Origin of the sequence: Pseudomonas sp. MF6776 (genome assembly GCF_016613125.1) — a bacterium.
GTDB classification, from domain to species: domain Bacteria; phylum Pseudomonadota; class Gammaproteobacteria; order Pseudomonadales; family Pseudomonadaceae; genus Aquipseudomonas; species Aquipseudomonas iridis.
This window is the reverse complement of sequence record NZ_JAENSQ010000005.1, coordinates 1-228,051: the sequence shown is the minus strand read 5'-3', so window position 1 is coordinate 228,051 and position 228,051 is coordinate 1. Positions and strand designations below refer to the sequence as shown.

The following is a 228,051-nucleotide window of genomic DNA, read 5'->3' as shown; positions in this document are numbered from 1 at the left end:
GGTCATGTACTCGACCAAAACCGTAGCGTCGATGAACGACAAGCACATCCGCATCGGCGGTTATCCGGTGCCGCTGGAATCCGACGCCAAGGGCCGCAGCACGCTGTTCTTCCTCGTGCCGTACCCGGGCGCGTGCATCCACGTGCCGCCACCGCCGCCGAATCAACTGGTGCTTGTGCGGTATCCGAAGGGTTTGAAGCTGGACGACATCTATACGCCGCTGTGGGTGAGCGGCACGCTGAAGGTCGAGAAGGTCAGCAATGACCTGGCCGATGCGGCGTATGCGCTGGAGGCGGACAAGGTGCGGGTGGTGCAGGAATCTGATCTCTGACACCACGAAACAACTGTGGGAGCGAGCCTGCTCGCGAAAGCGGTGTGTCAGGCATTTGAATGTTGACTGATACCACGCCTTCGCGAGCAGGCTCGCTCCCGCATTTTGTATTGTGCTGCTGATTAGAGCGCTTTGCTGGCGACGCTGACGCCCATCGTATGGCTCGCACCCGGTGCCAGAGTCACCACATCACTCATCACATTCGCCGTCTCGATGCACAGCATGCGCTGCCAGCCATCGTTATCCATATCGCTGAGCGCCGCAGCGCGGTCGATCCAGGGGTTCCAGATCACGGCCGTCCGCGAGCCGGTAGAGGTCAGCACGATGCGCCGTTCCCACGTCGAGTCGACGATGCTCAGTTGCGGCGGCGTATCGAGGTAGATGCGGTCGGTTTCCCCGGCAAAATGCAGATCGCCTTGCTGGCTGTGGATCTTCCAGTCGTCCAGCGTCTCGATGTAATCCAAGCCCTTCACGCCGTCGACATGCACATTGCGCACATCGCTGACAGCAAAATAGGTATGCAGCGCCTGACTCAGGCTGACCGAGTCACTGCCACGGTTATGGCTGGTCAGGCTGAATTGCAGCTCATCCGACAGACGCAGGGTCAGGGTCAGATCCACCTGATGCGGCCAACCCGGCAGGCCGCCTTCGGGATAGGGCAACTTGAACTCGACCTTGATCCCGTTGCTCTCGGCTTCGATGCCGCCCAGCTCCCAATCCATCGCACGCACCAGACCGTGCGCAGGAGCCGGTTGCTCACCGGTGTACATCGCCTGCACGCTCTGCGGATTGCGTTCGAACTTGCCGAACCACGGCCAGCACACCGGCACGCCGGCACGGATGCTCTTGCCGGTCTTGAACGTGGCCTTGTCGTTGAGCCAGATGATCGGCGGCTGGCCGTCGATCTGGTAACTGAGGATGTGCGCGCCTTGCTGGGCGACCAACACTTCAGCCTGACCGTGGCGAATGCGCCAGCAGTTCAGTTCATCCAGTTTCACGGCTTCAACGTTGGGCGTGGTCATGGGACAGCTCTCGATCAGACACTTGGGACGACTATCGACCGTCAAACGGCCGCGAGGTTTAACGTGCGCGTGGTGGCACCGAACGAGTGCGGCCACTGCCGTCGATGGCGACGAAGACGAATACCGCTTCGGTCACCTTACGCCACTCGCTGGACAACGGATCGTCGCTCCACACCTCGACCATCATCTGGATCGAGCTGCGACCGATTTCCAGGGTCTGGGTGTAAAAGGACAATTGCGCGCCGACCGCCACAGGCACCAGAAACGCCATGCGATCAATGGCGACAGTGGCCACGCGGCCACCGGCGACACGGCTGGCCATCGCGGTGCCGGCCAAATCCATCTGCGCTACCAGCCAGCCGCCGAAAATATCGCCAAAGCCATTGGTTTCGCGTGGAAGCGCGGTGATTTGCAGGGCCAGGTCGCCCTGTGGGATCGGATCTTCTTGTTCGAGTTCTATCATGCCGAGGGGCCTCTGACCCGTGACTCTTTGTTAGTGCTGCTGGTGGTAGCCGTCTTCGGGAAAAACGATTCAGCACCGAACATACTACGTTCGTCACGTTTTCCATAAGGCGCCTAAGGAGAAACTCTGCGAAACCGGCTGCGCCGATCAAAGGGCGGGCCAACAACGTTTTCGCACAGCAACCCCCTACAAACCGGGGCAAGGTTGCGAGTATATCGGTCGGTAGACTCCACGACGACCGTCCGGTTCTGATTTCGACTGTCAAATACGCGGCTCTATGTGCTTTTTCGAACAATTTGCTATGGTGCCGAACCTGCCCAAGCCACCGCCAGCGTTGTTGTGGCGGCAGATCCGACTATAAGAGAAGCCCTTGCCATGACCACAGCGCCTTCGAGCCTCGCGCAGCCCGAGCAACCCGCACGACCGTTGACCCGCAATGACTACAAGACCCTGTCGCTGTCCGCCCTGGGGGGCGCGCTGGAATTCTACGATTTCATCATCTTCGTATTCTTCGCCACCGTAGTCGGCAAACTGTTCTTCCCGGCCGACATGCCCGAGTGGCTGCGCATGATGCAGACCTTCGGCATCTTCGCCGCCGGTTATCTCGCGCGTCCGCTGGGCGGCATCGTCATGGCGCATTTCGGCGATCTGCTGGGGCGCAAAAAGATGTTCACCCTGAGCATCTTCATGATGGCCGTGCCGACCCTGATCATGGGTTTGCTGCCGACGTATGCGCAGATCGGCATGTGGGCGCCGATCCTTCTTCTATTGATGCGCGTGATTCAAGGCGCAGCGATTGGCGGTGAAGTGCCGGGGGCGTGGGTCTTCGTTTCCGAACACGTGCCGTAAAAGTACATGGGTTACGCCTGTGGCACCCTCACCAGCGGCCTGACCGCCGGTATCCTGCTCGGCTCGCTGGTCGCCACGGCGATCAACAGCATCTATACGCCGAGCGAAGTTTCCGATTACGCCTGGCGGATTCCGTTCCTGCTCGGCGGCGTGTTTGGCCTGTTCTCGGTTTACCTGCGCCGCTGGCTGCACGAGACCCCGGTATTTGCCGAGCTGCAACTGCGCAAGGCGCTGGCCGAAGAAGTGCCGCTGCGCGCGGTGCTGCGTGATCATCGCGGGGCGATCGCGATCTCGATGCTGCTGACCTGGCTGCTGTCTGCCGGCATCGTTGTGGTGATCCTGATGACCCCGACCGTGCTGCAAACGGTCTATCACTTCTCGCCAACCACAGCGCTGCAATCCAACAGTCTGGCGATCGTATTTCTGAGTTTTGGCTGCATCATTGCCGGCGCGCTGGCGGATCGCTTTGGCGCCGGGCGCGTATTCGTGTTCGGTTGCCTGGGCCTGCTGATCAGCTCCTGGACCTTCTATCACAGCCTCGCCGATCACCCGAACTGGCTGTTCCCGCTGTATGCCCTGACCGGTTTGCTGGTCGGCACCATCGGTGCGGTACCGTATGTGATGGTCAAGGCGTTCCCGCCGGTGGTGCGCTTCAGTGGCTTGTCGTTTTCCTACAACGTGGCGTACGCAATCTTCGGTGGCCTGACGCCGATGATCGTCAGCCTGCTGCTGAAAGAAAGCCCGATGGGGCCTGCCTACTATGTGGCGGTGCTCTGCGCGGTGGGAATTCTGGTGGGGGCGTGGCTCTGGAAGAAGGGGCGCTGATCCGAAATCTCCTCAGTAGTCACGACCCTTTCGCGAGCAGGCTCGCTCCCACACTTGGAATGCGTTCCCGGTGTGGGAGCGAGCCTGCTCGCGAATGGGCGTCTCGAATCATCTTTTAAAACCTGAATGCTGGCCTTTCATCCAATTGTCATATTTCAGCCATAGAGTGTTCACACGGCCTGCTGATACTTGGCCCCGACTTAACACACCCTATCTGCTAGGAGTAAGGCATGAAACTGAAGCGTTTGATGGCGGCAATGACTTTTGTCGCTGCTGGCGTTGCGACTGCCAACGCGGTTGCCGCTGTTGACCCTGCTATCCCGAGCTACACCAAGACCACCGGTGTGTCGGGCAACCTGTCCAGCGTCGGCTCCGATACCCTGGCCAACCTCATGACCCTGTGGGCTGAGAACTACAAAAAAGAATACCCGAACGTAAACATCCAGATTCAGGCCGCCGGTTCTTCGACCGCGCCACCTGCGCTGACTGAAGGCACCGCTAACCTGGGCCCGATGAGCCGCAAGATGAAGGATAACGAGCTGCAAGCCTTCGAAACCAAATATGGCTACAAGCCAACCGCTATCCCGGTTGCCGTGGACGCCCTGGCTGTATTCGTACACAAGGACAACCCGATCAAGGGTCTGACCATGGAGCAAGTCGACGCGATCTTCTCGTCCACTCGCCTGTGCGGTGCTAAAACCGACGTGAAAACCTGGGGTGACCTGGGTGTGACCGGCGACCTGGCGAACAAGCCGGTTCAGCTGTTCGGTCGTAACTCGGTATCGGGCACCTATGGCTACTTCAAAGAAGAAGCCTTGTGCAAAGGCGACTTCAAGCCAAACGTCAACGAACAACCAGGTTCGGCTTCGGTCGTGCAGTCGATCAGCTCCTCGCTGAACGGCGTTGGTTACTCGGGCATCGGCTACAAAACCGCAAGCGTGAAAACGGTAGCTCTGGCCAAGAAAGGCAGCACCGATTTCATCGAAGACACCGAAGAAAACGCCCTGAACGGCAAGTACCCGCTGTCGCGCTTCCTCTACGTTTACGTCAACAAGGCCCCGAACAAGCCTCTGGCCCCGCTGGAAGCCGAGTTCGTGAAACTGATTCTGTCCAAACAGGGTCAGGAAGTGGTTGTGAAAGACGGCTACATCCCACTGCCGGCCAAGGTTGCTGCAAAAGCACTGGCTGACCTGGGTCTGCAAGAAGGCGGCGCTGTCGCCAAGAAGTAACAAATTGAGTCCGAGGTGAACCCCTTCGGACTCAGGTGAAAGGCCGGATCTGCCCGCAGACCGGCCTTTTATACACCTCTCAAATTTTCGATCCTCTGCCAGCTCTGTTGGCGGTGGATTTGCTGCGTCACTGCATTGTCATCTTTCTGTCATACAGGATCGCTAGGGTGAGCGCATGAATGATCTGGCCAATTCCAACATGACTACAAATCCTCCCAAGCGCATTGACTTCAATACGCCTGAGCTGCAACGCAAGCGCCGCATTCGCGCGCTCAAGGATCGCTTCACCCGCTGGTACGTCCTCGTTGGCGGTCTGGCGGTGCTGGTAGCCATCACCCTGATCTTTTTCTTCCTCGCCTACGTCGTCGCGCCGCTGTTCAAGGGTGCCGATCTGACCGTGAATGATGCCATCACCCCGGCCTGGATGCAGGACGCCGGCAAGCCGCTGATGATTTCGCTCGAAGAACAGAATCAGGTGGCCATGCGCGTTTCCGACAAGGGCCAGGCGCTGTTCTTCGATATCGACAGTGGTGCTGAACTGAGTCGCGTCGATCTGCCGTTGCCGGCAGGCGCAACCGTGACCTCCATTGGTAAAGACCAGCCAGGTCATCCGCTCGTGGCCGTAGGCTTGTCCAACGGTCAGGCACTGGTGTTCCGACACACCTATAAAGTCAGCTACCCCGACAGCAAGAAAACCATCAGCCCGGCTATCGAGTATCCGTACGGCAACACGCCGATCACGTTGAACGAAAGCGGCGGTGCGCTGGAGCACGTCAGCCTCAATGCCACTGATTCGACCCTGATGCTGGTGGGCTCGACCGGTTCGCAACTCAATGTTTTGTCGCTGACCAGCGAAGAAAACATGATGACTGGCGAAGTCACCAACGAGCAGAAGCGTATTGATCTGCCGCAGATGACCGAGCCGGTGAAAAACATCTTCGTCGACCCGCGCCAGCAGTGGCTGTATGTGGTCAACGGTCGTGCCCAGGCCGACGTGTTCAGCCTGCGCGACAAGAGCCTCAACGGTCGCTACAAATTGCTCGAAAACGCTGACGCTGAAGTCACCGCGACCACGCAACTGGTCGGCGGTATCTCGCTGATCGTCGGTGACTCCAAAGGTGGTCTGGCCCAGTGGTTCATGGCCCGCGACCCCGATGGCGAGCAGCGCCTGAAGCAGATTCGTACGTTCCAGATGGGCAAGGCGCCAATCATTGAGATCACCGCCGAAGAGCGCCGCAAAGGCTTCCTGGCGCTGGATGCCGACGGCAAGCTCGGCGTGTTCCACAGCACCGCGCACCGTACCTTGCTGGTCGATCAGGTTGTTGAAGGCCAGGGCCTGTTCGGTCTGTCGCCACGCGCCAACCGCGTCATCGTCGAAGCCGGCGGCAAGCTGCAACCGCTGCTGCTCGACAACCCGCACCCGGAAGTGTCCTGGAGCGCGCTGTGGAGCAAGGTCTGGTACGAGAACTACGACGAGCCTAAATACGTCTGGCAATCGACTGCGGCCAACACCGATTTCGAACCGAAACTGAGCCTGTCGCCACTGACCTTCGGCACCCTGAAAGCCGCGTTCTACGCGATGCTGCTGGCTGCGCCGCTGGCTGTTGCCGCTGCGATCTACACCGCGTACTTCATGGCGCCGGGCATGCGCCGCAAGGTCAAACCGGTCATCGAGTTGATGGAAGCGATGCCGACGGTGATCCTCGGTTTCTTCGCCGGTCTGTTCCTCGCGCCTTATGTGGAAGGACATTTGCCGGGCATCTTCAGCCTGCTGATGTTGCTGCCGATCGGCATTCTGGTCGCCGGTTTCACCTTCAGCCGTCTGCCTGAGTCGATCCGCCTGAGAGTTCCGGATGGCTGGGAAAGTGCGTTGCTGATTCCGGTGATCCTGTTTGTGGGCTGGCTGTCGCTGTACATGAGCCCGTTCATGGAGAACTGGTTCTTCGGCGGCGACATGCGCATGTGGATCTCCCACGATCTGGGCATCACCTACGACCAGCGCAACGCTCTGGTAGTTGGCCTGGCCATGGGGTTCGCGGTGATCCCGAACATCTACTCGATCGCCGAAGACGCCGTGTTCAGCGTGCCCCGTGGTCTGACCCTCGGCTCGCTGGCCCTCGGTGCCACGCCGTGGCAGACCATGACCCGCGTGGTGATCCTCACCGCCAGCCCGGGCATCTTCTCGGCACTGATGATCGGCATGGGCCGTGCGGTCGGTGAAACGATGATCGTGCTGATGGCCACCGGTAACACCCCGGTCATGGAAATGAACCTGTTCGAAGGCCTGCGCACCCTGGCTGCCAACGTCGCGGTGGAAATGCCCGAGTCGGAAGTCGGCGGCAGCCACTACCGCGTGCTGTTCCTCTCGGCGCTGGTGCTGCTGTTGTTCACCTTCGTCATGAACACCCTGGCAGAACTGATTCGTCAGCGTCTGCGCAAGAAATACTCGTCGCTTTAAGCAAAGGTAGAAGTCTGTGAAACAGAACTCCCTGAAAGGATGGTTCAAGAGCGGCGCCCCAGGCGTCTGGATCAGCGGTGGCGCGGTGTCCATCGCGGTCATCATGACCATTGGCCTGCTGGCGGTGATTGCCGTGCGCGGTCTGGGTCACTTCTGGCCGGCGGATCTGATCCACGCCAGCTACGACGTGCCGGGCCAGGCCCAGCACCTTGTGGTCGGCGAAGTGGTGCAGAAAGAAGAAGTGCCCCGCGCCCGTCTGAAGAGCGCCGGTTTGCCGGTGCCGGACGCTGGCCCGGAATTCATGACGCGCGAGCTGATCAAAGTCGGCAACCGTGACCTGAACGGCAACGACTTCACCTGGATCGTCGGCGAGTGGTTGACCAACCAGAAGACGCCGCCGGAGCTGATGGCGATCGAACGTCGCGAGTGGGGTAATTTCTACGGCTACCTGGTCAACGTCAAACAGGACGGCAAGGTCATCGCCGAAGGTGAAGCGGCCTGGCCTGAACTGCAAGCGCGGATCGACCGCGTCAATGGTCTGGCCGCGCAACTGAAATCGCTGGAAAAATCCGACATCGGCGCGATCAACGCAGGGCTGGAGCGCATCCGTCTGCACAGTCGCAAACTGGAGCTTGAAGGCAAGTTCGACGCCGCCGCGCAAGCCGACATGGAATCCGAGCGTGCCGAACTCAATGCCCGCTATCAAGACATCGAAGCGCGTCTGGCTGACCTGCATGCGCAGTTCAACCGCGACGCTTTGACCGCTCGCGATGCCAACGGCAAAGAGATTCAAATCGATCTGGGCAAAGTGGTTCACGCCTACCAGCCGAACGCGATGAGCACTCTGACCAAGGTCGGTTTCTACTTCAGCAAGATCTGGGAGTTCCTGTCGGACGACCCGCGTGAAGCGAACACCGAGGGCGGGATCTTCCCGGCGATTTTCGGCACCGTGATGATGACGCTGATCATGGCGATGATCGTGACTCCGTTCGGCGTGCTGGCGGCGGTGTACCTGCGTGAGTACGCCAAGCAGAACACCCTGACGCGGATCATCCGGATCGCGGTGAACAACCTCGCGGGTGTTCCGGCAATCGTATACGGCGTGTTTGGCCTGGGCTTCTTCGTTTACGTGCTGGGTGGTTCGGTTGACCGCTTGTTCTTCCCGGAAGCGTTGCCGGCACCGACCTTCGGTACGCCGGGTCTGCTCTGGGCTTCGCTGACGCTGGCGCTGCTGGCGGTGCCAGTGGTGATCGTGGCTACTGAAGAAGGTCTGGCGCGGATTCCTCGCACCGTGCGTGAAGGCTCGTTGGCCCTCGGTGCCACCAAGGCTGAAACCTTGTGGAAGATAGTCATCCCGATGGCCAGTCCGGCGATGATGACCGGCATGATCCTCGCGGTGGCCCGTGCCGCCGGTGAAGTGGCGCCGCTGATGCTGGTGGGTGTGGTGAAACTGGCGCCTTCGCTGCCGGTGGATGGCAACTATCCGTACCTGCACCTGGACCAGAAGATCATGCACCTGGGCTTCCATATCTATGACGTCGGCTTCCAGAGCCCGAACGTCGAAGCGGCACGCCCGCTGGTATATGCCACGGCGCTGTTGCTGGTGTTGGTGATCGCGACGTTGAACCTGTCGGCGGTGTATATCCGTAACCACCTGCGTGAAAAATACAAAGCACTGGATAGCTAAAGCCATTAGCCACAAGCGGCAAGCTACAAGCCGCTTTTGCTCAAACTTGCAGCTTGCAGCCAGAAGCTTGCAGCTACGAACGGAGTGAGACCCATGCAGCACGAAACGCATACCCACGGCATTAACATGTCTGCCCTGGGCCGCGACAAGCAGAGCCTGAACCTCGAGCAGGAAACCGTTGCCATCGAAGTGCCGGGCCTGAGCCTGTACTACGGCGAGAAGCAAGCGCTGTTCGACGTCAGTATGAATATTCCGAAACAGCGCGTGACCGCGTTCATCGGCCCGTCCGGCTGCGGCAAATCCACGCTGCTACGGACTTTCAACCGCATGAACGACCTGGTTGACGGCTGCCGTGTCGAAGGCGCGATCAACCTGTACGGCAACAACATCTATCGCAAGGGCGAAGATGTGGCCGAACTGCGTCGTCGCGTCGGCATGGTGTTCCAGAAGCCGAACCCGTTCCCGAAAACCATCTACGAAAACGTGGTTTACGGTCTGCGCATCCAGGGCATCAACAAGAAGCGCATCCTCGACGAAGCCGTTGAGTGGGCCCTCAAAGGCGCGGCGCTGTGGGACGAAGTAAAAGATCGTCTGCACGAGTCGGCACTCGGCCTGTCCGGTGGTCAGCAGCAACGTCTGGTGATCGCTCGCACCATCGCGGTTGAACCGGAAGTCCTGCTGCTCGACGAACCGTGCTCGGCACTCGACCCGATCTCGACGCTTAAAGTCGAAGAGCTGATCTACGAACTGAAGTCCAAGTTCACCATCGTCATCGTGACCCACAACATGCAGCAAGCCGCGCGGGTGTCCGACTACACGGCGTTCATGTACATGGGCAAACTGGTGGAATTTGGCGATACCGATACGCTGTTCACCAATCCGGCCAAGAAGCAGACCGAAGACTACATCACGGGGCGGTACGGCTAGTCGTACAGCTGCAAGCCGCAAGCTTCAGGCGGCAAGAAAGATGCGGTGCGATATCAGGACTTATACATAACTGCTTGAAGCTTGCAGCTTGAAGCTTGCAACTTTCGCGGAGCGAACAATGATTTCTAAAGAAGGCCTTACCCATCACATTTCCGCGCAGTTCAACGCCGAGCTTGAGGAAGTGCGCAGCCACCTCCTGGCCATGGGCGGGCTGGTCGAGAAGCAGGTCAACGACGCGGTCACGGCATTGATCGAGGCCGACTCCGGCCTGGCTCAGCAGGTGCGCGAGATTGACGACCAGATCAACCAGATGGAACGCAACATCGACGAAGAATGCCTGCGCATTCTGGCCCGTCGTCAGCCGGCGGCATCCGACCTGCGTCTGATCATCAGCATCTCCAAGTCCGTGATCGACCTGGAACGCATCGGCGACGAAGCTACCAAGATCGCCCGCCGCGCTATCCAGTTGTGCGAAGAAGGCGAAGCCCCGCGCGGTTACGTCGAGGTTCGCCACATCGGCGACCAGGTGCGCAACATGGTCCGCGATGCGTTGGACGCGTTTGCCCGTTTCGACGCCGATCTGGCCTTGTCGGTGGCGCAATACGACAAAATCATCGACCGCGAGTACAAGACCGCCCTGCGTGAACTGGCGACCTACATGATGGAAGACCCGCGCTCTATCTCGCGCGTCTTGAGCATCATCTGGGTGCTGCGTTCGCTGGAGCGCATCGGCGACCACGCGCGCAATATCTCCGAGTTGGTGATCTATCTGGTGCGCGGTACCGACGTGCGCCACATGGGCCTCAAGCGCATGAAGGAAGAAGTTCAAGGCACAAGCGGCGAAACCGCTAATGTTCCGGGCGTTGCTGACGATAAGTAAGATTGCCTGAGAAAAGCGCCCGGCCCTTTGGCCGGGCGTTTTTGTTTCCGGTGCTTTTGAATCAATCGAATTAAAAAGCAGCACCCGCGAACGAAAAGTCCCGGCGTGACTGAAGAGTTTTGGCAATGTGCCATCAGCCAGCGTTATGCTTGCCGGGATTTTAATAGGGGTGTTGGATGAGCAAGATCAGTGTTTTGGTTGTGGACGATGCTTCGTTCATTCGTGACCTGGTGAAAAAGTGCCTGCGTAATTATTTCCCGGGGATCCGCACCGAGGACGCCATCAACGGCAAAAAGGCCCAGGCCATGCTCGCCCGTGAAGCCTTCGACCTGGTCCTGTGCGACTGGGAAATGCCGGAAATGTCGGGTCTGGAACTGCTGACCTGGTGCCGCGAGCAGGACAATCTCAAGACCATGCCGTTTGTCATGGTCACCAGCCGTGGCGACAAGGAAAACGTCGTGCAGGCGATCCAGGCCGGCGTTTCCGGCTATGTCAGCAAGCCGTTCACCAACGAACAACTGCTGACCAAGGTCAAGCAGGCACTGAACAAGGTCGGCAAGCTCGACACCCTGATGAACAGCGCACCGACCAAGATGAACTCGGCATTCGGCAACGACTCCCTGAGTGCCCTGACCGGCGGCAAAGCAGCGGTCATTGGTGGCGGCGCCCCGGCTGCTGCGGCGGTCAATCCGTTTGCCAAGCCTGTCGCCGCAGCGCCTGCACCTGCGGCGGCCGCGTCGCGTGGCCTGCTCAACAGTCCGCCGGTCAAGGCACCTGCGGCTGCGTCCTCGCCTGCCAGCGGTCGCGGTCAGGGCCAATTGCGCCTGCCGAGCGGCACGCAGCAATGTGTGATCAAGGCCCTGAGCATCAAGGAAGCGCTGCTGGTAGTGAAACGCACCGACACCCTGCCGCAGATCCTCGACAGCGCTGTGCTCGATCTGGAGCAGGGTGACAACGCCGAAATCGCTCGCCTCAATGGCTATCTGCACGCCATCGTTGCGTTTGAGCAGAAACCTGACAGCGAATGGCTGCAACTGACGTTCCGCTTCGTCGACCAGGACGCGCAGAAACTCGACTACATTTCCCGCCTGATCGCCCGCGGCACGGCGCAGAAGCACTTCGTTCCTGGCGCGTGATCTCTATCGCCTGACGGTCCGTATTCGCGAGCAGGCTCGCTCCCACCTTGGAACGCATTCCAAATGTGGGAGCGAGCCTGCTCGCGAAGGGGCCATCCCTTACGGCGTCCATTTTCCAGACTGGCTAATTTGAAACATCTCTCGACTACCCTGGTCTGTCTCACCTGCTAGGCTCTTTCCCAGGCCTTACTTCGACAGACTCTTGCCCATGCTCGCGCGACTGCTGTTTTTCTGTGGTTTGGTCATGGCCTCCAACCTGGCTGTGGCGATGACAATCTACAAATCCACCGATGCCAACGGCGTGGTCTCTTACAGCGACCGTCCGAGCAAAGGTGCGAAGGTGTTCGTGTTTCAGGACCGAATGGTCGAGCGCCTCGAGCGCCAGGTCTACCTCGACATCAAGAAACAGAAAGGCGCCGACGTGGTATTCGTGCGCAACGACCTGTATGCGCCGGTTGAGATAGCGCTGGCGTTTACCGGGCTGAGCAACGTGCGTGGCGCGCCGACTCAAACCATTCGCCGGGTGCTGCCGGCGCGCAGCAATACGCGGTTGGCGTTGCTCAGAGCGGTGTCCGGCGGCCAGCCACTGGTGTATTCGCCGCAGTTTCACTACTCCCTCGGCGATCCTGCCGGAACGGCGCAGGGCTACCGTTATCCGCTGCCGTGGCGTGGCGGGCCGTTCCGCTTGAGTCAGGGTGCCAACGGCCAATACAGCCACTACGGGCCGAAGAACAAATATGCGATGGACATCGCCATGCCGGTCGGCACGCCGATCATCGCGGCGCGGGCCGGCGTGGTGGTAAAGACCGAGAATTCGCAGAGTGGGCGCGGCAATGATGCGTCCGGCAATTTCGTGCGGGTGCTGCATGACGACGGCACGATGGGCGTGTACCTGCATCTCAAGCAAGGTTCGGTGAGCGTGCGCGAAGGGCAGCGGGTGACGGTGGGCAGTCCGTTGGCGCTGTCGGGCAACACTGGCAACAGCAGTGGCCCGCAACTGCACTTTGTGGTGCAGCGCAACAGCGGTGCGGGGCTGGTGTCGATTCCGTATCAGTTCAACCAGCCGCTGGGGGCGTTGCCCAACTTTGCGTTGGGCAAGCAGTAACGCGGTGTCAGACCTGGCGCCTTCGAGAGTAGGCTCGCTCCCACATTTGAAATGCATTCCAGAGTGGGAGCGAGCCTGCTCGCGAAGCGATCGGCGCGGTGCCGGATCCGTCGATCAACCCAGCATCAACACCTTCGCCAGCACAATCTTCGGCCCTTTCATCTTCTTGATGATGATCCGCAAGCCTTCGACTTCCAGCACTTCTTCCTCTTCCGGCACCCGTTTGAGGGTTTCATAAACCAGGCCGGCGAGGGTTTCGGCTTCGATGTGGTCCAGGTCGATTCCCAGCAGGCGTTCAACCTTGAACAACGGCGTGTCGCCGCGCACCAGCAGCTTGCCCGGCTGATAGGCAAGAATGCCGCGTTCAGCCTTGCGGTGTTCGTCCTGAATATCGCCGACCAGCACTTCCAGCACGTCTTCCATGGTCAGGTAGCCGATGATGTTGCCATCAGCCTCCTCGACCACGGCGAAGTGCGAGCCACCCTTGCGGAATTGCTCCAGCAGCTGCGACAGCGGCATGTGCCGCGACACGCGCTCCAGCGGGCGGGTCAGCTCAGCCAGGTTGAACGATTCGGGAATGTGATCCAGCGCCGCCAGTTCCAGCAGCAGATCCTTGATGTGCAGCAGGCCGACGAACTCCTGGCGCTCGCTGTCGTACACCGGATAACGGCTGAACTTGTGGCGACGGAACATCGCCAGAATTTCTTTAAGTGGCGCGTTGAATTCCAGAGTGATCAGGTCTTCGCGGGAGTTGGCCCAGTCGACCACTTCCAGTTCGCCCATTTCCACTGCCGAGGCCAAAACACGCATGCCCTGATCGCTCGGGTCCTGGCCACGGCTGGAGTGCAGGATCAGTTTCAGTTCTTCGCGGCTGTAATGGTGTTCATGGTGCGGGCCGGGTTCACCTTGGCCGGCGATACGCAGAATCGCGTTGGCGCTGGCGTTGAGCAGGTAGATCGCCGGGTACATCGCCCAGTAGAACAGGTACAGCGGCACCGCCGTCCACAGCGACAGCAGTTCGGGTTTGCGGATCGCCCAGGATTTGGGCGCCAGCTCACCGATCACGATGTGCAGATAGGAAATGATGAAAAACGCGGTGAAGAACGACACGCCTTTGATGATCTCCGGCGATTGCACGCCGACCGCGCTCAGCAGCGGTTCGAGAATATGCGCAAACGCGGGCTCACCGACCCAGCCCAGACCAAGCGAGGCGAGGGTGATACCGAGCTGACACGCCGAGAGGTACGCATCGAGCTGGCTGTGTACGGTGCGCAGGATGTGCCCGCGCCAGCCGTTCTTGTCAGCGATGGCCTCGACCCGGGTCGAGCGCAGTTTGACCATGGCGAATTCTGCCGCAACGAAAAAGCCGTTGAGCAAAACCAGGATCAGAGCAAAAAGGATCATGCCGAAATCGGCGAATATTGATGCGAGGGACAAGCCAGGGGAAGGGTCCATGATGGAGTTTTGCGGGTTCCGTGTGATTCAAAAGAGATAAAAGCCGCGCCTGAAAGGCAGGTACAAGTCAGCCAATGTAGCGGCTGACTTGGCGATTGCCTAGTGGCGCGTGCCGGCCGGTATCACTCGGCGGCGCTGATCGCCCGTGCGTAAGCGACCTGAGCCGGGGCGAAATGGCAGGTGAACGTGCTGCCGTGGCCGGGCACGCTGCTGATCTCCATGCGCGCACGGTGGCGCAACAACACGTGTTTGACGATGGCCAGACCGAGCCCGGTGCCGCCGGTGTTGGAGTTGCGGCTGGAGTCGACACGGTAGAAGCGTTCGGTCAGTCGCGGCAGGTGTTTGCTGTCGATGCCGATCCCCGAATCCTGCACGCTCAGGTGTGCGCCTTGATCGTCGCCCCACCAGCGAATGCGGATATTGCCCTCGGCCGGGGTGTACTTCACCGCGTTGAACACCAGATTGGAAAACGCGCTGCGCAGCTCCGCCTCGCTGCCTTTGAGCGACAGGCTGCTGTCGGCCTCCAGAGTGATGCGCTGGTTTTTCGAGCCGGACAATTGCTGCGCGTCGCTTGTGATCGATTGCAACAGCGTGTCGATCTGTATCGGTTGGTTGTCGGACGGGTAATCGGTGGCCTCCAGCTTCGCCAGCAGCAACAAGTCGTTTAGCAGCGTCTGCATGCGCCCGCCCTGTTGTTGCATCTGCTGCAGGGCGCGGCTCCAGCGCGGGTTCACTTCTTCGACGTTGTCGAGCAGGGTTTCCAGATAGCCGCAGATAACCGTCAGCGGCGTGCGCAATTCGTGGGAGACGTTAGCGATGAAGTCTTTGCGCATCTGTTCCAGCTGATGAATGCGCGTGACGTCGCGCACCAGCATCAAGTGTTCATTGTTGCCGTAGCGTGTGAGGTACAGCTGAATGCGCACGCGATCGTTGGTCGGCGAGGGGATTTCCAGCGGCTCTGCGTAAGCGTCCTGCTCGAAGTATTCCTTGAAGCGCGGATGGCGCACCAGGTTGGTCACCGGTTGGCCACTGTCCTGTGGGGTTTTGAGTCCGAGCAGGGTTTCGGCGGCGCGGTTCCACCATTCGAGGTTGCCGTCGCTGTCGAGCATGATGACCGCGTCTTTCAGCGCGGCGGTGGACTCCTGAACCCGGTCGATCACCGCTTGCAGGCGCCCGCGCACTCGTTGGTCGCGGCGTTGCAGGTGATAAATGCTGTCGAACACTTCGCCCCACAGACCGTAGCCATCGGGCGGTGCTTCATCGGGTTGGTGCAGGCGCAACCACTCGTGCAGGCGCAGCAATTGCTTGAGTGTCCAGGCCAGGTAAATGCCCAGGCCCGCCGCGAGGCTCCAGCCGTAATAGCCGGTGATCAGGCCTATCACCAGACAGGCGGTGACCAGCAGCAGCATGTGGCGAATCAGGGTGCCATGCCAGTTTTGATTCACGGGGGCGTCCTTAGCCGCAGCTTTAAGTTTCAAGCTGCAAGCTGCAAGCTACAAGTCAGAGCGGCTCGCTGTTTCTTGCCGCTTGTAGCTAGAAGCTTGCAGCTGTTTTTATGCTTTTGTGGAAAACCGGTAGCCGGTGCCACGCACGGTTTGTACCAGATTTTCGTAGGCGTCGCCGAGGGCCTTGCGCAGGCGTCGGATGTGCACGTCGACCGTGCGCTCTTCAACATAGACGTTGCCGCCCCAGACCTGATCCAGTAACTGGCCGCGAGTGTAGGCGCGTTCCTGGTGGGTCATGAAGAATTGCAGCAGACGGTATTCGGTCGGGCCCATCTCGGCCGGTTTACCGTCGATGGTCACGCGGTGGCTGATCGGGTCGAGCAATAGGCCACCGACTTCGATTGGCGCTTCGCCATCGGTCGGGCCGGCGCGGCGCAACACGGCCTTGAGGCGGGCGACCAGCTCGCGTGGGGAAAACGGTTTGGTGATGTAGTCATCGGCGCCGACTTCAAGACCCTGGATCTTGTTGTCCTCTTCGCCCTTGGCGGTGAGCATGATGATCGGGATGTCCCCGGTCAGCTCGTCACGCTTCAAACGTCGGGCCAATTCGATGCCGGAGGTGCCGGGCAGCATCCAGTCGAGCAGGATCAGGTCCGGCTTGCGGTCGACGATGATGGCGTGGGCCTGCTGCGAGTTCTCTGCCTCGAGGCAGTCATAGCCGGCCATTTCCAACGCCACGGCGATCATTTCGCGAATGGGCGCTTCGTCGTCGACGATCAGAATGCTCCTGCCAACCATGCCTTAATCCTCTTGTCATTTAACTGTCTTGCGCCGCATTAGATAACGGAATTATTGCAGTCGTGTGACAGTATTTTAGCTCGGGGGCGAATGTGCAGATCCTCAACTAAGCTTTGAGTCCGAATCCTGACAACCACAAGAGAAGGTTTCCATGACTCAAATGACTGTTTCCTTCAAGGCTTTGCTGATGGCTGCCGCCCTGACTCTGCCTGGACTGGCGATGGCTGCCGATCCGGCCATGATGAAAGACGGCATGATGGTCGACCACAAAGGCATGACGCTTTACACGTTCGACAAGGACGCTGGCGGCAAGTCGATGTGCAACGACGACTGCGCCAAGAACTGGCCACCATTGATGGCGCCGGCGGACGCCAAGGCTGACGGCAAATGGAGTGTCATCAAGCGCGATGACGGCATGATGCAGTACGCCTACGATGGCAAACCGCTGTACACCTTCATGAAGGACGAGAAGCCTGGAGACATGACAGGCGACAAGATGAAAAGCGTTTGGCACGTCGTTCGCGAATCGCAGAAATAACCGCGATTCCCTGTGGGAGCGAGCCTGCTCGCGAAAGCGTCGTGTCAGTCAGAATATTTGTGAACTGATCCACCGCTATCGAGCTGGCTCACTCCCACTGGGTCTGTGGCTCAACGCAACGCGTAATCCAGGACGATCCCGACAAAAATCGCCAGCCCGGCCCAGTGGTTGTGCAAAAACGCCTGGAAGCAGCGCATCCGGTCCTTGCTGCGGGTGTACCAGAACTCCCACGCATAGCAGCCGGCGGCCACCAGCAGACCGAGTTGAAACCAGGTCCCCAGCTCAAATTTCGACCCGGCCAGTAACAGGCATCCCAGCGACAGCGCCTGCAAGGTCAGGATGATCACCCGATCCGCCTCGCCAAACAGAATCGCCGTGGATTTCACGCCGATCTTGAGGTCGTCATCGCGATCGGTCATCGCGTAATAGGTGTCGTAACCGACCGTCCATAACAGATTGGCGATCCACAGCAGCCACGCCGCCGCTGGCAACTCGCCGGTCTCTGCGGTGAAGGCCATCGGCATCCCCCAGGAAAACGCCGCGCCCAGTACCACTTGCGGGTAATAGGTGTAGCGCTTCATGAACGGATAGGTGAAGGCCAGCGCCAGACCGCCCAGCGACAACCAGATCGTCGGGGCGTTGGTACACAACACCAGCAGGAAACTCACCCCCATCAGCAGCGCAAAGAACACCAGCGCCTCTTTTGAGCTGATCCTGCCGGCTGCCAGAGGCCGTTGCGCGGTGCGTTTGACGTGGCCGTCGACCTTGCGATCGGCCCAGTCGTTGATCACGCAGCCACCGGCGCGGGTCAGCACCACACCGAGGACGAAAATCACCACGTTGGCCAGCGACGGCGAACCTTTGCCGGCGATCCACAACGCCCACAAGGTGGGCCACAGCAGCAGATAAATGCCGATCGGCTTGTCCATGCGCGTCAACTGAATGAAATCCCAGGCACGCGGGTTCAAACGGTTCAGGGACTTGAGCAGGCTCTGGTACATCAGCAGTTCTCCGGATGGGCGCGTGCGGCGTCCCACAGGCTCGGCAAGAAGATTTCCGCAACCAGCACGCTCAACGCGCCACGGTCAAAACGCGAACGACGCCCCCACAGCTCGGGCGCCCTGGCGGCTGGCGGCAGCCATTGTTCCGGGTAGTGACAGACTTCGATGGCGCGGCGCTGGAAGGCCTGATCGCAAAACAGCAGTTCGCCCAGCGAGCGGCTGCCCAACTCATCCATGTGCAAACCATCGCCCTGCAATGCACTGCGCGATGCCACGCTGCGGGCGAACACCCACGCTTGGCCATGGCCGCGCAAATACACCTCGCGCACCCAGCCTTCGCTGCCTTCTGCCAGATCCAGCGCGGCGCATTCATCGTCGCGCAAGGTGTCCCAGCCTTCGAACAGCGGCGTGACACTGAAGCCATCGTTGGACAGACGGGTCAGGCGGCGGGTCAGCGAACCTTCGTCGAACAGCCAGTCCAGGGTCGAAGAGTCGGGGAGGGGCGTCAGTCGGCTTTGGGGCAGCCAGAGCGGGGCCGGGGAGGAATTTGTCTGTTGCACAATGAGTCATTATTGGCCGCAAATGAGGCGGCGAGCTTACCATGGCGAGCATCGACATTGATTGATCCGGGTCGCCGTTGCGCCGAACAGGCTTGCATCTGCCCGGTACCATCAGTACAAAACGCCCTGAGCCGGATGGCAGCGCAACACCCATCGACCATTCGCGCCGGCAAAAGCCTGAATCCTGAGGAAGTACCTGAATGAAGAAGTGGCAATGTGTGGTCTGTGGCCTGATCTATAACGAAGCCGACGGCTGGCCGGATGACGGCATCGCGCCGGGCACCCTGTGGCAGGACGTGCCGGAAGACTGGCTGTGCCCAGACTGCGGCGTTGGCAAGATGGACTTCGAAATGATCGAAATCAACTAAGAAAAACTGAGGAAGTAAGGCATGAGCGCACCAGTCGTAATCATCGGCACCGGGCTTGCGGGCTATAACCTGGCCCGCGAGTTTCGCAAGCTCGATAGCGAAACACCGCTGCTGCTGATTACCGCCGATGACGGTCGCTCCTACTCCAAGCCAATGCTCTCCACCGGTTTCGGCAAGAACAAGGACGCCGATGGCCTGAGCATGGCCGAGCCGGGCACGATGGCTGAGCAGTTGAAGGCCGAGGTGCGTACGCACACGCGCATCAGCGGCATCGACGCAGGCCACAAGCGCCTGTGGATCGGCGAAGAAGCCGTGGCATATCGCGACCTGATCCTCGCCTGGGGTGCAGAAACCGTACGCGTGCCGATCGAAGGCGACGGCGCTGATCGGGTGTTCCCGATCAATGATCTCGAAGACTACGCACGTTTCCGCGCGGCAGCGGCTGGCAAGCGTCGGGTGCTGGTGCTCGGTGCCGGGCTGATCGGCTGTGAATTCGCTAACGATCTGATCCTCGGTGGCTACGAGGTGCAACTGGTTGCGCCGTGCGAGCAAGTCATGCCGATGCTGCTGCATCCAGCGGCCGCAGCCGCGGTGCAGTCCGGGCTGGAAAGCCTTGGCGCAAAATTCCACCTCGGCCCGGTGCTGACCCGTCTGCACAAGGTCGCCGATGGCCTGGAAGCGCATTTGTCCGACGGTCAGGTCATTCCCTGCGACGTGGTGGTTTCGGCCATCGGCCTGCGCCCTCGCATCGATCTGGCGGCGGCGGCCGGCGTGCAGGTCAATCGCGGTGTCGTGGTTGATCGACAACTGAAAACGTCCCACGCCAATATCTATGCCTTGGGTGACTGCGCCGAGGTCGACGGGCTGAATCTTTTGTACGTGATGCCCCTCATGAGTTGTGCGCGCGCGCTGGCACAAACCCTCGCAGGCAACCCGACGGCGGTGAACTACGGCCCGATGCCGATCACCGTGAAAACTCCGGTCTGCCCATTGGTGGTATCGCCGCCGCCACGGGGCAGCGAAGGGGTTTGGACCGTCGAGGGGCAGGGCGCCGACATCAAGGCCCTGTGCCACGGCGCCGATGGTCAGTTGCTGGGTTATGCCCTGACCGGTGCGGCGGTGATGGAAAAACTCGCCCTGAACAAACAGCTTCCGGCCCTGCTGGCGTAAATACCGGTCGTTCTGTCGGAATCACCCAGCTTTTGCCCCTACAAAGGTCGCGGGGAGACTGGCGCCGCCCGTATCCGCGTGCCATTCTCACTCCCGTCTGCCGCAGCGTAGAGCCTGCGGCGCCTTGGGCGCTGTTCCAACGAGAACAGCACGGACATAACAACAAAAAACCGTCAAAGGGGCTTCACTAATGCGTAAACCAGAACTCGCCGCTGCAATCGCTGAAAAAGCAGATCTGACCAAAGAACAGGCCAACCGCGTGCTCAACGCCGTTCTCGAAGAAATCACCGGCGCTCTGCACCGCAAGGACAGCGTCACGCTGGTGGGCTTCGGCACCTTCCTGCAACGCCACCGCGGCGCCCGTACCGGCAAAAACCCGCAGACCGGTGAGCCGGTGAAAATCAAGGCCAGCAACACTGTTGCATTCAAGCCAGGCAAGTCGTTGAAAGACAGCGTTAATCCTTAATTGCGGCGAACTCCCTGAATAGTGGGGAGAACCGTAATAGAAAAATGGGCACATCGATTGCGGTCGAGTGCCCATTTTTTGTGGCTGTTTAACGCGCTTACTTGCGTCGGAAGCAAGCCTTGCCGTTGCCGAAGTCTACCGCCAGACAGTTTGGTTCTATGGCCAATTCCAGATCCTGAAACAGGCCGGACAAATCGCTGTTGGAGGCGGCTTTGGTCGCGCTTTTCAGCGTCAGTGTTTCGTTCTCCACCTGCCATGTTCCCTTGGCAAAACCGTCGGCACTGCCATACGAAACACCTGCGTCAAAGGTGCCGTCCTTACGCAATAGCAACTCGGCACCCATTTCCATTGCACCGTACAGATAGTAATGGCCGTCCAGCGGCGGGGCGTCCGCTGACGCTTGGGTGATGGGCAGCCACATCAGTGCTGCGAAGAATAGTGGTTTCAGTTCCATGAGGTAATGCTCCTTAACCGCTTTCGTGGCGGGTTGAATTTTCCGGTGAAGGTTTCAAATTCCAGCTCAATAAGCAACGAATAACGACCTTCGTTTTTGCCAGGTAGTGGTCCTCTTCATTGACGAACTCCCTGATCGTAGCGTTTTGAGAGACCCTCTTTAGTAGCGTTTGAAGTCGAAATGAAAGGGACGACAGTGGTGAATGGTCGGTGACCGACGGTGGGTAAATGAATACCTGGAGATTTTGACGCCTTACCAGCCCTCATAGGGAATCCCGAACTTTTCGATGTAGGCTTTGGATGCATCGGTAAGAGGTCGATGTTTATCGCCGGACTTATCAGCGTCAGCTCATAGCGAGTCAGTCGTTTACCAGACTCTGCCACCGTCACATCTTCGATATGCCCATGAATGCCTTCGCCGTTGAAACCGGATCGTAGAAATGCAGGTTGGCTGAGCAGGCTCTCCAGATCGAAATCCGGATGCTCGCTGACCAGTTCGATTCTCACGGAGTAGAGCTTACTGATGGCTTCGGTGCCGTTGAAGGCAAGCACCTTGAAGTCGTGTCGAATAGCGGGGATTTGCAGGGTGAATAGCGCGCAATTGCCTGCATTGAACATACGCTTGTCCTTAAGCAAGTGAGTCGATGCGCGGTGTCCGATCGTCCGTGATGGCCACGCAAAATAATTTGCAAAGCCAAGCTAGCAACGTTGGAAATAAATTGATGTAAGAAGTGTCCCTGAGATTTGTCAGAGTGTTTCGGGCGTGATGTGGCTGGGTGTATTGACGGAAAGGACTGTGCGAAAGCAGTTCGATAATTATTGAGTTAGCACTGATGCGCAGTATTTGCGGGGGGGAAAGTTTCAATATCATGATTTGCTATCAAATTGATGGCACTTTTGTATTTGAGCGTTGTCGCCGATGAGTTATGGATAGAAGTCAGCAAATTTTCGGAAGAGTCCTACTTCTATTTTTTCAAAGTGTTGTCATGCTTGCCGACGTGAAATGGGACGGTCGTTCGGGTGAATGCGGTCGAGCTTGCTCGGACCGCTCTGGGCCGATGGTTTCGAGGGTGTCGGGGAAATGCCGGCAATATAAATCTATGTCAGGGAATCCCTTGTCATATATAGGGCGATCTCTTACAGCCCCTCATGAACACTTCGTCTTGTTGTTTGATCAGATGCTTGCTAGTGGCCATCATAGTGATTACGATGCGCCCACTTGAAAGAGCACTCACTCAATTTGGATGAGTTTCATCACTGCTCTTCGATACTGTCCGGCGCCGCCGCACCTGAAATTGGCGCCTGACTGTAATCCTTAATAAAGGCCATGGATGTCCTACTCAAGCAAACTTTCCGCCCATTACCTCGAACTCGCCAAAGTCTCTGTTTCCAAAGAGAATTTCGCGGGCGAAGACGTTCGTTTTTCGAGCGAATTCGAGGCGCTGGAAAGCGAGCTGGCCAAAGCTTCGTCGATGCATGAAAGCGGGCAGATCGACTGGCTGAAAATTCGCGAAAACAGCGAAAATCTCCTGCGTACCCAATCCAAGGATTTGCGTGTCGGCGCCTAGCTGACCTGGTCGCTTTACCAGCGTGAATCCTTCCCCGGCCTGCTGGCCGGCCTTGGCTTGCTGCACCACTTGTCGGAAAACAACTGGGCCGACGTTCACCCGCTCAAACCCCGCACACGTGCCGCTGCCATTGGCTGGCTGGTGCCGCGTCTTGAGCAGGTCATCACCGAAAACATTGCGATCAAAGAGCAGTTGCCGATGTTCCGGCAGCTCTCCGAGCACCTGTCTGGTCTCGAAGCCGCTTGCGCTGAACATCTGGGTGACGACTCGCCGCTGTTGCTGCCGATCTCCCGCCGCCTGAAAACCATGATCCAGCGCGCCGCCGACAACCAGCCGGCCCCCGGTGTTGTGGGGGCGGCGGTGGCGCAGGTCAAGCAGGCGGCGAGTCAGCTGCTGACGCCCGGCGCGCCGATCGACAACGAAAGAGACGCCCACAAAGCGCTGCGCGCCCAGCAGGAAAGCGCCCGGCCGTTGTGTGCCTGGTGGCTCAAGCAGAAAGCCACCGACCTGCGCGCCCTGCGCCTGAACCGCACGTTGCTGTGGATGACCATCGACGCCGTGCCCGAGCGTAATGCCGAGCAGATCACCGTGTTGCGCGGTCTGCCGCTCGACAAGCTGAAGCTTTATCAGGATCGATTCGATCAGGGCAAATACGCAGACCTGCTGGTGGAACTGGAGGCGAGTCTGGCGAAGGCGCCGTTCTGGTTCGATGGCCAGAGGATGGTCTGGGAGTGTCTCCAGAACCTCAACGCCGAGCTGGCCATGCGCGAAGTGGAAATCCACTTCGCGCTTTTGATTCAGCGCCTGCCCGGCATTGTCGAATTGCGTTACCACGACGGCGCGCCGTTTGCCGATCCGTCTACCCGGGCGTGGATTGCCGCCAACGTCATGCCGCACCTGCAAAGCGCCAGCGCGCCACGCAAGGTTGAAAGCGACAACGTCGAAACCCAGCCAGCCTGGGAAAAAGCCCTCGAAGAAGTCTTGCCGACTCTGCGCAAGGAAGGCCTCAAGCCTGCCGTGCAGATTCTCAAGCAAGGGCTGCAATCGGCCCACGGCGGGCGCGAGCGCTTCTTCTGGCAGTTCGCGCTCGCAAGGCTGTGCTTCATGGCCAAGAAATACGAACTGGCCAAAAACCAGCTGGAAACCCTCGATCAGACATTACAGGACTCAGGCCTGCACGCCTGGGAGCCCGATCTTGCATTGGAAGTGCTGCACCTGCTGCACAGTTGCTGCGAGTTGTTACCGCAGAACCATGCAGTGCGTGAACGCAAGGAAGAGATTTATCGCAGGCTGTGCCACCTCGATCTCGAAGTGGTACTCGAATAGGCCCCAGGGCCACAACCGCAAGGAGAAAAGCCATGGCCAAAGAAGGCTCGGTAGCCCCCAAGGAACGCATCAACGTCACCTTCAAACCCGCCACCGGCGGTGCTCAGGAAGAGATTGAACTGCCGCTGAAACTGCTGGCAATCGGTGACTACACCCACCGCAAAGACGAGCGCAAGATCGAAGATCGCAAGCCGATCAGCATCGACAAGATGACCTTCGACGAAGTGCTGGCCAAGCAAGAGCTTAGCTTGACGATGAACGTGCCGAACCGTCTGCAGGAAGAAGGCAGCACTGAAGAGTTGGGCGTGCAACTGCGCGTCAATTCGATGAAGGACTTCAACCCGGCCAGCCTGGTCGAGCAAGTGCCTGAGCTGAAAAAGCTGATGGAACTGCGTGACGCGCTGGTGGCCCTCAAAGGCCCGCTGGGTAACGCACCTGCTTTCCGTAAAGCCATCGAAGGCGTGCTCGCCGACGACGAATCCCGCGGTCGCGTACTCGGTGAGCTGGGCCTGAACGCCGCAGCCACTGACGCCTGAACCCAGCAGCCAAGGAAGCCAACATAATGAGCACTAGCGCAGCACAAGAGAAAGGCGCCGCGAGCGGCGAGTACAGCATTCTCGACAGCATCATCGCCGAAACCCGCCTGACGCCGGACGACGAAGCCTACGACATCGCCAAACGCGGTGTGTCGGCGTTCATCGAAGAGCTGCTCAAGCCGCAGAACAACGGTGAGCCGGTCAAGAAAGCCATGGTTGACCGCATGATCGCCGAGATCGATGCCAAGCTCAGCCGTCAGATGGACGAAATCCTGCACCACCCGGACTTCCAGGCTCTGGAATCGTCGTGGCGTGGCCTGCAGTTGCTGGTGGACCGCACCAACTTCCGCGAAAACATCAAGATCGAAATCCTCAACGTCTCGAAAGAAGACCTGCTGGACGATTTCGAAGATTCGCCGGAAGTCATGCAGTCGGGCCTGTATAAACACATCTACACCGCTGAATACGGCCAGTTCGGTGGTCAGCCGGTTGGCGCGATCATCGCCAACTACTACATGTCCCCAAGCTCGCCGGACGTGAAACTGATGCAGTACGTTTCCAGCGTAGCCTGCATGTCCCACGCGCCGTTCATCGCCGCTGCCGGCCCGAAATTCTTCGGTCTGGAAAGCTTCACCGGCCTGCCGGATCTGAAAGACCTGAAAGACCACTTCGAAGGCCCGCAATTCGCCAAATGGCAGAGCTTCCGTACTTCGGAAGACTCCCGTTACGTTGGCCTGACCGTGCCGCGTTTCCTGCTGCGTAACCCGTACGATCCGGAAGAAAACCCGGTCAAATCGTTCGTGTACAAGGAAACCGTTGCCAACAGCCACGAGCACTACCTGTGGGGCAACACCGCTTACGCTTTCGGCACCAAGCTGACCGACAGCTTCGCCAAATTCCGCTGGTGCCCGAACATCATCGGCCCTCAAAGCGGTGGTGCTGTTGAAGACCTGCCGTTGCACCATTTCGAAAGCATGGGCGAAATCGAAACCAAGATCCCTACTGAGGTTCTGGTTTCCGACCGTCGTGAATACGAACTGGCCGAGGAAGGCTTCATCTCCCTGACCATGCGTAAAGGTTCCGACAACGCGGCGTTCTTCTCCGCAAGCTCGGTGCAGAAGCCGAAGTTCTTCGGCATCAGCGCAGAAGGCAAGGCGGCAGAGCTGAACTACAAGCTCGGCACCCAACTGCCGTACATGATGATCGTCAACCGCCTGGCTCACTACTTGAAAGTGCTGCAGCGCGAGCAACTCGGTTCGTGGAAAGAACGTACCGACCTCGAGCTGGAACTCAACAAGTGGATCCGTCAGTACGTGGCCGACCAGGAAAACCCAAGCGCCGAAGTACGTGGCCGTCGTCCGCTGCGCGCTGCGCAAATCATCGTCAGCGACGTTGAAGGCGAGCCAGGCTGGTACCGCGTGAGCTTGAACGTGCGTCCGCACTTCAAGTACATGGGTGCCGATTTCACCCTGTCGCTGGTTGGCAAGCTGGACAAAGAGTAAGAGCGACTCATGGACGGATACGGCAGCCTTTTCGAACGTCTCAATGGCGACGCGGAAAAACGCAAGGGCAGGAGCCTCGAGGTTTCTGCCATGGCGTCAGTCGCTGCCCATCTGGCCAAAATGCTCAGCACCCGGGCCGGCAGCGTGCAAACGCTGTCCGACTACGGGTTGCCCGATCTCAATGACATGCGTCTGAGCCTGCACGACTCCCTGAGTCAGGCCCGTCTGGCCATCGAAACCTTCATCGAAGCCTACGAGCCACGCCTGAGCAACGTGCGTGTCATTTCCCTGCCGCGTGACCACGATCAACTTCGCCTGTCCTTCAGTATCGAAGGCCTGCTGGAAGTTGAAGGGTTCAAGCGTCAGGTCAGTTTTTCCGCGCGCCTGGATGGCAGCGGTCAAGTGAAGGTCACCTAAGGAGAATCCCGATGTCTGGCAAACCCGCAGCACGTGTATCCGACCCCACCGCTTGCCCGCTCCCCGGCCACGGTACCAACCCGATCGCCGCCGGTTCCGGCGACGTGTTCTTCGACGGCCTCGCGGCCGCCCGTGAAGGCGATGCCTCCGCGTGTGGTGGTGCGATGGTTGGTGGTTTGGCCACGACGGTGAAAATCAACGGCAAGTCTGCTGTCACCGTCGATTCTGAAGGCACGCATGGGAATAAGGTTACGGCAGGGTCATCGACGGTAATTATCGGTAACTCGCACTCGCCGGCGCCGTTTGTGCCGCCGTTGCCAGTGGAGATTAAGTGGCCGTTTACGGAGCACTTCGTTGTTACTGATCCCGAGACAGGCGCACCGGTAGTTAATCGTGGATACACCATCCGTACTGACTCAGGAAAAGAGGTTACGGGTGTAACGGACAGTGAAGGCAAAACCTCAGTGGTCGGCTCTTCCATCGCTGAAGGGGTCACTTTGTTTTTGGATTCTCAAGACTCGATAGCCATTTCCTGAGACTGATTTTTATGCCAGCTCCTATTAAAACTGCACTGACGCCCGCTGAAAATAAAGAAGGTCAAAGTGTTCAGGTCAAGGACTTTCAGATTTCTTCAATTCCACGGGTTATGGATAAGTTGGGGTGGACGGTATCTGCTCGTGTTATGCGGAAATGGTTTGCTGGCGAACCTTATGAATTGTCAAAGTCTGTCAAGCAGGGCGATCTTGCAGCGAGCACATTGAGTGCGGAAAAGCTCCTTACAGATATACCGTTTGATTGGCTGTTTTCAGGATCGAAACGAGTAAAGCCAAAAATTGATGAGTTCGTCGCGGCGCTTTCATCATCGTCCGAATTTAACAATAGCGTTGGTAGATTAAAGGGTTCTCTGGACGAGCTCTCCAGAGGTCTGGTCGTATTAATGACTCGCCTTCAACGACTCGGGTTGCTGGATGCTAAAGCAAAAAAATTGAAAAGTACTTATCTGGACTATAGCGATAAAACAGCGTTGGAACTCGAAGAGATATCTCAGTTTAACTTGATTCGGTTCGGGGCCACAGACTGGGAGAAAGCTACCGATGCTCTGGACGATGTATACGGTGCGCTAGGAACTTTTGTTGTTAAGGTTGCAGCTACCAAGTTACGGACTATTTCAAATGATAATGGCTTTCCGGCAATAGAGATTGAGCAGATCGGGCTTTATGTCCGAGATACATACGATTTTCTCAATGCAGGGGATGATCAACTGCTGGGCTACTGGTCGGAGGAGGGCGTCATCAGGCCTGGACCAATTGATTACGTCACCGAACCAAAGCTGATCGAAAAAGGTGGGGTGGAATATCATAAAGTGACGAATGGAAAGTTTAATGAGTATCGCAAGTTGCACGGCAAGGGTGGCGATTTCATGATCTATACGGCCGTTAAATTATATGATGTCTCATTTATCATTCACCTTGGGCCAATCGATTTTGATGAGTATCTTTCTCGCTCAGGGTCGAAGTGATTATGAAGGCGCCTTCGAAACTGTTTTTGTTTTTATTTTTGGTGGGGGCACCCATTTTTGTTTGGCTGTATATAAAGCTGGGTGCTGCCGCAGCGGCAGAGGTTTATTCGACAAAATGGAATGAATCAAAAACTTGCTATATAAATTCATATATCCCCAGGTATTCGAGTTTTGGTGTTGCTGGGAAAGTGGTAAAGCTTTTTACAAGTGAAGCTTTTTTTCGGGTGTATAACAAAAAAGGTGAATTGCTAAGGTCATCTGAGTGGCTACTCTGGCAAAGTGAGTTCACAACAGATGAACGCTCACAGTGGATCAATGGTCATGCAATCTACCCAACTTCATCAGGCTATGAAGGCTGGAATATTACAGCATGCGCACCGTTAGACGGCGGTGAGGAATAAATATGTACGGGGAATGGAAGAGCCTCAATGTTCAATATTTGAGCTCAGGAGGTCGTCGATTACTCGTGGCTGCCCTATGGTTTCCGCTGGTTGTTCTCTCGCTCATTGTGCTGATTGATCAATTGAATGAACCGCCTTCCGTTGCTCTGAATTTTGAAACCTTAGGAATGATTTTTGGAGTTCCGGCATACATCGCTTTTGCAATTCTGGAAATGCGGCTCATGCGGGATAAGCCTGAGCAGCGGGTGCTTAATCGAATTTGGCTTGGGCCGCTGGTGTTCATGCTTTTTTACGCCGTCAACTGGATGCTCTTTCGGTTAGCGGGAGGACTCAGCGGTCAGCCCATGAAGGGCGCGATGATGATCGAGTGGCTGGCATATGTTCCGACCTTGCTCATCTTCGGCTACGTAGTGTCCGGACTGACAGTCGCGCTCTACAGGATATTTTTTTGATGAGTTCCACTACCAGGCAGGTAACCCGTGTCCTTTAACCACTACTACCAAAGCGAACTCACCGCACTGCGCCAACTCGGTCGCCGTTTCGCCGAGCGTAGCCCGGCGTTGGCGCCGTATCTGGGGCAGGCCGGGCGGGATCCGGATGTGGAGCGGTTGCTGGAAGGCTTTGCGTTTCTGACCGGGCGCCTGCGCCAGAAGCTCGATGACGAGTTGCCGGAACTCAGCCATTCGCTGATGCAATTGCTGTGGCCGAACTACATGCGGCCGCTGCCGGCGTTCAGCATTTTGCAGTTCGATCCGCTCAAGCGTTCCGGCCCGGCATTGGTGGTCGAGCGCGATACACCGGTGGAAAGCAAACCGGTCGAAGACGTGCGTTGCCGCTTCCGCACTTGCTACCCGACTGAGGTGCTGCCGCTGGATCTAGCCGCGCTGAATTATTCGGTAAAGGGCGACGGTTCGCTGCTCAGCCTGCGTCTGGAAATGAGCGCCGACGGCCACCTCGGCGAACTGGAACTGAGCAAGCTGCGCCTGCATTTTGCCGGTGAGCGTTATATCAGCCAGATGCTTTATCTGAGCCTGCTGCGCAACCTCGAAGGCATCGAACTGATCCCGCTCGACGGCGCCGGCAAGCCGATTGATGGCGTCAGCGGCAAACCGATGGCGTTCAAGATTCCCGGTGACCGGGTCAAACCGGTTGGCTTTGCCGAAGAAGAAGCGTTGATCCCGTATCCGCTGAACACCTTCCGTGGCTACCGCTACCTGCAGGAATACTTCGCCTTCCAGGATAAATTTCTGTTCGTCGACGTCAACGGTCTGGACATTCTCAAGGCATTGCCGGAAGACACCCTCAAGCAGATGCGCGGCCTGGAGTTGCGTTTCGACATTCGCAAGAGCGGCATCATGCGCATGCGTCCGACGCTGGATAACGTGAAGCTGTTCTGCACGCCGATCGTCAATCTGTTCGAGCACGACGCGCTGCCGATTCGCCTCGACGGCAAGCAGGACGAATACCTGCTGCTGCCGGCGGAATACGATCTGGAAAACTGCGGCGTGTTCTCGGTGGAAACCGTGACGGGATGGAAGCCCGGCGGCCTCGGCTATCAGGAGTACGTGCCGTTCGAATCCTTCGAGCACGACCCGAGTTTCGACGTGCCCAACAGCCGTCCGCATTACAGCATTCGCCAGCGTTCGTCCTTGCTGCACGACGGCCTCGACACTTACCTGAGCTTCGGCATTCGCCACACAGAAGCCCATGAAACCCTGTCGATCGAGCTGATGTGCACCAACCAGAACCTGCCGAAGAAGCTCAAGCTCGGCGACATCTGCATGGCCTGCGAAGAGACGCCGGAGTTCTTGAGTTTCCGCAACATTACCCCGGCCACTTCAAGCTTCGCGCCGCCGCTGAACCGTGACTTCCTGTGGAAGCTGATCAGCAACATGTCGCTTAACTATCTGTCGCTGGCCGACGTCAATGCGTTGAAGGTGATTCTGGAAACCTACGACCTGCCGCGCTACTACGACCAGCACGCGGAGAAAGTCAGCAAGCGCCTGCTCGGCGGCCTCAAACATATCAAGCACCACCACGTCGATCGGCTGCACCGTGGCCTGCCGGTGCGCGGTTTGCGCACCGAGCTGACCATCGATCCGGAAGGGTATATCGGCGAAGGCGACCTGTTCGTTTTCGCTTCGGTTCTTAACGAGTTTTTCGCGCTTTACGCCAGTCTCAATTCATTCCATGAGCTGCGGGTAAAAAGCACACAGGGAGAGGTGTACCAATGGACACCACGTATGGGCCTTCAGCCCCTGCTTTAAGCGGGCTGACCCGGGTAATACGCGAGTACTCGCTGTTTCAGGCCGTGCTGCTGGTGATCGACCGGCTGCGCGAGGCACACCCGCACCTGAGCGAAGACGATTTGTACGATCAGGTCGAGTTTCAGGCCAACCCCAGCCTCGGATTTCCGCGTAGCGATGTCGATCGCGTGGAGTTTTTCGAAGAGCACGGGCAGATGCGCGCGCGCGTGCGTTTCAACCTGATCGGCCTGGTCGGTTCCGGTTCACCGCTGCCGGCGTTCTACGGCGAACAAGCCTTGGGCGACAGCGAAGACGGCAACCCGACGCGCAATTTCCTCGACCTGTTCCACCATCGCCTGCAACGGCTGATGCTGCCGATCTGGCGCAAGTACCGCTATCGCGCGAGTTTCCAGAGCGGGGCGATTGACCCGTTTTCGTCGCAGCTGTTCGCACTGATCGGCCTGGGTGGCGACGAGATTCGCAAGGCCAAGGAACTCAACTGGAAACGCCTGCTGCCGTACCTCGGCCTGCTCAGTTTGCGGGCGCACTCGGCGGCGTTGATCGAGGCCGTGCTGCGTTACTACTTCAAGCACGAAGACCTGGTCATCGAGCAGTGCATCGAGCGCCGCGTGGAAATTCTCGACGAGCAGCGCAATCGTTTGGGCCGCGACAACAGCGTGCTTGGCGAGGACCTGGTGCTCGGTGAGCGCGTGCGCGACCGCAGCGGCAAATTCCGCATTCATATCACCCAACTCGACTGGCAGCGATTCCACGAATTCCTGCCAATCGGTTTTGGTTACCAGCCGCTCTGCGCGCTGGTGCGGTTCACCCTGCGTGACCCGCTCGATTACGACATTCGCCTGGTCTTGCGCCAGGAAGAAATCCGCGAACTGCGCATCGGTGAGCAGAACGCCTGTCGCCTCGGCTGGACCAGTTGGCTGGGCCGCGAGAAGGCGGACGGCGTGGTGACACTGGGCAGCAAAATTCATTAAGGACGTGAGCCATGATCAACGTAGACCTGCAACAACTCATTCAGGCGCTGGACGCCGAAACCCGTCGTGATCTGGAGCGTTCGGCTGAGCGCTGTGTAGCCCGTGGCGGTAGCAAGATCCTCGTCGAAGACATGATGCTCGGCCTCCTGGAGCGTCCGAATGGCTTGCTCGCACGCGCGTTGCAGGACGCCGATGTCGATGCCGGTGAACTCAGCGCCGCGCTGCAATCGCGGGTCGAGCACAGCGCTTCGCGCAACCCGGTATTTGCCCCGGAACTGGTGCAATGGCTGCAAGACGCGCTGCTGGTGGCCAACCTCGAGCTGGGCCAGACTCAGGTCGAAGACGCTGCGTTGATCCTCGCCCTGCTGCGCAACCCGATGCGTTACGCCGGCAGTCGTTATCAGCCGCTGCTCGCCAAGCTGAACATCGATCGCCTGAAAGAATTTGCTCTGTCGCAAAAGGAGCAACCAGCGGCCAACGGTAAACCGGCCGCGCAGGGCGAATCGCTGTTGCAGCGCTTCACTCACAACCTGACTCAACAGGCCCGCGACGGCAAACTCGACCCGGTGCTGTGCCGCGATGGCGCGATCCGTCAGATGGTCGACATCCTCGCTCGTCGCCGCAAGAACAACCCGATTGTGGTCGGTGAGGCTGGTGTCGGTAAAACCGCCATCGTCGAAGGTCTGGCTTCGCGCATCGCTGCCGGTGAAGTGCCGCAAGTGCTCAAAGGCGTTGAACTGCTGTCGCTGGACATGGGCCTGTTGCAGGCCGGCGCCAGCGTCAAAGGTGAATTCGAGCGTCGTCTCAAAGGTGTGATCGACGAAGTCAAAGCTTCGCCAAAACCGATCATTCTGTTCATCGACGAAGCCCACACCCTGATCGGCGCGGGCGGCAACGCTGGCGGTTCCGATGCGGCCAACCTGCTGAAACCTGCACTGGCCCGTGGCGAACTGCGCACCATCGCCGCCACCACTTGGGCCGAATACAAGAAATACTTCGAGAAAGACCCGGCGCTGGCCCGTCGTTTCCAGCCAGTTCAACTGCACGAACCGACCGTCAGCGAAGCGGTGACCATCCTCCGTGGCCTGGCCCAGGTCTACGAGAAGAGCCACGGCATTTACCTGCGCGACGACGCGGTGGTGTCGGCGGCTGAACTGTCCGCGCGTTATCTGGCGGGTCGGCAACTGCCGGACAAAGCCGTCGATGTCCTCGACACTGCTTGCGCCCGCGTACGCATCAGCCTCGCCGCTGCGCCGGAAAGCCTTGAGCGTCTGCGTGGCGAACTGGCCGAAGGTGGTCGTCAGCGTCAGGCCCTGCGCCGCGATGCCGAGGCCGGTTTGCTGATCGACCACGAAGCGCTGGATGCACTGGAAGCGCGACTGGAAGAAGCCGAAGACGAAATGGTCGCGCTTGAAACTCTGTGGACTGAACAAAAGGCACTGGCCGAGCGCTTGCTGGACCTGCGTCAGCAACTGGCCAAGGCGCGCGAAGCCGCTGCCGTCGAGCCGACCGTATCGGTTGAGGAAGACGCCGAAGGCACCGTCATCGAAACCCTGGCCGCCGAAGTCGAAGAAGGCCAAAGCGTCGCAGCGCTGGAAGCCCAACTCAACGAAACCCACAGCGCACTCACCGCCGCCCAGGTCAAAGAACGTCTGGTCAGCTTCGAAGTCTGCCCGCGTCTGGTCGCCGAAGTGATCAGCGCCTGGACCGGCGTGCCACTGGCGCAACTGGCCCGTGAGCACAACGCCAAGGTCGCCAGTTTCGCCACCGACTTGCGCACGCGCATCCGTGGTCAGGAGCAAGCCGTGCACGCACTGGATCGCTCGATGCGCGCGACTGCTGCTGGCCTGAACAAACCTGACGCGCCGGTCGGCGTGTTCCTGCTGGTCGGCCCGAGCGGCGTCGGTAAAACCGAAACCGCGCTGGCCCTCGCTGACCTGCTGTACGGCGGCGACCGTTTCATTACCACCATCAACATGTCCGAGTTCCAGGAGAAGCACACCGTTTCCCGCTTGATCGGTGCACCACCGGGCTACGTCGGGTACGGCGAGGGCGGCATGCTCACCGAAGCCGTGCGCCAGAAACCGTATTCGGTGGTGCTGCTCGATGAAGTCGAGAAGGCTGATCCGGACGTGCTCAACCTGTTCTACCAAATCTTCGACAAAGGCGTGGCCAACGACGGCGAAGGTCGCGAGATCGACTTCCGCAACACGTTGATCCTGATGACCTCGAATCTTGGCAGCGATCGCATCAGCGACCTCTGCGAAGGCGGCGCGCGGCCGACCGCCGAAGTGCTCGAAGAGACCATTCGCCCGGTACTCAGCAAACATTTCAAACCCGCCCTGCTGGCGCGGATGAAAGTGGTGCCTTACTACCCGGTCGGTGGCCCGGTGTTGCGCGAGCTGATCGAGATCAAACTCGGTCGCCTGGGCGAGCGCCTGAACCGTCGTCAGCTGGATTTCAGCTGGTGCCAGAACCTCGTCGATCATCTGTCCGAGCGCTGCACGCAAAGCGACAGCGGCGCGCGTCTGATCGACCATCTGCTCGATCAGCATGTACTGCCACTGGTAGCCGATCGCTTGCTCGATGCCATGGCCACGGGTGAAAGCCTCAAGCGCGTGCATGCCACACTCGACGGCAACGCCAGCGTGACGTGCGAGTTCGCCTGAGGTGGGCGTGATGTTCACTCAAGTGCCGCAGCCGCTGGCTTACGCCGAAGCGTTGCTGGCGCAGTTTGCCAGCCTGTCGCGTGCGGCGGACGGCGCTGCGCTGCTGGGTGAATTTGTGCGTGGGCTTGCCGAGCTGAGCGGTTGCGAACTGACGCAGCTGTATCTGCTCGATGCCACCCACACCTGCCTTGGGATGAACGCCGAGTGCCTCGACGGCGCGTTGCAACCGCGCCAGGCGGCGAGCCTGCCGGCGGATTACAACGGTGAGCAATTGCTGCAGTTCGCCCTGTGCCAGAACCGCGTGGTGTGCCTCGACGACCTTGGCGCCAGCCTGCACGAAACCAGTTTCCTGCCGGCCGCGTCTTCGCCGTGGCAATCATTGTTGTGCGTGCCACTGGTCAATCAGCACAAGGCTGTGGAAGGTCTGCTGCTGTGTGCCAGCCGTCGTCGCGTGGATCTGCAAGGCTTTGCCGATTCGCTCGGCCAGCTCGGCTCGTTCGTGCTTGGCCAACTGCACTTGCTGCAACGCCTGCGCCAGCCAATGGATGTTCAGGCGTCAGCGGTACGCAGCGTGCCGAGCATCAGTGGTTACGGGCTTATCGGCAAAAGCGCGGCGATTCGCCAGACCTATTCGCTGATCAGCAAAGTCCTGCACAGCCCGTACACCGTGCTGTTGCGCGGCGAGACCGGCACCGGCAAGGAGGTGGTCGCGCGGGCGATTCACGATTGCGGGCCGCGTCGTTCTCAGGCGTTCATCGTGCAGAACTGCGCGGCGTTCCCCGAGAACCTGCTGGAAAGCGAGCTGTTTGGCTATCGCAAAGGCGCGTTCACAGGTGCCGACCGCGACCGCGCCGGGCTGTTCGATGCGGCCAACGGTGGCACGCTGTTGCTCGACGAAATCGGCGACATGCCGCTGTCGCTCCAGGCGAAGATTTTGCGTGTGTTGCAGGAGGGCGAGATCCGCCCGTTGGGTTCCAACGACACGCACAAGATTGATGTACGCATCATCGCCGCGACGCACCGCGATTTGTCAGTGCTGGTCAGCGAAGGCAAATTCCGCGAGGACTTGTATTACCGACTCGCGCAATTCCCCATCGAACTGCCGGCCCTGCGGCAGCGCGAAGGCGACATCCTCGACCTGGCGCGGCACTTCGCCGAAAAGACCTGCACATTCCTGCAGCGTGATCCGGTGCGCTGGTCGGCCCCGGCGCTGGAACATTTGTCCGGTTACACCTTCCCCGGCAACGTTCGCGAACTCAAGGCATTGGTCGAGCGCGCGGTGTTGCTGTGCGAGGGCGGTGAATTACTGGCCGAGCATTTTTCCCTGCGTATGGAGCCGATGCCCGAAGACAACAGCGGCTTGAATCTGCGCGAGCGCATGGAGCGGGTCGAACGCACATTGCTGCTCGATTGCCTGCGCAAGAACGACGGCAACCAGACCCTCGCCGCCCGCGAATTGGGCCTGCCACGCCGCACCCTGCTGTACCGCCTCGGGCGGTTGAACATCAATCTGGGAGATTTCGATGGGTAGGCAACGATCATCGTTTTCTCCTCGAAAAACCTGTTTCAGCGCCGCCCGCAAGGGTCGGCGCTTTGTGCTTTGTCTACCCCTGGAGACCCTCTGATGTCTGTTCGTCACTGGCACGCTGTCCTGCTGACCCTCGTCGTTCTATGTGGCCTTGGCGGCTGTAGCGGCAATTACAAATTCAACGACACCGACTATCGCCCGTTGGGTGATCCGCAAGCGGTCAATCGCGGCAAGTGACCGCAAGGAGCATCAAACATGGAACTGGTTTTCGAAATGCTGAACACCAAGCAGTTCGTGCCCACCGAGTTGTGCCAGAAGACCTTCAAACAGGCCGGCGGCGTGATCGGACGGGGCGAGGACTGCGACTGGATCATCCCTGACCGCAAGCGTCATCTGTCCAATCACCACGCGATTGTCAGCTACCGCGAAGGCACGTTTTTCCTGACCGACACCAGCAGCAACGGTGTTCAGGACGGCACAAGCGGCGCACGCCTGCACAAGGGCGAACCGATGCGCATCGAGCACGGCAGCACTTACGTGCTCGGCGACTTCGAAATTCGCGCGCGCCTAGTGCGTGACCCGGCGACCTTCGACGGCGAAGTCGGCCGTCCGCGTGCGGCCGGCAGCATCATTCCGGACGACGCGTTCCTCGATCTCGACCCGCTCAACGCCCTCGAACAGCAAGAGCGTGTGTACTCGGAAATCGACGAACTGCTGGCGCCGAACACCAAGCCTGAAGACTCCCGTCAGCGTGCCGACTACGCGCGCATCGACATGGAAAGCCTGATGGTGCCGGAGCTGATCGCCGCGCCCGCAGAACCTGAACCCGCTCCGGCACCGAAAGCCGTCGAGCGTCAGAGCGAAGGTTTCTGGGAGCACTTCGGTGCTGCGCTGGGTGTCGATGTCAAAGGCCTCAGCCACGATGAACGCGAAGCCCTGGCGCTGAACGCCGCGCGTTTGCTGCGTCAGAGCGTCGGCGGTTTGCAGCAGAGCCTGCGTACCCGCTCGGAGCTGAAAAACGAACTGCGTCTGGCCCAGACCACCGTGCAAGGCACCAACAAGAACCCGCTGAAATTCGCCGTTGATCCGAGCGAAGCGCTGGAAATTCTGTTGCAGCCAAGCAAGTCTGGGCATCTGCCGGCCGAGCAAGCCATCTCCCGCGCGTTCCGCGATTTGCAGGCGCATCAAGTGGCACTGCTGACCGCTAGCCGCGCTGCCGTGCGCGGCACGCTGGAGCACTTCTCGCCCGAGCAACTGACCTTGCGTTTCGAGCGCGACAGCAAGCCGCTGATCGCGACGTCCGGCGGGCGCTGGAGAGCGTTTGGTCGTTATCACCAGGCGCTGCGTCAGGACGATGACTGGAGCGAGCGTCTGCTGGCCCGCGACTTCGCCCAGGCTTACGAAGAACAGATCCGCCTGATCTCCACCCTCCACACCGACCACCAAGGATGATGCGCATGTCTCGCCGTTCGACCGCTTTTTTCAAGACGCTGACTGCGCTCACCGTGCTGGTGCTGCTCGCCGGTTGCTCGTCGCTGTCGCCGTACTCGAAAGTGACCAAGATCAATCTGAAGCTGACCGGTAGCGATCAGCTCAACCCGGACCTCAACGGTCGCCCGTCGCCGATTGTGGTGCGCCTGTTCGAACTCAAGCACCCGGTGACATTCGAGAATGCCGATTTCTTTAGCCTTTACGAGCGCGCCAAGGAATCCCTCAACCCGGATCTGGTGGCCAGCGAAGAACTCGAACTGCGCCCGGGTGAAACCGTGGAAATGAAGCTCAAGGTGGAAGAGGGCAGCCTTTATGTTGGCGTTCTCGCCGCTTACCGCGACTTGCCGGAAAGCCAGTGGCGCTACACGGTGCAGATCACTCCGCTGGAAGTCACCGAAGTCGATCTGACTCTGGACCAGACCGGCATCCGCAACACAAATCAAGTGCTCGCCAAGGCGGATGACTGAACATGAATACCCATAAAGTCATTTGGCAGGAAGGCATGTTGCTGCGTCCGCAGCACTTCCAGCACAACGATCGCTATTACGATCACCAGATGAAAACCCGCACCCAATTGCTCGGTGGCTACACCTGGGGTTTCCTTAATCTGGAGATCGACTTGCAGTTCCTCAACATGGGCAAACTGGTGATCAGTGAAGCCTCGGGGATTCTGCCGGACGGCAGCCTGTTCGAACTCGGTGGCAACACCGAACCGCTGGCGCTGGATGTGCCGCCGAACACCGGCAACACGCCGATCTATCTGGCGCTGCCGCTGGTCACGGGTAACCACATCGAGTCGCGCCGTCCGGAGCAATCTGATGTGCTGGCGCGTTACACCGCGTATGACGCCGAAGTGGCCGACTCCAACGCCGGCGACGATTCCGCCAGCCAGGTCAGCTGTGGTCGCCCGGATTTCAAACTGTTGCTCGGCGAGCAGCAGAGCGATCAGGCCTACGTGAAGCTGAAGATCTGCGACGTGCTCGACACCACGCCCGACGGCGTGATCAGCCTCGATCCGGACTTTGTGCCGACTTATATTCAGGCTCACGCGTCCAGCTATCTGCTGTCGTGTCTGAAAGAAGTCATCAGCATGCTCAACCACCGGGGCGACACCATTGCCGAGCGCATTCGCTCCAACGGCAAGGTCGGCGGCGCCGAGGTCGGTGACTTCATGATGCTGCAACTGATCAACCGCACCGAACTGCTGCTGCGCCACTATCTGGGCCTGGAGCAGGTGCACCCGGAAGAGTTGTATCGCACGCTGCTGACCATGCTCGGCGATCTGGCGACCTTCTCCGGCGAGAGCAAACGTCCGCGTCTGGACAGTCGCTACTCCCACGCCGACCAGGGCGGGAGCTTTCGCAAACTGATGGAAGCGATCCGTCAGGTGCTGTCGATGGTGCTCGAACAGCACGCCATCGAACTGATCCTGCAGGCGCGTCAGTACGGGATCATCGTGTCGCCGTTACACGACCACAAACTGCTGGGCTCGGCCTCGTTCGTGCTGGCAGCCAGTGCCAATTGCGACTCCGAAGAACTGCGCCACCGCTTGCCGGCGCACCTCAAGGTCGGCCCGGTGGAGCGCATCCGCCAACTGGTCAACCTGCACTTGCCGGGGATCAAGGTCAAACCGTTACCGGTCGCCCCGCGGCAGATCGCGTTCCACTCCAACAAAACCTATTTCATCCTCGAACTCAGTTCCGAAGACCTGGCACAACTCGAGCGCTCCGGCGGCTTCGCGTTCCACGTGTCCGGCGAATTTGCCGAGCTTGAACTGAAATTCTGGGCCATCAGGAACTGACCGACATGATCAAGGAAACGGATTACAACCAGGACGACAAAACCGTCCTGCTCGATCGTCAGGGCCACGGACCGGCATCGAGTCCGCTGACCGACTTCGCTGCGCCGCCGCGTTTCGAGCAACTGGAAGAACGCATGATCTACGCCGCGCGCCTGCGCCCGGCGGAGGCGTTCAATATCAGCCTCAATTCGCTGGTGGCCGCGTCATCCGAACTGCTCTCGGAAGTGGTACGTCTCAAGCACAGCGAAACCCGCGAAGACCTCTACGCGCTCAATGAGCGCCTGACCGCCGGGCTCAAGCTGTTTGAAGTGCGCGCCTTGCACAACGGCGCCGAAAGCAGCCAGGTGATGGCCGCGCGTTACGTGCTCTGCACCGTGGTCGACGAAGCCGTCGTGACCACGCCGTGGGGCAACGAAAGCGAATGGTCGCAGATGAGCCTGCTCAGCAGCTTCCACAACGAAACCTTCGGTGGCGAGAAGTTCTTCCAGCTGCTCGATCGGCTGTCAAAGAACCCGGTCAAGCACCTGCCGATGCTCGAGCTGATGTACCTGTGCCTGTCCCTCGGTTTCGAGGGCAAGTACCGCGTGCAGGCGCGTGGGATGCTCGAGCTTGAAGGCATCCGCGATGCGTTGTACCGCCAGATCCGTCAGTTGCGTGGCGACGTGCCGCGTGAGTTGTCGCCGCACTGGGAAGGCCTCAACGATCAGCGCCGCAGTCTGGTGCGCATCGTGCCGGCGTGGATGGTGGTGTTGTTCACTTTCGTCTGTCTGGTGGTGATGTATTCGGGCTTCGCCTGGGTCTTGGGCGAGCAGCGCGAAACCGTTCTGCAACCATACCAGCCGCTTGATCCAGCCGCGGTTCAACCGCAGTCGCAGCCGTAAACAGGGACGTGTGATGAAAAAGTTTTTCAAGAAAGTCGGCGCCTTCCTGCGCCAGACCTGGGTCTGGACCCTGCTGCTGGTGCTGTTCGTGGCACTGCTGGTGTGGTTCGTCGGCCCGTTGTTGGCGGTTGATGATTACAAGTTCTGGGAAAGCGCGACCTCGCGTCTGCTGACCATCAGCGTCTTGTTCCTGATCTGGGGCCTGACCATGGTCTTCGTCAGCTGGCGCGCCGGTATCCGCAAGAAAGCCGTCGAAGAAAGCGAAGATGGCCAGGATCGTATCCGCCGTGAAGAGCAGATCGACGACGAGCAGAAAGAGTTGAAGGCGCGCTTCAAAGACGCGCTGAAAACCCTGAAGACGTCGAGCTTGTATCGTGGTCGCAGCGAGCGCTGGCGCAGTGACTTGCCGTGGTACTTGCTGATCGGTCCGCAAGCCTCTGGCAAAACCAGCCTGCTGGACTTTTCCGGTCTGGAATTCCCGATCAACAAGATCGACCGCAAGCTGACCCGCGACACCCTCGGCACCCGTCATTGCGACTGGTACTTCGCCGATCACGGTGTGCTGATCGACACCGCCGGGCGCTACACCACCCAACCGGATGCAGAAGTCGACGGCAGTGCCTGGCGCACCTTGCTCGAGTTGCTGCGCAAGCGTCGTCGCGGCCGTCCGTTGAACGGCGTGCTGGTGACCATTCCGGTGGAAACCCTCACCGGTGGCAGCGAGCAGGACATCGACACCCTGGCGCGCCAGGTGCGCGGTCGTCTGCAGGACATTCATCAGAAGCTGCACGTCGATGTGCCGGTGTATCTGGTCCTGAGCAAGGCCGACAAGCTGCTCGGCTTCGACGAGTTCTTCGATCAACTGACCCGCGAAGAAAGCGATCAGGTGCTGGGCACCAGTTTCCGCAAGGAACAGGTCGGCACCGACGTGGCTGTGCTGCGCAACGAGTTCGAAGAACTGCTGCGTCGTCTCAACAGCCAGGTGATCATGCGCATGCACTCCGAGCGCGATACCCAGCGCCGTGGTCGCATCCTCGACTTCCCGCATCAACTGGGGCAGATCGGCGAGCGTCTGTGCCTGTTCGTCGACATGGCGTTCACCGGCAACCGCTATCAGCGTGCAACGCAACTGCGTGGTTTCTACCTGACCAGCGCACCGCACCTGACCCAGGAAATGGATTCGACCACCGCCGGCATCGGCGCCAGCCTCGGCATGAATGCCGGTGTGCTGCCGACGCTGCGCAGCGGTCGTTCGCGCTTCATCCACCACCTGCTTAGCCAGGTGATTTTCCCGGAGGCCGATCTGGCTGGCCTGGACAAACGTGAACGCAGCCGCATCCACTGGGGCCAACGTGCGCTGTATGTTGGCGCACTGGCGGCGCTGGCACTGTTCGGCATGCTCTGGGCGGGCGGATTCTCGGCCAACTACGAGCGTCTGGAAAACCTGCGCACACTGGCGCAAAACTGGACTCAGCAGCGCTCGGCGCTGACCCCGCGTGATGACGCGATGGGCGTGCTGAAAACTCTCGACACCAGCTACGCCGCCACTCAGGTGTTCCCGAAGAAGGGCGACGTGTCGTACCACGAGCGCGGCGGTCTGTATCAGGGCGAAGACATCAATCCGTCGGTCAAAGCGGCGTACGAGCGTGAGCTCGAAGCGCAACTGCTGCCACGGGTTGCCACGATGCTCGAAGGGCAGATCCGCACCAACATGAAGGACCGCGAAAAGCTGCTCAACAGCCTGCGCGCGTACCTGATGCTGAACATGAAGGATCGCCGCGATGCCGCATGGCTCAAGGACTGGATCGCGAGTGACTGGTCGCAACGCTATACCGGCAATACGGCGGTACAGAACGGCCTGAACGTTCACCTCGAACGCCTGCTGAAGCAGCCTTTCATCTACCCGCTGAACGATCAGTTGGTGACGCAGGCGCGTCAGGTACTGCGCAGCGAATCGCTGGCTACCGTGGTCTATCGCATGCTTCGTGAGCAGGCGCGCAACCTGCCGGAATACCGTTTCAGCCAACACCTCGGCCCGCAGGGTTCGCTGTTTATCGGCACCGAGTACGTGATTCCGGGTTTCTACACGCAAACCGGTTATCAGCAGTATTTCTCGGTACAGGGTTCGGCGCTGGTCACCGACATCCTGCGTGACAACTGGGTACTGGGTGAAGGCGCGGGCATCAGCGACATGGACTTGCGTCGCCTGATGGTCGAGCTGGAGCAACTGTACTTCCGCGACTATGCCAACTACTGGAGCGAGGCCGTTGGCCAGGTGGCCTTGCCACCGATCAGCGACGCCGGTGAAGGCGCCGAGCAACTGGCGGGCCTGACTTCGGCCAACTCGCCGGTGCTCGCGTTGCTGACGGAAGTGCGCGAAAACACGCGCTTCGAGGCCGCCGCAGACCCGGTCGACGAAGCGGGCGAAGCCGCCGATGCGCTGGCCGGGCAGAAGGGCAAACTGGGTAAAGTCGGCAAACTGGCAGCCGCCGCAGCGGACAAGGCTTCGGCCTTGAGCGTCGCGAAAAACCTGCCGGACACCGCCAAGAAATCCCTGCAACGTCGCTTTGAGCCGCTGCATCGTTTGCTCGATGACAACAACGGCCCGGCCGCTGACCTGACTCCGGCCCTCAGCGCACTCAACGATCTGCAACTGCAATTGTCCGGTCTGGCCCGTTCCAGTACGCCGGAACAAGCCGCGTTCGAAATGGCCAAAACCCGCATGAGCGGCCAGCGTGATGCGCTGACCAACCTGCGTGCAGCCTCGGGTCGTCTGCCGCGTCCGCTGAGCGTGTGGTTCAACGTGCTGGCCGAAGACTCGTGGCGCCTGGTGCTCAACGATGCTTACCAATACCTGAACGGCCGTTATCAGAACGAGCTGTACAGCGTGTATGGCAAAACCATCAGCAAGCGTTATCCGTTCAGCGCCAGCAGCACCAGCGACGTGGCGATCAGCGACTTCCGCGAGTTCTTCCGCGCGCAAGGCACCGTCGACCGTTTCTTCGACAGCTACATGCGTCCGTTCGTCAGCGGTGATCCGGGCAACTACCGGATGCGCAGCGTCGACGGCCACAGCCTGCCGGTGTCCAAGGTCTACCTCGATCAGATGGCCGCAGCGCTGACGATTCGTCAGAGCTTCTTCTCGATCAACCCGGCCGAACCGACCGTGCAGTTCAAACTGGAGCCTTACACCCTCGATCCGGCAGTCAGCCGTTCCGAGTTCAAGTTCGGCGACAAGACCATGGAATACCGTCACGGCCCGATCCTGCCAATGTCGTTCAAATGGCCGACCGATGCTGAAGACGGGCGTACCAGTCTGGTCATGGACAAAATGGCCGGACGTCCGATCGGCATCGAGAAGAACTCCGGCCCATGGTCGCTGTTCCGTCTGTTCGACCTGATGCAGACCGAGTACCTGACCGGCCGCGACGTACTGGTACTGAAAGCTGACGTTGGTGGCTTGCGCGCCAACTACCTGCTGACCAGCCAACGCTCGCCGAATCCGTTCGACCTCGGCGTGCTGCGCACCTTCCGTATGCCGGTGCAGCTCTGATGCTGGTGGCCAGTCCCTGGCGCAGCGCGGCGCGTACCGACCCGGGCAAGGTGCGGGCGCGCAACGAAGATGCCTTCCTCGACCTTCCGCAGCAGGGGCTGTGGGTGGTCGCGGACGGCATGGGCGGTCATCAGGGTGGCGACATCGCCAGCCAGTTGATCGTCGCCAGCCTGGCTGAACTGCCGCAACACGACGACTTCGACGAACGCCTCAAAGCCATCCGCCAGTGCCTGCACTGGTTGAACCGGCGTTTGGGGCAGGAGTTGACCGTCACTGCCGGCCGTCACGACAGCATCATGGGCAGCACCGTCGTGGCGCTGCTGGTGGAAGGCAATCGCGCGGCCTGCATCTGGGCCGGCGACAGCCGTTGTTACATGTGGCGCGGGCAGCGTCTGTATCAGCTGTCCAAAGACCATTCGCTGCAACAGCAACTGATCGACGAACAGCAAATGAGCGTCGAACAAGCGGCGGCGCACCCGGCGGCTCAGGCACTGACCCGAGCCGTCGGCGCGGCCGACACTCTGACCCTGGATGTGCTGGAACTCGAGGTGTATCCGGGCGATGCGTTTTTGCTGTGCAGCGATGGTTTGTATCAGGGCCTGAGCAGCGATGCCCTCGGCACCGCCCTCAGCCTCAGCGCGCCGCATGTGGCGCTGGAACGTTTGTTCGACGGTGCCCTGCGGGGCTCCGCTCGCGACAACCTGACTGCCGTGGTGATCCGCCAATGACCAAAATCGAATCGCCAATCGATGACTTGCTGATGAGTGAAGAGCAGGCCAACAACCTTACCTACTTCGCCTTCGCCAAGCCCAATAATGCAGAGCCTTTGCTGGCGCCTACCAAGGCCAGCATTGGTGCACTGCCGGACGTATTGGCGGGCCGTTATCGCCTCGAGCGTTTGCTCGGGGCGGGCGGTATGGGCGCCGTCTACCGGGCAAGGGATCTGCTGCACGAACAGTTCGGCGATCCCGATCCTTACATTGCGCTGAAAATCCTCAGCGAAGAATTTGCCGAATCGCCGGACGCCAGTGCCTTGCTCTACAGCGAGTTCGCCCTGACCCGACGCCTGCGCCACGACAACGTCGTGCGTGCGCACACCTTTGAAGTCGACACCGACTGCCAGCGGGCCTTCATCACCATGGAATACATGCGTGGCCTGACCCTGGACAAACTGCTCTGCGAGCGGCCCCTGGGCCTGCCGTGGAAAGAATTGCGCGACATCGTCCTGCCGCTGCTCGACACGCTGGCTTATGCCCACCGTCGCGGCGTGCTGCACGGTGACATGAAACCGAGCAACGTCATGCTCAGCGAAGACGGCCTGCGCCTCTTCGACTTCGGTTTGGGCCAGGCGGAAGAGGGCACCTTGCCCGGTCTGCCGCACCTGAGCCGCGAGCGCTTCAACGCCTGGACCCCGGGCTACGCCGCCCCCGAACTGCTTGAGGGCCAACCGTTGTCGGCCAGCGCGGACGTGTACGGCTTGGCCTGCGTGATCTATGAACTGGCGAGCGGCAAACACCCGTTCCGCCGCTTGCCCTCGACCCAGGCCCGCGACGAGCACCTGAAGCGCGAGCTGCAAGCCCCGGCGAACTTACCGAAACACGGCTGGCCAGCGCTGCGAACCGCGCTGAGCTTCGACCCGGCAGAGCGCACCATCACTGCCCAACAATTGCGTGACGCCTTGGGCGCCACTTCATCCTGGCTGCAACGTCTGCGGTTTCGGGCATAACGGATGACATTCGAACAGGGAGCACTTTATGTTCAACTCAGCTAACGAGACCCACTTCAGCCTGACGGTTGAAGACTATGTCGGCGACCTGCAAGTGCTGTCGTTCACCGGCACCGAAGGCATCAGCCAGCCGTATCGCTTCGACCTCGAACTGGTCAGCGAAAACCCGGATCTCGACCTGGAAAAGCTCCTGCACAAGCAGGCATTCCTGGCGTTCGATCCGCAGGGCAGTGGCATCCACGGCCAGATCTACCGGGTCGCCCAAGGCGATGCCGGCAAGCGCCTGACCCGCTACAAAGTGTCGATGGTGCCGCAACTGCAATACCTGCATCACCGCACCAACCAACGTATTTATCAGCAGATGTCGGCGCCGAAAATCATCGCGCTGATCCTCGAAGAACACGGCATCAAGGGTAACGCCTACAGCTTCCAGCTCAGCCAGCCGTGCCCGGATCGCGACTATTGCGTGCAATACGACGAAACCGACCTGCACTTCGTCCAGCGCCTGTGCGAAGAGGAAGGCATTCACTACCACTTCCAGCACAGCGACAAGGGTCACCTGCTGGTGTTCGGCGACGACCAGACCGTGTTCCAGAAACTCGGCCAGCCAACCGCGTACGTGCAAGGCAGCGGCATGGTCGCCGATGAGCCAGTGATCAAAGGCTTCAAACTGCGTCTGGAAACCCGCACCAGCCGCGTCACCCGCCGCGATTACGATTTCGAAAAGCCGCGCCTGCAAATGGAAGCCGCCTACAAACCGGAGGGTGAAAGCACTGAGCCGGACCTGGAAGACTACGACTACCCCGGCCGCTTCATCGAGCGTGCGCGCGGCAAGTTCCTCAGCCAGCGCGCCCTCGAACGCCACCGCGCCGACTACCGTCAGGCCGAAGGTCGCGGCGACCAGACCAAACTGGTCAGCGGCCACTTCATGGAACTGTCCGACCACCCGCGCAGCGAGTGGAACGATCTGTGGCTGCTCACCGAAATCGTCCACGAAGGCAAACAGCCGCAAGTCCTCGAAGAAGGCGTGACCAGCGACACCACCGACAACAAGGACGACTTCCACCAAGGCTACCGCAACACCTTCCTCGCCACTCCGTGGGACGTGTTCTACCGCCCGGCCCTCGAACACCCGAAACCACGCGTGCTCAGCAGCCAGACCGCCATGGTCACCGGCCCCAAAGGCGAAGAAATCCACTGCGACCAATACGGCCGCATCAAAGTCCAGTTCCACTGGGACCGCGAAGGCCTCGCCGACGACAAAACCAGCTGCTGGCTACGCGTCTCCAGCTCCTGGGCCGGCGACCGCTACGGCGCCATCAGCATCCCGCGCATCGGCATGGAAGTCCTCGTCACCTTCCTCGAAGGCGACCCCGACCAACCCCTCGTCACCGGCTGCCTGTACCACAAGGAAAACCCGGTGCCGTATGCACTGCCGGCGAACAAGACGCGCAGCGTGTTCAAGACACTCAGCTCGCCGGGTGGTGGTGGGTATAACGAACTGCGCATCGAAGACAAGAAAGGCGCGGAGCAGATCTACATTCATGCCCAGCGGGATTGGGATGAAAATGTTGAGCATGATCAGAAGATTCGGGTCGGGAATGAACGCCATGACACGGTGGTGAAGAACACCTACACCGAGCTGAAAGCCGAGGAACATCGCACCACGATTTCCGACCGCAAGATTGAAGCGAAGCTGGATGATCACCTGACGATTGGGCAGAACCAGCATGTGAAGCTTGGGACTGCGCAGCTCACCAGCGTGGGGAAAGAGATTCACCTCAAGGCTGGGGACAAGATCGTTATTGAGTCGGGGACGGAGCTGACCATCTTGGGTGGCGGGAGCTTTATCAAGCTCGATGGCGGTGGTGTGACGGTGGTTGGGCCGGTGATCAAGATCAATGCGGGTGGCTCGGCTGGTTCCGGCACGGGGATCGGGATTAAACCGCCAGTGCTCCCGGGGGCGGCGGATAAGGATAAGGCGGGGAGTTTGATGGATCAGGCGTTGGGGAATGCGGTGCCTCAGAAAGCTGACCTTCGACCAATGCGAATGATCAGGTTCTCTGGTTGACCGTCAACGGATCAAAAAGGATTAGGTAAAAGTACAAATGACAGAGCCAGTGAAAGTTAAAAAGTGGTCTTACCCAATAAAGATTGGTGGTGCGGGTGGCACAGATCCACAGCAGTATTACGCGGCATTAGCGAAGGCGCAGGATGGTTATTACCCACTTGGCAGCAATGGCTTGTGGCATGGCGGCGTGCATTTTGATGAGGCTTCCGGATTAGTCTCGGCACAGAGCGAGGTTCGTTGCATCGCTGATGGGCAAGTAGTTGCCTATCGGATCGATGACACTTATCCAGCCACGGTATATACCGACCGTAACGCCTTTGCTTCGACAGGCTTTGTGCTGATTAAGCATGTCTTGGAGGTGCCGTCCCCTCCAGCACCACCTGCCGGAGCAGGTGGACCTCCGTCACCTGCTCCAGCTGCGGGACCGATATTGACGTTTTATAGCCTGTATATGCATCTGTTGGACATGGATGGCTACAGGACGAAAACGCCTATGTTGGAGCGGCCGTCATATTGGGTTAATGGAGGCTACCAAGTAAAAGCGGATGTGAAGGATCCCGTCGAGGGCCTGAATGCGCGAGCAGGGCTTCCAGGATCCGCGGATTACACCAATATTCTGACGACTTTGCCCCGTGGAACCACGGTGACCACTGGAGAGGCGAGCACAGATGGGAAATGGCTAAAAGTTGTCAGTGTGACGCCTGAAGCTGATCAGTCCGCGGCTATAGGTGGATGGGTATTCAAAGCCCAAATGAACAGTAAAGGCGGAAATCAGTACCTGATTGGCGAGCTGGCGAAAAACATTCCTGCTAATCAAGCCAAGGGGTTAAGAGTGCGTAGGACCGGTTCGACCACCGGAGAGGTTATGTCGATACTGCCTGCTGGCACTCAGATTGAGATTAGCCAAGAGGGCGCAGTTGGTAACTACCGAAAACTAGTAAAAGTTGTGAGTGGAAATCCAATTCCTGCACTTGCTACTGATGAAGCTGGCAATGTTGGAGGTTATGTATGGTTTCCCTCCCTTGAAACTAAGACTGAACCCCAGGATATGGGGAAGGTCGTTTTGCTCAATGAACCAGTGACCATTAAGGCCGGTGCGCTGGTTGGTTTTGCAGGTCATTATCAAGAGCACGATGAAGGAGCACCTCGCAACCTAGTTCACGTGGAAGTATTCACGTGCGATGACATTGAGAAATTTGTTTCTCTTAGCCAAGGTGCAGCTGCTGCCTTACCAGACGATCAAAAAAATCTGTTAAAGATTCACAAAGATACGAAGCTAATTACTCATCGCTCAGATATAAGTGCGACCAATCCACCACAAGCCAACGACGCCGGTGTGGTGATTGGATATGATCTGGTTGTTCCCTACAGTGTTTTAGAGTCGTTGCCGGATTCAAAAAAAATTAAACAAACTGTCACTACTCCCGGTTCAGGTACTATTCCTTCCGCTTCTAACACTACTCGATGGTGGCATCTCGAAGGATTGCTTGGAGATGCGCAAGGTAAACCTATAAGCGGGTGGGTAGGCGAAAAAGATTTGATTACCACCCGCCATAACCCATGGGAATGGATTGGGTTCAAGTTTATTGAAGAGACCGAGAGTAATGCTGAGCATCTATCTTCATATCTTCATGATCGCGATATGCTCACTGATGAAGAGAAGACTGTTTTCGTTCCTCTCGCCAGTAAGTCGACTAAAGGGCCGGTAAAGGAAGGGCTATACGATATAATTGATACTGATAAGAACGATAAACTGACTTCGAAAGAAATTCAAGCTGCACTCGCTAATCCTTGGTTCGCGCAGTCAATATCGCAGCTTATTACAAAGTGTGAAAGTGAATGGTTTTATGATTCGGAAAAATGGGATGCACTGGATGAGTTAATGGGGCATAGAGCTGATACTCCTAACGTGAATTGGGTTCAACAGAAGAAACGAATTAAAGAACTATCTTGGTGGAAGGAAGTTGCCTCGCAGGAGGGGCTGAGCCCAGATGGTAAAGTCTGGCACATGCATACAGTTGGATTAATAGGGAACTTCTATCAAAAGAAAAAATGCACATGTAATGCTGTCGTAAAGGTCACGAAGTGGCATTCTAATTTCGGTCCCGTAGTATGGGGTGAAGGAAAGCTGGGGGACGCTCCGCAGTGGGCAGCTATCGAAGCGGCTGGGAAGGTTACCGCATTCGAGAAAAAAGTAATTACAGCGATGTGCGAGAATGAAGGGAAAATAAATGCGGTGCAGGCATATGATAGCGAGCTTATAACTGCAGGGGCAATGCAGAAAACAGTCAATCCATTGGGCGAGGGAGAACTTCCAGTTCAAGTTAAAAAATTCAAAGAATTGTATCCTGATGAGTTTTTTGAGTTGTTTGAGAGTCAAGGTTGGTTTCTCGATCTAAGTGGTGAGAAGCCGAGCATGTATTACCAGCATCCGGATTTTTTGGATGGGGAAAAAATTGCGGGTGATGATCTTAAAAAGAAATTGAGGTTAGGTTGCTCGCTAGCAACATACGGGAAGGTTATCGAGTGTAAGCCTGTATCAGTGATGTCCTGTGCAGTCGGCAGCCCTTTATATGTCGAGCTTCAGATTACAGACTTTATAGACCGATTGAGAGATGTTTTGCTGAAAGTGCCAAATACGTATAGTTTTTCAATTGGTAAGGTTTTTCGTTCTGCGTTGGGACAGGCAACGGCTTTGGATGAAAATGTGAATAGACCAGGTAAGGTTGCAGCTAATGTTAAAAAAGCTTTGGATGAATTCTTTTTGCAGAATCCGAACGTCAGCAAAGACATAGCTACTTGGGGAAGTAATCACTCAGTATATGAACGGAAGATTGTGGATATCTACGGGCCGGGTCGCCCTGAAATGACGGATCCGGGACCAAGATTTACTAAATTAAAGGCTGCGCTCAATGTTTAATGTATTTTTTTTATTTGTTCTTTCCAGTTTTGCGTCATTGCAGATGGCTCAAGCAGATCCAAAGGCCATGGAAGTTAAAGGAGTAAAAGGCACTTCCTTGAGTGCTCAAAGCTTCGATAAAAAATACGGTGGATGGCGTGACGTAGAATATAGATCCGCCGCAGTATCGTTCAAAATTTATGCCGTTCCAATTGGGATGGAGCCTTCGGAGGATGGGGTCGTAGCGAACCCTGATGCAGATTCTATTTCTCCTGATAATAGATATTTGATCATTCAACGGACTAATGCTGGGGAGGTAGTGGATGACGAGGGAACTACCATTATTTCTTCACAGGCATATTGTGATGTAATTTCGATGGAGACGGGCTGTATTAAGAACATAGGATCAGCGCAACAGTGTGAAGGGACATGGCAGGATGATAAGTGGAAGACTTCGAGGGGGGAGTTTTTTGATTTTTCTAAAGGAAGTAATTCCCCAAGGCTTTTGATCTCTGATGCCTCGCGGAATACTGAAAGTCAATCGCGCGCTAGTTCTCTGAGGGATCATATTTTCATGGGCGTCCCCTCTTATATGGCATGTTATCCTCCGGAAAAAAATATATCTGAATATAACGACATGGGGTTTTATTTTGCTCAGGGAGGTGAGCATTTTTTGGCAATGCAAGTCTATAATCGTTTATTAGTTGTAGCGCCGGATAGGGTGCCGTTAAAGCTCAACGCTGCCGATTCCTTGTGGGCGCTTGGTAAGATTGACGAGGCAAAAAAGTACTATGCTGAATACCTTGGTGCGATGAAGAAGAAAAATATGGAAAGTAAAATTCCTAGCAGAGTTAAGGAAAGATTGAATTAGTGAAGTTGCGAAAGTAGGCAAGGAAATCGATAATTGAATCAAAGGGGCCCGAACTATTTTTTGAGCTCGACCGCTTTGATCTTGATTGGGAGCTCAAATAGATCTGGCCCGTTTTTCGGTCCGGACTCCACGTTCTGTCCTAGCCCGTTCAGAATTGAACGGATTACTGAGTTTTTTTACGGACGCCAAGGAATGCAGATTTTCAGATTCAGCCTCATTTTTTACTTTCAATACTGTCGCCTGTGGTCATGGCTGAGGGCACGATGATTGCCACCATCCTTCAGGCCGACTTTTCCAAGGATCCGGAAGTCCGGTTGCTTGTCAGAGTCGTTGATGTGGGTGGCGGTTCGGATACCCCTTCCATGGCGGTTCGTAATCAATGCCTGGAGAGGAAGGCGTCCGCAGAACGTCCTGGGCCGGATCCGTGCTTTTCGATAGAGATCACTGAGAGCAATAAGCAACGGGCCATTGTTCGGCAAACGCTATTGAATGATCCTCAGCGCACAACCGACCCTATCTATTTGGAAATTGTTTATCGCTCGGAGGTCAGCGAGAGCGATCCGACGAATCACCATCAGCGATCCGCCACACTGAAGATCGAAGAAAACGGCCTCTACAATTGGAACAATGAGAGCGAACAGGCATTGGCGGACGTTGAGTGGTTTCCCTCGGGAAATGGTGTTCTTGATCTGATGGTTCCTGACGCGGATGCATTGCTGAATTCTGTATATCGGGATCGTATGGGTCGGCTGGACGAAAGCGGTCAGAAAGCACTGAGAGAAACTCAAAGAGCCTGGATGAAGTTTCGAGATGCGGAGTGCCAGGCCGACCCGAAATCGCAAAAATCAGTTTTCGGTGAGTGGTCCGATGCCTGCCTGATTCGCGCGACGATAGAGCGTGCTCGCCAATTGGCTTTGGCACCGGACAAGAGCAGACGTTGAAACGGACAAGCCAGAGCATTCGCGCGAAAGCGTCGACTTGGATGAGCATGAACAAATTTTTCTTTCTCTTTTTTGCGCTATTTCCTTTAGGCGCTCAAAGCGCAGTCACCACCGAATCACTTTGCTTCGAATTATCCCAATCGAGCCCGGTAAAGTTCGAACTCCGTACCTACTACGACGAAGCCAGCAAATGGTCCGGTGGTTTCGTGAAGTACGCCAAATCCAGCGAACCCATTTCCATCGTGTTGACAGATTCCCAGAACGAAATCCTCGATCCGGACGCGCCTTGGCAGCACACCAGAACCTGGTCTGAAGTCGTCAACGGCAAGGTCACGGGTAGCTATGAGTTGATGACTCAAGGCTCACAGATCGTCTCGATGTCTTACACAAAGCAGTCCAACGGTAAGGCTTATAGCTTCGGAATCAGCACCAGCATCGACTCCTCCCTAGAGTCCGGATGCAAGTGGGAATAGGGCGAGTACATGCAATTCAAAACTCTAGCGGTATCACTGCTCGGCCTGATGTGGACGATCCCGGCGTTAGCCGAAACCACCACCATCAGCCCAGCCAAAGGCATCGACGCAACGCTGGTTCTCGAAGGCTCCAAGCTGAACATCGCGGTTAAAAGCGAAACGCACAGCGAGTCGCGAACAATCGATTTTGAAGCCGAAAACGAACTCCACGTGCTGTTAGACGATTTCAATTTCGACGGCGCCCAGGATTTCGCCATCTGGCAGCTGGATGACGGCATGGGTACTTACGACTACTACCGAGTGTTCGTTTATCAAGCGAAAACCGGCACTTTCGAAGAGTTGCAGCCGGACTGCGGCGATGGTTTCGTTAACCTGCGCGTCGACAAAAAACGTAAGACGTTGCTCAGCACTTACTGGGGCATGAACGGACCAGATCAATGCATCATCCGATTCACCAAACGCAAAACCTGAATGACTCAAGGAAGAACACTGTGAACCGTTTTGTTTTTACCCTGCTGGCCGTGCTGCTGCCGGTTTCAGCGGCCTATGCGCAGGATGACTGCAGCCAGGTCACTTCAAGCCTGGAAATGGTGCCGTGTTCAGAGGCGGCGAAGAAGGCTGCCGATGCGCAGTTGAATGTCAGTTACAAGCAGTTGATGACGCGGCTTGAGTCTGACTATCGAGCAGATCCGGCGTTGGGTGCGGAGTACGCGGCGAAGGTTAAAGAGTCGCAGCGTGCGTGGTTGAAATTGCGCGATGCGAACTGTCCATTGGAGGCATTCGAGATCGAGGTGGGTAAGCCTGCTTACGTGGCGGTCAGCAACTTGTGCATCGCCAGAATGAGCCGCGAGCGCTCGGCGTATCTGGACAAGATCGTCCCTGCTCTTGCATCCGACAAGAGCACTTCGACGGCACCCACCAGCGACGCTTGCCCCTCGGAGGAGTTCGCGCCTTTCCTGACAGCGTTTTCCGCCAACAGCGAATCACAGCGCCGTCTGACTGCGATGACGGTCAAGTCGCTGGTGTTGAAACCGGTAGCGGGAAAGGATCGAAGTACCTTTGAGCCTTCGACCTCGGGTGTTAGTGGAGCTACTTTCAACTATCCGCTGATGGCTGCAATCACACCCGGCAAGACACCAGGGGTCGAGATCGAAGAGGTCGATGATAGTCACGTCAATGTGGTGGATAAACGGGCGGGTAACAGCAATATCAAGATCTTCAACTTCTCTCGTCAGGCATGTTGGGTGCTTGAGGGGGTTGAGGATTGGTCGATTAGTGAGAAAGACTTGGTAGTGGCGAGCAAGCCCAAGTTGAGTGTTGAGGAGAACTTCTGCCGCCAACGTGCCAACGCCTTTGGTAATTTGGGAGGACTGGAACAGTACCGTCTCACCGCAGAGCTTTTCGAGGCGTCACTGGAAAATGACCTTTGCGCAGCGCGTTCCGGAGATCCAGAATCCAGTTTGAGTGCGGCAAGTTTGAGCCTTTCGGGCATGGCGCCGCAGTTGCCAACGTATAAATTGGAGGCGTTGATCAAAGCTGCAGCGGCTACTTCGCCCGAAGGCGCACTGATGCTTTCGCTCTATTACTGCGACGGCAACACATTGGCTGGAACAGGTTCATGCCAACATCCAGCGTTGGCTGAAGAATCAATGATCCGGGCTGCGACCATGGGCAGCGTCCACGCGTTGGGTGCTTTAGGCTCCGCTTTCGAGCGGGGGGAACTGGTGACCAAGGATTTGTCCCGCGCTGTGGCCTGTTATGAAATGGGCGCGGCAAAGGGAAACAAAGGATCGATCCATCGTTTGGATGAGTTAAAGAAAAACTCCACCACACCAATCAAACCCAGCTACTGCTACTGACAACCCCCGAAACCCCACGCTTTTCCTTTAAACTCCCCACCCCCAAGGAATGCGCTCAGGACACGGAATGCCAGCCCCCTCGACCTCGCTTCGCCCCGCGCTAGTGCTCTGGCTATACGCCGCTGCGATCGTGCACATACTCGCCGGTCTCACCCTGACCTGGGCCGGGCATTCCGGTTTACTCGACGGCTATCTGCAAGTTCTCGAACTCGCATTCTGGGGCGCCGACCCGGTGCCCGCCGCCGGCCACGAACAACAGGTCTGGTGGCTCGCACTCTTCGGCGCGACGCTGCAAAGTTATTCGCTGTACATGCTTGCGCTGGTGCACATCGGCAATCGTTCGAAAGCGCCGATGGTGTGGGGCTGGTTGATGGCCGGCATCCTGTTATGGGCGCCGCAGGACATGTGGCTGTCAGCGCAACAACAGGTCTGGTCGCATCTGTGGCTCGACGGTTTTGCACTGTTGCTGCTGTTGCCGCCGCTGGTCTGGCTGTATCACCATGACCGCAAAAAATCCCGTCCAGAAAAAGCACCGAACGAGTCCAATCCGTTTACCGGCAGCGCCTACAAACGAGTGCTGATCACCGGCGGAACCGGGTTTATTGGCGAGGCGGTGGTCAATCAATTACTCGACGCCGGCCACACCGTGAGTGTGCTGGCGCGTGATCCGTTGAAAGCGGCGAATCTGTTCGACGGTCGCGTGCGTTGTGTTCGGTCTCTGAGTGAAATCAGCCACGACGAATCCTTCGACGTAGTGATCAATCTCGCCGGCGCCCCCGTCGCCGGACCACGCTGGAGTCCCAAGCGTCAGGCGCAACTGCTCGCCAGTCGAGTCGGCACCACCGAAGCGTTGATGACCTGGCTGAAGAACACCAAGCACAAACCAGCGCTATGGATTCAAGCCTCAGCCATCGGCTTCTACGGCGTGCGCGATGCCAGCGAAAGCCTCGACGAACACGCCAGCAAGGGCGACGGTTTCATGGCCGAACTCTGCGCGCGTTGGGAAGCCGCCGCGCAACCGGCCACTGAATTTGGCGTGCGTCAGGTGGTGTTGCGCCTCGGCGTGGTGTTCGGCCCGGGCGGTGCGTTGTTGCCGCTGCTGATGCCGTTCCGCCTGGGTTTCGGCGGTCGCATGGGCGACGGTCGGCAGATCATGAGCTGGGTGCATCGCGACGATGTGCTTCAGGTAATCGCGCGGGCCTTCGACGATGAAAGTTTGCGCGGCACTTACAACATGGTCGCGCCCGAAACGATCAGTCAGGCAGCATTCGCCGAGCAGGCCGGCAAGGTCCTCAAGCGTCCGGTGTGGTTCCACATTCCCGCCGCGCCAGTGCGTGCATTGGCGGGGGAGATGGCGCAGTTGTTCTTCGACGGTCAGCGCGTGGTGCCGCAGCGTTTGACCGAGGCTGGCTACAAATTCCGTTACCCAACTCTCGACGCCGCTCTGCGCGATCTGACCTGAGGATCGCTCATGAGCAAGCCCTTGATGTACCTGCTGGCCGGCAACGGCAGCGCCGCCGATTGGTGGGACGATGCGTTGCCGCACTTTCAGCGCTACGACGTGGTGCCGCTGGAGTTGCCGGGCTTCGGCGCCAATCCGCAGCCACCCTGCGAGGAACTGGCGGACTACGCGCAGACCTTGCTGGCGATGACGGAGCAGGGCAGTGCGATCATGGCGGTCGGGGTCAATGCCTTGCTGGTGCTGCATGCGTTGCAACGTCGGCCCGGGCACTTTTCTCGCAGTGTTTTGCTGGCGCCGGTCGGGGCGTTTTTGTGGCAGCGTCGCTTGCCGGCATTGATGTCGCCGCTGCCGATCCGCAAGACCATTCACTGGTTGCTGTCGAATAAACCCACGCTGTTCGCGCGCAAGTTCTCCAACCAGACCTGGACGCCCGCGCAGTACCAACGCATGGGCGCCGGCTATGCGCGCTGTCGTGCGTTTGTGCCGCACTGGGATCTGATTCGTGCCGATACTGCGCTGCCGCTGCTGGAGTGGATCACCGATCCGGTCGAGCTGGTTTGGGGAGATCAGGACAACGTGCTGGGCATCGAGCAAGCGGCGGCGTGGTCGGCGATTCTGGCCCGCGCTGATCTGACCATCAGCCTCAAACCCGGTTGGGGGCATTACCCGTGGATCGACGCGCCCGCGCAGTTCGCGCAGTGGCTGGAGTCGGGCGAGCGCGGGTTTGTTGCGCACACCAAGGGCGGGCGTTTGCGCTTGGCTGAACTGGCCCGGCAACCGGTGCCGGCGGCGCTGACGCTTAACGATTGCGCTGATCCGCGTCTGCCGGCGTTTCTCGCCGCCCAATCCGACGTGACCTGGGCGGTGCGCTCCTCCAGTTATGGCGAAGATCAGGCCGACTCGGCCAACGCCGGTTTGAGCACGACTTACCTGCGCGAGCCGACCGCCAACGTGCCAAATCGCATCGCTGAATTGACCGCCGAAGGCGTCGAGGAAGTGGTGGTGCAGCGCTTCATCACGCCGCTAGTGTCCGGGATAGCTTTCGTGCGACATCTCTCGGTAGAACTCGAATGGGTTGAAGGCCATCTCGAATCGCTCGCCGACGGTCACGCCAGTCCCTCGCGGGTAACGCTTTCGCGGCTCGGCGATGCGTGGCGCAGCGGCACATTCACGCCATCCCACGGCTTGACCGAAGACCTGCTCTGGCACTTTCTGCAAGACGTGTTGCGGGTGTTCCACTACGTGCCCGGCGACGTCGAATGGGCCTGGGACGGCTCACAACTGTGGCTGCTGCAATACCGGCCGATCAGCGATTACGGCTGGCGCCGGCACCTCACCGCTGCCAACATCGCGGAGATCCTGCCGCCGCAACCGAGCGTTTTTGTCGAGTACGCTCAGCGCCGCGCGGCAGCGAGTATTCCGGCGATCATGGCGCGGTGGGATGCGCGAGTGTTGCAGGACAACGAGCCGTTCACCGCTGTGTTCGGCGGCGCGTCCTACATCAACAACGACCTGTTCCTCGCCCGACTCGCCGACTGGGGCATCAGCGCCAGCAACTATGCCGGTGAAGTCGGCGGCGCGACCCCGCATCTGCCGTGGCAACCGCTGAAAATGCTGCGTTCGCTACCGCTGTTCCTGCGCATGCAGCGTATTGCCCGTGGTCATCTGCTGACCCTTGAGCGTGGCTTGCAGCGCTTCGATCAAGAGCTTGCCGAACTCGTCGCCCAAGGTGCCGACGGCCAACAATTGGCGGACTGGTTCACCCGGTTTTACGTGTTTGTGGTGCAAGGCAATCTGTGCATCGCCACGGCACTGGCCAGCAGTGGCGGCGACTGGCTGGGCCGCCCGCCGACCGCGTACGACAACCTTGAAAACAGTCCGCATCGATTGCCTTGGGAGACCGATCCGGCCACCCCTCGGCCAGCGGCGAGCGAATTGCCGCTCCAGCCATTCCCGCAATGGTCAGGGTTGATCCGCCTCGCTCATTCCACTGGACTACCGGGCCTGCGCGGCTACTACCTGCAAGTGCGCGAGTGGTATCGCGATAACCTGATGCGGATATTTTTCCGCCTGCATCACGCGATGCCGCCGGCGGATCGCGAGCACTGGTTCGCGCCGCATCTCGACATTCGCAGCCGCGACGGTAGCTTCTGGCAGGACGGTCGTGAAGGATCGGAGCAGGCCACCGGGTTCATGATTTATCCGGGGCAGGTGCGGGGTGTTCTCGGGAAGGACATTTTGCTGGAGGACACGCTCGATCCCGGGCGACATGCGCACTATCAAGCTGCGCGGGCGGTGATTGCGCGGATGGGTGGGCGGTTGTCGCATGGCTCGACGTTGTTGCGTGAATTGCGCAAGCCGTCGGCGGTGATGCCACAGGTTGATCCGGCGTGGGTGGGGTGTGAGGTGGTGTATCGGGATGGGGAATTGGAATTGATCAATTCGAAGGATATGAAGTGAGCATTCAAGGCTTTCGCGGGTTGCTCTTCGGCTTGTTTGCGCTTGCACAAGCGGGCTATGGCGTTGCCGCAGATACCGTGCTGCTCGGTAACGCGCCCGGCCAGTCGACCATTGCCAGTGGCCCTGCCGAGACCGTTGTCGACATGGACTCTTGCCGCTTTTCCATGCAGCTGGTGCAGGACCAATGGTTGACGTTCGACGATTTCTATCCGGTGTTTGTCGCGGCCAAACAACTACCCAAACCCTCCAGCGCCCCCCGGCTGTGGCAAGCGCAAACGTCCAGTGGCGCCGAGTGGCACTTCGAGAAACCTGCCAACCTCAGTCAGCCGTGGTTTGGCCTGATGTGTGAAAACACTGAGTACTTTTCCCTTCTCACCGACTGGAAACCTCCAGAGGACGACGCGTTTGCGGTGCAAGTCCTGCGTGATGACAACGACCGGAAGTGCCCGGCGACGCTCACCGATCAGGGCTGGGTGCCCAATTCGCTGGCGGGTCGCGCGAACACCTATACCTTCGAGCAATGGGGCGGGGAGAAGTCGTCGGGTTTCATCTTCGGTTTCCACGACAAGTCACGACGCCATATCACCCGCGTCGCCTTTTGCCTGCTGCGGGGCAAAGACGTGCTGATCGGCTCGGCGGAATCAGGCTCAGCCACGCCGTTGTCGATCAGCGCCCAAGGGTTCGAACAGATCAAGACAGCGGTGCGTGGCATTGCCTTCCAATGAACATCCCGACGGTATGTCGCATATATGGAGTTACAGCGTGAAAGGATTTTCGGTTTTACTCAGCGGCATCTTGTTGTTCGCCGCTTCACTGGCATTCGCCGCCGACCCCGACTTCAAGGATTATCCCGTCGCGCCAATTTTCAGTGGCCCCCACCATGCGCTGGTGCCGCAGGAAAACAGCAATCCGGTGATGGACAGTGCGCGAGCGAAGGCCTTGAAAGGCAAGGTCAACTTCGCCGGCCATTACATTCTCAATCCGCTGGGTTGTGGCGGCGGTGCCATCTGCGCCGAAGTCCTCGATGCACAAACCGGAGAAGTCGCTGGCGGCCTGCCGAATGCCTACGACGGCAGCACGTTCGCCATGCTCTACCAACCTGACAGCCGCTTGATCCTTATTTCCGGCATCACCCTCGACGGTGAAGAAGATGCCCAGGGGAATTCGCTAGAAAGCGTCAACCGGGATCGCTACTACGAGTTTGTGAGCAACGAATTCCGGCTGCTGAGCATGACCGACGCGGAATCGCCGCCGCTTGATTAAGGATGATGGGATGAACCGTTTTTTCATTCGGCCCGTGCTGAGTGTGCTTCTGCTTTTGCCTTACGCCATGCCGGCGATTGCCAGTGAGGGTAGTTGCTATGGCTACCTCACCGAAATGGTCAGGAGCAGCGACTTCCCGTTTCAGTACGTCGGCAAGGACAAGGTCAATCTGCTTATCGACGACGATGACGGTGAAACCGTTCGAGCGCAGTTGTTCTTTGACACCGACGGCACCGGCACCATTGGCTGGATCAAATACACCCCGGCAACGCGCGTGTTGCTCAATACCTCGGCGGAACTGGACGAGCCGGTGGAATTGTCTTTCGACGCCAGGTTCGCCGATGGCTACGCAAATTGTCTGACGGAAAAACCGGCCGGATAACGGCGAAAAGGAATTCCCGATGAATCAGTTCTATCTCGCGGGCAGCCTGTCGTTGCTGCTCTCTGCGCCGGCGTTCGCTGCGCCGGCAGATGCTTATAGGTACGTGTAGGAGAGGTGTGACTTGGTAGTCATCGTGCAGGAAAATAACAGCATCCTCTTCCAACGTTTGCCAATAGTGGCGTTATCGCCCGAATCCCTTACACTGCCCCGGCCGTTCATTTTTCTTTTGAGGCTGTGCGCATGAAATTTCGTTTTCTTCTGTGGATGCTGGGTTTGTTGATGGGTAAGGCCAGCCGGACAAATCCCGCGTTCCAGCAGCAGTTGGGGGACAAGGATCTGGTGTTTCAGATGCAGACGCTGGACGGGAAGGTGGCGCGGCATTTCGTGGTGAAGAATCAGCGGATTACCAGCAAGTCTGGCGCAGTGGCAGAGCCGGCGTTTGCGATTGCGTTTAAAGATGCGGGTTATGGCTTTGCCACGATGCAGGCGAAGAACAAGCAGTTGGCGTTTATGCAGGGGATTCAGGACAAGTCGATCCAGATCAAGGGCAATCCGGCGCTGGTGATGTGGTTTCAGGGGTTGATGAAGTATTTGAAGCCGAGGAAGGCCAAGCCTAAGGCTTGATACACGGGCTTGAGTCGAAAGGTTGTTGTGGTGAGACAGATAGATTGAGTTGGATTCATCGCGGGCAAGCCCGCTCCCACAGGGATCGCATAGATCTTGTGGGAGCGGGCTTGCCCGCGATGCGTTTAGGCCTGGCTGAACTGCGAGGCCAGTTCGCGTAGGAGGACTTCGGCTTCGAGGACTTTGCTGACGACGTCGTTGGCTTTTTCGCGGGTCAGGCCGACGCGTTCTAGCAGGGCGTCGGGGATGTCTTCATCCGGGCCGGAGCCGATGCCACGGCTACGCAGCAGGCGTACGGCCAAACACACGAGGTTCGGGTATTCGGCGTAGGCGCCGTCGTAGCTTGGGTCGTGCTGGAAGCGCAGGGCGGTGGCCAGTTCGTCCGGCATGTCCCAGTAGCGCATCAGCCACGAGCCGATCTGTTCGCGGCTGATGCCCAGCAGGTGTTGCTCGATGTAGCTGTGGCACAGGTGCGGGTTGACCTCAAGGTGACGGCAGATCAGCGAGAAGTGCGGCGGGAACACATGGGCCAGCAGCAGGTAGCCGAAGTTGTGCAGCAGACCGGCAAGGTAAGTCAGGCCGGCTTCCGGGCGCTGGGCGCGCGGCATGGCGCGGGTCAGGCCTTCGATGACGGCAGCGGTGTAGATCGACTGCTGCCAGTACGGCGTGGTTTGTTGTGGGTGGTCTTTCGGCAGGCTCAATGTCTTGCCGAGGGCCAGGCCCAGCGCGAGGTTGATCACCAGATCGAAACCGAGCACGCGGACGATCGCGTCTTCCACCGAACGAATTTTGCCCGGCGAGGCGTAGTACGGCGACGCCGCCCAGCTCACCACTTGCGCGGCCAGCGCAGGGTCGGTTTCGACCACGCCGGTGATGTCGTCGATGGTGGCATTCGGGTCGACGCGCAGCTTGATGATCTTCTGTGCGGTTTCGGCCAGCGGCGGAATTTCGATGGTTGCTTCCAGTCGCTGCTGGATGCGTCGCGCGGTGAACGCCTGCACAGCCTGAGTGATTTCCTTGCGGTCGTCATCCGGGCGGTCGAGGTTCGGACGAATGCTGGTCAGGTTCTCGCCGAAGTTGGCGGCGCTGGCCTTGGTGAGCATGGTCTTGAAGTGTTCGCTGGTGATTTCCAGCAGCACGCCCGGTTCGCCGGAGTTGATCAGCAACTTCGGCTCGCGCAGCAGGCTTTCTTCGTAAAGGCATGGCGAACTGGTCAGCGCCGGCAGCCCTGGCAACAGGCTCAGGCTGTGTTTGCCGAGCATTTTTTGCAGGCGCTCAGTCGACACGGCGGTCAGACGACGGCCCGTCAGTTCGGCGAGGCGATTGAGATCGAGCAGTTGGCTCTGTGGAAATAGCACCATCAGCGCGCCGACAGCGTCGTCCAGCAACACGGCCTGGACCTTGCGCGATGCATTCAGGCCGTGGTGGTCGAGCACTTCTTCGTAGGCGATCCCGAGCTTGTCCAGCAGCAGCCGAATAACAGACGGAGCGTGCGGGGATTCGGTGGCGAGAGCAGCTTCGGTCATGGTCTGGATCCGTTTTTGAAACAAGTGCTGGAGTATAACCAGCTCTGTAAGAGCAGGCTGTCAGAAACTGCGACGGTGCTCACACTTGGCCATATTGCTGCCCGTGGCGCAGCCACCGGTCGAGCAAGGGGCTGACGTGGGTCGGCCAGCGTTCCAGCAAGGCTTGGGCGGCGTCGCGCACGGCGGGCAGCAAGTCGGCATCGCGCATCAGGTCGGCGACTTTGAATTGCAGCAGACCGGTCTGACGGGTGCCGAGCATTTCGCCGGGGCCGCGCAGTTCGAGGTCTTTTTCGGCGATAACGAAACCGTCGTTGGTCTCGCGCATGATGCCCAGACGCTGGCGGCCGATCTGCGACAGCGGCGGATGGTAGAGCAGCACGCAATGGCTGGCCGCACTGCCTCGGCCAACGCGACCGCGCAATTGGTGCAGTTGCGCCAGGCCCAGGCGCTCCGGGTTTTCGATGATCATCAGGCTGGCGTTCGGGACGTCGACGCCGACTTCGATCACCGTGGTTGCGACCAGCAATTGCAGGTTGCCGGCCTTGAATTCGGCCATCACCGCGGCTTTCTCGACGGGTTTCATGCGGCCGTGGATCAGCCCGACTTTCAGTTCGCCAAGGGCGGCAGTGAGGTCTTCGAAGGTGGTTTCGGCGGCCTGACAGGTCAGCTCTTCGGATTCTTCAATCAGCGTGCATACCCAGTAGGCCTGACGCCCTTCGGCGCAGGCGCCACGGACCCGTTCGATGACTTCGACGCGGCGAGTGTCAGTGACCAGCACAGTGTTGACCGGGGTTCGCCCGGGCGGTAATTCGTCGAGGATCGAGGTGTCGAGGTCGGCGTAGGCGCTCATCGCCAACGTGCGCGGAATCGGCGTGGCGGTCATGATCAGTTGATGCGGGCACATGCGCCCGCCGACACCTTTCTGCCGCAACGCCAGACGTTGCTGCACGCCGAAGCGGTGTTGCTCGTCGATGATCACCAGCGCGAGGTTCTTGAACTTCACCTCTTCCTGAAACAGTGCATGCGTGCCCACCACCATCGGCGTGCCGCTGGCAATTTGCTCCAGCGCGGCGACGCGATTTTTGCCTTTGAGCTTGCCGGCCAGCCACGCGACTTCAATGCCCAGCGGTTCGAGCCAGCGCTTGAAGGTGATGAAGTGTTGTTCCGCGAGGATTTCGGTCGGGGCCATCAACGCGACTTGGTACCCGGCCTCCAGCGCTTGCAGCGCGGCGAGGGCGGCGACCACGGTTTTACCCGCGCCAACGTCACCCTGAATCAGCCGCAGCATCGGTTCGTGCTGACTGAGGTCGTAGGCGATTTCGTTCCCGACCCGCTGCTGGGCGCCGGTCGGGGCGAAGCCGAGGTTGGCCAGGTATTTGGGCGGCAGTTTTTCCGCTTTCGGCATGGCTGGCGCGCGCAGGGAACGCATGCTTTCGCGCAGACGTTGCTGCGACAGTTGATGCGTCAGCAGTTCTTCGAAGGCGAGGCGATGCTGGGCCCAGTGATGACCGAGGGCGAGTTCGTCGACGTCGGCATCGGCGGGCGGGTTGTGCAGGTAGCGGATCGCATCGGCCAGTGGCGCGAGTTGATAGTCGCGGGCCAGTTCGGTCGGCAGCCAGTCGGGCAGGCTGGTCGGGCCGAGCAGGGTCAAGGTCTGCATGCACAGTTGACGCAGGCGCGCTTGGGTCAGGCCTTCGGTCAGCGGATAGACCGGAGTGAGGGTTTCATCCACCGGCGGCGGCTCGTCGCCCGTGATGGCGCGGTATTCCGGGTGGTAGATCTCCAGTCCCGACGCACCGGGCCGGGCTTCGCCGTAGCAGCGAATGCGCGTGCCGCGCTTGAGGCCTTCTTTCTGCGCGTTGCTGAAATGGTAGAAGCGCAAGCTCAGGCCGCCCGTGCCGTCCTGCAAGCGCACGACGAGGCTGCGGCGACGGCCCATGACCACGTCGGCGCCGCTGACAGTGCCTTCGACCACGGCATCCTGTCCCGGCCGCAAGTGGCCGATCGGCACCACGCGGGTGCGATCCTGATAGCGCAGTGGCAGGTGGAACAGCACGTCCTGGAGATTCTCCAGACCGACCTTGGCCAATTTCTCGGCCATGGCTTCGCCGACACCCTTGAGTGCCGTCACCGACACTTGCGACAGCTCTGTCATGACGCTCGCTTAACCGGCTGTAACCGGTGCCGCTGGCTTGGCCACCGAGCACAGGCGAATGGAGTCGGCGAGAATTTCGATGGCTTTGGGCCGTGGGAAACTCGCGCGCCAGGCAATCGCCACGGTGCGGAATGGCACCGGCGGCGACAAGGGCCGCACTTCGATCACGCCCGGGGCGTAGTGGTGGCTGTCGACCGCCGACAACGGCAGGATCGAGATGCCCAGACCGGAGGCGACCATGTGGCGAATGGTTTCCAGCGAGCTGGATTCGACCGTGGTGTGCTTGGCGCCGTCACTGCCCTTGGTCAGGGTCGGGCAGGCTTCCAGTACTTGATCGCGGAAGCAGTGGCCTTCGCCGAGCAGCAACAGGCTCTTGTCGTTGAGCAGGCCGGCGTCAATGGTTTCTTTCTGGGTCCACGGGTGCTGCGCTGGCATCAAGACGTAAAACGGCTCGTCATAGAGTTGCAGGGTCAGCACGTCGGCTTCGTTGAACGGCAAGGCGATGATGATCGCGTCGAGTTCGCCGTTGCGCAGTTTGTCGCGCAGCACGTGGGTAAAGTTTTCTTCGATATACAACGGCATCTGCGGGGCGACCCGGTGCAGTTGTGGAATCAGGTGTGGAAACAGGTACGGGCCAACGGTGTAGATCGCGCCGACTTTCAGCGGAGCGGTCAGCTGGTTCTTGCCGGCTTGGGCCAGCTCACGAATGCCTTGGGCCTGTTCCAGTACTTTTTGCGCCTGGGCGACGATGCCTTCGCCGACCGGCGTCACACGCACGGCACTCTTGCTGCGCTCGAAAATCAGCACACCGAGTTCGTCTTCAAGTTTCTTCACGCCCACCGACAGGGTCGGTTGGCTGACGTGGCATTTTTCGGCGGCGTGGCCGAAATGCTGCTCTTGGGCGAGGGTGACGATGTAGCGTAATTCTGTGAGGGTCATAGCAAGCGTCCATGAAGATGCGGGCCAAGCATACCGGCTGCAATCGATAGACGCACGTTATCAGACTGAGGGAGGAGTGCGACACAGGGCAATGCCGGTTTGCCGTGCATAGATATGCAAAAGGCACCTTTCAGTGCCTTTTTGGCTGGATCTATCGGCTTGCGGATAGCCACTGCGGGAGCGAGCCTGCTCGCGAAAGCGGTGTGCCAGAAAAAATATGCGGGCTGACACGGCCTCTTCGCGAGCAGGCTCGCTCCCACAGGTATTGCGGTGTGTCTTAGCGACGGCGTTCCAGCGAGTAAACAAACGGCGCAACAATTTCAATCGAGCCATTGGTCAACATGTCGGCCGGCGGTTTGGGCAGCGGTTGTGCGCGGCGGATCATTTCCAGGGTGGCCCGGTCCAGATCTGCGTTGCCGGAGCGGCCCACCAGTTCGAACGACAGCACGTTGCCCTCGCCATCAACCACGAAACGCAGACGATTCAAGCCTTCCTTGCCCCGAGCCTGTGCGCTTTGCGGGTACTTTTTGTACTTGGCCAAATGCGCAAGCAGGGTGCCTTGCCAGCTGGCCTTGGCAGCCATCTGGGCTGGCGACGGGCCTGGCGCAGGTTGAGCGGATTTCTCCGTTGGCGCCTGAGTCGGTTGTGTGTCGGCCGGTTTTTCCTCGGAAGGTTTTTCCTTCGGCGGATCGGGCAGCTTTTTCTCGACAGGCTTCGGCGGTTTAGGCTTCGGCTTCGGTTTTGGTTTCTGCACCGCGATTTCGGCTTTCGGTGCTTCGGCCAGTTTCGGAATCGGCAGTTCTTCAACCGGAGCCGGTGGTTGCGGCGGGGTGACGACTTTTGGCGGAGCTGGCGGTGGCGGGGCTGGAACCGGAGCCAGCTCGACCATCATTGCCTGGGGAGGCAGTTCGATGGGAGGGCGGGTGGTCCAGTTCAGCGCCAGCGCGATGGCCAGCGCGTGAACGCCCAGCACCACGGCCAGGCTACCGCTGTAACGCGTCAGCTTATGGCGCGTCGTGATCATTTTTTGACTGCGCTCTCGAGCCCGACCAGACCGACCTTCAGGTAACCCGCGGCACGCAGGTTATCCATCACGCTCATCAGGTCGCCGTAATCCACGCCTTTGTCGGCCTGGAAGAAGATGGTGGTGTCTTTCTTGCCTTTGGTTCTGGCGTCGAGGGTGGCGCCCAGTGTTTCAGGCTTCACTTCGTCTTCGCCGAGGAACAGGCGCTGATCAGCCTTGACGCTGAGGAACACCGGTTTCTCTGGCCGCGGCGCCGGCTTGGCGGTCGAGGCGGGCAGGTCGACTTTGATATCTACAGTGGCCAACGGCGCGGCCACCATGAAGATGATCAACAGCACCAGCATCACGTCGATGAACGGCGTAACGTTGATTTCGTGGTTCTCGGCCAGATCGTCGTCTGCGCCTTCTTTCAAATGCAGGCCCATGGCCGATTACCCCACTTTCACCATGTGCGGTTGCGAGCTGCGCTCAGGCTGGTGATCGAGGTCACGGCTGACCAGCAGCAGGACTTCTGCCGAGGCATCGGAGACCTGCGCCTTGTAACCGGCGATGGAGCGCGCGAACACGTTGTAGATCACTACCGCAGGAATCGCAGCCACCAGACCCAGTGCGGTAGCCAGCAGCGCTTCAGCGATACCAGGTGCCACGACGGCAAGGTTGGTGGTTTGGGTTTTGGCGATGCCGATGAAGGAGTTCATGATGCCCCACACGGTGCCGAACAGGCCGACAAACGGTGCGGTGGAACCGATGGTTGCGAGTACGCCGGTGCCGCTGCTCATGTTGCGACCGCAGGCTGCGACCAGACGCTCGAGACGGAAGCTGACGCGTTCCTTGATGCCTTCTTTCTCGCGGCTGTTGGTCGACAGGCGCATCTCTTCAAGGGCGTCGTGGACCAGCAGGTTGGCAAGCGTGCCTTCTTTTGCGGCAGTGGTGCTGGCTTCTTTAAGCGTGGTGGCTTTCTTCAGGGCGGCGATTTCACCACGCAGACGACGCTTGGCGCCCATCAGCTCAAAGCCCTTGGCGATCCAGATGGTCCAGGTGATGATCGACGCGATGGCCAGGCCGATCATCACGATTTTCACGATGATGTCGGCGTTCTGGTACATGCCCCAAGGCGACAGGTCGTGGGCCATGCCCAGGGTGTTGTCGGATTCAAGGGCTTCTGGTGCGTCGGCAGGTGTGGCGTCGAGGGTTTGAACCGGAGCTGTTGCATCCGGTGCAGCCGCCGCTGGAGCGCTCTGTTCGGAGGCGGCTGGAGCAGCAGGTGCCTGAGCGTCGGCGAAAGCGGCGGTTGGCGACAGCATCAGGCTGAGCAACAGAGCCGCCACCGCGCTCCAGGCGCGAGGTCGTTTGGTTGGCGAAGCGGGGATTTGATTACGATTCATGCTGGCCGGACCTGAGATAGAAAAACGGTAATGCTCTTCCAGGCCTCGTGAGGCCGAGAACAAAAGTGGCAGACATTATTGCAAGTAATTCTTGTTAACAAAAGTAATAGAGTAACTTTTTTTCCTTCATTGCTAGCCGCTCGTCCCCTGCCGAGGCTAGTCTGTGCCTTTCCGATGGGAGTTTTTTGATGTCCGCGCCTTCTGTTTTGATCGCCGGTTGTGGTGATGTCGGCAGCCGTCTGGCCACGCAATTGCTGGCTGCCGGTTGGGAAGTTCATGGCTTGCGCCGAAATGTCTCGCGTCTGCCTGAAGGGGTCATCGGCGTCGCCGGCGACCTGTTCAATGAAGACTGCCCGGCGACCTGGCCGGTCGGTGCCGTGGATTACCTGGTGTATTGCGCCGCCGCCACCGATCACGATGAGGCCGGTTATCGCGCGGCTTATGTGCAGGGTTTGCAGAATGTACTGAGTTGGCTGGACGACTATGGTCAAGTACCGGATCGGCTGATTTTCGTGTCCAGCAGCAGTGTTTTTGGACAGCTGGACGGCGAGTGGGTTGATGAAACGAGCGAGACCGCCGCTTCCGGTTACTCAGGTCGGTTGATGCTCGAAGCCGAGCAGGTAGCGCTCAACAGTGGTATCCCGGCGAGCATCCTGCGCCTGACCGGTATTTACGGCCCGGGCCGGGAATGGCTGTTGACTCAGGTACGGCGTGGCTATCGAGTGGCCGTTGATCCGCCGTTGTATGGCAATCGCATTCATGTTGATGACGCGGCGGGGTTGTTGGCGTTTCTGCTTGAGGCTGACCGTCGGGGCGTGGCGCTTGAGCCGGTCTACATCGGTGTCGATGATGCGCCGGCGCCGCTGGCCGAGGTGGTGGGATGGTTGCGCGAGTTTATTGGGGTCACTGAATGGTCGGAAGATGAAAGCGTTCGGCGTACCGGTAGCAAGCGTTGCAGCAACGCGCGGGCGAAAGCGCTGGGTTGGGCGCCAAAGTATCCGAGTTATCGAGAAGGGTATGCGGCGATTCTCGAAGGTAAATGCTGAATCTCAGGCTCCACAACACAACTGTGGGAGCGAGCCTGCTCGCGAAGGGTCGTCACATTCAACATCTCTGCTGACTGTGACGCCGCTTTCGCGAGCAGGCTCGCTCCCACATTTGGACCTTCGATGATTTCAGCAGCGGGTTACTGCTTCTCGAGCAACCACTTGCGCTCACCTGCGGTGAACTGCGGTTGTTCATCCGCCAGAGCAGTGTTCACCGCTTGCAGGATTTCCAGTTCCTTGCCCTTGCGCACAAAGATCCAGTTGTTGCCTTGGCCGTTCTGCTGCAACCACATGCTGTCGTTGCCACTGCTCATCGATGCGCAATCGCCCGCCAGGCACAACGCGTAACGATCGGCGCCCGGCAGGCCGGAGACCTGGCCGTCGGCCTGAAACTGCACGGTGCCGCCTTCGCCCTGACCATTGGCGATTTTCCAGGTGCCGCCCATGTAGGTTGAATACAGTGCGCGTTCGAAGCTCGCACCGATCGGCGCGCCTTCGGGCACCGGGATCTGTGCGCGGTCGAAGAGCTGTTCCGGTTCGTTGTCGCTGGCGGCCTGTTGCAGTTGATTGCCGGCGCGTTTCAGCTCGCTGGCGGAGCTGCCATAAAAGTCGACTTTCCAGGCACCAGACTGTTCGCCCAGCAGCCGACCTTCGACTTTCTCAAAACCGTTGGTGTAGCGTGCCTGGCCGGCCTTGGTGTTGACGTCCCATTCCAGGTTCGGGCCGTAAGCCTGAAGTGCTTCGCGCAGGGAGCCGCCCTGGGTGGCAGCATCGATCGCCACCTGGTTGATCCAGGTGCCGCTGATGTCACGGTCGGCAGGGTCGCTGGCGCAGCCGCCGAGGAAAATGGCGAACAGCGAGAGAGCAAGCGCTTTGCGCATGGTGGAATCCTTTCAAAACCTTTCTTGCAGAGCAGTCGGCGCGGCGTATGAAGGCCGCGCCGTGCGCATCACTCGATGACCAGAATGGCATCCATTTCAACCTGCGAACCCTTTGGCAGGGCAGCAACGCCAATGGCGGCGCGTGCCGGGTACGGCTGGTCGAAGTATTTGCCCATGATCTCGTTGACCTTGGCGAAGTGGCTCAGGTCGGTGAGGAAGATGTTCAGTTTGACGATGTCCTTGAATGAACCGCCGGCGGCTTCGGCCACGGCTTTGAGGTTCTCGAACACCTGGACGGTCTGGGCTTCGAAGCCTTCAACCAGTTCCATGGTTTTTGGGTCCAGCGGGATCTGGCCCGACATGTAGACGGTGTTGCCAGCCTTGATCGCCTGGGAGTAAGTGCCGATGGCGGCCGGGGCCTTGTCGCTGGTGATAACTGTCTTGGTCATGCATGACTCCTTGTAATGGTGGACTTATGCACGCATGCGGGTGATGCGGATCACCCCGGTCAGTGCGCGCAGTTTCTTGATTACACGGGCCAGGTGCACACGGTCGTGAACGCTGACCACCAGTTGGACGACGCTGATACGACCATCGCGTTCGTCCATGCTGATTTTCTCGATATTGCCATCGGCTGCGTTGACGCTGCTGGCCAGCAGGGCGATCAGGCCGCGCTGGTGTTCCAGCTCGACACGCAGTTCGACGTTGAATTCGCCGGTGACATCCTTGGCCCACGAGAGCTGGATGCATTTTTCCGGGTTGTGCCTGATTTCGCTGATATTGCGGCAGTTGTCCAGGTGCACGACCATGCCTTTGCCCGCCGACAGGTGCCCGACAATCGGGTCGCCCGGGATCGGCGTGCAGCACTTGGCATAGCTCAGCACCAGACCTTCGGTGCCGCGAATCGCCAGCGGGCCTTCCGGGCTAGGCAGTTGCTCGCCTTCGCCAAGCAGGCGACGGGCGACCACGTAGGCCATGCGATTGCCTAGACCGATGTCTTCGAGCAAGTCTTCGATCAGTTCGAGGCGGTACTCGGTGAGCATCGCCTTGACGCGCTCGGCCGGAATCTTCTCCAGCGAACTGTCGAAACCGTTCAGTACCTTGTTCAGCAGGCGTTCGCCGAGGCTGATGGATTCGGAGCGGCGCTGCAGTTTCAGCGCATGGCGAATGTGCGTGCGCGCCTTGCCGGTGACCACGAAGTTGAGCCAGGCCGGGTTCGGTCGTGCGCCGGGAGCGCTGACGATCTCGACCGTGGAGCCACTTTGCAGCGGTTCGGACAGCGGTGCGAGGCGGCGGTTGATCCGGCAGGCGATGCAGCTGTTACCGACATCGGTGTGCACCGCGTAGGCGAAGTCGACGGCCGTGGAGCCTTTCGGCAGCTCCATGATCCGGCCTTTTGGCGTGAACACGTAGACCTCGTCCGGGAACAGGTCGATTTTCACGCTCTCGATGAATTCCAGCGAGTTGCCGGCCCGTTGCTGCATTTCCAGCACGCCTTTGACCCACTGGCGGGCGCGTGCATGAGTGCCCTTCGGCTGCTCGTCACCGCTGGATTTGTACAGCCAATGGGCGGCGATGCCGTTGTTGGCCATCTCTTCCATTTCGCGGGTGCGGATCTGGATCTCGATCGGTACGCCGTGCATGCCGAACAGCGTGGTGTGCAGCGACTGATAGCCGTTGGCCTTGGGGATCGCGATGTAATCCTTGAAGCGCCCCGGCAACGGTTTGTACAAATTATGCACAGCACCCAGTACGCGGTAGCAGGTGTCGACCTTGTCGACGATGATCCGGAACGCGTAGACGTCCATGATCTCGTTGAAGGCCCGACGCTTGCCGCGCATTTTCTTGTAGATGCCGTAGAGGTGTTTCTGGCGACCGCTGACTTCGCCCTGGATGCCGTCGATAGCGAGGCAATGGCCGAGGGATTCTTCGATCTTGTTGACGATTTCCTTGCGGTTGCCCCGAGCGCGCTTGACCGCCTGGTAGATCCGCGCGGAACGCATCGGGTGCATGGCCTTGAAGCCGAGGTCTTCGAATTCGATGCGAATGGCATGCATGCCCAGCCGGTTGGCGATGGGCGCGTAGATTTCGAGGGTTTCCTTGGCGATCCGGCGGCGTTTTTCTCCGGACAGCACTTCCAGCGTGCGCATGTTGTGCAGGCGGTCGGCGAGCTTGACCAGGATCACGCGGATGTCGCGTGCCATGGCCATGGCCATCTTCTGGAAGTTTTCAGCCTGGGCTTCGGCCTTGGTCTCGAAGTTCATCTGGGTCAGTTTACTGACCCCGTCGACCAGTTCGGCCACGGTTTCACCGAACTGCGCTTGCAGCGCCTCTTTGGCGATACCGGTGTCTTCGATCACGTCATGCAGCATCGCAGCCATCAGGCTCTGATGGTCCATGTGCATGTCGGCAAGGATATTTGCCACGGCAAGAGGATGCGTGACGTACGCCTCGCCACTGCGTCGGCGTTGGCCGTCGTGGGCTTGTTCGGCGTAGAAATACGCTCGGCGGACCAGGTTGACCTGGTCATTGCCGAGGTAGGTCGATAAGCGATCGGCGAGGGCGTCTATGCTCGGCATGATGACTCCTGCCGTACGTTGTGACCCCGCGCCGTGCTACGTCGACCAGGCATAGGCTTAGACGGCCTCGTTGGACTCGTCCTCGAACGCTGCGAACAGCGGTTCATCCTGGACGATTTCCTGCTCGGCGATGAACTCGTAGCTCATCAGGCCTTCAGCGATTTCACGCAGCGCTACAACGGTAGGCTTGTCGTTTTCCCACTGAACCAGTGGCTCTTTGCCGCCGGTGGCCAGTTGACGGGCACGTTTGGTAGAGAGCATGACCAGCTCAAAACGGTTTTCCACGTGGTTCAGGCAGTCTTCAACGGTTACGCGGGCCATGGTATTCCTCGGAGCGAATGCAATATGCGCGCTGCCCGGTTGGGCGAGCGGACTGAGCAGTTTAAAAAAACACCAGCGATTAGGGAAGCGCTGATTTTTTGATCAACCTCTTCAACGCGCTGCAAGTGCCAATGTAAAGCCCTTGCAGCGCTTTTGGGAAGCGCTGATTAACCGAGCAATTCGGCCAGTAATTTGCCGAAACGCACCTGTTGGCGTTTCTGTTGCAACTGATTGGCGCGGAAAATCGCCTTCAGATCGTCCAGCGCATGAGCGAAGTCGTCGTTGATGATCAGGTAGTCGTATTCGACGTAATGGCTCATCTCGTTGACCGCTTCGCGCATCCGCCCGTCGATAATCTCGTCGCTGTCCTGGCCGCGATTGGTCAGACGCTGGTGCAAGGCCTGCAACGATGGCGGTAAAATGAAGATCGAGCGTGCCTGCGGCATCAGCTTGCGCACTTGCTCGGCGCCCTGCCAGTCGATTTCCAGAATCAGGTCGTGGCCTTCATCGAGGGTCTGTTGCAGATGGCTTTGCGAGGTGCCGTAGAAGTTGCCGAAGACTTCGGCGCGTTCGAGGAAGTCACCGTGCTCGCCCATCTTTACGAAGGCTTCGCGGGTTACGAAGTGATAGTTCACGCCGTTCACTTCACCCGGGCGCATGGCGCGGGTGGTGTGGGAGATCGACACGCGGATCTCCGGGTTGGCATCGGTCAAAGCCTTGACCAGGCTGCTCTTGCCCGCGCCCGATGGCGCGGAAATGATGTACAGGGTGCCGGTGCTGTGGGTCATGTCGGGGTAGCCTTACTCAATATTCTGTACTTGTTCGCGCATCTGCTCGATCAACACTTTGAGGTTGACGGCCGCCTGGGTGCTGCGCGGGTCGAAGGCTTTGGAGCCCAGTGTATTGGCTTCGCGGTTGAGCTCCTGCATCAGGAAGTCGAGGCGCCGTCCGGCTGCACCGCCGGATTTAAGCACCCGGCGTACTTCTATGATGTGAGTGCTCAGACGATCAAGTTCTTCGGCCACATCGCTCTTTTGCGCGAGGATGACCATTTCCTGTTCCAGGCGCTGCGGATCCAGCTCGGCCTTCATGTCGGCAAAGCGGTCGAGGACTTTCTGGCGTTGGGTGGCGAGCATCTGCGGAACCAGTTCACGCAGGGTCACGACGTCTTCTTCAATGGAAGTCAGGCGATCGTTGATCAGCCGTGCCAGCTCCGAGCCTTCACGCTCGCGACCGGCCTTGAGTTCCTTCAGCCCCTGATTGAAGAGGGCCAGGGCTTCGGCATTCAGTGCTTGCGGGTCACTGGCATCGGCGACCAGAACGCCGGGCCAGGCCAGCACTTCCAGCGGATTGAGTGCAGCAGGATTCTTGATCAGACCGGCAATCGTTTCGGCTGCGGCGACCAATTGCGCGGCGCGCTCGCGATCAACTTGCAGCGGTTTGCCGGTGCTTTCTTCAGTGAACCGCAGGGTGCATTCCAGTTTGCCCCGCGACAGGCCTTGACGCAGGGCTTCGCGCACGGCGCCTTCAAGCTCGCGAAACGACTCCGGCAGACGCAGGTGCGGTTCCAGATAGCGACTGTTGACCGAGCGCAATTCCCAGCTCAGGGTGCCCTGTGCGCCGGCTTTTTCGACGCGGGCGAAGGCGGTCATGCTGTGCACCATGGCGGTGACCTCGCAATGCAAATCGGCGCGGAAACCGAATTCCGCAGGCGCGATATCAATGAATTTAAGCCGACTGGCAGCAAAGGCGCAGGATTGTAGCGCAGTGCGGCGAATGCGCCCAAACACACGGTGTGACAAAGGGCTGCAGCCCGTCGGTAATAAGTGTTTGAGGCCCTTCGGTCGTCCTCGCGGATTTTTAACCCGTGCCCAGTGGCGGTGCACCGCTCTATAATGCTCGGCAGTTTTCCGTCCCCAGTACAGGTATTTCCTATGAAACGTCCAAGTGGTCGCGCTGCCGATCAGCTCCGCTCGATCCGCATTACCCGCAACTACACCAAACACGCCGAGGGATCCGTACTGGTCGAATTCGGTGATACCAAAGTCATCTGCACCGTCAGCGTCGAAAACGGCGTGCCGCGTTTCCTCAAAGGCCAGGGTCAGGGCTGGTTGACTGCCGAGTACGGCATGCTGCCGCGCGCCACCGGCGAGCGTAACCAGCGTGAAGCGAGTCGCGGCAAGCAGGGCGGCCGCACCCTGGAAATCCAGCGTCTGATCGGCCGGTCCCTGCGCGCGGCGCTGGACATGTCCAAGCTGGGCGACGTTACCCTTTATGTCGACTGCGACGTGATTCAGGCTGATGGCGGCACCCGCACCGCCTCCATCACCGGCGCCATGGTGGCCCTGGTCGATGCGTTGAAGGTCATCAAGAAGCGCGGCGGCCTGAAGGGCGGCGACCCGCTCAAGCAAATGATCGGCGCTGTATCGGTGGGTATGTATCAAGGCGAGCCAGTGCTGGATCTGGACTATCTTGAAGACTCCGCCGCTGAAACCGACCTCAACGTGGTGATGACCAGCTCCGGTGGCTTCATCGAAGTGCAAGGCACTGCTGAAGGCGCGCCGTTCCAGCCAGAAGACCTGAACGCCATGCTGGAACTGGCCAAGAAAGGCATGAACGAAATCTTCGAACTGCAGAAGTCAGCACTGGCTGACTGATCAGGTTGATAACCCGCAAGGAGGACGCGATGAGTGACCAAGAGCTGCTGCCCAAACCGAGCCAGGAGGTTCGTCAGTGGGCGATGTTTTGTCACTTGTCCGCCTTGCTGGGGATCTGGATTCCTTTCGGCAATCTGATCGGGCCGCTGATTCTGTGGCAGATGAAACGTGAGTCGGATCCGTTTATCGATGCACAGGGCAAAGAGGCGCTGAATTTTCAGATCACCGTCGCAATTGTTACCGCGATCTGCATTCTGCTGATGCTGGTCATCGTAGGTTTCTTCCTTTATGGACTGGTCACCATTGCTGCGTTGGTTTTGGCGATCATCGGTGGTGTGAAAGCTAACGAAGGTTTTCCCTATCGTTATCCGTTTACCTGGCGCCTGATCAAGTAGCGATCAACGCCTGCAAAAGATTTGCATTTTTGCAATTAAAGCCGTTTCGAAAGTGTGTAGGAATGATCTTGCTGCGATGAGCGGTAGTTGAGATTGCTATATACATCAGCCTCTTACATCTTTAGTCACAACTGCGCCAACATAGTACTGCCCATGTCCTTGGCAATCAGGCGGAGTGGTTGTTAAAGTCCCCGCACGTCATATTCCTGCAGAATATTTCGATGTATTCAGGCCAGCGAAGGTCCTTGAAATCCAATTCAATCAGTGTTGAGAAAGTCAGCCAATTCATGAGGTGTGGACAGGTATAAAGTTCGCCTCTGAATATCTAGCCAAGAATAATCCCAATGATTCAGCTCGATTTTTATGGAACGCTTGTGGCCGCTTCCCTAGTGCTTTTGCTAGGGCGCGGACTTGTTACACGTATTGCTTTTCTGCGTAATTACAATATTCCTGAGCCCGTCGCCGGTGGCCTGGTCGTTGCGCTGGCTCTTCTGTTGCTACGAACGTTCGACATCGAGGTTCGCTTCGACACTTCACTGCAAACACCTTTGATGCTGGCTTTTTTCGCCACTATTGGCTTGAGTGCCGATTTTGCCAGCCTGAAGAAAGGTGGCCGTGTAGTGGGCATATTCGTGCTGGCGGTCACCGGCTTGCTGGTGGTTCAGAATGCCTTGGGCATCGGTCTGGCCACTGCGCTGGGGCTGGACCCTTTGATGGGTCTACTGACAGGTTCGATAACGCTGGCGGGCGGTCATGGCACAGGCGCTGCGTGGGGCACGGTGTTTAGTGAGAAGTACGGTCTGGCATCCGCCTCCGAGCTCGCCATGGCATCTGCGACGTTTGGTCTGGTGTTGGGTGGGTTGATTGGTGGTCCCGTGGCTCGCCTGCTCATCAAGCGTGTTCGAGTGCCCGGATGCCAGCCGCAAGAAACGCCGCGATTGCCAAAAGGTTTCGAGCAGCCGAACAAGGAGCGCTCGATCACCCCGTTCTCGTTTATCGAGACACTGGCGCTGATTGCAGTCAGTCTGTTGGCCGGCAATTTGCTGAATGGTCTTCTGCACGGCACCGCATTTGAGTTGCCGACATTTGTCTGCGTCTTGTTCGTGGGTGTCGTTCTGCGTAACGGGCTATCAGCGCTGGGCTTGTATCAGGTATTCGAGCGCGAAGTCTCGGTGTTGGGGAATGTCAGCCTGTCGCTGTTTCTGGCAATTGCCTTGATGTCGCTCAAGCTGTGGGATCTGGCGGCACTGGCACTGCCGATATTCATCATCCTCGCTGCGCAAACACTGGTCATGGCGCTGTTTGCGATTTTCGTGACGTTCAGAATGATGGGCCGTAACTTCGACGCGGCGGTATTGGCAGCGGGGCACTGTGGTTTTGGGCTGGGTGCGACACCGACGGCCATCGCCAACATGCAGGCGGTGACGCAGCGCTACGGTCCTTCGCAGATTGCGTTTCTCGTGGTGCCGATGGTGGGTGCATTCTTCATCGACATTATCAATGTCATCGTGATCAAGCTGTATCTGGTCTTGCCGTTTTTTGTCGCCGTCTGAGCTTCGGACCACTTTAGTCTGAGGCACAAAAAATGCCCGTATCTCGCGATACGGGCATTTTTTTGTCTGAATCGACGCTTAGATGGTCAGCGTCCAGTCGTAGTCGACGATCAGCGGTGCGTGCTGCGAGAACCGAGGCTGACGAGGCAGGCGTGCGCTGCGCACAAAGCGCCGCAAGCCTGGAGTCAGGATCTGGTAGTCGAAGCGCCAGCCCAGATTGAGCATCTCGGCCTGTTCGTTGTCCGGCCACCAGCTGTACTGGTCGCCTTCACGGCTGACTTCGCGCAGGGCATCTACATAGCCCATGTTGCCGACAATCTCGTCCATCCAGGCGCGTTCTGGCGCCAGGAAGCCCGGGGATTGCTGGCTGTCGCGCCAGTTCTTGATGTCGAGCTTCTGCTGCGCGACATACAGCGAGCCACAATAAATGTACTCGCGACGTTTACGCCGCTGTTTGTCCAGGTACTTGCCGAAATCGTCCATGAGCTTGAACTTCTGGTTCAAGTCCTCATCGCCGTTCATCCCCGAAGGAAGCAGCAAGGTGGCAATACTGACTTTGTCGAAATCTGCTTGCAGGTAGCGCCCGTAGCGGTCGGCCGTCTCGAAACCGAGACCGCTGATGACAGCCTTCGGTTGCAACCGCGAGTACAAAGCCACGCCACCTTGGGCGGGGACTTCAGCATCGCAGGCATAAAGGAAGTAGCCATCCAGTTGGAAGGCTGGGTCATCCAGTTCAAAGGCGGAGGCACGGGTGTCCTGCAGGCAGATGACGTCGGCATTCTGTGCTTGCAGCCAACTGAGCAAACCACGCTCGACTGCAGCCTGAATACCATTGACGTTCACACTGATGATCCGCATAAATGGCCCCAAAAATCGCGTGCGTGTATGATACACGGCGTCAAGCTAATTAGCTAAATCCGTGGTATTTGGGGTTTTTTTCATGCAAGCGTATCAGCGCGATTTCATTCGTTTTGCCATCGATCGCGGCGTTTTGCGCTTCGGTGAGTTCACCCTGAAGTCCGGGCGCACCAGTCCTTACTTCTTCAATGCCGGCCTGTTCAACACGGGTTCGGCCTTGGCGCAGCTGGGTCGGTTCTACGCCGCAGCCATTGCCGAAAGTGGCATTTCTTTCGACGTGCTGTTTGGCCCGGCGTATAAAGGCATCCCGTTGGCAGCGACCACCGCCGTCGCGCTGGCCGAGCATCACGACCGTGACTTGCCATGGTGCTTCAACCGCAAAGAGGCCAAGGCCCACGGCGAAGGCGGCAGTCTGGTTGGCGCCCCGCTGACCGGTGATGTGCTGATCATCGACGACGTGATCACCGCCGGTACCGCGATCCGCGAAGTGATGCAGATCATCGCTTCCCAGGACGGTGCCAAGGCAGCTGGCGTGCTGATCGCCCTGAACCGTCAGGAGCGCGGCAACGGTGAGTTGTCGGCAATCCAGGAAGTGGAGCGCGATTTCGGCATCCCGGTCATCAGCATTGTTTCGCTGAATCAGGTGCTGGAGTTCCTCGCTGACGATCCGCAGCTCAAGCAGCATTTGCCAGCCGTGGAAGCGTACCGCGCCCAGTTCGGCGTGTAATTGCATTCCCCTCTGTAGGAGCAGCCGTCGGCAGCTCCTACAGAGATTGCAGGCAAAAAAAGACCCCGCTCAGCCAGGCTGAACGGGGTCTTTTGTTTGCACCAGTACTTACGGACGCTTGCGATTACTGATCAGCGTACCCACACCGGTATCGGTGAAAATTTCCAGCAGGATCGCGTTCGGTACGCGCCCGTCGATGATCAACGAGCTACCCACGCCACCCTGAACGGCTTCCAGCGCGCAACGGATCTTCGGCAGCATGCCGCCGTAGATGGTGCCGTCGGCGATCAGATCGTCGACCTGCTGGGTGCTCAGGCCGGTCAGAACCGTGCCTGACTTGTCCATCAGGCCGGCGATGTTGGTCAGCAGCATCAGCTTCTCGGCTTTCAGCGCTTCGGCAACTTTACCGGCCACCAGATCGGCGTTGATGTTGTACGACTCGCCGTTCTCACCCACACCGATTGGCGCGATCACCGGGATGAAATTGCCTTTGACCAACAGGTTCAACAGCTCGGTGTTGATCCCGACCACTTCGCCCACTTGGCCGATGTCGATGATTTCTGGCTGGGTCATCTCCGGAGTCTGGCGGGTAACGGTGAGCTTCTTCGCACGAATCAGTCCGGCGTCTTTACCGGTCAGGCCAATGGCGCTACCGCCGTGGCGGTTGATCAGGTTGACGATGCTTTTGTTGACTTGACCGCCCAGAACCATTTCAACCACGTCCATGGTCGCGGCGTCAGTGACGCGCATGCCGTCCACGAAGTGGCTTTCGATCGACAGGCGCTTGAGCAGGTCACCGATTTGCGGGCCGCCGCCGTGAACCACGACCGGGTTGATGCCCACGGCTTTCATCAGCACGATGTCGCGGGCGAAGCCGGTTTTCAGCTCCTCGCTTTCCATCGCGTTGCCGCCGTATTTGATCACCAGGGTCTTGCCGACATAACGTCGGATGTAAGGCAACGCTTCGGACAGGACCTGGGCGGTGTGGGCGGCGGCTTCGCGTTCGAGGGTCATTCAGGGCTCCGGGTGGATCAGAACGGTAGTTGGAGATCAGGTGCAACGCGTTTCAGTTGGGCGTGGAACACATCCTTGATGCGCTGCAATTCAGCCTCGTCATCGGCCTCGAAGCGCAGCACCAGCACCGGTGTGGTGTTGGACGCGCGCACCAGGCCCCAGCCTTTGGCGTAATCGACTCGCACGCCGTCGATGGTGGTCAGGTCGGCGCCTGCGCCCCACTGTGCGTCGTGCAATGCATCAATGATGCTGAATTTGCTCTCTTCGGTCACATGGATATTGATTTCCGGCGTAGAAATATCGTTCGGGAAGGTCGCAAACAGCTCCTCCGCGGTGGATTTTTCCTTGCTGAGGATCTCCAGCAGACGTGCGGCGCTGTAGATACCGTCGTCGAAACCGAACCAGCGTTCCTTGAAGAAAATGTGCCCGCTCATTTCACCGGCCAACAGCGCGCCGGATTGTTTCATTTTCTTTTTGATCAACGAATGACCAGTCTTCCACATTAGCGGCCGACCACCGTACTCCTTGATCAGCGGTACCAGGCGACGGGTGCATTTGACGTCGAAGATGATTTCCGCGTCCGGGTTGCGCGCCAACACGTCACGGGCGAACAGCATCAGCAGGCGATCCGGAAAAACGATGCTGCCGGTATTGGTTACTACGCCGACACGGTCGCCGTCACCATCGAACGCCAGGCCGATGTCGGCGTTGGTTTCCTTGACCTTGGCGATCAGGTCGACGAGGTTTTCCGGCTTGCCTGGGTCCGGGTGGTGATTGGGGAAATTGCCGTCAACTTCACAGAACAGCGGGATGACTTCGCAGTTCAGCGCTTCGATCAGTTGCGGTGCAATCACGCCAGCCGCGCCGTTGCCGCAATCGACCACGACTTTCAGGCGTCGCGCCAGTTTGATGTCCTGGACGATCTCGGTGTTGTAGCGGTCGAGGATCTCGACCTGGGTGACGCTGCCGTTGCCGCTGCTCAGATTGTTGGTCTTGAGGCGTTCGTGCAGAGCCTGAATCTGTTCGTTGGCGAGAGTGTCGCCGGCGATGACAATCTTGAAGCCGTTGTAGTTCGACGGGTTGTGGCTGCCGGTGAGCATCACGCCGGACTTGCCGGCCAAGACGTTGGCGGCGTAGTACAGCGCCGGAGTGGGCACCAGGCCGACATCGCTGACGTGGCAGCCGCTCTCGGCGATACCGCGGATCAGTTCGGCGACCAGTTCCGGCCCGGACAGGCGGCCATCGCGACCGACGGACACATTGGGCTCGCCTTGGGCAAGGCTCTGCGATCCGACGGCGCGGCCGATCCAGTAAGCGGTTTCGGCATTGAGGAATTCCGGCACGGTGCCGCGTATGTCATAGGCGCGGAAGATGCTGTCAGGCAGCTTCGGGGCAATCTTGGCTGGGGTGCTCATCTGCGGAAATGCTCCATCTCGAAAGTGGTGGGTCACACCGACGATTCACTCGACGGCAGGCTCAAACTGAAGGGTATGACGGCGTTTTCCACAGAGAGTTCGTGGTGTGAAAGGGCCATGACGCCTCGGCTGGCGTGGCTTTGGTCCGGCAAAACCTTGATTGGCGGTGCTAAAACCTGTCGCTGAAATAACGCAAATTCCCCCCCCCCCCGCAGGAGCTGCCGCAGGTTGCGATCTTTTGACTTTGATTGTTTAAAAACAGGATCAAAAGATCGCAGCCTGTGGCAGCTCACTACGCGGATTATTTGGTGCCGGTATGGCCAAAACCACCGGTACCGCGCTCGGTTTCGACGAACGCTTCAACCATCTCGAAATGCGCCTGTACCACCGGCACAAGCACCAGTTGCGCCAGGCGTTCGCCGACGGCCATGGTGAAATCGGTCTGGCCGCGGTTCCAGCAGGAAACCATCAGCGGGCCCTGGTAATCGGAGTCGATCAGGCCAACAAGGTTGCCCAGCACGATGCCGTGTTTGTGGCCCATGCCCGAGCGAGGCAGGATCAGCGCGGCGAGGTTCGGGTCACCGATGTAGACCGACAGGCCAGTCGGGATCAGCACGGTTTCACCCGGTTTGATCACGATGTCCTGCTCCAGCATGGCGCGCAGGTCGAGGCCGGCGGAGCCTGGGGTGGCGTATTGTGGCAGCGGGAATTCGGTGCCGATGCGTGGGTCGAGGATCTTGGCTTGCAAAGCGTGCATGTAAATTAAACCTGGTTCAGACGTTCGGCGATAAAAGTGACCAGTTGGCGAGCGATCTTGCTCTTGCTGGTCTGGGCGAAAACCGTGGCGTGAAGCTCACGGTCAATTACGCTGCAGGCGTTTTCTTCGCTGTTGAAACCGATGCTCGGGTTGGCGACGTCGTTGGCGACGATCAGATCGAGATTCTTGTCCTTCAGCTTGCGTGCAGCGTAGTCGAGCAGATGTTCGGTCTCGGCGGCGAAACCGACACTGAACGGACGATCGGGGCGGGTCGCGATGGTGGCCAGGATGTCTGGGTTGCGCACCATTTGCAGGACGAAGCCGTCGCCGCTCGTAGGATCTTTCTTGAGTTTTTGCGGGGCGATGACTTCCGGACGGTAATCCGCAACCGCTGCCGAGGAAATGAACACGTCACAAGGGATCGCGGATTCGCACGCCGCGAGCATGTCGCGGGCACTGACCACGTCGATGCGCGTGACGCGATCCGGGGTCGGCAGGTGCACCGGGCCGCTGATCAAGGTCACGCGGGCGCCGGCTTCCACCGCCGCTTCGGCCAGGGCGAAGCCCATTTTTCCGGAGCTATGGTTGGTGATGTAGCGCACCGGATCGATGTTTTCCTGGGTCGGGCCGGCCGTAATGACGACGTGCTTGCCAGTCAGCGCCTGTCGCTGGAAGCAGTCCGCCGCGCACTGCGCCAGATCGGTAGCTTCCATCATGCGGCCCATACCCACGTCGCCGCAGGCCTGGCTGCCGGAGGCCGGGCCGAACGTCTTCAGGCCGCGGCTTTGAAGCAGTTGCAGGTTGGCTTGGGTCGCGGGGTCGCGCCACATCGCCTGATTCATTGCCGGGGCGACCGCCACGACGGCGTCGGTGGCCAGCACCAGCGTGGTCAGCAAATCGTTGGCGATGCCTTGGGCCAGTCGGGCGAGCAGGTCGGCGGTGGCCGGGGCGATGAGCACCAGATCGGCCCACTTGGCCAGTTCGATGTGGCCCATCGCCGCTTCGGCGGCAGGGTCGAGCAAATCCAGGTGAACCGGGTGCCCGGACAGGGCCTGCATGGTCAGCGGGGTGATGAACTCGGCGCCGCCATGGGTCATGACCACACGCACTTCGGCGCCCTGGTCGATCAGGCGACGAACCAGATCGGCGCTCTTGTAGGCAGCGATGCCGCCGCCGACGCCCAGAACGATGCGTTTCCGATACAGCCGCTGCATAGGTCTGCCTTTGATTTCGTGGGTGACATACGTGGCGAAACCCCCTCCCCAGGGTGAATCCGCCCGCAAAAAAGATGGGCTAAGATATCACAGCGACCGCTACGGAACAGCGGCGCCCACAGACAGGGAAAGTGTATGAGTATTCGCGATTGGCCTGCGGCGGAGCGCCCGCGGGAGAAGCTACTTGAACAGGGCTCTGCGAGCCTTTCCGACGCCGAATTGCTGGCGATCTTCTTACGCACTGGCGTCACTGGAAAAAGCGCGGTGGATCTTGCGCGACACCTGTTGACTCAATTCGGCAGCCTGCGCGTGTTGCTGGAGGCCGATCTTGCACAATTTAGCAAGGAGCTGGGATTAGGGCCGGCGAAGTTCGCCCAGTTGCAGGCGGTGCTGGAAATGGGCCGTCGGCATCTGGCTGAGCGCATGCGCAGGAAACCCGCACTGGAGAATCCACAGGCGGTTCGCGATTACCTCAAATCGATGCTGCGCCACGAGCCGCACGAGGTATTTGGTTGTCTGTTTCTGGACTCCAAGCATCAAGTGTTGACGTTCGAGGCGCTGTTTCGCGGCTCCATCGACAATACCAGCGTACATCCCCGTGAGGTGGTGAAGCGTTCCCTGGCCAATAACGCGGCGGCGGTGATCCTTTGTCACAACCACCCGTCCGGGAACAGCGACCCCAGTCAGGCGGATCAGTTGTTGACCAAGCGTTTGCAAAAGGCGCTGGACCTGATTGATGTGCGGGTGCTCGATCACTTCATCGTGGGGGAGGGGGAGCCGCTGTCGATGGCGGAGTGCGGCTGGATGTAAGTCTCAGGATCATGCGCAACCTTGTGGGAGCTGGCTTGCCAGCGATAGCCGGCAGGCAACATTCGTTCTGAATGTGCCGCCTTCATCGCTGCCAAGCCAGTTCCCACAGGTTTATAGCGTGACGGTTACTTGAGGTTGACCCTGGAGTAGTCCTGCCGGCCAAACGGGCTTACCGAGTAACCCTGAACGTCTTTACGTGTCAGCGCGAACGCCGTTGGGTGTGCCAGGGGCAGCCACAGTGCCTGCTGCTGAATCTGCGCCTGCGCCTGCTCGTAGAGTTTGGTGCGCACGCCTTGTTCGCTGGTGGTCTTGCCGGCGCTGATCAGCTTGTCGAGATCGGCGTTGCAGTAGCGTGCGAAGTTGGTGCCGGACTTGACTGCGGCGCAGGAAAACTGCGGCGTGAGGAAGTTGTCCGGGTCGCCGTTATCACCGGCCCAGCCCATGAACAAGAGGTCATGCTCGCCTGCTTTGGCGCGGCGAATCAGCTCGCCCCATTCGATCACGCGGATTTGCGCCTGAATGCCGATTTGCGCCAGATCCGATTGCAACATCTGGGCGCCCAGGCTCGGGTTCGGGTTGAGCAGACTGCCCGACGGCCGCGTCCAGATGGTGGTCTGGAAGCCATCCTTCAAACCGGCCTTGGTCATCAGTGCCTTGGCTTTCGCTACGTCGTGAGGGTAGCCCGGCAGGTTTTTCGCGTAACTCCAGGTGTTTGGCGGGTAAGGGCCGTTGGCTGCTTCAGCCGTGTCTTCGAACACGGCTTTGATGTAGTTGGCCTTGTCGAAGGCAAGGTTGATCGCCTGACGCACTTCCGGTTTGTCCAGTGGCGGATGCTGGCTGTTGATGCCGACGAAGGCAGTCATGAACGCGTCGGTTTTTTCGACTTTCAGCGTCGGCTCTTTTTGCGCAGCCTCTACGTCCAAGGGTTTTGGCGACAGGGCAATCTGGCATTCATTGCGTCGCAGTTTTTGCAGGCGCACGTTGGCATCTGGCGTAATCGCGAAGATCAGCGGATCCACGGCGGGCTTGCCACGGAAGTAGTCCGGGTTGGCCTTGTAGCGGACCGCGGCGTCTTTCTGGAATCGCGTGAAGACAAACGGGCCGGTGCCGATTGGCTGGCTGTTGAGCTTGTCGGTGGCGTTGGCCTTCAACAGTTTGTCGGCGTATTCGGCGGAATAGACCGAGGCGAAACCCATGCTCAGGGTCGCCAGAAACGTCGAGTCCGGGTGATCAAGTGTGAAGCGCACGGTCAGTGGGTCCAGCGCGTCGATCTTTTTGATGAGTGCCGATAGTTGCATCGATTGCGCGTGAGGGAAGCCGCTTTGGGCAACTTTGTGCCAGGGATTGGCCGGATCGAGCATGCGGTCGAAACTGAATTTGACGTCTTCGGCAGTCAGCTCGCGGGTTGGCTTGAAGTACTCGGTCGTATGAAATTTGACCTGCGGGTGCAATTTGAAGATATAAGTCAGGCCGTCGGTGCTGATTTCCCAGCTGTCGGCCAGGCTCGGGATGACCTTGCCGCTGGCAGTATCGAAATCAACCAGGCGGTTCATCAGCACATCGGCCGACGCATTGGTGGTGGTCAGCGAGTTGTACTGCACCACATCGAAGCCTTCAGGGCTCGCCTCGGTGCAGACGCTCAGTGCGGCGGCCTGGGCCAGAGGGCTCAGCAGGAGCGGGGCGAACAGCAGGGGTAGGGCAGCGAGGCGCATGGTCGGTTTCCTATTACAGATCGAAGGCCCATCTGCAAGTGCAGTCTGGAAAAGTCCTACCCTAGAGGTCGCGATTGCAAATGACTATCCCCTTTTGTATTTTCGCAGACGTTTTTACGCAGTTCCGGCGTGTGCTCGGTGCAACGACGATCCAGAATCGGGCGCATGAGCGGTTTTCTTCGACGAGTGGTAAAACCCCGTCCCGGCCTTTGTCCAAGGCGTTCGCGAGCAGAATCTGCGTCTTTTTGTGGATTGATTGCACACGGAAAGTTGTTGCACCCCAGTCTTTCTGGTATAAAGCAGCGCTCTTTTCTAGGGGCCCGGTTCCTTCACTGTAGGTGTAGCCGGTAAGACCTCTAAAGAAACGCGGCGCCTGGCGCCAAATGACTGAGAGATTAAGCGGCCAACCCATGCCGGGTTGGGCATGTGGTTTTAGAGGGCTGAGGCATGTCGAGAGTATGTCAAGTTACCGGTAAGGGTCCGGTGACTGGGAATAACATTTCCCACGCAAACAACAAAACCCGTCGTCGTTTCCTGCCGAACCTGCAGCATCACCGCTTCTGGGTTGAAGAAGAGAAACGTTTTGTGCGTCTGCGCGTATCTGCCAAAGGCATGCGTATCATCGACAAGCGTGGCATCACTGTCGTGCTCGCCGAACTTCGCCGCGATGGCAAGATTTAAGGGAGCTAATCATGCGTGAATTGATTCGTTTGATCTCGAGCGCCGGTACTGGTCACTTCTACACTACCGACAAGAACAAGCGTACTACCCCGGACAAAATCGAGATCAAGAAATATGATCCGGTTGTTCGCAAGCACGTGATGTACAAGGAAGGCAAAATCAAGTAATTGATTTTTCCCGACTTACAAAAAAGGCCCGTATCTCACGATACGGGCCTTTTTTGTTTCTCAGGTTTTGTCGCGCCCGTCCGGGCCTCATCGCTGGCAAGCCAGCTTCCACAGTAATTGTGGGAGTTCACAAATTATGCGTTCACCAAAAAACTGTGGGAGCTGGCTTGCCAGCGATGGGGCCAGATCAGCCAGCGAAAATCCTCAGCCCTTCTGTTCGAAAATCACATAGACCTTGCGGCAAGCCTCCAGCACCTCCCAAGTGCCGCGAAACCCTGCCGGAATTACAAAACGATCACCCACGCGCAACGTCTTGGCATTGCCGTCGCTGTCACGCAGCACCGAAACACCCTGGAGAATTTCGCAGTATTCATGCTCGGTGTAGTTCACCGTCCACTGACCCACCGCACCTTCCCACACGCCGACACCCATCTGCCCGCAAGGACTTTCATATTGATGGAACACTGCCTGCTCGGGATCGCCCTTGAGTACTTTGGCCGGGTCCGGGCGATAGCGTTCGGCTTCGCTGGAGGTCAGGCTGATGTCGACGACGTTCTGGATGTTCATTGTTGTTATCTCCCGTAAATGCGGCGCAAGGCTGGAAAAGGCCAAAGTCTATGTTGATTAAAATCAACACTGCAAGGTCGTATAGCCGCCTTATGTCAAATATATTGAAACAAACCCGGCCGCTGGTTTAGGGTGGCGGGTGCCTCGGGCCGAAATGCAGGCTGGCCGGGCAGAATTGCTGAGGACGTCGGCGAAGATCGCGCGGCGCTCGTATTCAACAAGAGGAGGACACCTGAATGACCACCCTGACTCGTGCCGATTGGGAACAACGCGCCCGCGACCTGAAGATCGAAGGCCGCGCCTACCTCAATGGCGAATACACCGACGCCGTCTCCGGCGAGACTTTCGAATGCATCAGCCCGGTCGATGGCCGTCTGCTGGGCAAAATTGCCAGCTGTGACGCCGCCGACGCCCAGCGCGCCGTGGAAAATGCTCGCGCTACCTTCAATTCCGGCGTGTGGTCGCGCCTGGCGCCGACCAAACGCAAAGCCACCATGATCCGTTTTGCCGGCCTGCTGAAGCAGCACGCCGAAGAACTGGCCCTGCTCGAAACCCTCGACATGGGCAAGCCGATCAGCGATTCGCTGAACATCGACGTGCCGGGCGCGGCGCAAGCGCTGAGCTGGAGCGGTGAGGCGATCGACAAGATTTACGACGAAGTCGCAGCTACGCCGCACGATCAACTGGGTCTGGTGACCCGCGAGCCAGTCGGCGTGGTTGGCGCCATCGTGCCGTGGAACTTCCCGCTGATGATGGCGTGCTGGAAACTCGGCCCGGCGCTGTCGACCGGTAACTCGGTGATCCTCAAACCGTCGGAAAAGTCGCCGCTGACCGCCATCCGTATCGCGGCGCTGGCTGTCGAGGCCGGCATTCCGAAAGGCGTGCTTAACGTGCTGCCGGGTTACGGTCACACCGTGGGCAAGGCGCTGGCCCTGCACAACGATGTGGACACGTTGGTGTTCACCGGTTCGACCAAGATCGCCAAGCAATTGATGATTTATTCCGGCGAATCGAACATGAAACGCGTGTGGCTGGAAGCCGGTGGCAAGAGCCCGAACATCGTCTTTGCCGATGCTCCCGATCTGCAAGCCGCTGCCGAATCGGCCGCCAGCGCCATCGCCTTCAACCAGGGCGAAGTCTGCACCGCCGGTTCGCGTCTGCTGGTCGAGCGTTCGATCAAGGACAAATTCCTGCCGATGGTGATCGAGGCGCTGAAAGCCTGGAAGCCGGGCAACCCGCTGGATCCGGCGACCAACGTCGGCGCGCTGGTTGATACCCAACAGATGAACACCGTGCTGTCCTACATCGAGTCCGGTCATACCGACGGCGCCAAACTGGTGGCTGGCGGCAAGCGCATTCTTCAGGAAACCGGTGGCACCTACGTCGAGCCGACAATTTTCGACGGCGTTAGCAACGCGATGAAGATCGCACAGGAAGAGATCTTCGGCCCGGTGCTGTCAGTCATCGCTTTCGACACGGCTGAAGAAGCCATCCAGATTGCCAACGACACGCCTTACGGCCTGGCCGCTGCGGTGTGGACTCAGGACATCTCCAAGGCACACCTGACCGCCAAGGCGCTACGCGCCGGTAGCGTGTGGGTCAACCAGTACGACGGCGGCGACATGACTGCACCGTTCGGTGGCTTCAAGCAGTCGGGCAACGGTCGTGACAAGTCGCTGCACGCGTTCGACAAGTACACCGAACTGAAGGCGACGTGGATCAAACTGTAAACCGTTGAAGGGAGCCTGATTCCGTCGGGCTCCCCAGCCATGCAGAGATCCCCTGTGGGAGCGAGCCTGCTCGCGAAGCGGTTTATCAGTCAGCCCAAGTGCTGAATGTGAAACGGCTTTCGCGAGCAGGCTCGCTCCCACAGTGCTTTGGGTGAATAAAAAAAGAATATCCACAGGAGCGTGGAACATGCGGTGGGCGACATATTTCGCCGTATTGGCGTCTGTCTTGAGTGTCGGTCTGGCCCTGGGTGTCAGCATGCCGTTGGTGTCGTTGCGTCTGGAGGGCTGGGGCTACGGCGCCTTCGCCATTGGCGTAATGGCAGCGATGCCGGCCATTGGCGTGTTGCTTGGCGCGAAAATATCCAGTCACCTGGCGGCGCGTTTCGGCACGGCGAACCTGATGCGCCTGTGCCTGTGGGCCGGAGCGCTGTCCATTGGCTTGTTGGCGTTATTGCCAAGCTATCCGGTCTGGCTGGTGCTGCGCCTGATGATCGGCGTGATCCTGACCATAGTGTTCATCCTCGGCGAGAGCTGGATCAATCAGCTGGTGGTCGAGCATTGGCGCGGTCGACTGGTGGCGCTGTATGGCAGCAGTTATGCGCTGAGCCAGCTGTCTGGCCCTTTGCTGCTGGGCGCGCTCGGCACCGAAAATGATTACGGATTTTGGGTCGGTGTCGCGCTGCTGATGGTTTCCCCGTTGCTGTTGTTGCGCCGTAGCGGTGCGCCGAGCAGTGAAGCGAGCAGCGTGACCTTCCGCGACCTGTGGGGCTTTGCCCGCGAGCTGCCGGCGATTGCCTGGGCGGTGTCGTTGTTTGCCGCGTTCGAGGCGATGATCCTGACGTTGCTGCCGGTGTATTGCCTGCAACAGGGTTTTACCGCCGAAATCGCCTTGGCGATGGTCAGTACCGTGGTGGTGGGCGATGCGCTGCTGCAATTGCCGATTGGCGCGTTAGCCGATTACCTGTCGCGGCGCCCCCTGTTTACCGGGTGCGCGGTGGTGTTGATGCTGTCGAGCCTGGCGATTCCGATGCTGATCGACACGTTGCTGATCTGGCCGCTGTGGGTGTTGTTTGGCGCCAGTGCCGGTGGTTTGTTCACGCTGTCGCTGATCCTCATCGGTGAACGTTACCGTGATGACGCGCTGGTGCGAGCCAATGCGCATATCGCGCAACTGTGGGGCGTTGGCTGTCTGATCGGGCCGTTGGCGGCCGGGGCGGGCAGTCAGTGGATCAGCGGGCATGCGTTGCCCTGGTTGATGGCAGCGGGGGCGTTCGGGTTGGTGATTCTGCTGTCGCGCCAAGGCGCTTTCGGCTCGGCACAGACTGCTTAGATCAAAAGACCGGACGATCTTCTGATCTTTAAAGCATCCGCTCCAGGCCAACGCTGGTACTGAACCACGCATTGAACCGGCGCCACCAACTCCCCGGTTCCTTGCTCAGCGTGTGCATCTGACCGTTATCCTCGGTCACCCAGACGATATTCCCATCCTGCAATTTCGCTTCGTAGCTGAGTGCCGGCGCCATGCCTTGCATCGCCAGTTCGCGCACATGCTCGGCAAGCTGCGGACTGTCCACCAACACGCCGACTTCGGTGTTCCACAGCACCGAGCGAGGGTCGAAATTGAACGAGCCAATAAACGATTTACGCCGGTCGAAGATTATCGCCTTACTGTGCAGGCTGGAGTCCGAGCCGCGAAAGGACTTGCTGTAAAACACATGTGGGCCACTGCCGCCACCGTCCCCCGGTTGGCGGCGCAGTTCGAACAGTTTTACGCCATGTTCCAGCAGCGCCTTGCGATAAGGCGCATACCCGCCATGCACCGCCGGTACATCCGTGGCCTCCAGCGAGTTGGTCAGCAGGCTTACCGAAACCCCGGCATCAGCACGCCCGGTCAGGTACACGAGCCCCGGCTGGCCAGGTACGAAATAGGCCGAGATCATGATCAGTTCTTTGCTGACCCCCGTGAGCTCTGGCGCCAGTTGCGTGGTCAGGAGCAATTGCGGGTCCGGCTCGCCTTTGGACAGCACCTTGCTTGGCGCATCCCACAGCGCCTGGTTCCACGCCCAGATCAGCTCTTTGCGCCAGATGTCCATGCGCGGGTCGGTCTTGAACGTCATCAACTGCTGATACAGCGCGTGGTTCTGCTTTCGGGTTTCCTCCAGCGACTCTTCGAGGCGCATGCGGGTGTTTTGCAAATCCCTGGCCGTCGGTTTGCTGCTGAGGAACTCGTCGATGGGTTTGCTCAACGCGCTGTTCCAGTACTGATCGAAACTGTGCCCGAGCTGCTCGGCCACCGGCCCCACGCTGAGCATGTCGATGTCAGTGAAATTCAGATTCGGCTCGGCATCGAAGTACTCGTCGCCCAGATTGCGTCCGCCGACGATGGCCACGCTGTTATCCGCCAGCCATAACTTGTTGTGCATCCGCCGGTGTTGCAGCGACAGGTTGAACAGTCGTCCGGCTGCCCGGGTCACGCCGGTGCTGCGCCCCAGATGCAGCGGATTGAACAGACGGATATGGATCTGCGGGTGCGCCGCCAGTGTCGCGATGATCTGGTCGAGACCGTCGCTGGTGGTGTCGTCGAGCAGAATCCGCACGCGTACGCCACGGTCGGCGGCTTTCAACAATTCTTCCACCAGCATCCGTGTGCTGACGCCGTCATGCACGATGTAGTACTGCAAATCGAGGCTGCTTTGCGCGTGGCGAATCAGTTCGGCACGGGCGGTGAACGCCTCGGTGCTGTTGGAAAGCAAACGAAAGCCGGATTGCCCTCCGTACGGTGCCGCCTGAGCTTGAATCGACCGGCCGAAAGCCGAGTCGGACGCTGGCAATGCCTGGCTCGGTTCGCGTGGGACGTTCAGGCTCGCGCAACTGCTGAGCAGGAGCATGAGAAGTACAGGGAAAAGTAGGACCGTTCTGGATCTCAAGGAGGATCATCTCATGGCGGGTCGAAGGTCGAAGTATGGCACGGGCGTAGGACATTCTTTGTTCAGATTAAATTCACTCTGGACTTTGAGTCGGCTCTGTCGATGCCCGCTGAAAAGGACTACGCAGTACGTCGAAAACGCTATGCCTGCCAGGTGACTGGAACCTACAGAAAAGCCTCTCTGAACCGGGAATGATGTGCGGGCATAACGGCCGCTCAGGACTGCGCAACGTCCTGAAACGACCTGTGTATGTACCCAACCATCAACCGGTAAATAACAATGAAAAAACTCTATGCAGCCAGTGCCTTGCTATTGGCACTGTCACCCTTTGCAGCTCAGGCCGCCAGCGTCGACCTTACGGTCTCCGGCACAGTGATTCCGACGTCCTGCGTTCCGGCATTCGCCGGTGGCAGCAACGTTAATCTGGGGCGTATTTTTTCCGCCAGTCTGAGCGCAACGCAGCAGAACGATCTGCCTCCAAGGGACATCACCCTAAAAGTCGCGTGCGATGCACCGGCGGCGGTTGAAATCTCGGCGACTGACAACCGTGCCGCCACCAAAGTGTCAGGCCTGACGTTCAATGGCCGGACTTCTGACACGCTTTATTACGGTCTAGGCAACACAAAGGGTGTCGGCATTGGCGGTTTCGGTCTGTTGACCGGCCAGCCACTGGCCGATGGCACGCCACAAACCTTCCTGGTACGCAGCCCACAAAACCGCGTTTGGCGTGTACCGGCCGCCGGCCTGGTATCCAACGCACCTATCACTTATTCGTGGGGGGCAAGTGCTGCGGCGGGTCCTGCCGCTGCTCGGCTGCCCACGTTCCCGATGCAGGTCGCGGCAGCGATTCGCCCGACCGCCGATCTGCCGCCGACCACCGATGAGTTCCAGCTCGATGGTTCGGTGACGTTCAACGTGTTCTACCTCTGAGTCGAAAAACTGACGAGCCCGTGCGGATCGCGTGATGCGCCTCGCAGGACCTGAATAGCGTTAGCGCGTATTTTTTCGCATCAAGGTATCGGCCGAAATCGCCTGGCGCATTCGGCCGATGCCCGCTGGAGAATTTCATGTATCCCCTTTTTTCTTTCCAGGTGCCTGCCGCCTTCGTGGCCGTGTGCCTGTCATTCATGAGCACCAGTAGCCATGCCGCTGGCATGGTTCCGGAAACGCCGGTTGTGGTGGTCGATCAAGCGTCGGGGGAGGCGACCCTGAATGTCCGCAACTCCGACGACCAGCCAGCACTGCTCTACAGCACCATCGAGCACATCCCTGAGGATACCGAGCCGCTGCTATTGCTCAATCCGCCGGTGGCTCGTGTCGAGCCGGGCAAAAGTCAGCAGGTGCGGTTCATTTTGCGGGAGGTCGGACCGCTGAAAACCGAGCGCCTGCAACGCGTGGTATTCGAAGGGATCAGCCCGCGGCAAGGGGGGAGCGGCGCGCAGGTGCATCTGACCGTGCGCCAGAACATCCCGGTGATTGTCCGGCCGGCCAATCTGGCTATCGACCGTATGCCCTGGAAGCGCCTGGTCTGGAGCGTTGCCGGCCAGCAAGTTCGCGTGAGTAACCCGAGTCCGTATGTGGTCAGGCTGTCCAAAGCGGTGAACCTGATTCCCGGTGGCGTCACGCTCGATCTGCAACGCACTTACATTCTGCCGGGCGAAGTGCTGATGCTCGACGCATCGTCGACATTGGGCAGTCACGTACGGTTGTTTCCGGCGTCAACTTACGGTTTTGCCGTCGACAGCTACGACGCGCCGTTGATCGTTCAAAAATGAAACGCAGCGCGCTGCTCCTGCGGGTATTTTGCGCTGTCCCCGGCTGGCTGGCACCGGTCCTCCTGATGCCTTCAGTAGTCGCCGCTCAGACATATACCGAATTCGACCCGGCGGTACTGGAAGCTCGCGGTATCGACCCTGCCACCGCGCGGTTTTTCGGCGTGGAACCCCGTTTCACGGCCGGACGCAGTCGAGTGGTGCTTGAGGTCAACGGCAGGGCTATGGGGTCGGTTGTGGTGAGATTTGATGGCGACGGGCAGCTATGTCTCGATAACCGGTTGCTGGATCAGGCGTCCATTGCCGTACCTTCCGGCTTGCCCGACAACGCCAACAATGGCAGCTGTGTTCACGTGGACCAGCATCTGCCTGGCGTGCAGGTACGGCTTGATCCCGGTTCGCAAAGAGTGATGCTGTTGGTACCGACAGGTTTGCTGCTTGAACCAAAGTCTGGCGCGCGCGCCTGGCAATCGGGCGGCAGTGCCGGGTTATTCAACTACGACGCGCTAGTGGTGAGCGACTCCAGCCTTGGCCAGTCGACCCAATATCTAAACCTTGCTACCGAGTTGGGATTCAATGCCGCCGACTGGGTGGTGCGCAGTCGGCAGAACTACAACTCATCTGCGGGTGTCGAGCGTTTCGATCTTCTCTATACCCATGCTTCGCGCACATGGGAAGCGTATGCGGCGGAGGTGCAGGTCGGGCAGCTCAACATGCGTTCATCGTTGTTCGCGGGGGAGCCGTTCACGGGCGTGCAAATCTTGCCCGACTCGGCCTTGGCCGGGGCCGTGGCAGACGATCCCGGTAGCGGCTCGGTCGTGGAGGGTCATGCACCTTCGCCCGCGCGCGTCGAAGTTCGGCAGAGCGGCGTGGTGGTCTATTCCACTGTCGTACCCGGCGGGCCGTTTGCGCTGCGTAATTTGCCGCTGTTGAGCCGTCATCTGGATCTGGAAGTCACCGTTGTGGCCGAAAGTGGTGAGCGCCACGTATTTCTCGTTTCGGCCGCCTCTTTGAGAGCCCCGTCCCTGCCGGCGAAACCCGGATATGGGCTCGCGGCAGGAAAGGTCCGGCGAATGCGCAATGATGACCGCGAAGCGCCGGCCTTCGTGGCGGCCAGCAAAGACTGGTTGTTGGGCTCGACGACTGGCTTCAGCGCCGGGATCATGGGTGCTGGCGACTATCGTTCCGTAGGCTGGGAGTTAAAGCAGGCTTTGGGCGTGGGGGCGGTGGTCAGCGTGCAGCAGCTGAACTCCATGACCGTGAATTCGGGCCAGGGCCGGAGGACGCAAGCGGCGCTCGGGATGCCTTTGGGCTACGGCCTGTCAGCCAGTATCAACATGAGCCGGCGCAGTGCGGGTTTTCGTACCCTGGCGCAGACGGGGCAGGGTGCTGGAGAGGAGTTGGACCAGCAGGGCGAGCGACAATGGGGCGCCGGGGTCAACTACTCGAGTCGTGACTGGGGCGCCTTTTCGGGCTTTTGGTCAACGTATGCGGGGCAGGGCAGCACGCAACATTCGCGGATGGGGGCGACATGGTCGCAGACTTTTTCCAAGGCCAATCTATCGCTCAGTGTTCAGCGCGAAAGCAGTGGTTCCGCTATGGGAGGGCGAGGTGGCGGTGCCTATCTGACCGTTGGTTTCCCGCTGGGAAGCAAAGGCAGAGTGAACACATTCGCCCGGCACGACGAGCAGCGGGGATTGCGCACGGGTACCCGTTATGCCGAACAATTGAGCGACACGCTGAATTACAGCGTGGAAATGACGCGGGTGCAGAACGGGCAAACCGACTTCAATGCCCGGCTCAGTGCATTGCCGCGTTACACCAGTGTCGACCTTGGTTACTCGCGTAACAGCGTCGGCTCGACCCGTTATGACGCTGGGCTGCGCGGTGGTCTGGTGCTACACGAAGCTGGCGTGACGCTTTCGCCTTATCCGGTGCGCGAGACCTTTGCGCTGGTCAAGGCAGGTGATGATGCCGGTATCCAGCTGAGCACGCCGCAAGGTCCGGTGTGGACCGATGGCGCGGGGCGGGCAGTGGCTTCCAGTTTGTCGGCGTGGCGCACCAGTCGAGTCGAAATCGACACCCGCAGCCTGCCGCGCAATGTGGATGTACTCAATGGTTATCAGGAAGTCGAAGCCGGACGTGGCGCCGTGCCGCGCCTGGACTTTCCCGTAGACACCGTGCGCCGTCTGATGCTGCAGGTGCGTACGCCTGACGGTTTGCCCGTCCCCAAAGGCGCATCGGTGCAGGATGGGCAAGGTAACTATCTCACCAGTGTGGTGGATGCCGGGCTGGTGTACCTGGCCGATGCACCAGTCCTGGTGCGGTTGCGGATCGACGCCGGCATCGGTCAAGCCTGTCAGGTCGAGGTCGATGCGCCGGCAAGCAGCGACACCGATAAGCTCTATGCAACGGTCGACGCGGTCTGCCTATCAGTCGAGGGCCAGTAGCCGGATCGCCGCTGCGCCAACTTTACGCACCGCCTCTTCAATTTGCGGCGTTGGTTTGGCGGCGTAGTTCATCCGCAGGCAATTGCGGTACTTGCCGGAGGCGGAAAAGATGCTGCCAACAGCAATCTGTACGCCTTCTTCAAGCAGCGCACGATTCAGTTTCAGGGCGTCGAAGCCTTCCGGCAGTTCGACCCACAACATAAAGCTGCCTTGCGGGCGGCTGGCGCGCGTGCCGGCGGGGAAGTAGCGGGTCACCCAGTCGATCATCATGTCGCGATTGCGCTGGTATTGCGTACGCATCCGCCGCAAATGCGGCTCGAAATGACCGGACTTGAGAAATTCGGCAATGGCGATTTGCGGCTGTGGCGCGGTCGATCCGGTGCTGATGTATTTCATGTGCAGCACCCGTTCCAGATATCGACCCGGCGCAACCCAGCCGATGCGCAGCCCCGGCGCCAACGTCTTGGAAAACGAACTGCACAACAACACGCGGCCGTCTTCATCGAAGGATTTGATCGTGCGTGGACGCGGGTAGGTGTAGGCCAGTTCGCCATACACATCGTCCTCGATGATCGCTACGTCGAAGCGTTGTGCGAGGTTGAGCAGGGCGCGTTTGCGCGACTCCGGCATGATGTAGCCAAGCGGGTTGTTGCAGTTGGGCGTGAGCTGGATGACCTTGATCGGCCATTGTTCCAGCGCTAGTTCCAACGCTTCGAGACTGATGCCGGTGAGTGGGTCGGTGGGGATTTCCAGGGCCTTCATGCCCAGCCCCTTGAGTGTCTGCATGGCACCGTGGAAGCTTGGCGAATCCACCGCGACGATGTCGCCGGGTTCGCAGATCGCCCGGATGCTGGTGGACAGCGCTTCGTGGCAACCGGTGGTGACGACGAGATCGCTGGCGCTCAACTGGCAGCCGGAATCGAGCATCAGCCGGGCAATCTGCTCACGCAATTCGAGGGTGCCGTGGATGTTGTCGTAATACAGGCCGGGCATGTCCTGGCGGCGACTGATCCGCGCCAGTCCGCGCAGCAACGGCTTCATGGTCGGTGAGCTGATGTCGGGCATGCCGCGACCGAGTTGCACCACATCCTTGCGCGGCACCGCGCGAATCAGTTCCAGCACCTGATCCCACTGCGAGATATCCACAGGTCGCTGTGCCGGCCGGCCAACGGCGGGCAGATCCGGCAGCTCGCGTCCGACCGGCACGAAGTAACCGGATTTGGGTTTCGGCGTGGCCAGGCCACCGTCTTCAAGCATGCGATAAGCCTGCTGCACCGTGCTGAGGCTGACGCCATGTTCTACGCTCAGTGCGCGCACCGACGGTAGTCGATCACCTGGTCGATAGAAGCCTTGTTCGATGCGTGTGCCGAGCAGCTCGGCGAGATTCACATAAAGCGTCATGGCACTGCCTCGATGCAGGTGATTCGAAAAACCAGTACAGATGCGGCATAAATCGACAATTCAGTAGCAGGTATAGCAAATCTGTATGGACGTAATACAGATGTGCTGAATCTGTAATGCTTTTGCCGACCCGCGCATCATGGAATCTCTGGCTACCCAAGTAAACAGGAGCGACAAAAATGAACGGCTTGAGCGATGTGCGGCTGACGTTACACAGTCAGGAACTGGAGGCAGGGCAGGAGGACAGTGCGTGGAACAGCGCCATGCGCAACGCACCGTCCGGCCTAAGTCGCTGGGGCCTGTTCTGGCATCGTCTGCACACGCGCAAGGCATTGCTGAACCTGACAAGCGATCAGCTCAAGGATGTCGGGTTGTCGCGCGAGCAGGCGCTGGAGGAGGGGTTGAAGCCATTCTGGCGGATCTGAATGGTGTGGTGCCCTTTCGGGCCCCATCGCTGGCAAGCCAGCTCCCACAGGTTCTTGGGTGAACACAAATATCGTGAGCACCCATGGTCATTGTGGGAGCTGGCTTGCCAGCGATGACGGCTTCAAGGTCGCAGCAATGCCCTCAGATCAGCTCTTTGAGGCGATGCCACAGCATCCCCAGCGCCAACAACGGCGAGCGCAAATGCTTGCCGCCGGGGAAGGTGATATGCGGCACCTTGGCGAACAGATCAAACCCGCCGCTGTGCTGCCCGCTGATCGCTTCGGCCAGCAACTTGCCCGCGAGGTGCGTGGCATTCACGCCATGCCCCGAGTACGCCTGGGCGTAATACACATTCGGCTGATCCGCGAGCCGACCGATCTGCGGCAAACGGTTGGCGCCGATGCCGATCATCCCGCCCCACTGATAATCGATTTTCACCCCGGCCAACTGCGGAAACACTTCAAGCATCTTCGGCTGCATGTACGCGCCGATGTCCTTCGGGTCGCGTCCCGAGTAATGGCAGGCACCGCCGAACAGCAAGCGACGATCCGCCGAGAGCCGGTAGTAATCCAGCGCCACACGTTGGTCGCATACCGCCATATTTTGCGGCAGCAACTGGTGAGCCAGTTGTTCGCTCAACGGCTCGGTGGCGATGATGTAGCTGCCGGCGGGCAACACTTTGCCGCTCAGCTGCGCATTGAGGTTGTTCAGATAGGCGTTGCAGCCCAGCACCAGGGTCTTGGCGCGAACTGAACCCTGGGCGGTATGCACGCGGACTTGCGGGCCGTAATCGATGCGTGTGACGGCCGACTGTTCGAACAGTCTGACGCCCAGTTGCTGCGCTGCTGCGGCTTCGCCCAACGCCAGATTCAGCGGATGCAGATGGCCGGAACCCATGTCGATCAAACCACCGATGTAGCGTTTGGAGCCGACCACGGTGTGCATTTCATCGGCTTGCAGCAGCCGGGTTTCGTGGCGATAACCGAGGCTGCGCAGCTCCTCGGCATCTTCTGCAAAGCCTTCGAGGTCCGACGGCTTGTTGGCGAGGTCGCAATAGCCCCAGGTCAGATCGCAGGCAATCTGAAAACGCTCGACGCGCTGACGGACAATTTCCACGGCTTCCAGGCCCATGAGTTTCATCTGTCGCACGCCATCGGCGCCGATCACGTTTGTGAATTGATCAAGACCATGGCCAACCCCGCGAATCAGTTGCCCGCCGTTGCGACCGCTGGCGCCCCAGCCAATCTTGTGCGCCTCCAGCACCACCACGCTGAGGCCGCGTTCGGCCAGTTCCAGCGCGGTGTTCAGCCCGGAAAAGCCACCGCCGACCACGCACACGTCCGCAATCACCTCGCCTTGCAGCAACGGATGGTCCGGTTGCGGCAGGCTGCTGGCGGCGTAATAAGAGGCTGCGTGAGGTTGGCTCGCGGTGGTGTGGGCGCGGGCAGTCATGGGCGTCATCCTGAGCGGGGTGTCGAGAAAATTTGACGGAGCATAAGCCGCACGCGCGAAGTCGGGCAACACTGGTCGGCCCGCGGTGTCTGGATCACGGCTTTTACGGCACAATTGCCGCCTACTCCACGTCGGTCAATGTTTCGATGAGCTGCAACAGCGAGAAAATCCGCACCCTGCGTCAGCACATCCCCACGTTCGAGTGCGTGCCGGGCTGCCACGACTGCTGTGGGCCCGTGACCACCTCGCCCGAAGAAATGGCGCGCCTGCCGCGCAAGACCCGCGCCGAGCAGGATGCGGCGATGGACGAGCTGAACTGCGTGCACCTGGGGCCGAATGGGTGCACGGTGTACGGCGAACGGCCGCTGATTTGCCGGTTGTTTGGTACCACCAAAACGCTGCCGTGCCCGAATGGGCGGGGGCCTGTGGAACTCATTCATCCCCGCGCTGAAAAGCAAATCTTCGAATATATGGCGGCGAATCGGCAGGTGTTGGTCTAACAGGTTCGCTTCGAACCGCGTTGCTGCCATCGCTGGCAAGCCAGCTCCCACAGGTTTCTGGGTGAACACTCATGATCACTGTGGGAGCTGGCTTGCCAGCGATGGGGCCAGGTCAGACGCCACAAATATCAATCGGGAATAGGCAAGTTCAAGCTTTCCTTAACCTCTTCCATCACGATATAGCTCTTCGATTCACGCACATGTGGCAGCTTCAACAGGATGTCGCCGAGCAGCTTGCGATAAGAGGCCATCTCGGAAATCCGCGCCTTCACCAAATAGTCGAAATCCCCTGACACCAGGTGACACTCCAGCACGTGGGGCAACTTCAGCACCGCGCGTCTGAACTCTTCGAAAGTGTCGCCGGATTTGTAGTCGAGGCTGATCTCGACGAACACCAGCAAGCTACCCTTCAAGTGCTGCGGATTCAGCCGGGCGTTGTAGCCCATGATGATCCCCTCGCGCTCCAGGCGCCGCACCCGCTCGGTGCACGGCGTGGTGGAGAGGCCGACCTTTTCTCCGAGTTCGGTGAACGAAATCCGACCGTCCGCCTGCAGGATCCGCAAAATGTTGCGGTCGATCTTGTCCAGCTCACGTTTGGTCTGAGTGTTGGTACGCATAGGGGATGCGTCTCCGTGAAAAGGGTTTTTGCCGAGAATTGTCGCCAAATATAGGCGCTTATACAGTGAAAAGCACTGGCAAATCTTTCTTACACTGCGCGCATCATTGCTCTAACAACAGACGTACGCGGCACGCCGCGATGAGGGATACAAAAATGCGCGTTATGGTCTTGGGTAGCGGCGTCATCGGTACCGCCAGTGCTTACTATCTGGCCCGTGCCGGGTTTGAAGTGGTGGTGGTCGACCGGCAGCCAGCCGCCGCCATGGAGACCAGTTTCGCCAACGCCGGCCAGGTCTCGCCGGGTTATGCCTCGCCGTGGGCAGCGCCGGGCGTGCCGCTCAAGGCCATAAAATGGCTGTTGCAACGCCACGCGCCACTGGCGATCAAGGCTACCGCTGACATCGACCAGTACTTGTGGATGGCGCAGATGCTGCGCAACTGCACCGCCAATCGTTACGCGGTGAACAAGGAGCGCATGGTGCGTCTGTCCGAGTACAGTCGTGACTGCCTCGACGAATTGCGCGCCGAAACGGGCATTGCCTACGAGGGTCGCAGCCTCGGTACGACGCAACTGTTCCGAACCCAGGCGCAACTCGATAACGCCGCCAAAGACATCGCCGTGCTGAAAGAATCCGGCGTGCCGTTTGAAGTCCTCGACCGCGCCGGCATTGCCCGCGTCGAGCCGGCCCTGGCGGGCGTGACCGATATTCTCGCCGGTGCCCTGCGCCTGCCGAACGACCAGACCGGCGACTGCCAGATCTTCACCACGCGTCTCGCCGAAATGGCGGTGCAACTGGGTGTGGAGTTCCGCTTCGGCCAAGACATCCAGAAACTCGACTTCGCCGGTGATCGCATCAACGGCGTGTGGATCGACGGCAAGCTGGAAACCGCCGACCGCTACGTGCTGGCCCTCGGCAGCTACTCGCCGCAATTGCTCAAGCCGCTGGGCATCAAGGCGCCGGTTTACCCGCTCAAGGGTTACTCGCTGACCGTGCCGATCACCAACCCGGCAATGGCCCCGACTTCGACCATTCTTGACGAGACCTACAAGGTCGCGATCACCCGTTTCGACAACCGCATCCGCGTTGGCGGCATGGCCGAGATCGCCGGTTTTGACCTGTCTTTGAACCCGCGTCGACGCGAAACCCTGGAGATGATCGTCAACGACCTTTATCCTCAGGGCGGCAATCTGGCCGAGGCGAGCTTCTGGACCGGCCTGCGTCCGACCACTCCGGACGGCACGCCGATCGTGGGCGCGACGCCGTTCAAGAACCTGTTCCTCAACACGGGTCACGGCACGCTCGGCTGGACCATGGCGTGCGGGTCCGGTCGTTTGCTGGCCGACCTGATGGCGAAGAAAAAGCCGCAAATCAGCGCCGAAGGCCTCGATATTTCCCGTTACGGCAACAAAATTCAGGAGTCCGCAAAACATGGCAATCCAGCGCCAGCTCACCAATGAGCGCATGAGTCAGATCGTCAGCCACAACGGCACTGTGTATCTGGCCGGGCAGGTCGGCGATGACTTTGACGCCGGAATTGAACAGCAGACCCGTGAGGTGCTCGCCAACATCGAGCGCTTGCTGGATCTGGCGGGCACTGACAAGCAGCATCTGCTGTCGGCGACCATCTACCTCAACGACATCGAGGCACACTTTGCCGGGATGAACTCGGTGTGGGATCAGTGGCTGCCCAAAGGCGCTGCCCCGGCCCGCGCCACCGTCGAAGCGAAGATGGCCAAACCGAGCATTCTGGTGGAGATTTCCATCGTCGCCGCACTGCCGTAATACGTTGTAAAGATCCCTCTCCCGGTGCTGTTGGCGGTTCACGCCGTCAGCCAGCGCCGGTTTTTATTCCCATGACCGCCTAGAAGTCTGCCGCCATGCGTCCAGCCCGTGCCCTGATCGACCTCCAAGCCCTGCGTCACAACTACCGAATCGCCCGTGAAGTCACCAGCGCCAAGGCGCTCGCGGTGATCAAGGCGGATGCCTACGGCCATGGCGCGGTGCGTTGCGCCCAGGCGCTGGAAGGAGAGGCCGACGGTTTTGCCGTCGCCTGCATCGAAGAGGCCCTGGAGCTGCGCGCCGCCGGCATTCGTGCGCCGGTGTTGTTGCTTGAAGGCTTTTTTGAAGCCGATGAGCTGGCGCTGATCGTCGAGCATGATTTCTGGTGCGTGGTGCATTCGCTGTGGCAGCTCGAAGCAATTGAACAGGCCGCGCTGAACAAGCCGATCACCGTGTGGCTGAAGCTTGATTCGGGCATGCATCGCGTTGGCCTGCATCCCAAGGACTACCCGGCCGCCTATCAACGCCTGCTGGCCAGCGGCAAAGTGGCCAAGATCGTCTTGATGAGCCACTTCGCCCGCGCCGACGAACTGCACGAGCAGAGCAGCGCTGACCAGGTCGCCGTGTTCGAAGCCGCGCGGCAGGGCCTCGCCGCCGAAGTCAGCCTGCGCAACTCGCCAGCCGTGCTCGGCTGGCCACAGATTCACAGCGACTGGGTGCGCCCGGGGATCATGCTCTACGGCGCCACGCCGTTCGAAGAATCCCACACCGTGGCCGGGCGTCTGCTGCCGGTGATGACCCTCGAGTCGAAAGTCATCAGCGTGCGTGAATTGCCGGCCGGCGAACCTGTTGGTTACGGCGCCAAGTTCATCACCGACAAACCGATGCGCATTGGCGTGGTTGCCATGGGTTACGCCGATGGGTACCCACGTCAGGCGCCAACCGGCACGCCGGTTTTGGTCGCGGGCAAACGCAGCCGCATCATCGGCCGAGTATCGATGGACATGCTCTGCATCGACCTCACCGATGTGCCAGAAGCCGGATTGGGTTCGACCGTCGAGCTGTGGGGCAAAAACATCCTCGCCAGTGAAGTGGCGCAGTGGGCCGGCACCATTCCGTACCAGATCTTCTGCAACCTGCGTCGAGTGCCAAGGCTCTATTCCGAGGGTTGAGGCCGCTACAGAGCCCACGTGTTGTAAATACTGAACGCTGTCGCCATGATAACGCTCAATATTTCTACAACATCAGGAGGCTTAAGCCTTGGACGTCGGTGAACGACTGCAATCGATCCGCAAGCTCAAAGGGCTTTCCCAGCGTGAACTCGCCAAGCGCGCGGGCGTCACCAACAGCACCATTTCGATGATCGAAAAGAACAGCGTCAGCCCTTCGATCAGTTCGCTGAGGAAGGTTCTGGGCGGGATTCCCATGTCCATGGTCGAATTCTTTTCCGAAGAGATCCTGCAGGAAATACCGACCCAGATCGTTTACAAGGCCAACGAGCTGATCGACATTTCCGACGGCGCCGTGACCATGAAGCTGGTCGGCCGCGCGCACCCTAGCCGGGCCATCGCGTTTCTCAACGAAATCTACCCGCCGGGCGCCGACACCGGCGAAGAAATGCTCACCCACGAGGGCGAGGAAACCGGGATTTTGGTGGAGGGTCGTCTGGAATTGGTGGTGGGTCTTGAAACTTTTATTCTCGAAGCCGGCGATAGCTACTACTTTGAAAGTACCAAGCCGCATCGTTTTCGTAATCCGTTCGACTTGCCTGCGCGACTAATCAGCGCAGCCACGCCGGCGAATTTTTAAACAAAGAGGCGCCAAGCCATAACGGCAAAGGCATCCGAACAGTTTTTCCACAGCGCGGTATAACCCCTTCGACTATGGGGTTGTTTCAGTGTGGCGGGCTAACCGCTATACTTGCGCCCGCCTGCGAACCGTGGCCGCAGGCGTGAATAGCCACCATTGAGGGTGAACGCGTGAACCTAATTATGAAAATGCTGGCTGCACCAGCAACCGTACTGGCCCTCTGGGCTGTCAGCGCTCAAGCTGCGACGAACGACGACATTGCCAAACGCCTCGAGCCCGTCGGCCAGGTGTGTGTGCAAGGTCAGGAATGCAAAGGGATGGAAGTGGCGGCGACTGCCGGCGGCGGTGATGCCAAGACTCCAGACTCGATCATTGCCAAACATTGCAACGCTTGCCACGGCACCGGCCTGTTAGGCGCGCCGAAAATTGGTGACACCGCAGCGTGGAAAGAGCGCGCCGATAAGCAAGGCGGCCTCGACGGCATCCTGGCCAAGGCGATCACTGGCATCAACGCCATGCCGCCCAAGGGTACCTGCGCGGATTGCTCGGATGCAGACCTCAAAGGTGCAATCGAGAAGATGTCCGGCCTGAAGTAGGGCGTACTGCTGATGAAAAAAACCGTCTTTGGACGGTTTTTTTGTGTCTGCGATTCAAGAGCCCTCCAGCCCAGCCCTCTCCCAGAGGTAGAGGGGCCGACCGAGGTGTCTGGCGTCCGACATCGACCTGAAAGACTTCATCGATTATGGATTCGGCACAACCTCTTTCACGTCGATTACGGATTCGGTAGAGCACTTTCAGGTCGATGTAACTTCAAAGCATCCCCCAATCAGTCCCCTCTACCCCCGGGAGACGGCAAGTGATCTCCAGCCATAAAAACTCCCGTGGCCGACAATCGTCCAGGACTTTGGGCTGTCCTTTGCAGCAAACTCAAGGCAATCTCGGTCTACCCCTATCAACGGAACGGGCGGGAGGCTTCAGATGGTGCAGTTGTGTTCGATCGAACAGGCAGTGGATGATGTGCTGGCGCGGTTGCCGGCGCATATCCACATGGGCCTGCCGCTGGGGTTGGGCAAACCCAATCACTTCGTCAACGCGTTGTACCGGCGCATCAAAGGGCTGCCCGATCGGCAACTGACGATTTACACGGCGCTGTGTCTGGGCCGTCCGAGTCTGGGCGACGGTTTGCAGAAGCGCTTTATCGAGCCCTTCGTCGAGCGAGTCTTCGGTGACTACCCGGAATTCGATTTCCTCGCCGACCTGCACCGCGACAGCCTGCCCGCCAACATCCGCATTCAGCAGTTCTTCATGCAGCCCGGCAGCCTGCTCAACAGCGCGCCGGCCCAGCAGGATTACGTCAGCAGCAACTACAGCCATGCCGCCCGCGACATTAACGCCGCCGGCCTGAACCTGGTGGCGCAACTGCTGGCCAGCAGCAGCGAACATCCCGACCGTCTGAGCCTGAGCTGCAACCCCGACATCACCCTCGACCTGTTACCGATGATCGCCAAGCGCCGCGAAGCCGGGGAAACCATTTTGCTGGTCGGCCAGGTTCATACCGAGCTGCCGTACATGCCCGGCGACGCCGAGGTTGATATCGACACGTTCGACTTGCTGGTCGACGAGAAGGACAGCAGCACGCTGTTTTCCACCCCGAACATGCCCGTCGGTTTTCAGGATCACTTCATTGGTTTGCATGCCAGCGTGTTGGTGCGCGACGGCGGCACGTTGCAGATCGGCATTGGCTCGATGGGCGATGCGCTGACCGCCGCACTGTTGGCGCGCCAGGCCGATAACGCGGGTTATCAAGCTTTGCTCGCGGATGTAAACCTCAGCCAGTGGGCGCAATTGATCGAGCGCGAGGGCGGGACGGGGCCGTTCGCCAAAGGCCTGTACGGTTGCAGCGAAATGTTCGTCAACGGCCTGTTGGTGCTGGCGGATGCCGGGATTATCCGGCGCAAGGTTTACCCGGATGTGCCAACCCAAGAACAAGCCAACGCCGGCACTCTTGATGAAGCGGCGCAGACCGACGGCATCTCGGTGCATGGCGGCTTCTTTCTTGGCCCCCGCAGCTTCTACGAGCGCCTGCGTGAATTGCCGCAGAGCAAGCGCCTCGAATTCAACATGACCCGTATCAGCTACATCAACGAGTTGTACGGGCAGGAAGAGCTCAAGCGGCTGCAACGCCTTGATGCGCGCTTCATCAACACGGTGTTCAACATGACGTTGCTCGGAGCCGGTGTGGCCGATCAACTGGAAGACGGCCGGGTGCTCAGCGGCGTCGGCGGGCAGTACAACTTCGTCGCCCAGGGTCATGCCCTGCAAGGTGCGCGATCGATGCTGATTCTGCGCAGCTGGCGCGAGTCCGGCGGTGAGGTGAATTCGAACATCGTCTGGGAGTACGGTCACTGCACCATCCCGCGGCATCTGCGCGACATAGTGGTCACCGAGTACGGCATCGCCGATCTGCGCGGCAAAACCGATGCGGCCGTGATCGAAGCGCTGTTGAATATCAGCGACTCGCGCTTCCAGCCGGGACTGATCGAGCAAGCGCAGAAGGTCGGCAAGCTGCCGAAGGATTTCCTTATTGATCCGCGCTTTGCCGACAACACGCCAGAGCGTTTGCAGGCGATTGCCGCACGCCATCCGAATCTGTTTCCGGAATATCCGTTGGGTTGTGATTTCACAGCGATCGAGCGGGATTTGTTGCGGGCGTTGAACTGGCTGAAGAGCAAGTTCAAGTTGACCGAGATTCTGGAGCTGGGCAAGGCAGCGCTGGATGCGCCGCAGGCTTCGCTTTATCCGGAGCATCTGGAGCGGATGCAGCTTGCGAACCCGGAAGGCTTGAAAGAGGACCTGTTCCAGCGCCTGTTGCTTACTGGCCTGAAGGCCACCGCGCAATAGACACCGACCCAGAAACCATTTTGGGAGCTGGCTTGCCAGCTCCCACAGGTATCAGGCGGTGCTTGCGGCTTTCAGCAGTTACTCGATGAAGGTTACAACGCCATCCTTCAGCGATTGCACGCGGGCCAGCGACTCAACGCGATAGCCCTGCGAATCCAGTTCGGCACGGCCGCCCTGGAACGACTTCTCGATGACGATGCCCAGACCGGCGACGGTGGCGCCAGCCTGCTTGATGATCGAGATCAGCGCCTGGGATGCCTTACCGTTGGCCAGGAAGTCGTCGATGATCAGCACGCGGTCGCTGCTGGTCAGGTGACGCGGGGAGATGGCCACGGTGCTTTCAGTCTTTTTGGTGAACGAGTAAACGGTCGCCGACAGCAGGTTTTCAGTCAGGGTCAGGGACTGTTGTTTGCGGGCGAAGATCACCGGCACGCCAAGGTTCAGACCGGTCATGATCGCCGGGGCAATGCCCGAGGCTTCGATGGTGACAATCTTGGTGATGCCCGAGTCCTTGAACAGCGAGGCGAATTCGTCGCCGATCAGCTTCATCAGGGCCGGGTCGATCTGGTGGTTCAGAAAGGCGTCGACTTTCAGGACCTGATCGGAAAGCACGATGCCTTCTTCGCGAATTTTCTTGTGCAGTGCTTCCATGAAGCTTTTCCTCTATTGGCGCACGCGCGCCCTAAACTTGAAAAGTGGTCAATTCTAGCGCTTTAACATCGCGCGTATATCAGCCAATGCGCTGTTGCCACGCACGGCTTTGACTTCGGTCGGTGTATCGTCGTTGCCTTCCCAGGCCAGATCGTCCGGCGGCAGTTCATCAAGGAAGCGGCTAGGCGCGCAATCGATGATCTCGCCGTACTGTTTGCGCTTGGCGGCGAAGGTGAAGGCCAAGGTCTGGCGGGCGCGGGTGATGCCCACGTAAGCCAGGCGGCGCTCTTCTTCAATGGTGTCGGCTTCGATGCTGGAGCGGTGCGGAAGAATTTCCTCTTCCATGCCCATGATGAACACGTAGGGGAATTCCAGACCCTTGGACGCATGCAGAGTCATCATCTGCACACCTTCGGCGCCGTCCTCTTCTTCCTGCTGACGTTCCAGCATGTCGCGCAGGACCAGTTTGCCGATGGCGTCCTCGACGGTCATTTCGCCTTCTTCGTCCTTCTCAAGGGTGTTTTTCAACGCCTCGATCAGGAACCAGACGTTGCTCATCCGGTAATCCGCAGCCTTGTCGCTGGAGCTGTTGGTGCGCAGCCAGTTCTCGTAGTCGATGTCCATGACCATGCTGCGCAGGGCGGAGATCGGGTCTTCGCCGGCGCACTGCTCGCGGACCTTGTCCATGAAACGCTTGAAGCGCGACAGGCGATCGGTGAAGCGGCTGTCCAGATGTTCGCCCAGGCCGATTTCATCGGTGGCGGCGTACATCGAGATCTTGCGTTCGGTGGCGTAGTTGCCGAGTTTTTCCAGCGTGGTCGAGCCGATCTCGCGGCGCGGCACGTTGATCACTCGCAAGAAGGCGTTGTCGTCGTCCGGGTTCACGATCAGGCGGAAGTAGGCCATCAGGTCCTTCACTTCCTGGCGGCCGAAGAAGCTGTTACCGCCGCTCAGGCGATACGGCACCTGATGGTGCTGCAGTTTCAGCTCGATCAGCTTGGCCTGATAGTTACCGCGATAGAGGATGGCGAAATCGCTGTACGGGCGGTCGGTGCGCAAGTGCAGGCTGAGGATTTCCATGGCCACGCGCTCGGCCTCGGCGTCCTCGTTGCGGCAGCGGATCACGCGGATCTCGTCGCCGTGGCCCATCTCACTCCACAGCTGTTTTTCGAATTCGTGCGGGTTGTTCGAGATCAGCACGTTGGCGCAGCGCAGGATGCGGCTGGTGGAGCGGTAGTTCTGCTCGAGCATCACCACTTTCAGCGACGGGTAGTCATCCTTGAGCAGCATCAGGTTTTCCGGCCGCGCGCCGCGCCAGGCGTAGATCGACTGGTCGTCGTCGCCCACCACAGTGAACTGATTGCGCGTGCCGATCAGCAGTTTTACCAGCAGATACTGGCTGGCGTTGGTGTCCTGATATTCGTCCACCAGCAGGTAGCGGACTTTGTTCTGCCACTTTTCGAGAATGTCGGCGTTGTCCTGGAACAACTTCACCGGCAGCAGGATCAGGTCGTCGAAGTCCACTGCGTTGAACGCTTTGAGCGTGCGCTGATAGTGGGTGTAGACGATGGCGGCGGTCTGTTCCTTGGGATTGCGCGCGTTTTCCAGCGCTTCGGCCGGCAGGATCAGGTCGTTTTTCCACGAGCCGATCATGTTCTTGATCTCGTCGACGCCGTCGTCGCCCGCATATTCCTTCTGCATGATGTCAGTCATGAGGGACTTGACGTCGGTCTCGTCGAAGATCGAGAAGCCCGGTTTGTAGCCCAGCCGCACGTGTTCCTTGCGGATGATGTTCAGGCCCAGGTTGTGGAATGTACACACGGTCAGGCCACGGCCCTCGCCACCCTTGAGCAGGCTGCCGACCCGCTCCTTCATCTCGCGCGCAGCCTTGTTGGTAAAGGTCATGGCGACGATGTACTGGGCGCGGATGCCGCAGTTCTGGATCAGGTGCGCGATTTTGCGCGTGATCACACTGGTTTTGCCGGAGCCAGCGCCGGCGAGCACCAAAAGAGGGCCGCCGACGTAGCTCACGGCTTCTTGCTGCCGGGGATTGAGTCGGGACATACGAAAATTCGGGAGTCGTTGACGAAATGGGCCGGCATTTTAACAGGCTCAGCGATTTGTGCTGCTCTGTCCGACTTGTGACGCACCACGCGATTCAAATTTGCCGGTTTTGTTACTTTCACGCAGGATGCATGGTGATTTTGCGGCTAATGTTCTCATTCATGACGCGTATTCGGTTTTTGATAACCGTTGTCATTTGGAGATTGGTCTGCGCACCGGCATAATGCCCGCCGCCCACATCATTGCAGAGTCTAGGGAGTCAGCTTGACTACGCCTGTCGAACCCTTGCGTTTGCTGTTACTGGCCGAAGAGCCAGCGTGGACAGCGCTATTGCGCGAGTGTCTGGCGCCAATGGGGAGCGCGGCAGTGCTGATCAGCGCACCGAACTGGGAGTCGGTCAGCCGTTTGTTCGAAGACAACCGCAACGCGGTACTGTTGACCCTTCCTGCATTACAACCGGCGCCGGGCCGTTGCAGCCTGCCGACGGTGTTGCTGCTGGAGCACGAACCGGTCACCGCGCCCGTTGGCGTCAGCGACTGGCTGGTGTTCGATGCCCTTGACGCTGGCATGCTCCGTCGTTGCCTGCACCACGTTCGCGAACGCGGCGTACTGGAAAACACTCTGCAGCGCCTCGCCGAACAGGATCCGTTGACCGGTATCGCCAACCGTCAGGGCTTCCAGACCTTGCTCGCCGCGCGCCTGGCGGAAAACGACGGACGAGGCCTGGCCCTCGGGCATCTTGACCTCGACAACTTCCGTCACGCCAACGACGCCCTAGGTCATCAGGCTGGCGACCGCTTGATCCTGCAAGTCGTTGCGCGGTTGAAAAGTCAGTTGGAGGCCGGTGATCAACTGGCGCGCCTGGGGAGTGACGAATTCGCCCTGCTGATCGACACCCGCCGCGCGCCGCAACGCGCCGAGTGGATGGCCGAACGCATCACCGAAGCCCTGGCCGAACCCTACTGGGTCGACGGCGAAAGCTTGTTGATCGGTTCCAGCCTCGGCATCGCCCATGCCCGCGCGCAGGGTGGCGCCGACCCGTTGATGTGGCATGCGCACATTGCCATGCAGCAGGCGAAAAGCACGCAGGGCTGCACCTTTCACATCTTCAACGAACGCATCAACCGCAACGCGCGGAGCATGGCCGACCTTGAGAGCGAGCTGCGCCGGGCCTTGCGTCGCGACGAGCTGGAGCTGCATTACCAGCCGCGCCTGAATATCGAAGACGGCCAGATCGTCGGCCTCGAAGCCTTGGTGCGTTGGCGCCATGGTGAACGCGGGCTGCTGCCACCCAGTGAATTCGTGCCGCTGGCCGAGCAGAGTGGCTTGATCGTGCCGCTGGGTTACTGGGTGATTTCCAGGGCCCTGCGCGACATGCAGGCCTTGCGCGAGCGCGGTTTGCCGGCGCTGCACATGGCGATCAACCTGTCGTTCCGTCAGTTTCAGGACAGCCAGTTGCTGCCGACGCTCAGCCGTTTGATCGCCGAACGTGGCGTCGAGGCGCAGTGGCTGGAGTTTGAACTGACCGAAACCGCAGTGATGCGCCGCAGTGACCTGGTCAAACAGACCATGGACGCCCTCGGCCGCCTCGGCGTGCGCTTCTCGCTGGACGACTTCGGCACCGGGTTTTCATCGTTCGTGCACCTCAACAGCCTGCCGATCGCTTTGCTGAAGATCGACAAGAGCTTCGTCGGTGGCATGGAACAACGCGAAGAGAACCGCAAACTGGTGCACGCGATGATCAACCTCGCGCACAACCTGCATCTGGAAGTAGTGGCTGAAGGCGTGGAAACCACGGAGCAACTTGAACTGCTGCGCGGGTTTGGTTGCGATCAGGTGCAGGGGTATCTGATCAGCCGGCCGTTGCCGTTGGCGGAACTGGTTGAATATCTCACCTTCGGCTCAAGCCAACAGCCAGCGCTTGAAATCGTGAGCTGAACACAATCTCCGGGTTAGGCATTAATCCCTGTGGGAGCGAGCCCGCTCGCGAAAGCGGTGTGTCAGGCAAAGATGATTTGACTGACCGATCGCATTCGCGAGCAGGCTCGCTCCCACAAAGTGAAACTCATTCAGGCTGAGGGATGTTGAAGCCCCGAGATTGCGGCTCACGCCGAATCATCCGCTTCATCTTCCACTCGAACGCCAGCGTCAGACTCACTGCCGCACACGCCAGCCCAAGCGCCAACCCCCACCAGACACCCGTCGGCCCCCAGTTCAGGTGGAACGCCATCCACCACGCCGCCGGCGCACCGATCAGCCAATAACAGCCGAGCCCGACCAAAAACGTGGTCTTCGCGTCCTTGAGCCCACGAATGCAGCCCATGGCAATCGTCTGCGTTCCGTCGAACAGCTCAAACCACGCCGCTACCGCCAGCAGGCTCACGGCCAGTTGGATCACCTCGGCAAACGCCGGATCGTTATGGTCGAGAAACAAGCCGATCAACTGATTCGGCAGTAGCCAGAACACCATCGCAAACCCCAGCATCGCCACTGCGCCGAACACGATCCCGACTCGCCCGGACATTCGCGCATCAACCAATTGCCCCGCGCCGTAATGCTGACCGACACGCATGGTGATGGCGTACGACATCCCCGCCGGCACCATGAATGCCACCGACACGATCTGCAAAGCAATCTGATGCGCGCCCAGTTGCGTGCTGCCCATGGTGCCCATGCACAGCGCGGCGAAGGCGAACAGCCCGACTTCCACCGCGTAGGTGCCGCCAATTGGCAGACCGAGGCGCCACAGCTCCTTGAGGTACTGCCGGTTCGGCCGCGACAACCCTGCGCGCAATGGATAAGCGTCGTACGCCGGATGTCGATGAATGTGCCAGGCCAGGGCCAGTGCCATGCAGTTGGCAACGATCGCCGTGACCAGACCGATGCCCATCAAGCCCAGTTTCGGCAGGCCGAACATGCCGGTGATCAGCGCGTAATTAAGCAGGAAGTTCGCCACTGTGCCGACCAGGCTGATGACCATGACCGGCGTCGCCCGGCCGATGGCACTGGTGAAGCCGCGCAGGGCCATGAAGCTCAGATAGCCGGGGAGGGCGAACGGCAGGGCAATCAGGAATTGCCCGGCGGCGTTGACGTTGGTTTCAGTCTGGCCGAACAGCAGCAACACCGGTTTCAGGTTCCACAACAGCAGCCCGGCACCCAGCGCCATCAGCCACGCCAGCCACAACCCGGCCTGGGTCAGGCGTGCGGCGCCAATAATGTCGCCCGCGCCCTTCCGGATCGCTACCAGCGTGCCGACCGCCGCTATCACGCCAATGCAGAAAATCGACACGAACGAGTAAGTCGCGGCGCCCAAGCCACCGCCGGCGAGCGCCTCAGGGCTCAGGCGCGCCATCATCAAGGTGTCGGTCAGCACCATCAACATATGCGCCAACTGCGAGGCAATCAACGGCCCCGCCAGCCGCAGGATGGCCCAGAGTTCAGTACGCACAGGATGCTGCATGGTCATCACCCGCCATCAATCGAGGGAACAAGAGACCGTCGATTCTCGGCGCTTGGAAGGGATTGCACAAAGGGATAAAAAGGATGGCTGGCATGATTAAAACTCATCATGAAAGAATTCTGCTAAGTTGGCCGCATCCCGCTACAGGAGCTTTGTGCATGTCCCGTCGACTTCCTCCGTTGTATGCCCTGCGCGCATTCGAAGCGGCAGCGCGACATAGCTCGTTCACCCGTGCGGCCGAGGAACTGTCCATCACCCAGAGTGCGGTGAGTCGGCACATTCGAACGCTTGAAGATCACTTCGCCTGTCGACTGTTTCATCGCAGCGGACGCAATTTGCAGCTGACCGAAGCGGCGCGCCTGCTGTTGCCGGGCATCCGCGAAGGCTTCACAGCGCTCGAGCGCGCCTGCAACACCTTGCGCGCCGAGGACGACATCCTGCGCATGAAGGCGCCATCGACCCTGACCATGCGCTGGTTGCTGGCGCGCTTGAGTCGCTTCCGGCATTTGCAGCCGGGCAACGAGGTGCAGTTGACCAGTGCGTGGATGGACATCGACTCGGTGGACTTCAACGATGAGCCGTTCGACTGCGCGGTGTTGCTGAGCGACGGCCATTTTCCGCTGGACTGGGAGGCCAGCCTGTTGTTTCCCGAGGAACTGATCCCCGTTGGCGCGCCCAATCTGCTGCACGATCAACCTTGGGACGTGGCCCGACTGGCGGCTGCCGAGTTGCTCCATCCGACCCCGGATCGCCGCGATTGGCGCAGTTGGCTGGAGCACATGGGGTTGGCCGATCAGGTGTCGCTCAAGGGCGGGCAGGTGTTCGACACGCTGGAGTTGGGGATGATCGCTGCGGCGCGGGGTTACGGCGTGTCGATGGGCGATTTGTTGATGGTGGCTGAAGATGTGGCGCAAGGCCGCTTGAGCCTGCCGTGGCCTACGGCTGTCGCCAGTGGCCTGAATTATTACCTGGTGTGGCCCAAAACCCGTCCGGGAGGTGAACGTTTGCGTCGTCTCAGCGACTTCCTGCAAGGCGAGGTCCGCGCCATGGAACTGCCGGCAGTTGCGCGCTTGAGCTGAAACGTTAGAGCCGCCACAATGCCGGCCTTGTGCCATAACCCTGCTATTCGCTCAAGTATTTGGCGCTGCCGCCGAATACGTGCATGTGGAACCGTCGTGCCGGTGTCCACGAGTGACCCCCAACTATTAGAAAATTATCCGAGTCGAGATCAAGGAGGATCCCGTGGCTCGGCCAGGAGCTGACCATGTCTCAACCTCGCGCTCGGATCGCCTCGCAGCTGGGCCTCGCGCTCGCCGTGATACTGGCGATTGTCATCAGCGGCAGTACAGTCTTTGCCTTGCGTTCGCTGGATAACGCCAACCTTGCCACCCGTGAAGAGCACCTGGCCAGTGAGGCTCGGCTGCTGGCCGACCAACTGAGCACCTTCCACGGCACGTTGCGAGAAAGCACTCAGCGCTTGAGCGGTTTGTTCGAGAAGCGCTTCAGCGCCGGTTTGAGCATTCACCCGAGTGAGCCGGTAACGGTTGCCGGCACCCAGACCCCGGGTCTGCACCTGGGCAGCGAAGTGTTGAACAACAACTTCATGGAAGTCGACGAGTTCACACAAATGACGGCGGGCGTTGCCACACTGTTTGTGCGCAGCGGCGAAGACTTCGTGCGGGTCAGCACCTCCCTGACCAAACAGGATGGCAGCCGCGCCATCGGCACCTTGCTCGATCATGCGCATCCGGCCTATGCGAAGTTGATGGCGGGGCAAAGCTACGTCGGCCGGGCGTTGCTCTTTGATCGTTCTTACATGACCCAGTACACCCCGGTGCGCGATGGCAGCGGCAAGGTGATTGCGGTGCTGTTCGTCGGCTTCGATTACACCGACGCGCAGAACGCCCAGTTCGACAACCTCAAGCGCTTCCGCATCGGTCAGACCGGTTCGCTGGCCCTGCTTGATGAACAGAACAAATGGCTGGTTGCGCCAGCAGGTGTGCAAGCGCTGGATCAAGCGATCCCGGTGATCGGCGGCATGTCCAAAACGCCGGGCAAAGGCCATTTCTGGAGCGACAAGTCTGAAGACTTCTACAGCGTTTCGGTGCCCTTCGACGGCGGGCCGTGGGCGGTCGTGGCGAGCATGCCGAAAGCCGAGATTCGTGCAGTGACCTGGAGCGTCGGCACGCAACTGGCCATCGGCAGCCTGCTGGCGATGCTGCTGGCGGTTGGCTCTGTGGTTTGGTTGCTGCGCAGCAAATTGGCGCCGTTGAGTGACCTGGTACGTCAGGCCGAGGCCTTGGGGGCCGGTGATCTGAGCGTGCGTCTGAACGTGTCGAGCAACGATGAAATCGGTCAGCTGTCTCGCGCCTTCAACCAGATGAGCCAGGCACTGTCGACCATGGTCGAGCACATCCGCCTCGCCTCGGAAGAGGTCAACAGCCGTGCCCAGGCGCTGTCCGGTTTGTCCGGCGGCGCGTACGAAGGCATGGAGCAACAATCCGGCGAGATCACCAGCATGGCTGGCGCGGTTGAAGAGTTCAGCGCGACGTCGCTGGACATTGCCGACAACATGGGCGCAACCCAGCGCCTGGCGCAGGAAAACGCTCAGCAAACGCAGATCGGCCGCAGCTCGATGGAAGAAGCTTCGTCGTCTCTGGAGCAGATTGCTGGCGCCCTGAACAGTACCGCAACAGTGATCAACACTCTCGGCCAGCGCTCCCAGGAAATTGGCGGCATCGTTGGCGTGATTACCTCGATTGCCGAACAGACCAACCTGCTGGCGCTCAACGCTGCGATTGAAGCGGCCCGTGCCGGTGAACAAGGTCGCGGCTTTGCCGTGGTGGCTGATGAAGTGCGCAGCCTGGCCTCGCGCACCCGTCAGGCGACGGATGAAATTTCCAGCATGATCCACAGCATCCAGCAGGAAACCGGCAACGCAATCAGCACCATGGAGCAGGGCAACGTGCTGATGCAGGAAGGCTTGTCGCGTAATGCCAACGTTGCTTCGGCACTGGCGCGCATCGATGAGCAGAGCCGCTCGGCGGGGCAGCAGTTTGCGGCGATCACGACGGCGACTCAGGAGCAGAGCAGCACGGCGACCTTGCTCAGCAGCAACCTGCAAAGCATTGCGCTGGCCAACAGTGAGCAGCGTGAAGTTGTGTCGAACCTCGCGGTCACTGCCAAAGAGCTGGAGAAACTGGCGGCGGACTTGCGTTCCGAGGTTGATCGCTTTCGTTGATGCGCCACTGAAATAGCTTCGCGAGCAGGCTCGCTCCCACAGTTTTCTGGGTGGCTCACAAATCTTGTGAACATCCGAAAATCCCGTGGGAGCGAGCCTGCTCGCGAATACGTCGCCGCCGATATGGCAGATCACCCTGTATCTCCTTCATTCGTACTTGCTGAAACGTTTCCGCAGCGCTATAAAAATGGCACAACTCCAATAAAGGCTGCTGCCATGACCCCGCTCAAACTTGTCGCCGCACTCGGCGCACTGTCCGCTGCCTCCCATGCCATGGCTTGGGATTACGTCCTCCTCGACACTGACAAACCCGCGCAAAACTGGACCGTCACCAGCGAGCAACTCGGCGTGAAAACCGACAAGCCTTTCTCTGTGAGCCTGCGAACCTTGCACGGTGGGCGGCAGGAAGGCGTGAGTATTGTCGACATCGATAACGGCACGATGAAACTCTCGGTGGTGCCAACCCGTGGCATGAATGTCCTGCACGCTTCCGTTGGCAGCGTGCGGATGGGCTGGGATTCGCCGGTCAAGGATGTGGTCAACCCGGCATTCATTGAGCTCAATGGGCGCGGTGGTCTGGGCTGGCTGGAAGGTTTCAACGAGTTGGTGACCCGCTGTGGTTACGAATGGGTCGGCCATCCCGGCATGGACAAGGGTGAGCTGCTGACCCTGCACGGACGCGCCGCCAACATCCCGGCCAGTACCGTCACGTTGCATATCGATGAAAAGCCGCCCTACGCCATCAGTTTGCGCGGAGAGCTGAAAGAGCAGGCGTTCAAGAAAGTCGACTTTTCGGTCGTTACTGAACTGGTCACCGAGCCCGGCAGCGTGCGTTTCGCACTCAACGATACGTTGACCAACAACGGCGATTATCCAAAGGAATACCAGGCGCTGTATCACAGCAACTTCAGTACGCCATTCCTCGAACAGGGCGCACGCTTTGCTGCACCGGTAAAACAGGTGTCGCCTTTCAACGACAAGGCCAAGGGCGATTTGGCCGACTGGCAGACCTACCGCGCCCCAACCAAGGACTATGACGAAACCGTCTACAACGTCGTGCCCTATGCGGATGCCAAAGGCGAAACCCTGACCGTTTTGCACAACAAGGCCGGTAGCCTCGGTGTCTCTGTCGGTTTCAATACCCGGCAGTTGCCGGTGTTTTCCCTGTGGAAAAACACTGACACCCAAGGGCAGGGCTATGTCACGGGACTGGAGCCGGGCACCAGTTTTTCCTACAACCGCCGCTATCAGCGTCCGCTGAATCTGGTCCCGACCATTGCACCCAAGGAACACAAACAGTTCCAGATCAGCTACAGCCTGCTCGCGGACAAAGCTGCCGTGGATAACGCCTTGAAGCGAGTAACCGAAATCCAGGCCGGGCGTGAAACCGAAGTGCGGCAAGCGCCGCTGGTTGATCTGACCGAGCATTAAGGCGTCGCCGGCCGGTATTGCAGCGCTTCGGCCAGGTGCTCACGTCTGATTGCATCGACTTGCTCAAGGTCTGCCAGTGTCCGGGCAACCTTGAGTAACCGATGTGCCGAGCGAAGCGATAAAGTCAGCCTTTCGCAGGCTGACTCCAGCCAGGTTTCGTCGGCTGTGGATAACTTGCAGTGCCTTTTCAGTCCAGGCAAATCGAGAAATGCATTGGCGCAGCCTTGACGCTTCAGCTGCCGCTCACGCGCCTCGGCCACCAACGCCGCGGCGCTGGCGCTGTCCTCTCCCGGTTTCACTTGCGGGTTCAACGCCGTCGCTTCCCGCGCCACCGTCAGGTGCAAATCGATCCGGTCCAGTAACGGCCCCGAGAGCTTGTTGCGATAGCGCTGCACCATGTCCGGCGTGCACGAGCATTTGCCACTCGGCTCACCAAGATATCCACAGGGACACGGGTTCATCGCCGCCACCAACTGAAACCGCGCCGGGAAACGCACACGATCCTTGGCCCGGGCAATCACGATATGCCCGGACTCCAGCGGCTCGCGCAGCACCTCCAGCACCTTGCGATCAAACTCCGGCAACTCGTCTAGAAAAAGCACGCCGTGGTGGGCGAGGGTGATTTCGCCGGGTTGTGGTTTTGAACTACCGCCGACCAGTGCCGGGCCTGACGCCGAGTGATGCGGCTGGCGAAAGGGGCGCTGGGGCCAATGGGTCAGTGGCACGCCGCTGGCGACGGATTGAATCGCCGCCACCTCCAGCGCTTCGCATTCGGACAAAGGTGGCAGTAGCCCCGGCAGTCGACTGGCCAGCAGCGTCTTGCCTGTCCCCGGCGGCCCGCTGAACAGCAGGTTATGCGCACCCGCTGCGGCAATCAGCAACGCGCGTTTGGCGGCCATCTGCCCTTGAACTTCATTGAGATCGGGATAGGGTCTGGCGGCATGGATCAAACCGTCCGATACGTAAGGCTCCACCGGCGTATGCCCATTGAAATGCGCCACCGCTTCCAGCAGATGATCAACCGCATACACCTTCAACCCCGACGCCAGGCACGCCTCCTCGGCATTCGCTCGCGGCACCACCAACGCCCGCCCGGCCTTGCGCGCCGCCAGTGCCGCTGGCAACACCCCGCGTACCGGCCGCACCGCGCCGGACAACGCCAGCTCTCCGAGGCATTCCACATCGTCCAGCGTGAGACACGGCACCTGCACACTCGCCGACAAAATCCCCAAAGCAATCGCCAGATCAAACCGCCCGCCATCCTTGGGCAGATCCGCCGGCGCCAGATTCAAAGTGATCCGCCGCGCCGGAAACTGCAGCCCGGAGTTGATGATCGCGCTGCGTACCCGATCCTTGCTCTCCTTCACCGCCGCCTCGGGCAGGCCAACCATGGTCAGGGAGGGCAGACCGTTTGCCAGATGAACTTCGACAGTGACGGCTGGAGCATCCACGCCAATCTGGGCGCGACTGTGGACGATGGAGAGGGACATGGTCGTTCCTTGAGCTGAATCGGGGTCCGCTTCCTGCGGGTTTTTTAAGGGTAGTCGGGAGAAGTCGTTTCAGCAGGGAGGTGTACAGGGCAACGTTTCGCAGAATGTTGCAGGAGCGAGTCGAGAAATTCTGAACCAGAACTGCAAGCAGAATTAGCGATTATTACTGTAGGAAATGGCGATCTTTTAAGTGCGAGCCAAGGAGCGTGAGTAGGCCATTTCCGAAAGCTTTGAGGGAGCACCGAAAGCGCGGGATGCCTTGTTTGATTTTTTCGACATCAGCCCCGAGGATGTTGAAATCGTCGATTACCACTGAGGTGAGTATGACTAAAAATGGTATGCGTCCGGTACATCCGGGCGAGATCCTCAAAGATGAGTACCTGGAGCCTCTGAACCTGACGGCTGCTGCGCTGGCGAGGGCGTTGAGTCTATCCACTCCGACGGTGAACGACATCGTTCTACAACGCAGAGGTGTCAGCGCTGATATGGAGCTCAGACTGTCCTACTGTCTGGACACCACCCAGAGTTTTGGCTGAACCTGCAATCGACTTACGATTTGCGCAAAGCGGAAATTGAAAGAGGTGCTTCTATCCATGATCAGGTGGAGCGGCTGGCACATTGCGCGTAATTATTTAGATCAAGCAGTGAAGTCATGCGTGACTGAATGGAACTATGAATTCTGAACAAGTGTTGCAAATCCAGGCGCTCATCGAAGCCGACCCAGTGCGCATGAGCATATTGAGTCTGGTGCAATCTCTTGGTTTACCTGATTGCTGGGTCGGCGCAGGGTTTCTGCGTAGCGCGGTTTGGGATCACTTGCACCAGCGTGCTTACTCGCCATTGCCTTCGGACATCGATGTCATCTGGTTCGATCCGGGGCGGGCCACTGTTCAGTCAGACACTGAACTGGAAGCCTGTTTGCGAAATATGGATGCTTCATACAATTGGTCAGTAAAGAACCAGGCGCGCATGCATCTGCGAAATTCTGATACGCCATATGCCAGCGCAATTGATGCCATCAGGTTCTGGCCGGAGACAGCCACGGCAATTGCCATAAGGCTCGACTCGCAAGGCGCTCTGGAGGTCGCAGCGCCGCTTGGTTTGGAGGATCTGTTGCAACTTGTTGTTCGACCTACAGCAAGGTTCCAGATCGACAAACGGGAAATCTATCTGGAACGCATGCAGGGGAAAGACTGGCTTCGCACTTGGCCAAATCTGAAGTTTACCGAGTAATCGCCTTTTTTTGATCAAAAGATCGCAGCCTTCGGCAGCTCCTACAGGGGGGTTGCGGGGTTACTCGGCGGGCGGCGTCAGCTTCGCTTCCATCTCGGCAACTTTCGCTTCGAGACTTTCGAGGCGGGCACGAGTGCGGGCCAACACCACCATCTGACTATCGAACTCTTCACGGCTGACCAGATCGAGTTTGCTGAAGGCACTTTGCAGCAGCATCTTGAATTGGCTTTCGATTTCGGCTTTTGGCAGCGGGGTGTCGCCGCTGAACAGGCGGGAAGCGGTGCCGCTCAGGGCGTCGAGGAAGTCTTTGGGCGCGAGCATGGGAAATGTCCTGGAAACAATGGCCGGCAGTGTATCACGCAGTGTCTATAGTCAATCTCGTCGTCAGGGATGCACGCTTTTCGCGCAGGCAGACGGACGGTGACGCACCGTTGTTGTGCGTATCCGCGAAGCGTTTTGCACGCGAGTGCTTGCGGTAGCGGCCAAGGGATTGAAATCAGAGGTTTTTGCCGAGATGGCAAGGTTTCTGCTTAGTCACTCTTGACCCATGCACTGATGCAGTCGCTGTGACGAATGCAGTGCGGCAGACGAAGCGGGGAGTTTCGTCAGCAGCGGTTAGCTGGCGTCAGTCGGACAGGTATGGCCGACGATGCGTTACAAAGCCAGGCACTGCGCTTAGACTTGAGTCGGGTTTGTTTTCCTGGGGCAAGTCCACCAATTCGGGAGAGAGTTTTCATGAAGCTAGTCACTGCCATCATTAAGCCGTTCAAGTTGGACGACGTGCGCGAGTCGCTGTCCGAAATCGGCGTGCAGGGCATTACCGTTACTGAAGTCAAAGGCTTCGGCCGGCAGAAGGGTCACACCGAGCTGTATCGCGGCGCGGAATATGTGGTCGATTTTCTGCCCAAGGTGAAAATCGACGTGGCCATCGACGACAAGGATCTGGATCGGGTTATCGAAGCGATAACCAAGGCGGCCAACACCGGCAAGATCGGTGACGGCAAGATCTTCGTGGTCAATCTGGAACAGGCGATTCGCATCCGTACCGGCGAAACCGATACCGACGCGATTTAAGCGCCGCCACAAACCCAACGCCCCAGGAGAAAACAATATGACTCTGCGTAAATTCGCAGGGCTAGGAGCCCTGTTGTCCATCGTAATGCCCGGCCTTGCAATGGCGGCAGACGAAGTGGCGGCCCCAGTCCTCAATTCCGGCGACACAGCCTGGATGCTCACCTCGACGGCCCTCGTGCTGTTCATGACCATTCCCGGCCTGGCGCTGTTCTACGGCGGCATGGTTCGCTCGAAAAACATTCTTTCCGTGTTGATGCAGTGCTTCGCCATTACCGGTCTGATCAGCATCCTGTGGGTCATTTATGGCTACAGCATCGCGTTCGACACCACCGGCATGGAGCAGGGCGTCGTCAACTTCAACTCGTTCTTCGGCGGCATGGGCAAGGCGTTCCTCGCCGGTGTCACGCCTTCGAGCATTACCGGTCCTGCCGCGCTGTTCCCTGAGGCGGTGTTCATCACCTTCCAGATGACCTTCGCGATCATCACTCCGGCGTTGATCGTCGGTGCGTTCGCCGAGCGGATGAAGTTCTCCGCGATGCTGATCTTCATGGGCATCTGGTTCACTCTGGTGTATGCACCAATCGCGCACATGGTCTGGTCCGGTAACGGCGGCCTGATGTGGGACTGGGGCGTACTTGACTTCGCTGGCGGCACCGTGGTGCACATCAACGCCGGTGTTGCCGGTCTGATTGCCTGTCTGGTACTGGGCAAGCGCAAAGGCTTCCCGACCACGCCGATGGCGCCGCACAACCTTGGTTACACCCTGATGGGCGCCGCGATGCTGTGGGTCGGCTGGTTCGGCTTCAACGCCGGTTCCGCTGCTGCGGCCAACGGCACCGCTGGCATGGCGATGCTGGTCACCCAGATCGCGACCGCTGCTGCTGCACTGGGCTGGATGTTTGCCGAATGGGTCACTCACGGTAAGCCAAGCGCACTGGGCATCGCTTCTGGTGTGGTTGCCGGTCTTGTGGCGATCACCCCGGCTGCCGGCACCGTCGGCCCGATGGGCGCACTGGTGATCGGTCTCGCGGCAGGCGTGGTGTGCTTCTTCTGCGCCACTACCCTGAAACGCAAACTCGGTTACGACGACTCCCTGGATGCCTTCGGCGTGCACGGTATCGGCGGTATCCTCGGCGCGATCCTCACCGGTGTTTTCGCCGCTCCTGCCCTGGGTGGCTTCGGCACTGTCACCGACATTGGTGCGCAGGTCTGGATTCAGTGCAAAGGCGTCGGCTTCACGGTCATCTACACCGCGATCGTCACCTACGTCATCCTCAAGGTCCTGGACGCCGTAATGGGTCTGCGTGTGACCGAGGAAGAAGAGTCGGTTGGCCTCGATCTGGCTCAACACAACGAACGCGGCTACAACCTGTAAGACGCGAAGTAAAAAATTGCCCGGCTTGCCGGGCATTTTTTTGTCCGGGATTTGTCGTTTAAGGAACAGCTGAAAGGATTTTTCGTACGCCTTTAGTCGTGTTTACGACGAGCGTTTTTCTACGGCCAAAGGCTTACATCATTGCAGGAATATTAGGGCCTTTGTTTTTTCCCAGAGCGCGCTAGAATGCGCCCCGAACGTGCGGAGAACTGTATGTGGCAACAGACTCTGATAACCCTGCGGGCAAGGCCCCGGGGCTTTCATCTGGTAACGGACGAGTTGATTCATGGCTTGCCCGAACTCAGGGAGTGTCGGGTCGGTCTGTTGCATCTGTGGCTGCAGCACACCTCGGCATCGTTGACCATCAACGAGAACGCCGATCCGGCGGTCCGTCGCGACTTCGAACGATTTTTCAATCGTCTGATCCCACAAGGAGCAGACGGCTATGAGCATAACGACGAAGGCCTGGACGACCTCCCGGCGCACTTCAAGGCCAGCGTGCTTGGCTGCCAGATCAGTCTGCCGGTTTCGGCAGGTCGATTGGCACTGGGAACCTGGCAAGGTGTTTATCTGGGCGAGCACCGTGATCACGGCGGTGCCCGTAAAGTCCTCGCCACCTTGCACGGTGAAGGGGCATAGCCGCTGGTCAGCAGCGGCGAACGATTTTTTAACGGCGACTTTCGACAGTTGCCAAAGCTGGTCTATAACTAATCTGCTTTTCGCAAGTCATGAGGTAGAACATGAGCGACGATGATCTGGAAAACGACGACCTCGAAGTAGGCGACGAAGACGAGGCCGAGGAAGGCCTGGAAGCGGCAGCGGAAGACGTTGCTGACGACGATGGCGGCGAAGATACGCCGGCCCCGGCTGCCAAAGGCAAAGCCAAGGCTGCGGTGTCGGTAGACGATTTGCCGAGTATTGAAGCCAAGAACAAGGAGCGCGATGCCCTGGCCAAGGCCATGGAAGAGTTCTTGTCGCGTGGCGGAAAAGTGCAGGAAGTGGAGGCCAATGTGGTCGCCGATCCGCCCAAGAAGCCGGACAACAAGTACGGCAGCCGCCCTATCTGAGGCGTGCCGCTTGCTTGCTGAAAAAGCCCGCCGTCGCTGCGGGCTTTTTTGTTTTTGATGTTTACGAGAAATTTATTAGGGGAGCGGTTCCGTGCGACACAACCTCAGTCCGTTGCTCTTGTGAGGGTCGAACTGAAGCAATCACTGATGCTCTTTTCTCCAGGTTTTTTCTCAACGTTAAAAATGTTATAAGCTTCCGGCAAACTATTGGCAGATATAGTGTGTCGAGGGGCATTTCTGCAAAGTATAAATAAACAGTAATATGAAGCACCTGATTATTTATTTGAGTAGCTACCTTCGGTATCGGTATCGGTATTGGCATTCTATAAAGTAAAATCATGCGGAGTGGGTTCGGCGTGAAGAAAGACTCTGAGAGGGTATGTAAGAAGTGTTGACTTATAGAAGAGAAGTTGATGGCCTTCGCGCCCTCGCGGTATTACCTGTCATCTTGTTCCATGCTGGTTTTGGAATATTTAAAGGGGGGTTTGTTGGTGTCGATGTCTTTTTCGTTATCAGCGGCTATCTGATTACATCGATCCTTCTTTCTGAAAAAGAGCGCGGTACCTTCTCATTGCTCAAATTCTACGAGCGAAGGGCGAGACGCATCCTGCCCGCGCTTTTCGTCATGATGGTTGTATCAATGTTTTTCGCGTGGATATGGTTGCTTCCCAGAGATATGAAGGATTTCTCTGGCAGTTTGGCGGCAGTTTCGATTTTTTCGTCGAATATATTTTTCTGGAATGCAAGCGGTTATTTTGATACTGCTGCGGAGCTGAAGCCGCTTCTTCATACATGGAGTCTGGCGGTAGAAGAGCAGTACTATTTGTTGTTCCCAGTTTTCCTTATGGCGACTTGGCAGCTGGGTAAGAAATTTATCATCTATACATTACTGCTGATTTTCATTGCCAGTTTGCTCGCGGCGCAGATTAACGTCAATGAATACCCGGCTGCTACATTTTATCTCTTGCCAACAAGGGCTTGGGAGCTTGTGATGGGTGCGCTCATAGCTTTTTATCTTTTTGGAGGCAACGATAAAAAGCTTGGACAGTTCACAGCGCAGTTCGGCGCTGGCGTTGGTTTTTTGCTCATCGTCTTTTCAGCGGTCTATTTTGACAAGAACACCCCATTCCCTAGTTTCTATGCACTCGTACCTACGGTGGGTGCAGCACTTGTTATTCTATGCGCAACGCCGACAACCTTTGTGGGTAAGCTACTTGGGGCGAAAATTTTTGTCGCTGTTGGCTTGGTCAGTTACAGCGCCTATTTATGGCATCAACCATTGTTCGCTTTTGCCCGATATAAGATTTCTCCAAATCTTAGCCTGGAGGTGATTGCTGTATTACTACTGCTAACTGCAATCTGTGCCTACTTAAGCTGGCGGTTTATTGAAGGGCCCTTCAGGCAGGCGCGAGCGTTCAGCCCCAAGCAAGTGGCCTCATTTAGCGCACTTGTACCGGTCTGCTGTTTGACATTCGGTTTTGCCGGATACGCTACAGAAGGAAATTTTGCACGGTACGACGCCGCATCAATGGATATTCTTGCTTTTACTGAAGAGAAGAGCGATTTCGTCTGGGCCAAGGCGGACAAACTGGGCTTGAAAGATTTCGACGGCGGCGCTGATAATAAAATATTGGTGATCGGTGATAGCATGGCCGCTGATTTTATTAATGTGCTACATGAAACAGAATACTACGATAAAAGCGACATTTCTTTCTACAGGCTCGAGTATGCTTGCGGGAATTTATATCTCGATGAAAGTTTTATTGATAAAGTTGATCCAGACCATCGACAGCAATGTCTGAATGGTAACTGGTATGATAAAGATAAGCTCAAAAAGTTACTGGTCGAAGCTGATCGGGTTATTCTTGTGTCGGTTTGGACTCCGTGGCAGATAGAGTTGTTAGGCAAAAGTTTATACAATCTTGAGCGAGATTTTGGCAAGGATAAATTTTTTGTAGTAGGAAGAAAATTCTTCGGGGTCGTTGATTTACTCAAGCTGAGCAGTCTTAATTTTGATCAAAGAATATCCTACCGTTCTTCTCAGGATGCGGGGATTGATTATATTAATAAACTGTTGTCTTCTGCTGTGAAAAAAGATCGCCTTCTCGATCTGGAGTCAAGTATTTGTCAAGATGGTCAATGCCCTTTATTTGATATGAACGGCAAGCTGATGTCTTCCGATGGCTCTCATTTGACTCCCGCCGGGGCGAAGTATGTTGCTGAAAAGATAATCGCCCTTCCAATCTTGAAGTCATTGATGAACCAGTAATTTTTGATCTGCTTACGGCGGCTGAGCAATCAATATTGGGTCATTGGTTGTTCAGCCTTCCTTGATGTTATTGGTCGGCAAAGGCGATTGTACGTTGCCGACTGTAAGTCATAAATACTGCTCTCCTCATTTGCCGCGCACAGTAAAAGCGTTCAATTTTTGTTTGTCCTGTATTCTCCGATGGCCCTGCAATCCTTTCCCATCCTCGCATCGCAACACCCCTTTATTGGCTTGTAGGCCTTTTGCCGGTATTGAGCCAGGTGCGCGAAGTCGTGAGGATTAAGGGGCGAATTTGAAGTTTATAATTGATTCGGTCGAGGTTTTTACCGATTTTGTTAGAAGTAAGTTGTGAATTGTCCTGTTTTATAGAACTTCGTTAAGTGTGTGATTTTTAATCAGTTGATTAATTTAACTGTTTTGTTAAAATTACCTTCTGCGAATGACGTCGCGTAATTAAAGATTGCTATGACGTCATATGGGTGCCGAGGAGAAGAAAATGTTGGATCCAATATATGCCGTTGTCGGTACAGCTGGGCATTTGCTTCTGGTAGATTTAAACTCGAAAAAGGTCTTCCCGATCGAGAGCGAGCGTTCTGAGTATTACGGTATCAGCTGGTTTCCCGGCGGTGAAGAATTGGTACTTTCACATTCGGGTCTGGATAACTCGAAACTGCTGGATATTCACGGTTACGCCAACTCTGAGCTTGGCTGGATCTCCCGCGGCCACCAACGCACTGAGCCGTTTTTGTCGGCACCCCATCAAATTCTTTGTGCATCTGATGGTCGCGTAGTCAGCACCAATACAGGCAGAAATGCCATCACTGTAATTGATTTGAGCAAGCCAGGTCATTTCCAGGAGAAGAGACTGTCGGACGCGCGCTGGGATCGATTGTCTATCCAGGAAATTACCGGCGATCATTTGAATTCCGTATTTGAAAAAGACGGACATCTGTATGTCGTTGCCCATGGACATCATCATGGTTCGTTACTGGCTGTTCTTTCTTACCCGGAACTTGAACTTGTCAGTCTGGAGCCTATTGAAGGAAGAACCGGCCTGCATAATATATGGTTGACGGATCAAGGGCAGAAAATCGCCTGTCATAGTAATATCGGTGCATTGATCGACGTCGATGAAAACAGAATTATTTGGGAGGCAGGTAGTCCGATTTTTACTCGCGGACTGGCGGTTTCTACGGATTTCATGGTTGTCGGTGAAAGCCAGATGACAGGGCGTGATTTGCGCCGTAGTTCGATGAGCGGGTTGTGGATTCTGGAGCGCGATACCTTTAAAGCGTTGGATTACATTTGCCTCGGGCCATATGGTGCTGTCAACGAAGTTCGCTTGTTAAGCGTTGCTGACTTGGCACACCATGGCCAAGTTTTCAACAATGTTCCAGCGCTTATTGAAAACAACCTGTTTGCCCGCAAATCCCAAGAAAGATTGGTCGTCAGTCGACGGCTGCTGAGTGCAAAAAGTCAGTGGGCGGATATGGAACTCATCTACGGTGGCCCGACACAACTCTCGGATGGTGGGAAAGAGGCAAAACTGGATACACTCTGTTTGATTAAGCAACTAGATGATTCTGGGCAGTCGGAAAGAACTCTGGAGTTCAGCTATACGCTGGGCAGCACTTCTTCCGATGCCCATGCTGGCGTTGTTACCTATCAGGGCAACGGTGGTGACACCGACATGCATGCCTTGTTAATTCGACCAGCTAATAGCGAAGAAACGGGCCTGGTGCTCTGGACTCATAATGGTGTCGAGTGGGTTCGAGAGTTGGATGTTGATGTGCCAGGTCTGCCGTTCTCTGGCGTCATTCGCGTGACGGCGAGTGATGAAGGATTGACATTTCATGTTGATTCAAAGCTTATCCTTAGCCTGAGCGCGAAAAGACTGCCCTATCTGAAGGGGGCATTGGGTATACGTTGGATTGGTTCGACAATCAGGCGCTTCGATAAAGAAATTGATGCGGTTTGAGTTTTGATTATTACGGTGCCTGACAAGATTTGATGACGAGGGTGCAAGAGCGCGCCCTGATTATACTTTGGGTTTGCACTGTCAGTGCTGTGTGAGGTATCTGTTATGAAAAGAAAAACAACGGATATCAAGGATGATGTGGTATGGCACTCAACTCGAGTATCTCCAGACGAACGAGAGCGACTTTCGGTGCAAAAACCTTTAACGATATGGCTCACGGGGCTGAGTGCTTCGGGCAAGTCGACGCTGGCGTTTGCGCTGGAAAAATTTTTTGTCGAGAATGGCCGATCTGCCTTCGTACTGGATGGCGACAATGTGCGGCATGGACTGTGTAAAGATCTAGGTTTTACTGCGCAAGATCGTTCTGAAAACATTCGGCGTGTGGCCGAGGTGGCGAATTTAATGAACGATGCCGGGGTGATGGTCATGGTTGCATGTATCTCACCCAGCAGTGCTGATCGCGATAATGCCAAATCGATTATTGGCGAGGAGCGGTTTCTTGAGGTTTACCTGAGTACGCCGTTGAGCGTTTGTGAGCAACTTGATCCGAAGGGGTTGTACCGCAAGGCGAGAGCGGGCCAGATCCCGCACTTCACGGGTGTTAGTGCTCCTTATGAAGTCCCTGCAGCACCTGCACTTAAATTAGATGCGAGTGAACTGAGCGTGGCCGATTGTCTGCAGGAGATTCTTTCCAAAGTTGCCATTTAGTGACACTTGAATATGCGCCCCGGAGTTGATTGAAAGCGTCAATCGACTGTTGGGGCGCCAGCGGCATTCCACTGTGCGAGAACGGCTGGCAAGTCAGTCAAGCTACGGATCTCGGCATCCGGCAGACGATCCGCTTCCCAGTCTTTACCCGCCGGGTTGAACCACACCGCGCGCAACCCTGCCTCCTGCGCCCCGGCAATGTCATCGCCCGGATGATCGCCAATATGCACCGCGGCTTCGGCGCTCACGCCGCCGCGCTGCAATGCCTCGTGAAACAGTCGCGCATCCGGTTTGGCGATGCCGATGTCTTCGGCGCAGAGCGCAAACTTGAAGTAATCCGCCAGCCCCAATCGACGCACGTCGGCGTTGCCATTGGTGACCACGCCGAGGGCGTAATGATTGGCGAGAATTTCCAGTACCGGCTCGACTTCGGGGAACACCTCGATCTGGTGCCGCGCATGCAAGAACACTTCAAAACTCTTGTCCGCCAGCTCCGACGCTTCGCCATGGGCGTAACCCGCCTCTTCCAGGGCGTGGAACAACACCCGCCGGCGCAACGCACTGATGCGGTGTTTGAGGCCCGGTTCATTAGCCAGCACCCGTTCGCGGATCGACCACAAGTGCTCCACCGGTACCGCGCCCAGATTCGGCGCATGTTCGCTCAGCCATTCGCGCAATATCGCTTCGGCACTGACGATTACCGGAGCGGTGTGCCACAGGGTGTCGTCGAGGTCGAAGGTGATCAACTGGATGCTCATGAGTCATCGCCTTTCATGCGTTTGGCCCGTGGATGGGCACTGTCGTAGACCGCCGCCAGGTGCTGGAAGTCCAGATGGGTGTAGATCTGCGTGGTCTTGATATCGGAGTGGCCGAGCAGTTCCTGCACCGCGCGCAGGTCCTGCGAGGATTCCAGCAAGTGACTGGCGAAGGAATGCCGCAGCATATGCGGATGCAGGTTCTGCCCCAATTCACGCTCACCGGCCAGTTTGACCCGCACCTGAATGGCTCGCGGGCCGAGGCGCCGACCTTGCTGGCTGACGAAAACGGCGTCATCTGCCGGGTTGGTCATGGCCCGCAGCGGCAGCCATTGTTCGAGGGCTTCGCGGGCCTTTCTGCCGACCGGCAGCAGACGGGTTTTGCTGCCCTTGCCGAGCACCTGAACCATGCCGTCGGCGAGGTCGAGCTGATCGAGATTGAGCCCCGTCAGCTCCGACAAACGCAGGCCAGAGGAATAGAACAACTCCAGAATTGCCTGATCACGCAGCGCTAGAAAATCATCCTCGACCGCACCCTCAAGCAACTGCAGCGCACGGTCGGTATCGAGGGTTTTCGGCAGGCGACGTTCACCTTTCGGTGGCGCGAGGCCGGTGGCCGGATCGTGATCGCAGAGCCCTTCGCGGTTCAGATAGTGATAGAGCCCGCGCACTGCCGAGAGCAAGCGGGCGAGGCTGCGCGAGGACTGGCCCTGGGCATGCAGGCGGGCGATCAGGCTGCGCAGGCGCTGGATGTCCAGCGCGGCCCAACTGCCGATGTTCTGTTTGACGCACCAGCCGAGGACTTTATCGAGGTCGCGGCGGTAAGCCGACAGTGTGTGCGGCGACACCTGTCGCTCACTGCGCAGGTGTTCGCAGTAAGCGTCCAGTTGTCGTTCCATGTTCAGCGTACCGAGCGCAGCGAGCTGTTGACCCGTGGCAGCACGCGTCCCATGACTTCGGCGATGTAGCTGAGGAACAGCGTGCCGACCGAGCTCTTGTAGTGCTGCGGATCACGGCTGGCGATGGCCAGAATGCCGTGGATGCCCTGATGACTGATGGCGACCACCGCGGTGGAACCGATCTGTTTGCGTTGTTCTTCGCCGAACAGAAAGTCCAGCTCATGGTCACGCAGGGTGCCGCTGACGCTTTTGCCTTCGGTGAGCAAGCCGCCGATGGCAACTTGTGCGTCGGCGTGGCTGACCCAGCGCCCGACCGGCGCCGGGTTGTCGCCGAGCAGTATCAGGCTGACGAAGGGCACCTGGAAATCCTGACGCAGGCTGTCTTCGACGCTGATGACGACGTCTTCCAGGCTGGTCGCGTCCATCAGGGCAAGAATCAGACGACGGGTCTTGTCGAACAGGCGATCGTTGTCGCGGGCGACGTCCATCAATTGTGAGAGGCGATGACGCATCTCGATGTTGCGTTCGCGCAGGATGGTCATCTGCCGCTCGACCAGTGACACGGTGTCACCACGTCGGTGGGGAATGCGCATGGCTGGCAGCAGTTCTTCGTGCTCGACGAAAAACTCCGGATGAGCCTCCAGGTACGCGGCAACCGCTGCCGCCTCCAGGCTCTCGGACGCTGATTCGTCGGACTGTCGGGCGGGTACCTGAGGCTTATCGGTCATGGTTTCTGCTCACTCAAAGACGCACTTGTCCTTCGTATACACGCACTGCCGGACCGGTCATCAGCACCGGTTGGCCAGGGCCTGCCCATTCAATGGACAGACGCCCGCCAGGCAGGTCGATCAATAGCGGCGAATCCATCCACCCCTGACTGATTGCAGCGACGGCCGCCGCACAGGCGCCGGTGCCGCAGGCCTGGGTTTCCCCGGCGCCACGTTCCCAGACGCGCAGTTGGGCACGGTTACGGTCGATGATCTGGATAAAACCGACATTGACCCGCGCCGGGAAGCGCGGGTGGTGCTCGATTTTCGGCCCCAACTCATGCACCGGAGCGCTGTTGATGTCCTGCACGCGCATCACGGCATGCGGGTTGCCCATCGACACGGCGGCCAGTTCGACCGTTGTGCCGTCGACGTCCAGTTGATAGCTCAAGGCCTGCGCCGGTGCTTCAAACGGAATGTCCGCTGGCACCAGGCGCGGGGCGCCCATGTTCACGCCGATCTGGCCATCGTTACGCACGTCCAGTTCGATGATGCCGCCCTTGGTCTCGACGCGGATCTGCCGTTTGGCAGTCAGACGCTTGTCGAGCACAAAACGCGCAAAGCAGCGTGCTCCGTTGCCGCACTGCTCAACTTCCGAACCATCGGAGTTGAAGATCCGATAGCGGAAATCGACGTCCGGGTTGCTCGGCGCTTCGACGATCAGCAACTGGTCAAAACCAATGCCGGTGTGTCGATCGCCCCATTGCTTGGCGTGCTTGGGCTGAATATGCGCGTGCTGGCTGACCAGGTCGAGAACCATGAAGTCATTGCCCAGACCGTGCATTTTAGTAAAACGCAGCAGCATGGGTTACTCCGGCAGCAGGCTTTCGCCGGCAAACAGCTCGGCCACGGTTTCGCGGCGACGCACTTCAAATACTTGATCACCGTCCACCAGCACTTCGGCCGCACGGCCGCGAGTGTTGTAGTTGGAGCTCATGACGAAACCGTACGCGCCGGCCGAATGCACCGCCAGCAGGTCGCCTTCGGCCAGGGCCAGCTCGCGATCCTTGGCGAGGAAGTCGCCGGTTTCGCAGATCGGGCCAACGACGTCGTATTGACGCGCGGCGGTGTCGCGCGGCTTGACCGCCGTGACGTCCATCCACGCCTGATACAGCGCTGGGCGAATCAGGTCGTTCATCGCCGCGTCGACGATGGCGAAATCTTTATGCTCGGTGTGCTTGAGGTACTCGACCTGAGTCAGCAGCACGCCGGCGTTGGCGACAATGAAACGGCCCGGCTCGAACACCAGTCCCAGATCACGACCGTCCAGACGTTCGCGCACGGCTTTGATGTAGTCGGCAGCCAATGGCGGCTCTTCGTCGCGATAACGCACGCCCAGGCCACCACCGAGATCGATGTGGCGCAGGTGAATGCCGCAATCGCCAAGACGATCGACCAGATCCAGCAAACGGTCGAGCGCATCAAGGAACGGTGGCAGCGTGGTCAGTTGCGAACCGATGTGGCAGTCGACACCAATCACTTCCAGGTTCGGCAGGTGCGCGGCGCGTACATACACGTCTTCGGCGTCGGCGATGGCGATGCCGAACTTGTTTTCTTTGAGACCGGTGGAAATGTACGGGTGGGTGCCAGCATCGACGTCCGGGTTCACACGCAGCGAAACCGGTGCGCGAACACCCAGTTCAGCGGCGACAACTTGCAGGCGTTCCAGCTCGTCGGTGGATTCGACGTTGAAGCAGTGCACGCCGACTTCCAGCGCACGGCGCATGTCGTCACGGGTCTTGCCGACACCGGAGAACACGATCTTGTCGGCGCTGCCGCCAGCGGCCAGTACGCGTTCCAGCTCGCCACGGGAGACGATGTCGAAACCGGCGCCGAGACGGGCCAGGACATTCAGGACGCCGAGGTTGGAGTTGGCTTTGACGGCGTAGCAAACCAGGTGCGGCATGCCGGCCAACGCATCGGCGTAGGCCAGATACTGGGCTTCGATGTGCGCGCGCGAGTAGACATAAGTGGGCGTGCCAAAGCGGTCGGCGATGGCGGACAGCGCCACACCTTCCGCGAACAGCTCACCGCCACGGTAGTTAAAAGCGTCCATGGCGATCCCTTAGTAAACGTCGTGCTTGTGTGCTTTGGAAGCAGGCTGCTTTTGCGAAGACTGGGCTTGCTCGGCCGGGTCCTGATCGTCATCCGGCAGGTACAGCGGGCCTTTTTGACCACAGGCCGAAACGAGGCAGGCAACCGCGACGAGCGCAGCAAGGGAAGAGATCAGGCGCTTCATGGCGAAATCCTTGAAAATACGTTAATTGCGCCGGAGTATACCGACCACCCGGCAGCTTGCCTATGCGACGGGCCTCCCGTCCGGCGGGGCTCCCGAGAAGCGCATCATTCCCTGTGGGAGCGAGCCTGCTCGCGAAGGGGTCGGCAAGTTCAGCGGGCTCTTTGGCTGACACAGCGCTTTCGCGAGCAGGCTCGCTCCCACAGGTGCTGTGTTGAAGGGGCAGTAAGGCACTTGGTCGTTATCCTTTGCAATCGGCCAGAAGCGTCCGTATCTTGCGGCGCTTGAGCCTGATCAGACATTTTTTGAGGTTGCCACAATGAGTTTGTCCGAAGCCCGTTTCCACGATCTGGTCGATGACACCCAGGAAAAACTGGAAGACATCTTTGACGAGAGCGACCTGGATATCGATCTGGAAAGTTCGGCCGGTGTGCTGACCGTCAAGTTCGAAAACGGCTCGCAGCTGATCTTCAGCCGTCAGGAGCCGCTGCGTCAGCTGTGGCTGGCGGCCGTCTCGGGTGGTTTCCACTTCGATTACGACGAAGAAAGCGAGCGCTGGATGTGTGACAAGAGCGAAGAGCAGCTGGGCGAGATGCTTGAACGCATCGTCAAGCAGCAGGCTGGCGCCGAATTCGATTTCGAAGGCCTGTGATTCGTGACTGATACCGCTCCCGTCCGTCCGCCCAAGCCGCTCTACAGCAATATCAGCCCGGCGGTGCCTTCGCCGTGCAGCGGCGTGTGCCGGCTGGACGAACAAAAAGTCTGCCTCGGCTGTTTCCGGCATGTTGAAGACATTCGTGAGTGGCGCTCGGCGGATGATGAGCGGCGGCGAGTGATCGTCACCCAGGCTGCCCATCGCAGGACTGCGTCTCTGTAGGAGCTGCCGAAGGCTGCGATCTTTTGATCTTGATCTTCAAAAGCAAAGATCGCAGCCTGCGGTAGCTCCTACAGGGGACGTGTGTCGCTGGGCATGACTTGTATATTTTTTGAGCTGTGATAGTGTCCGGAAACGCCTCAACCCATCGAGGCCTGGTGAAAACCCCGCCTTTTTTGGCGGGGTTTTTTGCTTTTTTTGCGCAGAAGAAAGGAGTCTGCCCGGATCATGACCGCACCTTCCATCACTCTTACCCGTCTGGACGTTCAACGTCTGGAGCGCCTGATCGACAGCCTGGATGACACGCTGCCGGGCGTGATTGCGTTGCAAACCGAACTGGATCGCGCCGATACGCTGGTCAGCCACGATGAAGTGCCTGCCGATGTCGTGACGATGAATTCCCGCGTGCACTGCCGCGAAGAAGGCAGTGGCAAGGATTACCATCTGACGCTGGTCTATCCCAAGGATGCCAATGCCGATGAAGGCAAGATTTCGATTCTCGCACCGGTCGGCAGCGCGCTGCTGGGCCTGAAGGTCGGACAGCACATCGACTGGCCGGCACCGGGCGGCAAGACCCTGAAACTGACCCTGCTTGAAGTCGAATCGCAACCGGCCAACGGTGGCGCGTTCCCCGAGTAAATCACTCAGACCTGTTCGAGTGCCTCGTTCAGGGCGCGCTCCAGGTCGGCCTTGTAGCGTAGATACAGATTGCTTGAGCTTTGCCCGTCACCGAGCAGCCCGGACAGGTCCAGGTCGGTGATGTAGCAACGATAGCGTTCGGTCTCACGACGCTGCTCGACGATCTCCCGGGCGACCACGCTGAACAGCTGGTCGCCATATTCCAGCTCGCTGAACTCCCGTTGATTGCAATACAGCGTGACCTGCACTTGCCCTGGTGCGGCTTTGCCGATGATCGCCTGCACGTCGTAGAACGGTTTGTTGGCTGGCGTCTGCGGCATTGGCCGCGCTTCGACGCGCCGCGCCCGTCCCGGGCCCGAAGGCAATAGCTGGTAATACAAAATGTCGAGGCTGGTCGAGGGAGCGGCCTCCATCGGCAGCAGCGCCTCACGCCGATACTGGATCGATTGCAGGAAACGTTGCAGCGGCGCCAGCAGGCTTTCTTCGTCGTGATACGGCAAGTGCTGCTGCCACAGCGCATTGAATTCGTCCAGAACGCAGACCTCGGCGTGCTGCTCGGTGATCCTGTAGAACACCTGAATGCATTCCGGCTGGCCCATTGGCAGGATCAGCGCAAGGTCGTGATCTTCCAGTGCCATCGGATCAAGGTGCAGCGGGCTGTAGCGCGCCTGCTCCTCACCGAGGTAGTCGAGCAGCGCCGGCAGGGTGGCGAGCGCGATGTGGTTGACTTGTCCGGGCACCAGTTCCAGCACGTGATAGTGCTGTTGCACCTGAATCAGGTAGCGGTGATTCAATTCGCTGAGCAGCAAATTCTGCGCGGTGTCGACGATTTCTTCCACGCGTCGGGCGATGAACTGGGCACGGTTATGGCAGAAGCAGCGCACCTTCAGCGATGGCTGCAACGGCCCGCGAGGCAAGTTGTTGAGATAATCGCGCAAGCAGTCGAGCAGGGCGTGAGGTCCGTCGAAACGGTTGACCAGCACTTCGTTCCAGCTGTTGAGCGTGACCTGATCGAGGGTCAGCACGAGGTTCTCACGCACGCCGGCATAGCTCAGCGAATCGGTGCGCTCGGTGGTCATGAGGATGTTGAGGTCACGGTGATGCTTGAGCGGGTCGACGCCGACGTTCACCAGCATCAGTACTTCGCTCGGTACGGCGGCGCGCAGCAGCGGCTCTTCGGCAACAGTGGGCAAGGGCAGGGCGATGCACTGTTGCAGGCTGCCAAGCAGGTTGAACAGTTCGAACTCGCTCAGGTCGCTGTTGCCGGGGTGCAAGGCCAGACGGGTGCTGCTGTCGATCACGCCGTTGCGGTGGCACCAGGTCAACAGTTCCAGCAGTTCGCGGCTGCGTTTGATCGGGGCGAAATGTTCCCACTCAAGCGCCGTGAGGCTGCCGTTGTACAGGCCCCACTGGCTTTGTCCCGCCTCCTTCTTGTTGCGTGATTGCACCAGGGTCAGGGTGTCTTCGGCCAGATCCGGAGCGATGCCGGGATTGATGAACTCGACCTTGTCGGCCTTGCGCTCGAATGCCGCGTACAATCTGCGGCCCAGCACGTTGAGATCGCGCTTGTTGATCAGGCTGACGGTCTGCTCGGTGCGGGCGAACTGGGTCAGGAAGCGATAGCTGTAATTGAGCTCGTTGACCAGCGCGCGGCGCTCTGCGCTGACCTGCCGGACTTTCCACTGGCTGCGGCTATCGAGTAGGGCAAGTTGCCGCTGATCCCAGTGCCATTCGTTGGCCAGTCGTTCCAGCAGTGAACGTTGCCAGCTCTGCGTGCGGCTATTGCCCGTGAGCTTGCGATTGACCTTGAGGTACAGCGCACGCCGCACCAGCTCAAGACGTTCCGGTTCGTTGCGGGCGATGAGGTATTCCTCGATGCGCCGATACACGACCATGTAAGGGTCCAGTTCATCCAGATCGAGCTGATTGGCGAACACGGCTTTTTTGAAGCGAAGGCTCAGGCACTGCACCTGCGGGTGTTCGCTGGCATACACCTCGGTCAGCAGCAGTTTGAGCACCGATTTGTAAGGTGACTCAATGCCCTTGAACAACTGCCACAGCCCCGCACCGATGAACTCTCCCGGTGGAATCGTCGCCAAATGCCCAAGGTCGAGGGTTTCGTCGGCGCGGATGAAGCGCTTGGACAGCAGCGTGTGGGTGTAAAGGTCGTAGGCCGTTTCTTCGTATACCGGCACCAGCCACCAGATCGGCGTGCGTCCGCCCAGCCAGATCGCGGTGCGATAAAACTCGTCGAGCAGCAGGTAGTGCTGGGTGCTGCCACAGTTTTCGGAGCTGAGCTGGGTGTCGCGCTCACCTTTGACGAAACGCACCGGGTCGATAAGAAAGAAATGCGCCTCGGCGCCCTGACTCGCGGCCCACGTTTCGAGGAGCTGGCATTTCTTGCCCAGTTCAGCGAGCTCGTTTTCGCTCAGATCCGGCGCGTGACACACCCACACGTCCATGTCGCTTTGATCGGCCTGGGCCAGGGTGCCGAGACTGCCCATCAGAAACAGGCCATGAATCGGTCGTGGCGGATTGCTGCCGTGGCGCGGCTTATAAGAGAAGGAGCGCGTCAGGCGCTGGGCTTCGGCGAGGGTATTGGCGTCTGGCTCGTAATTCGACAGGCCGGCCGGCGTACTGCCCGAGACGTAACCCGGCAGCAGCGGATGATTGACGTGAAAGAACAGCGGCAGCAGCGTCAGCACAGCTTGCTGGCGCGTCGACAACCCCTCAAGAGCGCGGCCGAGGCGGCCTTCATTGAGTTTTAGAAAGCGCGCGCGCAGTTGGCTAAGCACCTTGCGGTCGATTCCTTCGTCCAGGTCGGGGCGGATTTCATGGGTGCGCGTCATGTCAGCTCAAACCGGCTCGCAGGCTCGGACGTAGAGGGTCTCGGAATGACGGGCAGTTTAGCCTTTGCGCGGCGGGAGTTTTAAGCTGATTTTGTTTTTTGACGTCAGATTTCAATCGCGAGGCGATAGTTGACGTCCGGACGGGCCCGCGGAAATCCCGTGACAGGGGTTCCCGTGGGCGAAGTCAGGAAGAATCAGGCTGTTTCCGGCTCTTTCAGGATCGTCAGTACGGTTTGTACATTCTGCGCGGCATCGCGACCCAGGCTGGTCAGATATCCGCCATCGGGCTGATCGGTCAGTTCTTTATCAAAGAGGCGTTGGGCAGCAGCGATGTGCTTCGGGGCAGCGGTCTGATGAATTTTCAGACCTTCCTGGGAACTGTCCAGGGGAAAGAGTGCAAGGACTTCCAGTTCGGCAACCAACTCAGGGGTAAGCGACATAAGGACTCCAGACTTTCTAGGAATTGGAACGCAGCGCCCCTAAGGTGAACCCGCTTGTGCGGCATGTCCAGTGCTCAGATCAGGGATTTCCTCTTGAGGCGAATTCCAGTGTAGTCGGGGCCGGGGAGATGGCCGGAGGGATGGGTGACAAATTGTGTGGGAGCGAGCCGGCATTGCGAATGCGGCGTGTCAGGCGCCGCATGATGCGAATGCTACGGCCTCGTCGCGAGCAGGCTTGCTCCCACAGGGAAAGCGCGATTACTGCTTTTCTGGTGGCAACTCAGGCAGCGCACGCAGTGCGGCTTCGTACCATGCGGTATCGAATGGGCGATCTTCATCCAGCATCGCGTCAATCTCGTAGGCCAGCACATGCGCCATCAGATTGAGGATTTCTTCGCGTTCAACGCCGACCAGGGTCAGCTTGTTGAGCGTAGCCTTGGCCGCAGGCGGGTTGTCGCTTTCGATCTGGTTCTCGATCGCTTCGATCAGCGTGCTCTCGGTGAACTCTTCTTCGTCGTTGTCGATGTCTGTCGGCTCGCTCATGGCAGGCTCCTCAAGGAAAGGCGCCAGTTTACCCGCATTCAGCGGCGTGATGCTGCTGGCGGGAATTGTCCGGGCGATCTATAAACAGGCACTGCCCACCCCGCACGGCCTGGAGGCTATGTGATGCTCAAGCTCTACGGATTCTCTGTCAGCAACTACTACAACATGATCAAACTGGCGCTGCTGGAAAAAGGCCTGCCGTTTGAAGAGGTCACGTTCTATCCCGCGCAGACCGCTGAATCACTGGCTATCAGCCCGCGCGGCAAAGTGCCGGTGCTGGGCGTTGATGGCGGTTACATCAACGAAACAGCGATCATCCTTGAATACCTCGAGCTGACCCAGAAAGGCACGCCGCTGCTGCCCAGCGATCCGTTCGAGCGGGCGCAGGTGCTGGCAATCGCCAAGGAAATCGAGCTGTACATCGAGCTGCCGGGACGTGCCTGTTATGGCGAAGCGTTTTTTGGCATGACTTTGCCGGACGCCATCAAGGAAAAGACCCAATCAGAATTGCTGCTGGGCTTTGCGGCGCTCGGCCGGCACGGCAAGTTCGCCCCGTATGTGGCGGGCGATAGTCTGAGCATCGCGGATTTGTATTTCCTCTACAGCGTGCCGCTGGCCTGTGCGGTGGGGCAGAAGCTGTTCGGGATCGATTTGCTGGCAGAAATGCCGCAGGCGAAGGCGCTGCTGGAGCTGCTTGAGCAGAATCCGCATGTGCAGAAGATTGCGGCGGATAAAGATGCGGCGATGCCGGCGTTTTTGGCGATGATCGCTGCCAAGAAGTAGGTTCTGTGCTGTTCTGAAGTCAGCATTCGCGAGCAGGCTCGTTTCCACAGGGATTTGTGTTGTTCACAGACTTTGTGTTCAGCACAGATCCAATGTGGGAGCGAGCCTGCTCGCGAAGCTTTTGACCTTTAGCGGCTGGCGATCAGGGCCTGGCCGCGAGCAACGGCTGCCTTGACCTGCGCTGGCGCAGTGCCGCCGATATGGTCACGGGCATTTACCGAGCCTTCCAGGGTCAGCACAGCAAACACGTCCTGTTCGATCTGATCGCTGAACTGACGCAGTTCTTCCAGGCTCATCTCAGCCAGGTCCTTGCCAGTGTCGACGCCGTACTTCACAGCGTGGCCGACGATTTCGTGGCAATCACGGAACGGCAGGCCACGGCGCACCAGGTAGTCAGCCAGGTCGGTTGCGGTGGAGAAGCCACGAAGAGCCGCTTCACGCATGATCGCGTGCTTGGGTTTGATCGCCGGAATCATGTCGGCAAACGCGCGCAGCGAATCGCGCAGGGTGTCGGCGGCGTCGAACAGCGGTTCCTTGTCTTCCTGGTTGTCCTTGTTGTAGGCCAGTGGCTGGCCTTTCATCAGGGTCAGCAGGCCCATCAGTGCACCGAACACACGGCCGGTCTTGCCACGTACCAGCTCCGGCACATCCGGGTTTTTCTTTTGCGGCATGATCGAGCTGCCAGTGCAGAAGCGATCCGGCAGATCGATGAACTGGAACTGCGCGCTGGTCCACAGCACCAGCTCTTCGGAGAAACGCGACAAATGCATCATCGCTATGCTCGCGGCCGAGCAGAATTCGATGGCGAAATCGCGATCGGAAACGTTGTCCAGCGAGTTGCCGCCAACGGCATCGAAACCCAGCAGTTGCGCGGTGTATTCGCGATCAATCGGGTAGGTGGTGCCGGCCAGCGCGGCACTGCCCAACGGCATGCGGTTGGTACGCTTGCGGCAATCGACCAAACGCTCGTAGTCGCGGCTGAGCATTTCGAACCAGGCCAGCATGTGGTGCCCGAAAGTTACGGGTTGCGCGGTCTGCAAGTGAGTGAAGCCGGGCATGATGCTGGCCGATTCGCGCTCGGCTTGTTCCAGCAGGCCTTTTTGCAAACGGGTGATTTCGGCCAGGATCAGGTCGATCTCGTCGCGCAGCCACAGGCGAATGTCGGTGGCGACCTGGTCGTTGCGGCTACGGCCGGTGTGGAGTTTCTTGCCGGTGACGCCGATGCGGTCGGTCAGACGCGCTTCGATGTTCATGTGCACGTCTTCGAGGTCAATGCGCCAGTCGAACTGGCCGGCCTCGATTTCGCCCTGAATGGTGTTCAGGCCATCGATGATGGTGTCGCGCTCGGCATCGGTCAGCACGCCGACTTTGGCCAGCATGGTGGCGTGGGCGATCGAGCCCATGATGTCGTGGCGATACAGGCGCTGGTCGAAAGTGACGGAGGCGGTGAAGCGGGCGACGAAGGCGTCGACGGGTTCACTGAAGCGGCCGCCCCAGGACTGATTGGTCTTGTCAGTGCTCATGAATTCGCTCGTATCGGCTTGAAGAAAAAAGGCGTGAAACGCTGGCGCGGATAATAACAGGGTTGCCAATCCTGTCGTTGACACCGGTCGATACGTTTTTTTCTCATCGTGTCATGCATAGTCGGTGTGCTGCGCGGGGAATTTGCACAACGATATTTTTCGATTGAGCAATATCGGCCCGGCGAGCGTCTACAGTAGGACATAAGGGTCGGCGCGACTGCGGATCGCGCAAAGGTCTGGCCGCCGACTATAAGAAGTGGAGGTGGGTGTCTTGTCCTTCGACAAACCCCGCGAGAAACGCAGGAAACAGCGGGCTTTGAGCAGTACGACCCGGACACTGGCAAATATTGCTGGCCGACGTACGGCACTTTTTGGCGCTCGGGCTAGTCTTAGCGTGGATCGCGGTGACGGACGTCACTTCACCTGTCTACGCTATCCTTGTGCGAGACTCACGCAGGAATCCAGCGCAATATGAATGTCCTGATCGTTGATGACGAACCACTGGCTCGCGAGCGCCTCAGCCGTATGGTGAGCGAGCTCGAGGGTTATACAGTCCTGGAGCCCAGCGCCACGAATGGCGAAGAGGCGTTGGCACTGATCGACAGCCACAAGCCGGATATCGTGCTGCTCGATATCCGCATGCCGGGCCTCGATGGCCTGCAGGTTGCTGCCCGTCTGTGCGAGCGAGAAACACCGCCCGCCGTGGTGTTTTTCACCAGTCCCGATGAATTTGCCGTGGAAGCCCTGCAGGCCAGCGCCGTGGGCTATGTGGTGAAACCCGTGCGAACCGAACACCTGCATGACGCCCTGAAACGGGCTGAACGTCCCAATCGGGCGCAACTCTCGGCCCTGACCCGTCCCGCTGCCGAAAGTGGCACCGGCCCGCGCAGTCACATCAGCGCCCGTACCCGTAAAGGCATCGAACTGATCCCGCTGGATCAGGTGGTCTATTTCATTGCCGACCACAAATACGTGACCTTGCGCCACGAAGGCGGCGAAGTGCTGCTGGACGAGCCGCTCAAAGCCCTCGAAGACGAGTTTGGCGAGCGCTTCGTGCGCATCCACCGCAACGCACTGGTCGCCCGCGACCGCATCGAGCGTCTGCAACGCACGCCGCTGGGGCATTTCCAGCTATTTCTCAAAGGCCTCAATGGCGATGCGCTGATTGTCAGTCGCCGGCATGTGGCGGGTGTGCGCAAAATGATGCAGGGTCTTTAACCCGGCCTTTGCGGGCGTTTATTTCTCGTTCGCGGGCATTGCAGGCCAGGGAGGCCGCGCCGTTTCTGATTCAAGTCAAAGTGGATTTGGCTGAGCTGTTATTATCCGCCGTATCTATTCAGTACGGATTGATCCATGTCCTCTCGCGAAATCCGCATCGCTACCCGTAAAAGTGCGCTGGCCCTCTGGCAGGCCGAATACGTCAAAGCCCGTCTGGAAGCGGCCCATCCCGGTTTGCGGGTGACACTGGTGCCCATGGTCAGTCGCGGCGACAAGCTGCTCGATTCACCGCTGTCGAAAATCGGCGGCAAGGGCCTGTTCGTCAAGGAACTGGAAACCGCGCTGCTGGAAAACGAAGCCGACATCGCCGTCCATTCGATGAAAGATGTACCGATGGACTTCCCCGAAGGCCTCGGTCTGTTCTGCATCTGTGAGCGCGAAGATCCGCGTGATGCCTTCGTTTCCAATACCTATCCAAGCCTTGAGGCGCTGCCTGCCGGCAGCATCGTCGGCACGTCGAGCCTGCGCCGTCAGGCACAACTGCTGACCCGCCGTCCTGACCTTGAAATCCGTTTCCTGCGCGGCAACGTCAACACTCGTCTGGCCAAGCTGGATGCGGGAGAGTACGACGCGATCATCCTCGCGGCCGCCGGTTTGATCCGCCTCGGTTTCGAGGATCGCATCACCTCGGCAATCAGTGTCGATGACAGCCTGCCCGCCGGTGGCCAGGGCGCGGTCGGTATCGAGTGCCGTAGCGCCGACAGCGAAATCCACGCCTTGCTGGAACCGCTGCATCACGCTGATACCACTTCGCGGGTTACCGCTGAACGTGCCCTCAACAAACATTTGAATGGCGGCTGCCAGGTGCCGATCGCCTGCTACGCCGTGCTTGAAGGCGAGCAGTTGTGGTTGCGTGGCCTGGTGGGCGAGCCGAGTGGCGGCCGCTTGATCAGCGCCGAAGCGCGGGCCCCTCGCGCTGATGCCGAAGCATTGGGTGTGAGAGTCGCTGAAGATCTGCTCGCCCAAGGTGCCGAAGAGATTCTTAAAGCAGTCTACGGCGAGGCAGGTCACGAGTGACTGGCTGGCGCCTGCTGCTGACGCGCCCTGCGGATGATTGTGCGGCGCTTGCAGAGACGTTGGCCGGGCAGGGGATTTTCGGTAGTTGTCTGCCGCTTTTGGAAATTGCCCCGCTGCCGGTCTCTGAGAACATACGTCTGGCGATGGCGCGATTGCCCGATTGCAGCGCAGTGATTGTGGTGAGCAAGCCAGCGGCGCGGATTGCGCTGGAACTGCTCGATGCCCAAGGGGCGCAGTCGTTGGCGATGCCGTGGTTCAGTGTCGGTGCGGCAACGGCGCAGATTCTTCAGGAGCGCGGCCTCGACGTACATTGTCCGGCCGACGGCGATGACAGCGAAGCGTTGCTGCAATTGCCGCGTCTGAGTGAAGCCGTCGCCCAGCCGAATTCGCAGGTGTTGATCCTGCGCGGCGAGGGCGGCCGTGAACTGCTTGCCGAGCGCCTGCGTGAGCTTGGTGCTAGTGTCGAGTATCTGGAATTGTATCGACGCGAGCTGCCGGCCTATGCAGCGCAAGTACTGCCGCAGCGGATCGCAGCGGAACGCTTGAACGGGCTGGTGGTCAGCAGTGGACAGGGTTTCGAGCACCTGCGCCAAATGGCCGGCGATACCTGGCCGTCGATTGCGCGGTTGCCGTTGTTTGTTCCAAGCCCAAGAGTCGCCGAGCTGGCACGTGCCGCCGGGGCTCAAACAGTTGTGGATTGCCGCGGCGCGAGTGCCGCGGCTTTGCTGACGGCGTTGCGGGAGCATCCCGTACCCGTTTTCTAATGCAAAGGATGGATACGTGAGCGAAACAGCCTTGCCAAAAGATGACGTCCAACCTGTGATTGATGCACAAGTTGAAACTCCACCGCCGGCCCAAGCGCCGCGCCGAGGCAATGGCCTGGCCATCGTCGCCCTGTTGCTCGGTGCAGCCGGGGTCGCGATTGGTGGCTGGGGAGTCTGGCAGGTGCGACACCTGCAAACCAACACTCAGCAACAATCGGGTCAGGTGCAGGCGTTGAATGATCAGGCGCAGACCCTGAAGCTCAACGAGCAGCGTCTGACCGAACGTCTCGCGCAGTTGCCGGGGGCCGAAGAGCTCGCCGAACGCCAGCGTCTGGTGGCGCAACTTCAGGGTGATCAGCAGCGCCTCAATCAACGTCTGGAAACCGTCCTCGGCGCCAGCCGCAAGGACTGGCGTCTGGCCGAGGCCGAACACTTGCTGCGTCTGGCCAGCCTGCGCCTTTCCGCGTTGCAGGACATCAGCAGCGCTCAGGCACTGGTGCAGGGTGCCGACGAAATCCTCCGCGAACAGAATGATCCCGGCTCCTTTGCCGCCCGCGAGCAAGTCGCCAAAACCCTGGTTGCGCTGCGCAGCACCGAGCAGCCGGATCGCACGGGTTTGTTCCTGCGGTTGGGGGCCCTGCGTGATCAGGTCATCGACCTCTCCGAACTGGCGCCGGAATACAAGGATCGGGGCGAGTCGCTGCTCGGCTTGACCGCCGAGGGTGATGGCGCCAGTCGCTGGGCGCAGTGGTGGGATCAGATTTCGCACTACATCCGTATCGATTTCAATGCAGACAAGAATGTGAAGCCACTGTTGGCCGGACAGAGTCTGAGCCAGGTGCGTCTGGCTCTGAGCCTTGCGCTGGAGCAGGCGCAATGGGCAGCCCTCAATGGTCAGGCCGCGGTTTACACCCAGGCACTGGCCGAGGCGCGCGACGTGCTCAAAGGCAACTTCAACCCGGACAATCCACAAAGCAAAGTGATGCTGGAACAGGTCGGTGAGCTGAGCAAGGAACCGGTCGCGGTCAAGACGCCGGATCTGACCGGCACCCTGAGTGCGGTGCAAGGCTATCTCGAGCGGCGTAACGTCAACGCCGAAGAGTCGGTGAAACCGTTTGCCAAACCTGCCGCCAACACCGCGCAGGAGGCCACGCCATGAAGCGTCTCTATGTGATCGTGTTTCTGGTGATCGCAGCTGCTGCGGCGCTGGGCCTGGCGATTGCCGAGCATTCCGGTTACGTGTTGGTCGCTTACAAATCGTTCCGTTACGAGTCGAGCCTGTGGGCGACTTTGGCGTTGATCGCAGTCTTGTGGCTGCTGGTCTGGGGCATCAAGGCTCTGATCGAATTGGTGATGGCGTCCAGCGGCGTGGTCAATCCATGGTCGCGGCGCAACCGCAGCCGTCGGGTGCAAGTGGCGATCGAGCACGGCCAGCTGGATCTGGCCGAAGGTCGTTGGGCCAGTGCCCAGCGTCATTTGTATCGGGCCGCTGAAGCCGAGCGCCAACCGTTGCTGTACTACCTCGGCGCTGCCCGTGCGGCGAACGAGCAGGGCCATTACGAGGAATCCGATCGTCTGCTTGAGCGTGCGCTGGAGCGCCAGCCTCAGGCAGAGCTGGCAATTGCCTTGAGCCACGCACAGTTGCAGACCGACCGTGGCGACACCGACGGCGCATTGGTGACATTGCAGGCGATGCACGAGCGTCATCCTCATAACGTGCAGACGCTGCGTCAGTTGCAGCGCTTGTACCAGCAGCGCGGCGAATGGTCGGCGGTGATTCGCCTGCTGCCGGAGCTGCGCAAGGATAAAGTCCTGCCGCCCGCCGAACTGGCTGAGCTTGAGCGTCGCGCCTGGGGTGAAAACCTGTCGCTGGCCGCGCAGCGCGAAGAGGACGGCTCGGTTGGTTTGCAGTCGCTGACTCGTGCATGGCAACAGCTGACCTCGGCGCAACGCCAGGAGCCGCCACTGGTGCTGGCTTATGCCGAACAGCTGCGTCAGCTGGGCGCTCAGGTCGAGGCCGAAGAAGTGCTGCGCACGGCCCTCAAGCGCAAGTACGACAGTCATCTGGCGCGTCTTTATGGTCTGGTGCGCGGGAGTGATCCGGCGCGTCAGTTGCAAACTGCCGAAGGTTGGCTCAAGGATCACCCGAACGATCCGAGCCTGCTGCTGACCCTGGGCCGTCTGTGCCTGCAATCGAGTCTGTGGGGCAAGGCCCGGGATTATCTGGAAAGCAGCCTGCGTGTGCAGCGCAATCCGGAAGCCTGTGCGGAACTGGCGCGTTTGCTCGCACAGCTTGGCGATACCGAGCGAAGCAATCAGCTGTTCCAGGAAGGCCTCGGTCTGCTGGATGAGCGCCTGCTGGCTGCGCCACTGCCGGCCCTGGCTCGCGTCTGAAGTGGCGAGGGAGGTAACTCCCTCGCACACCTTTGCAGAGCGAAAATTTACCTTCAGTCAGCCTTTAGGGCAAAGTCCTACAACGGGCTACGTCGAATCCTCTCGAAGCTGTCGGGTTTTCCCTACACCTCTGGTGAACTGTCGGCAGGGCCTTGCCTTGAAAGGCTGACACGCTTTCCTCTACCGTAACCATCTGTCTCTACTGTTACGGAAAAGCCATGTCGTTGGCCTGCTCACGCTCCTTGTTCTTCATGGCTTTCACTGCGAGTGCCTTTGCTCTGGGAGCTTCCTATTATCTCGAATACGCGGTGGGTCTGACGCCGTGCAGCTTGTGCCTGGTGCAGCGGCTGTTCCTCACGTTGCTGTGTGTTTGCTGTGGTCTGGCGGCGGTGCATGGCCCCAAGCGTGTCGGCCTGTGGCTTTACTGGTTGTCTGCGCTGGGCGCGAGTCTGGGTGGCACCACGGCGGCCTGGCGGCAGGTATTGATCCAAAGTGATCCGGTGCTGCAATCGATCCAGTGTGCGCCGAGCTCCGAGGCGCTGTTCAGCGCCATGTCGTGGATCTGCGCCTTGCAAAAACTGTTTAAAGGCGGCAATGACTGCGCGGAAATCTCCTGGACGTTGTTTGACCTGACGATCCCGGAGTGGAGCCTGTTGTTCTTTGTCGCGGTGTCAATTCTTGCTGTATATCAATTATTGCGATTGGTCTGGAGTGCTCTGCAACGGCCGCTCAGCGACGAAGCGTCGCACCGGGAGCTGCTGCGGGATTAAACACTTGTATGAACATTATCTCCTGCGTACCTTGAAGCCATAGGCGTGCGGGCATAATCTGGCCCGCACGTGTCATTGGATTTATGTTGCTCGATGACACTCTGCCCGACTGTCCCCCATGCTAAAACCTAAAGCGGGACACGGGTGTAGAGCAGCATGACCCACAAGGGAAGAGAGATCGCCATGCTCGAAAGTTGTCAGAATGCTCAGGAACGTTGGGGTGGAGTTCATCTGCTGATCGACCGCTGGCTCCAGGAGCGCAAGGAGCTGATCGATGCCTACGATAATCTCGGCGCGGAGCCTCAGACGCTGTCCGAGAGCCGCAAGCCCTTGCAGGAATTCTGCGGCGTGCTGGTTGATTACGTATCGGCGGGGCACTTCGAAATTTATGAACAGCTGACGGGCGAAGCCAAGGCGTTCAACGACAAGCGCGGTCTGGAACTCGCCGAGACGATCTACCCGCGCATCGATGTCATCACCGAAAAGCTACTCGCGTTCAACGACCTTTGCGATGAAGGCAAGTGCGTTGTCGAGAAATTCAAAGAGCTCGGCGGCCTGCTTCACGAGCGCTTCGAACTGGAAGATTGCCTGATTGAAGTGCTGCATACGGCGCACAAGGAAGAAGATTCAGTTCAGGCCTGATCGGTTTTGCTCAATAAAAAACGGTGCGCCTCAAGCGCACCGTTTTTTTATGCCTGATCAACTCGTGGCGCCGCGCAATTCGACTTCAAATACCAGCGGTGTGAAGGGCGCGATCAAGTCCCCGGCGCCATCGGCGCCGTAAGCCTGATCCGATGGAATCACCAGTCGCCATTTCGCCCCCACCGGCATGTTTTGCAGGGCGGTGCGCCAACCGGCAATCACACTGTCGAGGTTGAACCATTGCGGCTGACTGTTCTGATCGAACACGGTGCCGTCCGGCAAGCGACCGATATACAGCACCTGCACTTTTCCATCGGGTCCGGCCTTGGTGCCCGTGCCAGGTGCAAGCTCGGTAAGCAGGATGCCGTCAGCCAGTTCCTTTACTCCCGGTTTGGCTTTTTCCGCAGTGAGGAACCGTTGTTCGTTTTCCATCGCGGCATCGCTCGAAGGCTGCGCGTTGTGTTCGGCATTTTGCGATTCGTGATCGGCCAGAATCTGTTCGATCCGCGCTTCGCTCAGGGCCAGCGGCTTGCCTTGATAAGCCTGCTGCAAGCCATCAATCAGTGCCTGAATCTGCAGTTGCGGGACTTCTTGGCGCAACCGTTCACCGAGGCTTGCACCCAGGCTGTAGGCAAGATCATGAGCGTCGTTCGCGGTGGTTTTTTCGTCGGCGTGGGCGCTGGAAAAAACCATGCAGAGGGATAAAAAAAGGTAGCGCGACATGGGCACTCTCCGTCCTGAGATGCGGTGGATTATGCCAGCGCGAACGTCTGCAACGGTGAACTGCTTTTGACTGCGGGCAGAACATTTTCACCTCGGTGCAACCCAAGGCTATTGATACTGTCAAGATGACCTAGCGGCGGTAGCAGCAGAGGTCTAGTATGAGCCGCACTCACGTCAGCCAGGAGGTAAACCATGTCGGCCACCAAGAAGCCTGTAAATACTCCGTTGCACTTACTCCAACAACTATCGGGCAGCTTGCTCGAGCATTTGGAAAACGCTTGCTCGCAAGCCTTGGCTGATGCTGAAAAACTGCTCGCCAAACTCGAAAAGCAACGCGGCAAGGCGCAAGAAAAACTGCACAAATCCCGCACCAAATTGCAGGACGCAGCTGCCGCCGGCAAAGCCAAGGCGCAGACCAAAGCCAAAGGCGCAGTCAAAGAACTGGAAGAACTGCTTGATGCCTTGAAGGATCGCCAGTCCGATACCCGCAGCTACATTCTGCAACTCAAGCGCGATGCCCAAGAAAGCCTGAAACTGGCCCAGGGTGTGGGCCGTGTGCAAGAAGCCGTGGGCAAGGTGTTGACTTCCCGTGCGGCCAAGCCTGCATCGGCACCGGCGAAGAAAGCCGCGGCCAAACCCGCTGTTGCCAAAGCCCCGGCTAAAACGACTGCCGCAAAACCGGCTGCCAAAGCCCCGGTAAAAACTGCGGCAAAAACCGCTGCAAAACCTGCGGCGAAAAAACCAGCTTCGACGACCGCAGCGAAACCGGCGGCTAAAACCACCGCAGCGAAACCGGCCGCGCGCAGAACTGCTGCTGCCAAACCAGCCGCGACCAAAGCTGCTCCAGCGAAAACCGCTACGGCAAAACCGGCTGCCCGGACTGCCGTAAAACCTGCCGCTAGAACTGCCGCAGCAAAACCTGCAGCCAAGTCTGCCGCCAAACCTGTTGCTGCTAAACCAGCAGCAAAACCAGCGGCTAAAGTTGCCGCGAAACCGGCCGCCAAGCCAGCTGCTAAACCAGCAGTGAAAGCCGCCGCCAAACCGGCAGCCAAGCCAGCTACCGCCACTAAGCCGGCAACTGCCGCTGCTAAAACTGCTGCCAAGCCGGCCGCAAAACCTGCCGCAAAAAAACCAGTGGCCGCCAAGCCAGCCGCCAAACCGGCGATTGCTCCAGCTGCCAAGCCAGCTACGCCAGCTGCACCTGCCGCCGCCACTGCCTCGACCACTTCGACTGCGCCATCGCCAGCCGCTGCGTCGAGCACCAGCAGCAACCCGACCAGCGCTTCCTAAGTGCTGATTGCCGCGACGCGCAGCACTTGCAGCGCGTCGCGGTTCAGGTTGGCCGCCGAGCCAGCCAGGGCCTCCAGCCAGCCGATTGACCCAGCTTCGCTGCGCCCCCACACCTGAGCAATGCCCTCCAGTCGCGACAGCAACGTACGCTCGGCTTCCAGCTCCAGCGCTTTGACTTGTTCGCGCATGCCTTTCAACACCCCATCATCCAAAGCCCGCGCTTTCCATTGCATACGCAGGGTTCGCAGCGGCTGCACAACCTCGATATCCCAAGGCCCGGTCAGCGCCTGAAGCTGTCCGGCACGCTGTTCATCACAGCTCGCGCCGCGTTGCTCCAGCCACAAACCGCACAGCAACAGGCACACATTGACCCCCGCCGTTTGCAGTTGCAGACAAGCGTCTTCCACGCCCGGACGGGCGTAGGTGGCAAGGGAAAAGCTCCACAGGTCAGAGGACATCGTGCTACTCGCGCTAGTTGTGAGCGAAGCTGGTAGACTCCGCCGCCATTATGATCCGACTTCAGAACCTGACTTTACAGCGTGGCCCGCAACGTCTGCTAGAAGACGCCGAGCTGACCCTGCACGCCGGCCACAAAGCTGGCCTCATCGGTGCCAACGGCGCCGGCAAATCCAGCCTGTTTGCCTTGCTGCGCGGCGAATTGCACCCGGACTCGGGCGATTGCCTGCTGCCGGCCGACTGGCGGATCGCGCACATGCGCCAGGAGGTCGACACGCTCGAACGTCTGGCAGTCGACTATGTGCTCGATGGCGACCTGCGTCTACGCGAGGTGCAACGTGACCTCGCCGTGGCCGAAGAGGCGCACGACGGCGTTGCCCTGGCGCGTCTGCATGTCGAACTCGACAGCGCCGACGGCTACACCGCCGACGCCCGCGCCCGCAAGTTGCTGGCCGGTCTGGGCTTCACCAACGAACAGATGGATCGTCAGGTCGGAGATTTCTCCGGTGGCTGGCGGATGCGTCTGAATCTGGCGCAGGCATTGATGTGCCCGTCGGATCTGTTGCTGCTCGACGAACCGACCAACCACCTGGACCTCGACGCCATCATCTGGCTCGAGGACTGGCTGAAAAGTTACGCCGGCACCTTGCTGCTGATTTCCCACGACCGCGATTTCCTCGACGAAGTCGTCGATCATGTGGCCCATGTGGATCAGCGCAAGATCACCCTGTATCGCGGCGGCTACACCGCGTTCGAACGTGCCCGTGCCGAACGTCTGGCCCAGCAGCAACAGGCCTACGAGAAGCAGCAGGCGCAGCGTGCGCACATGGAAAGCTACATCGCCCGCTTCAAGGCGCAAGCGACCAAGGCCCGTCAGGCACAAAGCCGTATCAAGGCACTGGAACGCATGGAAGAGCTGTCGGCGGCCCACGTTGATTCGCCGTTCGACTTCGTGTTCCGCGAGTCGACCAAGATCTCCAGCACGCTGATCGATCTGTCCGATGCGAATCTGGGCTACGGCGACCGAGCCGTGCTGGAGAAGGTCAAGTTGCAACTGACCCCCGGCGCGCGGATCGGTCTGCTCGGCCCTAACGGCGCGGGTAAATCGACACTGATCAAGAACCTCGCCGGCGAGCTCGAACCGCTGTCCGGGCGCCTGACCCGTGGCGAGAACACCGTGGTCGGTTACTTCGCCCAGCATCAACTCGACTCGCTGGACGCCAAGGCCAGCCCGTTGCTGCACTTGCAGCGTCTGGCGCCCACTGAGCGTGAGCAGGCGTTGCGCGACTTCCTCGGCGGTTTCGACTTCCGTGGTGCGCGGCTCGATGAGCCTGTGCTGAATTTCTCCGGTGGCGAGAAGGCGCGTCTGGCCCTGGCGCTGATCGCCTGGGAGCGGCCGAACCTGTTGCTGCTCGATGAACCGACCAACCACCTCGACCTGGAAATGCGCCTGGCGCTGACCATGGCGCTGCAGGAATTCAGCGGCGCGGTGCTGGTGGTGTCTCACGATCGGCACTTGCTCAAGAGCACCACCGACAACTTCTACCTGGTGGCCGATGGCAAGGTTGAAGAGTTCGATGGCGATCTCGAAGACTATGCCCGTTGGCTGGTGGAATACCGTCAGCGCAATGCGCCGGTCAGTAACACCCCGGTGAACCCGGACAAGACTGACAAGAAAGCCCAGCGTCAGGCTGCGGCTGCATTGCGTCAGCAACTGGCGCCGCACAAGCGCGAGGCCGACAAGCTCGAAGCCGAATTGGGCAAGCTCCACGAGAAACTGGCCAAGGTTGACGCCAGCCTCGGTGACAGCGACATCTACGAGCCGGCACGCAAGAACGAATTGCGTGATCTGCTGGCCGAGCAAGCGAAATTGAAAGTGCGCGAAGGCGAGCTGGAAGAGGCGTGGATGGAAGCGCTGGAGACGCTGGAAAGCATGCAGGCGGAGCTGGAGGCGCTGTCCTGATGGACGCGTTCAAGCTGCCACTGCCGGCGATGTGGATCGAGCCGATCTGGCTCGGCGTGCAGATTCTGCTCATCCTGCTGGCCGGTTACCTGGCCCAGCGCTTCGTGGCCAAATGTCTGACCCGTCTGGGCGAACGCTATCCGTTTCCGCCGCAACTGCTGATGCCACTGCGTGGCGTGTTGCGCTGGCTGATCATGGGCAGTGCAGTGATCTTTGTTCTGCAACGCCTCGGCGTGTCGGCCACCGTGTTGTGGACGGCGCTGTCGGGTTTCGTTGCAGTGGCGGCGGTGGCGTTTTTCGCCATGTGGAGCGTGCTGTCGAACCTGCTCTGCGCGATTCTGATTTTCACCGTTGGCCCGTTTCGGTTGGGCGATGTGGTCGAACTGGTCGACACCACCGACAAGCCTGGGGTCAAAGGCCGGGTGGTGGCGATCAATCTGCTCTACACCACGCTAATCGAGGCTGAGGAGTTGGGCACCGGTAGCGCGATGGTGCAGGTGCCAAACAGCTTGTTCTTCCAGCGTTCGGTGCGACGTTGGCGGGGGACTGATGTGTTTCCTTCGAGCGGATTCGAGAAGTAGCGTTTAAAGCAGGATCCTTTGTTTTGGGTTTTCTGTAGTCCCCTTTTCCTACAAAAAATCGATAGTCAGCGGCGCCAAGTCGCATTAGCTTAGACGTCTGTCACGAGTCAAAGTCGAGGTGTGCGATGGAGCTTGAAACATGGCTGGCATTCTTTGCCGCCTGCTGGTTGATCAGTATTACGCCCGGCGCGGGTGCTATCGCATCAATGTCCAGTGGTCTGCAATACGGTTTCTGGCGGGGTTACTGGAACGCGCTGGGGTTGCAATTGGGGCTGGCCCTGCAAATTGCGATTGTCGGCGCCGGTGTCGGCGCGATCCTCGCGGCTTCCGCTACCGCCTTCTATGCAATCAAATGGTTCGGCGTCGCCTATCTCGTCTACCTGGGGATCAAGCAATGGCGCGCGCTGCCCAGCGACATGAGCGATGACGCGGCCATTCGCCCGATTGGCAAGCCGTTGGTTCTGGTCTTCCGTGGTTTCCTGGTCAACATGAGCAATCCCAAAGCACTGGTGTTCATGCTGGCGGTGCTTCCGCAGTTCATCAATCCCCATGCGCCGCTGCTCATCCAGTATCTGGTGATCGGCGCGACGATGGTGTTTGTCGACCTGATTGTCATGGCCGGCTACACCGGTCTGGCGTCCAAGGTCTTGCGGCTGTTGCGCACGCCCAAGCAGCAAAAGCGCATGAACCGCACGTTTGCCGGGTTGTTCATTGGCGCCGCAGCGTTCATGGCGACGTTGCGCAAAGCGGCGGTCTAAACCGCCAGACACAAAAAAGGCGACCCCAAGAGGTCGCCTTTTTTATTGCTCTGCCTGGCACTGACTTGCGGCGAGGGGTAAATCCTCTCGCCACAGGTCATCCCATGGATCAGCGCAAAATCACCGGCGCCGTATCGCGCGGCAGATTGTTGCGCTGCTGCGCCTCGCGCGGCTGCTCGTAACCACCGCCACCGAGCTGTTGGCTCAGCTGCCCGGCCACGTCTTCACCCAGCGCCTTCGACACCTCGCGCACCACCCGTGGGCGATTCAGCGAGATCTTGATGTCGCGGCCGTTCACCAGTTTGGTGTCCTGCGCTTCACCCATCGCCGTGAAGGCCGAAGTGATTTCGAAGGTCTTGGTGTTGATCAGGCTGAAATCCGCCACCAACGTCAGGCCCAGAACCGCCGAATAGCTGTCGGTGTGCGCCAGCTCGTTCATGTCCTCTGTGAAGTCGATATCGGACACAGTGCCGAACAGCACATAGTCGGCACCCTTGAAGTTGCCGGCCTTGATCCGCTTGATCACGTCGTAAATGTCACCCTTGGACGACGCGGTGTACGGCGTGCCCTGCACCAGCTGGAACATGCCGGTACGCAGGATTTCACCCTTGATGTCGCCGGTGAACTTGCGCAGCTCGGTTTGCTCGATGTAGCTGGTGGTGGCTTCGATCTCGTTATAGCTCGAAGAACCACTGGAACTGTAGTAACCCTCACGATAATTGCTCTGCGCCGAAACGATGTGGATGTATTGCTCCACACGCTCCTGATACGCCAGATCCGTCACCGCGACTTTCGGGGCTGCTTGCGCGCCAAACGCGCAAGCCAGGGCCATCATGCCAATCCATGTGCGCATCGATTAACGCTCCGTGGTTTTGCGGATCTCTTTTTCGTCCATCCACTCGGCCAGACCGCTTTCAACGTCGATCAATTGCAGGCTGAATTTGTAGAAGACGTCTTTGTAATCGCTGCTGCGCTTGACGATGGAGCTGATCGAGCCTTCGATGCGGTACTTGGCAGCCACCATGTTGCCGGTCTTGGCCACGGTGCTCTTCTTGTACAGACCGCTCTGGTTTTGCAGCTTGAGCTGGTCAACCTGGCTCTGCATCGCGTTGTTGTCGCTGGCGAAGCGGGCAACGCCGGTCTTCATCAGCTGGGTCTTGATGCTGGTGGTGATTTCGCGGGTATCGATGTACTCGCTGGTCTTGTTCTTCACGTCGTAGACCTGAACCACCGGACGACCCTGCAGAATGCCGGACTGGGCCAGCGAGCGGGTCATCGACTCGGCGATCATCTGCAGGTCGGTCGAACCGAATTCGTTGGTGACGGTTTCAACAGCCTTGGTGTCGCCGTAGCTGATGTTCTTGCTGCCCAGGGTCGGCGAGGTGTTGGCGCAACCGGAGGCCAGCAGGGCGATAACGGCGATGCAGGAAAAGCGTACAAACATGTCAGTGCTCTCTAAAACAGGAATAGGGTGGCGGGCTTAAGGCGTCTTGATTTCCAGACGGAAGTCCACGGCTTTAGGCGTTGGGGCGATCGCCTGAATGAAGCTGGTCTGGGCGCCGTACATCATTTGGCTTTTCCAGACTTCTTCTTCAGCAACCGGGAAACCTTCCGCGCCGAGCCAGGCGAAGCGGTAGTAGAAAATCTTGTTGCTGTTGAGGGTGTTGCTCAACTGCACGTTGACGGTCATGAAGCCGTTTTCGCGGGCGACGCGCATGGCGCCGACCACGATGTGTTTCTGCGGGCCCATGGCCACGACTTTGCTCGCGGCGCTGCCCGGCTCTGGAGGTGGCGGGGTGGCGCAGCCGCTGGCCAGCAAGGCGAGGGCGGCGACGGCGATGAGTTTGAAGCGCATGCAAAGACTCCGTTCTTAAGGTTGTTTGAGGCTGGCAACGTTGGTCGCACTGGCGCTCGGGATCACGTGGGCGGCGAGACCGCCAGCGAACACCTGATTGCCTACGGCGCGCAGACTGATCACCTGATAACGCTGATCGACGGTGACCTTGACCACCGACCCGCCCACGGCGCTCGGCAGAGTGACTTGGTGCTCACCTTTCTTCAAGCGCAGACGCACCACTTGGGTGTTGTCCGGCAGGGTGCGCCACGTACGGGTATCGGCACCTTCGAGCACGGCTGAAGAAATACCTACTGCCAGACCGGCCAGTGGGTTGGTTTCGTTGATCTGCTTCTGCGCGACACCTTTGGTGATTGCGCGCACGGTGGTACGCAGGATGATGCCGGGCATGTCATCACGCAGGGCGCGACGGGACATGGCGGTGGTGCTGTTGAGTGCAGTCAGGTTGACTTGCTGGCCATCGACACCGATCTGCGCGAACGGCGCGGTAGAGGTGTCTGCTTTGATGATCGGGAACGACAGCGGTGTGATCACCACGTTGTTGGAGATCGGCAATGGCAGTGGCACGCGGATCGAATCGCGTGCTGGCGCCAGACCGCTTTGCACCACGATCAGGATGTCGCTGTCATCGCTCTTGCTCGGCTTGTCGAGGTTGACCAGTGCCTGTTCCAGCAGCGGCGTGTTCGGGCGCAGTTCGACAGCCTTGCGGTAGCCCGGCGCAGCCAGGTCTTTTTCACCCAGCGCTTCGTAAACGAAACCGGCCAGATAATGGCTGAACGCACTCTGGTAGCTGTTTTTCAGACTGACCACTTCCGGTGCGTCGAGGCTGGCGACCGGGTAGCCTTGCAGATCCTTGTACTGAGTCTTGATCCCTTCTTTCTCGGCCTCTTCTTCGCTTTTGAGGTATTCCTTGTCGCGCAGGTCGGCGATCACCGCTTCACGTTCGTGGGTCTTCTTGATCGCAGTGCGAGCGCCGTCGAAGTCGTTGACCGCCAGCAGGTTCAGGGCCATCTGTGTGGTCAGCATGACTTTTTCATAGTCGTAGCCTTCGTAGCGGCGGACCTTGTCGTTGACCACGAAGCTGCCGAACTGGGCGAGGTATTTGCCGGTATCGAGCTTGACCGAATCTTCCCACTGGCCGACGACTTTATCAGCGCTGGTCCAGGCATTCTGGCTACCGGACAGATCGCCCTTGGCGCGCAGCAACTCACCTTTCTCGAAGTAATAGAGCAGGTCTTTGTCGGGGCTGGTGTTGTTCTTTTCCAGCAGGGTCAGCGCGGCGTCGACATTGCCGGAAGCCAGTTGCTGGTTGGTCTGTGCCAGTTCGGAATCGTAGTTGCGAAACGCCGAACAGCCGGACAGCAGAGTGACGGCGCTGAGGGCGATCAGAGTAGGGGCGCGGAATGCCATAGGGGTACTTCTTCCCTGAATTACTGCAGCCACGTGTGCGGGTCGGGCTGCTGGGACCGTTCGACAGTGGCACTGGCCTCCTGCCAATTCCTCATAACCAGAGGAGCTTTTATGCCGCTTCGCCATAGCGAGGGCGCGGCATTATAGGCGTCCGGTGGTGGCTATGTAATAGCTTTTTAATTGCGCGAATTAGTTACGTGCCATTACTTGGCTGGCGCATAGCCGTTACCGATAAGGTTGGCTATGTCGCTCAGGGCTCGCATATAGACCAACTGGTGATCGCGGTCGATGCGCCAAGTGACCGGTGCTGCCCCCGGGACATTCGGGGCGCTGAACAGATGATTGCCTTTTTTCAGACGGACTCGCGCGACCAGTGTCTTGTCCGGCAGAGTGCGCCAGGTTCGGGTGTCGGCCTCTTCGAAAGGATCGTGCTGAGTGACCACCAGCGAGGCTTTGGCCGGATTGCGTTCGTTTTCCCGAGCCTGGGATATCGCGGCCATGTTCGCGCGAAACATCGCCCGGGAAATGATCGCCGGCATGTCGTCGCGTAACGTACGAAAAGCCATGTCGGTGACACTGTTGACGACGGTCAGCGGTCGTTTACGGCCATCCACTACGATGTGGTCGAACGCGGGTGTGACGGTGTCGGGCACCATGATCGGGAGGGCGATCGGCGCGACAATCACCAGGTTTTCATTGAGCCGTACCGGGATCGGCACACTCACCGAACTGCGGGCCGGTGCCAGACCGCTCTGGACGACGATCAGGACATCACTTTCATCCGCTTTGACTGGAGACTTGTCGAGATCGCGCAACGCCTGCCGAAGAAAGGCCAGGTCTGGGCGCAATTCGATCGCCTGCCGATAGCCCGGCGCGGCCAGGCCCCGTTCGCCCAGCGCCTCATACGCGAACCCGGCCAGATAGTGGCTGAAAGCGCTCTGGTAACCGTTTTTCAATTCGATCACCGCCGGGGCATCCAGGGTAGTCACGGGATAGCCTTGCAGATCCTTGTATTGCACCTTGATGCCTTGAGCACCGGCCTGCGCTTCGAGTTCTTCGTACTGGCGCTCCCGCTGACGGGCAATCAGCGCTTCACGTTCGTGGGTTTTCTTGATGTCGGCCCGGGCGCCGTCGAAATCACTCTCGGCCAATTGGTTGAGGGCCATCTGCGTGGTCAGCATGACCTTTTCGTAGTCGTAGCCTTCGTAGCGACTCAGCTTGTCGTTGACCAGCATGGTGCCCATCTCATAGGCGAACCGGTTGAGCAGTTTGCTGGCACCGGAGGGCACGGCCTCTTCGCGCTGAAAGACCCTTTGGTCGGCGCTGCGCCAAGCGGTCTGGCTCTGCGGCAGCACGTTGGCGAAGCTCAGGATCGCGCCTTTTTCGAAGTAATAGAGCAGATCCTTGTCTTCCCACGGGTTGTTCCAATTCAGCAGATCCAGCGCGCCCTGAAAGTTGCCCCGCATCAACTGGTCATTGGTCTGCTGCATTTCCTGGTCGTAATTGCGGTAAGCGGCGCATCCACTGAGGTGCAGGACGGCGATTAGTAGCGCTGAAGACAGCAGATATCGACGCATGGGCAGCGGTTCTTCCTTGAGCTCAAAGGGCGTAGCGAGTCGGCATTATAGGGATGGGTGTTGCTGTTGAGCAGAGGTCAGGGGCGCGCAAATCTGCGAGAAAGCTTGAGTGAATCGGTTTCGAAGTGAACAATATGTAACTTCGTATTTCCATTTGAGAATCATTCATGACTGCCTCGTCCCGCTTCCTGGCCTGGCTGGTGTTCCCGTTGTTCGCCCTGAGCAGCTCCAACCTGATGGCCGACACCGTGGAAGGCGCGCCGCAAGCGCTGCACCTGCTTGATTACATCAGCGCTGACTACCCGCCAACGGTAGCAGCGGGCAAAGTCATGGATGACTCCGAATACCGCGAACAGCTGGAATTCACCCAAGCGCTGCAAGGCTTGATCGCCAACCTGCCGGCCAAACCCGAGAAAGCTGCGCTGGAGCAAGGCGTCGATGCATTGCATGCAGCCATCAGTGCCAAGCAGGACGGCGCCGAAGTGGCCCGTCAGGCACGGCAACTGGGGGCGAAACTGGCGGTGGCGTATGAAGTGAGCCAGGCGCCGATCATCACCCCGGACCCAACCCGTGGTGCGCCGCTCTATGCGCAGAATTGCTCGGTGTGCCACGGCGACACAGGCGCCGGTGACGGCCCGGCAGGTGTCGGGCTGACGCCGGCGCCCGCCAATCTGCGTGATGCTGTGCGCATGGATCACCTGAGCCTGTACGCGATCTACAGCACTCTGGGCCAAGGCGTCGAAGGCACCGACATGCCGGCGTTTGCCGATCAGCTCGATGATCGCCAGCGTTGGGATCTGGCCACTTACATCGCCGGGTTCAGTGCCGATGCAGCGGCGGCCAAATCCGAAAAGAGTTACAACATCGCTGATCTGGCGCGCCAGACACCGACCGAAGTGCAGGCCGCCGAAGGCGCGCAAGCCGCCGCGACCTTCCGCGCTCAGCGTGCGCAGCCGCCGCAGGTCAAGCGAGGTCCGGCGCAGTTGCTCGACTACACCGCTGCGACGCTGGACAAGAGCCTCGCGGCCTACCGCGCGGGTGAGCACGATCAGGCCTACGACCTGTCGGTGGCGGCGTACCTGGAAGGGTTCGAGCTGGTCGAGAGTTCGCTGGATAACGTCGACGCCAACGTACGCAAGGACACCGAAAAATCCCTGATGGCCTATCGGCAGTCGTTGCAGGATGGCTTGCCGGTCGCGCAGGCCGAGCAGCGTCTGGACGCCGCCAAGGCGAAGCTGAAAGAGTCCGCCGGGTTGCTCGGCAGCGACGGTTTGAGCTGGTCGCTGAGCTACATCTCCGGCCTGCTGATTCTGCTGCGCGAAGGTCTGGAAGCGATTCTGGTGCTGGCAGCGATCCTCGCGTTCCTGCGTAACACCGGTCAGCAGTCGGCCGTGCGCAGCGTCAACGTCGGTTGGGGTTTGGCGTTGCTGGCCGGTCTCGGTACCTGGGCGCTGGCGGCGTATGTGATCGACGTCAGCGGCTCGCAGCGCGAATTGCTCGAAGGCGCCACGGCGCTGTTCGCCAGCGTGATGGTGCTGTGGCTCGGGGTGTGGATGCATGACCGCCGGCACGCGGCAGCCTGGCAGGATTACATCAAGAGCAGTCTGGTCGGCGGTGGCGGGCGTTTCGGCTTTGCAATCCTGGCGTTCTTCTCGGTGTATCGCGAGCTGTTCGAAGTGATCCTGTTCTACGAAACCCTCTGGCTGCAGGCTGGCCCCGCCGGGCATGACGCGGTGTTGGCGGGCGGTGCGACTGCGCTGGTGCTGCTGGTCGGACTTGCATGGGTGATTTTGCGCGGTTCGGCGAAACTGCCGCTGACGCTGTTCTTCAGCATCAACGCCGCGCTGCTGTGTGCGCTGTCGGTGGTGTTTGCCGGGCATGGTGTCAAGGCGCTGCAGGAGGCCGGGATCTTCGGTACACGGCCAGTGCCGTTTTTCGATTTCGATTGGCTGGGGATTCACGCCGATGCGTATTCGCTGGCGGCGCAGGCGGCGGCGATTCTGGCGATTGTTGTGTTGTATGGGCGTAGTTGGGTGGCGGAGAAGAAGCGGGTTTCTGCTGCTTGATTGTGTGATCCTGAAAAGATCGCAGCCTGCGGCAGCTCCAGAGGATTGAGGTGATCACACTATTTGTGACCAACCGAAAACCCTGTAAGAGCTGCCGCAGGCTGCGATCTTTTGCTTTTAAGAGGTAAACAAAATGCGTGTATGGATCGATGCCGACGCCTGTCCGCGGGCGGCGAAGGATCTGGTTGTGAAGTTTGCCCTCAAGCGACAGTACGAAGTGGTGCTGGTGGCCGGACAGCCGCAGACCAAGCCGGGGCTGGCTATCGTCAAGTTGATCGTGGTGCCGAGCGGTCCGGATGCGGCGGACGATTATCTGGTCGAGCACGCGGTGCCCGGTGAGCTGGTGATATGCAGCGATATCCCGCTGGCCGATCGGTTGGTGAAGAAGGGCGTGGCAGCGCTGGATCCGCGCGGCAAGGAGTTCGACGAGAAGAACATGGGGGACCGGCTGGCGGTGCGCAACCTGTTCACCGATCTGCGCGAACAGGGCCAGATGAGCGGCGGCCCTGCGCCATTCGGCGATCGCGAGAAGCAGGCGTTTGCCAATGCGCTGGACCGCATCCTGACTCGCCTTACTCGCAAATCCTGACTCTGCACAAATCCAATGTGGGAGCGAGCCTGCTCGCGAAGGCGTTGTATCAGACAACATTGAGTTGATTGACACACCACTTTCGCGAGCAGGCTCGCTCCCACATTTGGTTTTTTGTGCTGCTGGGGTATCAGGCGTCGTTCTCGTGGGTCAGTTCGAGCACACGGTCGACCAGTTTGTTGATTCCCGAAGCCGCTTCGCTGATGTTCTGCGCCAGCATGTACGCCGGAGTCGTCACCAGTTTGCGCGCCTTGTCTTCGATGATGTCGGTCACGGCGCAGTCTTCGTGGGTGGCGCCCATCTTGTTCATCGCCGTGGCGGTGTCGGCATCGTTGCCGATGGTGCAGGTTACGCCCGGGCCGTAGATTTTCGCCGCGAGTGCCGGCGAGATGCAGATCAGCCCCACCGGTTTGCCCGCTTCGGCAAATGCCTCGGCCAAGGCCAGCACGTCTGGCTGCACAGTGCAGCCGGCGCCTTCGATGGCGAAATTCGAGAGGTTCTTCGCCGCGCCAAAACCGCCGGGCACGATCAGCGCATCGAAGTCTTCGACGTCGGCTTCGCGGATGTCCTTGATGTTGCCGCGAGCAATGCGCGCCGATTCCACCAGCACGTTGCGCGACTCGGGCATTTCTTCGCCAGTCAGGTGATTGATCACATGCAATTGCGAGATGTTCGGGGCGAAACACTGCACCTGCGCGCCGCGTTGATCGAGGCGCAGCAGGGTAATCACGCTTTCATGGATCTCGGCGCCGTCGTAAACGCCACTGCCGGACAGGATCACTGCAACTTTTTTGCTCATGGTTTTCTCTCCAGATTCATAGCGCTAAATGTCCACTAATTTATCGCGGGTTGCCATAGGGTTTATGGGTGGCGATCCCTGGGGTCGGCCTCAAGACTCACGCCGTCCAGGCATCGGACACAGCATGCACAGAGCGCTTTCTACATGGATCGCAACGACGGCGGGGTGTTCATTATTTGGGTCGACTGTTCGGCTCGCGCCAGGAAGAGGGCGACGATGAGCTGATGATTTTCGGGGGGAACCACACTGCTGTGCGCAGTGTGGGATGGCGGGCGCCACCCGCCAGCGAGTTACTCGGCTGGCGTCTTGGGGTCGGCGGGATTGTCCAGTTCGACTTGCTGCAACTGCGCGGCTTTTGCGGCTTGCTCGTCGGCGTAGATCTTCCTCGCCAGACGGGCATTCTTGAAGCGGCGACGCAGCCACAGGCCAACGCCCAATACCAGCAGGGCGCCGAGGACCCACAGTTCGTATTTTTTGATGCTGCCGAGCATGCCTTCCAGCACCGCGCCGAAATGGTAAGCCGCAGCCGCCAGCGCGGTGGCCCAGATGGCTGCGCCGATGCCGTTCAGCAGCAGATAACGTCCCGGCGGATAGCCCGACAGGCCGATCGCCACGGGCATCACCGTGCGCAAGCCATACACGAAGCGGAAGCTCAGGACCCAGATGTCAGGATGCTTGCGAATGTGCTCCAGCGCCCGGTCGCCCATCAATTGCCAGCGCGGTTTGCGCGCGAGCAATTTGCGCCCGTGCTTGCGCCCCAGGAAGTACCACAGCTGATCACCGGCATAACTGCCGCAGAACGCCACGACGACCACAATATTGATGTCCATGTAGCCACGGAACGCGAGGAAGCCCGCGAGCACCAGAATGGTTTCGCCTTCGAAGAACGTCCCGAGAAACAGGGCAAAGTAGCCAAAGTCATGCAGAAATTGTTGGAGCATTGTCTGGGTGCTGGCGAAATGAACGCGCAGCCTAACCCTTCGGACACATTCATGAAAGTGTCCAAATGTGTCTCGACGTGAACTATTCCTGCACTGACAATGGAATGCGGCTACATGTCACGGTGCACGCACAACTGTCATCCGTTCGTCATAATGGCCGTCTATAACTGTCACGCTCGCCCGTTTGCGCGGGCTCAGGAGTCCGCCGTGAGCTTTACCCCCGCCAATCGTCTGTTCCCTGCAACCCGCCTGCGTCGCAACCGTCGTGATGATTTTTCGCGTCGGCTGGTGCGGGAAAATGTGCTGACGGTTGATGACCTGATCCTGCCGGTCTTCGTGCTCGACGGTGAAAACCGCCGCGAAGCCGTGGCGTCGATGCCGGGCGTAGAGCGGCTGACGATTGATCTGCTGCTTGAAGAAGCTGCCAAATGGGTCGAGTTGGGGATTCCGGCGCTGGCCTTGTTCCCGGTGACGCCAGCGGAACTGAAATCTCTCGACGCTGCCGAAGCCTGGAATCCGCAGGGCATTGCCCAGCGCGCAACCCGCGCTCTGCGCGATCGATTCCCCGAGCTGGGCGTGATCACCGATGTCGCTCTCGATCCGTTCACCACCCACGGTCAGGACGGCATCCTCGACGAAGACGGCTATGTGCAGAACGACATCACTGTCGATGCGCTGGTCAGGCAAGCACTGTCCCATGCCGAAGCTGGCGCGCAGGTTGTCGCGCCATCGGACATGATGGACGGGCGCATCCAGGCGATTCGTGAAGCGCTGGAAATTGCCGGTCACGTCAACGTGCGCATCATGGCCTACTCGGCCAAATACGCCAGCGCCTATTACGGCCCGTTCCGCGATGCCGTGGGTTCGGCCGCGAACCTGGGCAAGGCGAACAAGGCCTCCTATCAGATGGACCCGGCCAACAGTGACGAAGCGCTGCACGAAGTCGGTGCGGACTTGTCTGAAGGCGCGGACATGGTCATGGTCAAACCGGGCATGCCGTACCTGGACATTCTTTTCCGGGTAAAAGATGCCTTCAAGGTGCCGACCTTCGTCTATCAGGTCAGTGGCGAATACGCCATGCACATGGCGGCGATCCAGAATGGCTGGTTGAGCGAAGCGGTGATTCTCGAATCACTGACCGCCTTTAAACGTGCCGGCGCTGATGGCATCCTGACTTACTTTGCCGTCCGCGCCGCTCAATTGTTACGAGAGCAGAAATAGCCCTCCCAGGAACATTCCATGAATACCGAAGGACTCACTGAAGTTGCCGTAAAAGAAGCTCAGCCGGTGGTCGAACAAATCACCGAAACCCCGCCGGAACTGGAGCCAGCGCCACCGGCGCCGGTCACCGAAACCGCTGCGGCGGTGCCGGCGATCGCCATTCCCGGCCTGGATGACAGCAGCCTGTACATCCACCGCGAGCTCTCGCAATTGCAGTTCAATATCCGCGTGCTCGAGCAGGCGCTGGACGAGTCCTATCCGTTGCTCGAGCGGCTGAAGTTCCTGCTGATCTTCTCCAGCAACCTCGACGAATTCTTCGAAATTCGCGTCGCCGGCCTCAAGAAGCAAATAACCTTCGCCCGCGAACAGGCCGGTGCCGATGGCTTGCAGCCGCATCAAGCCTTGGCCCGCATCAGTGAATTGGTGCACGGCCATGTAGATCGCCAATACGCGATCCTCAACGACATTCTTTTGCCGGAGCTTGAAAAGCATCAGGTCCGTTTCATCCGTCGCCGCAACTGGACGACCAAGATCAAGACCTGGGTGCGCCGTTATTTCCGCGACGAGATCGCGCCGATCATCACCCCGATCGGCCTCGACCCGACGCACCCGTTCCCGTTGCTGGTGAACAAGAGCCTGAACTTCATCGTCGAGCTGGAAGGCATCGATGCCTTCGGCCGCGATTCCGGTCTGGCGATCATCCCGGCGCCGCGTTTGCTGCCACGCATCATCAAAGTGCCGGAAGAAGTCGGCGGCGCTGGCGACAACTATGTGTTCCTCTCGTCGATGATCCACGCTCACGCCGATGACCTGTTCCAAGGCATGAAGGTCAAGGGCTGCTACCAGTTCCGTCTGACTCGAAACGCTGACCTGGCACTCGATTCCGAAGACGTCGAAGACTTGGCCCGTGCGCTGCGTGGTGAGCTGTTCTCGCGTCGTTACGGCGACGCTGTACGTCTGGAAGTGGCCGACACCTGCCCGAAACATCTGTCGGATTACCTGCTCAAGCAGTTCAACCTGAGCGAGACCGAGTTGTATCAGGTCAATGGCCCGGTCAACCTGACGCGTCTGTTCAGCATCACCGGTCTGGACAGCCATCCGGAGCTGCAATACACGCCGTTCACCCCGCAGATTCCGAAACTGCTGCAGAACAGCGAGAACATTTTCAGTGTGGTCAGCAAGCAGGACATCCTGTTGCTGCACCCATTCGAGTCGTTCACCCCGGTGGTCGACCTGCTGCGCCAGGCCGCGAAAGACCCGCACGTTCTGGCTGTGCGCCAGACCCTGTATCGCTCGGGTGCCAACTCGGAAATCGTTGATGCGCTGGTCGATGCCGCGCGTAACGGCAAGGAAGTCACTGCGGTCATCGAGCTGCGTGCGCGGTTCGACGAAGAGTCCAACCTGCAACTGGCCAGCCGTCTGCAAGCGGCCGGTGCGGTGGTGATCTACGGCGTGGTCGGCTTCAAGACCCACGCCAAAATGATGTTGATCCTGCGCCGTGAGCAGGGCGAAATTGTGCGTTACGCGCATTTGGGTACCGGTAACTACCACGCCGGCAACGCCAAGCTCTACACCGACTACAGTCTGCTGACCTCCGACGACGCCTTGTGCGAAGACGTCGGCAAACTGTTCAGCCAGTTGATCGGCATGGGCAAGACGCTGCGCATGAAGAAGCTGCTGCACGCGCCGTTCACCTTGAAGAAGGGCATGCTCGACATGATTGCCCGCGAAACCCAGTTCGCTGTCGAAGGCAAACCGGCGCACATTATTGCCAAGTTCAACTCGCTGACCGATCCGAAGATCATCCGCGCGCTGTACAAGGCCAGCCAGTCCGGTGTGCGCATCGATCTGGTGGTGCGTGGCATGTGCTGCCTGCGGCCGGGTATCGCCGGGGTTTCGCACAACATTCACGTGCGCTCGATCATCGGTCGCTTCCTTGAGCACACCCGAGTGTTCTACTTCCTCAATGGCGGCGAGGAGCAGATGTTCCTCTCCAGCGCCGACTGGATGGAACGCAACCTCGACAAGCGCGTCGAGACTTGCTTCCCGGTGGAAGGCAAGAAGCTGCTGACCCGGGTGAAGAAAGAGCTGGAGCTGTACCTGACCGACAACACCCACAGCTGGAGCCTGCAGTCGGATGGCCGTTACATCCGCAACACGCCAACCGGTAACCAGAACCCGAGAAGTGCACAGGCGACGTTGCTGGAGCGTTTGGGCAGCCCGATTCTGCCAGTGAGCAGCTGAGAGCTGAAAGTCAAAAGCCCCTCACCCTAACCCCGAGGGAGAGGGGACTGACCGAGGTGCCTATGGATTTGCACCGACCCGAGATATCGAGTCGAGCTCAGGATTGGAAAATCACACAAATTGGCCCCCTCTCCCTCGGGAGAGGGCTGGGGTGAGGGGATGGTTCACCTCTGCCCTCAAGTCGAACCCAATAAAAAAGGCGATCCAGAAGGATCGCCTTTTTTGTGCCCAACCAATACTCAGTGAACCGTGAGAACAATCCCCACCCGCGTCAACCAATCAGCCTCAAGCCCGAAATCCGCCTGGGTCAGCTGATTCTCATCCAGCCAGTTCTGCGGAAATTCCACATCAAGGTTATTGCCATTGGCATGCAGCACCACCTGCGGCATCGCCTGCGTACCACGGATGTGGTGGAACAGGATCGCAAAGCGCAGCAGCACGCAGAGGCGGATCAGCTTGTCGCCGTCGGCACCAAAATCGGCGAACTTGTCCTTGGGGATGTTGCGGCGATGGCCGCGCACCAAAAGGGCGAGCATTTGCTGGTCTTCACGGGAGAACCCGGCCAGATCAGAGTGTTCGATCAAATAGGCGCCGTGCTTGTGATAGTGGTAGTGGGCGATGTCGAGGCCGACTTCGTGCACTTTCGCAGCCCAGCCCAGCAGTTCGCGCCAAATGCCGTCATCCAGCTGCCAGTCCTCGGCAACCTGATCGAAGGCGTGCAGGGCTTTGCGTTCGACCCGCTCCGCTTGTTCGACATCGACGTGGTAGCGCTCCATCAGTGACGTCAGGGTGCGTTCGCGCACGTCTTCGTGATGATGACGGCCAAGCAGGTCGTAGAGTACGCCTTCACGCAGCGCGCCGTCGCAGTGATCCATGCGTTGCAGTTCGAGGGCGTCGAAGATCGCTTCGAGAATCGCCAGGCCTGCCGGGAAAATCGCCCGACGGTCGGGCTTGATGCCATCGAAATCGATTTTGTCGACATCGCCCAGCTTGAACAGTCGGCGTTTGAGCCAGGCCAGGCCTTCGGCATTCACTTCGCCGGTGCCGTGCCCGCCGGCCTTCAGCGCCAGGCCAATGGCACGAATGGTGCCGGAGGAGCCGATGGCTTCATCCCAGGTCAGGCGGTGCAGGGCGTGTTCGATGCTCATGATCTCCAGCCGCGCCGCGGTGTACGCCTGGGCGTAACGGGCCGGGGTGATCTTGCCGTCCTTGAAGTAGCGCTGGGTGAAGCTGACGCAGCCCATTTGCAGGCTTTCACGCAGCAACGGTTCGAAGCGCTGACCGATGATGAATTCGGTACTGCCGCCGCCGATGTCGGCGACCAGACGCTTGCCCGGGGTGTCGGCGAGGGTGTGCGACACACCCAGATAAATCAGGCGCGCTTCTTCGCGGCCGGAGATGACTTCCACCGGATGACCGAGGATTTCTTCGGCGCGATGAATGAATTCGAGACGGTTGCGCGCTTCACGCAGGGCGTTGGTGCCGACGATCCGCACGGCGCCCAGCGGCATACCGTTGATCAGTTGGGCAAAGCGCTTGAGGCAATCGAGGCCACGTTGCATCGACTCTTCGTTGAGTTGGCGCTGGTCGTCGATGCCGGCGGCCAGTTGGACTTTCTCGCCGAGGCGCTCAAGGATACGGATTTCGCCGTTCTGGGCCTTGGCCACGACCATGTGAAAGCTGTTGGAGCCCAAGTCGATTGCAGCGATCAGGGACAGATTCTTGGCTTTGGATTGCGGCATGGTCAGGGGGTCTCGGTCGATAACCCCGACATCGTGCCACGATCAACGGCTGACGCCAACGCGCACGGTTCAAACCCTTGATCTGACACAGGAATGCGGGTGACCGCTACGCGGTCATTCGCCAGCAGGCTAGCTCCCACATTGGAACGCGCTCACTTGTGGGAGCTAGCCTGCTAGCGCAGAGGACATTACAGACGCCAAGGCTCTTTCAGGCCACCGCTTCAACCGTACCAATGAAATTCGCCAGTTCCGCCGTTTGCGGATTGGCAAACAACACTTTCGGATCCCCTACTTCATGCACCTTGCCATGGTGCATGAACACCAGTTTGTCGCCGACCTCACGGGCAAAGCGCATCTCATGGGTGACCATGATCAGCGTCATGCCTTCTTTGGCCAGTTGCCGAACCACGGCGAGCACTTCATTGACCAGCTCCGGGTCCAGCGCCGAAGTGATCTCGTCACACAGCAGCACTTTCGGCGACATCGCCAACGCCCGGGCAATCGCCACGCGTTGCTGCTGCCCGCCGGACAGCCGATCCGGGAACGCGTCAAACTTTTCGCCCAGGCCGACACGCTCCAGCATCGCGCGCGCCAGTTCGGCAGCCTTGGCCTTTGGCACTTTTTGCACCACTTGCGGGGCGAGCATGACGTTTTCGCCAACAGTCAGGTGCGGGAACAGATTGAACTGCTGGAACACCATGCCGACTTTCTGCCGCAAGCTGCGCAGGTCGGCGCGGGCGGCGTCGAGGTATTCGCCGTCGACTTCAATCACGCCGTCATTGATCGACTCCAAGCCGTTAAGCGTGCGCAGCAGGGTCGATTTGCCCGAGCCGCTGCGGCCGATGATCGCCACCACCTGGCCTTCCTCGACGCTGAGGTCGATGCCTTTGAGGACGTGGTGATCGCCGTAGTATTTATGCAGGGCGGAAATTCTAAGCAGAGGCATGCAGTCTCCTTTCCAGGTAGCGCGCACTGAGGGACAAGGGGTAGCAGAGCAGGAAATAGCCGAGGGCAACGAGGCCGTAGACCATGAAGGGTTCGAACGTGGCGTTGGCGAGCATGCCGCCGGTCTTGGTCAGTTCGGTAAAGCCGATGATCGAGGTCACGGCTGTGCCTTTGACCACTTGCACCGAGAAACCCACGGTCGGCGCCACGGCAATGCGCAGCGCTTGCGGCAGGATCACGTAGCGCAATTGCTCCAGCGGATTGAGCGCCAGGCTCGATGAGGCTTCCCATTGGCCATTGGGGATCGCCTCGACGCAGCCGCGCCAGATCTCCGCCAGATAGGCGCTGGTGAACAAGGTCAGGGCCACCGCCGCCGCCATCCACGGCGAAATCTCGATCCCGGCCAGCGCCACGCCGAAGAACACCAGAAACAGCTGCATCAACAGCGGCGTGCCCTGGAACAGCTCGATCCAGGTGCGGGCGATATTGCTCGACAAGGTGTTTTTCGAGATGCGCATGATCAGGATCAGCAGCCCGACGATGCCGCCGCCAATAAACGCCACCAGCGACAATGCCAGTGTCCATTGCAGACCGGTGAGCAGGTTGCGCAGGATGTCCCAGAACGTGAAGTCGCTCATTGGCTGCTCCTGGAAATGTAGCGACGGCCGAACCAATTGAGCAATTGGCGGATCAGCAGCGCCATGCACAGATAGATCAGCGTGGTCAGCGCGTAGGTTTCAAATGCGCGGAAGTTGCGCGACTGAATGAAGTTGGCGGCAAAGCTCAGCTCCTCGGTGGCGATTTGCGAACACACCGCCGAGCCGAGCATGACGATGATGATCTGACTGCTCAGGGCCGGCCAGACCTTACCCAGCGCCGGCAGCAGCACCACGTGGCGGAACGCTTCGAAGCGCGTCATCGCCAGTGCCGCTGCGGCTTCCAGTTGCCCGCGCGGGATCGCCTGAATGCCGGCGCGGATGATCTCGGTCGAATACGCCCCGAGGTTGATGACCATCGCCAGCACGGCTGCTTGCCACTCTGAAATCTGCACACCGAGGGACGGCAGGCCGAAGAAGATGAAAAACAACTGCACCAGAAACGGTGTGTTGCGGATCAACTCGACATAGACGCCAAAAATCGCCGAGAACGGACGGATGTTCCACGCCCGTACCAGCGCCCCGACAATGCCCACGCTCACCCCAAGCAGTGCGCCGATGGCCGTCAGCTCAAGGGTGAACAGCGCGCCGCGTAGCAGCAGGTCGGTGTTTTCCACCACCGGCATGAAATCGAACTGATAAGCCATGAGGTTCTCCCGCGCAGTCGATCAGAGATCGGCCGGCAGCGGCTCTTTCAGCCAGGTCTGCGAGTTCTTTTCCAGCGCACCGTCGGTCTTGGCGGTGTTGAGAATGTCGTTGACCTTGGTCAACAGCGCCGTTTCATTTTTGTTCACGCCAACGTAGACCGGCGAGTCCTTGAGCTTCACTTTCAGCGCCGGTACCCGTTTCGGGTTCTTTTCACTGATTGCGACCATCACCACGTTGCCGCTGGCAATCAGGTCGACCTGGCCCGCGAGATAAGCGGCGATGGTCGAGTTGTTGTCTTCGAAGCGTTTGATGGTCACGCCTTCAGGGGCGACTTTGCTCAGTTCGATGTCTTCGATGGCGCCACGGGTGACGCTGATGGTTTTGCCCTTGAGGTCGTCGAGGCTGGTGATCGCCGCCTCTGGTGGGCCGAACACGGCGAGGTAGAACGGTGCGTAGGCGCGAGAAAAGTCGATGACTTTCTCGCGTTCCGGGTTCTTGCCCAGGCTGGAAATCACCAGATCGACCTTGCCGGTGGTCAGAAAGGGGATGCGGTTGGTGCTGTTGACCGGGGTGAGTTCGAGTTTGACCTTGAGCTGATCGGCCAGCAGTTTCGCCGTGTCGATGTCCAGGCCGCGGGGTTTCATGTCCGGGCCGACCGAGCCGAACGGCGGGAAGTCCTGCGGCACGGCGACTTTCAGCGTGCCGCGTTTGACCACGTCGTCGAGACCATCGGCGTGAGCGGGCGCCTGGCACAGCAACAGGCCGGCAAACAGGGAAGCGAGGAGGGCGCTGTAACGCAGGGTCATGGACAATCTCCGGATCGGCGGGAAGTATTTTCTGCGATCGGACAGAGCATGGGCCGTGCCAATACGCAGTTTTCTCTCGGCGCGCCGCAGTTTCAGCGGGGTTGCTCGGTCTTACTGGTCTGAACAGTCAGGTTGTTTTTCGCACTGCGATAGCGCATCGGTCAAGTTCGCCGAACCCCGCTGGGGCACGACTTGCCGGACTCGGCGAATAGCTTTACAACTAGCCGCACATTGGTCTGGTACGTCTGAAAATCATGAACTCGATCTCCCGCGCCGTGCCCGAAGTGGCGCTGCAAGCGATCCGCAAATTGATCACCGAACAGGGCTTCGGCCCGGGCGACGCCTTGCCGTCGCAACGTGATCTGGCGCTTCAACTGGGCGTCAGCCGGGCGTCGTTGCGTGAGGCGCTGTCATCGTTGAGCGCGCTGGGTCTGGTCAGCATTCAGCCGGGCAAGGGTGTGTTCGTGCAGTCGCCGGTGGAGTTGTCGCGCGGGGAGAGTGCCGGGAGCTGGCCCTTCGCGGCGCAGGCCTCGCCGCTGGATATCTTTCAATTACGCTATGCCCTTGAAGGCTTTGCGGCGGGGCTGGCGGCGGTGACGTTGAGCACATCTGATCTGGATGCGCTGGAAGACAATGTCGCCGCTATGCGCGAGCAATTGCGATGCGCCGACTTCGAAGCGGCGGCGAAGCTGGATTTCGAATTTCACCGACGAATCCTGTTGGCCAGCGGTAATCAGGCGATGCTGAGCATCCTTACCGCCAGCGCCGAGATCTTTCTGGAGAGTCAGAAACTACCGTTCATCCGCGCCGAACGCGCCATGGAAACCTGGCAGGAGCACCGCAAGATCCTTCGCGCGCTGGCCCGGCGTGCCTCGGGTGCAGCGCAAAAAGCCATGCAGGAACACGTGCGCAACGCCGCACTGCGCACCGGAATCGCCTTCATTGCTCCCGCCAGCGCTTGACTTGAGCTATACCCAAACTCATAAGGCACCATAGCAAGACTCAATCATCTTCGGCTTCCTGAACCGGAGCGGGGCGGATATGATGGGCCACGTTTTTTTGCTTACAACCTGGAGAATTCCATGAGCAGCGATCTTATCAAACACGTTAGCGACGCTAGCTTCGAAGCCGACGTACTCAAGGCCGAAGGCGCTGTACTGGTCGACTACTGGGCTGAATGGTGCGGCCCTTGCAAAATGATCGCTCCGGTTCTGGACGAAATTGCCGAGACTTACAAAGGCAAGCTGACCGTTGCCAAACTGAACATCGACGAGAACCAGGAAACCCCGGCCAAGCACGGCGTACGTGGTATCCCGACGCTCATGCTGTTCAAGAACGGCAACGTTGAAGCGACCAAAGTCGGCGCCCTGTCGAAGTCGCAACTGGCTGCTTTCCTCGACGCCAACATCTAAGCGTCGCAGCAAAGTGCCTGAAAAAAAGCCCCGCAATTAGCGGGGCTTTTTGCGTATTCAGGGCTAGACGCTCCGAAACTCAGGTGGTACATTCGGCCCCGCACTGGTTTCTCCAATGCCCCCTGCTAGCCGTCGCCGACGCACTCCTTTTCGAATAAGTACGCGATCCTGTCGCCTTCTCTGCGGCGCGGCCTCATTAAGCCAAAAGCTTAATTTCCCCCCTCCATAAATGATTACGTCATTCCTATATGAATCTGACTGAACTCAAGCAAAAGCCGATTACCGAACTGCTCGAATTGGCCGAACAGATGGGCATAGAAAATATGGCCCGTTCGCGCAAGCAGGACGTGATTTTCTCCCTGCTGAAAAAGCACGCTAAAAGCGGCGAGGAAATCTCCGGTGATGGCGTGCTGGAGATTCTCCAGGACGGCTTCGGCTTCCTGCGCTCCGCTGACGCTTCTTACCTCGCCGGCCCAGACGATATCTACGTCTCGCCGAGCCAGATCCGCCGCTTCAACTTGCGCACCGGTGACACCATCGTTGGCAAGATTCGCCCTCCGAAGGAAGGCGAGCGGTATTTCGCTCTGCTCAAGGTCGACACGATCAACTTCGATCGCCCAGAGAACGCGAAAAACAAGATTCTCTTCGAGAACCTGACCCCGCTGTTCCCGACCGTGCGCATGAAGATGGAGGCCGGCAACGGTTCCACCGAAGACTTGACCGGTCGTGTGATCGACCTGTGCGCTCCGATCGGCAAAGGCCAGCGCGGTCTGATCGTTGCACCGCCGAAAGCCGGTAAAACGATCATGCTGCAGAACATCGCAGCGAACATCGCCCGTAACAACCCTGAAGTTCACCTGATCGTATTGCTGATCGACGAACGTCCGGAAGAAGTAACCGAAATGCAGCGCACCGTGCGCGGCGAAGTGGTTGCCTCGACCTTCGACGAGCCGCCGACCCGTCACGTCCAGGTTGCCGAAATGGTGATCGAGAAGGCCAAGCGCCTGGTCGAACACAAGAAAGACGTGGTGATCCTGCTTGACTCCATCACCCGTCTGGCCCGTGCCTACAACACTGTGATCCCGAGCTCCGGCAAGGTATTGACCGGTGGTGTCGATGCTCACGCCCTGGAGAAACCAAAGCGTTTCTTCGGTGCTGCGCGCAACATCGAAGAAGGCGGCTCGCTGACCATTATCGCCACCGCGCTGGTTGAAACCGGCTCGAAGATGGACGAAGTGATCTACGAAGAGTTCAAGGGTACCGGCAACATGGAACTGCCTCTGGATCGCAAGATCGCCGAGAAGCGTGTGTTCCCTGCGATCAACATCAACCGTTCCGGCACCCGCCGCGAAGAGTTGCTGACCGCCGACGACGAACTGCAGCGTATGTGGATTCTGCGTAAGTTGCTGCACCCGATGGACGAAGTCGCGGCCATCGAGTTCCTGATCGACAAGCTGAAAACGACCAAGACCAACGACGAGTTCTTCTTGTCGATGAAGCGCAAGTAATACCAGCGCTGTTCAAAAGGACGCCCCGAAAGGGGCGTTTTTTTTTGCGCGCAATTATTTGTGTATGGATTGAAACGAACGCTGCTGATAACTTTCGCGCTTTCAGGGACTTTGTATCCAAAAGAAGAAAGGTTTTTCATGCATACGTTTGGCAATCGCCGTGATATCGACGGATTACGGGCACTGGCGGTCATCCCGGTCCTGCTGTTTCATTTCGGCTTCAATACATTCAGTGGCGGCTTTGTCGGCGTTGACGTCTTTTTCGTCATTTCCGGCTTTCTGATCACCACCATCCTGTTCCGTGAAATCAGTGCGCAGCGTTTCAGCTTCCTTGATTTTTGGGGGCGCCGCGCCCGACGCATCCTGCCCGCCTTGACCGTAGTGGTCGTGGTAACGCTGGCGCTAGGCTGGCTGTTGTTGACGGCCAAAGACCTTTCCGAACTGGGGCGCACGATTCGTTACCAGTCGTTGTTCATCTCCAACATCCTGTTCATGCGTGAAGACGGCTACTTTGCGCCGGCGTCGGAGCTCAAACCGCTGCTGCATACCTGGTCGCTGGCGGTGGAAGAGCAGTACTACATCTTCTTCCCGCTGATGATGGTGTTGCTGATGCGCTATGTCCGGCATTGGCGCTGGATGCTGTTCGCCGTGCTGCTGGTGTCGTTCGGCCTGAACATCGTCTATATCGAGCGCAGGCCCGAATTCGCGTTTTTCTCGCTGCCGACTCGCGCCTGGGAGTTGCTGTGCGGCGCCATGCTGGCGGTGATGCCTGCGCCGAAGCAGGCCCCAAGCGCATGGCTTCGGCAGTCTGTCGGCCTGGCCGGATTGGCTGCGGTGCTGGTGGCGATCTTCACTTTTGACCGGTCCACGGTGTTCCCGGGCTGGGCAGCATTGCTGCCGGTATTGGGCACGACGGCGCTGATCTGGTCAGGCGCGCAGGGCGCGACATGGACTGGCCGACTGTTGAGTATGCAAGTCCTGGTGTGGATCGGCCTGCTGTCCTATTCACTTTATCTCTGGCATTGGCCGGTCTATGTGTATGCCAATGCGATCTCGATCGACGGCATCCAGCCTCTGGAGGCGCTGGGCTGGATGGCCCTGGCGCTGGGCCTGGCATGGCTGAGCCTGCGCTATATCGAACTGCCGTTTCGGGAAAAGCGAGTATTCGCCAGCCGTAACTCGGTGTTGGTCGGCGGTCTGGTATCGATCACCGTTCTGGCGATCACCGGCTCGGCGATTCGCTCGGCAGACGGTGTTCCACAGCGTCTGAGCGGCAAGGCGCTGGAATACGCTCAGTCCCGGGAGTGGAACGCCGGGCAGTCGAAATGCATGCACTTGAGCACGGACAAGGCGCTGACCAAGTCCTGTCTGGTGGGCGGCGATCCGGAGAGTGGGGCGACAAAGTTGTTCTGGGGCGACAGTCACGCCGCCGCATTGTTGCCGGCCATCGAAGGCAACACCGGTCGTAATGTCCAGCCGGCGTGGCTGTACAGCTTGACGGGTTGCCCGCCGATTATCGAAGACAGGCTGCGCCAGCAGTGCAAAGACTTCAATAAGCGCAACATGGAACGCGTCATCAGTCTGGGGATCAAGGACGTGGTGCTGGCAGCGAACTGGAGCCTGTACGTTTATGGTCGCGAAGATGGCGATGGCGACAGACAATTCCTGCTTGATCGCAAAGACAACCCACGCCAGGCAGAGCAGCGCATGGCCGCCGGCATCAAGGCGCAAGTGTCCGAGTTGCGCGCAGCGGGTGCGCAGGTCTGGTTGTTCAAGGAAGTGCCGTTGCAACACAAGAGCTTCATTGATCGTCTGACCAGTCTGGCGCGAATCGGTCGCTCGGCGGAGGGCCTTGGTCGCCCGCTTCAGGAGCACTTGGCGCGACAGCAGTTTTTCACGTCACTGTTCAGCTCGATGAGCGCCGCCGATTCGGGCGTGCATGTCATCGACCCGACGCCGCTGATGTGCAAGGACGGGTTGTGTGCCATCGATGTCGATGGCCGCTCGCAGTACAAGGACGCGGATCATCTTTCGGACGTGGGCAGCGCCAGACTGAGCCCGCTGTTTGCGCCGTTGCTGCTGGGTACGAACCAAAATTGAGCGATGCCAGGCGCTGACGGGCTGCTGTTTGCCCGTCAGAGCAGGTAGGATGTACGCCTATTTTGAGGGTGCCATCGTCAATGAAATTCAAGGATCTTCGGGATTTCGTGCAGCAGCTTGAGCAGCGCGGAGAGTTGAAACGCATCCAGATTCCCGTCTCGCCGGTGCTGGAGATGACTGAGGTGTGCGACCGCACGCTGCGGGCCAAAGGCCCGGCGCTGCTGTTCGAGAAGCCGACGGGCTACGACATCCCCGTGCTCGGCAACCTGTTCGGTACCCCCGAGCGGGTGGCCATGGGCATGGGCGCCGAGTCGGTCAGCGAACTGCGCGAAATCGGCAAGCTGCTGGCTTTCCTCAAGGAGCCGGAACCGCCGAAGGGCTTGAAAGACGCGTGGTCGAAACTGCCGATCTTCCGCAAGATCATTGCCATGGCACCGAAAGTCGTCAAAGACGCGGTGTGCCAGGAAGTGGTTATCGAAGGCGATGACGTCGATCTGGCGATGCTGCCGGTGCAAACCTGCTGGCCCGGCGACGTCGGCCCGCTGATCACCTGGGGCCTGACCGTCACCAAAGGCCCGAACAAGGACCGTCAGAACCTGGGCATCTACCGTCAGCAGGTGATCGGCCGCAACAAAGTCATCATGCGCTGGCTCAGCCACCGTGGTGGCGCTCTGGATTATCGCGAGTGGTGCGAGAAGCATCCAGGCCAGCCGTTCCCTGTGTCGGTGGCTCTCGGTGCTGACCCGGCGACCATCCTCGGCGCCGTGACGCCAGTGCCGGACAGCCTCTCCGAGTACGCGTTCGCCGGCCTCTTGCGCGGCAACCGCACCGAACTGGTCAAGTGCCGTGGCAACGACCTGCAAGTGCCGGCCACTGCCGAAATCATCCTTGAAGGCGTGATTCATCCGGGCGAAATGGCAGATGAAGGCCCGTACGGCGACCACACCGGTTACTACAACGAAGTCGACAGCTTCCCGGTGTTCACCGTCGAGCGCATCACCCACCGGATCAAACCGATCTACCACAGCACTTACACCGGCCGTCCGCCGGATGAGCCGGCGATCCTCGGCGTGGCACTGAACGAAGTGTTCGTGCCGATCCTGCAGAAGCAGTTTCCGGAAATCACCGACTTCTACCTGCCGCCGGAAGGCTGCTCGTACCGCATGGCCATCGTGACCATGAAGAAGTCGTATCCGGGCCACGCCAAGCGCGTGATGCTGGGTGTCTGGTCGTTTTTGCGACAGTTCATGTACACCAAATTCGTTATCGTCACTGACGACGATATCAACGCCCGCGACTGGAACGACGTGATCTGGGCCATCACCACGCGCATGGATCCCAAGCGCGACACGGTGATGATCGATAACACGCCGATCGACTACCTCGACTTCGCCTCGCCGATCTCAGGCCTGGGTTCGAAGATGGGGCTCGATGCCACCCACAAGTGGCCGGGCGAAACCACTCGCGAGTGGGGTCGTGTGATTGTCAAGGACGACGCTGTCACCCAGCGGATCGATGCCATCTGGAATCAGTTAGGAATAGATTGATGCGTGTAACCCTGCAGCCTTCCGGAGCGGTACTTGAGATACAGCCCGGTGAGCGGATTCTCGATGGTGCGCGGCGCCTGGGCTACGATTGCCCGCAAAGCTGCCGCAACGGCAACTGCCACGTGTGTGCGGCGCTGCTGGTGGAAGGCCGGGTCGAACAGGCCGGCACGGTGCGCGATCACGGTGAGTTCTACACTTGCATAGCCGAGCCGCTGGAAGACTGCATCGTGCTGTGGGATGGCGTGCTTGCGCTGGGAGAACTGCCAGTGCGTAGCCTGTCGTGTCAGGTCATCGAATGCCGCGACGTCGGCGGCGACACCTGGCGTGTGCGTCTGCGTGCGCCGGCCGGCAAGCCACCGCGCTATCACGCCGGGCAATATTTGATGATCGAGCGCGAGAGCGGCGAGAAGTCGGCGTTTTCCATGGCCTCGGCACCGCACGGTGGGCGCGACCTGGAAATCCACGTGCTGGCGCGCGAAGCCAGTGCGTTGAGCCTGATCGAACAACTGCAACGCAACGCAATGGTGCGCGTCGAACTGCCATTCGGTGACACTCACCTCGCCGAGCTGCCGGACGGGCCGCTGGTGTTGGTTGCCGCTGGCACAGGAATGGGCCAGATCCATAGCCTGATCGAACATTGCCGCGCCAACGGCTTCAAGCACCCGGTGCATCTGTACTGGGGCGTGCGTCGGCCGGAAGATTTCTATGAGATCGAACATTGGGACGAATGGGTGAAGCTGCCCAATCTGTTCCTGCACAAAGTCGTCAGCGACCAATGTGGCTGGGAAGGCCGCTGCGGAATGCTGCACGAGGCGGTATGTGAAGACTTTACCGATCTCAAGTCCCTTCACGTCTACGCCAGCGGCTCGCCGGCCATGGTCTACGGGACGCTGGACGCGCTGGTCGAAGCGGGGATGGATGCTCATCAAATGCGCGCCGATGTGTTCGCGTATGCCCCGCGCTCTTGAGCCGTGCGGGTAAATCGTTATAACTCACTATATAGCCGATCGGTATTTATCTAATTGGGTAAATACCGCTAGGTTATATATCAATCAGGCAATCTATTAATAAGTGTGCCATGGCACCTAAATTGCCTTAAAACATATGTGCCTTATTGTTACAACGGTGCGTTCTATTAAGTAATTCTTCACCCGCGGGGAGCTGAACGCTATTCGCCATGAGTGCCATTGAAAACGCTTTTCTGAACCTGGCTTACCCTCCGCGGCTCGATCTTGGGCCGCAGCTGACGCACGAACAACTTCTCGCTTCCATGCAATCGACCATGGCGCGCCACAAGGGCGGGCCGGTGTGGCTGTTCGCCTACGGTTCGCTGATCTGGCGGCCGGAATGCAATTCGGCGCAGCGCATGCGCGGTCGCGTGCACGGCTATCATCGTGGGTTGTACCTGTGGTCGCACGAACATCGCGGCACCCCGGAAATGCCGGGGCTGGTGTTCGGTCTGGATCGTGGCGGTTCGTGCAGTGGATTTGCTTATCGCTTGCCCGAAGACGATCTGGACAGTGCGCTGTATGCACTGTGGAAGCGCGAGATGCCGTTCCCGTCCTATCGGCCACACTGGCTCAACTGCCGGCTCGAAGATGGCAGTCAGGTTCAGGCATTAGGATTTGTTTTGGAGCGACACCTGCCCAGCTATGCCGGCAACTTGCCGGATCACGTGCTGAGCCAGGTGTTCGCAAGCGCTTGCGGGCGTTACGGCACCACTCGCGATTATGTCGAGCAGACCGCCCACGCCCTGCGCAGCCACGCCATGCCAGACCGAAATCTGGAGGCGCGGCTCAAGCGTTGTAAATCACAGGTCGATCAAGCGACCGCTTCGCGGCTCTGACTGGCAACTTGCTTGTGCCATAGCGTCGGGGCCAGGAAGGCCATCGCCAGCAGGCACGCGCTCACCAGCAGGACAAAACCGCCGTCCCAGCCGAAGTGGTCGACGGTGTAGCCCATCGCCGCACTGGCCGCGACCGAACCACCCAGATAACCGAACAGACCGGTGAAACCCGCAGCGGTACCCGCGGCTTTCTTCGGCGCCAGTTCCAGCGCCTGCAGGCCGATCAGCATCACCGGGCCGTAGATCAGGAAGCCGATGGAGACCAGCGCGATCATGTCCACAGTCGGGTTGCCGGCCGGGTTGAGCCAGTAAACCAGCGTTGCCACGGTCACCAGTGCCATGAACACCATGCCGGTCAGGCCACGGTTGCCACGGAAGATCTTGTCCGACATCCAGCCGCACAGCAGCGTGCCCGGAATCCCTGCCCATTCGTAGAAGAAGTAGGCCCACGAGGTTTTATCCACGGTGAAGCCCTTGGCTTCCTTGAGGTACGTCGGCGCCCAATCCAGTACGCCGTAGCGCAGCAGGTAGACGAAGACGTTGGCCATGGCGATGTACCAGAGCATTTTGTTGCGCAGCACGTATTTGACGAAGATTTCCTTGGCGCTGAATTCGTCTTCGTGGCTGGCGTCGTAGCCTTCCGGATAGTCGTTCTTATACTGCTCGATTGGCGGCAGGCCAACCGATTGCGGGGTGTCACGCATGGTCATGAAGGCGAAAACCGCCACGGCCAGAGCCACAGCTGCCGGCACGTAGAACGCCGCGTGCCAGTCGTTGAACAGGCCCATGCCGAGCAGGAACAGCGGGCCGATCAGACCACCACCGACGTTGTGCGCCACGTTCCACACCGAGACCACGCCGCCGCGTTCTTTCTGCGACCACCAGTGCACCATGGTTCGCCCGCTCGGCGGCCAACCCATGCCCTGTGCCCAGCCGTTGATGAACAACAGAATAAACATCATGGTCACGCTAGACGTCGCCCACGGCGCGAAACCGAACACGAACATTACCCCAGCCGATACCAGCAGGCCGAAAGGCAAGAAGAAACGTGGGTTGGAGCGGTCGGACACCAGGCCCATGAGGAACTTGGACAGACCGTAGGAAATGGCGATGGCCGACATCGCCAGACCCAGATCGCCACGGCTGTAGCCCTCGTCGATCAGGTACGGCATGGCCAGGGAGAAGTTTTTGCGCAGCAGGTAATAACCCGCGTAGCCAATGAAAATGCCAGCGAAGATCTGCCAGCGCAGGCGGCGGTAGGTGCTGTCTATTTTTTCTTCAGGCAATGGAGCCTGATGTGCGGCAGGACGAAAGAAAGCAAACATTCAAGAGCTCCAGATTTCTTGTTTTGACTGCGGATGCGAATGTTACAGTTTCGTTACCGAAAATAGCACTGGTTCGCATCCACCAAAAAGGGGAAATGTTGGAAATCGCACATTCCTTTACGAACCTGTCGCTCAGCTGTAACAACGGGGCGTTTTTGTCGCGATTGAAGGGTTGTGTCTTAGACTCGGCTCAATAGTCCCGCCTGATTCAGCAGAGATAAACGATGGCTCCGAAGGTCCGCAGGTTATTGCCGAGGTTGTTGATGGTGGCCGTCGTTGCGGCTTCAGTACTGGCGTTGAGTGTTGTTCAGAGCTCTGCGGCTCCGGGCTTGCGCAATGTCACGGTGTTGATCGTTCGTCATGCGGAAAAACCCGACGTGGGCAGGGAGCTCAATGCCCGAGGCGAACAGCGCGCCGCGGCGTACGCCGACTATTTCACCCCGCTGAAACTGGATGGTCAGACCCTAACGCCGCAGCGGCTGATTGCGACCGCAGACAGCGCCGAAAGTATCCGGCCTCGGCAAACACTGATCCCGCTGTCCCTACGCCTGCAGCTGCCAATCGAACAACCCTGTGCCAATAGCAAAGTCGATAAATTGGTGAGTCTGCTGCGCGAGAAAAATCAGGCGCAAACACTGCTCATCGCCTGGCACCACGGGCACATCAATAAGCTGATAGCGGCGTTCGGCGGCGATGGCCCCGCCCTGATCGGTATGCCGAAATGGCCTGTGGATGTTTACGATTGGCTCATCGTTCTGCGCTTTGATGACAACGGCGAACTCATCGAGTCGCGTAGTCAGAAGATTCAGGAGCAGCTGTTGCCGGGCGATTTTGCGGGATCGCCCGGCAGTTAAAAGTTCTTCCTGATTTCAGCGCACCTGCACCACAACCTTGCCCACAGCCTTGCGCTGGCCAAGATCATTGATCGCTTGCGCCGCATTGCTCAGTGGATACACCTGCGACACCAGCGGTTTCAACTTGCCCTCGGCAAACCAGCCGAACAGTTGCTGGAAGTTCGCCGCGTTGTCCTGCGGTTGGCGCTGAGCGAAGGAGCCCCAGAACACGCCGAGTACCGCGGCACCCTTGAGCAGGGCGAGGTTGACCGGCAGTTCGGGAATGCGTCCGCTGGCAAAACCGACCACCAGCAGGCGTCCGTTCCAGGCGATGGCGCGGATGGCCTGGTCGAAGAGATCGCCGCCGACCGGGTCGTAGATCACGTCGGCACCCTGACCGTCGGTGAGGCGTTTGATTTCTTCCTTTAAGTTGGTTTCGCTGTAGTTGATCAGTTCATCGGCGCCGGCAGCCTTGGCCACGGCGAGTTTTTCCGTGCTGCTGGCAGCGGCGATGACCCGTGCACCCATGGCTTTACCGATTTCTACGGCCGCCAGTCCGACACCGCCGGAAGCACCCAGCACCAGCAGGGTTTCGCCGGGCTGAAGGTTGGCGCGTTGCTTGAGGGCGTGCATCGAGGTGCCGTAGGTCATGCTGAATGCAGCGGCGATGTTGAAGTCCATCGACGGCGGAATCGGCAGCACGTTATAGCCCGGCACCGCGACCTGCTCGGCGAAGCTGCCCCATCCGGTAAGGGCCATGACCCGGTCGCCGACTTTCAGATGACTGACCTTTTCGCCGACGGCGCTAACCACGCCGGCCGCTTCACCACCTGGCGAAAACGGGAAGGGCGGCTTGAATTGGTATTTGCCCTCGATGATCAGCGTGTCCGGGAAGTTGACCCCGGCGGCGTGCACGTCCAGCAGGATTTCGTTCTTCTTGGCGACAGGACTGGCGATGTCTTCCAGCACCAGCGATTCGGCAGGGCCGAAGGCTTTGCACAGCACGGCTTTCATCAGGGCTATTCCTTTGGGAGTGATGGCCGATAAGTGTAGGTGTGTCAGTCAACGGGTCAACGAGCATACCCGGCCCTGATAGCCAGCCATAAGCTTGTGCTTGCGCGGCGGGTCGTTATGCTAGGCCGTAAACCGGATAAGGAGCGAATTGTGAAAGCGTGGATCATGTTGTTGCTGGCCCTGTCTCTGCCTGTGGCAGCGCTGGCCGAAGAAGCCAAAGAAGGCGAGGCGCCGAAGGTCAACTACATCACCCTGAGCCCGCCGTTCGTGGGTAACTATGGGCTCGATGGCACGCCGAAACTGAAGGTGTTCAAAGCCGATGTGGCGCTGCGTGTGACCGGTGAAGAGTCGACCAAATTGGTCAAGGCCAACGAACCGTTGATTCGCAATCAGCTGGTGGCACTGTTCTCCCAGCAGACCACAGAAGCGATGGGCAGCATCGAGGGCAAGGAAAAGTTGCGTCAGGAAGCGTTGAAACAAACGCAGCAAGTAATGAATGACGAAACTGGCAAGCCGGTGGTTGAGGATCTGTTGTTCAACAACCTGATCATTCAGTAAGTGCGTTGGCTGCTGTTCAGGACGCCAGGCTTTTGCGAAAGCGCGCCAGGGCAATGACGAAGAACAGCAGGCCGATGGCCGTCAGCGCCAGCAAGTCCGGCCAGACCACGCTCAGCCCGGCGTCGCGAAACAGAATCGCGGCGCTGAGGCTGACAAAATGCGTGGACGGTGAGCCTTGCATGACCCACTGCAGCCATTGCGGCATGCTGTCCAGCGGCGTACTGCCGCCGGACAGCAGCAACATCGGGATGATCACCGGAATGGCCAGCAGGCCGAACTGCGGCGTCGAGCGCGCCAGGGTCGCCAGAAAGATCCCCAGTGCGGTACTGGCAAACAGATAAACCGCCGTCACCAGTAAAAACAGGCTCATCGAGCCGGACAACGGCACGCCGAGCGCGCCTTTGACCACCACCTCCAGTGACAGCCAGGTGCACAGTACCACCACCAGCAGGTTGCTCCAGATTTTTGCCAGCATGATTTCCATCGCCGTCAGCGGCAGCACCAGCAAATGGTCGAGCGTGCCGTGTTCGCGTTCACGCAGCAGCGCCGTGCCGGTCAGGATGATCGCCAGAATGGTGACGTTGTTGACGATCTGAATCACCGCCAGAAACCAGCCCCCCTCCAGATTAGTGTTGAACAGGGCGCGGGTAGTCAGTTGCACTGGCGCCTTGCTCGCGGCATCGCTCTGGCCGCCATAGGCCTGCAGTTCGCGCTGGAAGATCCGGCCGATGTAGCCGGCGCCCATGAACGCCTGGCTCATCGCGGTGGCATCGACGTTGACTTGAATGGCCGGTTGTCGCGCCGCGAGCAGATCGGTCTGAAAACGCGCCGGTATATTGATCACGAAGGTGTATTGGCCGCTGTCCATGACCTGGTCCAGTTGCGCGTAAGGCAACAGCACAGGTGTCTGGAACTCTGGAGGTTGCAGGGCCTGGGCCAACTGGCGCGAGAGGGCGCTGTGGTCTTCGTCGACGATCGCCACGCTGGCGTTGTGCACGCCGATCACCGAACCGGCGGCGGGCATGTAGATCGCCACGGTAAAGGCGTAGAACAGGAACAGCAGCAACACGCTGTCGTGGCGCAGGCTGGTCAGCTCCTTGAGTCCCAGGCGCAGGATGTGCGCGAACTTGTGCATCAGGCCTCCTGCTTTTTCAGCATGACCAGGCTCAGCCCGGTGAACCCGACAAAGAACCCGAACAGCGCGAGGCACTGCGGCCACAGCTGCCGCAAGTCCAGCGCTTTGGTGAAGGTACCGACGGCGATGTCGAGGAAATGCCCCGCCGGAAACAGCATGCCCATCACCGCTGCGGCCCCTTCCAAAGAGGAGCGCGGCACAATCAGCCCGGAGAACTGGATGGTGGGCAGGCTGGTAATGATCATGGTGCCGAGGATCGCAGCGATTTGCGTACGGGTGAACGCCGAGATCAGCAGGCCCATGCTGGTGGTCGCCAGCACGTAGAGCAGGCCGCCGAATGCCAGCGTCAGCAGGCTGCCCTTGAACGGTACGCCGAACAGCCAGCGGTTCATCGCCACCAGCAGCGCAAGGTTGATCAGACTGACCAGCAGGTACGGCGCTTGTTTACCCAGCAGAAACTCCAGACGAGTCAGGGGCGTGGCGTAGAAGTTGGTGATCGAACCCAGTTCCTTTTCGCGCACGATGCCGAGCGCGGTCAGCATCGCCGGAATGAACGCCAGAATCAGCGCCATCACCCCGGGGCCAATCGCGTTGACGCTGACCACATCCTGGTTGTAGCGAAAGCGCGTTTGCAGGCTGGCGCCCGCCTGATGGTTGATGGCGGGGCTGCTCTGCTCGGCCAACTGTTGAAGATTGGCCAAATGGACGGCTTCGACGTAATTGCGGCTGGTTTCGGCGCGAAACGGCATGCCGCCATCGAGCCAGGCCGCCACGGCGGGTTGGCGCCCGGCGTACAGATCGCGGCCGAACCCGGGGGGAATCTCCAGCGCCAGTTTGATTTCCGAACGTTGCAGGCGTCGATGCAGTTCTTGAGCGTCATGGATGGCCGGTTGTTCGTCGAAATAACGGGAGCCGCGAAAGGCTTCCAGATAAGTTCGGCTCTGCGGTGTCTGATCCTGGTCGTAAACGGCGAACGCGAGGTTTTCCACGTCCAGGGAAATCCCGTAGCCGAAAATCACCATCATGAAAATCGCCCCAGCCAGTGCAAAGGCCATGCGCACTTTGTCGCGCAGCAGCTCCTTGCCTTCGCGACGGGCCACTGCCAGCAGGCGACCGAGGCTGAAACCGCGCTGCTTGAGCGGTGGCGGGTTATCCGCTGGCGCTGTCGGCGATTCACTCGTGGGCGGCGATTGGGCAGTGCCCTGGGCCTGTTCCAGGCACGTCACGAAAGCGGCTTCCAGCGTTTCTCCACCGAACTGACGTTGCAGCGCCGCCGGGGTGTCGCACGCCAGGACTTTGCCTGCGTGCATCAGCGAGATGCGGTCGCAGCGCTGGGCTTCGTTCATGAAGTGGGTGGAGAGGAAAATCGTCACGCCTTGCTCGCGGGAGAGTTCGATCAACAGCCGCCAGAAATCATCGCGGGCTGCCGGGTCGACGCCGGAAGTCGGCTCGTCGAGGATCAGCACTTCCGGGCGGTGCAACACCGCCACCGCCAGCGACAGACGCTGGCGCAGTCCGAGAGGCAAGGCCCCGGACGGCTGATCGGCGACGCTGAGCAGATTGAAGCGCTGAATCAATGCATCGATGCGTTGCGCGCTCTCGGCTTTGGGCAAGTCGAACAGCCGGGCGTGCAGCTCAAGGTTCTGCCGCACGCTGAGCTCGCCATACAGCGAAAAACTCTGGGACATGAAGCCGACCCGCTTGCGCGTGGCCAGATCCTTGGCGTCTACCGGGTTGCCGAGCAGCGTCGCACTGCCCTCGCTGGCGGGCATCAGCCCGGTGAGGACTTTCATGGTGGTGGTCTTGCCGCAACCGTTGGAGCCGAGAAAACCGAAAATCTCGCCGCGCCCGATGGCGAAGCTGACGTGATCCACGGCGGTGAAGTCGCCGAAACGCAGCGTCAGGTCGTGGGCCTCGATGGCGATGTCGCTGCTGCCACCGCTACGTGGCGGAATCACCAGCGGCTGGGCGTCATGCTGGCTGTCACCCTGGAAATGCGTGAAGGCCTCATCGAGTTTGCCGCTGGGGGTGACAGCCGCCAGTTCACGGCTCAAGCCGGTGGCGATCAACTTGCCGTTGTCGAGCATCAGGCAATGCTCGAACTGTTCGGCTTCCTCCATATAAGCGGTGGCGACCAGCAGGGTCAGTTGCCGGCGCTGGCGCCGTACGTCGTCGATCAACTCCCAGAAACGCCGGCGTGACAGCGGGTCGACGCCGGTGGTTGGCTCGTCGAGGATCAGCAGGTCCGGCTCATGGATCAGCGCGCAGCACAGCCCCAGTTTCTGTTTCATGCCGCCGGACAACTTGCCGGCGGGGCGCTCAGCGAACTTCAACAGATCAGTGGCGAGCAGCAGGTTGTGCATGCGTTGTTCGCTGTCGGCTTTTGATAGACCGAACAGCGTGGCAAAGAACTGGATGTTTTCGCGGATCGACAGCTCGGGATACAGATTGCCGCCCAATCCCTGAGGCATGAAGGCGATGCGTGCATACAACGTGTCGCGGTGGCGGCGCTGCTCAATGGGCCCACCGAGGACGTCCAACTGCCCTTGTTGCAGGGCCTTCACCCCGGTGATAAGCCCCAGCAGGCTGGACTTGCCGGCGCCATCGGGGCCGATCAGCCCGCAGCGGGTGCCGGCGGGCAGGCTGAACGTGATCTCGCTCAGGGCTTGCTGTTTGCCGTAGCGGTGCGCGATGCCGTTCGCCTGAACCGCGAGATTGCTCATTGCAGATTGGCCGGCCAGGCGATCGGCGCGGTGCGCACATACCCGGCACCGGGCATGCCGGGCTTGGCTTGCGGCACGGCGCTGGGTTGGGTCAGGCGCAGCTTGACGCGGAACACCAGTTTTTGCCGCTCGTCGCGGGTTTCGACTTCCTTGGGGGTGAACTGGGATTTGCCGGCGACGAAACTGATTTTTGCCGGCAAGGGTTTCTCGGGCAGGGCATCGAGCAGCACCCGCGCCTCATCGCCCACCGCCAGCCGCCCGGCCACGGAGGCGGACAGGTAGAGGTTCATGTACTGATCATTGGGATCAATCAGCAGCAGGACGCGGCCGCCGGCACCCAGTACTTCGCCGGGTTCGGCCATGCGTAACTGGATCACGCCATCAATCGGCGCGCGCAGGCTGCTGTCGTCGATTTCGCTGGTCAGTTGCGCGACCTGCGCCTGCGCTGCGCCGATCGCTGCACTGACCGCCGACACTTGGGCGCGGGCCGCCGTCACCGCAGCGTTGCCGGTGCCCATGCGCGACTGCAATTGGTCGATGGCCTGGGCGCTGACGAAGCCGTGCTTGAACAGCGACTGCGATCGGCCGAGTTCTTGCTGGGCCAGCAATAGCTCACTCTGACGCAACTGCACGTTGGCCTGAGCGGCGTTGAGGTTTTCCCGGGCGCGCAAGACTTCGGCTTCGGCCTGGTTGCGTTGGGCTTCAAGGGTGCGGGTGTCCATGCGCGCGAGCAATTGCCCTTTAGTGACCTTGTCACCTTCATCGACCAGCACTTCGGCCAGGCGACCGGGTGTCTTGCTGGCGATCTGCACTTCGGTGGCCTCGAGTCGTCCGTTGCCGGCCGACAGGCCCTCGGGCAGACGGCTACTGAGCGACTTCCAGTAACCGAAGCCGCCAGCGGCCAGCATTAGTGCAATAAGCGATCCGGCAAATAGAAGTGAGGAACGGCTGTGCGTCGACATGGGGGCATCCTGCGGCTGTGGCGTCCAGTCTGACGGTTCAAGCGCTGGGGGCGCTTGATGTCAATCAAATGAGCGGCAAGCCTAGACCCTTTTGTCTGGGCCCACTGCGTGACCGAGCGGTTCTCAGCGCAAGCCGTGCACAGCGGCCCACTGCTCGGCGGTGACGGGCATCACTGACAGGCGACTGCCTTTTTGTACCAGTGGCATCTCGGCCAGCGCCGGCTGCTGCTTCAGATAATCGAGTTTCAACACCCGCGCAAAGGTTTCGACGTGCGCCACGTCGATTGCACTCCAGGCGTTTTTCTCCGCCGTGGCCTTCGGATCGAAATAATGACTTTCAGGGTCCAGCGCCGTCGGATCCGGATACGCCGCTTCGATTATTTTTCCGATCCCGGCAATTCCCGGCTCCGGGCAGCTGGAATGGTAGAAAAAGAACTCATCCCCCACCGCCATCGCGCGCAGGAAGTTGCGTGCCTGATAGTTGCGAACCCCGTCCCAGCGCGCTTTGCCGAGTTTCTCCAGGTCTCTGATCGAGAGTTCGTCAGGTTCGGATTTCATCAGCCAATAGGCCATGGTTTTTGCTCCTGGAGCGTTCTTTGGGCAAGTTGTCGGGCAATTTTATGACAAACCGACAGTCGGTTGACGTCAGCGTTTGCGCACAGGTTCTCGTTGTCGCAAAATGCCGGCCTTTAAAGCTTGACGCTGCTGCACGGCCTACGAATGGAAACCGCTGCTGTCATCGTGATGATGTGCCTTGAGGGGGGCAATCGATGAAACGCAAACCGGATTTGCTTTGGGTTTTGGTTATTTTGTTTGGTTTGGGCGTTGTGACCACCGGTTACGCGCAAAGCCTGTGGGCCAACAAGGCCGACGCACCGATTGAAATCGCGCAACAGGTTCAACAGTCAACAGCCTTCAAGCGCTGAAACTGCCTCCTCGACGCCGCTGATCTGCGGCGTTCAGTCTACGAAATACCACGCCTTGTCAGTGACCGTGCCTTGCAACGGTACATCCCAACTCGCCTGTGCCAGCCGTTCGACCTTCTGACATTCATGGGCCAGACCCAATAATGTCGGCTTGCGCCAGTTCTTGCGCCGCGCCAGATACGCCAGGCTGCGATCATAGAAGCCGCCGCCCATCCCCAGACGTCCGCCGACGTCGTCAAATCCCACCAGTGGCAACAACACCAGATCCAGTGTCCAGATCTTGCGCTGGCGAGCCAGATTGGCGCGCGGCTCAAGAATGCGGAAACGGTTGGGTTTGAGTTTTTCGCCGGGCCGGATGCGCTGGAACACCATTTTGGTTCGCGGCCAGGCGCTGAGCACCGGCAGGTACGTGGCCTTGCCCCGGCGCTGTGCTTCACGCAGCAGCAGACGCGGATCGATTTCACCGTCGGTGGGCAGGTACAGGGAGATGTGTTTTGCCCGGCGAAAGTGCGGGTCTTGCGCCAATTGCCGGAACAAGCCTTTGGCAGCCTGGCGTTGTTCAGCAGCAGTCAGTGCGCGGCGCGCCTTGCGCAGCAGGCGGCGGAGTTGCGGGCGGGGCAGCAGCGCGAGTTCGGTCATGGTTCGGCTTCGGCAGGTTGGACGAAAACGTACGCATAAAAAATCCGATGTCGGCATTCACCGACATCGGATTCGAATCAGGCTCCCCGGATGAACCGCTGTCAACTTAGCCCTTGAACCCGAAAGTTCAAGGTGGAAGATGCAGTAGACTTTAAGGCTTTCCGTCTGGCGGACATGCACACCAGCCCAACGTGCAACTTCCAGGGTAGTGCGAATCGGCTCAGGGACATCGTCAACTGGCAAGCACCCCAGGGAGTGCCGCGAGTATACCTCAAGCGGACGGGCGAATCAGCCCTTGCTGATGTCCGGATCGTCGGCCAGGACCAGATCGACACGATCGAGCAAGTCACGCACCTGCTCACGGGTCGAGCCGCTGGCTTGAATGTCCGGGCGCTCTTCTTTGTGCAAGAGATCGTGAGTGATGTTCAGTGCGGCCATCACAGCAATGCGGTCGGCACCGATGACTTTGCCGCTGCTGCGGATCTCGCGCATCTTGCCGTCCAGGTAGCGTGCGGCGCTCACCAGATTGCTGCGCTCTTCCTGCGGGCAAATGATCGAATATTCTTTATCGAGGATCTGCACGGTAACGCTATTGCTTGAACTCATGAGTCTTGCTCCAGGGCCTTGAGGCGCGAAATCATCGATTCGACCTTACGCCGGGCGATTTCGTTTTTTTCAATGAGGTGCGCGCGTTCCTCGCGCCAGGTCTTTTCCTGAGCTAGTAAGAGTGCGTTTTGACTCTTTAGTTGCTCGACTCGGCCAATCAGCAGTTCGAGTCTGGCCATCAGCGCTTGCAGGTCGTTGTCTTCCATTGGATTCACTGTCTGATGGGTTAGCTGGCGGACAGCCTTTAATAGTCTTGGCGAGTCTGTCGATGTAGGATACAAGGCCTCCATTCTAGACATAGCGCCGTCTGGCGCCTAGCTGCCCATGACCATTGCGAATTCCCCGTACCAAGCCTTTGCCACCCTGCTGACCTCCAGCGGCCATAACGTCTCGCCTGCCGAACTGCACGGCTTGCTGCTCGGGCGCAGTTGCGCCGGTGCCGGCTTCAATGCCGACGAGTGGCTGATCGATGCCGCCGAGCTGCTCGAAAGCGAGCCCCAGGACAACATCCGCAACGCTCTGATTGGCCTGCAAGAGATGGTCAAGGGTGAGCTGACCGGCGACGACGTCACTGTCGTCCTGCTGCTGCCGACCGATGACGCGCCACTGGCTGAGCGTGCCGCCGCACTGGGCGAATGGTGCCAGGGCTTCCTCAGCGGTTTCGGCCTGAACTGCCGCGACAGCAGCATGCTCAGCACTGAAGCCACCGAAGTGTTGCAGGATCTGGCCGCCATTTCCCAGGTGCAAGATGCCCTGGAAGAATCCGAAGACGGCGAGACCGACTACATGGAAGTCATGGAGTACCTGCGCGTCGCGCCGCTGCTGCTGTTCACGGAAACCAAAAAAGCCGACGTGCCGCCAGCCGCCAAGCCGTCGCTGCATTAATCGCGAGCCAGGGAAAGCCATCTGCCCATGATCCATATCCCGAAAGCGGAATACAGCCGTCGCCGCAAGGCCCTGATGGCGCAGATGGAACCCAACAGCATCGCAATTCTGCCCGCCGCCGCGGTGGCCATCCGCAACCGCGACGTCGAGCACGTCTACCGTCAGGACAGCGATTTCCAGTACCTCAGCGGTTTCCCCGAGCCGCAAGCCGTCATCGTTTTGATGCCCGGCCGCGAGCACGGCGAATATGTTTTGTTTTGCCGAGAACGCAACGCTGAACGGGAAATGTGGGACGGCTTGCGCGCCGGCCAGGAAGGCGCGATACGCGACTTTGGCGCCGACGACGCATTCCCTGTCACCGACATCGACGACATCCTGCCGGGCTTGATCGAAGGTCGCGACCGGGTGTATTCGGCGATGGGCAGTAACCCCGAATTTGACCGACACCTGATGGACTGGATCAACGTGATCCGCTCTAAAGCGCACCTCGGCGCCCAGCCCCCGAACGAATTCGTTGCCTTGGATCATCTGCTGCACGACATGCGCCTGTATAAATCGGCGGCAGAAGTGAAGGTGATGCGCGAAGCCGCACGGATTTCGGCCCAGGCCCACATCCGCGCGATGCAGGCCAGCCGCGCCGGGCTCTACGAGTACAGCCTCGAAGCCGAGCTCGATTACGAATTCCGCAAGGGCGGGGCGAAGATGCCGGCTTACGGTTCGATCGTTGCTGCCGGGCGTAATAGCTGCATCCTGCATTATCAACAAAATGACGCGCTGCTCAGGGACGGTGATCTGGTGCTGATCGACGCCGGTTGCGAAATCGACTGCTACGCCAGTGACATCACCCGCACCTGGCCGGTCAACGGCAAGTTTTCGCCCGAGCAGAAAGCGATCTACGAATTGGTACTCGCCTCGCAGGAAGCCGCGTTCGCTGAAATTGCCCCGAACAAGCACTGGAATCAGGCGCACGAAGCCACGGTTCGAGTCATCACCGCAGGTTTGGTGAAGCTGGGCCTGTTGCAGGGCGACGTCGACGAATTGATCGCGACTGAGGCTTATAAAGCGTTTTACATGCACCGCGCCGGCCACTGGCTGGGGATGGATGTACACGACGTCGGCGAGTACAAGGTCGGCGGCGAATGGCGCGTGCTGGAAGTCGGCATGGCGCTCACCGTGGAGCCGGGTATCTACATCGCCCCGGACAATCAGAACGTAGCGAAAAAATGGCGCGGCATTGGCGTGCGCATCGAGGATGACGTGGTAGTGACCAAGACCGGCTGTGAAATCCTCACCAACGGCGTACCGAAAACCGTCGCCGACATCGAAGCGCTGATGGCGCAAGCACGGGCACACGCGGCATGAGTCGAGTCAATCTGGCAATCATCGGTGGCGGCCTGGTCGGCGCCAGTCTGGCATTGGCGCTGCAGGCCGGGGCCAAGGCGCGCGGCTGGAAAATCGTGCTGATCGAACCGTTCGCGCCTGGTGACAGTTGGCAGCCGAGCTACGATGCACGTTCCTCGGCGCTGTCCTTCGGCGCGCGACAAATCTATCAACGGTTGGGCGTGTGGCAGGAAATCTCCCGTCGCGCCGAGCCGATCAAACAGATCCATGTGTCCGATCGTGGCCGCTTCTCCACCGCGCGGTTGTCGGCGATGGAAGAGGGTGTGCCGGCGCTCGGTTACGTGGTGGAAAACGCCTGGCTCGGCCAATGCCTCTGGCGGCACGTCGACAAGGATGTGATCAGCTGGCGTTGCCCGGCGGAAGTCACGCGCATGGAGCCGTTGTCCGACGGCTATCGCCTGACTCTTAATGATGAAACCACCATTGAGTGCGACCTCGCGGTGCTGGCCGATGGCGGGCGCTCCGGATTGCGCGAGCAGTTGGGCATCAACGTGCGCAAGCGTCCGTATAACCAGAGTGCGCTGATCGCCAACATCACCCCGAGCGAAGCGCACAACGGCATGGCGTTCGAGCGTTTCACCGACGAGGGCCCGATGGCCTTGCTGCCGCTGCCGGATAACCGTTGCGCATTGGTCTGGACGCGTCTGGGCATGGACGCACAACGCCTGGCCGATTTGAGCGAGCGCGATTTCCTAAGTGAATTGCAGGGCGTGTTTGGTTACCGCCTTGGCACGTTGAAACAGGTGGGGGCGCGGCATTTGTATCCGCTGTCGCTGGTCGAAGCCGAAGAGCAGGTGCGCTCGCATCTGGCCGTACTTGGCAACGCCGCGCACAGTTTGCATCCGATTGCGGGGCAGGGTTTCAACCTGTCCCTGCGTGATGCCGATGCTCTCGCCGCGGCGTTGCTCGCCAGCGACAAACCATTGGGCGACTTCGCCACGTTGCAGGCTTATCGCGAGCGTCAGCGTCTCGATCAGGACCTCACGGTGGGGTTCTCCGATCAGGTTACGCGGCTGTTTGGCAGCACCCAGCCGTTGGTATCGCTGGGGCGCAACATCGGTTTGCTCGGTCTCGACCTGTTACCCCCCGCCAAGCGCTGGTTCGCCCGCCAGGCCATGGGTTTGGGAACTCGTCCGGATGCTTAAGTGGTTGAGCGACAAGTTCGGCAAGGCGCGGTTGATGCGTTGGGTGATGACCTGTTACCCGCCGTATCTCGGCGCCGGTGTTCGGGTACGGCACATCAGCGACGACTTTCGCGACATTCAGGTGTCGATGGGGTTGGGCTGGTACAACCGCAACTACGTCGGCACGCAGTTTGGCGGCAGTCTGTATTCGATGGTCGATCCTTTTTTCATGTTGATGCTGATGGAAAACCTCGGGTCGCGGTACATCGTCTGGGACAAGGCCGCCGACATCGATTTCATTGCGCCGGGCAAAGGCCCGGTGTTCGCCCGGTTTACCATCGACGACACCTTGCTGGACGAGGTCCGTCGGCAGACCGCCACTGGCGAAAAGTACCTGCCGCAGTTGCAGGTCGATATTCATGACGGCGCCGGCAACCTTGTCGCGCGGGTCGGTAAAACCCTTTACGTGCGGCTCAAGCCGCAAGCGAGACAGGCTTAAAGCATGGAAATGCGCGCAGATCTGCTGATTGTCGGAGCCGGAATGGTCGGCAGCGCCCTGGCGCTGGCGTTGCAGGACAGTGGCCTGGAAGTTTTGCTGCTCGACGGCAGCCCGCTGAGCGTCAAACCGTTCGATGCCCAGGCGCCATTCGAACCGCGGGTGAGTGCGTTGTCGGCGGCCAGCCAGCGGATTCTCGAACGCCTTGGTGTGTGGGAAGGCATCGCCAGTCGACGCAGCAGTCCGTACACCGACATGCACGTCTGGGACGGCAGCGGCACCGGGCAGATTCACTTCTCGGCGAGCAGCGTGCACGCCGACGTACTCGGCCATATCGTCGAAAATCGTGTGGTGCAGGATGCTTTGCTCGATCGTTTGCACGATTGCGATCTGGGCATGCTGGCCAACGCACGGCTGGAACAGATGCGCCGCTCCGGCGATGACTGGTTGCTGACCCTGGCTGATGGCCGGCAGTTGCGCGCTCCGCTGGTGATCGCGGCGGATGGCGCCAACTCAGCGGTGCGCCGTCTGACCGGTGTCGCGACCCGCGAGTGGGATTACCTGCATCACGCCATCGTCACCAGCGTGCGCAGCAGCAAGCCGCATCAGATGACGGCGTGGCAACGCTTCACCGATCACGGGCCGCTGGCGTTTCTGCCGCTGGAACGCGAGGGCCAGCAGGACTGGTGCTCGATCGTCTGGTCGACCACGCCGAGCGAAGCCGAGCGTTTGATGGCGCTGGATGAAGCGGCATTCTGCCGAGAGCTGGAGCGGGCGTTTGAAGGTCGCCTGGGCGACGTCGTCAGTGCCGATCCACGGCTGTGCGTGCCACTGCGTCAGCGCCACGCCAAGCGCTATGTGGCTGAAGGCCTGGCGCTGATCGGCGATGCCGCGCACACCATTCACCCGCTGGCGGGGCAGGGCGTGAACCTGGGTTTCCTCGATGCGGCGGTGCTGGCTGAAGTGCTGTTGCAGGCTAACGAGCGTGGTGAACGGCTGGCGGATGTGAAAGTGCTGAGCCGCTACGAGCGCCGGCGCATGCCGCATAACCTGGCGTTGATGGCGGCGATGGAAGGGTTCGAGCGCTTGTTCCAGGCCAATCCGCTGCCTGTGCGCTGGTTGCGTAATGCCGGGTTGAAGCTGGTTGAGCAGATGCCTGAGGCCAAGGCGCTGTTTGTGCGTGAAGCCCTCGGTTTGACGGGTGACCTTCCGGCACTCGCAAAACCCTGAGGCCTGCATTGAGGCTGACGGCCTCATCGCGAGCAGGCTCACTCCTACATTTGGCAATGCGTCCCTATGTAGGGATTTGTTTAGCACCGTGCAACATCTGGTAACTCCTTGCCCAAGTGATCGATTGAGAACGTAAATGTGAGTCCTTATCATTTGGCCCACATTTCCCGACCGAGAGACCACTCCCATGTTGGCACCCAAGCGTCTTCTGACCGCACTGGCCTTGACCCTGATCGGCAGCACCACTGCCCAGGCCGCCGACGAGGTGGTGGTTTACTCCTCGCGCATCGATGAACTGATCAAACCAGTGTTTGATGCCTACACCGCCAAAACCGGGGTGAAGATCAAGTTCATCACCGACAAGGAAGCGCCGCTGATGCAGCGCATCAAGGCTGAAGGCGAAAACGCCACCGCCGACCTGCTGCTGACCGTTGATGCCGGCAACCTCTGGCAGGCCGAGCAGATGGGCATCCTGCAACCGTTCACCTCGAAAACCATCGACGCCAATATCCCCCAGCAATACCGCGCCTCTAGCCACGCCTGGACGGGGTTGAGCCTGCGCGCACGGACCATCGCCTATTCCACCCAGCGAGTGAAGCCGGGCGAACTGACTACCTACGAAGCACTGGCCGACAAGAACTGGGAAGGTCGTCTGTGCCTGCGCACGGCGAAGAAGGTCTACAACCAGTCTCTCACCGCAACCATGATCGAAGTGCATGGTGCCGAGAAGACCGAGAAGATCCTCAAAGGCTGGGTCAACAACCTGTCCACCGATGTGTTCTCCGATGACGTTGCAGTGCTCGAAGCGATCAATGCCGGGCAGTGCGATGTCGGCATCGTCAATACCTACTACTACGGTCGCCTGCACAAGCAGAAGCCGGAACTGCCGGTGAAACTGTTCTGGCCGAATCAGGCGGATCGCGGTGTGCACGTCAATCTGTCGGGTATCGGCTTGACCAAACATGCACCACACCCGGAAGCCGCCAAGGCACTGGTCGAGTGGATGACCACGCCTGAGGCGCAGAAAATCTTCGCCGACGTGAACCAGGAATTCCCGGCCAACCCTGCCGTTGCACCGTCGGAAGAAGTGGCGGCATGGGGCAAGTTCATTGCCGACACCTTGCCGGTGGAAGTGGCGGGCAAGCGCCAGGCCGAAGCGATTCGCATGATGGATCGGGCAGGCTGGAACTGAGTCTGCTGATTTAGAGAGCAAAAGATCGCAGCCTTCGGCAGCTCCTACAGGGTGAGCACAATCCCACTGTAGGAGTTGCCGAAGGCTGCGATCTTTTTGCTTTTCTCCTTACACTCTACGTTTTTCCTCCACGAGAGTTCGCAAGTGGCCCACCCCGCCCAACGCCGCTGGTATCCCATCGTCTTCGCCATTGCCGCGCTGGTGCTGTTGCCCCTGAGCATTCTGCTGCTGTCATGGCAGACCATCGATCAACAGATCTGGTCGCACCTGTGGGAAACCCAGATGCCGCGCCTGCTGGGCAACACCCTGACGCTGGTGCTCGGCGTTGGTTTCGGTGTGACGCTGCTGGGCGTGAGCCTCGCCTGGCTCACCAGCCTCTGCGAATTCCCCGGCCGCCGCTGGCTCGATTGGGCACTTATGCTGCCCTTCGCCATCCCGGCCTATGTGCTCGCTTTCGTCTTCGTCGGCTTGCTCGACTTCGCCGGGCCCGTTCAAACCCTGCTGCGTGAATGGTTCGGTTCCGGCCTGCGGCTGCCGCGTGTTCGCTCCACCGGTGGGGTGATTCTGGTGTTGGTGCTGGTCTTCTACCCCTACGTCTACCTGCTGGCACGCACGGCGTTTCTCGCTCAGGGCAAAGGCCTGATGGAAGCCGCGCGCGTGCTCGGGCAATCACCCTGGCAAGCCTTTTGGCGCGTAGCGTTGCCGATGGCGCGTCCGGCGATTGGTGCGGGCGTGGCACTGGCGTTGATGGAGACTCTGGCGGATTTCGGCGCGGTCTCGGTGTTCAACTTCGACACCTTCACCACGGCGATCTACAAGACCTGGTACGGCTTCTTCAGCCTGTCCAGTGCGGCCCAATTGGCCAGCCTGTTGTTGCTGGTGGTAATGCTGGTGCTGTACGGCGAACGTCGTGCACGCGGCGCGAACCGGGCGAGCAACGAGCGACCGCGGATCAAGGCGCTGTATCACCTGCGCGGGGTCAAAGCTGTAGCGGCGATGAGTTGGTGCGCATTGGTCTTCGCCTGCGCGTTTGTGATTCCGGTTTTGCAATTGGTCGTGTGGTTCTGGCAGCGCGGGCGTTTCGATCTCGATGAGCGCTACGCCGGGTTGATCCTCCACACCCTCTATCTGGGTGGCATGGCGGCGTTGATCACCGTCAGCGTTGCATTGCTGCTGGCGTTCGCCCGACGGTTGGCGCCGACCCGGGCGATCCGCTCCGGGGTCAGCCTGGCCAACCTCGGTTACGCCCTGCCGGGCTCGGTGTTGGCGGTGTCGATCATGCTCGCCTTCAGTTATCTGGATCGCGAACTGGTGATTCCGCTTTCGGGCTGGCTCGGTGGTGCAGGCAAACCGTTGTTGCTCGGCAGTCTGGCGGCGTTGCTGATGGCATATCTGGTGCGGTTCATTGCCGTCGCGTATGGCCCGCTGGAAAACAGTCTGGCGCGTATACGGCCATCTTTGCCGGAAGCGGCACGTAGCCTGGGTGTCAGTGGGCCGCGACTGTTTTTCAAAGTGTATCTGCCGTTGTTGTTGCCCGGCACGTTGAGCGCGGCGCTGCTGGTGTTCGTCGATGTGCTCAAGGAAATGCCGGCAACCCTGCTGATGCGCCCGTTTGGCTGGGACACGCTGGCCGTACGCATCTTTGAAATGACCAGCGAAGGCGAATGGGCGAGGGCGTCGTTGCCGGCGCTGACCCTGGTTCTGGTCGGACTATTGCCGGTCATTGGTCTGATCCGTCGCTCGGCGCACCGAAACACTTAGTCGTCAGTCCTGAATCATGCGGCTACAATGCGCGGCATTCGGTGCGGTTCGTCTGACAGACCCGTTCGCTGGAAACAGCTCAAAGCCTTATATTTCGAGGCTTTCAGCCGTGCAGCGGCAGTCCGCACCCTCGCCACGCCCGGAAGGAGAAACCCATGGGACAGCGTACGCCTCTGTATGACCTGCATCTCGCCCTCGGCGCGAAGATGGTCGATTTTGGCGGTTGGGACATGCCACTGCATTACGGCTCGCAGGTCGAGGAGCACCACGAAGTGCGCCGCGATTGCGGGGTGTTCGATGTGTCCCACATGACCGTAATCGATGTTAACGGCGCCCAGGCCAAGGCCTGGCTCCAGCATTTGCTGGCCAATGACGTCGAACGCCTGCACCGCCCCGGCCGTGCGTTGTACAGCACCATGCTCAACGAGCGTGGCGGCATCGTCGATGACATGATCGTCTACCGCCTCGAAGACGGTTATCGTCTGGTGTTCAACGCCTCGACCCGTGATCAGGACCTGGCCTGGATGCAGGCGCAACTCGGCAGTTTCACCGTGCAACTGCACGAGCGCTCGGAGCTGGCGATGCTGGCCATTCAAGGCCCGCATGCCCGGCACAAGATTGCCGAACTGGTCACCCAGTCGCGTGCCACGCTGATCCAGCACCTCAAACCCTTCGAAGGCGAGACCGACGGCGACTGGTTCATTGCCCGCACCGGTTACACCGGTGAAGACGGTCTGGAAATCGTATTGCCGGCCAATCAGGCCCCGGCATTCTTCAACGATCTGGTGGGTGCCGGCATTTCCCCGATCGGCCTCGGTGCCCGCGACACGTTGCGTGTGGAGGCCGGCATGAACCTCTACGGTCAGGACATTCATCAAGACGTTTCGCCGCTGGCTTCCAACATGGCCTGGAGCATCGCCTGGGAACCGGCCTCGCGTCAGTTCATCGGCCGTGCTGCGCTGGAGGCGGAAAAAGCCGCTGGCGTTGCACACAAACTGGTCGGTCTGGTGCTTGAGGAACGCGGTGTTTTGCGTGCCCACCAGGTCGTTCGTATCGCCGATGTTGGCGAAGGGGAGATCACCAGTGGTAGTTTCTCTCCTACGCTAAGCAAATCGATTGCCCTGGCGCGTGTTCCGATGGCGACTGCCGACCGCGCCGAAGTGGAAATCCGTGGCAAGTGGTACCCGGTACGAGTGGTCAAACCGACCTTCGTACGCCATGGCAAAACTTTGATCTAACCTTTCCCGGCGGGCACCACCGCTGACAATTTCTTGAGGACACTGAAGATGAGCGATATTCCTGCCGACCTGCGTTTTGCCGAAAGTCACGAATGGGCACGTCTGGAAGCCGACGGCACCGTCACTGTGGGCATCAGCGATCACGCGCAGGAAGCGCTGGGTGATGTGGTGTTCGTCGAGCTGACCGAAGTCGGCAAAGTATTTGCGGCTGGCGATCAGTCCGGTGTGGTCGAATCGGTTAAAGCCGCTTCCGACATCTACGCCCCGGTCAGCGGCGAAGTCATCGCGATCAACGATGAGCTGAGCGGTTCGCCTGAGCTGCTGAACTCCGACCCGTACGGCGCATGGATCTTCAAGCTCAAGCCAAGCGACAAGGCTGAGCTGGACAAGCTGCACGACGCGGCTGCCTACAAGGCTGCCATCGGCGAGTAAGCTGAGCGCTGCACCCCAAAGCCCCGACTTGTCGGGGCTTTTTTGTTCAGGATCAAAAGATCGCAGCCTTCGGCAGCTCCTACAGAGGCAATGTGTATCCATAAAATGGATTCCTGTAGGAGCTGCCGCAGGCTGCGATCTTTTGATCTCCTAGGGCACTGCTATGCTGGTTTGACCGTATTTGCCTTGACGCCGAGCGCCAGCCAAGAGAGAGCCCGTCATGTCCCAGTTGCCGTCCCTGAGCCAGTTACGCGATCCCGAGGCCTTCCTGCGCCGCCATCTCGGTCCCGACGCCGCCGAGCAGCAGGCCATGCTCGACAGCCTCGGCCTCGGCAGCCGAGGTGAACTGATCGAGCAGACCGTGCCCCCGGGCATTCGCTTTAATCGCGCACTGGATCTGCCGCCAGCGCTGGATGAGCAAGCGGCGCTGGCCAGGCTGCATGGCTACGCCGAGCAGAATCAGGTCTGGACCAGCCTGATCGGCATGGGCTACCACGGCACGCTCACGCCGACCGTCATCTTGCGCAACGTGCTGGAAAATCCCGGTTGGTACACCGCTTACACGCCGTATCAACCGGAGATTGCCCAGGGTCGGCTCGAAGCGCTGCTGAATTTTCAGCAACTGACCATCGACCTCACCGGCCTGGAACTGGCCAACGCCTCATTGCTCGATGAGGCTACTGCGGCGGCGGAAGCCATGGCACTGGCCAAACGTGTCGCCAAGTCGAAGAGCAATCTGTTTTTTGTCGACGAGAACTGTCATCCACAAACCATTTCCGTCGTGCAGACCCGGGCCGAAGGTTTCGGTTTCGAGTTGATCATCGGCGCTGTGGATAACTTGAAGCAGCACCACGTATTTGGAGCACTGCTGCAATACCCCGACACCCACGGCGAGATCCGCGATCTGCGGCCGCTCATCGATCACTTGCATGCCCAGCAGGCGCTGGCCTGTGTCGCCACTGATTTGCTCAGTTTGTTGTTGCTGACGCCGCCGGGTGAGTTGGGCGCCGATGTGGTGTTCGGTTCGTCTCAACGCTTTGGCGTGCCGATGGGCTATGGCGGGCCACACGCCGCTTTTTTCGCCAGTCGCGAGGAATACAAACGGGCGATTCCCGGGCGGATCATCGGTGTGTCGAAGGACGCCCGCGGCAACGTCGCGTTGCGCATGGCCCTGCAAACCCGCGAGCAACATATCCGCCGCGAGAAAGCTAATTCGAATATCTGCACGGCGCAGGTGCTGTTGGCCAACATCGCCAGTTTCTACGCGGTCTATCACGGGCCGGAAGGCTTGAAGCGGATCGCGCAGCGGGTGCATCGGCTGACCTGCATTCTGGCGGCAGGTCTTGAGCGCCACGGTATCAACCGGGTCAACGCACAGTTTTTCGACACGCTGACACTGGACGTCGGCGGCGCGCAAACCGCGATTATCGAAAGTGCCAAGGCTGCGCAAATCAACCTGAGGATTCTCGGCCGTGGCCGGGTCGGTCTGAGCCTCGACGAAACGTGTGACCAGCACACAGTGGCAAAGCTGTTTGATGTGCTGCTTGGCGCCGATCATGGGCTGATCGTCGACGATCTTGACGCTGAGGCGCTGGTTTCTGGCATTCCAGACAATCTTCAGCGCAGCACACCTTATCTGCGTCATCCGGTGTTCAACGCCCATCACAGCGAAACCGAGATGCTGCGTTATCTCAAGCAACTGGAGAACAAGGATCTGGCGCTCAACCAGTCGATGATCCCGTTGGGCTCCTGCACCATGAAACTCAACGCCACCAGCGAAATGATCCCGATCACCTGGCCGCAGTTCGCCAATCTGCATCCCTTCGTGCCCAGGGAGCAGGCGGTCGGCTACACCTTGATGATCGAAGAGCTTGAGCGCTGGTTGTGCGCGATTACCGGGTTCGATGCGATTTGCATGCAGCCCAACTCCGGCGCTCAGGGCGAGTACGCCGGGCTGCTGGCGATCCGCAAATATCACGAGAGCCGCCAGCAAGGGGCACGGGATATCTGCCTGATTCCGTCGTCGGCCCACGGCACCAATCCAGCCTCGGCACAAATGGCCGGGATGCGCGTGGTGATCGTCGAGTGCGACGAGGCGGGTAACGTTGATCTGGAGGATTTGAAGGCAAAAGCCGCCGAGGCTGGGGATAAGTTGTCGTGCCTGATGGCGACCTATCCATCGACCCACGGTGTGTACGAGGAGGGCATCAGCGAGATTTGCGAGGTTATCCACAAGCATGGCGGTCAGGTGTACATGGACGGCGCCAACCTCAATGCGCAGGTCGGGCTGGCGCGACCGGCGGACATCGGCGCCGACGTGTCGCACATGAATCTGCACAAAACCTTTTGCATTCCCCATGGCGGTGGCGGGCCGGGCATGGGGCCGATCGGCATTCGCGCACATTTGGCGCCGTTCGTCGCCAACCATCCGGTGGTGCCGATCGACGGGCCGCTGGCGCAGAACGGAGCAGTCAGCGCGGCGCCGTGGGGCAGTGCAAGTATTCTGCCTATCAGCTGGATGTACATCGCCATGATGGGGCCGCAACTGGCAGACGCCAGCGAGGTGGCGATCCTCGCGGCGAACTACCTGGCGCAGCATTTATCCGGTGCGTTTCCCGTGCTCTACACCGGTCGCAATGGTCGCGTGGCCCATGAATGCATTCTCGATTTGCGGCCGCTTAAAGCGCAGACCGGGATCAGCGAGGAGGATGTCGCCAAGCGCCTGATGGATTACGGCTTCCATGCGCCAACCATGTCGTTCCCGGTGCCGGGCACCTTGATGGTCGAGCCGACCGAGAGCGAATCCAAGGCTGAGCTGGACCGGTTCATCGGCGCGATGTTGAGTATTCGCGCGGAAATCACCGAGGTGCAGAACGGTAATTGGCCGGCGGAAGACAACCCGCTCAAGCGTGCGCCGCATACCTTGGCGGATGTCACCGGCGTGTGGGAGCGGCCGTACAGCATCGAGCAAGGCATCACCCCGGATGCGCACACGAAGGCACACAAGTACTGGCCGGCGGTGAATCGGGTCGACAATGTCTATGGGGACCGCAATCTGTATTGCGCTTGCGTGCCGGTCGACGATTACCGCTGATTGCCCTGCAAGCATGCCATCCCCTGTGGGAGCGAGCCTGCTCGCGAAAGCGGCGTGTCAGTCACCGCAAATGCTGGCTGAACGATTGCTTTCGCGAGCAGGCTCGCTCCCACAGGGTTACAGGATGGGGCTGAAATCCGGGCAAAAAAAATGCCGCTCAAATGAGCGGCATTTTTGTCTGCGAACGACTTACTCGGAAGCCACGGCGTTCTTCGCCAGAATCGCGTTCGCCAGTTCCATGTCCGTCGCCTGCAGGCCCGGATTGTCGTTACGGACTTTCTGCATCGCAGCTTCCAGGTACGGGCCACGGATGCCGCCGTCGCTGGCAACGAAACTGCCGGCGTCGTCCTGCGCGGCGACGATCAGCTTGTGATCCTTGAAGGTCAGGTAGGTCGAGCCGGTGGTGGCGCCGGAGGAAATGACGTTACGCCAGAAGCTGTCGGCCATTGCCGAACCAACAGGCAGAGACAGCAGGGCGAGGGTAGCGACAGCAAGTTTGAGACGCATGAGGGGGTGACTCCACTGGTGTTGAATGACTGGTTGGATCGTCATTTTCCCTATCCGGTTCCCTGAGCGCCTATTTCAGCTCACTTTGCGGCGTCACCCTCAGCACTTCCTCCACCGTCGTCAGCCCCGCCGCAACTTTCTGCGCGCCGGAGAGGCGCAAGCTGCGCATGCCTTCCTTGAATGCCTGGCGACGGATCGCGGTGAGGTCGGTGTCCGGGGTGATGAAGGCTTTGAGGCTGTCGCTCAGTTGCATGATTTCGTAAACCCCCGCGCGTCCGTGATACCCCGTGTCGCGACACTCCACGCAGCCGATGGCCCTTTGCGCGTTGCCCGGCAGTGGCGCCTGCCAGGGGCGGGTCAAGGTTTGCCAATCCTCCTCGTCCAGGGTCAGCGGTGCCTTGCAGTGTGGGCACAGGGTCCGCACCAGCCGTTGGGCCATGACCCCGAGCACCGTGGCCTTGATCAGGTAATGCGGCACGCCCAGTTCAAGCAACCGGCTGATCGCACTCGGCGCATCGTTGGTGTGCAAGGTCGAGAGCACCAGATGCCCGGTGAGTGCCGCCTGAATCGCCATCTCGGCGGTTTCGAGGTCGCGGATCTCACCGATCATGATGATGTCCGGGTCCTGTCGCATCAGCGCGCGGACCCCGGCGGCGAAGCTCAGGTCGATGTTGTGTTGCACCTGCATCTGGTTGAACGCCGGCTCGACCATTTCGATCGGGTCCTCGATGGTGCAGAGGTTGACCTCCGGCGTCGCCAGTTTTTTCAGGGTGGTGTAGAGCGTGGTGGTCTTGCCCGAACCGGTGGGCCCGGTGACCAGAATGATGCCGTTGGGCTGGCGGGTCATGTCCTGCCAGCGGCGCAAATCGTCGGCGGAAAACCCAAGCTGATCGAAGTCCTTGAGCAGTACATCCGGGTCGAAAATCCGCATGACCATTTTTTCGCCGAACGCGGTGGGCAGGGTCGACAGGCGCAACTCCACTTCGCCGCCGTCCGGGGTTTTGGTCTTGACCCGGTCGTCCTGGGGTTTGCGCTTTTCGGCGACGTTCATGCGCCCGAGGCTTTTCAGGCGACTGACAATCGCCATGGTTACCTGCGGCGGAAATTGATAGACGTTGTGCAACACACCGTCGATGCGAAACCGCACCGTGCCTTGCTCGCGACGCGGTTCGATATGGATATCACTGGCGCGCTGCTGGAAGGCGTACTGAAACAGCCAGTCGACGATGTTGACGATGTGCGCGTCGTTGGCGTCCGGCTCCTGATCGCTGGCGCCGAGGTTGAGCAGTTGTTCGAAGTTGCCGAGGTTGCCGTTCTGTTGATCGGCGTTACTGGCGCCGCTGACCGATTTGGCCAGGCGAAAGAACTCGACGCTGAAACGCTGGATGTCCGCCGAGTTGGCCACCACCCGCTTGATCGGCAACTTCAAGACGTGAGTCAGATCGGCTTCCCAGCCATTCACATAGGGCTGGGCGCTGGCTACCGTCACCGAGTCGCGATCAACCGCCACCGCGAGAATCTTGTGGCGCTGGGCGAAGGCGTAGGACATCAACGGAGTGATGGCGGCAACGTTGATCTTCAGCGGATCGATGCGCAGATAGGGCTGGCCGGCCTGTTGCGCCAGCCACAGGGTCAGGCTTTCGAGATCCAGATGCTTGCCCGGACGGCTGAGGTCGTCCAGTTGCTGGCTGGCGATAAACTCCAGCGGATGCTTCTGGCCATGCGCGGCGTGGCGACGGCGGGCATTGAGCGCCTGCTCCGCCGAATCCTGGCTGATGAAGCCTTGGGCGACCAGTTCACGCAACACATCATTGAGTTCCAGCCAGCGGTCCTGAGTGGCAAGTTGAACGGACATGCGGGCTTCCTTTTAAGCGACAGTGCGCAAAAGGATAGTCGCGGCCCCGCAGACCGTTGGGCCACTACCCGACGAAGCCGTTGCCGGATTTGTCAGCCGGCCGCTTGCGCCGGTTCAGCCCACGCCGTGTCGGTGTTCTGCAGATTCACCGAACAGACGCTGATCAGGTTACGAAGTTTTTCCGCAATCACTTGCGCGCGATGCCAGCTCAAGCCGCCCATGACGAGGTCGATCGACAACAGATCGTCCATTCGCTGCACGTTCACTTGCTCAGGCGTAAGAAACTGCAACGCGAACAGGTTGAGCACGCGCACCAGCAGATCCGGTTCGGCCTCGGCGAGAATCTGATACTGCGCCAGGCAGTGGACGTTATTGACGTTCCAGACATCGGCGCGGGTCAGGGGTGAGTTGACGGCTTCAAGATGCGGCATGGCGGGGCTCCAAAATCACTGGAGGAATTTTTACATTCGCTGCCGGGTATTTCTTATCTAAGATGAGCGCTATTGGCGTTTGATCAACTGGATCAATTCGCAGAATGTTCTGTTTGAGGTTTTTCTATGCGCAGTGAGCTGGACAGCTACGACCGCAAGATCCTGGCTTTGCTGCAAGAGGACGCATCGCTCTCGAGCGCGCAGATCGCCGAGCAGGTGGGCTTGTCGCAATCGCCGTGCTGGCGGCGGATTCAGCGGATGAAGGAGGAGGGGATCATTCGCGGCCAGGTGACCTTGCTCGATCGCAAGAAAATCGGCCTCAACACGCAGATCTTTGCCGAGATCAAACTCAACGCCCACGGGCGTTCGAACTTCACCGAATTCACCGAAGCGATTCGCGGTTTTCCGGAGGTGCTGGAGTGTTATGTGCTGATGGGCGCGGTGGATTTTCTGTTGCGAATTGTCGCGGCGGACATCGAGGCGTATGAGCGGTTCTTCTTCGAGAAGCTGTCGCTGGTGCCGGGGATACAGGAAGTGAACTCGATTGTGGCGTTGTCGGAGATCAAGTCCACAACAAGCCTGCCGGTTTGAGGTGAGGCTGCTGGCCTCATCGCTGGCAAGCCAGCTCCCACAGGTTTTGTGTTGAAACACAAATTACATTTCAACATCAAACCCTGTGGGAGCTGGCTTGCCAGCGATGGCGGTATTACATACGCAGCAACATTTTCCACGCGCGGTTCTGGTAAACCGCAATCGCCTGCTGTTTGCGTGCATCGAGCAGTTCGTCAGTGATTGTCGGCTCGTTGGCCAACTGCGCCAGCTTGTTCAGCTCGCCGTACAGGCGATCCATTTCCGGGATCTCCAGTACATTGCGGGCGTGGTGCAGCCAGACCTGAATGCGCTCGATACGTGGCAGCTGTTCAGCCAGATCTTCCGGCTGCTGCTGATAGCGCTGCAATTGCAGGGCCGTGGCTTCTTCGCCGAGCAGACGCGGCAACCAGCTGTGCAGCTGCGCGCCACCCTGACGGTTGCCACGCACGTTACGATCAGCCGTCCAGCTGCGAGCCAGCAACCAGCGCGAAGCCGTCAGCGAGAACAGGCCCCAGCGTGGGTCTTCCAGCTCTTCGAGGAACTGCTCCGGCGCGGCTTTGCGCACATCTTCGTCTTCGATACCCACCTGAACCAGCGGACGCCAGTCTTCCAGCAGTGCGTCGAGAGCCACGCGCAGGTCGTGGGTCGAAGGACGCGGAGCGGCCTGGCCGAGGCTGCTGAGCAGAGCGCGCATTTCGGCGAGGTTCTCGACCCAGTCCTGCAACAAACGCCAGTGACCGTTGAAACGATACTGTTCGGCCAGACGCTGGCTGCTGCCGAGCAAATGCCAGCACAGGGCGGCGAAAGCGTCGTCCAGCTGGGTTTCGACCGTCAGTTGTGGCGCCGGCAGGCTCAGCGAGTAGCTGTTGGCGTCGTACAGACGATAGCCGCGCTCTGCCTTGCTGATGTCGCACGGCATCATGGCCAGGGTTTGCGCCAGTTCAGCGGCCAGTTCCAGCAACGCTTCAGGCTCGCCTTCGCGCAGTTCCAGTTCCAGCTCACAGATTTCTTCTTTCTGTTTGCCAACCACGACATGACCCAGATCCAGCGCCGCTTCGATGACCACTTTGCTCTTGCCGCGGCCCCAGGCGATTTCGGCGCGCTCGCGGACGAAATCGGTGGTGAAGATCGGCTTCAGGGTTTTCTTGTCCAGCTCGGCCAGCGACTCTGGCCAGCATTCGCCGTCGAGTTTCTTCACATCGAGCTTGGCTTTGGGCAGTTTCCAGTCGTACTCGTTTCGCTCGGACAGACCGGCGACACTCTGGCCACGGGTCTTGAGGGTCTGAATCACCTCATCGCCGTCCTTGCGCAGGCGCAGGGCGACTTTGGCCTGGGCCAGATCGCGCTCCGGGGTGTCGAAGTACTGGTTCATCAACTCACGGCGTTCCCAGCCACTTTTGTTGCGTTTTTTCAGAAGGGGGTGCTCGCGCAGGGCCGCGAGGGTTTCGCGGCTGACGCGGAGTTTGATTTCGGTTTCTTTCTGCATGGCCGGAAAATCCAGGATCGGGAGCGCAGCCGGGGAATATGTGGCTGCCAAGGCCGTGCAGTGTACAGGACTGATTCGTCCTACGCCCTGCGGCGGTTTATTCCTGACGCCGGATGGTTCTATGATGGACTTCAAATCGGGAGTTGGAGTCAGCGATGCCTTTGCCATCCATGCAAGACCAGTTCGCTGCGCTGATTGCCGCGCCATCGGTCAGCTGCACCCAGCCGAGCCTCGATCAGTCCAACCGGGCGGTGATCGATTTGCTCGCGGGATGGCTGGGTGATCTGGGGTTCAGCTGTGATATCCAGCAGGTCAGCCCCGGCAAATTCAATCTGCTCGCCAGTTTCGGCAGCGGCCCCGGCGGTCTGGTGCTGGCCGGGCACAGCGACACGGTGCCGTACGACGACGCCTTATGGCAGACCGATCCGCTGAAACTCACAGAAGTCGACGGCCGCTGGGTCGGTTTGGGCAGTTGCGACATGAAGGGCTTCTTCGCCCTGATCATCGAAGCCGTGCTGCCGCTGCTCGACCAGCCGTTCAAGCAACCGCTGCTGATCCTCGCCACCTGTGACGAAGAAAGCTCGATGTCCGGCGCCCGCGCGCTGGCCGAGGCTGGACGACCGCTGGGCCGCGCGGCAGTGATCGGCGAGCCGACCGGGCTCAAGCCGATTCGCATGCACAAAGGCATCATGATGGAACGCATCGACATCCTTGGGCAGAGCGGGCACTCGTCGGACCCGCGCCTGGGGCACAGCGCCCTTGAGGCCATGCATGATGCCATCGGCGAACTGCGCGGCCTGCGCCTGCTGTGGCAGCGCGAATATAACAATCCGCAATTCAGCGTGCCGCAACCGACCATGAATTTCGGCTGCATCCATGGTGGCGACAACCCCAACCGTATCTGCGGCCAGTGTTCGCTGGAGTTCGACCTGCGGCCGTTGCCGGGTATGGACCCGAAAGTCCTGCGGGCGGAGATTCTGCGCAAGCTCAACCCGGTTGCCGAGCGGCATCAGGTGAAGATCGACTACAAGCCATTGTTCCCGGAAGTGCCGTCATTTGAGCAGGACGCGGACGCCGAATTGGTGCGTATTGCCGAAAAGCTCACCGGCCACACTGCCGAAGCAGTAGCGTTCGGCACCGAAGCGCCTTATCTTCAGCGTCTTGGCTGCGAAACCATCGTACTTGGCCCCGGTGATATTGCCTGTGCGCATCAACCGGGCGAATACCTTGAAATGTCACGTTTGCAGCCTACCGTGCATCTATTGCGACAGTTGATTGAACATTACTGCCTGACCCCTGACAAACCATGATGTACCCCTGTGGGAGCGAGCCTGCTCGCGAAGCCATCGTGTCAATCAACATTGATGTATCTGACACACAGCTTTCGCGAGCAGGCTCGTTCCCACAAGGGATCCATGTTTTACCTGACCGAACGCTGTAAATTGCCTGCAACCCAACCCGTATTCATGAGGAGAGCGCGCGTGTCGCCAAGCCTGTTCCGACGATAACCATCAGCCCGCTGTGCGTTTTCCGTTTCGCCCTTTTTTCCGGCTGCTATTTATTACAGGCCCAGGTTCATGCCCGAATACGTTAATTGGCTTCGTCACGCTTCTCCCTACATCAATGCCCACCGCGATTGCACCTTCGTCGTCATGCTGCCCGGCGACGGCGTGGATCATCCGAATTTCGGCAACATCGTCCACGACCTGGTGCTGCTGCACAGCCTCGGCGTGCGGTTGGTGCTGGTGCATGGTTCGCGCCCACAAATTGAAACCCGCCTCGCCGCCCGCGGCCTGACTCCGCATTACCACCACGGCATGCGCATCACCGATGCCGCGACCCTTGAGTGTGTGATCGATGCGGTCGGCCAGTTGCGCATCGCCATCGAGGCGCGGTTGTCGATGGACATGGCTTCGTCGCCGATGCAGGGCTCGCGCCTGCGCGTGGCCAGCGGCAACCTCGTTACCGCGCGACCAATCGGTGTACTGGAAGGTATCGACTATCACCACACCGGTGAAGTGCGCCGGGTCGACCGCAAGGGTATCAATCGTTTGCTCGATGAGCGTTCGATCGTGCTGCTGTCGCCGCTGGGCTATTCGCCGACCGGGGAAATCTTCAACCTCGCCTGCGAAGACGTCGCCACCCGCGCCGCCATCGATCTGGGTGCAGACAAATTGCTGCTGTTCGGCGCTGACCTCGGCCTGATCGACGAGAACGGCAAACTGGTGCGTGAGCTGCGTCCACAACAAGTGCCGGCGCACTTGCAGCGTCTGGGCAGCAGCAATTATCAAGCGGAACTGCTGGATGCCGCCGCCGAAGCCTGCCGAGGCGGTGTGGCGCGCAGCCACATCGTCAGTTACGTCGAGGATGGCGCACTGCTGACCGAGCTGTTCACCCGAGACGGTGGCGGCACGCTGGTTGCCCAGGAGCAATTCGAACTGGTGCGCGAGGCGGCGATTGAAGACGTCGGCGGTTTGCTTGACCTGATCAGCCCGCTGGAAGAGCAGGGGATTCTGGTACGTCGTTCGCGTGAAGTGCTGGAGCGTGAGATCGAGCAGTTCAGCGTGGTCGAGCGCGAAGGCATGATCATCGCTTGTGCGGCGCTGTATCAGATTGCTGATTCGGATGCGGGTGAACTGGCGTGTCTGGCAGTGAGCCCGGAGTATCGCCATGGCCGGCGCGGCGACGAATTGCTGGAGCGCATCGAGACCCGTGCCCGTGCGCAGGGCTTGAAGACGCTGTTCGTGCTTACCACACGGACCGCGCACTGGTTCCGCGAGCGTGGTTTCGAACCGAGCAGTGTTGAGCGTCTGCCAGCGGCTCGGGCGTCGCTGTACAACTATCAACGTAATTCGAAGATCTTCGAAAAGACCCTTTGATTCATCAGGGCGTGGCGAGTGGGGGCAGGCTGCAAGGTCCCCACAGCGCGACACCTGTACATTCCAATCTGAACCTCTCCTTCTGATTCCTCCCCGCTGAAAACCACGACTGGAATGACTTGTTTAATTCCGGCAAGAACGGCGGCTGCGCCGTGCGTGCAAAAAACCTACCGACACACAAACTGTAACAATTGATCTGGATAGTGCCCCGGGCTGGCTGCTGGGGTGATGGAACTGTTACAGGATTGCTTCAGGGCAAATGGGCCTAAACAGGCCAGCTTAATACCTTTCAGGAATTGACCGGCGCGTTGTTGTGGGCGGCACCAGAGCGTGCAAATACGGGGTTAAATTCCTAAAGGGTATTAGAAAAGAAGGTATTCATTCTTTTCAGATTCATGACGAACTCATGAACCTGCATGGACCAAAAAACCGGAGCTTAGACCATGGTCGTAGACACACAAAGTTACGATTGACTTGTGGGTCACGCTCTGGCGCTAATCGCTGACCTTTGGAACCCGGGCATCGATCCGGGCCAGGCAAACAATAATTAGAAACGAGAGGAGCTTGACAATGAATAAGTCCACCTTGGCCGTGGCTGTGGCCTTTGGGGTATTGGCGCAGCAGGCAGGTGCCGCGGGTTTCATCGAAGACAGCAAGGCTTCCCTGAGTTCCCGCACCATGTATTTCAACAACGACAACCGTGATGGCGGCGCAGATCAGAGAGAAGCCGCGCAGGGCTTCAAGTTTGATTACCTGTCCGGTTTCACTCAAGGTATGGTCGGTTTTGGTCTTGATGTGCAGGCGCTCAGCGGTATTCACCTTGATGGTGGCCGTGGGCACCACCCAGACAATAACTCGTTCAGCCCAAGTGATTCCGACGGTTCGGCAACGCAGTCCTGGAGCCGCGTAGCGGGTAACGTCAAGGCACGTCTGTCCAAGACCGAAGCTCACCTGGGGGGCGCGCTGCAACCTAGCTTGCCGATTCTGGTTGCGAACGATAGCCGTCTGCTGCCTCAAACCTTCGAGGGTGGCACGATCACCTCCAAGGAAATCGACAACGTCACCTTTAATGCTGGTCAACTCGAGCATGCAGTGGGTCGTGCCTCGACAAACAGCACCGGCCTCGCAGTGGCCGGTGGTACGCAGGACAGCAATCAGTTCCGCTATGCCGGTGCTGACTGGAAGGTCACCAAAGATCTGACCCTGCAGTACTACCACTCGAACCTGCAGGATTATTACAAGCAGAACTTCTTCGGCCTGGTGCACGTCCTTCCGATCAGCACCAACCAATCGTTCAAGACCGACATCCGCTATTTCGACAGCAGCTCTGATGGCAAGAACGGCGACGCAGGCTACCGCTTCAATAACAACGGTGGTTATGCCAAGACTCCGGGCGAGGTCGATAACAAGACCTGGAGTGCCATGTTCACTTACACCTTGGGTGGCAACGCCTTCTTGCTCGGCCATCAACGCGTCAACGATGACGGTGGCTTCGTCTACCTGAACCAGGGCAACGTGGTCGATGGCAACGGTCGCCCAGAGGGTGCTGGTGGCGCAAGCTTCTACCTGTTCACCGACTCCATGATTAACGGTTTCGTCCGTGCCGGTGAAAACACGACCTTCGGCCAGTACTCCTATGACTTCGCAGGGCTGGGTGTACCGGGCCTCAAAGCTTCGGTCGCTTACCTGCATGGCGATAACATCAAGGCAACGAACGGTTCCGGTAGCGACATGTCCGAGTGGGAACGAGACATGCGTATCGATTACACCGTTCAACAGGGTGCTCTCAAAGGTTTTGGTGTAACACTGCGCAATGGTGTTTATCGCGGCAGCGAAATCAATATTGCCGATCAGGATCAGACCCGCCTGATCTTCAATTACACCTACAGCTTCCTGTAACAAATCCAGAGAAAAGCCTTGCCGCTCGGCAAGGTTTTTTTTCGTGCATTTTTTTATATTCCATATTGATAGGTTATAGAAATTTTTTATTCCTTTTGTTTTTTTGGCGAAAAGCTAAATTAGGCCCCATACAACGCTCAAGAGTCACTGCGGTGTTTTGGCATTTTCGTCCCTCGACAATCTCAAGGGTTCAGGAATCGGTGCTGAAGCCGATACCTCCAATCTGCAGTGCCTTTATATATCTCGGTGCTCTGAAAAAGAGTGCAACAATTCTTTTTGGGACTATGCCGGGGTATGCTTTCGCGGCTTTGACTGGGGTAAAGGTCGAGTGCGATCAAGCGACCAAGCGATCAGGATTTCGGGCAATCGATCCGAAGCCGACAGAAAAAAGCAGAAGAATTAGAAACGAGAGGAGCTTTACATGAACAAGTCCACCTTGGCCCTGGCTGTGGCCGTAGGGGTTATGGCGCAGCAGGCAGGCGCCGCCGGTTTCATCGAAGATAGCAAGGCAACTTTGGGGCTGCGTAACTTCTACATCAACACGGATAACCGTGACAGCGCAGCTGGCACGCCTGCCAGCAAAGCCAGGGGTGTTCAGAGCAAGAACGAAGAATGGGGTCAAGGCTTCGATCTTCGCTTCATTTCCGGATATACCCAAGGCACCGTAGGTTTCGGTATCGACGCTATCGGCCTGCTGGGCGTACGTCTGGATTCCGGTGGTGGCACTAACGGTGCCGCCAACGGTGCTGCTTACGGTGGTACTGTTTTTCCAAGCAAGTCCAACGGCGAAGCGGTTGATAACTACTCCAGCCTGGGCCTGACTGCCAAAGCCAAGATCTCCCAGACCGAACTGAAATTGGGCACCCTGCAGCCAAAACTGCCAGTGATCGTGACTAACGATGGTCGTCTGCTGCCGCAAACCTGGCAAGGTGGTCAGATCACTTCGAACGACATCAAGGACCTGACTCTGGTCGGTGGTCAGATCGAAGCTGTGAAAGGACGTAACTCCAGCAGCAATGAGAACCTGTCCGTCGGTGGCGCGAGCCCGCGTATAGCCAACAGCAACAAGTTCATCTATGCCGGTGGTGACTACAAGATCACCAAGGACCTGACTGCCCAGTACTACTACGGCAATCTGGAAGACTTCTATAAGCAACACTTCCTGGGGCTGGTACACAACTGGGCAATCGGTCCGGGCGTATTGAAGTCTGACTTCCGTTATTTCAATAGCCGTGACGATGGTGCCAACGGACACGACAGCGCTTACTTCACCAACGGTTACTACGGTGGCGCGATCACCAAAGGTAAAGTTGACAACAACCTGTATAGCGGCTTGTTCTTGTACACCGTTGCTGGCCACACCTTTGGCGGCGGCTATCAAGTCAGCAATGGCGACAGCGACTTCCCTTGGCTGAACCAAGGCGACGGTTCGTCCAACTACACCATTACCGATATGCAAATCCAGAAGTTCGGCCGTGCTGGCGAGCGCACTTGGCAAGGTCGCTACTCGTATGACTTCGCCAAAGTAGGTGTACCTGGCCTTACCGCTGGTGTGGTTTACCTGCGCGGTGACAATATCGATTCCGCTACCGGTGACAAAACAGAGTGGGAGCGCGACCTGACCGTTGGTTACGTAGTACCGCAAGGCCCGCTGAAAAACGTTGGCGTAATGTGGAAAAACGCTATGTGGCGCAACGACATCCCAGGTCAGCGTGACCAGGATGAAAACCGCCTGATCGTCAGCTACTCGATCCCGCTGATGTAATAGCGCGCTTCGAATCGCGGCTGTAAAAAAGCCCCGTCCGGCATCGCGCCGGACGGGGCTTTTGCGTTTTCGAGTCAGGCCCACCCCCGTAAGCCTTCCCCGACATTTCCCTCTTTACAGCAACTCAAGGCCTTCTCGAACCTTGCGAACGATGTTCGTCGCGATGCGGCCGGGCGTCCAGTGAACAGAAGTTTAATATTCCTAAAAAGCATACATATCTAGTTATATATTCTTTTTCATGAGCATAAAAGCCAAGCTACAGTTGAGGTCTCCACCCTCTCATCAGGAGCAGCACCATGAGCCTCAGACTCGGCGACATCGCCCCCGATTTCGAGCAAGACTCCAGCGTCGGCAAGATTCGTTTTCACGAATGGCTAGGCGATAGTTGGGGCGTGCTGTTTTCCCATCCGGCGGACTTCACCCCGGTGTGCACCACCGAGCTGGGCTTCACCGCCAAGCTCAAGGATGAATTCAGCAAGCGCGGCGTCAAGGCCATCGCGCTGTCGGTAGACCCGGTGGACTCGCACCACAAGTGGATCGAAGACATCAACGAAACCCAGAACACTGTCGTCAACTTTCCGATCCTGGCCGATGCGGATCGCAAAGTCTCGGATCTGTATGACCTGATCCACCCGAACGCCAATGACACCCTGACCGTGCGTTCGCTGTTCGTGATCGATCCGAACAAGAAGATTCGCCTGACCATCACCTATCCGGCGAGCACCGGGCGCAATTTCCACGAGATTCTGCGGGTGATCGATTCGCTGCAACTCACCGACAACTACAAAGTGGCCACCCCGGCCAACTGGCAGGACGGTGACGAAGTGGTGATCGTGCCGTCGCTCAAGGATGAAGAAGAGATCAAACAGCGCTTCCCGAAAGGCTATCGCGCCGTGAAGCCGTACCTGCGTCTGACGCCACAGCCCAATCGTTAAGATCAAAAGATCGCAGCCTGCAGGGAGAAACGCAGTCCAATGCAGGCGCTGCCGAAGGCTGCGATCGTTTTGAAGCATCCACAAAGCAGGGGATTTCGGGCCGTTTCGACGGCCTTTTTTTCGTCCCGAGAAAGGTAAAACGTATATCTCAAAAATGCATAACCAAATGAATAAATATGATTTATGGATATATAAATCAACTGGTAAGGTCTCTCACATTGAAGCGAGATCGCAACCTGCGAATCGCCTGTAACGCTTAAGGAATCATCTCAATGCTGGTCGTCTCACTCGGTGGCAGTCCCAGCCTGCGCTCCCGTTCTGGAGTTCTGCTGGATCGCTCGCAGCGCTGGTTGCAGCAGCAAGGGGTGGAAGTGGTGAGTTATCAGGTACGGGATTTCCCGGCCGAAGATCTGCTCCACGCTCGTTTTGATAGCCCCAAGGTGCTCGATCTTTTACAACAGATTGAAAATGCCGACGGCTTGCTGATCGCTACACCGGTTTACAAGGCCTCGTTTTCTGGCGCTCTGAAGACTGTGCTCGATCTGCTGCCCGAACGTGCCTTGAACCACAAGATTGTTTTACCGATGGCCACCGGCGGCAGCATCGCCCACATGCTGGTGGTCGATTACGCCCTCAAGCCAGTGCTGTCGGCATTAAAAGCCCAGGAAATGCTCCAGGGGATTTTCGCCGAGGACAGCCAGATCGCTTATGGCGAAGGCAGTGCCCAGGCGCAGTTGGCACCGGCGCTGGAGCAGCGTCTGCATGAAGCGCTGGATCAGTTTGTCAGTGCCATGGCCCGCCGGCCGAAACCGCTGGAGCCGGGCTTGTTGAACGAACGTTTGTTGAGTGCTCGCTGGAGCATTTAAGCCTCATAAGAATTTGAAGTACTCGCCTTACTCGCCCGTCAACGGGCAAGCAGGTGCAGCCAAAACCCAACTGCAAAAAGGAGAGCGCTATGCGCACTGTATTTTTGCGTCGTGGTCTGGTCGCTCTGTTTGCTGCGGCTGTGTCCTTCGGCGCCATCACTCAAGCTCAGGCCGAGACGCTTCGGATCGGTTATCAAAAGTACGGCACGCTGGTGCTGCTCAAAGCCAAAGGTACTCTTGAAAAACGTCTCGCCGCCCAAGGCGTCGACGTGCAATGGACTGAATTCCCTGGCGGCCCGCAACTGCTTGAAGGCCTGAACGTCGGTTCGATCGACTTCGGCGTGACGGGCGAAACGCCGCCGGTGTTCGCTCAAGCCGCAGGCGCCGATCTGCTCTATGTCGCTTACGAGCCGCCAGCGCCGAACAGCGAAGCGATCCTCGTGCCGAAAGACTCGCCGATCAAATCGGTGGCCGATCTCAAAGGCAAGAAAGTCGTGCTGAACAAAGGCTCCAACGTCCACTACCTGCTGGTTCGCGCACTGGAAGACGCCGGACTCAAATACACCGATATCCAAACAGTATTCCTGCCGCCGGCCGATGCTCGCGCCGCGTTCGAGCGTGGCAGCGTTGATGCCTGGGTCATCTGGGATCCGTACCAAGCGGCCGCCGAGAAACAGCTGCAAGCGCACACCCTGCGCGACGGCAAAGGCATCGTCGACAACCACCAGTTCTATCTCGCAACCAAACCTTACGCACAGAAAAATCCCGAGGTGATCAAGACTCTCGTCGAAGAAGTGCGCGCGGTCGGCGAGTGGTCCAAAGCCAATCCTGAAGACGTGACCCAACAGGTCGCGCCGCTGCTCGGCCTGCCGGCGGACATCACCCTGACCGCGGTCAAACGCCAGGGCTACGGTGCGCTGTTTCTGACCCCGGAGGTGATCGCCGCGCAACAGAAAATCGCTGACACGTTCTTCCAGCTCAAACTGATTCCCAAGCCTTTGAGCATCAAGGATGTGATCTGGACACCACCGTCCGCTGTGGCCAAAGCACAGTAATTCGAATTCCCAAGGAGACGACTCCATGAGCCTCAACATCTTCTGGTTCCTGCCTACCCACGGCGACGGCCATTACCTTGGCACCTCCGAAGGCGCCCGTGCTGTCGATCACGGGTATCTGCAACAGGTCGCGCAAGCAGCGGATCGTCTGGGTTTTGGCGGTGTGCTGATTCCTACCGGCCGCTCTTGCGAAGACTCCTGGCTGGTGGCGGCGTCGCTGATCCCGGTGACCCAGCGTCTGAAGTTTTTGGTCGCCCTGCGCCCGGGGATCATCTCCCCGACGGTGGCGGCGCGTCAGGCCGCAACGCTGGATCGCCTGTCTGGCGGGCGGGCACTGTTCAATCTGGTGACCGGTGGTGATCCGGAAGAATTGGCCGGTGACGGTCTGTTCCTCAGTCACGAGGAGCGCTATCAAGCCTCGGTGGAATTCACCCGCATCTGGCGCCGAGTGCTGGAAGGCGAAACCGTTGATTACGATGGTCAGCACATCAGCGTCAAAGGTGCGAAGTTGCTCTATCCACCAATCCAGCAGCCGCGTCCGCCGCTGTACTTTGGTGGCTCCTCGGAAGCGGCGCAGGATTTGGCTGCCGAACAGGTCGAAATGGTTTTGACCTGGGGCGAGCCGCCCGCAGCGGTGGCGGAGAAAATCGAACAGGTGCGCGCCAAAGCCGCCAAGCTCGGACGCACCGTGCGCTTCGGTATTCGTCTGCATGTGATCGTCCGTGAAACCAATGCTGAAGCCTGGCAGGCGGCGGATCGTCTGATCTCGCATCTTGACGATGACACCATCGCCCGTGCTCAAGCCTCGCTGGCGCGTTTCGATTCGGTCGGCCAGCAACGCATGGCCGCATTGCACGGCGGCAGTCGCGACAACCTGGAAGTCAGTCCCAACCTGTGGGCTGGCGTCGGGCTGGTGCGCGGTGGTGCCGGGACGGCGTTGGTTGGCGACGGTCCGACCGTGGCCGCTCGGGTAAAGGAATACGCGGATCTGGGCATCGATACCTTCATCTTCTCCGGTTATCCACACCTCGAAGAGTCGTACCGCGTCGCCGAATTGCTGTTCCCACACCTCGACATCGAGCGCCCGGAACTGCCGAAAAGCGCCGGTTATGTCAGCCCGTTCGGCGAGATGGTCGCCAACGACATTCTTCCCAAAGCCGCGTCGCAGAGCTGAGGCGCGCCATGAAGAAAATCATCCACAGCCTCGCGCCTTGGGCGTTGCCGGTGTTGCTGCTGGCGGTGTGGCAGTTGTCGGTGTCGGCGGGCTGGTTGTCGACACGGATTCTGCCGGCACCGGTGGCGGTGATCGAGGCCGGCGTGAGTCTTGTGCGCAGTGGTGAAATCTGGACGCACCTGGCAATCAGCGGCTGGCGCGCCGCGCTGGGTTTCATCATCGGCGGCAGCATCGGTCTGGTGTTGGGCTTCATCACCGGTCTGTCGAAGTGGGGCGAACGCTTGCTCGACAGTTCGGTGCAGATGATCCGCAACGTGCCGCATCTGGCACTGATTCCGCTGGTGATTCTGTGGTTCGGCATTGATGAGTCGGCGAAGATTTTTCTGGTGGCGTTGGGCACGCTATTCCCCATCTACCTCAACACCTATCACGGCATCCGCAACGTCGACCCCGCGCTGGTCGAGATGGCGCGCAGTTATGGATTGAGCGGCTTCAGCCTGTTCTGGCAGGTGATTCTGCCGGGAGCGTTGCCTTCGATTCTGGTCGGTGTGCGCTTCGCCCTGGGCTTTATGTGGCTGACGCTGATCGTCGCCGAAACCATTTCTGCCAGCTCCGGCATCGGCTATCTGGCGATGAATGCCCGGGAGTTTTTGCAGACTGATGTGGTTGTACTGGCGATTCTGCTTTACGCGGTACTCGGCAAACTCGCCGACCTTGCGGCGCGTGGACTTGAACATGTGTGGCTGCGCTGGCATCCGGCCTATCAGGTTGCCAAAGGAGGTGCAGCATGACCGCTCAACAACCTCCACGCCTGCTGCGCGGGATTCCGCTGGCAGTGCGCAACCTGCAAAAAACCTTCGGCGCACGGCAAGTACTGCGCGACATCGACCTGCACATTCCGGCGGGGCAATTCGTCGCCGTGGTCGGGCGTAGCGGTTGTGGCAAGAGCACCTTGCTGCGCTTGCTCGTCGGCCTCGATCAGCCAACTGGCGGTGACTTGCTCGCAGGTGCCGCGCCGCTTAGCGATGCGCGGGAAGACACGCGTTTGATGTTTCAGGAATCCCGTTTGTTGCCGTGGAAAAAGATCATCGACAACGTCGGTCTCGGGCTCAAAGGCAACTGGCGTCCGCAAGCATTGGCTGCACTGGAAGCGGTCGGCCTGGCGGACCGTGCCAATGAATGGCCGGCGGCTTTGTCCGGTGGTCAGAAGCAGCGTGTTGCTCTAGCCCGAGCCTTGATTCACAAGCCGCGTCTGCTGTTGCTCGACGAACCGCTCGGCGCGCTGGACGCGCTGACCCGCATTGAGATGCAGCAACTGATCGAACGCCTTTGGCAGCAGCACGGTTTCACGGTGTTGCTGGTCACCCACGACGTCAGCGAAGCGGTCGCGATTGCCGACCGGGTGATTCTGATCGAGGACGGTGAAGTCGGCCTAGACCTGCATGTCGGGTTGCCGCGGCCGCGAGTGCGTGGTTCGCATCGACTGGCGGCGCTGGAAACCGAAGTGCTCAACCGTGTTCTGTCCCTGCCCGGCGAACCGCCGGCGCCGGAACCCGTTTCACCCTTGCCTACGCAACTGCGTTGGGCGCAATGAAGCAGCTGCGAGCCTCAAGCTACAAGCTACAAGTAGAAGCGCTGTGCTTTTGCTTGCCGCTTGAAGCTTGCCACTTGCCGCTTATTTCGACCTCAGGAGAAATATCATGACTATCAAAGCCATCAACGTACGCAACCAGTTCAAAGGCTCGATCAAGGAAATCGTCCTCGGCGATGTGCTGTCGGAAATCGACGTGCAGACCGCTTCCGGCATCGTCACTTCGGTCATCACCACGCGCTCGGTAAAAGAGCTGGAACTGGTGGTCGGCAGCGAAGTGATCGCCTTCGTGAAATCCACCGAGGTCTCGATCGCCAAGTTGTAAACCGGTGATAAAAAACAACCCCGGAGGGTGTGAGCCCTTCGGGGTTTGTTGTGCCTGGCTTGAAATCGGCGGCGCGGCCATCGCTGGCAAGCCAGCTCCCACAAAAATCGTCGGTGTATGTAGATTGTTGGACCGCCAAATACCCTGTGGGAGCTGGCTTGCCAGCGATGCGGCCAGTCAGATCAGCAGAGATCTCTTGGGCAGATAGGGCGGCAAATACAACCCGATATAAGCATCAAACACGCGCATCCCTTCCTCTGCCATGCGCGGCGTGATCTGCCCGTGCTGCTGCACTGAACGCGCGTAAACGCGGTCGCCCAATTCCATCGCCAGGGCAAACACATCCACATCCTCCGGCAGCCTTGGCAGTTCGAAGTGATGATCGAACAGCTTGTGCATCAGGTCGCCCAGTTCGATGTCGTGCTGACGGTCGGCCTGGGTGACTTCGGTGAGGCCGTGCTGGGCGAGGATCAACTGGCGGGCGGCGGCGTCTTCGTCGTAAATCTCCAGCATCCGCTGTTCGACCAGCCGCGACAGGTCGCGCCAGTCGCGCAAGGCTTGATGATCGATCGGCGCTTGCAGGCAGGCGCGGAATGCCGCGTGCACATCCGCTGTCAGGGCTTCGAGCAGCGCCGGGACGCTAGCGAAGAAGTGGTAAACCGAAGAGGGCGGAATCTGCGCGCGCTCGGCCACGCTGTAGATCGACAGGCTGGCCACACCCTCGGCGGCCAGCAGCGTGCGCGCGGCGTCGAGTATCGAGTCGATCCGCGCCTGACTGCGGGCGCGGGGTTTACGGACGGGGGCGGGACGCGTCATGAAAGTCTCCTGCGGGGCAGCGGGCATTGTACGAGCCGGCTGTTATGTTTGTCTGCCCGGACGCCATCGCTGGCAAGCCGGCTCCCACAGGGATTGAGGCCGAACGCAAGTTTTGTATTTGCAGATTACCTTGTGGGAACTGGCATGCCAGCGATCCGCCGCAGGCGGCCATTGATCCCAAGCGGGGCTTTCGTGTGAGCCATAAAAAAACGCCGCTGGCTGAATCAGCCAACGGCGTTTTTATGCAGCTACAACCGCTTAAACGGTATGCAGATACCAGTTGTACTCAAGGTCGGAGATGGAGTGTTCGAACTCCTCCAGCTCGCTCTCTTTACAGGCGACAAAGATATCGATGTATTTCGGATCGATGTACTTGGCCATCACCTCGCTGTCGTCCAGCTCACGCAGGGCATCGCGCAAGTTGTTCGGCAGGCTTTGTTCGTTCTGCTCGTAGCTGTTGCCTTCGACGGGCGCGCCCGGCTCGATCTTGTTGGTCAGGCCGTGATGCACGCCAGCCAGCACCGAAGCCATCAGCAGGTACGGGTTGGCGTCGGCACCGGCAACGCGGTGTTCGATCCGCACGGCATCGGCCGCACCGGTCGGTACGCGAATCGCCACGGTGCGATTGTCCAGGCCCCAGCACGGCGAGTTCGGCACGTAGAACTGTGCGCCGAAACGACGGTACGAGTTGACGTTAGGGCAGAGGAAAGCCATCTGCGCGGGCAGGGTCTCGAGCACACCGCCGATCGCGTGACGCAGCGCGGCGTTCTGCTCGGGATCCTCGCTGGCAAAAATGTTTTTGCCTTCTTTATCCAGAATCGAAATGTGCACGTGCAGACCATTGCCCGCCTGGCCAGGGTAAGGCTTGGCCATGAAAGTGGTGTCCATTTCATGGTCGTAGGCGATGTTCTTGATCAGCCGCTTGAGCAGTACCGCGTAGTCGCACGCCTTGATCGGGTCGGCAACGTGGTGCAGGTTCACTTCGAACTGCGCCGGGGCACTTTCCTTGACGATGGCGTCGGCTGGAATGCCTTGCTCTTTGGCGCCTTCCAGAATGTCCTGGAGGCAATCGACGTATTCGTCGAGGTCGTCGATCAGGTAAACCTGAGTCGAGTGCGGACGTTTGCCGGAAACCGGCGAGCGTGGTGGTTGCGGACGACCGTTCACGTTCTCCTGGTCGATCAGGTAGAACTCGAGCTCGAACGCGGCGCAGATGGTCAGGCCCAGTTCGTCGAACTTGCGCACCACATTAGCCAGCACTTCACGCGGGTCAGCGAAGAACGGCTGGCCTTCGAGTTCGTGCATGGTCATCAACAGTTGCGCGGTAGGGCGCTTCTGCCATGGCTCGTTGCACAGGGTATCGGGGATCGGATAGCAGATACGATCGGCGTCGCCGATGTCCAGGCCCAGACCGGTGCTTTCCACCGTTGAACCATTGATATCCAGAGCAAATAGAGAGGCCGGCAGGTTGATGCCTTTCTCGTAAACCTTGTGGAGGCTGGTGCGTTCAATGCGCTTGCCGCGCACCACACCATTCATATCCGCAATCAGAAGGTCAACGTACAGAACCTCAGGATGTTCCTTAAGGAACGCGTTCGCTTCGTTGAGCTGAACGGCACGCGGGGGTACCGACATGATGCAACACCTTTGTTGTTAAAAATATCAATCATTGATCTTTTCTGGTTTCAGTCAACCCGAACGGCTTGCCGAAGTCAAGCAAGGCCTTTTTTGCCCTAAAAAAGCGCTGCGAGGGCGTTTATGGGGCATTTTCGGGTGGTTTTTTACCCTTGGAACGCTTGGCACCCGCAGGCTTGAGCAGGCCGTGTTGTATTTTTTACGGGGGTGTTGTGTAAAAAAATGAACAAGGCTAAGCTCCGATCAAACCCATAACAGCAATAATACCGGGGTGCTTCATGTCTCGCCTGTCGATAAACGGCGTCACCGACTGCTCGCAACAGTCCGGTCTGCATGCTTATCACATCAGTGGCGAATCGTCCGTGCAGAGCGCAGTCAATAAGGCTCGCAGCCTGCCGACGATGGTCTCGCGCGCAGCAGCCGTCAAAACGGCAACGTCCGATATTCTGGACGCACGGGAAGCCATCCTCTTTATGGCGTCTCCTTCCAATATAGATCTCTTTCTCCCACAAAGCCTGTGCCGCTTTTCAAGCCGTGCTCATGATTCTGCACGTGCCGGTTGTGCACAGGAAATGCAACGCCAGCGTAAAGGGCAGGTAAGCTTCTCTTTCATTGTCTATGCGCGGTGCCAGGCGTAAGCCGGCACTGCGCGCAAGCAAACCCCCTTTAACGCGACGCACAAGCGTCAAACCTTGCCTGACATAGCGTCAGGAGACTCAGCCCAGAGGCATTTATGAGTAACAACCTCGACCAGCTCACCGATTGGTTGAAAGACCACAAGATCACAGAAGTCGAATGCATGATCGCCGACTTGACCGGTATCACCCGGGGCAAGATCTCGCCGACCAACAAGTTCATCGCCGAAAAAGGCATGCGTCTGCCAGAAAGCGTTCTGTTGCAGACCGTAACCGGCGACTACGTCGAAGACGACATCTATTACGAACTGCTCGACCCGGCCGACATCGACATGATCTGCCGCCCCGATCAGAACGCCGTGTACATGGTGCCTTGGGCCATAGAGCCAACCGCCCAGGTGATTCACGACACTTACGACAAGCAAGGCAACCCGATCGAGCTGTCGCCGCGCAACGTCCTCAAGAAAGTACTCAAACTCTACGCCGACAAGGGCTGGCAGCCGATCGTGGCGCCAGAGATGGAGTTTTACCTGACCAAGCGCAGTGACGACCCTGACTATCCGTTGCAGCCGCCGATCGGCCGCTCCGGGCGTCCGGAAATCGGTCGTCAGTCGTTCTCTATTGAAGCGGCGAACGAATTCGACCCGCTGTTCGAAGATGTCTACGACTGGTGCGAGTTGCAGGAACTGGATCTCGACACGCTGATCCATGAAGACGGCACCGCGCAGATGGAAATCAACTTCCGTCACGGTGACGCCCTGTCGCTGGCCGACCAGATTCTGGTGTTCAAACGCACCATGCGCGAAGCCGCGCTCAAGCACGACGTAGCCGCCACTTTCATGGCCAAGCCGATGACCGGTGAACCGGGCAGCGCGATGCACTTGCACCAGAGCATCATCGACATCGAGACCGGCAAAAACGTCTTCTCTAATGAAGACGGGACCATGAGCCAGCTGTTCCTGCACCACATCGGTGGCCTGCAGAAGCTGATCCCGGAATTGCTGCCGCTGTTCGCCCCCAACGTCAACTCGTTCCGCCGCTTCCTGCCGGATACCTCGGCGCCGGTGAACGTCGAGTGGGGCGAAGAAAACCGCACCGTGGGCCTGCGCGTACCGGATGCCGGCCCGCAAAACCGCCGCGTGGAAAACCGTCTGCCGGGCGCCGACGCCAACCCGTACCTGGCGATTGCCGCGAGCCTGCTCTGCGGTTACATCGGCATGGTCGAGGGCCTCAACCCGAGCGCGCCGGTCGTCGGTCGTGGCTATGAACGCCGCAACCTGCGCCTGCCGCTGACCATCGAGGACGCGCTGGAGCGCATGGAAAACAGCTCGACCGTCGAGAAATACCTGGGCAAAACTTTCATCACGGGCTACGTCGCGGTCAAGCGGGCCGAGCATGAAAACTTCAAGCGAGTGATCAGTTCGTGGGAGCGTGAGTACCTGCTCTTCGCCGTCTGATACGCCTGGGCGCGGTGGTCAGCCGCCGCGCCTTCACCGATAACAAGGAGAATTGGCATGACCAGCAACAACCCGCAAACCCGTGAGTGGCAAGCGCTGAGCAGCGATCACCACCTGGCCCCGTTCAGCGATTTCAAGCAACTGAAAGAGAAGGGCCCGCGGATCATCACCAACGCCAAGGGCGTTTACCTGTGGGACAGCGAAGGCAACAAGATCCTCGACGGCATGGCCGGTCTGTGGTGCGTGGCCATCGGTTACGGTCGCGATGAACTGGCCGATGCCGCCAGCAAACAGATGCGCGAACTGCCGTACTACAACCTGTTTTTCCAGACTGCTCACCCGCCGGCACTGGAACTGGCCAAGGCCATCTCCGAAATCGCGCCGGAAGGCATGAACCACGTGTTCTTCACCGGTTCCGGCTCTGAAGGCAACGACACCATGTTGCGCATGGTTCGCCACTACTGGGCGATCAAGGGCCAGCCGAACAAGAAAGTCATCATCAGCCGCAAGAACGGTTATCACGGTTCCACCGTGGCCGGCGCGAGCCTGGGCGGCATGACCTATATGCATGAGCAGGGCGACTTGCCGATCCCGGGCATCGTCCACATCGCCCAGCCGTACTGGTTCGCCGAAGGCGGCGACATGTCCCCGCAAGAGTTCGGGATCTGGGCGGCCAATCAGCTGGAAGAGAAAATTCTCGAAGTCGGCGTCGACAACGTCGGTGCCTTTATTGCCGAGCCAATCCAGGGCGCCGGCGGCGTGATCATTCCGCCCGACAGCTACTGGCCGCGCGTGAAGGAAATCCTCGCCAAGTACGACATCCTCTTCGTCGCGGATGAGGTGATCTGTGGTTTCGGCCGCACCGGTGAGTGGTTCGGTAGCGATTTCTACGACCTCAAGCCCGACATGATGACCATCGCCAAGGGCCTGACCTCCGGCTACATCCCGATGGGTGGCCTGATCGTGCGTGACGAAGTGGTCGCGGTGCTCAACGAAGGCGGCGATTTCAACCACGGTTTCACCTACTCCGGTCACCCGGTGGCGGCGGCAGTGGGCCTGGAAAACATCCGCATTCTGCGCGACGAAAAGATTATCGAGAACGTGCACAACGAAACGGCACCGTATTTGCAGAAACGTCTGCGGGAACTGAACGATCACCCGTTAGTGGGTGAAGTTCGCGGGGTCGGTCTGCTGGGGGCGATCGAGCTGGTGCAGGACAAGGCCACTCGCAAACGTTACGAGGGCAAGGGCGTGGGCATGATCTGCCGCCAGTTCTGCTTCGACAACGGGCTGATCATGCGCGCCGTGGGCGACACCATGATCATCGCGCCGCCGCTGGTGATCAGCAAAGCGGAAATCGACGAGCTGGTTACAAAGGCACGCAAGTGTCTGGACCTGACCCTCAGTGCGTTGCAGGGCTAAGTGCTAGGCTTTGTGCGGGAAAGCCGCGGCGCTCTCGCGCAAAGCTGTCAGAAAGGCTGGTCTTTCCTTGAAAGACCGCCTCGGATCTTGCCAGACTAGCCGCGGTTCCAGTTGTCCGGGTTCGGCCGCTGAACAAAGTGGTTCAAAAAAGAAAAATTTGGAGCATTACGCATGAAGGCATTAGGCAAAAAGCTTGCTGGCAAGACACTTCTCGCTCTGTCCATCGCGGGCATGATGGCGGGTGCGGTTCAGGCGGACGACAAGGTGTTGCACGTCTACAACTGGTCCGACTACATCGCACCGGACACCGTGGCCAAGTTCGAAAAAGAGTCCGGCATCAAAGTCGTCTACGACGTGTTCGACAGCAACGAAACCCTGGAAGCCAAATTGCTGGCCGGTAAATCCGGTTACGACATCGTGGTGCCTTCCAACAACTTCCTCGCCAAGCAGATCAAGGCGGGCGTGTATCAGGAGCTGGACAAGTCCAAGCTGCCGAACTGGAAGAACCTCGACGAAGACCTGCTCAAAGCCGTTGGCGATGCCAGCGACCAGGGCAACAAACACGCGTTCCCGTACATGTGGGGCTCGATCGGCATCGGCTACAACCCGGAGAAGGTCAAGGCTGCACTGGGTATCGACAAGATCGATTCCTGGGACATCGTGTTCAAGCCTGAGAACATCGAGAAGCTGAAAAGCTGCGGCGTGAGCTTCCTCGACGCACCGACCGAAATGATTCCGGCGGCGTTGCACTATCTGGGCAAACCGACCAACAGCAAAGACAAGGCTGACCTGAAAGCCGCCGAAGACCTGTTCCTCAAGATTCGTCCTTCGGTCGCCTACTTCCATTCCTCCAAGTACATCTCCGACCTGGCCAACGGTAACATTTGCGTGGCCGTGGGTTACTCGGGTGACCTGGAGCAGTCGAAGTCGCGCGCCAAGGAAGCCGGTGACAAGGTCAAACTGGCCTACACCATTCCGAAAGAAGGCGCCGGCACTTTCTACGACATGGTTGCCATTCCAAAGGATGCCACCAACGTCGACGCCGCCTACAAGTTCATGAACTACCTGCTGCAGCCGGAAGTGATGGCCGAGATCACCAACGCCGTACGTTTCCCGAACGGCAACAAGGCGGCCACACCGCTGGTGGACAAAGACATTACCAGCGATGCGAGCATCTATCCTTCGGCTGAAGTGAAGAAGCAGCTCTATGCGATCAGTGATCTGGATGCCGCCACACTGCGTCTGATCACCCGCAGCTGGACCAAAATCAAATCCGGTAAATAAACCGGTTTGAAGCCGCAACCGTTGGCCGTCGTCTGCGTGACGGCGGCCAGCGGAATAATTAAATGACACCTGAATTCAACACATAAGTGCAACGCTCACCCCTGTATGCACTTCGTACGGCGTCTTCCAGCCCAAGCGCTTGCGCGGGCGTAGATTGATCCTCGCTACTGTCCGATTGACGGCTTCGACGGTCAG

The 228,051-nt window shown here is 59.3% G+C and carries 206 protein-coding genes, 1 other RNA gene and 8 pseudogenes (1 of these 215 only partly in view); 137 read left to right on the top strand and 78 right to left on the bottom strand.

Features of this window, described 5'->3' with window-relative positions; genetic code table 11:
- Positions 1–331, top strand: partial view of a DUF3299 domain-containing protein gene (locus JJD74_RS08100; protein WP_042561823.1) — the 3' portion only. 206 nt of this gene lie to the left of the window's left edge; the window shows 331 of its 537 coding nt (coding positions 207–537); its start codon lies beyond the left edge, outside the window; it ends in the stop codon at positions 329–331.
- A 122-nt stretch (positions 332–453) separates the two neighbouring features.
- Here JJD74_RS08100 and JJD74_RS08095 read toward each other — a convergent pair whose 3' ends face one another.
- Complete coding sequence (locus JJD74_RS08095) at positions 454–1,353, bottom strand: D-hexose-6-phosphate mutarotase (protein ID WP_200612746.1); 900 nt, start codon at positions 1,351–1,353, stop codon at positions 454–456.
- A gap of 58 nt (positions 1,354–1,411) precedes the next feature.
- On the bottom strand, positions 1,412–1,816 hold the full coding sequence (locus JJD74_RS08090) for an acyl-CoA thioesterase (protein ID WP_003229628.1): 405 nt from the start codon (positions 1,814–1,816) through the stop codon (positions 1,412–1,414).
- Positions 1,817–2,191: 375 nt separating this feature from the next.
- On the opposite strand from JJD74_RS08090, the pseudogene JJD74_RS08085 reads away from it, so the two are divergent.
- The 8 genes and pseudogenes from JJD74_RS08085 (at position 2,192) to JJD74_RS08050 (ending at position 12,912) form a co-directional block, all read left to right on the top strand.
- Positions 2,192–3,490: pseudogene (locus JJD74_RS08085) on the top strand (MFS transporter).
- A gap of 230 nt (positions 3,491–3,720) precedes the next feature.
- A complete protein-coding gene (locus tag JJD74_RS08080; protein WP_042561820.1) occupies positions 3,721–4,719 on the top strand; it encodes a phosphate ABC transporter substrate-binding protein PstS in 999 nt (332 codons plus the stop codon).
- Between the two features lie 424 nt (positions 4,720–5,143).
- A complete protein-coding gene (locus JJD74_RS08075) occupies positions 5,144–7,177 on the top strand; it encodes an ABC transporter permease subunit (protein WP_181818473.1) in 2,034 nt (677 codons plus the stop codon).
- A gap of 16 nt (positions 7,178–7,193) precedes the next feature.
- The gene (pstA, locus tag JJD74_RS08070; RefSeq protein WP_042561818.1) at positions 7,194–8,864 is read left to right on the top strand and encodes a phosphate ABC transporter permease PstA; all 1,671 of its coding nucleotides are present in this window, start codon (positions 7,194–7,196) and stop codon (positions 8,862–8,864) included.
- Positions 8,865–8,957: 93 nt separating this feature from the next.
- Positions 8,958–9,791 (top strand): phosphate ABC transporter ATP-binding protein PstB, encoded by an 834-nt coding sequence (gene pstB / locus JJD74_RS08065; RefSeq protein ID WP_042561817.1) that lies wholly within the window; start codon positions 8,958–8,960, stop codon positions 9,789–9,791.
- A 118-nt stretch (positions 9,792–9,909) separates the two neighbouring features.
- Positions 9,910–10,671 carry a phosphate signaling complex protein PhoU gene (gene phoU / locus JJD74_RS08060; RefSeq protein WP_042561816.1) on the top strand — a complete coding sequence of 254 codons (762 nt, stop codon included), beginning with the start codon at positions 9,910–9,912 and terminating at the stop codon, positions 10,669–10,671.
- Positions 10,672–10,847: 176 nt separating this feature from the next.
- Positions 10,848–11,807, top strand: a complete 960-nt coding sequence (locus JJD74_RS08055; RefSeq protein ID WP_150688301.1) for a response regulator — start codon at positions 10,848–10,850, stop codon at positions 11,805–11,807.
- A gap of 208 nt (positions 11,808–12,015) precedes the next feature.
- Entirely contained in the window at positions 12,016–12,912 is an 897-nt protein-coding gene (locus JJD74_RS08050; protein ID WP_200612742.1) for a peptidoglycan DD-metalloendopeptidase family protein, read from the top strand.
- A 114-nt stretch (positions 12,913–13,026) separates the two neighbouring features.
- Here the strand turns inward: JJD74_RS08050 and JJD74_RS08045 are convergent, their stop codons facing one another.
- The 3 genes from JJD74_RS08045 to phoB form a co-directional block, all read right to left on the bottom strand.
- The gene (locus tag JJD74_RS08045) at positions 13,027–14,367 is read right to left on the bottom strand and encodes a hemolysin family protein (protein WP_042561813.1); all 1,341 of its coding nucleotides are present in this window, start codon (positions 14,365–14,367) and stop codon (positions 13,027–13,029) included.
- Between the two features lie 122 nt (positions 14,368–14,489).
- Entirely contained in the window at positions 14,490–15,776 is a 1,287-nt protein-coding gene (phoR, locus tag JJD74_RS08040; RefSeq protein WP_215729332.1) for a phosphate regulon sensor histidine kinase PhoR, read from the bottom strand.
- Positions 15,777–15,920: 144 nt separating this feature from the next.
- Positions 15,921–16,610: a phosphate regulon transcriptional regulator PhoB gene (phoB, locus tag JJD74_RS08035; protein WP_007896474.1), complete on the bottom strand. Its 690-nt coding sequence runs from the start codon at positions 16,608–16,610 to the stop codon at positions 15,921–15,923.
- A 151-nt stretch (positions 16,611–16,761) separates the two neighbouring features.
- On the opposite strand from phoB, the gene JJD74_RS08030 reads away from it, so the two are divergent.
- Positions 16,762–17,148 carry a COG4315 family predicted lipoprotein gene (locus JJD74_RS08030; RefSeq protein WP_150688302.1) on the top strand — a complete coding sequence of 129 codons (387 nt, stop codon included), beginning with the start codon at positions 16,762–16,764 and terminating at the stop codon, positions 17,146–17,148.
- A 110-nt stretch (positions 17,149–17,258) separates the two neighbouring features.
- Here the strand turns inward: JJD74_RS08030 and ubiA are convergent, their stop codons facing one another.
- Together ubiA and JJD74_RS08020 are read right to left on the bottom strand one after the other, a co-directional pair.
- The gene (gene ubiA, locus JJD74_RS08025; protein WP_042561810.1) at positions 17,259–18,149 is read right to left on the bottom strand and encodes a 4-hydroxybenzoate octaprenyltransferase; all 891 of its coding nucleotides are present in this window, start codon (positions 18,147–18,149) and stop codon (positions 17,259–17,261) included.
- The gene (locus JJD74_RS08020; protein WP_115146653.1) at positions 18,149–18,709 is read right to left on the bottom strand and encodes a chorismate--pyruvate lyase family protein; all 561 of its coding nucleotides are present in this window, start codon (positions 18,707–18,709) and stop codon (positions 18,149–18,151) included. The genes ubiA and JJD74_RS08020 overlap by 1 nt, the downstream gene beginning before the upstream one ends.
- Before the next feature lie 200 nt (positions 18,710–18,909).
- Here JJD74_RS08020 and JJD74_RS08015 point away from each other — a divergent pair, with 200 nt between their 5' ends.
- The 3 genes from JJD74_RS08015 (at position 18,910) to JJD74_RS08005 (ending at position 20,713) form a co-directional block, all read left to right on the top strand.
- Positions 18,910–19,077 (top strand): rubredoxin, encoded by a 168-nt coding sequence (locus tag JJD74_RS08015; protein WP_007954349.1) that lies wholly within the window; start codon positions 18,910–18,912, stop codon positions 19,075–19,077.
- A 21-nt stretch (positions 19,078–19,098) separates the two neighbouring features.
- On the top strand, positions 19,099–20,247 hold the full coding sequence (locus JJD74_RS08010; protein ID WP_047304222.1) for an NAD(P)/FAD-dependent oxidoreductase: 1,149 nt from the start codon (positions 19,099–19,101) through the stop codon (positions 20,245–20,247).
- Positions 20,248–20,437: 190 nt separating this feature from the next.
- Positions 20,438–20,713, top strand: a complete 276-nt coding sequence (locus JJD74_RS08005; protein ID WP_003213368.1) for an HU family DNA-binding protein — start codon at positions 20,438–20,440, stop codon at positions 20,711–20,713.
- Between the two features lie 97 nt (positions 20,714–20,810).
- Here the strand turns inward: JJD74_RS08005 and JJD74_RS08000 are convergent, their stop codons facing one another.
- On the bottom strand, positions 20,811–21,167 hold the full coding sequence (locus JJD74_RS08000) for a hypothetical protein (protein WP_042561808.1): 357 nt from the start codon (positions 21,165–21,167) through the stop codon (positions 20,811–20,813).
- 335 nt (positions 21,168–21,502) lie between these two features.
- Positions 21,503–21,784: pseudogene (locus JJD74_RS30765) on the bottom strand (contractile injection system protein, VgrG/Pvc8 family); the annotation flags it as partial.
- Between the two features lie 713 nt (positions 21,785–22,497).
- On the opposite strand from JJD74_RS30765, the pseudogene tssA reads away from it, so the two are divergent.
- The 33 genes and pseudogenes from tssA to JJD74_RS07830 all read left to right on the top strand — a co-directional run bounded on the left by tssA (position 22,498) and on the right by JJD74_RS07830 (position 60,627).
- Positions 22,498–24,060: pseudogene (tssA, locus tag JJD74_RS07990) on the top strand (type VI secretion system protein TssA).
- A gap of 32 nt (positions 24,061–24,092) precedes the next feature.
- Entirely contained in the window at positions 24,093–24,596 is a 504-nt protein-coding gene (gene tssB / locus JJD74_RS07985; protein WP_042561805.1) for a type VI secretion system contractile sheath small subunit, read from the top strand.
- Between the two features lie 26 nt (positions 24,597–24,622).
- Complete coding sequence (tssC, locus tag JJD74_RS07980; protein WP_042561804.1) at positions 24,623–26,098, top strand: type VI secretion system contractile sheath large subunit; 1,476 nt, start codon at positions 24,623–24,625, stop codon at positions 26,096–26,098.
- Positions 26,099–26,107: 9 nt separating this feature from the next.
- Positions 26,108–26,515 (top strand): type VI secretion system baseplate subunit TssE, encoded by a 408-nt coding sequence (gene tssE / locus JJD74_RS07975; RefSeq protein ID WP_042561803.1) that lies wholly within the window; start codon positions 26,108–26,110, stop codon positions 26,513–26,515.
- 11 nt (positions 26,516–26,526) lie between these two features.
- Positions 26,527–27,051, top strand: a complete 525-nt coding sequence (locus JJD74_RS07970) for a PAAR domain-containing protein (protein WP_115146648.1) — start codon at positions 26,527–26,529, stop codon at positions 27,049–27,051.
- 11 nt (positions 27,052–27,062) lie between these two features.
- Positions 27,063–28,034 (top strand): DUF6402 family protein, encoded by a 972-nt coding sequence (locus JJD74_RS07965; protein WP_147282608.1) that lies wholly within the window; start codon positions 27,063–27,065, stop codon positions 28,032–28,034.
- Between the two features lie 2 nt (positions 28,035–28,036).
- Complete coding sequence (locus JJD74_RS07960) at positions 28,037–28,435, top strand: hypothetical protein (RefSeq protein WP_234451686.1); 399 nt, start codon at positions 28,037–28,039, stop codon at positions 28,433–28,435.
- Positions 28,436–28,437: 2 nt separating this feature from the next.
- On the top strand, positions 28,438–28,887 hold the full coding sequence (locus tag JJD74_RS07955; RefSeq protein ID WP_234451685.1) for a hypothetical protein: 450 nt from the start codon (positions 28,438–28,440) through the stop codon (positions 28,885–28,887).
- A 27-nt stretch (positions 28,888–28,914) separates the two neighbouring features.
- Positions 28,915–30,702: a type VI secretion system baseplate subunit TssF gene (tssF, locus tag JJD74_RS07950; RefSeq protein ID WP_042561792.1), complete on the top strand. Its 1,788-nt coding sequence runs from the start codon at positions 28,915–28,917 to the stop codon at positions 30,700–30,702.
- Complete coding sequence (tssG, locus tag JJD74_RS07945) at positions 30,666–31,673, top strand: type VI secretion system baseplate subunit TssG (protein WP_042561791.1); 1,008 nt, start codon at positions 30,666–30,668, stop codon at positions 31,671–31,673. The genes tssF and tssG overlap by 37 nt, the downstream gene beginning before the upstream one ends.
- Positions 31,674–31,684: 11 nt before the next feature.
- Positions 31,685–34,342 carry a type VI secretion system ATPase TssH gene (gene tssH / locus JJD74_RS07940; protein ID WP_042561790.1) on the top strand — a complete coding sequence of 886 codons (2,658 nt, stop codon included), beginning with the start codon at positions 31,685–31,687 and terminating at the stop codon, positions 34,340–34,342.
- A 10-nt stretch (positions 34,343–34,352) separates the two neighbouring features.
- A complete protein-coding gene (locus tag JJD74_RS07935) occupies positions 34,353–35,873 on the top strand; it encodes a sigma-54 interaction domain-containing protein (RefSeq protein ID WP_200612734.1) in 1,521 nt (506 codons plus the stop codon).
- Between the two features lie 93 nt (positions 35,874–35,966).
- Positions 35,967–36,107 carry a hypothetical protein gene (locus JJD74_RS07930; protein WP_042561788.1) on the top strand — a complete coding sequence of 47 codons (141 nt, stop codon included), beginning with the start codon at positions 35,967–35,969 and terminating at the stop codon, positions 36,105–36,107.
- A gap of 18 nt (positions 36,108–36,125) precedes the next feature.
- Positions 36,126–37,322: a type VI secretion system-associated FHA domain protein TagH gene (tagH, locus tag JJD74_RS07925; RefSeq protein ID WP_200612729.1), complete on the top strand. Its 1,197-nt coding sequence runs from the start codon at positions 36,126–36,128 to the stop codon at positions 37,320–37,322.
- A 5-nt stretch (positions 37,323–37,327) separates the two neighbouring features.
- Complete coding sequence (gene tssJ / locus JJD74_RS07920) at positions 37,328–37,828, top strand: type VI secretion system lipoprotein TssJ (protein ID WP_042561786.1); 501 nt, start codon at positions 37,328–37,330, stop codon at positions 37,826–37,828.
- A 2-nt stretch (positions 37,829–37,830) separates the two neighbouring features.
- Positions 37,831–39,162: a type VI secretion system baseplate subunit TssK gene (tssK, locus tag JJD74_RS07915; RefSeq protein ID WP_007920300.1), complete on the top strand. Its 1,332-nt coding sequence runs from the start codon at positions 37,831–37,833 to the stop codon at positions 39,160–39,162.
- A gap of 5 nt (positions 39,163–39,167) precedes the next feature.
- The gene (icmH, locus tag JJD74_RS07910) at positions 39,168–40,043 is read left to right on the top strand and encodes a type IVB secretion system protein IcmH/DotU (protein WP_042561785.1); all 876 of its coding nucleotides are present in this window, start codon (positions 39,168–39,170) and stop codon (positions 40,041–40,043) included.
- A gap of 13 nt (positions 40,044–40,056) precedes the next feature.
- Complete coding sequence (gene tssM / locus JJD74_RS07905) at positions 40,057–43,596, top strand: type VI secretion system membrane subunit TssM (RefSeq protein ID WP_200612725.1); 3,540 nt, start codon at positions 40,057–40,059, stop codon at positions 43,594–43,596.
- On the top strand, positions 43,596–44,324 hold the full coding sequence (locus tag JJD74_RS07900; protein WP_042561783.1) for a PP2C family protein-serine/threonine phosphatase: 729 nt from the start codon (positions 43,596–43,598) through the stop codon (positions 44,322–44,324). The genes tssM and JJD74_RS07900 overlap by 1 nt, the downstream gene beginning before the upstream one ends.
- Positions 44,321–45,322 carry a serine/threonine-protein kinase gene (locus tag JJD74_RS07895; protein WP_200612722.1) on the top strand — a complete coding sequence of 334 codons (1,002 nt, stop codon included), beginning with the start codon at positions 44,321–44,323 and terminating at the stop codon, positions 45,320–45,322. The genes JJD74_RS07900 and JJD74_RS07895 overlap by 4 nt, the downstream gene beginning before the upstream one ends.
- Positions 45,323–45,350: 28 nt before the next feature.
- A complete protein-coding gene (locus JJD74_RS07890) occupies positions 45,351–47,393 on the top strand; it encodes a type VI secretion system Vgr family protein (protein WP_200612717.1) in 2,043 nt (680 codons plus the stop codon).
- Between the two features lie 37 nt (positions 47,394–47,430).
- Positions 47,431–50,313, top strand: a complete 2,883-nt coding sequence (locus JJD74_RS30760; RefSeq protein WP_234451684.1) for a hypothetical protein — start codon at positions 47,431–47,433, stop codon at positions 50,311–50,313.
- Positions 50,306–51,163: a tetratricopeptide repeat protein gene (locus JJD74_RS07880; protein ID WP_200612714.1), complete on the top strand. Its 858-nt coding sequence runs from the start codon at positions 50,306–50,308 to the stop codon at positions 51,161–51,163. Before JJD74_RS30760 ends, JJD74_RS07880 begins: the two co-directional genes overlap by 8 nt.
- Before the next feature lie 263 nt (positions 51,164–51,426).
- Positions 51,427–52,104 carry a lysozyme inhibitor LprI family protein gene (locus tag JJD74_RS07875; RefSeq protein WP_200612710.1) on the top strand — a complete coding sequence of 226 codons (678 nt, stop codon included), beginning with the start codon at positions 51,427–51,429 and terminating at the stop codon, positions 52,102–52,104.
- 47 nt (positions 52,105–52,151) lie between these two features.
- Entirely contained in the window at positions 52,152–52,577 is a 426-nt protein-coding gene (locus JJD74_RS07870) for a hypothetical protein (protein ID WP_200612693.1), read from the top strand.
- Between the two features lie 9 nt (positions 52,578–52,586).
- Positions 52,587–53,048: an XAC2610-related protein gene (locus tag JJD74_RS07865; protein ID WP_200612690.1), complete on the top strand. Its 462-nt coding sequence runs from the start codon at positions 52,587–52,589 to the stop codon at positions 53,046–53,048.
- A 20-nt stretch (positions 53,049–53,068) separates the two neighbouring features.
- Positions 53,069–54,436 (top strand): lysozyme inhibitor LprI family protein, encoded by a 1,368-nt coding sequence (locus tag JJD74_RS07860; protein ID WP_200612687.1) that lies wholly within the window; start codon positions 53,069–53,071, stop codon positions 54,434–54,436.
- A 67-nt stretch (positions 54,437–54,503) separates the two neighbouring features.
- The gene (locus tag JJD74_RS07855; protein ID WP_200612684.1) at positions 54,504–55,898 is read left to right on the top strand and encodes a TIGR01777 family oxidoreductase; all 1,395 of its coding nucleotides are present in this window, start codon (positions 54,504–54,506) and stop codon (positions 55,896–55,898) included.
- 9 nt (positions 55,899–55,907) lie between these two features.
- A complete protein-coding gene (locus tag JJD74_RS07850; protein WP_200612681.1) occupies positions 55,908–58,358 on the top strand; it encodes an alpha/beta fold hydrolase in 2,451 nt (816 codons plus the stop codon).
- The gene (locus JJD74_RS07845) at positions 58,355–59,083 is read left to right on the top strand and encodes a hypothetical protein (RefSeq protein WP_200612678.1); all 729 of its coding nucleotides are present in this window, start codon (positions 58,355–58,357) and stop codon (positions 59,081–59,083) included. The genes JJD74_RS07850 and JJD74_RS07845 overlap by 4 nt, the downstream gene beginning before the upstream one ends.
- 37 nt (positions 59,084–59,120) lie before the next feature.
- Entirely contained in the window at positions 59,121–59,621 is a 501-nt protein-coding gene (locus JJD74_RS07840) for a hypothetical protein (protein WP_200612662.1), read from the top strand.
- A 10-nt stretch (positions 59,622–59,631) separates the two neighbouring features.
- Positions 59,632–60,003, top strand: coding sequence for a hypothetical protein (locus JJD74_RS07835; protein ID WP_200612659.1), 372 nt, complete (start codon positions 59,632–59,634; stop codon positions 60,001–60,003).
- 240 nt (positions 60,004–60,243) lie between these two features.
- Positions 60,244–60,627: a helicase gene (locus JJD74_RS07830; protein WP_200612656.1), complete on the top strand. Its 384-nt coding sequence runs from the start codon at positions 60,244–60,246 to the stop codon at positions 60,625–60,627.
- Between the two features lie 125 nt (positions 60,628–60,752).
- Here the strand turns inward: JJD74_RS07830 and JJD74_RS07825 are convergent, their stop codons facing one another.
- The 6 genes from JJD74_RS07825 to exbB form a co-directional block, all read right to left on the bottom strand.
- On the bottom strand, positions 60,753–62,153 hold the full coding sequence (locus tag JJD74_RS07825; protein ID WP_115146639.1) for an aminoacyl-tRNA deacylase and HDOD domain-containing protein: 1,401 nt from the start codon (positions 62,151–62,153) through the stop codon (positions 60,753–60,755).
- A gap of 79 nt (positions 62,154–62,232) precedes the next feature.
- A complete protein-coding gene (gene recG / locus JJD74_RS07820; protein WP_047304172.1) occupies positions 62,233–64,308 on the bottom strand; it encodes an ATP-dependent DNA helicase RecG in 2,076 nt (691 codons plus the stop codon).
- A 9-nt stretch (positions 64,309–64,317) separates the two neighbouring features.
- Positions 64,318–65,247 carry a hydrogen peroxide-inducible genes activator gene (locus tag JJD74_RS07815; protein ID WP_042561765.1) on the bottom strand — a complete coding sequence of 310 codons (930 nt, stop codon included), beginning with the start codon at positions 65,245–65,247 and terminating at the stop codon, positions 64,318–64,320.
- A gap of 277 nt (positions 65,248–65,524) precedes the next feature.
- Complete coding sequence (locus JJD74_RS07810; RefSeq protein WP_042561764.1) at positions 65,525–66,271, bottom strand: TonB family protein; 747 nt, start codon at positions 66,269–66,271, stop codon at positions 65,525–65,527.
- Entirely contained in the window at positions 66,268–66,696 is a 429-nt protein-coding gene (exbD, locus tag JJD74_RS07805) for a TonB system transport protein ExbD (protein ID WP_042561763.1), read from the bottom strand. Before exbD ends, JJD74_RS07810 begins: the two co-directional genes overlap by 4 nt.
- 6 nt (positions 66,697–66,702) lie before the next feature.
- The gene (gene exbB / locus JJD74_RS07800; protein WP_200612653.1) at positions 66,703–67,656 is read right to left on the bottom strand and encodes a tonB-system energizer ExbB; all 954 of its coding nucleotides are present in this window, start codon (positions 67,654–67,656) and stop codon (positions 66,703–66,705) included.
- A 188-nt stretch (positions 67,657–67,844) separates the two neighbouring features.
- On the opposite strand from exbB, the gene JJD74_RS07795 reads away from it, so the two are divergent.
- The gene (locus tag JJD74_RS07795; protein ID WP_047304167.1) at positions 67,845–68,702 is read left to right on the top strand and encodes an SDR family oxidoreductase; all 858 of its coding nucleotides are present in this window, start codon (positions 67,845–67,847) and stop codon (positions 68,700–68,702) included.
- A gap of 140 nt (positions 68,703–68,842) precedes the next feature.
- Here the strand turns inward: JJD74_RS07795 and JJD74_RS07790 are convergent, their stop codons facing one another.
- The 6 genes from JJD74_RS07790 to JJD74_RS07765 form a co-directional block, all read right to left on the bottom strand.
- A complete protein-coding gene (locus tag JJD74_RS07790) occupies positions 68,843–69,583 on the bottom strand; it encodes a hypothetical protein (RefSeq protein WP_200612650.1) in 741 nt (246 codons plus the stop codon).
- A 68-nt stretch (positions 69,584–69,651) separates the two neighbouring features.
- Positions 69,652–70,032, bottom strand: a complete 381-nt coding sequence (locus JJD74_RS07785; protein ID WP_003229509.1) for a RidA family protein — start codon at positions 70,030–70,032, stop codon at positions 69,652–69,654.
- Positions 70,033–70,056: 24 nt separating this feature from the next.
- Positions 70,057–72,162 (bottom strand): bifunctional GTP diphosphokinase/guanosine-3',5'-bis pyrophosphate 3'-pyrophosphohydrolase, encoded by a 2,106-nt coding sequence (gene spoT, locus JJD74_RS07780; RefSeq protein WP_007920338.1) that lies wholly within the window; start codon positions 72,160–72,162, stop codon positions 70,057–70,059.
- 57 nt (positions 72,163–72,219) lie between these two features.
- Positions 72,220–72,483, bottom strand: coding sequence for a DNA-directed RNA polymerase subunit omega (gene rpoZ, locus JJD74_RS07775; RefSeq protein ID WP_016985812.1), 264 nt, complete (start codon positions 72,481–72,483; stop codon positions 72,220–72,222).
- A gap of 167 nt (positions 72,484–72,650) precedes the next feature.
- Entirely contained in the window at positions 72,651–73,271 is a 621-nt protein-coding gene (gmk, locus tag JJD74_RS07770) for a guanylate kinase (RefSeq protein ID WP_042561759.1), read from the bottom strand.
- A 12-nt stretch (positions 73,272–73,283) separates the two neighbouring features.
- Complete coding sequence (locus JJD74_RS07765; RefSeq protein WP_042561758.1) at positions 73,284–74,147, bottom strand: YicC/YloC family endoribonuclease; 864 nt, start codon at positions 74,145–74,147, stop codon at positions 73,284–73,286.
- Positions 74,148–74,417: 270 nt separating this feature from the next.
- Here JJD74_RS07765 and rph point away from each other — a divergent pair, with 270 nt between their 5' ends.
- From rph to gltS, 3 genes are all read left to right on the top strand, one after another.
- On the top strand, positions 74,418–75,140 hold the full coding sequence (gene rph / locus JJD74_RS07760; RefSeq protein ID WP_042561757.1) for a ribonuclease PH: 723 nt from the start codon (positions 74,418–74,420) through the stop codon (positions 75,138–75,140).
- A gap of 29 nt (positions 75,141–75,169) precedes the next feature.
- Positions 75,170–75,535: a DUF4870 domain-containing protein gene (locus JJD74_RS07755; protein WP_042561756.1), complete on the top strand. Its 366-nt coding sequence runs from the start codon at positions 75,170–75,172 to the stop codon at positions 75,533–75,535.
- A 344-nt stretch (positions 75,536–75,879) separates the two neighbouring features.
- Positions 75,880–77,088 (top strand): sodium/glutamate symporter, encoded by a 1,209-nt coding sequence (gene gltS / locus JJD74_RS07750; RefSeq protein ID WP_200612647.1) that lies wholly within the window; start codon positions 75,880–75,882, stop codon positions 77,086–77,088.
- A gap of 78 nt (positions 77,089–77,166) precedes the next feature.
- Here the strand turns inward: gltS and JJD74_RS07745 are convergent, their stop codons facing one another.
- Complete coding sequence (locus JJD74_RS07745) at positions 77,167–77,946, bottom strand: exodeoxyribonuclease III (protein ID WP_007920349.1); 780 nt, start codon at positions 77,944–77,946, stop codon at positions 77,167–77,169.
- 82 nt (positions 77,947–78,028) lie between these two features.
- On the opposite strand from JJD74_RS07745, the gene pyrE reads away from it, so the two are divergent.
- Complete coding sequence (gene pyrE / locus JJD74_RS07740) at positions 78,029–78,673, top strand: orotate phosphoribosyltransferase (RefSeq protein ID WP_041071932.1); 645 nt, start codon at positions 78,029–78,031, stop codon at positions 78,671–78,673.
- Positions 78,674–78,781: 108 nt separating this feature from the next.
- Here pyrE and argB read toward each other — a convergent pair whose 3' ends face one another.
- From argB to coaBC, 4 genes and pseudogenes are all read right to left on the bottom strand, one after another.
- On the bottom strand, positions 78,782–79,687 hold the full coding sequence (gene argB / locus JJD74_RS07735) for an acetylglutamate kinase (protein WP_003229488.1): 906 nt from the start codon (positions 79,685–79,687) through the stop codon (positions 78,782–78,784).
- A 17-nt stretch (positions 79,688–79,704) separates the two neighbouring features.
- Positions 79,705–81,108, bottom strand: a pseudogene (locus JJD74_RS07730) (phosphomannomutase/phosphoglucomutase); the annotation flags it as partial.
- Positions 81,109–81,403: 295 nt separating this feature from the next.
- On the bottom strand, positions 81,404–81,859 hold the full coding sequence (gene dut, locus JJD74_RS07725) for a dUTP diphosphatase (protein WP_042561752.1): 456 nt from the start codon (positions 81,857–81,859) through the stop codon (positions 81,404–81,406).
- A 5-nt stretch (positions 81,860–81,864) separates the two neighbouring features.
- A complete protein-coding gene (coaBC, locus tag JJD74_RS07720; protein WP_042561751.1) occupies positions 81,865–83,073 on the bottom strand; it encodes a bifunctional phosphopantothenoylcysteine decarboxylase/phosphopantothenate--cysteine ligase CoaBC in 1,209 nt (402 codons plus the stop codon).
- A 135-nt stretch (positions 83,074–83,208) separates the two neighbouring features.
- On the opposite strand from coaBC, the gene radC reads away from it, so the two are divergent.
- Positions 83,209–83,883, top strand: a complete 675-nt coding sequence (gene radC, locus JJD74_RS07715) for a RadC family protein (protein WP_042561750.1) — start codon at positions 83,209–83,211, stop codon at positions 83,881–83,883.
- Between the two features lie 125 nt (positions 83,884–84,008).
- Here the strand turns inward: radC and JJD74_RS07710 are convergent, their stop codons facing one another.
- Positions 84,009–85,595 (bottom strand): ABC transporter substrate-binding protein, encoded by a 1,587-nt coding sequence (locus tag JJD74_RS07710; protein ID WP_047304161.1) that lies wholly within the window; start codon positions 85,593–85,595, stop codon positions 84,009–84,011.
- A 447-nt stretch (positions 85,596–86,042) separates the two neighbouring features.
- On the opposite strand from JJD74_RS07710, the gene rpmB reads away from it, so the two are divergent.
- A complete protein-coding gene (gene rpmB, locus JJD74_RS07705; protein ID WP_007920377.1) occupies positions 86,043–86,276 on the top strand; it encodes a 50S ribosomal protein L28 in 234 nt (77 codons plus the stop codon).
- A gap of 11 nt (positions 86,277–86,287) precedes the next feature.
- Entirely contained in the window at positions 86,288–86,443 is a 156-nt protein-coding gene (rpmG, locus tag JJD74_RS07700) for a 50S ribosomal protein L33 (RefSeq protein ID WP_016772554.1), read from the top strand.
- Between the two features lie 204 nt (positions 86,444–86,647).
- On the opposite strand, the gene JJD74_RS07695 is transcribed toward rpmG, so the two are convergent.
- On the bottom strand, positions 86,648–87,010 hold the full coding sequence (locus tag JJD74_RS07695; protein WP_042561748.1) for a cupin domain-containing protein: 363 nt from the start codon (positions 87,008–87,010) through the stop codon (positions 86,648–86,650).
- Positions 87,011–87,246: 236 nt separating this feature from the next.
- On the opposite strand from JJD74_RS07695, the gene JJD74_RS07690 reads away from it, so the two are divergent.
- Both JJD74_RS07690 and JJD74_RS07685 read left to right on the top strand, forming a co-directional pair.
- The gene (locus JJD74_RS07690; protein WP_042561747.1) at positions 87,247–88,740 is read left to right on the top strand and encodes an aldehyde dehydrogenase; all 1,494 of its coding nucleotides are present in this window, start codon (positions 87,247–87,249) and stop codon (positions 88,738–88,740) included.
- A 187-nt stretch (positions 88,741–88,927) separates the two neighbouring features.
- On the top strand, positions 88,928–90,070 hold the full coding sequence (locus JJD74_RS07685; protein WP_200612644.1) for an MFS transporter: 1,143 nt from the start codon (positions 88,928–88,930) through the stop codon (positions 90,068–90,070).
- A gap of 28 nt (positions 90,071–90,098) precedes the next feature.
- Here the strand turns inward: JJD74_RS07685 and JJD74_RS07680 are convergent, their stop codons facing one another.
- The gene (locus tag JJD74_RS07680; protein ID WP_115146633.1) at positions 90,099–91,628 is read right to left on the bottom strand and encodes a phospholipase D family protein; all 1,530 of its coding nucleotides are present in this window, start codon (positions 91,626–91,628) and stop codon (positions 90,099–90,101) included.
- Between the two features lie 318 nt (positions 91,629–91,946).
- Between JJD74_RS07680 and JJD74_RS07675 the strand changes: the two genes are divergently transcribed.
- From JJD74_RS07675 to JJD74_RS07665, 3 genes are all read left to right on the top strand, one after another.
- The gene (locus tag JJD74_RS07675) at positions 91,947–92,597 is read left to right on the top strand and encodes a DUF1120 domain-containing protein (RefSeq protein WP_200612641.1); all 651 of its coding nucleotides are present in this window, start codon (positions 91,947–91,949) and stop codon (positions 92,595–92,597) included.
- Positions 92,598–92,734: 137 nt separating this feature from the next.
- Positions 92,735–93,442 carry a fimbria/pilus chaperone family protein gene (locus tag JJD74_RS07670; protein WP_042561743.1) on the top strand — a complete coding sequence of 236 codons (708 nt, stop codon included), beginning with the start codon at positions 92,735–92,737 and terminating at the stop codon, positions 93,440–93,442.
- A gap of 65 nt (positions 93,443–93,507) precedes the next feature.
- On the top strand, positions 93,508–95,889 hold the full coding sequence (locus JJD74_RS07665) for a fimbria/pilus outer membrane usher protein (protein WP_200612637.1): 2,382 nt from the start codon (positions 93,508–93,510) through the stop codon (positions 95,887–95,889).
- Here the strand turns inward: JJD74_RS07665 and JJD74_RS07660 are convergent.
- Positions 95,872–97,290, bottom strand: a complete 1,419-nt coding sequence (locus tag JJD74_RS07660; RefSeq protein WP_042561742.1) for an aminotransferase-like domain-containing protein — start codon at positions 97,288–97,290, stop codon at positions 95,872–95,874. The genes JJD74_RS07665 and JJD74_RS07660 overlap by 18 nt on opposite strands.
- 179 nt (positions 97,291–97,469) lie before the next feature.
- Between JJD74_RS07660 and JJD74_RS07655 the strand changes: the two genes are divergently transcribed.
- Positions 97,470–97,715, top strand: a complete 246-nt coding sequence (locus JJD74_RS07655; RefSeq protein ID WP_115146629.1) for a DUF1127 domain-containing protein — start codon at positions 97,470–97,472, stop codon at positions 97,713–97,715.
- A gap of 142 nt (positions 97,716–97,857) precedes the next feature.
- Here the strand turns inward: JJD74_RS07655 and JJD74_RS07650 are convergent, their stop codons facing one another.
- The gene (locus JJD74_RS07650) at positions 97,858–99,168 is read right to left on the bottom strand and encodes an NAD(P)/FAD-dependent oxidoreductase (RefSeq protein ID WP_200612620.1); all 1,311 of its coding nucleotides are present in this window, start codon (positions 99,166–99,168) and stop codon (positions 97,858–97,860) included.
- 146 nt (positions 99,169–99,314) lie between these two features.
- Here JJD74_RS07650 and JJD74_RS07645 point away from each other — a divergent pair, with 146 nt between their 5' ends.
- Positions 99,315–99,668 (top strand): YkgJ family cysteine cluster protein, encoded by a 354-nt coding sequence (locus tag JJD74_RS07645; RefSeq protein ID WP_200612943.1) that lies wholly within the window; start codon positions 99,315–99,317, stop codon positions 99,666–99,668.
- A gap of 128 nt (positions 99,669–99,796) precedes the next feature.
- Here the strand turns inward: JJD74_RS07645 and JJD74_RS07640 are convergent, their stop codons facing one another.
- Positions 99,797–100,285, bottom strand: a complete 489-nt coding sequence (locus tag JJD74_RS07640) for an Lrp/AsnC ligand binding domain-containing protein (RefSeq protein ID WP_003206849.1) — start codon at positions 100,283–100,285, stop codon at positions 99,797–99,799.
- Between the two features lie 155 nt (positions 100,286–100,440).
- Between JJD74_RS07640 and dadA the strand changes: the two genes are divergently transcribed.
- The 6 genes from dadA to JJD74_RS07610 all read left to right on the top strand — a co-directional run bounded on the left by dadA (position 100,441) and on the right by JJD74_RS07610 (position 106,777).
- Positions 100,441–101,745, top strand: a complete 1,305-nt coding sequence (dadA, locus tag JJD74_RS07635) for a D-amino acid dehydrogenase (protein ID WP_042561738.1) — start codon at positions 100,441–100,443, stop codon at positions 101,743–101,745.
- Positions 101,717–102,070 carry a RidA family protein gene (locus tag JJD74_RS07630; protein ID WP_042561737.1) on the top strand — a complete coding sequence of 118 codons (354 nt, stop codon included), beginning with the start codon at positions 101,717–101,719 and terminating at the stop codon, positions 102,068–102,070. The genes dadA and JJD74_RS07630 overlap by 29 nt, the downstream gene beginning before the upstream one ends.
- A 95-nt stretch (positions 102,071–102,165) precedes the next feature.
- Complete coding sequence (alr, locus tag JJD74_RS07625) at positions 102,166–103,239, top strand: alanine racemase (protein ID WP_200612617.1); 1,074 nt, start codon at positions 102,166–102,168, stop codon at positions 103,237–103,239.
- 88 nt (positions 103,240–103,327) lie between these two features.
- A complete protein-coding gene (locus tag JJD74_RS07620) occupies positions 103,328–103,876 on the top strand; it encodes a cupin domain-containing protein (protein ID WP_025112726.1) in 549 nt (182 codons plus the stop codon).
- 170 nt (positions 103,877–104,046) lie between these two features.
- The gene (locus tag JJD74_RS07615; RefSeq protein WP_181818469.1) at positions 104,047–104,472 is read left to right on the top strand and encodes a c-type cytochrome; all 426 of its coding nucleotides are present in this window, start codon (positions 104,047–104,049) and stop codon (positions 104,470–104,472) included.
- Positions 104,473–104,854: 382 nt separating this feature from the next.
- Positions 104,855–106,777, top strand: coding sequence for an acetyl-CoA hydrolase/transferase family protein (locus JJD74_RS07610; protein ID WP_200612614.1), 1,923 nt, complete (start codon positions 104,855–104,857; stop codon positions 106,775–106,777).
- Between the two features lie 78 nt (positions 106,778–106,855).
- On the opposite strand, the gene JJD74_RS07605 is transcribed toward JJD74_RS07610, so the two are convergent.
- Together JJD74_RS07605 and rep are read right to left on the bottom strand one after the other, a co-directional pair.
- The gene (locus tag JJD74_RS07605; RefSeq protein ID WP_042561733.1) at positions 106,856–107,428 is read right to left on the bottom strand and encodes a xanthine phosphoribosyltransferase; all 573 of its coding nucleotides are present in this window, start codon (positions 107,426–107,428) and stop codon (positions 106,856–106,858) included.
- A 54-nt stretch (positions 107,429–107,482) separates the two neighbouring features.
- Positions 107,483–109,492 (bottom strand): DNA helicase Rep, encoded by a 2,010-nt coding sequence (rep, locus tag JJD74_RS07600; protein ID WP_042561732.1) that lies wholly within the window; start codon positions 109,490–109,492, stop codon positions 107,483–107,485.
- 264 nt (positions 109,493–109,756) lie between these two features.
- Here rep and JJD74_RS07595 point away from each other — a divergent pair, with 264 nt between their 5' ends.
- A complete protein-coding gene (locus tag JJD74_RS07595) occupies positions 109,757–111,430 on the top strand; it encodes a putative bifunctional diguanylate cyclase/phosphodiesterase (protein ID WP_200612611.1) in 1,674 nt (557 codons plus the stop codon).
- 127 nt (positions 111,431–111,557) lie between these two features.
- Here the strand turns inward: JJD74_RS07595 and JJD74_RS07590 are convergent, their stop codons facing one another.
- Positions 111,558–112,952, bottom strand: coding sequence for a NorM family multidrug efflux MATE transporter (locus JJD74_RS07590; protein WP_042562248.1), 1,395 nt, complete (start codon positions 112,950–112,952; stop codon positions 111,558–111,560).
- A gap of 158 nt (positions 112,953–113,110) precedes the next feature.
- Here JJD74_RS07590 and JJD74_RS07585 point away from each other — a divergent pair, with 158 nt between their 5' ends.
- The 3 genes from JJD74_RS07585 to JJD74_RS07575 all read left to right on the top strand — a co-directional run bounded on the left by JJD74_RS07585 (position 113,111) and on the right by JJD74_RS07575 (position 117,624).
- A complete protein-coding gene (locus JJD74_RS07585) occupies positions 113,111–114,031 on the top strand; it encodes a LysR substrate-binding domain-containing protein (RefSeq protein ID WP_200612608.1) in 921 nt (306 codons plus the stop codon).
- A 185-nt stretch (positions 114,032–114,216) separates the two neighbouring features.
- Positions 114,217–116,193: a methyl-accepting chemotaxis protein gene (locus JJD74_RS07580; RefSeq protein ID WP_042561729.1), complete on the top strand. Its 1,977-nt coding sequence runs from the start codon at positions 114,217–114,219 to the stop codon at positions 116,191–116,193.
- Positions 116,194–116,409: 216 nt separating this feature from the next.
- Complete coding sequence (locus JJD74_RS07575) at positions 116,410–117,624, top strand: aldose 1-epimerase family protein (protein ID WP_150593470.1); 1,215 nt, start codon at positions 116,410–116,412, stop codon at positions 117,622–117,624.
- Here the strand turns inward: JJD74_RS07575 and JJD74_RS07570 are convergent.
- The gene (locus JJD74_RS07570) at positions 117,621–119,114 is read right to left on the bottom strand and encodes a YifB family Mg chelatase-like AAA ATPase (protein ID WP_200612605.1); all 1,494 of its coding nucleotides are present in this window, start codon (positions 119,112–119,114) and stop codon (positions 117,621–117,623) included. The genes JJD74_RS07575 and JJD74_RS07570 overlap by 4 nt on opposite strands.
- Positions 119,115–119,437: 323 nt before the next feature.
- Between JJD74_RS07570 and JJD74_RS07565 the strand changes: the two are divergent.
- Positions 119,438–119,742 (top strand): annotated as a pseudogene (locus JJD74_RS07565) (HigA family addiction module antitoxin).
- Positions 119,743–119,786: 44 nt separating this feature from the next.
- Positions 119,787–120,347 carry a nucleotidyltransferase family protein gene (locus JJD74_RS07560; protein WP_047304127.1) on the top strand — a complete coding sequence of 187 codons (561 nt, stop codon included), beginning with the start codon at positions 119,787–119,789 and terminating at the stop codon, positions 120,345–120,347.
- 60 nt (positions 120,348–120,407) lie between these two features.
- Here the strand turns inward: JJD74_RS07560 and JJD74_RS07555 are convergent, their stop codons facing one another.
- Positions 120,408–120,668 carry an accessory factor UbiK family protein gene (locus tag JJD74_RS07555; RefSeq protein ID WP_007920416.1) on the bottom strand — a complete coding sequence of 87 codons (261 nt, stop codon included), beginning with the start codon at positions 120,666–120,668 and terminating at the stop codon, positions 120,408–120,410.
- Between the two features lie 414 nt (positions 120,669–121,082).
- On the opposite strand from JJD74_RS07555, the gene glnK reads away from it, so the two are divergent.
- From glnK to cysC, 7 genes are all read left to right on the top strand, one after another.
- Positions 121,083–121,421, top strand: a complete 339-nt coding sequence (gene glnK / locus JJD74_RS07550; RefSeq protein ID WP_002555808.1) for a P-II family nitrogen regulator — start codon at positions 121,083–121,085, stop codon at positions 121,419–121,421.
- A 37-nt stretch (positions 121,422–121,458) separates the two neighbouring features.
- A complete protein-coding gene (locus tag JJD74_RS07545; protein WP_042561723.1) occupies positions 121,459–122,796 on the top strand; it encodes an ammonium transporter in 1,338 nt (445 codons plus the stop codon).
- Positions 122,797–123,009: 213 nt separating this feature from the next.
- Complete coding sequence (locus JJD74_RS07540; protein WP_042561722.1) at positions 123,010–123,435, top strand: secondary thiamine-phosphate synthase enzyme YjbQ; 426 nt, start codon at positions 123,010–123,012, stop codon at positions 123,433–123,435.
- Between the two features lie 101 nt (positions 123,436–123,536).
- Positions 123,537–123,863, top strand: a complete 327-nt coding sequence (gene sutA, locus JJD74_RS07535) for a transcriptional regulator SutA (protein WP_042561721.1) — start codon at positions 123,537–123,539, stop codon at positions 123,861–123,863.
- Positions 123,864–124,251: 388 nt separating this feature from the next.
- Entirely contained in the window at positions 124,252–126,132 is a 1,881-nt protein-coding gene (locus JJD74_RS07530) for an acyltransferase family protein (protein WP_200612601.1), read from the top strand.
- A 496-nt stretch (positions 126,133–126,628) separates the two neighbouring features.
- The gene (locus JJD74_RS07525; protein ID WP_200612598.1) at positions 126,629–128,110 is read left to right on the top strand and encodes a hypothetical protein; all 1,482 of its coding nucleotides are present in this window, start codon (positions 126,629–126,631) and stop codon (positions 128,108–128,110) included.
- Between the two features lie 105 nt (positions 128,111–128,215).
- Positions 128,216–128,818 carry an adenylyl-sulfate kinase gene (gene cysC / locus JJD74_RS07520; RefSeq protein WP_200612595.1) on the top strand — a complete coding sequence of 201 codons (603 nt, stop codon included), beginning with the start codon at positions 128,216–128,218 and terminating at the stop codon, positions 128,816–128,818.
- Positions 128,819–128,856: 38 nt separating this feature from the next.
- Here cysC and JJD74_RS07515 read toward each other — a convergent pair whose 3' ends face one another.
- Genes JJD74_RS07515 through lptM form a run of 6 tightly spaced genes read right to left on the bottom strand, consistent with a single transcriptional unit; the run spans position 128,857 to position 133,478 of the window.
- On the bottom strand, positions 128,857–129,576 hold the full coding sequence (locus JJD74_RS07515) for an HAD family hydrolase (RefSeq protein ID WP_200612593.1): 720 nt from the start codon (positions 129,574–129,576) through the stop codon (positions 128,857–128,859).
- Positions 129,573–130,472, bottom strand: coding sequence for a tyrosine recombinase XerC (gene xerC / locus JJD74_RS07510; RefSeq protein ID WP_047304123.1), 900 nt, complete (start codon positions 130,470–130,472; stop codon positions 129,573–129,575). The genes JJD74_RS07515 and xerC overlap by 4 nt, the downstream gene beginning before the upstream one ends.
- A 2-nt stretch (positions 130,473–130,474) precedes the next feature.
- Positions 130,475–131,200, bottom strand: coding sequence for a DUF484 family protein (locus tag JJD74_RS07505; RefSeq protein WP_042561718.1), 726 nt, complete (start codon positions 131,198–131,200; stop codon positions 130,475–130,477).
- A gap of 13 nt (positions 131,201–131,213) precedes the next feature.
- Positions 131,214–132,044, bottom strand: a complete 831-nt coding sequence (dapF, locus tag JJD74_RS07500; protein WP_200612591.1) for a diaminopimelate epimerase — start codon at positions 132,042–132,044, stop codon at positions 131,214–131,216.
- 3 nt (positions 132,045–132,047) lie between these two features.
- Positions 132,048–133,295 carry a diaminopimelate decarboxylase gene (lysA, locus tag JJD74_RS07495; RefSeq protein WP_042561716.1) on the bottom strand — a complete coding sequence of 416 codons (1,248 nt, stop codon included), beginning with the start codon at positions 133,293–133,295 and terminating at the stop codon, positions 132,048–132,050.
- Between the two features lie 9 nt (positions 133,296–133,304).
- Positions 133,305–133,478 carry an LPS translocon maturation chaperone LptM gene (lptM, locus tag JJD74_RS07490; RefSeq protein WP_042561715.1) on the bottom strand — a complete coding sequence of 58 codons (174 nt, stop codon included), beginning with the start codon at positions 133,476–133,478 and terminating at the stop codon, positions 133,305–133,307.
- Between the two features lie 316 nt (positions 133,479–133,794).
- On the opposite strand from lptM, the gene cyaY reads away from it, so the two are divergent.
- From cyaY to rnk, 3 genes are all read left to right on the top strand, one after another.
- Positions 133,795–134,127, top strand: coding sequence for an iron donor protein CyaY (gene cyaY / locus JJD74_RS07485; RefSeq protein WP_042561714.1), 333 nt, complete (start codon positions 133,795–133,797; stop codon positions 134,125–134,127).
- Between the two features lie 3 nt (positions 134,128–134,130).
- Entirely contained in the window at positions 134,131–134,352 is a 222-nt protein-coding gene (locus JJD74_RS07480) for a DUF1289 domain-containing protein (RefSeq protein WP_080896076.1), read from the top strand.
- Positions 134,353–134,577: 225 nt separating this feature from the next.
- Positions 134,578–134,988, top strand: a complete 411-nt coding sequence (gene rnk, locus JJD74_RS07475; protein ID WP_042561713.1) for a nucleoside diphosphate kinase regulator — start codon at positions 134,578–134,580, stop codon at positions 134,986–134,988.
- Positions 134,989–134,993: 5 nt separating this feature from the next.
- Here the strand turns inward: rnk and JJD74_RS07470 are convergent, their stop codons facing one another.
- The 3 genes from JJD74_RS07470 to JJD74_RS07460 all read right to left on the bottom strand — a co-directional run bounded on the left by JJD74_RS07470 (position 134,994) and on the right by JJD74_RS07460 (position 138,820).
- Positions 134,994–137,837 carry a class I adenylate cyclase gene (locus tag JJD74_RS07470; RefSeq protein ID WP_200612589.1) on the bottom strand — a complete coding sequence of 948 codons (2,844 nt, stop codon included), beginning with the start codon at positions 137,835–137,837 and terminating at the stop codon, positions 134,994–134,996.
- A 194-nt stretch (positions 137,838–138,031) separates the two neighbouring features.
- Complete coding sequence (locus tag JJD74_RS07465; RefSeq protein WP_042561711.1) at positions 138,032–138,277, bottom strand: TIGR02647 family protein; 246 nt, start codon at positions 138,275–138,277, stop codon at positions 138,032–138,034.
- Between the two features lie 258 nt (positions 138,278–138,535).
- Positions 138,536–138,820, bottom strand: coding sequence for a hypothetical protein (locus JJD74_RS07460; protein ID WP_042561710.1), 285 nt, complete (start codon positions 138,818–138,820; stop codon positions 138,536–138,538).
- 123 nt (positions 138,821–138,943) lie between these two features.
- Between JJD74_RS07460 and JJD74_RS07455 the strand changes: the two genes are divergently transcribed.
- Positions 138,944–139,603 carry a glutathione S-transferase family protein gene (locus JJD74_RS07455; RefSeq protein ID WP_200612587.1) on the top strand — a complete coding sequence of 220 codons (660 nt, stop codon included), beginning with the start codon at positions 138,944–138,946 and terminating at the stop codon, positions 139,601–139,603.
- Between the two features lie 128 nt (positions 139,604–139,731).
- On the opposite strand, the gene argH is transcribed toward JJD74_RS07455, so the two are convergent.
- Entirely contained in the window at positions 139,732–141,126 is a 1,395-nt protein-coding gene (gene argH, locus JJD74_RS07450; RefSeq protein ID WP_200612585.1) for an argininosuccinate lyase, read from the bottom strand.
- A gap of 334 nt (positions 141,127–141,460) precedes the next feature.
- Here argH and JJD74_RS31390 point away from each other — a divergent pair.
- The 8 genes and pseudogenes from JJD74_RS31390 to JJD74_RS07410 form a co-directional block, all read left to right on the top strand.
- Positions 141,461–141,601 (top strand): annotated as a pseudogene (locus JJD74_RS31390) (sensor histidine kinase); the annotation flags it as partial.
- Positions 141,598–142,344: a LytR/AlgR family response regulator transcription factor gene (locus tag JJD74_RS07440; protein ID WP_042561707.1), complete on the top strand. Its 747-nt coding sequence runs from the start codon at positions 141,598–141,600 to the stop codon at positions 142,342–142,344. The pseudogene JJD74_RS31390 and the gene JJD74_RS07440, both read left to right, overlap by 4 nt.
- A 135-nt stretch (positions 142,345–142,479) precedes the next feature.
- Positions 142,480–143,421 carry a hydroxymethylbilane synthase gene (gene hemC / locus JJD74_RS07435; protein WP_042561706.1) on the top strand — a complete coding sequence of 314 codons (942 nt, stop codon included), beginning with the start codon at positions 142,480–142,482 and terminating at the stop codon, positions 143,419–143,421.
- Positions 143,418–144,185: a uroporphyrinogen-III synthase gene (locus JJD74_RS07430; RefSeq protein ID WP_047304113.1), complete on the top strand. Its 768-nt coding sequence runs from the start codon at positions 143,418–143,420 to the stop codon at positions 144,183–144,185. Before hemC ends, JJD74_RS07430 begins: the two co-directional genes overlap by 4 nt.
- Positions 144,186–144,201: 16 nt before the next feature.
- The gene (locus tag JJD74_RS07425; protein ID WP_200612583.1) at positions 144,202–145,344 is read left to right on the top strand and encodes a uroporphyrinogen-III C-methyltransferase; all 1,143 of its coding nucleotides are present in this window, start codon (positions 144,202–144,204) and stop codon (positions 145,342–145,344) included.
- Positions 145,341–146,579, top strand: coding sequence for a heme biosynthesis protein HemY (locus tag JJD74_RS07420; RefSeq protein ID WP_042561703.1), 1,239 nt, complete (start codon positions 145,341–145,343; stop codon positions 146,577–146,579). The genes JJD74_RS07425 and JJD74_RS07420 overlap by 4 nt, the downstream gene beginning before the upstream one ends.
- A 218-nt stretch (positions 146,580–146,797) precedes the next feature.
- Positions 146,798–147,349, top strand: coding sequence for a disulfide bond formation protein B (locus tag JJD74_RS07415; protein WP_042561702.1), 552 nt, complete (start codon positions 146,798–146,800; stop codon positions 147,347–147,349).
- A 183-nt stretch (positions 147,350–147,532) separates the two neighbouring features.
- Positions 147,533–147,991 carry an Rsd/AlgQ family anti-sigma factor gene (locus JJD74_RS07410; RefSeq protein WP_042561701.1) on the top strand — a complete coding sequence of 153 codons (459 nt, stop codon included), beginning with the start codon at positions 147,533–147,535 and terminating at the stop codon, positions 147,989–147,991.
- A 57-nt stretch (positions 147,992–148,048) separates the two neighbouring features.
- Here JJD74_RS07410 and JJD74_RS07405 read toward each other — a convergent pair whose 3' ends face one another.
- Positions 148,049–148,714, bottom strand: a complete 666-nt coding sequence (locus tag JJD74_RS07405; RefSeq protein ID WP_042561700.1) for an FKBP-type peptidyl-prolyl cis-trans isomerase — start codon at positions 148,712–148,714, stop codon at positions 148,049–148,051.
- Between the two features lie 192 nt (positions 148,715–148,906).
- Here JJD74_RS07405 and JJD74_RS07400 point away from each other — a divergent pair, with 192 nt between their 5' ends.
- Positions 148,907–150,004, top strand: a complete 1,098-nt coding sequence (locus tag JJD74_RS07400; protein WP_200612581.1) for an AlgP family protein — start codon at positions 148,907–148,909, stop codon at positions 150,002–150,004.
- On the opposite strand, the gene JJD74_RS07395 is transcribed toward JJD74_RS07400, so the two are convergent.
- On the bottom strand, positions 150,001–150,462 hold the full coding sequence (locus JJD74_RS07395) for a TIGR02444 family protein (protein ID WP_200612579.1): 462 nt from the start codon (positions 150,460–150,462) through the stop codon (positions 150,001–150,003). The genes JJD74_RS07400 and JJD74_RS07395 overlap by 4 nt on opposite strands.
- Positions 150,463–150,512: 50 nt before the next feature.
- Here JJD74_RS07395 and JJD74_RS07390 point away from each other — a divergent pair, with 50 nt between their 5' ends.
- The 3 genes from JJD74_RS07390 (at position 150,513) to JJD74_RS07380 (ending at position 153,762) form a co-directional block, all read left to right on the top strand.
- Positions 150,513–152,423: an ATP-binding cassette domain-containing protein gene (locus JJD74_RS07390; RefSeq protein ID WP_042561696.1), complete on the top strand. Its 1,911-nt coding sequence runs from the start codon at positions 150,513–150,515 to the stop codon at positions 152,421–152,423.
- A complete protein-coding gene (locus tag JJD74_RS07385) occupies positions 152,423–153,004 on the top strand; it encodes a mechanosensitive ion channel family protein (protein WP_200612577.1) in 582 nt (193 codons plus the stop codon). The genes JJD74_RS07390 and JJD74_RS07385 overlap by 1 nt, the downstream gene beginning before the upstream one ends.
- Before the next feature lie 125 nt (positions 153,005–153,129).
- Positions 153,130–153,762 carry a LysE family transporter gene (locus tag JJD74_RS07380; protein WP_042561694.1) on the top strand — a complete coding sequence of 211 codons (633 nt, stop codon included), beginning with the start codon at positions 153,130–153,132 and terminating at the stop codon, positions 153,760–153,762.
- Between the two features lie 109 nt (positions 153,763–153,871).
- Here JJD74_RS07380 and JJD74_RS07375 read toward each other — a convergent pair whose 3' ends face one another.
- The 5 genes from JJD74_RS07375 to JJD74_RS07355 form a co-directional block, all read right to left on the bottom strand.
- Positions 153,872–154,615, bottom strand: a complete 744-nt coding sequence (locus tag JJD74_RS07375) for a penicillin-binding protein activator LpoB (RefSeq protein WP_200612576.1) — start codon at positions 154,613–154,615, stop codon at positions 153,872–153,874.
- 3 nt (positions 154,616–154,618) lie between these two features.
- Positions 154,619–155,206: a penicillin-binding protein activator LpoB gene (lpoB, locus tag JJD74_RS07370; RefSeq protein WP_007911129.1), complete on the bottom strand. Its 588-nt coding sequence runs from the start codon at positions 155,204–155,206 to the stop codon at positions 154,619–154,621.
- 36 nt (positions 155,207–155,242) lie between these two features.
- Positions 155,243–155,617: a YcfL family protein gene (locus tag JJD74_RS07365; RefSeq protein ID WP_042561692.1), complete on the bottom strand. Its 375-nt coding sequence runs from the start codon at positions 155,615–155,617 to the stop codon at positions 155,243–155,245.
- Between the two features lie 15 nt (positions 155,618–155,632).
- Positions 155,633–157,027 (bottom strand): COG3014 family protein, encoded by a 1,395-nt coding sequence (locus tag JJD74_RS07360; protein WP_042561691.1) that lies wholly within the window; start codon positions 157,025–157,027, stop codon positions 155,633–155,635.
- Between the two features lie 203 nt (positions 157,028–157,230).
- Positions 157,231–158,604, bottom strand: coding sequence for a COG3014 family protein (locus tag JJD74_RS07355; protein ID WP_200612574.1), 1,374 nt, complete (start codon positions 158,602–158,604; stop codon positions 157,231–157,233).
- A gap of 167 nt (positions 158,605–158,771) precedes the next feature.
- Here JJD74_RS07355 and JJD74_RS07350 point away from each other — a divergent pair, with 167 nt between their 5' ends.
- Both JJD74_RS07350 and JJD74_RS07345 read left to right on the top strand, forming a co-directional pair.
- The gene (locus JJD74_RS07350; protein WP_200612571.1) at positions 158,772–160,670 is read left to right on the top strand and encodes an FTR1 family protein; all 1,899 of its coding nucleotides are present in this window, start codon (positions 158,772–158,774) and stop codon (positions 160,668–160,670) included.
- Between the two features lie 133 nt (positions 160,671–160,803).
- Entirely contained in the window at positions 160,804–161,259 is a 456-nt protein-coding gene (locus JJD74_RS07345; RefSeq protein WP_200612569.1) for a YaiI/YqxD family protein, read from the top strand.
- Positions 161,260–161,389: 130 nt separating this feature from the next.
- Here the strand turns inward: JJD74_RS07345 and elbB are convergent, their stop codons facing one another.
- The gene (gene elbB / locus JJD74_RS07340; protein ID WP_042561688.1) at positions 161,390–162,058 is read right to left on the bottom strand and encodes an isoprenoid biosynthesis glyoxalase ElbB; all 669 of its coding nucleotides are present in this window, start codon (positions 162,056–162,058) and stop codon (positions 161,390–161,392) included.
- Positions 162,059–162,154: 96 nt separating this feature from the next.
- On the opposite strand from elbB, the pseudogene JJD74_RS31385 reads away from it, so the two are divergent.
- Positions 162,155–162,294: pseudogene (locus tag JJD74_RS31385) on the top strand (sterol desaturase family protein); the annotation flags it as partial.
- Positions 162,295–162,348: 54 nt separating this feature from the next.
- Here JJD74_RS31385 and JJD74_RS07335 read toward each other — a convergent pair.
- Positions 162,349–162,999 (bottom strand): DedA family protein, encoded by a 651-nt coding sequence (locus JJD74_RS07335; RefSeq protein WP_042561687.1) that lies wholly within the window; start codon positions 162,997–162,999, stop codon positions 162,349–162,351.
- 207 nt (positions 163,000–163,206) lie between these two features.
- Here JJD74_RS07335 and hemB point away from each other — a divergent pair, with 207 nt between their 5' ends.
- Positions 163,207–164,220 carry a porphobilinogen synthase gene (hemB, locus tag JJD74_RS07330; protein WP_042561686.1) on the top strand — a complete coding sequence of 338 codons (1,014 nt, stop codon included), beginning with the start codon at positions 163,207–163,209 and terminating at the stop codon, positions 164,218–164,220.
- An 18-nt stretch (positions 164,221–164,238) separates the two neighbouring features.
- A complete protein-coding gene (gene ppk1 / locus JJD74_RS07325) occupies positions 164,239–166,464 on the top strand; it encodes a polyphosphate kinase 1 (RefSeq protein ID WP_115146609.1) in 2,226 nt (741 codons plus the stop codon).
- A gap of 239 nt (positions 166,465–166,703) precedes the next feature.
- Here ppk1 and ppx read toward each other — a convergent pair whose 3' ends face one another.
- The 5 genes from ppx to JJD74_RS07300 all read right to left on the bottom strand — a co-directional run bounded on the left by ppx (position 166,704) and on the right by JJD74_RS07300 (position 171,261).
- Positions 166,704–168,206, bottom strand: a complete 1,503-nt coding sequence (gene ppx, locus JJD74_RS07320) for an exopolyphosphatase (protein WP_042561684.1) — start codon at positions 168,204–168,206, stop codon at positions 166,704–166,706.
- A gap of 208 nt (positions 168,207–168,414) precedes the next feature.
- Positions 168,415–169,152, bottom strand: a complete 738-nt coding sequence (locus JJD74_RS07315; protein WP_042561683.1) for an amino acid ABC transporter ATP-binding protein — start codon at positions 169,150–169,152, stop codon at positions 168,415–168,417.
- The gene (locus JJD74_RS07310) at positions 169,139–169,789 is read right to left on the bottom strand and encodes an amino acid ABC transporter permease (protein ID WP_042561682.1); all 651 of its coding nucleotides are present in this window, start codon (positions 169,787–169,789) and stop codon (positions 169,139–169,141) included. Before JJD74_RS07310 ends, JJD74_RS07315 begins: the two co-directional genes overlap by 14 nt.
- A complete protein-coding gene (locus JJD74_RS07305) occupies positions 169,786–170,454 on the bottom strand; it encodes an amino acid ABC transporter permease (RefSeq protein WP_042561681.1) in 669 nt (222 codons plus the stop codon). The genes JJD74_RS07310 and JJD74_RS07305 overlap by 4 nt, the downstream gene beginning before the upstream one ends.
- A 21-nt stretch (positions 170,455–170,475) precedes the next feature.
- The gene (locus JJD74_RS07300; protein WP_042561680.1) at positions 170,476–171,261 is read right to left on the bottom strand and encodes a transporter substrate-binding domain-containing protein; all 786 of its coding nucleotides are present in this window, start codon (positions 171,259–171,261) and stop codon (positions 170,476–170,478) included.
- Between the two features lie 254 nt (positions 171,262–171,515).
- Here JJD74_RS07300 and JJD74_RS07295 point away from each other — a divergent pair, with 254 nt between their 5' ends.
- The 7 genes from JJD74_RS07295 (at position 171,516) to JJD74_RS07265 (ending at position 179,674) form a co-directional block, all read left to right on the top strand.
- Complete coding sequence (locus tag JJD74_RS07295) at positions 171,516–172,223, top strand: FadR/GntR family transcriptional regulator (protein ID WP_042561679.1); 708 nt, start codon at positions 171,516–171,518, stop codon at positions 172,221–172,223.
- Between the two features lie 120 nt (positions 172,224–172,343).
- Complete coding sequence (trxA, locus tag JJD74_RS07290) at positions 172,344–172,673, top strand: thioredoxin TrxA (protein WP_003206727.1); 330 nt, start codon at positions 172,344–172,346, stop codon at positions 172,671–172,673.
- A 248-nt stretch (positions 172,674–172,921) separates the two neighbouring features.
- Positions 172,922–174,181, top strand: a complete 1,260-nt coding sequence (gene rho, locus JJD74_RS07285; protein WP_042561678.1) for a transcription termination factor Rho — start codon at positions 172,922–172,924, stop codon at positions 174,179–174,181.
- Between the two features lie 138 nt (positions 174,182–174,319).
- Complete coding sequence (locus JJD74_RS07280; RefSeq protein WP_115146607.1) at positions 174,320–176,281, top strand: acyltransferase family protein; 1,962 nt, start codon at positions 174,320–174,322, stop codon at positions 176,279–176,281.
- Positions 176,282–176,361: 80 nt separating this feature from the next.
- Positions 176,362–177,828, top strand: a complete 1,467-nt coding sequence (ubiD, locus tag JJD74_RS07275) for a 4-hydroxy-3-polyprenylbenzoate decarboxylase (protein ID WP_047304091.1) — start codon at positions 176,362–176,364, stop codon at positions 177,826–177,828.
- Positions 177,828–178,796 (top strand): CDP-6-deoxy-delta-3,4-glucoseen reductase, encoded by a 969-nt coding sequence (locus JJD74_RS07270; RefSeq protein WP_042561675.1) that lies wholly within the window; start codon positions 177,828–177,830, stop codon positions 178,794–178,796. Before ubiD ends, JJD74_RS07270 begins: the two co-directional genes overlap by 1 nt.
- Positions 178,797–179,005: 209 nt before the next feature.
- Positions 179,006–179,674 (top strand): gamma-glutamylcyclotransferase, encoded by a 669-nt coding sequence (locus tag JJD74_RS07265; protein ID WP_042561674.1) that lies wholly within the window; start codon positions 179,006–179,008, stop codon positions 179,672–179,674.
- On the opposite strand, the gene glpT is transcribed toward JJD74_RS07265, so the two are convergent.
- Positions 179,650–180,999 (bottom strand): glycerol-3-phosphate transporter, encoded by a 1,350-nt coding sequence (glpT, locus tag JJD74_RS07260; RefSeq protein ID WP_042561673.1) that lies wholly within the window; start codon positions 180,997–180,999, stop codon positions 179,650–179,652. The two genes, JJD74_RS07265 and glpT, sit on opposite strands and share 25 nt — an antisense overlap.
- A 224-nt stretch (positions 181,000–181,223) precedes the next feature.
- On the opposite strand from glpT, the gene JJD74_RS07255 reads away from it, so the two are divergent.
- Entirely contained in the window at positions 181,224–181,853 is a 630-nt protein-coding gene (locus tag JJD74_RS07255) for a flagellar basal body-associated protein FliL (protein ID WP_200612567.1), read from the top strand.
- 15 nt (positions 181,854–181,868) lie between these two features.
- Here the strand turns inward: JJD74_RS07255 and JJD74_RS07250 are convergent, their stop codons facing one another.
- Positions 181,869–182,846 (bottom strand): NADPH:quinone oxidoreductase family protein, encoded by a 978-nt coding sequence (locus tag JJD74_RS07250; protein WP_200612565.1) that lies wholly within the window; start codon positions 182,844–182,846, stop codon positions 181,869–181,871.
- 150 nt (positions 182,847–182,996) lie between these two features.
- Here JJD74_RS07250 and JJD74_RS07245 point away from each other — a divergent pair, with 150 nt between their 5' ends.
- Complete coding sequence (locus tag JJD74_RS07245) at positions 182,997–183,404, top strand: flagellar basal body-associated protein FliL (RefSeq protein WP_042561670.1); 408 nt, start codon at positions 182,997–182,999, stop codon at positions 183,402–183,404.
- A gap of 16 nt (positions 183,405–183,420) precedes the next feature.
- Here JJD74_RS07245 and JJD74_RS07240 read toward each other — a convergent pair whose 3' ends face one another.
- The 4 genes from JJD74_RS07240 to JJD74_RS07225 form a co-directional block, all read right to left on the bottom strand.
- The gene (locus tag JJD74_RS07240) at positions 183,421–184,539 is read right to left on the bottom strand and encodes an ABC transporter permease (protein WP_200612563.1); all 1,119 of its coding nucleotides are present in this window, start codon (positions 184,537–184,539) and stop codon (positions 183,421–183,423) included.
- The gene (gene rbbA / locus JJD74_RS07235) at positions 184,539–187,262 is read right to left on the bottom strand and encodes a ribosome-associated ATPase/putative transporter RbbA (RefSeq protein WP_200612561.1); all 2,724 of its coding nucleotides are present in this window, start codon (positions 187,260–187,262) and stop codon (positions 184,539–184,541) included. The genes JJD74_RS07240 and rbbA overlap by 1 nt, the downstream gene beginning before the upstream one ends.
- On the bottom strand, positions 187,259–188,224 hold the full coding sequence (locus JJD74_RS07230; RefSeq protein ID WP_047304083.1) for an HlyD family secretion protein: 966 nt from the start codon (positions 188,222–188,224) through the stop codon (positions 187,259–187,261). The genes rbbA and JJD74_RS07230 overlap by 4 nt, the downstream gene beginning before the upstream one ends.
- Before the next feature lie 123 nt (positions 188,225–188,347).
- Positions 188,348–188,797: an EVE domain-containing protein gene (locus JJD74_RS07225; RefSeq protein WP_200612559.1), complete on the bottom strand. Its 450-nt coding sequence runs from the start codon at positions 188,795–188,797 to the stop codon at positions 188,348–188,350.
- A 197-nt stretch (positions 188,798–188,994) separates the two neighbouring features.
- Between JJD74_RS07225 and JJD74_RS07220 the strand changes: the two genes are divergently transcribed.
- Positions 188,995–189,150, top strand: a complete 156-nt coding sequence (locus JJD74_RS07220) for a hypothetical protein (protein ID WP_164488117.1) — start codon at positions 188,995–188,997, stop codon at positions 189,148–189,150.
- 33 nt (positions 189,151–189,183) lie between these two features.
- Here JJD74_RS07220 and JJD74_RS07215 read toward each other — a convergent pair whose 3' ends face one another.
- The 4 genes from JJD74_RS07215 to JJD74_RS07200 form a co-directional block, all read right to left on the bottom strand.
- Positions 189,184–189,789, bottom strand: a complete 606-nt coding sequence (locus JJD74_RS07215) for a 5-formyltetrahydrofolate cyclo-ligase (RefSeq protein WP_042561665.1) — start codon at positions 189,787–189,789, stop codon at positions 189,184–189,186.
- Positions 189,790–189,868: 79 nt separating this feature from the next.
- Positions 189,869–190,047, bottom strand: a non-coding RNA gene (ssrS, locus tag JJD74_RS07210) — 6S RNA.
- A 30-nt stretch (positions 190,048–190,077) separates the two neighbouring features.
- Complete coding sequence (locus JJD74_RS07205; protein ID WP_007967943.1) at positions 190,078–190,395, bottom strand: cell division protein ZapA; 318 nt, start codon at positions 190,393–190,395, stop codon at positions 190,078–190,080.
- The gene (locus JJD74_RS07200; protein ID WP_016985919.1) at positions 190,392–190,601 is read right to left on the bottom strand and encodes a TIGR02449 family protein; all 210 of its coding nucleotides are present in this window, start codon (positions 190,599–190,601) and stop codon (positions 190,392–190,394) included. The genes JJD74_RS07205 and JJD74_RS07200 overlap by 4 nt, the downstream gene beginning before the upstream one ends.
- Before the next feature lie 118 nt (positions 190,602–190,719).
- On the opposite strand from JJD74_RS07200, the gene JJD74_RS07195 reads away from it, so the two are divergent.
- The 10 genes from JJD74_RS07195 to gcvP all read left to right on the top strand — a co-directional run bounded on the left by JJD74_RS07195 (position 190,720) and on the right by gcvP (position 203,248).
- A complete protein-coding gene (locus JJD74_RS07195; RefSeq protein WP_042561664.1) occupies positions 190,720–191,280 on the top strand; it encodes a YecA/YgfB family protein in 561 nt (186 codons plus the stop codon).
- A gap of 27 nt (positions 191,281–191,307) precedes the next feature.
- Positions 191,308–192,642 carry a Xaa-Pro aminopeptidase gene (gene pepP / locus JJD74_RS07190; RefSeq protein WP_200612545.1) on the top strand — a complete coding sequence of 445 codons (1,335 nt, stop codon included), beginning with the start codon at positions 191,308–191,310 and terminating at the stop codon, positions 192,640–192,642.
- Positions 192,639–193,826: a 2-octaprenyl-6-methoxyphenyl hydroxylase gene (ubiH, locus tag JJD74_RS07185; protein ID WP_200612542.1), complete on the top strand. Its 1,188-nt coding sequence runs from the start codon at positions 192,639–192,641 to the stop codon at positions 193,824–193,826. Before pepP ends, ubiH begins: the two co-directional genes overlap by 4 nt.
- Positions 193,819–194,304, top strand: a complete 486-nt coding sequence (locus JJD74_RS07180) for a DUF4442 domain-containing protein (protein WP_047304075.1) — start codon at positions 193,819–193,821, stop codon at positions 194,302–194,304. Before ubiH ends, JJD74_RS07180 begins: the two co-directional genes overlap by 8 nt.
- A gap of 9 nt (positions 194,305–194,313) precedes the next feature.
- On the top strand, positions 194,314–195,531 hold the full coding sequence (locus JJD74_RS07175; RefSeq protein ID WP_181818472.1) for a 2-octaprenyl-3-methyl-6-methoxy-1,4-benzoquinol hydroxylase: 1,218 nt from the start codon (positions 194,314–194,316) through the stop codon (positions 195,529–195,531).
- Between the two features lie 187 nt (positions 195,532–195,718).
- Positions 195,719–196,723 (top strand): extracellular solute-binding protein, encoded by a 1,005-nt coding sequence (locus JJD74_RS07170; RefSeq protein ID WP_042561659.1) that lies wholly within the window; start codon positions 195,719–195,721, stop codon positions 196,721–196,723.
- A 144-nt stretch (positions 196,724–196,867) separates the two neighbouring features.
- Positions 196,868–198,484 carry an ABC transporter permease gene (locus JJD74_RS07165; RefSeq protein WP_200612540.1) on the top strand — a complete coding sequence of 539 codons (1,617 nt, stop codon included), beginning with the start codon at positions 196,868–196,870 and terminating at the stop codon, positions 198,482–198,484.
- A gap of 155 nt (positions 198,485–198,639) precedes the next feature.
- Entirely contained in the window at positions 198,640–199,722 is a 1,083-nt protein-coding gene (gene gcvT, locus JJD74_RS07160) for a glycine cleavage system aminomethyltransferase GcvT (protein WP_042561657.1), read from the top strand.
- Between the two features lie 48 nt (positions 199,723–199,770).
- A complete protein-coding gene (gene gcvH, locus JJD74_RS07155) occupies positions 199,771–200,154 on the top strand; it encodes a glycine cleavage system protein GcvH (protein ID WP_042561656.1) in 384 nt (127 codons plus the stop codon).
- A 220-nt stretch (positions 200,155–200,374) separates the two neighbouring features.
- Positions 200,375–203,248, top strand: coding sequence for an aminomethyl-transferring glycine dehydrogenase (gene gcvP / locus JJD74_RS07150; RefSeq protein WP_200612537.1), 2,874 nt, complete (start codon positions 200,375–200,377; stop codon positions 203,246–203,248).
- A 189-nt stretch (positions 203,249–203,437) separates the two neighbouring features.
- Here gcvP and JJD74_RS07145 read toward each other — a convergent pair whose 3' ends face one another.
- From JJD74_RS07145 to JJD74_RS07135, 3 genes are all read right to left on the bottom strand, one after another.
- A complete protein-coding gene (locus JJD74_RS07145) occupies positions 203,438–203,755 on the bottom strand; it encodes a DUF2388 domain-containing protein (RefSeq protein WP_042561654.1) in 318 nt (105 codons plus the stop codon).
- Positions 203,756–203,825: 70 nt separating this feature from the next.
- Positions 203,826–205,610 carry a GspE/PulE family protein gene (locus tag JJD74_RS07140; protein WP_200612535.1) on the bottom strand — a complete coding sequence of 595 codons (1,785 nt, stop codon included), beginning with the start codon at positions 205,608–205,610 and terminating at the stop codon, positions 203,826–203,828.
- A gap of 92 nt (positions 205,611–205,702) precedes the next feature.
- Positions 205,703–206,041 carry a hypothetical protein gene (locus JJD74_RS07135; RefSeq protein ID WP_200612525.1) on the bottom strand — a complete coding sequence of 113 codons (339 nt, stop codon included), beginning with the start codon at positions 206,039–206,041 and terminating at the stop codon, positions 205,703–205,705.
- A gap of 126 nt (positions 206,042–206,167) precedes the next feature.
- Between JJD74_RS07135 and JJD74_RS07130 the strand changes: the two genes are divergently transcribed.
- Positions 206,168–206,632, top strand: a complete 465-nt coding sequence (locus tag JJD74_RS07130) for an Lrp/AsnC family transcriptional regulator (protein ID WP_141125863.1) — start codon at positions 206,168–206,170, stop codon at positions 206,630–206,632.
- A 115-nt stretch (positions 206,633–206,747) separates the two neighbouring features.
- On the opposite strand, the gene JJD74_RS07125 is transcribed toward JJD74_RS07130, so the two are convergent.
- Entirely contained in the window at positions 206,748–208,118 is a 1,371-nt protein-coding gene (locus JJD74_RS07125; RefSeq protein WP_200612524.1) for a CYTH domain-containing protein, read from the bottom strand.
- Positions 208,119–208,273: 155 nt separating this feature from the next.
- Between JJD74_RS07125 and argE the strand changes: the two genes are divergently transcribed.
- The 11 genes from argE (at position 208,274) to JJD74_RS07070 (ending at position 220,607) form a co-directional block, all read left to right on the top strand.
- Positions 208,274–209,428, top strand: a complete 1,155-nt coding sequence (gene argE, locus JJD74_RS07120) for an acetylornithine deacetylase (protein WP_042561650.1) — start codon at positions 208,274–208,276, stop codon at positions 209,426–209,428.
- Positions 209,429–209,695: 267 nt separating this feature from the next.
- The gene (gene argA / locus JJD74_RS07115) at positions 209,696–210,997 is read left to right on the top strand and encodes an amino-acid N-acetyltransferase (RefSeq protein ID WP_200612522.1); all 1,302 of its coding nucleotides are present in this window, start codon (positions 209,696–209,698) and stop codon (positions 210,995–210,997) included.
- 570 nt (positions 210,998–211,567) lie between these two features.
- A complete protein-coding gene (locus JJD74_RS07110; protein WP_150597877.1) occupies positions 211,568–212,896 on the top strand; it encodes an OprD family porin in 1,329 nt (442 codons plus the stop codon).
- Positions 212,897–213,317: 421 nt separating this feature from the next.
- Entirely contained in the window at positions 213,318–214,661 is a 1,344-nt protein-coding gene (locus JJD74_RS07105; RefSeq protein WP_200612520.1) for an OprD family porin, read from the top strand.
- 296 nt (positions 214,662–214,957) lie between these two features.
- Positions 214,958–215,596 carry a peroxiredoxin gene (locus tag JJD74_RS07100; protein WP_200612518.1) on the top strand — a complete coding sequence of 213 codons (639 nt, stop codon included), beginning with the start codon at positions 214,958–214,960 and terminating at the stop codon, positions 215,594–215,596.
- Between the two features lie 272 nt (positions 215,597–215,868).
- Positions 215,869–216,462 (top strand): NADPH-dependent FMN reductase, encoded by a 594-nt coding sequence (gene ssuE, locus JJD74_RS07095; RefSeq protein ID WP_042561645.1) that lies wholly within the window; start codon positions 215,869–215,871, stop codon positions 216,460–216,462.
- Positions 216,463–216,551: 89 nt separating this feature from the next.
- Positions 216,552–217,517, top strand: a complete 966-nt coding sequence (locus JJD74_RS07090) for a sulfonate ABC transporter substrate-binding protein (protein WP_042561644.1) — start codon at positions 216,552–216,554, stop codon at positions 217,515–217,517.
- 25 nt (positions 217,518–217,542) lie between these two features.
- Positions 217,543–218,691 (top strand): FMNH2-dependent alkanesulfonate monooxygenase, encoded by a 1,149-nt coding sequence (gene ssuD / locus JJD74_RS07085; protein WP_042561643.1) that lies wholly within the window; start codon positions 217,543–217,545, stop codon positions 218,689–218,691.
- A gap of 8 nt (positions 218,692–218,699) precedes the next feature.
- Positions 218,700–219,482 (top strand): aliphatic sulfonate ABC transporter permease SsuC, encoded by a 783-nt coding sequence (ssuC, locus tag JJD74_RS07080; RefSeq protein WP_200612515.1) that lies wholly within the window; start codon positions 218,700–218,702, stop codon positions 219,480–219,482.
- The gene (gene ssuB / locus JJD74_RS07075; protein WP_200612512.1) at positions 219,479–220,285 is read left to right on the top strand and encodes an aliphatic sulfonates ABC transporter ATP-binding protein; all 807 of its coding nucleotides are present in this window, start codon (positions 219,479–219,481) and stop codon (positions 220,283–220,285) included. The genes ssuC and ssuB overlap by 4 nt, the downstream gene beginning before the upstream one ends.
- A gap of 106 nt (positions 220,286–220,391) precedes the next feature.
- Positions 220,392–220,607, top strand: coding sequence for a TOBE domain-containing protein (locus JJD74_RS07070; protein ID WP_003229256.1), 216 nt, complete (start codon positions 220,392–220,394; stop codon positions 220,605–220,607).
- Between the two features lie 177 nt (positions 220,608–220,784).
- Here JJD74_RS07070 and JJD74_RS07065 read toward each other — a convergent pair whose 3' ends face one another.
- Together JJD74_RS07065 and JJD74_RS07060 are read right to left on the bottom strand one after the other, a co-directional pair.
- The gene (locus JJD74_RS07065; RefSeq protein WP_042561641.1) at positions 220,785–221,423 is read right to left on the bottom strand and encodes a TetR/AcrR family transcriptional regulator; all 639 of its coding nucleotides are present in this window, start codon (positions 221,421–221,423) and stop codon (positions 220,785–220,787) included.
- A gap of 258 nt (positions 221,424–221,681) precedes the next feature.
- Positions 221,682–223,058 carry a glutamine synthetase family protein gene (locus JJD74_RS07060; RefSeq protein ID WP_042561640.1) on the bottom strand — a complete coding sequence of 459 codons (1,377 nt, stop codon included), beginning with the start codon at positions 223,056–223,058 and terminating at the stop codon, positions 221,682–221,684.
- A gap of 278 nt (positions 223,059–223,336) precedes the next feature.
- On the opposite strand from JJD74_RS07060, the gene JJD74_RS07055 reads away from it, so the two are divergent.
- The 4 genes from JJD74_RS07055 to JJD74_RS07040 all read left to right on the top strand — a co-directional run bounded on the left by JJD74_RS07055 (position 223,337) and on the right by JJD74_RS07040 (position 227,856).
- Positions 223,337–223,696 carry a glutamine amidotransferase gene (locus tag JJD74_RS07055; RefSeq protein ID WP_200612508.1) on the top strand — a complete coding sequence of 120 codons (360 nt, stop codon included), beginning with the start codon at positions 223,337–223,339 and terminating at the stop codon, positions 223,694–223,696.
- A 95-nt stretch (positions 223,697–223,791) separates the two neighbouring features.
- Positions 223,792–225,150, top strand: a complete 1,359-nt coding sequence (locus JJD74_RS07050; RefSeq protein WP_042561639.1) for a glutamine synthetase family protein — start codon at positions 223,792–223,794, stop codon at positions 225,148–225,150.
- Positions 225,151–225,207: 57 nt separating this feature from the next.
- Positions 225,208–226,572, top strand: coding sequence for an aspartate aminotransferase family protein (locus JJD74_RS07045; RefSeq protein ID WP_047304040.1), 1,365 nt, complete (start codon positions 225,208–225,210; stop codon positions 226,570–226,572).
- A 171-nt stretch (positions 226,573–226,743) separates the two neighbouring features.
- A complete protein-coding gene (locus JJD74_RS07040; RefSeq protein WP_042561637.1) occupies positions 226,744–227,856 on the top strand; it encodes a polyamine ABC transporter substrate-binding protein in 1,113 nt (370 codons plus the stop codon).
- 75 nt (positions 227,857–227,931) lie between these two features.
- On the opposite strand, the pseudogene JJD74_RS07035 reads toward JJD74_RS07040, so the two are convergent.
- A pseudogene (locus tag JJD74_RS07035) lies at positions 227,932–228,051 on the bottom strand (IS30 family transposase); the annotation flags it as partial.

Excerpts from the sequence above, each read along its gene's own strand:
- JJD74_RS08095 (WP_200612746.1), bottom strand. The coding sequence starts at position 1,353 with ATGACCACGCCCAACGTTGAAGCCGTGAAACTGGATGAACTGAACTGC.
- JJD74_RS08090 (WP_003229628.1), bottom strand. The coding sequence starts at position 1,816 with ATGATAGAACTCGAACAAGAAGATCCGATCCCACAGGGCGACCTGGCC.
- JJD74_RS08080 (WP_042561820.1), top strand. The coding sequence starts at position 3,721 with ATGAAACTGAAGCGTTTGATGGCGGCAATGACTTTTGTCGCTGCTGGC.
- JJD74_RS08075 (WP_181818473.1), top strand. The coding sequence starts at position 5,144 with ATGCAGGACGCCGGCAAGCCGCTGATGATTTCGCTCGAAGAACAGAAT.
- pstB (WP_042561817.1), top strand. The coding sequence starts at position 8,958 with ATGCAGCACGAAACGCATACCCACGGCATTAACATGTCTGCCCTGGGC.
- phoU (WP_042561816.1), top strand. The coding sequence starts at position 9,910 with ATGATTTCTAAAGAAGGCCTTACCCATCACATTTCCGCGCAGTTCAAC.
- JJD74_RS08055 (WP_150688301.1), top strand. The coding sequence starts at position 10,848 with ATGAGCAAGATCAGTGTTTTGGTTGTGGACGATGCTTCGTTCATTCGT.
- JJD74_RS08050 (WP_200612742.1), top strand. The coding sequence starts at position 12,016 with ATGCTCGCGCGACTGCTGTTTTTCTGTGGTTTGGTCATGGCCTCCAAC.
- JJD74_RS08045 (WP_042561813.1), bottom strand. The coding sequence starts at position 14,367 with ATGGACCCTTCCCCTGGCTTGTCCCTCGCATCAATATTCGCCGATTTC.
- phoR (WP_215729332.1), bottom strand. The coding sequence starts at position 15,776 with ATGCTGCTGCTGGTCACCGCCTGTCTGGTGATAGGCCTGATCACCGGC.
- phoB (WP_007896474.1), bottom strand. The coding sequence starts at position 16,610 with ATGGTTGGCAGGAGCATTCTGATCGTCGACGACGAAGCGCCCATTCGC.
- JJD74_RS08030 (WP_150688302.1), top strand. The coding sequence starts at position 16,762 with ATGACTCAAATGACTGTTTCCTTCAAGGCTTTGCTGATGGCTGCCGCC.
- ubiA (WP_042561810.1), bottom strand. The coding sequence starts at position 18,149 with ATGTACCAGAGCCTGCTCAAGTCCCTGAACCGTTTGAACCCGCGTGCC.
- JJD74_RS08015 (WP_007954349.1), top strand. The coding sequence starts at position 18,910 with ATGAAGAAGTGGCAATGTGTGGTCTGTGGCCTGATCTATAACGAAGCC.
- JJD74_RS08010 (WP_047304222.1), top strand. The coding sequence starts at position 19,099 with ATGAGCGCACCAGTCGTAATCATCGGCACCGGGCTTGCGGGCTATAAC.
- JJD74_RS08005 (WP_003213368.1), top strand. The coding sequence starts at position 20,438 with ATGCGTAAACCAGAACTCGCCGCTGCAATCGCTGAAAAAGCAGATCTG.
- JJD74_RS08000 (WP_042561808.1), bottom strand. The coding sequence starts at position 21,167 with ATGGAACTGAAACCACTATTCTTCGCAGCACTGATGTGGCTGCCCATC.
- tssB (WP_042561805.1), top strand. The coding sequence starts at position 24,093 with ATGGCCAAAGAAGGCTCGGTAGCCCCCAAGGAACGCATCAACGTCACC.
- tssC (WP_042561804.1), top strand. The coding sequence starts at position 24,623 with ATGAGCACTAGCGCAGCACAAGAGAAAGGCGCCGCGAGCGGCGAGTAC.
- tssE (WP_042561803.1), top strand. The coding sequence starts at position 26,108 with ATGGACGGATACGGCAGCCTTTTCGAACGTCTCAATGGCGACGCGGAA.
- JJD74_RS07970 (WP_115146648.1), top strand. The coding sequence starts at position 26,527 with ATGTCTGGCAAACCCGCAGCACGTGTATCCGACCCCACCGCTTGCCCG.
- JJD74_RS07965 (WP_147282608.1), top strand. The coding sequence starts at position 27,063 with ATGCCAGCTCCTATTAAAACTGCACTGACGCCCGCTGAAAATAAAGAA.
- JJD74_RS07960 (WP_234451686.1), top strand. The coding sequence starts at position 28,037 with ATGAAGGCGCCTTCGAAACTGTTTTTGTTTTTATTTTTGGTGGGGGCA.
- JJD74_RS07955 (WP_234451685.1), top strand. The coding sequence starts at position 28,438 with ATGTACGGGGAATGGAAGAGCCTCAATGTTCAATATTTGAGCTCAGGA.
- tssG (WP_042561791.1), top strand. The coding sequence starts at position 30,666 with ATGGACACCACGTATGGGCCTTCAGCCCCTGCTTTAAGCGGGCTGACC.
- tssH (WP_042561790.1), top strand. The coding sequence starts at position 31,685 with ATGATCAACGTAGACCTGCAACAACTCATTCAGGCGCTGGACGCCGAA.
- JJD74_RS07935 (WP_200612734.1), top strand. The coding sequence starts at position 34,353 with ATGTTCACTCAAGTGCCGCAGCCGCTGGCTTACGCCGAAGCGTTGCTG.
- JJD74_RS07930 (WP_042561788.1), top strand. The coding sequence starts at position 35,967 with ATGTCTGTTCGTCACTGGCACGCTGTCCTGCTGACCCTCGTCGTTCTA.
- tagH (WP_200612729.1), top strand. The coding sequence starts at position 36,126 with ATGGAACTGGTTTTCGAAATGCTGAACACCAAGCAGTTCGTGCCCACC.
- tssJ (WP_042561786.1), top strand. The coding sequence starts at position 37,328 with ATGTCTCGCCGTTCGACCGCTTTTTTCAAGACGCTGACTGCGCTCACC.
- tssK (WP_007920300.1), top strand. The coding sequence starts at position 37,831 with ATGAATACCCATAAAGTCATTTGGCAGGAAGGCATGTTGCTGCGTCCG.
- icmH (WP_042561785.1), top strand. The coding sequence starts at position 39,168 with ATGATCAAGGAAACGGATTACAACCAGGACGACAAAACCGTCCTGCTC.
- tssM (WP_200612725.1), top strand. The coding sequence starts at position 40,057 with ATGAAAAAGTTTTTCAAGAAAGTCGGCGCCTTCCTGCGCCAGACCTGG.
- JJD74_RS07900 (WP_042561783.1), top strand. The coding sequence starts at position 43,596 with ATGCTGGTGGCCAGTCCCTGGCGCAGCGCGGCGCGTACCGACCCGGGC.
- JJD74_RS07895 (WP_200612722.1), top strand. The coding sequence starts at position 44,321 with ATGACCAAAATCGAATCGCCAATCGATGACTTGCTGATGAGTGAAGAG.
- JJD74_RS07890 (WP_200612717.1), top strand. The coding sequence starts at position 45,351 with ATGTTCAACTCAGCTAACGAGACCCACTTCAGCCTGACGGTTGAAGAC.
- JJD74_RS30760 (WP_234451684.1), top strand. The coding sequence starts at position 47,431 with ATGACAGAGCCAGTGAAAGTTAAAAAGTGGTCTTACCCAATAAAGATT.
- JJD74_RS07880 (WP_200612714.1), top strand. The coding sequence starts at position 50,306 with ATGTTTAATGTATTTTTTTTATTTGTTCTTTCCAGTTTTGCGTCATTG.
- JJD74_RS07875 (WP_200612710.1), top strand. The coding sequence starts at position 51,427 with ATGATTGCCACCATCCTTCAGGCCGACTTTTCCAAGGATCCGGAAGTC.
- JJD74_RS07870 (WP_200612693.1), top strand. The coding sequence starts at position 52,152 with ATGAACAAATTTTTCTTTCTCTTTTTTGCGCTATTTCCTTTAGGCGCT.
- JJD74_RS07865 (WP_200612690.1), top strand. The coding sequence starts at position 52,587 with ATGCAATTCAAAACTCTAGCGGTATCACTGCTCGGCCTGATGTGGACG.
- JJD74_RS07855 (WP_200612684.1), top strand. The coding sequence starts at position 54,504 with ATGCCAGCCCCCTCGACCTCGCTTCGCCCCGCGCTAGTGCTCTGGCTA.
- JJD74_RS07850 (WP_200612681.1), top strand. The coding sequence starts at position 55,908 with ATGAGCAAGCCCTTGATGTACCTGCTGGCCGGCAACGGCAGCGCCGCC.
- JJD74_RS07835 (WP_200612659.1), top strand. The coding sequence starts at position 59,632 with ATGAACCGTTTTTTCATTCGGCCCGTGCTGAGTGTGCTTCTGCTTTTG.
- JJD74_RS07830 (WP_200612656.1), top strand. The coding sequence starts at position 60,244 with ATGAAATTTCGTTTTCTTCTGTGGATGCTGGGTTTGTTGATGGGTAAG.
- JJD74_RS07825 (WP_115146639.1), bottom strand. The coding sequence starts at position 62,153 with ATGACCGAAGCTGCTCTCGCCACCGAATCCCCGCACGCTCCGTCTGTT.
- recG (WP_047304172.1), bottom strand. The coding sequence starts at position 64,308 with ATGACAGAGCTGTCGCAAGTGTCGGTGACGGCACTCAAGGGTGTCGGC.
- JJD74_RS07815 (WP_042561765.1), bottom strand. The coding sequence starts at position 65,247 with ATGACCCTCACAGAATTACGCTACATCGTCACCCTCGCCCAAGAGCAG.
- JJD74_RS07810 (WP_042561764.1), bottom strand. The coding sequence starts at position 66,271 with ATGATCACGACGCGCCATAAGCTGACGCGTTACAGCGGTAGCCTGGCC.
- exbD (WP_042561763.1), bottom strand. The coding sequence starts at position 66,696 with ATGGGCCTGCATTTGAAAGAAGGCGCAGACGACGATCTGGCCGAGAAC.
- exbB (WP_200612653.1), bottom strand. The coding sequence starts at position 67,656 with ATGAATCGTAATCAAATCCCCGCTTCGCCAACCAAACGACCTCGCGCC.
- JJD74_RS07795 (WP_047304167.1), top strand. The coding sequence starts at position 67,845 with ATGTCCGCGCCTTCTGTTTTGATCGCCGGTTGTGGTGATGTCGGCAGC.
- JJD74_RS07790 (WP_200612650.1), bottom strand. The coding sequence starts at position 69,583 with ATGCGCAAAGCGCTTGCTCTCTCGCTGTTCGCCATTTTCCTCGGCGGC.
- JJD74_RS07785 (WP_003229509.1), bottom strand. The coding sequence starts at position 70,032 with ATGACCAAGACAGTTATCACCAGCGACAAGGCCCCGGCCGCCATCGGC.
- spoT (WP_007920338.1), bottom strand. The coding sequence starts at position 72,162 with ATGCCGAGCATAGACGCCCTCGCCGATCGCTTATCGACCTACCTCGGC.
- rpoZ (WP_016985812.1), bottom strand. The coding sequence starts at position 72,483 with ATGGCCCGCGTAACCGTTGAAGACTGCCTGAACCACGTGGAAAACCGT.
- gmk (WP_042561759.1), bottom strand. The coding sequence starts at position 73,271 with ATGACCCACAGCACCGGCACCCTGTACATCATTTCCGCGCCATCGGGC.
- JJD74_RS07765 (WP_042561758.1), bottom strand. The coding sequence starts at position 74,147 with ATGGTGCACAGCATGACCGCCTTCGCCCGCGTCGAAAAAGCCGGCGCA.
- rph (WP_042561757.1), top strand. The coding sequence starts at position 74,418 with ATGAAACGTCCAAGTGGTCGCGCTGCCGATCAGCTCCGCTCGATCCGC.
- JJD74_RS07755 (WP_042561756.1), top strand. The coding sequence starts at position 75,170 with ATGAGTGACCAAGAGCTGCTGCCCAAACCGAGCCAGGAGGTTCGTCAG.
- gltS (WP_200612647.1), top strand. The coding sequence starts at position 75,880 with ATGATTCAGCTCGATTTTTATGGAACGCTTGTGGCCGCTTCCCTAGTG.
- JJD74_RS07745 (WP_007920349.1), bottom strand. The coding sequence starts at position 77,946 with ATGCGGATCATCAGTGTGAACGTCAATGGTATTCAGGCTGCAGTCGAG.
- pyrE (WP_041071932.1), top strand. The coding sequence starts at position 78,029 with ATGCAAGCGTATCAGCGCGATTTCATTCGTTTTGCCATCGATCGCGGC.
- argB (WP_003229488.1), bottom strand. The coding sequence starts at position 79,687 with ATGACCCTCGAACGCGAAGCCGCCGCCCACACCGCCCAGGTCCTGTCC.
- dut (WP_042561752.1), bottom strand. The coding sequence starts at position 81,859 with ATGCACGCTTTGCAAGCCAAGATCCTCGACCCACGCATCGGCACCGAA.
- coaBC (WP_042561751.1), bottom strand. The coding sequence starts at position 83,073 with ATGCAGCGGCTGTATCGGAAACGCATCGTTCTGGGCGTCGGCGGCGGC.
- radC (WP_042561750.1), top strand. The coding sequence starts at position 83,209 with ATGAGTATTCGCGATTGGCCTGCGGCGGAGCGCCCGCGGGAGAAGCTA.
- JJD74_RS07710 (WP_047304161.1), bottom strand. The coding sequence starts at position 85,595 with ATGCGCCTCGCTGCCCTACCCCTGCTGTTCGCCCCGCTCCTGCTGAGC.
- rpmB (WP_007920377.1), top strand. The coding sequence starts at position 86,043 with ATGTCGAGAGTATGTCAAGTTACCGGTAAGGGTCCGGTGACTGGGAAT.
- rpmG (WP_016772554.1), top strand. The coding sequence starts at position 86,288 with ATGCGTGAATTGATTCGTTTGATCTCGAGCGCCGGTACTGGTCACTTC.
- JJD74_RS07695 (WP_042561748.1), bottom strand. The coding sequence starts at position 87,010 with ATGAACATCCAGAACGTCGTCGACATCAGCCTGACCTCCAGCGAAGCC.
- JJD74_RS07690 (WP_042561747.1), top strand. The coding sequence starts at position 87,247 with ATGACCACCCTGACTCGTGCCGATTGGGAACAACGCGCCCGCGACCTG.
- JJD74_RS07685 (WP_200612644.1), top strand. The coding sequence starts at position 88,928 with ATGCGGTGGGCGACATATTTCGCCGTATTGGCGTCTGTCTTGAGTGTC.
- JJD74_RS07680 (WP_115146633.1), bottom strand. The coding sequence starts at position 91,628 with ATGCTCCTGCTCAGCAGTTGCGCGAGCCTGAACGTCCCACGCGAACCG.
- JJD74_RS07675 (WP_200612641.1), top strand. The coding sequence starts at position 91,947 with ATGAAAAAACTCTATGCAGCCAGTGCCTTGCTATTGGCACTGTCACCC.
- JJD74_RS07670 (WP_042561743.1), top strand. The coding sequence starts at position 92,735 with ATGTATCCCCTTTTTTCTTTCCAGGTGCCTGCCGCCTTCGTGGCCGTG.
- JJD74_RS07665 (WP_200612637.1), top strand. The coding sequence starts at position 93,508 with ATGCCTTCAGTAGTCGCCGCTCAGACATATACCGAATTCGACCCGGCG.
- JJD74_RS07660 (WP_042561742.1), bottom strand. The coding sequence starts at position 97,290 with ATGACGCTTTATGTGAATCTCGCCGAGCTGCTCGGCACACGCATCGAA.
- JJD74_RS07655 (WP_115146629.1), top strand. The coding sequence starts at position 97,470 with ATGAACGGCTTGAGCGATGTGCGGCTGACGTTACACAGTCAGGAACTG.
- JJD74_RS07650 (WP_200612620.1), bottom strand. The coding sequence starts at position 99,168 with ATGACTGCCCGCGCCCACACCACCGCGAGCCAACCTCACGCAGCCTCT.
- JJD74_RS07645 (WP_200612943.1), top strand. The coding sequence starts at position 99,315 with ATGAGCTGCAACAGCGAGAAAATCCGCACCCTGCGTCAGCACATCCCC.
- JJD74_RS07640 (WP_003206849.1), bottom strand. The coding sequence starts at position 100,285 with ATGCGTACCAACACTCAGACCAAACGTGAGCTGGACAAGATCGACCGC.
- dadA (WP_042561738.1), top strand. The coding sequence starts at position 100,441 with ATGCGCGTTATGGTCTTGGGTAGCGGCGTCATCGGTACCGCCAGTGCT.
- JJD74_RS07630 (WP_042561737.1), top strand. The coding sequence starts at position 101,717 with ATGGCAATCCAGCGCCAGCTCACCAATGAGCGCATGAGTCAGATCGTC.
- alr (WP_200612617.1), top strand. The coding sequence starts at position 102,166 with ATGCGTCCAGCCCGTGCCCTGATCGACCTCCAAGCCCTGCGTCACAAC.
- JJD74_RS07610 (WP_200612614.1), top strand. The coding sequence starts at position 104,855 with ATGGTGCAGTTGTGTTCGATCGAACAGGCAGTGGATGATGTGCTGGCG.
- JJD74_RS07605 (WP_042561733.1), bottom strand. The coding sequence starts at position 107,428 with ATGGAAGCACTGCACAAGAAAATTCGCGAAGAAGGCATCGTGCTTTCC.
- rep (WP_042561732.1), bottom strand. The coding sequence starts at position 109,492 with ATGTCCCGACTCAATCCCCGGCAGCAAGAAGCCGTGAGCTACGTCGGC.
- JJD74_RS07590 (WP_042562248.1), bottom strand. The coding sequence starts at position 112,952 with ATGCAGCATCCTGTGCGTACTGAACTCTGGGCCATCCTGCGGCTGGCG.
- JJD74_RS07585 (WP_200612608.1), top strand. The coding sequence starts at position 113,111 with ATGTCCCGTCGACTTCCTCCGTTGTATGCCCTGCGCGCATTCGAAGCG.
- JJD74_RS07580 (WP_042561729.1), top strand. The coding sequence starts at position 114,217 with ATGTCTCAACCTCGCGCTCGGATCGCCTCGCAGCTGGGCCTCGCGCTC.
- JJD74_RS07575 (WP_150593470.1), top strand. The coding sequence starts at position 116,410 with ATGACCCCGCTCAAACTTGTCGCCGCACTCGGCGCACTGTCCGCTGCC.
- JJD74_RS07570 (WP_200612605.1), bottom strand. The coding sequence starts at position 119,114 with ATGTCCCTCTCCATCGTCCACAGTCGCGCCCAGATTGGCGTGGATGCT.
- JJD74_RS07560 (WP_047304127.1), top strand. The coding sequence starts at position 119,787 with ATGAATTCTGAACAAGTGTTGCAAATCCAGGCGCTCATCGAAGCCGAC.
- JJD74_RS07555 (WP_007920416.1), bottom strand. The coding sequence starts at position 120,668 with ATGCTCGCGCCCAAAGACTTCCTCGACGCCCTGAGCGGCACCGCTTCC.
- glnK (WP_002555808.1), top strand. The coding sequence starts at position 121,083 with ATGAAGCTAGTCACTGCCATCATTAAGCCGTTCAAGTTGGACGACGTG.
- JJD74_RS07545 (WP_042561723.1), top strand. The coding sequence starts at position 121,459 with ATGACTCTGCGTAAATTCGCAGGGCTAGGAGCCCTGTTGTCCATCGTA.
- JJD74_RS07540 (WP_042561722.1), top strand. The coding sequence starts at position 123,010 with ATGTGGCAACAGACTCTGATAACCCTGCGGGCAAGGCCCCGGGGCTTT.
- sutA (WP_042561721.1), top strand. The coding sequence starts at position 123,537 with ATGAGCGACGATGATCTGGAAAACGACGACCTCGAAGTAGGCGACGAA.
- JJD74_RS07525 (WP_200612598.1), top strand. The coding sequence starts at position 126,629 with ATGTTGGATCCAATATATGCCGTTGTCGGTACAGCTGGGCATTTGCTT.
- cysC (WP_200612595.1), top strand. The coding sequence starts at position 128,216 with ATGAAAAGAAAAACAACGGATATCAAGGATGATGTGGTATGGCACTCA.
- JJD74_RS07515 (WP_200612593.1), bottom strand. The coding sequence starts at position 129,576 with ATGAGCATCCAGTTGATCACCTTCGACCTCGACGACACCCTGTGGCAC.
- xerC (WP_047304123.1), bottom strand. The coding sequence starts at position 130,472 with ATGGAACGACAACTGGACGCTTACTGCGAACACCTGCGCAGTGAGCGA.
- JJD74_RS07505 (WP_042561718.1), bottom strand. The coding sequence starts at position 131,200 with ATGACCGATAAGCCTCAGGTACCCGCCCGACAGTCCGACGAATCAGCG.
- dapF (WP_200612591.1), bottom strand. The coding sequence starts at position 132,044 with ATGCTGCTGCGTTTTACTAAAATGCACGGTCTGGGCAATGACTTCATG.
- lysA (WP_042561716.1), bottom strand. The coding sequence starts at position 133,295 with ATGGACGCTTTTAACTACCGTGGCGGTGAGCTGTTCGCGGAAGGTGTG.
- lptM (WP_042561715.1), bottom strand. The coding sequence starts at position 133,478 with ATGAAGCGCCTGATCTCTTCCCTTGCTGCGCTCGTCGCGGTTGCCTGC.
- cyaY (WP_042561714.1), top strand. The coding sequence starts at position 133,795 with ATGAGTTTGTCCGAAGCCCGTTTCCACGATCTGGTCGATGACACCCAG.
- rnk (WP_042561713.1), top strand. The coding sequence starts at position 134,578 with ATGACCGCACCTTCCATCACTCTTACCCGTCTGGACGTTCAACGTCTG.
- JJD74_RS07470 (WP_200612589.1), bottom strand. The coding sequence starts at position 137,837 with ATGACGCGCACCCATGAAATCCGCCCCGACCTGGACGAAGGAATCGAC.
- JJD74_RS07465 (WP_042561711.1), bottom strand. The coding sequence starts at position 138,277 with ATGTCGCTTACCCCTGAGTTGGTTGCCGAACTGGAAGTCCTTGCACTC.
- JJD74_RS07460 (WP_042561710.1), bottom strand. The coding sequence starts at position 138,820 with ATGAGCGAGCCGACAGACATCGACAACGACGAAGAAGAGTTCACCGAG.
- JJD74_RS07455 (WP_200612587.1), top strand. The coding sequence starts at position 138,944 with ATGCTCAAGCTCTACGGATTCTCTGTCAGCAACTACTACAACATGATC.
- argH (WP_200612585.1), bottom strand. The coding sequence starts at position 141,126 with ATGAGCACTGACAAGACCAATCAGTCCTGGGGCGGCCGCTTCAGTGAA.
- JJD74_RS07440 (WP_042561707.1), top strand. The coding sequence starts at position 141,598 with ATGAATGTCCTGATCGTTGATGACGAACCACTGGCTCGCGAGCGCCTC.
- hemC (WP_042561706.1), top strand. The coding sequence starts at position 142,480 with ATGTCCTCTCGCGAAATCCGCATCGCTACCCGTAAAAGTGCGCTGGCC.
- JJD74_RS07420 (WP_042561703.1), top strand. The coding sequence starts at position 145,341 with ATGAAGCGTCTCTATGTGATCGTGTTTCTGGTGATCGCAGCTGCTGCG.
- JJD74_RS07415 (WP_042561702.1), top strand. The coding sequence starts at position 146,798 with ATGTCGTTGGCCTGCTCACGCTCCTTGTTCTTCATGGCTTTCACTGCG.
- JJD74_RS07410 (WP_042561701.1), top strand. The coding sequence starts at position 147,533 with ATGCTCGAAAGTTGTCAGAATGCTCAGGAACGTTGGGGTGGAGTTCAT.
- JJD74_RS07405 (WP_042561700.1), bottom strand. The coding sequence starts at position 148,714 with ATGTCGCGCTACCTTTTTTTATCCCTCTGCATGGTTTTTTCCAGCGCC.
- JJD74_RS07400 (WP_200612581.1), top strand. The coding sequence starts at position 148,907 with ATGTCGGCCACCAAGAAGCCTGTAAATACTCCGTTGCACTTACTCCAA.
- JJD74_RS07395 (WP_200612579.1), bottom strand. The coding sequence starts at position 150,462 with ATGTCCTCTGACCTGTGGAGCTTTTCCCTTGCCACCTACGCCCGTCCG.
- JJD74_RS07390 (WP_042561696.1), top strand. The coding sequence starts at position 150,513 with ATGATCCGACTTCAGAACCTGACTTTACAGCGTGGCCCGCAACGTCTG.
- JJD74_RS07385 (WP_200612577.1), top strand. The coding sequence starts at position 152,423 with ATGGACGCGTTCAAGCTGCCACTGCCGGCGATGTGGATCGAGCCGATC.
- JJD74_RS07380 (WP_042561694.1), top strand. The coding sequence starts at position 153,130 with ATGGAGCTTGAAACATGGCTGGCATTCTTTGCCGCCTGCTGGTTGATC.
- JJD74_RS07375 (WP_200612576.1), bottom strand. The coding sequence starts at position 154,615 with ATGCGCACATGGATTGGCATGATGGCCCTGGCTTGCGCGTTTGGCGCG.
- lpoB (WP_007911129.1), bottom strand. The coding sequence starts at position 155,206 with ATGTTTGTACGCTTTTCCTGCATCGCCGTTATCGCCCTGCTGGCCTCC.
- JJD74_RS07365 (WP_042561692.1), bottom strand. The coding sequence starts at position 155,617 with ATGCGCTTCAAACTCATCGCCGTCGCCGCCCTCGCCTTGCTGGCCAGC.
- JJD74_RS07360 (WP_042561691.1), bottom strand. The coding sequence starts at position 157,027 with ATGGCATTCCGCGCCCCTACTCTGATCGCCCTCAGCGCCGTCACTCTG.
- JJD74_RS07355 (WP_200612574.1), bottom strand. The coding sequence starts at position 158,604 with ATGCGTCGATATCTGCTGTCTTCAGCGCTACTAATCGCCGTCCTGCAC.
- JJD74_RS07350 (WP_200612571.1), top strand. The coding sequence starts at position 158,772 with ATGACTGCCTCGTCCCGCTTCCTGGCCTGGCTGGTGTTCCCGTTGTTC.
- JJD74_RS07345 (WP_200612569.1), top strand. The coding sequence starts at position 160,804 with ATGCGTGTATGGATCGATGCCGACGCCTGTCCGCGGGCGGCGAAGGAT.
- elbB (WP_042561688.1), bottom strand. The coding sequence starts at position 162,058 with ATGAGCAAAAAAGTTGCAGTGATCCTGTCCGGCAGTGGCGTTTACGAC.
- JJD74_RS07335 (WP_042561687.1), bottom strand. The coding sequence starts at position 162,999 with ATGCTCCAACAATTTCTGCATGACTTTGGCTACTTTGCCCTGTTTCTC.
- ppk1 (WP_115146609.1), top strand. The coding sequence starts at position 164,239 with ATGAATACCGAAGGACTCACTGAAGTTGCCGTAAAAGAAGCTCAGCCG.
- ppx (WP_042561684.1), bottom strand. The coding sequence starts at position 168,206 with ATGCCGCAATCCAAAGCCAAGAATCTGTCCCTGATCGCTGCAATCGAC.
- JJD74_RS07315 (WP_042561683.1), bottom strand. The coding sequence starts at position 169,152 with ATGCCTCTGCTTAGAATTTCCGCCCTGCATAAATACTACGGCGATCAC.
- JJD74_RS07310 (WP_042561682.1), bottom strand. The coding sequence starts at position 169,789 with ATGAGCGACTTCACGTTCTGGGACATCCTGCGCAACCTGCTCACCGGT.
- JJD74_RS07305 (WP_042561681.1), bottom strand. The coding sequence starts at position 170,454 with ATGGCTTATCAGTTCGATTTCATGCCGGTGGTGGAAAACACCGACCTG.
- JJD74_RS07300 (WP_042561680.1), bottom strand. The coding sequence starts at position 171,261 with ATGACCCTGCGTTACAGCGCCCTCCTCGCTTCCCTGTTTGCCGGCCTG.
- JJD74_RS07295 (WP_042561679.1), top strand. The coding sequence starts at position 171,516 with ATGAACTCGATCTCCCGCGCCGTGCCCGAAGTGGCGCTGCAAGCGATC.
- trxA (WP_003206727.1), top strand. The coding sequence starts at position 172,344 with ATGAGCAGCGATCTTATCAAACACGTTAGCGACGCTAGCTTCGAAGCC.
- rho (WP_042561678.1), top strand. The coding sequence starts at position 172,922 with ATGAATCTGACTGAACTCAAGCAAAAGCCGATTACCGAACTGCTCGAA.
- JJD74_RS07280 (WP_115146607.1), top strand. The coding sequence starts at position 174,320 with ATGCATACGTTTGGCAATCGCCGTGATATCGACGGATTACGGGCACTG.
- ubiD (WP_047304091.1), top strand. The coding sequence starts at position 176,362 with ATGAAATTCAAGGATCTTCGGGATTTCGTGCAGCAGCTTGAGCAGCGC.
- JJD74_RS07270 (WP_042561675.1), top strand. The coding sequence starts at position 177,828 with ATGCGTGTAACCCTGCAGCCTTCCGGAGCGGTACTTGAGATACAGCCC.
- JJD74_RS07265 (WP_042561674.1), top strand. The coding sequence starts at position 179,006 with ATGAGTGCCATTGAAAACGCTTTTCTGAACCTGGCTTACCCTCCGCGG.
- glpT (WP_042561673.1), bottom strand. The coding sequence starts at position 180,999 with ATGTTTGCTTTCTTTCGTCCTGCCGCACATCAGGCTCCATTGCCTGAA.
- JJD74_RS07255 (WP_200612567.1), top strand. The coding sequence starts at position 181,224 with ATGGCTCCGAAGGTCCGCAGGTTATTGCCGAGGTTGTTGATGGTGGCC.
- JJD74_RS07250 (WP_200612565.1), bottom strand. The coding sequence starts at position 182,846 with ATGAAAGCCGTGCTGTGCAAAGCCTTCGGCCCTGCCGAATCGCTGGTG.
- JJD74_RS07240 (WP_200612563.1), bottom strand. The coding sequence starts at position 184,539 with ATGCACAAGTTCGCGCACATCCTGCGCCTGGGACTCAAGGAGCTGACC.
- rbbA (WP_200612561.1), bottom strand. The coding sequence starts at position 187,262 with ATGAGCAATCTCGCGGTTCAGGCGAACGGCATCGCGCACCGCTACGGC.
- JJD74_RS07230 (WP_047304083.1), bottom strand. The coding sequence starts at position 188,224 with ATGTCGACGCACAGCCGTTCCTCACTTCTATTTGCCGGATCGCTTATT.
- JJD74_RS07225 (WP_200612559.1), bottom strand. The coding sequence starts at position 188,797 with ATGGCCTATTGGCTGATGAAATCCGAACCTGACGAACTCTCGATCAGA.
- JJD74_RS07220 (WP_164488117.1), top strand. The coding sequence starts at position 188,995 with ATGAAACGCAAACCGGATTTGCTTTGGGTTTTGGTTATTTTGTTTGGT.
- JJD74_RS07215 (WP_042561665.1), bottom strand. The coding sequence starts at position 189,789 with ATGACCGAACTCGCGCTGCTGCCCCGCCCGCAACTCCGCCGCCTGCTG.
- JJD74_RS07205 (WP_007967943.1), bottom strand. The coding sequence starts at position 190,395 with ATGAGTTCAAGCAATAGCGTTACCGTGCAGATCCTCGATAAAGAATAT.
- JJD74_RS07200 (WP_016985919.1), bottom strand. The coding sequence starts at position 190,601 with ATGGAAGACAACGACCTGCAAGCGCTGATGGCCAGACTCGAACTGCTG.
- JJD74_RS07195 (WP_042561664.1), top strand. The coding sequence starts at position 190,720 with ATGACCATTGCGAATTCCCCGTACCAAGCCTTTGCCACCCTGCTGACC.
- pepP (WP_200612545.1), top strand. The coding sequence starts at position 191,308 with ATGATCCATATCCCGAAAGCGGAATACAGCCGTCGCCGCAAGGCCCTG.
- ubiH (WP_200612542.1), top strand. The coding sequence starts at position 192,639 with ATGAGTCGAGTCAATCTGGCAATCATCGGTGGCGGCCTGGTCGGCGCC.
- JJD74_RS07180 (WP_047304075.1), top strand. The coding sequence starts at position 193,819 with ATGCTTAAGTGGTTGAGCGACAAGTTCGGCAAGGCGCGGTTGATGCGT.
- JJD74_RS07175 (WP_181818472.1), top strand. The coding sequence starts at position 194,314 with ATGCGCGCAGATCTGCTGATTGTCGGAGCCGGAATGGTCGGCAGCGCC.
- JJD74_RS07170 (WP_042561659.1), top strand. The coding sequence starts at position 195,719 with ATGTTGGCACCCAAGCGTCTTCTGACCGCACTGGCCTTGACCCTGATC.
- gcvT (WP_042561657.1), top strand. The coding sequence starts at position 198,640 with ATGGGACAGCGTACGCCTCTGTATGACCTGCATCTCGCCCTCGGCGCG.
- gcvH (WP_042561656.1), top strand. The coding sequence starts at position 199,771 with ATGAGCGATATTCCTGCCGACCTGCGTTTTGCCGAAAGTCACGAATGG.
- gcvP (WP_200612537.1), top strand. The coding sequence starts at position 200,375 with ATGTCCCAGTTGCCGTCCCTGAGCCAGTTACGCGATCCCGAGGCCTTC.
- JJD74_RS07145 (WP_042561654.1), bottom strand. The coding sequence starts at position 203,755 with ATGCGTCTCAAACTTGCTGTCGCTACCCTCGCCCTGCTGTCTCTGCCT.
- JJD74_RS07140 (WP_200612535.1), bottom strand. The coding sequence starts at position 205,610 with ATGTCCGTTCAACTTGCCACTCAGGACCGCTGGCTGGAACTCAATGAT.
- JJD74_RS07135 (WP_200612525.1), bottom strand. The coding sequence starts at position 206,041 with ATGCCGCATCTTGAAGCCGTCAACTCACCCCTGACCCGCGCCGATGTC.
- JJD74_RS07130 (WP_141125863.1), top strand. The coding sequence starts at position 206,168 with ATGCGCAGTGAGCTGGACAGCTACGACCGCAAGATCCTGGCTTTGCTG.
- JJD74_RS07125 (WP_200612524.1), bottom strand. The coding sequence starts at position 208,118 with ATGCAGAAAGAAACCGAAATCAAACTCCGCGTCAGCCGCGAAACCCTC.
- argE (WP_042561650.1), top strand. The coding sequence starts at position 208,274 with ATGCCTTTGCCATCCATGCAAGACCAGTTCGCTGCGCTGATTGCCGCG.
- argA (WP_200612522.1), top strand. The coding sequence starts at position 209,696 with ATGCCCGAATACGTTAATTGGCTTCGTCACGCTTCTCCCTACATCAAT.
- JJD74_RS07110 (WP_150597877.1), top strand. The coding sequence starts at position 211,568 with ATGAATAAGTCCACCTTGGCCGTGGCTGTGGCCTTTGGGGTATTGGCG.
- JJD74_RS07105 (WP_200612520.1), top strand. The coding sequence starts at position 213,318 with ATGAACAAGTCCACCTTGGCCCTGGCTGTGGCCGTAGGGGTTATGGCG.
- JJD74_RS07100 (WP_200612518.1), top strand. The coding sequence starts at position 214,958 with ATGAGCCTCAGACTCGGCGACATCGCCCCCGATTTCGAGCAAGACTCC.
- ssuE (WP_042561645.1), top strand. The coding sequence starts at position 215,869 with ATGCTGGTCGTCTCACTCGGTGGCAGTCCCAGCCTGCGCTCCCGTTCT.
- JJD74_RS07090 (WP_042561644.1), top strand. The coding sequence starts at position 216,552 with ATGCGCACTGTATTTTTGCGTCGTGGTCTGGTCGCTCTGTTTGCTGCG.
- ssuD (WP_042561643.1), top strand. The coding sequence starts at position 217,543 with ATGAGCCTCAACATCTTCTGGTTCCTGCCTACCCACGGCGACGGCCAT.
- ssuC (WP_200612515.1), top strand. The coding sequence starts at position 218,700 with ATGAAGAAAATCATCCACAGCCTCGCGCCTTGGGCGTTGCCGGTGTTG.
- ssuB (WP_200612512.1), top strand. The coding sequence starts at position 219,479 with ATGACCGCTCAACAACCTCCACGCCTGCTGCGCGGGATTCCGCTGGCA.
- JJD74_RS07070 (WP_003229256.1), top strand. The coding sequence starts at position 220,392 with ATGACTATCAAAGCCATCAACGTACGCAACCAGTTCAAAGGCTCGATC.
- JJD74_RS07065 (WP_042561641.1), bottom strand. The coding sequence starts at position 221,423 with ATGACGCGTCCCGCCCCCGTCCGTAAACCCCGCGCCCGCAGTCAGGCG.
- JJD74_RS07060 (WP_042561640.1), bottom strand. The coding sequence starts at position 223,058 with ATGTCGGTACCCCCGCGTGCCGTTCAGCTCAACGAAGCGAACGCGTTC.
- JJD74_RS07055 (WP_200612508.1), top strand. The coding sequence starts at position 223,337 with ATGTCTCGCCTGTCGATAAACGGCGTCACCGACTGCTCGCAACAGTCC.
- JJD74_RS07050 (WP_042561639.1), top strand. The coding sequence starts at position 223,792 with ATGAGTAACAACCTCGACCAGCTCACCGATTGGTTGAAAGACCACAAG.
- JJD74_RS07045 (WP_047304040.1), top strand. The coding sequence starts at position 225,208 with ATGACCAGCAACAACCCGCAAACCCGTGAGTGGCAAGCGCTGAGCAGC.
- JJD74_RS07040 (WP_042561637.1), top strand. The coding sequence starts at position 226,744 with ATGAAGGCATTAGGCAAAAAGCTTGCTGGCAAGACACTTCTCGCTCTG.